The sequence below is a fragment of the Halotia branconii CENA392 genome, assembly GCF_029953635.1.
Taxonomy (GTDB): Bacteria; Cyanobacteriota; Cyanobacteriia; order Cyanobacteriales; family Nostocaceae; genus Halotia; species Halotia branconii.
The window spans coordinates 1,787,819-2,018,504 of the sequence record NZ_CP124543.1; the positions used below are offsets into that span (position 1 = coordinate 1,787,819).

The 230,686-nt window shown below is 40.2% G+C and carries 203 protein-coding genes, 1 tRNA gene, 6 pseudogenes and 1 CRISPR repeat array; of the genes and pseudogenes, 100 read left to right on the top strand and 110 right to left on the bottom strand.

Features of this window, described 5'->3' with window-relative positions; translation table 11 throughout:
• Nucleotides 1–538: 538 nt before the first annotated feature.
• The 4 genes from psbB to QI031_RS07930 all read left to right on the top strand — a co-directional run bounded on the left by psbB (nucleotide 539) and on the right by QI031_RS07930 (nucleotide 4,874).
• Nucleotides 539–2,065 (top strand): photosystem II chlorophyll-binding protein CP47, encoded by a 1,527-nt coding sequence (gene psbB, locus QI031_RS07915; RefSeq protein ID WP_281484641.1) that lies wholly within the window; start codon nucleotides 539–541, stop codon nucleotides 2,063–2,065.
• Between the two features lie 113 nt (nucleotides 2,066–2,178).
• Nucleotides 2,179–2,286: a photosystem II reaction center protein T gene (locus QI031_RS07920; protein ID WP_281484642.1), complete on the top strand. Its 108-nt coding sequence runs from the start codon at nucleotides 2,179–2,181 to the stop codon at nucleotides 2,284–2,286.
• Nucleotides 2,287–2,839: 553 nt separating this feature from the next.
• Nucleotides 2,840–4,000: a 30S ribosomal protein S1 gene (locus tag QI031_RS07925; protein ID WP_281484643.1), complete on the top strand. Its 1,161-nt coding sequence runs from the start codon at nucleotides 2,840–2,842 to the stop codon at nucleotides 3,998–4,000.
• A 139-nt stretch (nucleotides 4,001–4,139) separates the two neighbouring features.
• Complete coding sequence (locus QI031_RS07930; protein ID WP_281484644.1) at nucleotides 4,140–4,874, top strand: HAD family hydrolase; 735 nt, start codon at nucleotides 4,140–4,142, stop codon at nucleotides 4,872–4,874.
• Between the two features lie 84 nt (nucleotides 4,875–4,958).
• Here QI031_RS07930 and QI031_RS07935 read toward each other — a convergent pair whose 3' ends face one another.
• Nucleotides 4,959–6,602: an alpha-amylase family protein gene (locus tag QI031_RS07935; protein ID WP_281485958.1), complete on the bottom strand. Its 1,644-nt coding sequence runs from the start codon at nucleotides 6,600–6,602 to the stop codon at nucleotides 4,959–4,961.
• Between the two features lie 284 nt (nucleotides 6,603–6,886).
• Between QI031_RS07935 and QI031_RS07940 the strand changes: the two genes are divergently transcribed.
• Nucleotides 6,887–7,480, top strand: coding sequence for a PDDEXK family nuclease (locus QI031_RS07940; RefSeq protein WP_281484645.1), 594 nt, complete (start codon nucleotides 6,887–6,889; stop codon nucleotides 7,478–7,480).
• A gap of 19 nt (nucleotides 7,481–7,499) precedes the next feature.
• Here the strand turns inward: QI031_RS07940 and QI031_RS07945 are convergent, their stop codons facing one another.
• The 9 genes from QI031_RS07945 to QI031_RS07985 all read right to left on the bottom strand — a co-directional run bounded on the left by QI031_RS07945 (nucleotide 7,500) and on the right by QI031_RS07985 (nucleotide 15,994).
• On the bottom strand, nucleotides 7,500–8,489 hold the full coding sequence (locus QI031_RS07945) for a DNA-methyltransferase (protein ID WP_281484646.1): 990 nt from the start codon (nucleotides 8,487–8,489) through the stop codon (nucleotides 7,500–7,502).
• 55 nt (nucleotides 8,490–8,544) lie between these two features.
• Nucleotides 8,545–8,787: a helix-turn-helix domain-containing protein gene (locus QI031_RS07950; protein WP_281484647.1), complete on the bottom strand. Its 243-nt coding sequence runs from the start codon at nucleotides 8,785–8,787 to the stop codon at nucleotides 8,545–8,547.
• 93 nt (nucleotides 8,788–8,880) lie between these two features.
• A complete protein-coding gene (locus QI031_RS07955; protein WP_281484648.1) occupies nucleotides 8,881–9,843 on the bottom strand; it encodes a VOC family protein in 963 nt (320 codons plus the stop codon).
• 162 nt (nucleotides 9,844–10,005) lie between these two features.
• Complete coding sequence (locus QI031_RS07960) at nucleotides 10,006–11,373, bottom strand: NAD(P)/FAD-dependent oxidoreductase (RefSeq protein ID WP_281484649.1); 1,368 nt, start codon at nucleotides 11,371–11,373, stop codon at nucleotides 10,006–10,008.
• A gap of 25 nt (nucleotides 11,374–11,398) precedes the next feature.
• On the bottom strand, nucleotides 11,399–12,064 hold the full coding sequence (locus QI031_RS07965) for a cytochrome c oxidase subunit 3 (RefSeq protein WP_281484650.1): 666 nt from the start codon (nucleotides 12,062–12,064) through the stop codon (nucleotides 11,399–11,401).
• A gap of 205 nt (nucleotides 12,065–12,269) precedes the next feature.
• Nucleotides 12,270–13,937 (bottom strand): cytochrome c oxidase subunit I, encoded by a 1,668-nt coding sequence (locus QI031_RS07970; RefSeq protein WP_281484651.1) that lies wholly within the window; start codon nucleotides 13,935–13,937, stop codon nucleotides 12,270–12,272.
• The gene (locus tag QI031_RS07975) at nucleotides 13,927–14,844 is read right to left on the bottom strand and encodes a cytochrome c oxidase subunit II (protein WP_281484652.1); all 918 of its coding nucleotides are present in this window, start codon (nucleotides 14,842–14,844) and stop codon (nucleotides 13,927–13,929) included. Before QI031_RS07975 ends, QI031_RS07970 begins: the two co-directional genes overlap by 11 nt.
• A gap of 71 nt (nucleotides 14,845–14,915) precedes the next feature.
• Nucleotides 14,916–15,503, bottom strand: coding sequence for a DUF2231 domain-containing protein (locus QI031_RS07980; RefSeq protein ID WP_281484653.1), 588 nt, complete (start codon nucleotides 15,501–15,503; stop codon nucleotides 14,916–14,918).
• A gap of 2 nt (nucleotides 15,504–15,505) precedes the next feature.
• Nucleotides 15,506–15,994: a DUF2231 domain-containing protein gene (locus QI031_RS07985; protein WP_281484655.1), complete on the bottom strand. Its 489-nt coding sequence runs from the start codon at nucleotides 15,992–15,994 to the stop codon at nucleotides 15,506–15,508.
• Between the two features lie 769 nt (nucleotides 15,995–16,763).
• Here QI031_RS07985 and QI031_RS07990 point away from each other — a divergent pair.
• The 4 genes from QI031_RS07990 to QI031_RS08005 all read left to right on the top strand — a co-directional run bounded on the left by QI031_RS07990 (nucleotide 16,764) and on the right by QI031_RS08005 (nucleotide 23,405).
• Entirely contained in the window at nucleotides 16,764–17,576 is an 813-nt protein-coding gene (locus tag QI031_RS07990; protein ID WP_281484656.1) for an SDR family oxidoreductase, read from the top strand.
• Between the two features lie 68 nt (nucleotides 17,577–17,644).
• Nucleotides 17,645–19,765 carry an amylo-alpha-1,6-glucosidase gene (locus QI031_RS07995; RefSeq protein ID WP_281484657.1) on the top strand — a complete coding sequence of 707 codons (2,121 nt, stop codon included), beginning with the start codon at nucleotides 17,645–17,647 and terminating at the stop codon, nucleotides 19,763–19,765.
• 69 nt (nucleotides 19,766–19,834) lie between these two features.
• Nucleotides 19,835–20,770, top strand: a complete 936-nt coding sequence (locus QI031_RS08000; protein ID WP_281484658.1) for a cation diffusion facilitator family transporter — start codon at nucleotides 19,835–19,837, stop codon at nucleotides 20,768–20,770.
• A 235-nt stretch (nucleotides 20,771–21,005) separates the two neighbouring features.
• Nucleotides 21,006–23,405: a glycoside hydrolase family 15 protein gene (locus tag QI031_RS08005; RefSeq protein WP_281484659.1), complete on the top strand. Its 2,400-nt coding sequence runs from the start codon at nucleotides 21,006–21,008 to the stop codon at nucleotides 23,403–23,405.
• Nucleotides 23,406–23,470: 65 nt separating this feature from the next.
• Here the strand turns inward: QI031_RS08005 and QI031_RS08010 are convergent, their stop codons facing one another.
• Nucleotides 23,471–24,622, bottom strand: coding sequence for a cysteine desulfurase family protein (locus QI031_RS08010; protein ID WP_281484660.1), 1,152 nt, complete (start codon nucleotides 24,620–24,622; stop codon nucleotides 23,471–23,473).
• Nucleotides 24,623–24,792: 170 nt separating this feature from the next.
• Here QI031_RS08010 and QI031_RS08015 point away from each other — a divergent pair, with 170 nt between their 5' ends.
• From QI031_RS08015 to QI031_RS08040, 6 genes are all read left to right on the top strand, one after another.
• Nucleotides 24,793–26,415, top strand: a complete 1,623-nt coding sequence (locus QI031_RS08015) for a DUF655 domain-containing protein (protein ID WP_281484661.1) — start codon at nucleotides 24,793–24,795, stop codon at nucleotides 26,413–26,415.
• A gap of 324 nt (nucleotides 26,416–26,739) precedes the next feature.
• Complete coding sequence (locus QI031_RS08020; RefSeq protein ID WP_281484662.1) at nucleotides 26,740–27,999, top strand: alkaline phosphatase PhoX; 1,260 nt, start codon at nucleotides 26,740–26,742, stop codon at nucleotides 27,997–27,999.
• A 570-nt stretch (nucleotides 28,000–28,569) separates the two neighbouring features.
• A complete protein-coding gene (gene lpdA, locus QI031_RS08025; RefSeq protein ID WP_281485959.1) occupies nucleotides 28,570–29,997 on the top strand; it encodes a dihydrolipoyl dehydrogenase in 1,428 nt (475 codons plus the stop codon).
• Between the two features lie 238 nt (nucleotides 29,998–30,235).
• Entirely contained in the window at nucleotides 30,236–31,147 is a 912-nt protein-coding gene (gene trpC / locus QI031_RS08030; RefSeq protein ID WP_281484663.1) for an indole-3-glycerol phosphate synthase TrpC, read from the top strand.
• A 90-nt stretch (nucleotides 31,148–31,237) separates the two neighbouring features.
• Nucleotides 31,238–31,489 (top strand): DUF5340 domain-containing protein, encoded by a 252-nt coding sequence (locus tag QI031_RS08035; protein ID WP_281484664.1) that lies wholly within the window; start codon nucleotides 31,238–31,240, stop codon nucleotides 31,487–31,489.
• Nucleotides 31,490–32,213: 724 nt separating this feature from the next.
• Nucleotides 32,214–33,368: a pyridoxal-phosphate-dependent aminotransferase family protein gene (locus QI031_RS08040; protein WP_281484665.1), complete on the top strand. Its 1,155-nt coding sequence runs from the start codon at nucleotides 32,214–32,216 to the stop codon at nucleotides 33,366–33,368.
• A 178-nt stretch (nucleotides 33,369–33,546) separates the two neighbouring features.
• Here QI031_RS08040 and QI031_RS08045 read toward each other — a convergent pair whose 3' ends face one another.
• The 3 genes from QI031_RS08045 to nblR all read right to left on the bottom strand — a co-directional run bounded on the left by QI031_RS08045 (nucleotide 33,547) and on the right by nblR (nucleotide 35,763).
• Nucleotides 33,547–33,774 carry a DUF2949 domain-containing protein gene (locus tag QI031_RS08045; protein WP_281484666.1) on the bottom strand — a complete coding sequence of 76 codons (228 nt, stop codon included), beginning with the start codon at nucleotides 33,772–33,774 and terminating at the stop codon, nucleotides 33,547–33,549.
• Nucleotides 33,775–34,282: 508 nt separating this feature from the next.
• A complete protein-coding gene (locus QI031_RS08050; protein WP_281484667.1) occupies nucleotides 34,283–34,789 on the bottom strand; it encodes a DUF192 domain-containing protein in 507 nt (168 codons plus the stop codon).
• 287 nt (nucleotides 34,790–35,076) lie between these two features.
• A complete protein-coding gene (nblR, locus tag QI031_RS08055) occupies nucleotides 35,077–35,763 on the bottom strand; it encodes a response regulator transcription factor NblR (protein ID WP_281484668.1) in 687 nt (228 codons plus the stop codon).
• 359 nt (nucleotides 35,764–36,122) lie between these two features.
• Between nblR and QI031_RS08060 the strand changes: the two genes are divergently transcribed.
• From QI031_RS08060 to QI031_RS08070, 3 genes are read left to right on the top strand one after another with little or no spacing between them, the layout of a single operon-like run.
• Nucleotides 36,123–36,368: an AbrB/MazE/SpoVT family DNA-binding domain-containing protein gene (locus QI031_RS08060; protein WP_281484669.1), complete on the top strand. Its 246-nt coding sequence runs from the start codon at nucleotides 36,123–36,125 to the stop codon at nucleotides 36,366–36,368.
• Complete coding sequence (locus QI031_RS31555) at nucleotides 36,355–36,636, top strand: type II toxin-antitoxin system VapC family toxin (RefSeq protein WP_343217846.1); 282 nt, start codon at nucleotides 36,355–36,357, stop codon at nucleotides 36,634–36,636. The genes QI031_RS08060 and QI031_RS31555 overlap by 14 nt, the downstream gene beginning before the upstream one ends.
• Before the next feature lie 44 nt (nucleotides 36,637–36,680).
• A complete protein-coding gene (locus tag QI031_RS08070; protein ID WP_281484670.1) occupies nucleotides 36,681–36,872 on the top strand; it encodes a hypothetical protein in 192 nt (63 codons plus the stop codon).
• 190 nt (nucleotides 36,873–37,062) lie between these two features.
• Here QI031_RS08070 and QI031_RS08075 read toward each other — a convergent pair whose 3' ends face one another.
• From QI031_RS08075 to petM, 4 genes are all read right to left on the bottom strand, one after another.
• Nucleotides 37,063–37,698, bottom strand: a complete 636-nt coding sequence (locus QI031_RS08075) for a Uma2 family endonuclease (RefSeq protein WP_281484671.1) — start codon at nucleotides 37,696–37,698, stop codon at nucleotides 37,063–37,065.
• A gap of 91 nt (nucleotides 37,699–37,789) precedes the next feature.
• Nucleotides 37,790–38,707, bottom strand: a complete 918-nt coding sequence (locus QI031_RS08080) for an NAD(+) kinase (protein WP_281484672.1) — start codon at nucleotides 38,705–38,707, stop codon at nucleotides 37,790–37,792.
• A 115-nt stretch (nucleotides 38,708–38,822) separates the two neighbouring features.
• Nucleotides 38,823–39,821, bottom strand: a complete 999-nt coding sequence (locus tag QI031_RS08085; protein ID WP_281484673.1) for an SDR family oxidoreductase — start codon at nucleotides 39,819–39,821, stop codon at nucleotides 38,823–38,825.
• Nucleotides 39,822–40,020: 199 nt separating this feature from the next.
• Nucleotides 40,021–40,125, bottom strand: a complete 105-nt coding sequence (petM, locus tag QI031_RS08090; protein WP_006199111.1) for a cytochrome b6-f complex subunit PetM — start codon at nucleotides 40,123–40,125, stop codon at nucleotides 40,021–40,023.
• A gap of 413 nt (nucleotides 40,126–40,538) precedes the next feature.
• Here petM and pdxA point away from each other — a divergent pair, with 413 nt between their 5' ends.
• Both pdxA and QI031_RS08100 read left to right on the top strand, forming a co-directional pair.
• Nucleotides 40,539–41,615 (top strand): 4-hydroxythreonine-4-phosphate dehydrogenase PdxA, encoded by a 1,077-nt coding sequence (gene pdxA, locus QI031_RS08095; RefSeq protein WP_281484674.1) that lies wholly within the window; start codon nucleotides 40,539–40,541, stop codon nucleotides 41,613–41,615.
• Between the two features lie 51 nt (nucleotides 41,616–41,666).
• Nucleotides 41,667–42,299 carry a Uma2 family endonuclease gene (locus QI031_RS08100; RefSeq protein ID WP_281484675.1) on the top strand — a complete coding sequence of 211 codons (633 nt, stop codon included), beginning with the start codon at nucleotides 41,667–41,669 and terminating at the stop codon, nucleotides 42,297–42,299.
• Nucleotides 42,300–42,308: 9 nt separating this feature from the next.
• On the opposite strand, the pseudogene QI031_RS08105 reads toward QI031_RS08100, so the two are convergent.
• A pseudogene (locus QI031_RS08105) lies at nucleotides 42,309–42,770 on the bottom strand (protein rep).
• Nucleotides 42,771–42,854: 84 nt separating this feature from the next.
• Complete coding sequence (locus QI031_RS08110) at nucleotides 42,855–43,559, bottom strand: response regulator transcription factor (RefSeq protein WP_281484676.1); 705 nt, start codon at nucleotides 43,557–43,559, stop codon at nucleotides 42,855–42,857.
• Nucleotides 43,560–44,125: 566 nt separating this feature from the next.
• Here QI031_RS08110 and QI031_RS08115 point away from each other — a divergent pair.
• Together QI031_RS08115 and QI031_RS08120 are read left to right on the top strand one after the other, a co-directional pair.
• Nucleotides 44,126–46,558: an NACHT domain-containing protein gene (locus tag QI031_RS08115; protein WP_281484677.1), complete on the top strand. Its 2,433-nt coding sequence runs from the start codon at nucleotides 44,126–44,128 to the stop codon at nucleotides 46,556–46,558.
• A 206-nt stretch (nucleotides 46,559–46,764) separates the two neighbouring features.
• A pseudogene (locus QI031_RS08120) lies at nucleotides 46,765–47,217 on the top strand (rhodanese-like domain-containing protein); the annotation flags it as partial.
• A 177-nt stretch (nucleotides 47,218–47,394) separates the two neighbouring features.
• Here QI031_RS08120 and QI031_RS08125 read toward each other — a convergent pair.
• The 4 genes from QI031_RS08125 to QI031_RS08140 form a co-directional block, all read right to left on the bottom strand.
• Complete coding sequence (locus QI031_RS08125; RefSeq protein ID WP_281484678.1) at nucleotides 47,395–48,024, bottom strand: ribonuclease H-like domain-containing protein; 630 nt, start codon at nucleotides 48,022–48,024, stop codon at nucleotides 47,395–47,397.
• A 140-nt stretch (nucleotides 48,025–48,164) separates the two neighbouring features.
• On the bottom strand, nucleotides 48,165–48,728 hold the full coding sequence (locus QI031_RS08130; RefSeq protein WP_281484679.1) for a CAP domain-containing protein: 564 nt from the start codon (nucleotides 48,726–48,728) through the stop codon (nucleotides 48,165–48,167).
• A 542-nt stretch (nucleotides 48,729–49,270) separates the two neighbouring features.
• Nucleotides 49,271–51,796 carry an AAA-type ATPase lid domain-containing protein gene (locus QI031_RS08135; protein WP_281484680.1) on the bottom strand — a complete coding sequence of 842 codons (2,526 nt, stop codon included), beginning with the start codon at nucleotides 51,794–51,796 and terminating at the stop codon, nucleotides 49,271–49,273.
• Between the two features lie 293 nt (nucleotides 51,797–52,089).
• On the bottom strand, nucleotides 52,090–54,096 hold the full coding sequence (locus QI031_RS08140) for a glycosyl hydrolase family 28-related protein (protein ID WP_281484681.1): 2,007 nt from the start codon (nucleotides 54,094–54,096) through the stop codon (nucleotides 52,090–52,092).
• Between the two features lie 380 nt (nucleotides 54,097–54,476).
• Here QI031_RS08140 and dhaL point away from each other — a divergent pair, with 380 nt between their 5' ends.
• A complete protein-coding gene (gene dhaL, locus QI031_RS08145; protein WP_281485960.1) occupies nucleotides 54,477–55,115 on the top strand; it encodes a dihydroxyacetone kinase subunit DhaL in 639 nt (212 codons plus the stop codon).
• A 117-nt stretch (nucleotides 55,116–55,232) separates the two neighbouring features.
• On the opposite strand, the gene QI031_RS08150 is transcribed toward dhaL, so the two are convergent.
• On the bottom strand, nucleotides 55,233–56,048 hold the full coding sequence (locus tag QI031_RS08150; RefSeq protein ID WP_281484683.1) for a carbon-nitrogen hydrolase family protein: 816 nt from the start codon (nucleotides 56,046–56,048) through the stop codon (nucleotides 55,233–55,235).
• Between the two features lie 283 nt (nucleotides 56,049–56,331).
• Here QI031_RS08150 and QI031_RS08155 point away from each other — a divergent pair, with 283 nt between their 5' ends.
• Entirely contained in the window at nucleotides 56,332–57,090 is a 759-nt protein-coding gene (locus tag QI031_RS08155; protein ID WP_281484684.1) for a Nif3-like dinuclear metal center hexameric protein, read from the top strand.
• Between the two features lie 546 nt (nucleotides 57,091–57,636).
• Here QI031_RS08155 and QI031_RS08160 read toward each other — a convergent pair.
• The 9 genes from QI031_RS08160 to QI031_RS08200 form a co-directional block, all read right to left on the bottom strand.
• A complete protein-coding gene (locus tag QI031_RS08160) occupies nucleotides 57,637–58,209 on the bottom strand; it encodes a hypothetical protein (protein WP_281484685.1) in 573 nt (190 codons plus the stop codon).
• Between the two features lie 56 nt (nucleotides 58,210–58,265).
• Complete coding sequence (locus QI031_RS08165) at nucleotides 58,266–59,933, bottom strand: TrbI/VirB10 family protein (RefSeq protein ID WP_281484686.1); 1,668 nt, start codon at nucleotides 59,931–59,933, stop codon at nucleotides 58,266–58,268.
• A gap of 23 nt (nucleotides 59,934–59,956) precedes the next feature.
• On the bottom strand, nucleotides 59,957–60,640 hold the full coding sequence (locus QI031_RS08170) for a hypothetical protein (protein WP_281484687.1): 684 nt from the start codon (nucleotides 60,638–60,640) through the stop codon (nucleotides 59,957–59,959).
• A gap of 45 nt (nucleotides 60,641–60,685) precedes the next feature.
• Nucleotides 60,686–61,510, bottom strand: coding sequence for a hypothetical protein (locus QI031_RS08175; RefSeq protein ID WP_281484688.1), 825 nt, complete (start codon nucleotides 61,508–61,510; stop codon nucleotides 60,686–60,688).
• A 26-nt stretch (nucleotides 61,511–61,536) separates the two neighbouring features.
• Nucleotides 61,537–62,589 (bottom strand): hypothetical protein, encoded by a 1,053-nt coding sequence (locus tag QI031_RS08180; protein WP_281484689.1) that lies wholly within the window; start codon nucleotides 62,587–62,589, stop codon nucleotides 61,537–61,539.
• A 351-nt stretch (nucleotides 62,590–62,940) separates the two neighbouring features.
• Complete coding sequence (locus tag QI031_RS08185; RefSeq protein WP_281484690.1) at nucleotides 62,941–63,720, bottom strand: hypothetical protein; 780 nt, start codon at nucleotides 63,718–63,720, stop codon at nucleotides 62,941–62,943.
• A 200-nt stretch (nucleotides 63,721–63,920) separates the two neighbouring features.
• Entirely contained in the window at nucleotides 63,921–66,671 is a 2,751-nt protein-coding gene (locus tag QI031_RS08190; RefSeq protein WP_281484691.1) for a hypothetical protein, read from the bottom strand.
• On the bottom strand, nucleotides 66,601–66,996 hold the full coding sequence (locus tag QI031_RS08195) for a hypothetical protein (RefSeq protein ID WP_281484692.1): 396 nt from the start codon (nucleotides 66,994–66,996) through the stop codon (nucleotides 66,601–66,603). Before QI031_RS08195 ends, QI031_RS08190 begins: the two co-directional genes overlap by 71 nt.
• Nucleotides 66,997–67,017: 21 nt before the next feature.
• A complete protein-coding gene (locus tag QI031_RS08200) occupies nucleotides 67,018–67,635 on the bottom strand; it encodes a hypothetical protein (protein ID WP_281484693.1) in 618 nt (205 codons plus the stop codon).
• 1,161 nt (nucleotides 67,636–68,796) lie between these two features.
• Between QI031_RS08200 and QI031_RS08205 the strand changes: the two genes are divergently transcribed.
• Together QI031_RS08205 and QI031_RS08210 are read left to right on the top strand one after the other, a co-directional pair.
• On the top strand, nucleotides 68,797–69,252 hold the full coding sequence (locus tag QI031_RS08205; protein ID WP_281484694.1) for a response regulator: 456 nt from the start codon (nucleotides 68,797–68,799) through the stop codon (nucleotides 69,250–69,252).
• A 2-nt stretch (nucleotides 69,253–69,254) separates the two neighbouring features.
• Nucleotides 69,255–71,570 (top strand): PAS domain-containing protein, encoded by a 2,316-nt coding sequence (locus tag QI031_RS08210; protein WP_281484695.1) that lies wholly within the window; start codon nucleotides 69,255–69,257, stop codon nucleotides 71,568–71,570.
• Between the two features lie 259 nt (nucleotides 71,571–71,829).
• Here the strand turns inward: QI031_RS08210 and guaA are convergent, their stop codons facing one another.
• The 11 genes from guaA to QI031_RS08265 form a co-directional block, all read right to left on the bottom strand.
• Entirely contained in the window at nucleotides 71,830–73,452 is a 1,623-nt protein-coding gene (guaA, locus tag QI031_RS08215) for a glutamine-hydrolyzing GMP synthase (protein ID WP_281484696.1), read from the bottom strand.
• Between the two features lie 226 nt (nucleotides 73,453–73,678).
• Entirely contained in the window at nucleotides 73,679–74,821 is a 1,143-nt protein-coding gene (cbiD, locus tag QI031_RS08220; protein ID WP_281484697.1) for a cobalt-precorrin-5B (C(1))-methyltransferase CbiD, read from the bottom strand.
• A 165-nt stretch (nucleotides 74,822–74,986) separates the two neighbouring features.
• Entirely contained in the window at nucleotides 74,987–75,289 is a 303-nt protein-coding gene (locus tag QI031_RS08225) for a type II toxin-antitoxin system RelE/ParE family toxin (RefSeq protein ID WP_281484698.1), read from the bottom strand.
• Complete coding sequence (locus tag QI031_RS08230; protein WP_281484699.1) at nucleotides 75,279–75,506, bottom strand: addiction module protein; 228 nt, start codon at nucleotides 75,504–75,506, stop codon at nucleotides 75,279–75,281. Before QI031_RS08230 ends, QI031_RS08225 begins: the two co-directional genes overlap by 11 nt.
• Nucleotides 75,507–75,594: 88 nt before the next feature.
• Nucleotides 75,595–75,909, bottom strand: a complete 315-nt coding sequence (locus tag QI031_RS08235) for a hypothetical protein (RefSeq protein ID WP_281484700.1) — start codon at nucleotides 75,907–75,909, stop codon at nucleotides 75,595–75,597.
• A gap of 70 nt (nucleotides 75,910–75,979) precedes the next feature.
• Nucleotides 75,980–76,903 (bottom strand): hypothetical protein, encoded by a 924-nt coding sequence (locus QI031_RS08240; protein ID WP_281484701.1) that lies wholly within the window; start codon nucleotides 76,901–76,903, stop codon nucleotides 75,980–75,982.
• 140 nt (nucleotides 76,904–77,043) lie between these two features.
• Nucleotides 77,044–77,448 carry a type II toxin-antitoxin system VapC family toxin gene (locus QI031_RS08245; protein ID WP_281484702.1) on the bottom strand — a complete coding sequence of 135 codons (405 nt, stop codon included), beginning with the start codon at nucleotides 77,446–77,448 and terminating at the stop codon, nucleotides 77,044–77,046.
• Entirely contained in the window at nucleotides 77,426–77,701 is a 276-nt protein-coding gene (locus QI031_RS08250) for an antitoxin (RefSeq protein ID WP_281484703.1), read from the bottom strand. Before QI031_RS08250 ends, QI031_RS08245 begins: the two co-directional genes overlap by 23 nt.
• A gap of 202 nt (nucleotides 77,702–77,903) precedes the next feature.
• Nucleotides 77,904–78,203: a DUF7734 family protein gene (locus tag QI031_RS08255; RefSeq protein ID WP_281484704.1), complete on the bottom strand. Its 300-nt coding sequence runs from the start codon at nucleotides 78,201–78,203 to the stop codon at nucleotides 77,904–77,906.
• A gap of 18 nt (nucleotides 78,204–78,221) precedes the next feature.
• Entirely contained in the window at nucleotides 78,222–78,812 is a 591-nt protein-coding gene (locus QI031_RS08260; RefSeq protein ID WP_281484705.1) for a DUF3177 family protein, read from the bottom strand.
• Nucleotides 78,813–79,210: 398 nt separating this feature from the next.
• Nucleotides 79,211–79,432 carry a Calvin cycle protein CP12 gene (locus tag QI031_RS08265; RefSeq protein ID WP_281484706.1) on the bottom strand — a complete coding sequence of 74 codons (222 nt, stop codon included), beginning with the start codon at nucleotides 79,430–79,432 and terminating at the stop codon, nucleotides 79,211–79,213.
• A gap of 475 nt (nucleotides 79,433–79,907) precedes the next feature.
• Here QI031_RS08265 and QI031_RS08270 point away from each other — a divergent pair, with 475 nt between their 5' ends.
• Complete coding sequence (locus QI031_RS08270) at nucleotides 79,908–81,137, top strand: FIST signal transduction protein (RefSeq protein WP_281484707.1); 1,230 nt, start codon at nucleotides 79,908–79,910, stop codon at nucleotides 81,135–81,137.
• On the opposite strand, the gene QI031_RS08275 is transcribed toward QI031_RS08270, so the two are convergent.
• Nucleotides 81,134–82,243 (bottom strand): metallophosphoesterase family protein, encoded by a 1,110-nt coding sequence (locus QI031_RS08275; protein ID WP_281484708.1) that lies wholly within the window; start codon nucleotides 82,241–82,243, stop codon nucleotides 81,134–81,136. The two genes, QI031_RS08270 and QI031_RS08275, sit on opposite strands and share 4 nt — an antisense overlap.
• 161 nt (nucleotides 82,244–82,404) lie before the next feature.
• Between QI031_RS08275 and trmB the strand changes: the two genes are divergently transcribed.
• The gene (trmB, locus tag QI031_RS08280) at nucleotides 82,405–83,058 is read left to right on the top strand and encodes a tRNA (guanosine(46)-N7)-methyltransferase TrmB (RefSeq protein ID WP_281484709.1); all 654 of its coding nucleotides are present in this window, start codon (nucleotides 82,405–82,407) and stop codon (nucleotides 83,056–83,058) included.
• Nucleotides 83,059–83,437: 379 nt separating this feature from the next.
• On the opposite strand, the gene QI031_RS08285 is transcribed toward trmB, so the two are convergent.
• Nucleotides 83,438–85,897, bottom strand: a complete 2,460-nt coding sequence (locus QI031_RS08285) for a VIT domain-containing protein (RefSeq protein WP_281484710.1) — start codon at nucleotides 85,895–85,897, stop codon at nucleotides 83,438–83,440.
• A 304-nt stretch (nucleotides 85,898–86,201) separates the two neighbouring features.
• On the opposite strand from QI031_RS08285, the gene QI031_RS08290 reads away from it, so the two are divergent.
• Nucleotides 86,202–86,546 (top strand): hypothetical protein, encoded by a 345-nt coding sequence (locus QI031_RS08290; protein ID WP_281484711.1) that lies wholly within the window; start codon nucleotides 86,202–86,204, stop codon nucleotides 86,544–86,546.
• 378 nt (nucleotides 86,547–86,924) lie between these two features.
• On the opposite strand, the gene QI031_RS08295 is transcribed toward QI031_RS08290, so the two are convergent.
• On the bottom strand, nucleotides 86,925–87,368 hold the full coding sequence (locus QI031_RS08295; protein WP_281484712.1) for a hypothetical protein: 444 nt from the start codon (nucleotides 87,366–87,368) through the stop codon (nucleotides 86,925–86,927).
• Nucleotides 87,369–87,703: 335 nt separating this feature from the next.
• Between QI031_RS08295 and QI031_RS08300 the strand changes: the two genes are divergently transcribed.
• From QI031_RS08300 to QI031_RS08310, 3 genes are all read left to right on the top strand, one after another.
• Nucleotides 87,704–87,991 (top strand): DUF2934 domain-containing protein, encoded by a 288-nt coding sequence (locus tag QI031_RS08300; RefSeq protein WP_281484713.1) that lies wholly within the window; start codon nucleotides 87,704–87,706, stop codon nucleotides 87,989–87,991.
• A 1,185-nt stretch (nucleotides 87,992–89,176) separates the two neighbouring features.
• Nucleotides 89,177–93,412 (top strand): DUF4912 domain-containing protein, encoded by a 4,236-nt coding sequence (locus QI031_RS08305; RefSeq protein WP_281484714.1) that lies wholly within the window; start codon nucleotides 89,177–89,179, stop codon nucleotides 93,410–93,412.
• A gap of 238 nt (nucleotides 93,413–93,650) precedes the next feature.
• A complete protein-coding gene (locus tag QI031_RS08310) occupies nucleotides 93,651–94,172 on the top strand; it encodes an MAPEG family protein (protein ID WP_281484715.1) in 522 nt (173 codons plus the stop codon).
• Between the two features lie 58 nt (nucleotides 94,173–94,230).
• Here QI031_RS08310 and QI031_RS08315 read toward each other — a convergent pair whose 3' ends face one another.
• Nucleotides 94,231–94,623: a type II toxin-antitoxin system VapC family toxin gene (locus tag QI031_RS08315; RefSeq protein WP_281484716.1), complete on the bottom strand. Its 393-nt coding sequence runs from the start codon at nucleotides 94,621–94,623 to the stop codon at nucleotides 94,231–94,233.
• Nucleotides 94,620–94,850, bottom strand: a complete 231-nt coding sequence (locus tag QI031_RS08320) for a type II toxin-antitoxin system Phd/YefM family antitoxin (protein WP_281484717.1) — start codon at nucleotides 94,848–94,850, stop codon at nucleotides 94,620–94,622. The genes QI031_RS08315 and QI031_RS08320 overlap by 4 nt, the downstream gene beginning before the upstream one ends.
• Nucleotides 94,851–94,994: 144 nt before the next feature.
• Here QI031_RS08320 and QI031_RS08325 point away from each other — a divergent pair, with 144 nt between their 5' ends.
• The 4 genes from QI031_RS08325 (at nucleotide 94,995) to QI031_RS08340 (ending at nucleotide 97,016) form a co-directional block, all read left to right on the top strand.
• Nucleotides 94,995–95,345, top strand: a complete 351-nt coding sequence (locus tag QI031_RS08325) for a hypothetical protein (protein ID WP_281484718.1) — start codon at nucleotides 94,995–94,997, stop codon at nucleotides 95,343–95,345.
• Between the two features lie 67 nt (nucleotides 95,346–95,412).
• A complete protein-coding gene (locus QI031_RS08330) occupies nucleotides 95,413–95,745 on the top strand; it encodes a DUF433 domain-containing protein (protein WP_281484719.1) in 333 nt (110 codons plus the stop codon).
• Nucleotides 95,746–95,751: 6 nt separating this feature from the next.
• The gene (locus QI031_RS08335) at nucleotides 95,752–96,105 is read left to right on the top strand and encodes a DUF5615 family PIN-like protein (RefSeq protein ID WP_281484720.1); all 354 of its coding nucleotides are present in this window, start codon (nucleotides 95,752–95,754) and stop codon (nucleotides 96,103–96,105) included.
• A gap of 167 nt (nucleotides 96,106–96,272) precedes the next feature.
• Complete coding sequence (locus QI031_RS08340; protein ID WP_281484721.1) at nucleotides 96,273–97,016, top strand: ABC transporter ATP-binding protein; 744 nt, start codon at nucleotides 96,273–96,275, stop codon at nucleotides 97,014–97,016.
• A 317-nt stretch (nucleotides 97,017–97,333) separates the two neighbouring features.
• On the opposite strand, the gene QI031_RS08345 is transcribed toward QI031_RS08340, so the two are convergent.
• Entirely contained in the window at nucleotides 97,334–98,041 is a 708-nt protein-coding gene (locus QI031_RS08345; RefSeq protein ID WP_281484722.1) for a glutamine amidotransferase, read from the bottom strand.
• Nucleotides 98,042–98,624: 583 nt separating this feature from the next.
• On the opposite strand from QI031_RS08345, the gene QI031_RS08350 reads away from it, so the two are divergent.
• Nucleotides 98,625–100,826: an HAD-IIB family hydrolase gene (locus tag QI031_RS08350; RefSeq protein WP_281484723.1), complete on the top strand. Its 2,202-nt coding sequence runs from the start codon at nucleotides 98,625–98,627 to the stop codon at nucleotides 100,824–100,826.
• A gap of 508 nt (nucleotides 100,827–101,334) precedes the next feature.
• On the opposite strand, the gene QI031_RS08355 is transcribed toward QI031_RS08350, so the two are convergent.
• Nucleotides 101,335–107,034 (bottom strand): translocation/assembly module TamB domain-containing protein, encoded by a 5,700-nt coding sequence (locus QI031_RS08355; protein WP_281484724.1) that lies wholly within the window; start codon nucleotides 107,032–107,034, stop codon nucleotides 101,335–101,337.
• Nucleotides 107,035–107,485: 451 nt separating this feature from the next.
• On the opposite strand from QI031_RS08355, the gene QI031_RS08360 reads away from it, so the two are divergent.
• From QI031_RS08360 to QI031_RS08390, 7 genes are all read left to right on the top strand, one after another.
• Entirely contained in the window at nucleotides 107,486–107,911 is a 426-nt protein-coding gene (locus tag QI031_RS08360; RefSeq protein WP_281484725.1) for a DUF3110 domain-containing protein, read from the top strand.
• A gap of 391 nt (nucleotides 107,912–108,302) precedes the next feature.
• Nucleotides 108,303–109,229 (top strand): N-acetylmuramic acid 6-phosphate etherase, encoded by a 927-nt coding sequence (gene murQ, locus QI031_RS08365; RefSeq protein WP_281484726.1) that lies wholly within the window; start codon nucleotides 108,303–108,305, stop codon nucleotides 109,227–109,229.
• A 427-nt stretch (nucleotides 109,230–109,656) separates the two neighbouring features.
• Nucleotides 109,657–110,376 (top strand): Crp/Fnr family transcriptional regulator, encoded by a 720-nt coding sequence (locus QI031_RS08370; RefSeq protein WP_281484727.1) that lies wholly within the window; start codon nucleotides 109,657–109,659, stop codon nucleotides 110,374–110,376.
• 13 nt (nucleotides 110,377–110,389) lie between these two features.
• On the top strand, nucleotides 110,390–111,127 hold the full coding sequence (locus tag QI031_RS08375; protein WP_281484728.1) for a Crp/Fnr family transcriptional regulator: 738 nt from the start codon (nucleotides 110,390–110,392) through the stop codon (nucleotides 111,125–111,127).
• Between the two features lie 201 nt (nucleotides 111,128–111,328).
• On the top strand, nucleotides 111,329–111,787 hold the full coding sequence (locus tag QI031_RS08380) for a response regulator (RefSeq protein WP_281484729.1): 459 nt from the start codon (nucleotides 111,329–111,331) through the stop codon (nucleotides 111,785–111,787).
• Between the two features lie 58 nt (nucleotides 111,788–111,845).
• Nucleotides 111,846–113,339 (top strand): sensor histidine kinase, encoded by a 1,494-nt coding sequence (locus QI031_RS08385; protein WP_281484730.1) that lies wholly within the window; start codon nucleotides 111,846–111,848, stop codon nucleotides 113,337–113,339.
• Nucleotides 113,340–113,608: 269 nt separating this feature from the next.
• Nucleotides 113,609–115,585, top strand: coding sequence for an ATP-binding response regulator (locus QI031_RS08390; RefSeq protein WP_281484731.1), 1,977 nt, complete (start codon nucleotides 113,609–113,611; stop codon nucleotides 115,583–115,585).
• 152 nt (nucleotides 115,586–115,737) lie between these two features.
• Here QI031_RS08390 and QI031_RS08395 read toward each other — a convergent pair whose 3' ends face one another.
• Entirely contained in the window at nucleotides 115,738–117,669 is a 1,932-nt protein-coding gene (locus QI031_RS08395) for a protein kinase domain-containing protein (protein ID WP_281484732.1), read from the bottom strand.
• 164 nt (nucleotides 117,670–117,833) lie between these two features.
• On the opposite strand from QI031_RS08395, the gene QI031_RS08400 reads away from it, so the two are divergent.
• Nucleotides 117,834–118,319 (top strand): hypothetical protein, encoded by a 486-nt coding sequence (locus QI031_RS08400; protein ID WP_281484733.1) that lies wholly within the window; start codon nucleotides 117,834–117,836, stop codon nucleotides 118,317–118,319.
• Between the two features lie 93 nt (nucleotides 118,320–118,412).
• On the opposite strand, the gene QI031_RS08405 is transcribed toward QI031_RS08400, so the two are convergent.
• Together QI031_RS08405 and QI031_RS08410 are read right to left on the bottom strand one after the other, a co-directional pair.
• Nucleotides 118,413–118,616: a hypothetical protein gene (locus tag QI031_RS08405; RefSeq protein ID WP_281484734.1), complete on the bottom strand. Its 204-nt coding sequence runs from the start codon at nucleotides 118,614–118,616 to the stop codon at nucleotides 118,413–118,415.
• A gap of 118 nt (nucleotides 118,617–118,734) precedes the next feature.
• Nucleotides 118,735–120,870, bottom strand: coding sequence for a bluetail domain-containing putative surface protein (locus QI031_RS08410; RefSeq protein WP_281484735.1), 2,136 nt, complete (start codon nucleotides 120,868–120,870; stop codon nucleotides 118,735–118,737).
• Between the two features lie 623 nt (nucleotides 120,871–121,493).
• Here QI031_RS08410 and QI031_RS08415 point away from each other — a divergent pair.
• Both QI031_RS08415 and QI031_RS08420 read left to right on the top strand, forming a co-directional pair.
• Nucleotides 121,494–122,045, top strand: coding sequence for a GNAT family N-acetyltransferase (locus tag QI031_RS08415; RefSeq protein ID WP_281484736.1), 552 nt, complete (start codon nucleotides 121,494–121,496; stop codon nucleotides 122,043–122,045).
• A gap of 41 nt (nucleotides 122,046–122,086) precedes the next feature.
• The gene (locus tag QI031_RS08420; RefSeq protein ID WP_281484737.1) at nucleotides 122,087–123,094 is read left to right on the top strand and encodes a zinc-binding dehydrogenase; all 1,008 of its coding nucleotides are present in this window, start codon (nucleotides 122,087–122,089) and stop codon (nucleotides 123,092–123,094) included.
• A 224-nt stretch (nucleotides 123,095–123,318) separates the two neighbouring features.
• On the opposite strand, the gene QI031_RS08425 is transcribed toward QI031_RS08420, so the two are convergent.
• Nucleotides 123,319–123,726, bottom strand: a complete 408-nt coding sequence (locus tag QI031_RS08425; RefSeq protein WP_281484738.1) for a universal stress protein — start codon at nucleotides 123,724–123,726, stop codon at nucleotides 123,319–123,321.
• 90 nt (nucleotides 123,727–123,816) lie between these two features.
• On the opposite strand from QI031_RS08425, the gene QI031_RS08430 reads away from it, so the two are divergent.
• A complete protein-coding gene (locus QI031_RS08430) occupies nucleotides 123,817–125,019 on the top strand; it encodes a phosphoglycerate kinase (RefSeq protein WP_281484739.1) in 1,203 nt (400 codons plus the stop codon).
• Nucleotides 125,020–125,134: 115 nt separating this feature from the next.
• Here the strand turns inward: QI031_RS08430 and QI031_RS08435 are convergent, their stop codons facing one another.
• A complete protein-coding gene (locus tag QI031_RS08435) occupies nucleotides 125,135–125,989 on the bottom strand; it encodes a phosphate/phosphite/phosphonate ABC transporter substrate-binding protein (RefSeq protein WP_281484740.1) in 855 nt (284 codons plus the stop codon).
• A 188-nt stretch (nucleotides 125,990–126,177) separates the two neighbouring features.
• Between QI031_RS08435 and QI031_RS08440 the strand changes: the two genes are divergently transcribed.
• On the top strand, nucleotides 126,178–127,080 hold the full coding sequence (locus tag QI031_RS08440; RefSeq protein ID WP_281484741.1) for a Tll0287-like domain-containing protein: 903 nt from the start codon (nucleotides 126,178–126,180) through the stop codon (nucleotides 127,078–127,080).
• Between the two features lie 88 nt (nucleotides 127,081–127,168).
• Here the strand turns inward: QI031_RS08440 and QI031_RS08445 are convergent, their stop codons facing one another.
• Both QI031_RS08445 and QI031_RS08450 read right to left on the bottom strand, forming a co-directional pair.
• Nucleotides 127,169–128,515 carry a protein kinase domain-containing protein gene (locus QI031_RS08445; RefSeq protein ID WP_281484742.1) on the bottom strand — a complete coding sequence of 449 codons (1,347 nt, stop codon included), beginning with the start codon at nucleotides 128,513–128,515 and terminating at the stop codon, nucleotides 127,169–127,171.
• Between the two features lie 150 nt (nucleotides 128,516–128,665).
• Nucleotides 128,666–129,520 (bottom strand): helix-turn-helix domain-containing protein, encoded by an 855-nt coding sequence (locus QI031_RS08450; RefSeq protein WP_281484743.1) that lies wholly within the window; start codon nucleotides 129,518–129,520, stop codon nucleotides 128,666–128,668.
• Nucleotides 129,521–129,704: 184 nt separating this feature from the next.
• Here QI031_RS08450 and QI031_RS08455 point away from each other — a divergent pair, with 184 nt between their 5' ends.
• Complete coding sequence (locus QI031_RS08455) at nucleotides 129,705–130,598, top strand: alpha/beta hydrolase (RefSeq protein ID WP_281484744.1); 894 nt, start codon at nucleotides 129,705–129,707, stop codon at nucleotides 130,596–130,598.
• Nucleotides 130,599–131,106: 508 nt separating this feature from the next.
• Here QI031_RS08455 and QI031_RS08460 read toward each other — a convergent pair.
• The gene (locus QI031_RS08460) at nucleotides 131,107–133,476 is read right to left on the bottom strand and encodes a PhoX family protein (protein ID WP_281484745.1); all 2,370 of its coding nucleotides are present in this window, start codon (nucleotides 133,474–133,476) and stop codon (nucleotides 131,107–131,109) included.
• A gap of 628 nt (nucleotides 133,477–134,104) precedes the next feature.
• On the opposite strand from QI031_RS08460, the gene QI031_RS08465 reads away from it, so the two are divergent.
• From QI031_RS08465 to ald, 5 genes are all read left to right on the top strand, one after another.
• Nucleotides 134,105–134,437 carry a DUF6825 family protein gene (locus tag QI031_RS08465; RefSeq protein WP_281484746.1) on the top strand — a complete coding sequence of 111 codons (333 nt, stop codon included), beginning with the start codon at nucleotides 134,105–134,107 and terminating at the stop codon, nucleotides 134,435–134,437.
• Nucleotides 134,438–134,563: 126 nt separating this feature from the next.
• Nucleotides 134,564–136,249 carry an ABC1 kinase family protein gene (locus QI031_RS08470; protein ID WP_281485961.1) on the top strand — a complete coding sequence of 562 codons (1,686 nt, stop codon included), beginning with the start codon at nucleotides 134,564–134,566 and terminating at the stop codon, nucleotides 136,247–136,249.
• Nucleotides 136,250–136,267: 18 nt separating this feature from the next.
• Nucleotides 136,268–136,999: a Stp1/IreP family PP2C-type Ser/Thr phosphatase gene (locus QI031_RS08475; RefSeq protein ID WP_281484747.1), complete on the top strand. Its 732-nt coding sequence runs from the start codon at nucleotides 136,268–136,270 to the stop codon at nucleotides 136,997–136,999.
• A gap of 563 nt (nucleotides 137,000–137,562) precedes the next feature.
• Nucleotides 137,563–137,757, top strand: a complete 195-nt coding sequence (locus QI031_RS08480; protein ID WP_281484748.1) for an NblA/ycf18 family protein — start codon at nucleotides 137,563–137,565, stop codon at nucleotides 137,755–137,757.
• Between the two features lie 515 nt (nucleotides 137,758–138,272).
• Nucleotides 138,273–139,361: an alanine dehydrogenase gene (gene ald, locus QI031_RS08485; RefSeq protein ID WP_281484749.1), complete on the top strand. Its 1,089-nt coding sequence runs from the start codon at nucleotides 138,273–138,275 to the stop codon at nucleotides 139,359–139,361.
• 115 nt (nucleotides 139,362–139,476) lie between these two features.
• On the opposite strand, the gene QI031_RS08490 is transcribed toward ald, so the two are convergent.
• Complete coding sequence (locus tag QI031_RS08490; RefSeq protein ID WP_281484750.1) at nucleotides 139,477–141,417, bottom strand: FAD-dependent oxidoreductase; 1,941 nt, start codon at nucleotides 141,415–141,417, stop codon at nucleotides 139,477–139,479.
• A 361-nt stretch (nucleotides 141,418–141,778) separates the two neighbouring features.
• On the opposite strand from QI031_RS08490, the gene QI031_RS08495 reads away from it, so the two are divergent.
• The 5 genes from QI031_RS08495 (at nucleotide 141,779) to QI031_RS08515 (ending at nucleotide 145,415) form a co-directional block, all read left to right on the top strand.
• The gene (locus QI031_RS08495; protein WP_281484751.1) at nucleotides 141,779–142,552 is read left to right on the top strand and encodes an ABC transporter permease; all 774 of its coding nucleotides are present in this window, start codon (nucleotides 141,779–141,781) and stop codon (nucleotides 142,550–142,552) included.
• A 68-nt stretch (nucleotides 142,553–142,620) separates the two neighbouring features.
• Nucleotides 142,621–143,511 carry an ABC transporter ATP-binding protein gene (locus QI031_RS08500; RefSeq protein ID WP_281485962.1) on the top strand — a complete coding sequence of 297 codons (891 nt, stop codon included), beginning with the start codon at nucleotides 142,621–142,623 and terminating at the stop codon, nucleotides 143,509–143,511.
• Between the two features lie 90 nt (nucleotides 143,512–143,601).
• Nucleotides 143,602–144,615, top strand: a complete 1,014-nt coding sequence (locus tag QI031_RS08505; RefSeq protein WP_425526014.1) for a hypothetical protein — start codon at nucleotides 143,602–143,604, stop codon at nucleotides 144,613–144,615.
• Between the two features lie 57 nt (nucleotides 144,616–144,672).
• On the top strand, nucleotides 144,673–144,969 hold the full coding sequence (locus tag QI031_RS08510; RefSeq protein ID WP_281484753.1) for a ribbon-helix-helix domain-containing protein: 297 nt from the start codon (nucleotides 144,673–144,675) through the stop codon (nucleotides 144,967–144,969).
• Entirely contained in the window at nucleotides 144,969–145,415 is a 447-nt protein-coding gene (locus tag QI031_RS08515; RefSeq protein ID WP_281484754.1) for a type II toxin-antitoxin system VapC family toxin, read from the top strand. The genes QI031_RS08510 and QI031_RS08515 overlap by 1 nt, the downstream gene beginning before the upstream one ends.
• Before the next feature lie 36 nt (nucleotides 145,416–145,451).
• On the opposite strand, the gene QI031_RS08520 is transcribed toward QI031_RS08515, so the two are convergent.
• Nucleotides 145,452–146,279 carry a carbohydrate ABC transporter permease gene (locus QI031_RS08520; protein ID WP_281484755.1) on the bottom strand — a complete coding sequence of 276 codons (828 nt, stop codon included), beginning with the start codon at nucleotides 146,277–146,279 and terminating at the stop codon, nucleotides 145,452–145,454.
• A 178-nt stretch (nucleotides 146,280–146,457) separates the two neighbouring features.
• Between QI031_RS08520 and QI031_RS08525 the strand changes: the two genes are divergently transcribed.
• The 5 genes from QI031_RS08525 (at nucleotide 146,458) to folE (ending at nucleotide 151,452) form a co-directional block, all read left to right on the top strand.
• Complete coding sequence (locus QI031_RS08525; protein WP_281484756.1) at nucleotides 146,458–147,153, top strand: aldehyde oxygenase (deformylating); 696 nt, start codon at nucleotides 146,458–146,460, stop codon at nucleotides 147,151–147,153.
• A 179-nt stretch (nucleotides 147,154–147,332) separates the two neighbouring features.
• Nucleotides 147,333–148,352, top strand: a complete 1,020-nt coding sequence (locus tag QI031_RS08530) for a long-chain acyl-[acyl-carrier-protein] reductase (RefSeq protein WP_281484757.1) — start codon at nucleotides 147,333–147,335, stop codon at nucleotides 148,350–148,352.
• A 233-nt stretch (nucleotides 148,353–148,585) separates the two neighbouring features.
• The gene (locus QI031_RS08535; protein WP_281484758.1) at nucleotides 148,586–149,566 is read left to right on the top strand and encodes an acetyl-CoA carboxylase carboxyltransferase subunit alpha; all 981 of its coding nucleotides are present in this window, start codon (nucleotides 148,586–148,588) and stop codon (nucleotides 149,564–149,566) included.
• Between the two features lie 363 nt (nucleotides 149,567–149,929).
• Nucleotides 149,930–150,655 (top strand): SDR family oxidoreductase, encoded by a 726-nt coding sequence (locus QI031_RS08540; protein ID WP_281484759.1) that lies wholly within the window; start codon nucleotides 149,930–149,932, stop codon nucleotides 150,653–150,655.
• Nucleotides 150,656–150,744: 89 nt separating this feature from the next.
• Nucleotides 150,745–151,452: a GTP cyclohydrolase I FolE gene (gene folE / locus QI031_RS08545; RefSeq protein WP_281484760.1), complete on the top strand. Its 708-nt coding sequence runs from the start codon at nucleotides 150,745–150,747 to the stop codon at nucleotides 151,450–151,452.
• Between the two features lie 218 nt (nucleotides 151,453–151,670).
• On the opposite strand, the gene QI031_RS08550 is transcribed toward folE, so the two are convergent.
• Nucleotides 151,671–152,303, bottom strand: a complete 633-nt coding sequence (locus tag QI031_RS08550) for a phosphoribosylanthranilate isomerase (RefSeq protein ID WP_281484761.1) — start codon at nucleotides 152,301–152,303, stop codon at nucleotides 151,671–151,673.
• A gap of 124 nt (nucleotides 152,304–152,427) precedes the next feature.
• Between QI031_RS08550 and psaK the strand changes: the two genes are divergently transcribed.
• Nucleotides 152,428–152,682 (top strand): photosystem I reaction center subunit PsaK, encoded by a 255-nt coding sequence (psaK, locus tag QI031_RS08555; protein ID WP_281484762.1) that lies wholly within the window; start codon nucleotides 152,428–152,430, stop codon nucleotides 152,680–152,682.
• Between the two features lie 299 nt (nucleotides 152,683–152,981).
• On the opposite strand, the gene QI031_RS08560 is transcribed toward psaK, so the two are convergent.
• Entirely contained in the window at nucleotides 152,982–154,163 is a 1,182-nt protein-coding gene (locus QI031_RS08560; RefSeq protein ID WP_281484763.1) for a low temperature requirement protein A, read from the bottom strand.
• Between the two features lie 308 nt (nucleotides 154,164–154,471).
• On the opposite strand from QI031_RS08560, the gene QI031_RS08565 reads away from it, so the two are divergent.
• From QI031_RS08565 to QI031_RS08585, 5 genes are all read left to right on the top strand, one after another.
• A complete protein-coding gene (locus tag QI031_RS08565) occupies nucleotides 154,472–154,678 on the top strand; it encodes a hypothetical protein (RefSeq protein ID WP_281484764.1) in 207 nt (68 codons plus the stop codon).
• Nucleotides 154,679–155,295: 617 nt separating this feature from the next.
• Nucleotides 155,296–155,784, top strand: coding sequence for a hypothetical protein (locus tag QI031_RS08570; protein ID WP_281484765.1), 489 nt, complete (start codon nucleotides 155,296–155,298; stop codon nucleotides 155,782–155,784).
• A gap of 188 nt (nucleotides 155,785–155,972) precedes the next feature.
• Nucleotides 155,973–157,268 carry a DUF389 domain-containing protein gene (locus tag QI031_RS08575; RefSeq protein WP_281485963.1) on the top strand — a complete coding sequence of 432 codons (1,296 nt, stop codon included), beginning with the start codon at nucleotides 155,973–155,975 and terminating at the stop codon, nucleotides 157,266–157,268.
• Between the two features lie 303 nt (nucleotides 157,269–157,571).
• Complete coding sequence (locus QI031_RS08580) at nucleotides 157,572–159,236, top strand: sensor histidine kinase (protein WP_281484766.1); 1,665 nt, start codon at nucleotides 157,572–157,574, stop codon at nucleotides 159,234–159,236.
• Nucleotides 159,237–159,736: 500 nt separating this feature from the next.
• On the top strand, nucleotides 159,737–162,067 hold the full coding sequence (locus tag QI031_RS08585) for a cation:proton antiporter domain-containing protein (RefSeq protein ID WP_281484767.1): 2,331 nt from the start codon (nucleotides 159,737–159,739) through the stop codon (nucleotides 162,065–162,067).
• Here QI031_RS08585 and QI031_RS08590 read toward each other — a convergent pair.
• Entirely contained in the window at nucleotides 162,057–162,275 is a 219-nt protein-coding gene (locus QI031_RS08590; RefSeq protein WP_281484768.1) for an Hfq-related RNA-binding protein, read from the bottom strand. The genes QI031_RS08585 and QI031_RS08590 overlap by 11 nt on opposite strands.
• Nucleotides 162,276–162,406: 131 nt before the next feature.
• Between QI031_RS08590 and dapF the strand changes: the two genes are divergently transcribed.
• Nucleotides 162,407–163,255: a diaminopimelate epimerase gene (gene dapF / locus QI031_RS08595; protein ID WP_281484769.1), complete on the top strand. Its 849-nt coding sequence runs from the start codon at nucleotides 162,407–162,409 to the stop codon at nucleotides 163,253–163,255.
• 84 nt (nucleotides 163,256–163,339) lie between these two features.
• Here dapF and QI031_RS08600 read toward each other — a convergent pair whose 3' ends face one another.
• From QI031_RS08600 to QI031_RS08625, 6 genes are all read right to left on the bottom strand, one after another.
• Complete coding sequence (locus QI031_RS08600) at nucleotides 163,340–163,705, bottom strand: hypothetical protein (protein WP_281484770.1); 366 nt, start codon at nucleotides 163,703–163,705, stop codon at nucleotides 163,340–163,342.
• Nucleotides 163,705–163,911 (bottom strand): hypothetical protein, encoded by a 207-nt coding sequence (locus tag QI031_RS08605; protein ID WP_281484771.1) that lies wholly within the window; start codon nucleotides 163,909–163,911, stop codon nucleotides 163,705–163,707. The genes QI031_RS08600 and QI031_RS08605 overlap by 1 nt, the downstream gene beginning before the upstream one ends.
• A gap of 9 nt (nucleotides 163,912–163,920) precedes the next feature.
• Nucleotides 163,921–164,148: a hypothetical protein gene (locus QI031_RS08610; protein WP_281484772.1), complete on the bottom strand. Its 228-nt coding sequence runs from the start codon at nucleotides 164,146–164,148 to the stop codon at nucleotides 163,921–163,923.
• Nucleotides 164,138–164,455, bottom strand: coding sequence for a hypothetical protein (locus QI031_RS08615; protein WP_281484773.1), 318 nt, complete (start codon nucleotides 164,453–164,455; stop codon nucleotides 164,138–164,140). The genes QI031_RS08610 and QI031_RS08615 overlap by 11 nt, the downstream gene beginning before the upstream one ends.
• Nucleotides 164,456–164,526: 71 nt before the next feature.
• Nucleotides 164,527–166,038, bottom strand: coding sequence for a hydroxysqualene dehydroxylase (locus QI031_RS08620; protein WP_281485964.1), 1,512 nt, complete (start codon nucleotides 166,036–166,038; stop codon nucleotides 164,527–164,529).
• Between the two features lie 553 nt (nucleotides 166,039–166,591).
• Entirely contained in the window at nucleotides 166,592–167,122 is a 531-nt protein-coding gene (locus tag QI031_RS08625) for an orange carotenoid protein N-terminal domain-containing protein (protein WP_281484774.1), read from the bottom strand.
• A gap of 219 nt (nucleotides 167,123–167,341) precedes the next feature.
• On the opposite strand from QI031_RS08625, the gene QI031_RS08630 reads away from it, so the two are divergent.
• Complete coding sequence (locus tag QI031_RS08630) at nucleotides 167,342–167,725, top strand: hypothetical protein (protein ID WP_281484775.1); 384 nt, start codon at nucleotides 167,342–167,344, stop codon at nucleotides 167,723–167,725.
• Between the two features lie 48 nt (nucleotides 167,726–167,773).
• Here the strand turns inward: QI031_RS08630 and QI031_RS08635 are convergent, their stop codons facing one another.
• Both QI031_RS08635 and queG read right to left on the bottom strand, forming a co-directional pair.
• Nucleotides 167,774–168,409 carry an HAD-IA family hydrolase gene (locus tag QI031_RS08635; protein WP_281484776.1) on the bottom strand — a complete coding sequence of 212 codons (636 nt, stop codon included), beginning with the start codon at nucleotides 168,407–168,409 and terminating at the stop codon, nucleotides 167,774–167,776.
• The gene (gene queG, locus QI031_RS08640; RefSeq protein WP_281484777.1) at nucleotides 168,384–169,361 is read right to left on the bottom strand and encodes a tRNA epoxyqueuosine(34) reductase QueG; all 978 of its coding nucleotides are present in this window, start codon (nucleotides 169,359–169,361) and stop codon (nucleotides 168,384–168,386) included. Before queG ends, QI031_RS08635 begins: the two co-directional genes overlap by 26 nt.
• A 141-nt stretch (nucleotides 169,362–169,502) precedes the next feature.
• On the opposite strand from queG, the gene QI031_RS08645 reads away from it, so the two are divergent.
• A complete protein-coding gene (locus QI031_RS08645; protein WP_281484778.1) occupies nucleotides 169,503–169,952 on the top strand; it encodes a nuclear transport factor 2 family protein in 450 nt (149 codons plus the stop codon).
• A gap of 253 nt (nucleotides 169,953–170,205) precedes the next feature.
• Here QI031_RS08645 and QI031_RS08650 read toward each other — a convergent pair whose 3' ends face one another.
• From QI031_RS08650 to QI031_RS08660, 3 genes are all read right to left on the bottom strand, one after another.
• Nucleotides 170,206–170,640: an ATP-binding protein gene (locus QI031_RS08650; protein ID WP_281484779.1), complete on the bottom strand. Its 435-nt coding sequence runs from the start codon at nucleotides 170,638–170,640 to the stop codon at nucleotides 170,206–170,208.
• Nucleotides 170,641–170,643: 3 nt separating this feature from the next.
• Complete coding sequence (locus QI031_RS08655) at nucleotides 170,644–172,302, bottom strand: SpoIIE family protein phosphatase (protein WP_281484780.1); 1,659 nt, start codon at nucleotides 172,300–172,302, stop codon at nucleotides 170,644–170,646.
• 191 nt (nucleotides 172,303–172,493) lie between these two features.
• Entirely contained in the window at nucleotides 172,494–173,213 is a 720-nt protein-coding gene (locus QI031_RS08660) for a response regulator transcription factor (protein WP_281484781.1), read from the bottom strand.
• A 525-nt stretch (nucleotides 173,214–173,738) separates the two neighbouring features.
• Between QI031_RS08660 and QI031_RS08665 the strand changes: the two genes are divergently transcribed.
• Together QI031_RS08665 and blaOXA are read left to right on the top strand one after the other, a co-directional pair.
• Nucleotides 173,739–174,494 carry a WecB/TagA/CpsF family glycosyltransferase gene (locus QI031_RS08665; protein ID WP_281484782.1) on the top strand — a complete coding sequence of 252 codons (756 nt, stop codon included), beginning with the start codon at nucleotides 173,739–173,741 and terminating at the stop codon, nucleotides 174,492–174,494.
• Nucleotides 174,495–174,515: 21 nt separating this feature from the next.
• Entirely contained in the window at nucleotides 174,516–175,385 is an 870-nt protein-coding gene (gene blaOXA / locus QI031_RS08670) for a class D beta-lactamase (RefSeq protein WP_281484783.1), read from the top strand.
• Between the two features lie 34 nt (nucleotides 175,386–175,419).
• On the opposite strand, the gene QI031_RS08675 is transcribed toward blaOXA, so the two are convergent.
• From QI031_RS08675 to QI031_RS08685, 3 genes are all read right to left on the bottom strand, one after another.
• The gene (locus QI031_RS08675; RefSeq protein WP_281484784.1) at nucleotides 175,420–175,749 is read right to left on the bottom strand and encodes a type II toxin-antitoxin system HicB family antitoxin; all 330 of its coding nucleotides are present in this window, start codon (nucleotides 175,747–175,749) and stop codon (nucleotides 175,420–175,422) included.
• Nucleotides 175,736–175,996: a toxin HicA gene (locus QI031_RS08680; protein ID WP_281484785.1), complete on the bottom strand. Its 261-nt coding sequence runs from the start codon at nucleotides 175,994–175,996 to the stop codon at nucleotides 175,736–175,738. Before QI031_RS08680 ends, QI031_RS08675 begins: the two co-directional genes overlap by 14 nt.
• A 746-nt stretch (nucleotides 175,997–176,742) precedes the next feature.
• The gene (locus QI031_RS08685) at nucleotides 176,743–177,000 is read right to left on the bottom strand and encodes a hypothetical protein (protein ID WP_281484786.1); all 258 of its coding nucleotides are present in this window, start codon (nucleotides 176,998–177,000) and stop codon (nucleotides 176,743–176,745) included.
• 549 nt (nucleotides 177,001–177,549) lie between these two features.
• On the opposite strand from QI031_RS08685, the gene ftsE reads away from it, so the two are divergent.
• Nucleotides 177,550–178,299: a cell division ATP-binding protein FtsE gene (gene ftsE / locus QI031_RS08690; RefSeq protein WP_281484787.1), complete on the top strand. Its 750-nt coding sequence runs from the start codon at nucleotides 177,550–177,552 to the stop codon at nucleotides 178,297–178,299.
• On the opposite strand, the gene QI031_RS08695 is transcribed toward ftsE, so the two are convergent.
• A complete protein-coding gene (locus QI031_RS08695) occupies nucleotides 178,300–179,094 on the bottom strand; it encodes an armadillo-type fold-containing protein (RefSeq protein WP_281484788.1) in 795 nt (264 codons plus the stop codon). It lies immediately after the preceding gene.
• Nucleotides 179,095–179,188: 94 nt separating this feature from the next.
• A complete protein-coding gene (locus tag QI031_RS08700; protein WP_281484789.1) occupies nucleotides 179,189–179,779 on the bottom strand; it encodes a hypothetical protein in 591 nt (196 codons plus the stop codon).
• Nucleotides 179,780–180,160: 381 nt separating this feature from the next.
• Between QI031_RS08700 and QI031_RS08705 the strand changes: the two genes are divergently transcribed.
• Nucleotides 180,161–181,057, top strand: coding sequence for an alpha/beta fold hydrolase (locus QI031_RS08705; RefSeq protein ID WP_281484790.1), 897 nt, complete (start codon nucleotides 180,161–180,163; stop codon nucleotides 181,055–181,057).
• Nucleotides 181,058–181,361: 304 nt separating this feature from the next.
• Here QI031_RS08705 and sigC read toward each other — a convergent pair whose 3' ends face one another.
• The 3 genes from sigC to lipA form a co-directional block, all read right to left on the bottom strand.
• Entirely contained in the window at nucleotides 181,362–182,612 is a 1,251-nt protein-coding gene (gene sigC, locus QI031_RS08710; RefSeq protein ID WP_281484791.1) for an RNA polymerase sigma factor SigC, read from the bottom strand.
• A 515-nt stretch (nucleotides 182,613–183,127) separates the two neighbouring features.
• A complete protein-coding gene (locus tag QI031_RS08715) occupies nucleotides 183,128–184,057 on the bottom strand; it encodes an NAD(P)H-dependent glycerol-3-phosphate dehydrogenase (RefSeq protein ID WP_425526015.1) in 930 nt (309 codons plus the stop codon).
• 23 nt (nucleotides 184,058–184,080) lie between these two features.
• Complete coding sequence (gene lipA, locus QI031_RS08720) at nucleotides 184,081–184,956, bottom strand: lipoyl synthase (protein ID WP_281484792.1); 876 nt, start codon at nucleotides 184,954–184,956, stop codon at nucleotides 184,081–184,083.
• Nucleotides 184,957–185,153: 197 nt separating this feature from the next.
• On the opposite strand from lipA, the gene QI031_RS08725 reads away from it, so the two are divergent.
• A tRNA-Pro gene (locus QI031_RS08725) sits at nucleotides 185,154–185,227 on the top strand.
• Nucleotides 185,228–185,484: 257 nt separating this feature from the next.
• Nucleotides 185,485–185,957: direct repeats of the CRISPR family, unit length 37 nt; unit sequence CTTTCAACCCACCCCTAGCAGGAATGGTTGTTGAAAC.
• A 65-nt stretch (nucleotides 185,958–186,022) separates the two neighbouring features.
• Here QI031_RS08725 and cas12k read toward each other — a convergent pair.
• A pseudogene (cas12k, locus tag QI031_RS31705) lies at nucleotides 186,023–186,700 on the bottom strand (type V CRISPR-associated protein Cas12k); the annotation flags it as partial.
• A gap of 7 nt (nucleotides 186,701–186,707) precedes the next feature.
• Here cas12k and QI031_RS08730 point away from each other — a divergent pair.
• The 6 genes and pseudogenes from QI031_RS08730 (at nucleotide 186,708) to QI031_RS08755 (ending at nucleotide 188,870) form a co-directional block, all read left to right on the top strand.
• Nucleotides 186,708–186,857 carry a hypothetical protein gene (locus QI031_RS08730; RefSeq protein WP_281484793.1) on the top strand — a complete coding sequence of 50 codons (150 nt, stop codon included), beginning with the start codon at nucleotides 186,708–186,710 and terminating at the stop codon, nucleotides 186,855–186,857.
• Complete coding sequence (locus tag QI031_RS08735) at nucleotides 186,857–187,612, top strand: PDDEXK nuclease domain-containing protein (RefSeq protein WP_281484794.1); 756 nt, start codon at nucleotides 186,857–186,859, stop codon at nucleotides 187,610–187,612. The genes QI031_RS08730 and QI031_RS08735 overlap by 1 nt, the downstream gene beginning before the upstream one ends.
• Nucleotides 187,609–187,872, top strand: coding sequence for a BrnT family toxin (locus tag QI031_RS08740; protein ID WP_281484795.1), 264 nt, complete (start codon nucleotides 187,609–187,611; stop codon nucleotides 187,870–187,872). The genes QI031_RS08735 and QI031_RS08740 overlap by 4 nt, the downstream gene beginning before the upstream one ends.
• Entirely contained in the window at nucleotides 187,862–188,092 is a 231-nt protein-coding gene (brnA, locus tag QI031_RS08745; protein ID WP_281484796.1) for a type II toxin-antitoxin system BrnA family antitoxin, read from the top strand. The genes QI031_RS08740 and brnA overlap by 11 nt, the downstream gene beginning before the upstream one ends.
• Nucleotides 188,089–188,361: pseudogene (locus QI031_RS08750) on the top strand (type I restriction endonuclease subunit R); the annotation flags it as partial. The gene brnA and the pseudogene QI031_RS08750, both read left to right, overlap by 4 nt.
• A gap of 140 nt (nucleotides 188,362–188,501) precedes the next feature.
• Entirely contained in the window at nucleotides 188,502–188,870 is a 369-nt protein-coding gene (locus QI031_RS08755) for a hypothetical protein (protein ID WP_281484798.1), read from the top strand.
• Here QI031_RS08755 and QI031_RS08760 read toward each other — a convergent pair.
• Nucleotides 188,867–189,025, bottom strand: a complete 159-nt coding sequence (locus QI031_RS08760; protein ID WP_343217847.1) for a hypothetical protein — start codon at nucleotides 189,023–189,025, stop codon at nucleotides 188,867–188,869. The genes QI031_RS08755 and QI031_RS08760 overlap by 4 nt on opposite strands.
• A 120-nt stretch (nucleotides 189,026–189,145) precedes the next feature.
• Between QI031_RS08760 and QI031_RS08765 the strand changes: the two are divergent.
• Nucleotides 189,146–189,951, top strand: a pseudogene (locus tag QI031_RS08765) (IS5 family transposase).
• A 601-nt stretch (nucleotides 189,952–190,552) separates the two neighbouring features.
• Nucleotides 190,553–192,046, top strand: coding sequence for a VanZ family protein (locus tag QI031_RS08770; protein WP_281484799.1), 1,494 nt, complete (start codon nucleotides 190,553–190,555; stop codon nucleotides 192,044–192,046).
• A 101-nt stretch (nucleotides 192,047–192,147) separates the two neighbouring features.
• Here QI031_RS08770 and QI031_RS08775 read toward each other — a convergent pair whose 3' ends face one another.
• The 8 genes and pseudogenes from QI031_RS08775 to QI031_RS08810 form a co-directional block, all read right to left on the bottom strand.
• A complete protein-coding gene (locus tag QI031_RS08775) occupies nucleotides 192,148–192,903 on the bottom strand; it encodes a hypothetical protein (protein WP_281484800.1) in 756 nt (251 codons plus the stop codon).
• 175 nt (nucleotides 192,904–193,078) lie between these two features.
• Nucleotides 193,079–193,231, bottom strand: a pseudogene (locus tag QI031_RS08780) (IS630 family transposase); the annotation flags it as partial.
• A gap of 100 nt (nucleotides 193,232–193,331) precedes the next feature.
• Complete coding sequence (locus QI031_RS08785; protein ID WP_281484801.1) at nucleotides 193,332–193,907, bottom strand: HdeD family acid-resistance protein; 576 nt, start codon at nucleotides 193,905–193,907, stop codon at nucleotides 193,332–193,334.
• A gap of 373 nt (nucleotides 193,908–194,280) precedes the next feature.
• Entirely contained in the window at nucleotides 194,281–194,802 is a 522-nt protein-coding gene (locus QI031_RS08790) for a hypothetical protein (RefSeq protein WP_281484802.1), read from the bottom strand.
• Between the two features lie 57 nt (nucleotides 194,803–194,859).
• Nucleotides 194,860–195,303 (bottom strand): hypothetical protein, encoded by a 444-nt coding sequence (locus QI031_RS08795; protein WP_281484803.1) that lies wholly within the window; start codon nucleotides 195,301–195,303, stop codon nucleotides 194,860–194,862.
• A gap of 278 nt (nucleotides 195,304–195,581) precedes the next feature.
• Nucleotides 195,582–195,764 carry a CsbD family protein gene (locus QI031_RS08800; RefSeq protein WP_281484804.1) on the bottom strand — a complete coding sequence of 61 codons (183 nt, stop codon included), beginning with the start codon at nucleotides 195,762–195,764 and terminating at the stop codon, nucleotides 195,582–195,584.
• Nucleotides 195,765–196,068: 304 nt separating this feature from the next.
• Complete coding sequence (locus tag QI031_RS08805) at nucleotides 196,069–196,536, bottom strand: hypothetical protein (RefSeq protein ID WP_281484805.1); 468 nt, start codon at nucleotides 196,534–196,536, stop codon at nucleotides 196,069–196,071.
• Nucleotides 196,537–196,837: 301 nt separating this feature from the next.
• The gene (locus QI031_RS08810; protein ID WP_281484806.1) at nucleotides 196,838–197,686 is read right to left on the bottom strand and encodes a methyltransferase domain-containing protein; all 849 of its coding nucleotides are present in this window, start codon (nucleotides 197,684–197,686) and stop codon (nucleotides 196,838–196,840) included.
• A 150-nt stretch (nucleotides 197,687–197,836) separates the two neighbouring features.
• On the opposite strand from QI031_RS08810, the gene QI031_RS08815 reads away from it, so the two are divergent.
• The 3 genes from QI031_RS08815 (at nucleotide 197,837) to QI031_RS08825 (ending at nucleotide 200,380) form a co-directional block, all read left to right on the top strand.
• Entirely contained in the window at nucleotides 197,837–199,171 is a 1,335-nt protein-coding gene (locus QI031_RS08815; RefSeq protein WP_281484807.1) for a TrkH family potassium uptake protein, read from the top strand.
• Nucleotides 199,172–199,357: 186 nt separating this feature from the next.
• Nucleotides 199,358–200,053, top strand: coding sequence for a potassium channel family protein (locus QI031_RS08820; RefSeq protein WP_281484808.1), 696 nt, complete (start codon nucleotides 199,358–199,360; stop codon nucleotides 200,051–200,053).
• A gap of 96 nt (nucleotides 200,054–200,149) precedes the next feature.
• The gene (locus tag QI031_RS08825) at nucleotides 200,150–200,380 is read left to right on the top strand and encodes a DUF433 domain-containing protein (RefSeq protein ID WP_281485966.1); all 231 of its coding nucleotides are present in this window, start codon (nucleotides 200,150–200,152) and stop codon (nucleotides 200,378–200,380) included.
• A 149-nt stretch (nucleotides 200,381–200,529) separates the two neighbouring features.
• Here QI031_RS08825 and QI031_RS08830 read toward each other — a convergent pair whose 3' ends face one another.
• On the bottom strand, nucleotides 200,530–201,642 hold the full coding sequence (locus QI031_RS08830) for a tetratricopeptide repeat protein (protein WP_281484809.1): 1,113 nt from the start codon (nucleotides 201,640–201,642) through the stop codon (nucleotides 200,530–200,532).
• Nucleotides 201,643–201,721: 79 nt separating this feature from the next.
• On the bottom strand, nucleotides 201,722–202,903 hold the full coding sequence (queA, locus tag QI031_RS08835; protein WP_281484810.1) for a tRNA preQ1(34) S-adenosylmethionine ribosyltransferase-isomerase QueA: 1,182 nt from the start codon (nucleotides 202,901–202,903) through the stop codon (nucleotides 201,722–201,724).
• A 326-nt stretch (nucleotides 202,904–203,229) separates the two neighbouring features.
• Here queA and QI031_RS08840 point away from each other — a divergent pair, with 326 nt between their 5' ends.
• Nucleotides 203,230–203,619 (top strand): hypothetical protein, encoded by a 390-nt coding sequence (locus QI031_RS08840; protein ID WP_281484811.1) that lies wholly within the window; start codon nucleotides 203,230–203,232, stop codon nucleotides 203,617–203,619.
• 74 nt (nucleotides 203,620–203,693) lie between these two features.
• Here QI031_RS08840 and QI031_RS08845 read toward each other — a convergent pair whose 3' ends face one another.
• Nucleotides 203,694–204,203: a YraN family protein gene (locus QI031_RS08845; RefSeq protein WP_281484812.1), complete on the bottom strand. Its 510-nt coding sequence runs from the start codon at nucleotides 204,201–204,203 to the stop codon at nucleotides 203,694–203,696.
• 14 nt (nucleotides 204,204–204,217) lie between these two features.
• On the opposite strand from QI031_RS08845, the gene QI031_RS08850 reads away from it, so the two are divergent.
• Entirely contained in the window at nucleotides 204,218–204,727 is a 510-nt protein-coding gene (locus QI031_RS08850; RefSeq protein ID WP_281484813.1) for a pentapeptide repeat-containing protein, read from the top strand.
• 410 nt (nucleotides 204,728–205,137) lie between these two features.
• On the top strand, nucleotides 205,138–205,422 hold the full coding sequence (locus QI031_RS08855; protein ID WP_281484814.1) for a hypothetical protein: 285 nt from the start codon (nucleotides 205,138–205,140) through the stop codon (nucleotides 205,420–205,422).
• Between the two features lie 253 nt (nucleotides 205,423–205,675).
• Here QI031_RS08855 and QI031_RS08860 read toward each other — a convergent pair whose 3' ends face one another.
• A complete protein-coding gene (locus QI031_RS08860; protein ID WP_281484815.1) occupies nucleotides 205,676–207,844 on the bottom strand; it encodes a DEAD/DEAH box helicase in 2,169 nt (722 codons plus the stop codon).
• A 277-nt stretch (nucleotides 207,845–208,121) separates the two neighbouring features.
• Here QI031_RS08860 and QI031_RS08865 point away from each other — a divergent pair, with 277 nt between their 5' ends.
• Nucleotides 208,122–208,892, top strand: a complete 771-nt coding sequence (locus QI031_RS08865; protein ID WP_281484816.1) for a pentapeptide repeat-containing protein — start codon at nucleotides 208,122–208,124, stop codon at nucleotides 208,890–208,892.
• 25 nt (nucleotides 208,893–208,917) lie between these two features.
• Nucleotides 208,918–209,538, top strand: coding sequence for a TenA family protein (locus tag QI031_RS08870; protein WP_281484817.1), 621 nt, complete (start codon nucleotides 208,918–208,920; stop codon nucleotides 209,536–209,538).
• Between the two features lie 201 nt (nucleotides 209,539–209,739).
• On the opposite strand, the gene QI031_RS08875 is transcribed toward QI031_RS08870, so the two are convergent.
• The 3 genes from QI031_RS08875 to modA all read right to left on the bottom strand — a co-directional run bounded on the left by QI031_RS08875 (nucleotide 209,740) and on the right by modA (nucleotide 212,188).
• Complete coding sequence (locus QI031_RS08875; protein WP_281484818.1) at nucleotides 209,740–210,435, bottom strand: PEP-CTERM sorting domain-containing protein; 696 nt, start codon at nucleotides 210,433–210,435, stop codon at nucleotides 209,740–209,742.
• Between the two features lie 275 nt (nucleotides 210,436–210,710).
• Nucleotides 210,711–211,328, bottom strand: a complete 618-nt coding sequence (locus QI031_RS08880) for a hypothetical protein (RefSeq protein ID WP_281484819.1) — start codon at nucleotides 211,326–211,328, stop codon at nucleotides 210,711–210,713.
• A gap of 62 nt (nucleotides 211,329–211,390) precedes the next feature.
• Nucleotides 211,391–212,188 carry a molybdate ABC transporter substrate-binding protein gene (gene modA / locus QI031_RS08885; protein WP_281484820.1) on the bottom strand — a complete coding sequence of 266 codons (798 nt, stop codon included), beginning with the start codon at nucleotides 212,186–212,188 and terminating at the stop codon, nucleotides 211,391–211,393.
• 487 nt (nucleotides 212,189–212,675) lie between these two features.
• Between modA and ilvD the strand changes: the two genes are divergently transcribed.
• Nucleotides 212,676–214,367: a dihydroxy-acid dehydratase gene (gene ilvD, locus QI031_RS08890; RefSeq protein ID WP_281484821.1), complete on the top strand. Its 1,692-nt coding sequence runs from the start codon at nucleotides 212,676–212,678 to the stop codon at nucleotides 214,365–214,367.
• 498 nt (nucleotides 214,368–214,865) lie between these two features.
• Nucleotides 214,866–215,570 (top strand): hypothetical protein, encoded by a 705-nt coding sequence (locus QI031_RS08895; protein WP_281484822.1) that lies wholly within the window; start codon nucleotides 214,866–214,868, stop codon nucleotides 215,568–215,570.
• On the opposite strand, the gene urtE is transcribed toward QI031_RS08895, so the two are convergent.
• From urtE to QI031_RS08935, 8 genes are all read right to left on the bottom strand, one after another.
• Nucleotides 215,533–216,231 (bottom strand): urea ABC transporter ATP-binding subunit UrtE, encoded by a 699-nt coding sequence (gene urtE / locus QI031_RS08900; protein WP_281484823.1) that lies wholly within the window; start codon nucleotides 216,229–216,231, stop codon nucleotides 215,533–215,535. The two genes, QI031_RS08895 and urtE, sit on opposite strands and share 38 nt — an antisense overlap.
• 158 nt (nucleotides 216,232–216,389) lie before the next feature.
• On the bottom strand, nucleotides 216,390–217,502 hold the full coding sequence (locus tag QI031_RS08905) for a hypothetical protein (protein ID WP_281484824.1): 1,113 nt from the start codon (nucleotides 217,500–217,502) through the stop codon (nucleotides 216,390–216,392).
• Nucleotides 217,503–217,526: 24 nt separating this feature from the next.
• Nucleotides 217,527–218,984 (bottom strand): DNA methyltransferase, encoded by a 1,458-nt coding sequence (locus QI031_RS08910; protein ID WP_281484825.1) that lies wholly within the window; start codon nucleotides 218,982–218,984, stop codon nucleotides 217,527–217,529.
• A gap of 63 nt (nucleotides 218,985–219,047) precedes the next feature.
• On the bottom strand, nucleotides 219,048–219,794 hold the full coding sequence (gene urtD, locus QI031_RS08915) for an urea ABC transporter ATP-binding protein UrtD (RefSeq protein WP_281484826.1): 747 nt from the start codon (nucleotides 219,792–219,794) through the stop codon (nucleotides 219,048–219,050).
• Nucleotides 219,769–220,884: an urea ABC transporter permease subunit UrtC gene (gene urtC / locus QI031_RS08920; protein WP_281484827.1), complete on the bottom strand. Its 1,116-nt coding sequence runs from the start codon at nucleotides 220,882–220,884 to the stop codon at nucleotides 219,769–219,771. The genes urtD and urtC overlap by 26 nt, the downstream gene beginning before the upstream one ends.
• Before the next feature lie 30 nt (nucleotides 220,885–220,914).
• Complete coding sequence (locus QI031_RS08925) at nucleotides 220,915–222,075, bottom strand: ABC transporter permease subunit (protein WP_281484828.1); 1,161 nt, start codon at nucleotides 222,073–222,075, stop codon at nucleotides 220,915–220,917.
• Nucleotides 222,076–222,206: 131 nt separating this feature from the next.
• On the bottom strand, nucleotides 222,207–223,523 hold the full coding sequence (urtA, locus tag QI031_RS08930) for an urea ABC transporter substrate-binding protein (protein WP_281485967.1): 1,317 nt from the start codon (nucleotides 223,521–223,523) through the stop codon (nucleotides 222,207–222,209).
• Between the two features lie 178 nt (nucleotides 223,524–223,701).
• Nucleotides 223,702–224,853, bottom strand: a complete 1,152-nt coding sequence (locus QI031_RS08935; protein WP_281484829.1) for an NAD(P)/FAD-dependent oxidoreductase — start codon at nucleotides 224,851–224,853, stop codon at nucleotides 223,702–223,704.
• An 84-nt stretch (nucleotides 224,854–224,937) separates the two neighbouring features.
• Here QI031_RS08935 and QI031_RS08940 point away from each other — a divergent pair, with 84 nt between their 5' ends.
• The gene (locus QI031_RS08940; protein ID WP_281484830.1) at nucleotides 224,938–225,810 is read left to right on the top strand and encodes an S-methyl-5'-thioadenosine phosphorylase; all 873 of its coding nucleotides are present in this window, start codon (nucleotides 224,938–224,940) and stop codon (nucleotides 225,808–225,810) included.
• Between the two features lie 104 nt (nucleotides 225,811–225,914).
• Here the strand turns inward: QI031_RS08940 and QI031_RS08945 are convergent, their stop codons facing one another.
• Nucleotides 225,915–227,930 (bottom strand): BamA/TamA family outer membrane protein, encoded by a 2,016-nt coding sequence (locus QI031_RS08945; protein ID WP_281484831.1) that lies wholly within the window; start codon nucleotides 227,928–227,930, stop codon nucleotides 225,915–225,917.
• A gap of 262 nt (nucleotides 227,931–228,192) precedes the next feature.
• Between QI031_RS08945 and QI031_RS08950 the strand changes: the two genes are divergently transcribed.
• Together QI031_RS08950 and QI031_RS08955 are read left to right on the top strand one after the other, a co-directional pair.
• Nucleotides 228,193–229,308 (top strand): BUD32 family EKC/KEOPS complex subunit, encoded by a 1,116-nt coding sequence (locus QI031_RS08950; protein WP_281484832.1) that lies wholly within the window; start codon nucleotides 228,193–228,195, stop codon nucleotides 229,306–229,308.
• Nucleotides 229,309–229,313: 5 nt separating this feature from the next.
• Nucleotides 229,314–230,639 carry a lipid-A-disaccharide synthase-related protein gene (locus QI031_RS08955; RefSeq protein ID WP_281484833.1) on the top strand — a complete coding sequence of 442 codons (1,326 nt, stop codon included), beginning with the start codon at nucleotides 229,314–229,316 and terminating at the stop codon, nucleotides 230,637–230,639.
• Nucleotides 230,640–230,686: the final 47 nt, after the last annotated feature.

Consider the following 230,686-nt stretch of genomic DNA (forward strand, 5'->3'; position numbering starts at 1 on the left):
TGGGCAACTTTAAAAATTGAACACTACTTAATGTCCAATGATTCAAGCCAAATCATCCGCAAATGAGATTGTGACGACGATTTATGGCAAGATAACTAGGGCTGGCTACGCGATCGCATCTAAATTACACGCTTGCAAACAGTTCCATCAATAGTTACACTTTTTAAAACATTCTCATTTTTGTTTGGTAATTGCATGAACGCCTCAAAGGTTGTTTCCGTAAGAGTAGTGCCTCCTAACGTCTAAACGCCTAACTAGGTGTTTACCAGTTTCCTTAGGAAAAGGGAGGCGTTTTCCCCAAGAAAACCTCTCGGCAGTTATACGGGCGATCGCTACTCTATAAGGTAAAGCTACTAAAGCGTATCAGCATGGTCAAACTACCCACACTGTCTAACTTAATCAGACTTCGCTGTGGTAAAACTCAAGACCTTGGCAATAACAAAAACTCAGAGAACTTTTTGAGGGGCAAAAGCCACTCAGAAATCTCGGTAAGAAAATTGCTTTGTAAACATAACTCTATCAAGGAGGAGCGTAGTCGATGGGACTACCCTGGTACCGAGTACATACAGTCGTTCTGAACGATCCAGGGCGACTGATTTCTGTACACTTGATGCATACAGCCTTGGTGGCAGGCTGGGCTGGTTCAATGGCATTGTACGAACTAGCTATTTATGACCCCAGCGATCCGGTTCTTAACCCGATGTGGCGGCAGGGGATGTTCGTTCTACCCTTCATGTCACGTTTAGGCGTTACTCAATCTTGGGGTGGTTGGAGCGTAACTAGTGCAACTGCAACCGACCCTGGCTTCTGGTCATTTGAAGGTGTAGCCGCAGCTCACATTGTTCTTTCTGGTTTGTTGTTCCTAGCTGCCGTTTGGCACTGGGTTTATTGGGATTTGGAACTCTTTAGAGATCCTCGTAGTGGTGAACCTGCTTTAGACTTGCCAAAAATGTTTGGCATTCACCTGTTCTTATCTGGTCTACTTTGTTTTGGTTTTGGTGCTTTTCACCTCACTGGGCTATTTGGGCCAGGGATGTGGATTTCTGACCCCTACGGCATCACTGGCAGTGTCCAGGCAGTAGCACCAGAATGGGGGCCGGCCGGGTTTAACCCATATAACCCTGGTGGTGTTGCTGCTCACCACATTGCTGCCGGCGTTGTTGGCATTATTGCTGGTTTATTCCATCTCACAGTCCGACCACCCGAACGGCTTTACAAAGCCCTGCGGATGGGTAACATTGAAACCGTACTTTCTAGTAGTATTGCTGCGGTGTTCTTTGCTGCCTTCGTCGTCGCTGGTACGATGTGGTACGGTAGCGCAACAACACCAATTGAACTGTTTGGCCCTACCCGCTATCAATGGGATCAAAACTACTTTGCTCAAGAGATTAATCGCCGCGTGCAATCTAATGTTGCTAGTGGTGACAGCCTTTCTGAAGCTTGGTCAAAAATTCCTGAAAAACTCGCTTTTTATGATTATGTCGGCAATAGCCCCGCAAAAGGCGGTCTATTCCGTACAGGGCCAATGGTCAAAGGTGATGGCATTGCCCAATCTTGGCAAGGTCACGCTGTATTTACAGATGCTGAAGGACGGGAATTGACAGTACGTCGTCTCCCCAACTTCTTTGAAACCTTCCCAGTGCTTTTGACTGACGCTGATGGAGTTATCCGTGCTGATATTCCCTTCCGTCGCGCAGAATCTAAATACAGTTTTGAACAAACTGGTGTCACCGTCAGCTTCTATGGTGGCAACTTAGATGGCAAAACCATTACAAATCCAGCTGATGTGAAGAAATATGCCCGTAAAGCTCAAGGTGGTGAAATCTTTGAATTTGACCGAGAAACTTTGAACTCTGACGGTGTATTCCGCACCAGTCCCAGAGGTTGGTTTACCTTTGGACACGCTGTATTCGCTCTATTATTCTTCTTTGGTCATCTCTGGCATGGTTCTCGGACAATTTACCGAGATGTATTTGCTGGTGTTGATGCGGATCTAGAAGAGCAAGTTGAGTGGGGTCTGTTCCAGAAAGTGGGTGACAAGACAACCCGCCGTACCGAAGTTTAACCTTTAGGGATTGGGTACAATAAGGATTGGGAACTAAGAAAAAGTTTTACCCAATCCTTAATCCTCAATACCTAATATCTTAATTACTGGCTGGATAGGCAGGAGTTTTTAAAATGGAAAGCGTTGCGTACATCTTAATTTTGACATTGGCAGTAGGTGTTCTATTCTTTGCGATCGCATTCCGCGAACCCCCCCGCATAGAAAACAAAAAAGACGAATAGATTGCTATTACAAGGCTTGTAAGTGCATATAACTTTGTATCCGCTGCTACCGTTATTTGGTGACAGCGGATATTTTGGTTTTGGCAATTATTTTAAGTTGTCAGTTGTTAGTGGTCAATGGTCAGTTGTCAGCGATGCACTGAGTTTCGACACTTCGACAGGCTCAGTGCAGCGCTGCGCGGTAATCGAGTTTCGACTACGCTCAACTGCCGCGAAGTCGAGATTCAACTACCGCTTGTCGAAGTGTTGTTTTTGATTCGGTTTAATACTCCCAAAGCGTAGAGCGCAAGTGGATGGAGTTTTTCTATGCCTCATGCCTCATGCCCCATGCCCTATGCCCTATGCCCTATGCCCTATGCCCTATGCCCTATGCCCTATGCCCCAGATTATATGATATAATTTCCTATCTGGAAGTTGATATGTGTTAATACTAGCTTTTGTACGCTAGGATGAAAAAGATGTAATTGTAGAAAGCTGCCCAGCAACTCGCATTATGCATCAATCGCACTTATGGCATAAACTTTACGGAGACTAGAACCAGGAACAAATCAGCATGGTCAATCAGAACTTAACCGCTACAGAAATTGGATTTACTCACGAAGATTTCGCTGCTCTACTTGACAAGTACGATTATCACTTTAGCCCTGGCGATGTTGTACCAGGAACCGTCTTCAGTATAGAGCCGCGCGGCGCTCTGATTGACATAGGTGCTAAAACAGCAGCATATATACCTATACAAGAAATGTCTATTAACCGGGTAGATGCCCCGGAAGAAGTTTTACAATCAAACGAAACGCGAGAATTTTTCATTCTAACTGATGAAAACGAAGATGGTCAGTTAACACTTTCTATTCGTCGTATTGAATACATGCGGGCTTGGGAACGTGTACGTCAATTGCAAGCAGAAGATGCTACTGTTCGCTCTGGTGTGTTTGCTACTAATCGCGGGGGTGCATTGGTACGGATTGAAGGATTGCGGGGCTTTATTCCCGGTTCCCACATTAGTACCCGCAAACCTAAAGAAGAATTGGTAGGCGAAGAACTACCTTTGAAATTCTTAGAAGTAGACGAAGAACGCAATCGCTTAGTCCTATCTCATCGTCGGGCGCTGGTAGAACGCAAGATGAATCGCCTTGAAGTTGGCGAAGTAGTGATTGGTACAGTTCGCGGTATCAAGCCTTACGGTGCTTTCATCGATATCGGTGGAGTCAGCGGACTACTGCACATCTCGGAGATTTCCCACGAGCATATCGATACACCACATAGTGTGTTCAATGTCAATGATGAAGTCAAAGTTATGATCATTGACTTGGATGCAGAAAGGGGTCGAATTTCCTTATCTACCAAGCAGCTCGAACCAGAACCTGGTGACATGATTAAAAACCGGGATTTGGTTTACGATAAAGCAGAAGAAATGGCTGCTAAATATCGAGAACAGATGTTAGCGAAACAGCAAGGTCTAACTGCTACTCCTGCTTCTGAAGAAGGAGTTGAAGAAGAAATTCCTTCAGCTATGGAAACTGATGAGGAAACCGCAGCAGCAGTAACAGAGACTGGAGAGGAAACCTCAGCAACTGTAGAACAGAGTGAAGAAGAAACTTCAGTAACTGCGGTAAGTGAAGAAGAAACCTCAGCAGTAGCAGAAACTGAAGATGAAACCCCAGTAACAGTAGCAGAAACTGAAGAAGTTCCAGTAGCTATTGAAGAGTCATAAACTTTTAGTTTTGCTTATTTGTAATTAAGAGTATCAAAGCATCATAAAAAAAGAGGGAAATCCCTCTTTTTTTATGATTAAAAATAACTAATAGCTGAGAATAATTTGAGTTTTAAATTTATCAAGCGGGGTGAAATCTTTGGCAACTATTAAATGTAGAAACATGACATTTACTAATATCCAGGCAATTTTTTTTGACAAAAATGGTACTTTAGAAGACTCAAAAGTGTATTTGCGATCGCTAGGACAAAAAGCAGCGCGGTTGATAGACGCTCAAATTCCTGGCACTGGAGAACCTTTATTAATGGCGTTTGGTATTAATGGCGACACCCTAGACCCAGCAGGTATAATATCCGTAGCAAGTCGCCGTGAAACAGAAATTGCCGCCGCCGCCTATATTGCCGAAACTGGGAGAGGGTGGTTTGAGTCGCTTACAATTGCCCGTCAAGCTTTGGATGAAGCGGAAAAATATCTCGGTACAACTCCTGCACCAATGTTTGTAGGTAGTTTAGAAATATTGAAATCTTTGTCGTCAGCAAAATTAAAGCTTGGCATCCTCTCAGCAGCGACGACAAAAGAAGTTAATGCCTTTGTCACACAACATCAGTTAAGTGATTACATTCAGGTAGAAGTGGGAGTAGATGACAGCCCCAGTAAACCAGATCCAATATTATTTATACAAGCTTGCCAAACCTTAAAAGTTGAACCGAGCGCTACATTAATGGTAGGAGATGCTGTAGGTGATATGCAAATGGCGCGCAATGCCAACGCAGCAGGTTGTATTGGTATCACTTGGATAAATAAGCCAGATCACGTCCAAGGTGCAGATGTGGTAATTAACCAACTTGATGAAATTCAAGTTTTATCAGCTTAGGAATATAGCAGTAGCTAAAATTGTTAGGATCTTTATCTGTTCCCTGCGATGCACTGAGCGTAGCCGAAGTGTTCCCTTCTTCTGTCACAGGTGTTCCCTACCAACGCGCACCCAGCGATAACCGTAGCCTTCAAGCTGTATACCGCGTTCTGGATGTTCTATCGGCTCATAAGGCTGATCTCCCAGCAAATCAATCCAACGGGATTCGCGATCGCTACCCAAGTTTAGAGTTACAGTACAACTATCTTTGGCTAGATTATGAAGGACAACAACCGTTCCATCACGCCACTGATAGTGTATAGCCAACACTCCTGAGTTGTCTGTCTCAATCAATTCCCAACTTCCCCAACCAAACTCTGGACATTCCTTACGCATCCGTATTGCTCGTTCCATCCAATTTAAAAGTGAGTGGGGATCTCTGCGTTGAGCAATCACATTCAATTGTGGGTAGCCATATTCTCCCTCTTTAATTACGGGTCGAATCAGTTGATCCCTAGGAGCAGTCGAAAACCCTCCATTAGACTCTGCTGACCATTGTATTGGGGTGCGGCTAGCATCGCGTTGTTGTAACGATAAGTCGTCTCCCATACCAATTTCTTCACCCGCCTTCAGGACTGGTGTGCCTGGCATAGTAAACATGAGACTGTAAGCCAGACGAATACGACGCGCGTCGCCCTGCACTAAAGGAGGAAAACGACGACGAATACCGCGATCATAAATCCATACTTGCTGTTTATCTTGATGAAATTTGCTCAATATCTCTTCACGTTCCGACTCAGAAAGCTTATCTAGCGACAATTCATCGTGATTGCGGATAAAGTGCGCCCACTGACAAATATCGGGAATTTCTGGCGGTGCTTGCAATCCTTTTATTAAAGGAGCCACTGCTTCACGAGCCAAGGCAAGCATGAGATATTGATTGACAATGAAGCTAAACAGCATTTGCAATTTATCGCCATCATCAAAATATTTTGGTACATCCGCCATTGGCACATTCGCTTCTGCCAGAATGATCGCATCTCCTCGTCGCCAAGAAAGAAAGCTCCGCATCTGTTTGAGATAATGGTAGGGGTCTTTAATATCTGTCCGTTTTTCAATCCCCTTTAGCTCAATTAAGAACGGAGCCGCATCAACTCGAAAGCCAGAAATCCCCAGTTGTAGCCAAAAGCCCATAATTTTGTCGAACTCTTGCCGAACTTGAGGATTGCCAATATTCAAATCTGCCTGATGTTCAAAGAAGCGGTGAAAGTAATAAGCTCCAGCTTCCTCGTTATATGTCCAGGTACTTTGTTGATAGCCAGGAAAAATGATTCCTTCTTCTGCATCAGCAGGTTTTTCCTCTGACCAAACATAATAATCTCGGTATTTAGAATGCTTATCTTTACAAGCAGCTTTAAACCAATGATGGTCAATTGAGGTGTGATTAATTACTAAATCAACAATCACGCGCATCCCGCGATCATTTGCTTGACGGATAAATTCTACAAAATCTCCTAATGTTCCCAACCGCGGATCTACACTGTAGTAATCCGTTACGTCATAGCCGTTATCTCGGTTTGGGGTGGGATAAAACGGCATCAGCCAAATACAGTTAATCCCTAAACCTGCAATATAATCTAAGCGATCAATTAGTCCCTCAAAGTCTCCTGTGCCATCGCTATTACCATCCATAAAGGTTTCAACATCGATGCAATAGATAACAGCACTTTTATACCAGAGGTCTAACATAATAGTCACAGCGATCGCCTCAGCTATCGTAGCTTTGCTTGGTTTTTCTTGTGTATCTATCGATGGTGTTAAATTTACTTGTATGGTTTTACTACTAAATACGTATTACGTTGGCGATCGCTATTTTAGACTTTGATACTTAAATTGCTATATGCTTTGATTTTGGGCGATGAATTATTACTCATTCGAGGTGAGGAAAGTACTATTTTTGATTGCAACTTAGTATAAGCATACTTAACGGGTCTACTCTTAACTTGTCAAAGGTCAAGTAAGTAAGCAGATATATGAAGATTATTCAAGAAGTATCCTTGATAAGTGTTGGTAGCTTTGAAGAATCAAAGGATTGGTCTATCATTCGCTCCGAAGTCCGCAATGCTATCTCTCTAATCGTACATCCTTCTGGTACACTGAGCTTTACAATCAACCCAACAAGACATGGTAACGGTGTCAAGCCAATCAAAGAAGCTTGTATGATTGCGTTAAAAGATCGATTCGGTTGGAGGCTTGAAACCTCAATTAACTACGCAACTAAATCACCTGGAAAAGTAGATGCAACAAAAGTCATCGACAATTACTTTTTTGCTCTTGAGTGGGAAACTGGTAACATCTCTTCAAGCCATCGAGCAGTTAATAAATTAGTTTTAGGATTACTACGTGGTGTTTTTCTTGGTGCTGCTTTGGTACTTCCTAGCAGGAAGTTGTACCCTTACCTGACTGATCGAATCGGTAACTTTGAAGAATTAGAACCATACTTTGATGTTTGGCGAGCAATCAGGATTGAAGAAGGTTTTCTTGCAATCTTTGTAATTGAACACGATCAAGTTGACAGCAATGTTCCCACAATTATTAAAGGAACAGATGGTCGTGCGTTGATCTGAAATTTTTCTGTATGGATAACTACTGTGTCAAGTAGGGAAGCGAGAGTTGCGATCCAGTTTTTTTCTGTGGCTTCAATTTTTTGTTTCCTCTTGCTGATTCCCATTGCTCTGTAATTCCGTTAGCTAGCTGAGACAGCCGTTCCACTGCCGGATCTATATTCCCAATTTCTGAACCAATCCAGTAACGATGTAGTTTTTCAGCTGCATAGAATGTAGTACCAGCGCCTCCAAATGGATCAACTACAATTTGTCCTGGATTAGATGCCATTGCAATAATACGCTCTAGCATAATCGGAGCAAGTTCGTTGGGAACTCGTTTTTTGTGCTGACGATGCCGAACTGGTGGAATATCAGTCCACACTTCCTCTGTTAGTGTCCATAAGACTTCATTAATACTAGCCTCAGCAGCATCTTCCCAAACATCTTCTGGCTCATCCCACACATCCATTAAGTTAATACCTTTTTCGTTTAGTTTTTTCCGATGTCCACCATAATCACGAACTTCTCCGCCACAATGGCGACAAACTTGAATGGGTGTGTATACCTTGTTAAAAACTGCTGGTTCTCCTTTGGTGTAATAAAGTAGTCCGTAGTGAGCAGGAGACATCTTTTTTCCTCTAGGAAAAGCCTTTGGCATTCTGCAAGCTATCCAATGCCGAAACCACATCCCTTGCTTATTAAGATATGCACCATAGTCTATGCACCATTTAGGAAGATTGAATATAAATAAACTTCCGCCAGGTTTAAGTACTCGAATACTCTCACAAAGCCAAAGCTGCGACCAAGCTAAGTACTTGTCTATTTCCATGTGATCGCTTACACCTTCACCGTATTCTTTACCAAGATTGAAAGGTGGATCGGCAAAAACGATATCTACAGATTCATCGGGTAGTGCTGACAACAGTTTGAGACAGTCCCCTTGGTAAAGAATGCCATGCTCACTCATGTAAACCTGTCGCAGTCCTTGCTGAGTAGCAACTGATGTTGTAATCAGTTGGAAGGGTAGCATTTATGTAACCTTTATTACTTTATTTGATTATAGTTTAAGTTTATAAACTCTATTGTCAATTGTCAATAAAAGATGGCTGAGAAGTCGTACTACGTGGCTGATAGGGCTTGCCAGTAGGTTGATTCTTGTATCTTTCTATCTCAGCATTTTCTACATAGTAATAACGCCCTAGTTTGCAAGCTATAATTTGTTCATTCTTAATTAAGTCGTGAACTCGCTGACGAGTTACACCAAGTAGTTTGGCAGTTTGAGCCACAGAGAGTAATTGAAGACCGTCATTTGAAGAAGAGTGTGTCATAAGATAAGCTCAGCAAATGCCGTAGCCTCACAACTAAAAATATTCCCAAAATTGTATTCTCAAGCGTAACTCAAGTTTTACAAGCAAACGTCATTATGTAATCAGCAATAGTGTATGTTCGTCAGGGTCTTTAACTAAACAAGCATGTTTGTAAGGAAATGAGCGATCGCTAAACTGTACAATCCGCAATGACACAAACTGAACCCCATTTTGTCGCAGTATTTCTACCGCCTGTTCAATGTCATTGACAACAAGCTCAATTTGTACGTGTGCAATATCGCAACTTTTCCAGTCACTTGGCATAGGACGACCTTTTCCAGGTACAAGATAGTCCAGTAGTTCAATTCCTAAACCACCTTGGCTTGGTCGCAGTGGTGTAACTTGAACTTTGGCTTGTGGTAAACCATCAAGACGCGCTTGGGTTTCACCTTGATTGAGACTACCTCCTTCTATTTGCATTCCTAAAAGGTCGCGGTAAAAGTGTAGACTTTGTTCAGTGTTGGAAATAGCGATCGCACTATGATCGATTCCCAAAAATAAGCGATTCGTCTTTTGATGCCATTTATCTTGTCCTTTATCGAGCGGAAACCAAATTAACTCTAAATCATGACCATCAGGGTCTTTAAACTTAAAAGCACGGACACCGGCAGATGCTTTATTGCTATGTGGTATTGTCTGAGGTTCAACAGAAATGGGTTGAATGGGAAATGAACGCAAATGAGCATAAGCGCGATCCATGTCGCTTACTACAATCGCTAGATGTTGAAACCACAAGTCATTACTTTGGGAATCACTGGGAATAGGTTTTCCTTCAATATTGAGATACTCCATTAATTCGATGAGTTCGTCACCTAATTGCAAGGTGACAATGCGAATTTTTGCCCCAGGTACACCTTCGAGGTCACTGTAATCTTGCCCTTCAACAGTGATATCGCCAATGAGTTCAAAACCCAGCGCTTCTTGATAGAAATTTAAAGAGCGATCGCTGTTTGTTACTGTTAAGCCAATAGCGCTAATTTTTTGTACCTTTATATTGGTATCAGTAGGTGTATTCATTAATAAGACTCCTTTTAAGTAGGTCGATGTCAATAATTATCGTTGGGATAAAGCAGGGAGCAAGGGGAGAAAGAGTTTTAAGTACTCGTTCTTCCTTTTCTCTAGCCCCTAGAGACTGTTTTCAAACCCAACCTACATACAGTTCGAGTTTGAAAACACGCCCTAGTCCCTAGTTTCTTCATCTCCCAACATTTTCAATAATCTTCTTGCCACTAAAACGCCCACAACTCCAGCACTAACTACTTCTACTGCTTGTACTACTTTTTTCCCTACATCGTCAGGGTCAAGATGTTGATGAAAAATTTCTTCATCTACCCATTCAGTTGTGGCTTTAAAGTCGTGAATTGGACTTGGTAATAGCGTTAAATATGTGCCTTGACGGATTAAATGTCCGGGTTCACCTGCAACTTCAAAAATATTGAATAAGTTAGCAGCAGCATCATTGATTCCCAATTTCAAAAGGGTTCCTCGGATGTTAACTTTAGTAGGTTTGGGTTGTTCTCCTAAAGCTAATGCTTTTAAATTTTGGGCAATATTGGCTCCTTGTTGATAAGCCACTTGCGCTGTAGGTGGTAGTGAATTACCTTGAAGCGCTGCACAATCACCACCTGCAAAAACTTCTGGAAAATCGAGCAGTTGCATGGTGGAACTGACTAAGGGGCGACCGTGATGATCTCGATGTGCTTGAGGAATTGGCAAGTCTTTAATCAGTGGATGGGTAGAAGTGCCAGCTGCCCAAATTGTAGTATGTGTTGCTAATGTCTTGATTTGCTCATGGTGTTTATATTCAACTGAGTTGACACGAATTGCAGTAGCTTCGGCTTCTGTAATCATCTCTATTGGTACAGCGCGTTTCTGCAATTCGCGTTCAGCAATTTCACGTAATGGATCGTTAATATCACCACTGAGAATTTCTTGACCATGATTGAGCAATACTACGCGAATTTCACTGGAATTGCCTCCTAAAGCGCTATACCAATGTGGAATAAAATCAGCTATGGTGGCCGCCATTTCTACACCACTTGCACCACCGCCAACAATGACTACTGTTAATAGTTTTCGACGTTGTTCTGCATTTTCAGTTTGTACTGCTCGTTGTAAACAATCGCGTAAATGTCGGTCAAGAGCGATCGCATCTGCTTGTGTCCAAAAAGGAAAGGCGTGTTCTCTAGCACCTTCAACATGATGATAACCAGTAACACTACCCAAAGCTAATACTAAATTACTGTAGTTGTAAGTGTTACCTGAAGTTAATTTGACGGCTTTTTGCTGCAAGTCTATCGACTGCACTGTATCTTGAATAAAGATTACACCGCTACCTTTAAGCAATTGTGAAAAACGCGGGACTACTTGGAAAGTATCCATCTCGCCATCGAAATATTCATAGAGTAACGGCTTAAAGCAAAAGCGCTCGTCTTTATCAATTAAGATTACAGAGCGAGGATAATGTTCGTGAGCTAAATGCAAAGCTGTAAATAGTCCGGTAAAGCCACCGCCGACAATTACAGTTTGATAAACTGGGCTGTTCATAAAAACTCTCCAAATTGCTAAATTTTTATGCTTGCCAGAGGTAAAGAAGAGAGAATAAAAAGACCCACACTATATCAACAAAGTGCCAAAACAGAGTTGTTACACTCGCACCAAAATGACCTTTATTATAGTTACCTGGAATGAAGGATCGAACGAGCATGGTAACTTGTAAAATTACACCAGTCAAAACGTGTAAACCATGAAAGCCTGTTAATACATAAAATGTTGAACCAACTAGCCCTGTAGTTAGTCCAAAGTCAAGTTGACTCCATTCTATTCCTTGACCAACTAGAAAGTAAGTTCCCATTGCGATCGTTGTCAGCCATAAAAAACGAAATTTATTGAGTTGATTACGTCGCAGTGCATTTTCTGCGGGTTGAATAACAAAGCTGCTAGAAAGCAATATGACGGTGTTGATCATCACAAAGGTAGACAAATCCGGCCCCTTAACACCGGGTGGTAGCCAGTCAGTATGAGTTAACCGCAGAGCAACATAAGTCAAGATAAAACTCAAAAAAACTATGCTCTCCGACAACAGAAATACGACAAACCCAAATATTCCCTTACCATGATGATCCTCCGCATTTCCGCCGCCAGAAGGTAGAAATCTTTTTAGCCAATTTGGTAAATATTGCCGCCATTTTTCCAGACGGATAGGACTTTCATCTATGTGGATAGTTCGACGTTGCATAATTCAATTGGGCATGGGGTATGGGGCATTGGGCATGGGGCATGGGAAAGAGGCAGAGGGGCAAGGTGCGGGGTGCAAGGGGGAAGTTAAAAAAATGCCTTGAATTTTAAAGATGTGTACCTAATCTTTAATCTTTCTCCTTTTCTCCCTGCTCCCTGCTCCCCTGCCTCCCTCTGCCTCCTTACTAGCCCCTAGCCCCTAATTCCTAGTCCCTATTATTAGAGTTTTCCAAAACTGAGTATTTGGGATCGCCGTAGTCGTAAGGGGGTCTTTTGACAATGGGAATTTCTTCAAAGTTATCTCGCGGAGGTGGTGAGGAGGTTATCCACTCTAAACCAGTGGCGTGCCACGGATTGTTAACTGCTCTTGGCCCGTATAACCAAGAACCAACAATATTAGCAATAAAAGGCAGTGTGGATGCTCCTAGTAAAAATGCTCCTAAGCTGGCGATGATATTCCATCCTTGATACTGGGGATCATAAGAGGAAATTCGGCGTAACATTCCTTGCAAACCTAATGGGTGCATGGAAAAGAAGGTAATATTGGCAGGGATAAAAGTTAACCAAAAATGCAGCTTTCCCCAACCTTCGGAGTACATCCTACCGGTGATTTTGGGAAACCAAAAGTAAATTGCTGCAAAGATGGCCATCGTAATGGTGTTGAAAACGACGTAATGGAAATGACCCACAACGAAGTAAGTGTTGTTAACGTGAATATCAAATGGTGTAGCGGCAAGCATTACACCAGTAATCCCACCAAAAATAAACATGGTTGCACCACCCATTGCAAATAACATGGGTGTTTCTAGGTGCAACTTGCTTCTCCAGATGGTGGCTGTCCAAGCGAAAGCTTTCACACCAGTAGGAACAGCAACTAACATTGATGTCACCATGAAGGTCATCCGCATCCAGTTAGGAGTGGCGCTAGTGAACATGTGATGCACCCAAACAAAGATGCTGACTAAGGCAATACCCAATGTGGCTAGAGCGACTGAACGATAGCCAAACAAAGGATTACGGGCAAAGGCAGGCAAAACTTCCGCAAAAATCCCGAAGGCGGGTAGTGCCATGATATAAACTGCTGGGTGAGAGTAAAACCAAAATAAATGTTGATAAATAACGGGGTCGCCATTTTCTAAGGGTTTAAAAAATTGTGTACCCAAAGACAGGTCAAACAATAACAGTATCAATGCACCTGTCAGGGCAGGTAAATTAATTAGTTGTAATAACTGGGCGCTCATCACCGACCAAACAAATACAGGCATTCGGAAAAATGTCATTCCCGGTGCGCGCATCCAGAAGATGGTAGTCAAAAAATTGATAGCCCCCATAATTGAAGAGATGCCAATGAGAATAAGACTAACAATCCAAATAAATTCACCGTTAATGTAACCAGGGGGAACTTGTAGACTGATGGGAGGATAAGACCACCAACCACTTTGGGCAGTTCCGTTGGGCAGCAAAAAGCTAGATAGTAATAATAGACCAGCTGGGGGCAAAATCCAAAAAGCGATCGCATTCAGCAGAGGAAATGCCATGTCCCGCGCTCCAATCATTAACGGTACAAGGTAGTTGGCAAGTCCTGCATTAAACGGGATAATCCACAAAAAAATCATGATTGTCCCGTGCATGGTGAATAAGCCATTGTACAAGGGACGGTCAACCACATTCGCTTCTGGGGTCAGCAGTTCGGCACGAATAATCATCGCCAACAGCCCTCCAATTAAGAAGAACATGAAGGTCATCGCCATATACTGAACACCAATCACTTTATGATCAGTGCTGAAGCTAAAATAACGCCGCCAATTTTGCTCAGATTCGTTAGAGGAGTTGTTCAACTCTCCATCTGTGTTAATACTAGAGTCATGTGTCATTACTTACTTTCCTTTCCTTAGCAATGGCAGGTGAAGCAGGTATGAAAGTCTGCCAGCCACTATTAAAAAATGTCTTGTGTGCTTGGATACTTTCGGCAACTACCCAATCTTTAGTTTGAGTTGGTTCATTAGCGGTAGTTTGGGTAAGCCATTGATTATATGTATCTAGAGGTTCAACATATACATCTGCTTCCATTAAGGCAAAGTACGTACCACTGAATTGAGAATCTTTCAGTCGGTATTTGCCTGAGCGAATGGGTGTCAGCACAATATCAATGTTGCGATTGGGAATAATATCCTGCTTTAAGCGGAATGCTGATACATAAAAACCGTGGATTACATCTTGCGCGTGTAAATTTAAACGAGTGCTGCGATTAACGGGTAAATGTAATTCTTTGCTAGTCAGATTATTAGGATAGCGAAAAGACCATTCCCATTGCTTCACAAAAACATCAATAGTTTCAGTGGCTGGTTGGGGTTTATTGGCTACTGTGGCGTACGCAGGAGATTCTACAGGTGTATGCAAATGTACGATTTGCTGAAGACCTAGAATATTTAATTGTTGATAAATACTGAAACCTTTAAAAGCAATCCATAACACTAACAGAGTTGGTACAGCTGTCCAAAGCAACTCTATCCGCGCATCACCTCTGACGGAATGTCCTTCGCTGTAGTCTTTCTGGCGCGCTCGATGAAAAATAATCGCGTAGACTATAACGCCCACAAGTCCCAACAAAATGAAAGCGCCAATGGAAACTAAAAAGCTAAACAAATCATCTACACGTTGCGCTTCTGCTGTAGCTTGAACAGGCATCCAAGAAAAGGCTTGTTGCCCAATCCAACGACTGACAATCAGCAGCCCTGCTACATAAAAAGCTATTAATATATATTCCAAAAAAGTAAACATATAGCAGTTTTTACAGGTTTTTCTCGGTGTTCAGATCCCCGACTTCTTTGAGAAGTCGGGGATCTAATTAATTAATTTTTTCCTTCTTTAACTAACTCAGCAGCAGTTACATGAATCCCAAACTCGGATCCCAATTGCCCCCCTAGAGTACCGTGAACAAATAAAATACCAAACATGACAACACCCACTAGTAAGTAACTCCACTGCACTTGCCTAGAGGCATTCTTACGCCAGTAATAGCGTTGCAAACCTCTCCATACAGTCATGGCAACGATGATCCCCAACAAAAATACACCACCTAAACCATGTAGAAGCATTGTTAAACCAACACTCAAACCCCAAGCACTTTTTTGATTAGCTGGTGGGTTTGCTAGCAGTAACTCGAAAAAACCGGCAGCGACAGTGAAAAATGTAATGCAAGCTGCTCCGACTAAGTTGTACCAACCGACATCGAAAAAGCCCGAACGAATGGCAGTTAAATTTAAAAATTTAAAGATTGATCTTTCTAAAGGAAAAAGCGTTCCTGCTATATCAAACAAAATGGCAATAATAAACAGTCCCAGTGTCAAATGTACCAAACTGGGATGTATTGGTATTTCGTAAGGTAGTCCATTAGCACCTAGTCTTAATCCCAACTGATTAATGAGTTGTGAGTTCATTTCTAAACTCCCTGCTTCATCGCTTCAACCACTGGCTTTACATGAAACCCATATACCCAAAACAGCTTACTTCCCAAATAAAGTTGTAAGAACACAAGGCAAACTAAAAATGTGCTAACACCAAGGTAAGCAGGTGGAATTTTTAGAGGATTGCTATTGCGAATTACTAAACGCCAAGCTGTAATACCAACAACAAGCGCTGCTAATGACCAACCCAGAACAGTATGAAAATTTAGCGTAGACTGTGCGGCTTCGTAAATGTTCGCTAAACCCGCTTCAAACTGACCAAAAATCACTGCTAAGAAAATAGCTCCTGAAGCCACAAACATATTCCAGAAACTGACCTCAAACAAACGCACATTGCGAGTGAAATAGCCTACAACGTCGCAGAAAAAAGAAAAAAATACCATCGCAATGACAAAGTGAACGATGATTGGATGTATAGGGTCAGGGTATGGTAAATTTTGGTTATTCAAAGACAGAGTAGGCATTATTTTTTCCTTGATTGAGTCTAACTAAATATTTATCTTATATAGAATTTTTATCCGTTTAATGCATTCTTCCTTATTTTTTAAATGTACTGTTGTCTTAGGAGTCTATCAAGCAATTAAACTTAAGATCATTCAGATATTTTTTGAAATAAAAAGCTTTTTCCATATTTACATTTTTTAGTAACTATTTTTATTGTTTCGCAGAAGTTACTAAACTAAACATTATTGCAATTTACTATTAAACTCAACTTAAATTTACATTTCTGAAAAACAGAAAATGGTTGATTTTAATAATAGTTGGTTATTTAACCTGACTAAATGTTATCAGAAACTTTAAACGTGGCTAAAAAAATCTTAATGTCTTACATTATTCTCTTTTTTCTATCATTTTAGATTGATGAACTCAATATTTTATTTTAACTAATAACTCAACTGTTATGAATATACTATAAGTCTTAATTGAGATTGATATAAGTCTTTAAATTAAATTTTACAAATCTTAAAAACCAAGACATACTGTTGTCACACAAATGACAAATAATTGAAATATTGATTAGTCAAACAATATACTGTTTATCTTTCTCTGGATAGATTAGGTAAATACTGTGTATTTCCTAAAATAGTAAAAATTTTTGATTTATTAAGTCAAAAAATTACCATTTTGATCATCTAAAATTGTCAAGTTAATTTGACACCCAAAAAATCAGAATATTATGCAAGTCTTCAGCTACTCACAACGAATACAAGTTTTAAAAATATCGAAAGTATTATGAGCTATTCTCCTTACCTGCTCAAAGGTCAAAAAGCACTTGTAACGGGTGCTAGTTCTGGTATTGGTGAAGCGATCGCTCGCCATTTAGCTGCATCAGGTGCAGCAGTAGCTATTAACTATCATTCTGAAGCTGAAGAAGCTCAAAAAATTGTCGATGATATCAAAGTTGCCAATGGAGAAGCTATTTCCATCCAAGCCGATGTCAGCAAAGAAGACCAAGTAAAGGCAATGTTTAGCCAGACTCTTAAACAATTTGGCACTATTGACATTTTGGTGAACAATGCCGGTCTACAAAAAGATTCACCCTTTATAGAGATGAGCCTTGACCAATGGAATGCAGTTATTGGGGTGAACTTAACAGGACAATTTTTGTGTGCGCGAGAAGCTGCAAAGGAGTTCTTACGTCGAGGTGTAAAGCCTGATATTTCATGCGCGGCAGGTAAAATTATTTGTATCAGTTCCGTGCATGAAATCATTCCTTGGGCTGGTCATGTTAATTATGCTACTAGTAAGGGTGGCATAAATATGATGATGCGAAGTATTGCCCAAGAACTCGCCCCCCATAAAATTCGCGTCAATAGTATTGCCCCTGGGGCGATCAAAACCCCAATTAATAAATCAGCTTGGGAGACTCCAGAAGCTGAGGCGAAGTTATTAAAACTGATTCCAGCAAAACGGGTAGGAAATGTAGAAGATATCGCCAAAGCAGCAGTTTGGTTGGCTTCTGATGACTCTGATTATGTCAACGGTGAAACACTGTTTGTAGACGGTGGTATGACCTTATATCCAGGTTTTACACAAAATGGTTAATTTCGGTTACAAGATCCCCGACTTCTAACAGAAGTCGGGGATCTGAGTATGACAATATCCTGCCTCTTATGCCCACAAAAGTTACTGTTAATTCTAATCTGATCACAATTAACGATGGTTCTTCGTTTTTAGTCACAGCTAGCGATGGTTCCATTGACGATAATCAAGCTCAAGGCTTTTTTGTTTGTGATACACGCTTAATTTCTTACTACGAAATTTCTCTCAATCGTTATCCACTTGTATTGCTAGCTTCTAGTAACATCACCCATCATAGTGCGCTTTACCAATTCACTAACCCGCAACTTCCCACAGTTAACGGCACTTTACCTTCTGAGAGTTTGCTTATTACTATTCGGCGCGATATTGTCGGCGGGATGCATGAAGATATTGATATTACCAACCATCACTTAGAGGCGGTTGAGTTTCAACTGATGCTAGCGATACGTGCGGATTTTGCAGATATCTTTGAGGTGAAAGCAAAGAATATTTTGACAAGGGGAGAGACAGTCACAACCTGGAAAGATGGCATCCTCTCTACCGAGTACCGTAACGGTGATTTTTTACGAGGTATTATCACTGAGTCAGTTTGTGCAACTTCCACAGCAAGGTATGCTAACGGTCGTTTAATATTTGATGTAGCGATCGCTCCTGGTGAATCATGGCATACCTGTATTAACTTTACAGCCAAAGCCAACGGAGATGTTCTCAAACCTCAACAAACTTGTGCTGTGTCTCACAGTACCAAAGCTGGAAAAGTTAGGGATGAATTTCTCACTAATGCTACAAAGATGCGATCGTCGAATGCACAGATACAAGAATTTTATCAACAGGCGATCGTCGATATGGGAGCGCTGCGGATTGAAGTCAATGATAACGACCAGCAATTTTGGATGCCGGCTGCTGGTATACCTTGGTTTATGGCAGTCTTTGGACGTGACTCGATAATTACCAGCTTGCAAACAATGGCAATTTACCATGATTTTGCTCGTGGTACGCTTGTCAGGTTGGCTCAACTACAAGCAACCCAGTTAGATGACTGGCACGATGCCCAACCAGGAAAGATGCTGCATGAACTGCGTCATGATGAGTTAACTAACATCAAGCAACTTCCCTATAATCCTTACTACGGCACAGTAGATACCACCATTCTTTGGATTATCACTTTAGCCCAAACTTATTCTTGGAATGCCGACCTTGGTATGTTGGATGAGTGCCGAACGCCACTAGAAAAAGCATTAACCTGGATTGATCAATACGGTGACTTTGATGGCGATGGATTTGTTGAATATTTAACTCGTTCATCAAAAGGATTACGTAATCAAGGCTGGAAAGATTCTGGTGATGCAATAGTTTATCCGAATGGTCAGTTAGTTGAACCACCAATAGCTTTATGTGAATTACAAGGCTATATGTATGATGCGTGGCTAAAAGCAGCTTTCATTTATGATGTGTGGGGAGAAAAAGAGCAAGCAAAAAAATTACGCCAAAAAGCAGAAAAATTATATCAACGATTTAACGAACAATTTTGGATTGAATCAGAAAACTTTTACTGTCTTGGTTTAGATAATAACAAGCAGCAAATCCAATCAATTGCCTCTAATCCTGGACATCTTTTATGGTCTGGCATTGTACCTCCAGAACGAGCCAACAAAGTTGTTGAGCGACTGTTTCAACAAGATATGTGGTGCGGTTGGGGTGTGCGGACTCTTTCATCTCAAAATTCAGCTTACAACCCCATTAGTTATCAACGGGGTAGTGTTTGGCCGCACGATAACTCGATTATTGCCGCAGGATTAAAGCGATACGGCTACCACCAACAAGTAAACCAGATTGCTGAAGGGATTTTTGCTGCTGCTAGTTATTTTCAAGCTGGGCGAATGCCAGAATTGTTTGCAGGAATCGAACGCCAAAATAATAACTTTCCTGTACCTTATCCAGATGCTAATATACCCCAAGCTTGGGCTGCCGGCTCGATTCTTTTACTGATTAGTACTATTTTAGGACTCGCAGCCGATGCACCACAGAAAAAGTTAAAAGTAAAGCCTAGTTTACCAGATTGTTTGCCAGATTTAGAACTCACAAATCTTAGTGTAGGAGACGCTACAGTTGCATTACGATTTTGGCAAGCAGGCAAACAAACTCAATGGGAAGTTACTTCTTTAGCAGGTGAATTAAAAGTTATTGACTAAAATTCAACAATAGTAATTACGAACTTGTACTGAGCGAAGTCGAAGTATTACGAATTATAAACTAGGCTCATGGCAACAGATTCATCTAAAAAAACCATCTTTGCGGCGATGGGGGCTAACTTAGCGATCGCTATTACTAAATTTATCGCCGCTGCCATTACTGGCAGTTCCGCCATGATATCTGAAGGTATTCATTCAATTGTAGATACTGGCGACCAATTATTACTTTTGCTGGGAGTTAGCAGGAGTCAAAAGCCAGCAGATGAAAGCCATCCTTTTGGGTATGGTCAAGAACTTTATTTTTGGACTTTAATCGTTGCTATCCTCATCTTTTCTATTGGTGGGGGAATGTCAATTTACGAAGGAATCACTCATTTAATTAACCCCAGCCCTTTGGAAGATCCGATGTGGAATTATGTTGTACTAGGTGCAGCAATATTGTTTGAGGGCTTTTCTTGGACTGTAGCTTTAAAAGAGTTTTTGCCGACCAAGGGAAAACAAAATTTTTGGCAAGCAATTAAAAATAGTAAAGATCCAACAGTATTTACTGTATTATTTGAAGATTCTGCGGCAATTTTGGGCTTACTTGTTGCCCTGATCGGAATTTTTTTAGGACATCTATTCAATAACGTTTATTTTGATGGCATCGCCTCGATTATTATTGGTATTATTTTAGCTATAGTAGCAGTAGTACTAGCCAGAGAAAGTAAAGGCTTATTAGTTGGTGAAAGTGCCGATCCTCAAACCATAGCAAATATTCGCTCTTTATCAAAAACAGAACCAGGAGTACAAAATGTAGTGCGTGTACTCACAATGCAACTTGCTCCGCAGGAAGTATTACTCAACTTAGAAATCCAGTTTTCTCAAAATCTGACAGGTGAAGAGATCGCATCGACTGTAGATAGTTTAGAAGCAAAAATTCGCCAACAGCATCCTGAAATCAAACAAATCTTTATTGAAGCCAAATCTTTAACTACTACTCGTAAACTTTCTCAACCTTTTTAATAAAAACCTACTACAAAATTACAAATCCAAAGACTTCATGTTCTCTCTGCGCGGCAGTCACTCATGGGGGAAACCACGCCAGTTCCTTCAACGGGGGGAACCCCCGCAACGGACTGGCTCCCCAAGACCGTGCTGCCTGGCCTCTGCGTGATTTTTCTCAACAATTCTATTCATAAACTAATAACTGTTAACCACAAAAACCGAAAACAATCAAAAAGCTCACAAAGCTGAATATATGAACATTCTTAGTCAACAACAAGCTTTTGGCTCACCGGGCATTGATCCTAGATGGACTCACGCTAATAAAGATGCAATCGGGACAGCTTACTCTACTTCCAGCCACGTTTGGTTTACCATTTGGAACGGTGTAATTACCGAAGTTTACCATCCTACAGTAGACACACCCCAGATTCGAGATTTGCAGTATCTAATTTCCGACGGTAAAAGCTTTTTCCACGAAGAGAAACGCCATCTTGAATCAAAAGTAGAACATCTGTGGACTTATGGTTTAGGATACCGCGTTACTAATTCTGACCCAGAAGGACGTTATGCCATCATCAAAGAAGTAATCGCAGATCCACATTTATCGTGTATTTTACAACACACAAAAATCACAGGCGATCGCAATTTTATTTCCCAACTCCACATATATGCCTTGTGTGCGCCACATCTAGAAGTTGGTGGGAGAGGTAATAATGGCTACGCTATAGAAATTAGTGGGCATTATGTTCTCACGGCCGAGAAAGATGGAAGATGGTTAGCATTGGGTGCAACAGTTCCCTTTACCCGTCTTTCTTGTGGTTACGTTGGTCAAAGTGATGGCTGGACAGATTTAGCTAGCAATTTCCAAATGGATTGGGAGTTTGACAAAGCTTTAGATGGCAATATTGCTTTGACTGGAGAAATAAATCTAGATGGTAATAAAGAATTTACGTTAGGGCTAGCATTTGGGACAAATCTGCACAATGCAATTTCCACATTGTTTCAGTCGCTGAATATTCCTTTTGCACAACAGAAGCAGCAATACAACGAACAGTGGAAGCGATCGCGCAATGATATCAAACCATTAGAAAATATTTCCTATGATCAGGGAAAGTTATATCACAACAGCGTTAGTTTGTTATTGGCACATGAAGATAAAATTTATCCTGGTGCTTTAATAGCATCTTTGGCAATTCCTTGGGGCGAAGCCAAAGACGACCAAGATCAAGGAGGATATCACCTTGTCTGGACGCGAGATATGGTTAGTAGTGTAGCAGGTTTAGTGGCTGCTGGAAAAAATGAGACAGCAGTGCGATCGCTGATTTATCTGGCCACTAGCCAACAAGAAGACGGTGGTTTTGCTCAAAACTTCTGGGTTGATGGTAAACCCTACTGGACGGGTATTCAACTAGATGAAGTAGCGTTTCCCATTCTTTTAGCATCGCTATTGCATCAAGAAAAAGCTTGCTCAAACTTCGACGTTTATCCGATGGTTTTGAGGGCTGCGGGTTATTTAATTCGTCACGGCCCTGCTACCCAACAAGAACGCTGGGAAGAAAACAGCGGTTATTCACCCTCAACACTGGCATCTAATATTGCCGCCTTGATTTGTGCTGCTCAATTGGCTCGTGAACGTGAAGATAAAGTAACAGCAACGTTTATAGAAGAATACGCCGATTTTTTAGAATCTCATATTGAAGACTGGACAGTTACTACAGAAGGAACTCTGGTTCCTGGTATTAAACGGCACTATATTCGGATTACTCCTACAGATATTAATAATCCTCAACCCAACGAAAATCCCAATCAAGGAACTCTGTTCATTAGTAGTCAGCCGCCCGGTGAATCAGGAGAATTTCCGGCAAAAGAAATTGTCGATGGCGGGTTTTTACAATTGGTACGCTACGGCATTCGTCAAGCTAACGACCCAATTATTGTTGATTCTGTGAAAGTAATTGATGCAATCTTAAAAGTAGATACACCTTTTGGCTGTTGTTGGCATCGTTACAACCATGACGGCTACGGACAGCAAGAAGACGGCAGTCCTTACACAAGTTGGGGTAAAGGACGTGCTTGGCCTTTATTAACAGGAGAACGAGGACATTATGAATTAGCTGCTGGTGGCGATGTCAAAACATATATCAAAGCAATGGAAGGATTTGCTTGTGATACTTGTTTGCTACCCGAACAAGTTTGGGATCAAGCAGATAAACCAGATGTACACATGTACTTAGGAAGATCAACAGGTTCTGCCATGCCTTTAATGTGGGCGCACTCGGAGTATATCAAGCTGTTACGGTCAACTGATGATGGACAGGTGTTTGATTTTATTCCAGAGGTGGCAAACCGCTATTTAGGCAAAAGAACTCAATGTAAATTGCTAGAAGTCTGGAAATTTAACCGTCAAATAGACAAAGTTAAAAAAGGTTATACATTACGGATTCAGGCTTTAGCATCTTTTCAATTGCATTGGTCAGATAATAATTGGCATACAGTACAAGATACGCCTTCTACTGCTACAAAATTAGGTGTAAATTTTGTAGATATCCCGGTTTCGGCTCATCAGCAAAAACCAATCGATTTTACCTTTTTCTGGATTGAAAGTAACAAATGGGAGCAACACAATTATACGGTTGCAGTTCAGGATAAGTAATAAATTTTGGCTCTATCAATACCAATACTTTTTTGCTCTTGATCGCTTGACTTTTAAGACAGTCGCTACTGAGGTGTTAGCCTTTGTAGAACTTGCTTTAAAACCATCGCTGTCCAATCAATATCAGCTACAGTAATATCATGTCCCAATGTCATGCGAATCCCACCCAAGGCAGCTTTTTCAGAATAACCCATTGCTAAAAGTATAGGGCTGGGGTTAAGTTTACCACTGCGACAAGCAGCGCCAGCACTAATAGCAATACCAGCAAGGTTTAGTTGTCTTACCAAAGTTTTACCACTGAGTTTTTCCCCATCAGCGTGTTCTAGGCAAAAACTGACATGATGAGGTAAACGGTAATAGCGATCGCCTGTAGGTATTAAACCAGGAATATCAGCTAATTGAGCAAATAAGCGATCGCGTAACTGAATTAACCTGGATGTTTCCGTAGATAATTCTACTGCCGCTAGTGTAGCTGCTACACCAAACCCAGCAATCGCAGGCACTGCTTGAGTCCCAGAACGCAGTCCCATTTCTTGTCCACCACCACAAATCAAAGGTACTAACTCTACACCAGGGCGCACATATAGCGCTCCTGCACCTTGCGGCCCATATAATTTATGACTAGAAATACTCAGTAAATCAACTGGTAATTTTTCTACATTGATAGGCAAACGTCCCGCAACTTGCACTGCATCGGTGTGGAATAAAACCCCGTGGGATTTCGCAATATTTCCTAGTTCTTCAATTGGTTGTATAGTCCCGACTTCACTTTGACCGTAAATTACGGAAACTAAAGCAGTGTTATTTTGTAATGCAACTTCTAAATCTTGAGGGTTGACTCTACCTTTAGCATCTACCCCTAGACGTGTCACTTGCCAACCCCACATTTCTAGCAATCGTGCAGTTTCAGAAATTGCTGAATGTTCAACATCAGAAATAATAATATGTTGAGGTGCAGTGTATGACCGGGTAATGCCCATGATTGCTTGATTGTCTGCTTCAGTACCACCGGAAGTAAAGATTACAGATTCCGATTTAGTGGCATTAATTAATCCTGCAACTTGAACCCTTGCTTGTTCTACAACCGTTGCAGCCCGTTGTCCCCACTCATGTAGGCTAGAAGGATTTCCCCACTGTTGGGCGAAGACTGCTTGCATTGCGGCGATCGCCTCTGGACGAGTGGGAGTAGTGGCACTGTGATCTAGATATATTTGCATAAATGCTTCAGGGGCTAGGGGCTAGGGGCTAGAAGCTAGGGGCTAGAGAGTATAATTCCATCGATAAAAAACTGCTTTATTTGTTCTTACCTGTTCTCTGTTCCTGATGTTGGCATACTCTTTTTTGGGAATGATAAATGTGTTCACTGCCAATTTTTTAGTAAATTACTGTGCAACTTTTTTTTAAGCGAAGAGATATTCTAATCTGTTTTTTGGTACTTGCGATCGCGGCTTGTCAACGAGTGCAGTCTTACAATAAGCGTCTCGCACCACTACCGCAAGACTCATTTGTTAAAGTTTACTTTAATCATTCCCAGTCTTCAGAATACAAAGAATCTTACCGTCAGCAAACCCGTCTTGGGGATGACTTAGAAAAACAAATTGTTGATGCCATTTCTCAAGCTAAATCCACAGTTGATGTTGCAGTCCAAGAGTTACGTTTACCCAAAATTGCTCAAGCACTCGCAGACAGACAACAAGCAGGAATTAAAGTCAGAGTCATTTTGGAAAATACCTACAGCCGCCCTTGGAGTAGCTGGACACCTGAGGAAGTCAAAAAACTAGCACCAAGGGAACAAGAACGCTATCGTGAATTTCAGCAATTCGTAGACGTTAACAAAGATAATCAACTCAGCCCAGAAGAAATCAAAAATAGAGATGCACTGATTATTTTACAAAACGGCAAAATTCCTCAGATTGATGATCGAGCCGATGGTTCAGCAGGTAGTAGCTTGATGCATCACAAATTTGTGATTGTAGATAATCGCATTGTCATTATAACTTCAGCTAATTTTACGATGAGTGATGTTTTTGGAGATTTTACAAATTCTAGTAGTTTAGGAAATGCCAATAATTTATTGCAGATTGATAGCCCAGAATTGGCTTCCTTATTTACAGAAGAATTTAACATTATGTGGGGCGATGGGCCAGCAGGCAAATTAGATAGTAGATTTGGTGTTAAAAAACCACTGCGTTTACCAAAAACTATCACACTAAATCAAACCAAAATTACCGTACAGTTTTCACCTACTTCCCCGACTCAAACTTGGAGTAATAGCAGTAATGGTTTAATTGGCAAAACTTTAGATTCAGCTAACAAATCTATCGATATGGCATTGTTTGTTTTTTCTGAACAGCGCCTTGCCAATATCTTAGAAAAACGTCATCAACAAAGTGTATCAATTCGCGCTTTAATTGATCCACAGTTCGCCTATCGTCCTTATAGCGAAGCTTTAGATCTGATGGGGGTTGCTCTAAGTAATAAATGTAAATATGAAGTTGATAATCATCCTTGGAAAAAACCGATTACTACTGTAGGTGTGCCTACTTTAGCTAAAGGTGATTTATTACATCATAAGTTTGCTGTGATCGATAGCAAAAAAGTCATTACAGGCTCTCACAATTGGTCAGATGCTGCCAATAACGGTAACGATGAAACATTGATAATAGTGGAAAGTCCGACCGTTGCTGCTCATTATATACGTGAATTTGCCCGTCTCTATACAAAAGCTAAACCTGGCTTACCACTAGCAATACAACAGAAAATCAAAACTCAAGAAAAAGAGTGCGCCCAGATTCAAGTTCCTTCGTCAATTGAAAATTTTAAAAAAGTCAATATTAATATAGCAAACCGAGAAGAATTAGCAACTCTTCCTGGTGTAGGCAAAAAGTTAGCACAGCGAATAATTATTGCTCGTCAACAGCAAAAATTTTCATCTTTGCAAGACTTAAAAAGAGTGCCGGGAGTTAGTAACAAAATGTTGGAAAAATGGAATGACTTAGTGACTTGGTAACTATTAAACTCTGAAGATTGAATTTCAAACTTCACAACTTATTGACATGAAATTGACATTGTTGTGTGAGCTATTTTTAAAAAAGAGAATTTAAAAGTCAGAAATTAGATTTTTACTAATTTTCAACCTCTGAAAGTCCTAATTTTAGCCAATTAATTGATGTATTAAAACTATTAAAAGTTTAGATATTTTCTAGATTAACTTAATGCATTAAATAACCTTTTTTTAACCTCTTATTAATTTGAAAAAAGCTGTTTCTCCCAGATAATTGATGCTGGCAATTTGCAAGAAATTAAGCCTTAACCAAAATTTAGGGAGTATACATTGAATCTATCGAGACGTGAGTTTTTTACCCTGGCAGGGGCATCGGCTACAGGTGCTGTCTTTCTATCTCCCTTGCAAGCATTCTATGCTAAACCCGCGATCGCTGCCGGCCCCTACGGCAATTTAGTGACCGACCCCAACGGAGTATTAGATTTGCCAGCTGGATTCACCTACCGCAGACTGTCCGAAACAGGTCAAACAATGAGTGATGGTTACAAAGTACCCGGTGGTCATGATGGTATGGGTGCTTTTGCCGGATCTAATGGCAATACGATTCTAATTCGCAATCACGAACTTGCTCCTTCTGCTAGCAATGGTGTGGGCGCTCCCAGTAGCAACAAGTACAACACAAATGCGAGAGGCGGTTGTACTAAATTGGTTGTTAATTCTTCCCGCAACTTGGTAAGCCATAGAGGAGTCCTAGCAGGAACCATTCGCAATTGTGCTGGTGGCCCTACGCCTTCAGGATCATGGTTAACCTGCGAAGAAACCTTTGAAACCAATAACAACAAGAAGCACGGTTATGTGTTTGAGGTTCCCAGTAGCGCCAATACTTTCGTTACCCCCGTTCCACTAACCGCTATGGGGCGTTTTAATCACGAGGCGGCCGCTGTAGACCCTAACACAGGGTATATCTACATGACAGAAGACCGGAGTAATGGATTGTTCTACCGTTTCGTCCCTAACCAAAGCAACAACCTGAGTGCTGGCGGTTTGCTATACGCCTTAAAGATTACAGGTATGTCTGGAGTCAACACAGCTACAGGTTTCCCCAAAAATACGCCTAAGGCGGTGGAATGGGTACGGATTAACAATCCTGACCCCTCTTCTGATACCGTCAGAACAGAAGGTTATAACAAAGGGGCTGCTAGGTTTTCAGGTGGGGAAGGCATCTTTTATGGTAGTGGTTATGTCTACTTCACTTGCAAGAGTGGGAGTAGTTCTGGCAACGGGCAGATCTGGCGTTATTCGCCCACTAACAATACTGTTGAACTTTATATTGAACCTAACAATTCTGGCGTGCTAGACAATCCAGACAATCTTGTGGTTTTCCCCAACCGTGACATTTTCCTCTGTGAAGATGGGGATGGAACGGATTGCATTTTAGGTATCACTCCTAGTGGCAGTCTTTACAAATTTGCTAAGAATGCCCTCAATACATCAGAGTTCGCTGGGGTCTGCTTCTCCCCCGATGGTCAAACGATGTTTGTCAACATGCAGAGTCCAGGAATAACCTTTGCTATCTGGGGTCCCTGGTAAACATACATCCTGTTTCAACCCAGTCAGGGTACAGAGTGATTACCCTGGCTGAACTCCTACCGTAACTCCTTGATCCAATCTGCAAAGCGGGATCATGTTCCCCTTGGTAACAATACTTGAGCGTTGCATAAATGCGGGATGAATTGAGCTTGTTCACCAATAGTAAACCTAAATTTTTTGTACCTTTGCGCCTACCCTGCGGGTACTCCTGCGGAGAACTCGTAAGAATAGCCGCTACCACGTCTATGCGCGAAACTAAAGTTACTTGTGCATAAGTCCTGAGAACTTCAAAAAACCTCCGCGTACCTTTGCGTTAAATAAAGGTATAGTTTTGTGCAGCTTTACAAATAAATAGTATTAGGTAATTTTTACCTAACTCTTAAACAGTAATATTTTCGTGCAAAATCAAGTGAGTACAAACTTTTCACTATAATTAATCAATAAATCAATCTCTTCCCCTGCTAGCGTGAATCATAATTTGATTTAGCAACTCCCAAATTTTCCAAAGGGGTTGCGTTGATTGCTGGTCAAGTTGAGAATAAATTAGGCGAAGCACACGGGGAAACTAACGTGAGTCATGGATTTGATTACGATTTAGTGATTATAGGCGCTGGCGTAGGCGGACATGGCGCAGCCCTACACGCCGTCAGCTGCGGTCTGAAGACAGCGATTATCGAAGCAGCGGACATGGGAGGAACCTGTGTCAACCGAGGCTGCATTCCATCTAAGGCTTTACTAGCAGCATCTGGACGTGTGCGGGAATTGCGTAACGCCCACCACCTCAAGTCGCTGGGCATTCAAGTCAGCAATGTGGAGTTTGATCGCCAAGCGATCGCTGATCATGCGGGCAATCTAGTAGCGAAACTCCAAGGTGACTTAACCAATAGCCTCAAACGTCTGGGAGTCGATATTATCAGGGGTTGGGGAAAAGTTGCTGGGACGCAAAAAGTCACTGTAACCGGGGATGGGAGTGAAAAAACCATTACAGCCCAAGATATTATCCTAGCTCCTGGTTCTGTACCTTTTGTACCTCCAGGCATTGAAGTAGATGGAAAAACTGTCTTTACTAGCGACCAAGGCGTTAAATTAGCATCTCTCCCAGAATGGGTAGCGATTATTGGTAGTGGTTACATCGGCTTGGAATTTTCTGATGTTTACTCGGCTTTGGGCTGTGAAATCACGATGATTGAAGCCCTAGATCAGTTAATGCCAGGATTTGACCGTGATATTGCCAAACTTGCAGAACGGGTGTTGATTACTCCCCGCGATATTGAAACCAAAGTAGGGATTTACGCCAAAAAAGTCATCCCAGGTTCACCTGTGGTGATTGAATTGGCAGATTTCAAAACCAAGGAAGATGTTGATGTCATCGAAGTGGATGCTTGCTTAGTGGCTACAGGACGCATCCCCGCAACCAAAAATCTCGGTTTAGAATCTGTGGGTGTAGAACCAGACCGACGAAACTTTATCCCTGTTGACGATCGCATGGCAGTGTTGTCAGCAGGTGAAGTCGTACCTCATTTATGGGCAATTGGCGACGCAAACGGCAAAATGATGTTGGCTCATGCCGCTTCTGCTCAAGGCATTGTCGCCGTAGAAAATATCGTCGGGCGATCGCGTGTGGTAGACTATCGCAGCATTCCCGCCGCCGCATTTACCCACCCAGAAGTTAGCTATGTCGGGATGACGGAAACAGCCGCCAAGGAATTAGGACAAGCCGAGGGCTTTGAAGTGGCAGTTAGCAAAAGTTACTTCAAAGGTAATTCCAAAGCATTGGCAGAAAATGAATCCGATGGTATAGCCAAGGTTGTATATCGCAAAGACACTGGTGAAGTCTTGGGTGTGCATATTTTTGGAATGCACGCCGCCGATTTAATTCACGAAGCATCCGCAGCGATCGCCAACCGTCAATCTGTTAATAGCCTCGCTCATTTGGTTCACGCCCATCCCACCCTTTCGGAAGTGCTGGACGAAGCCTATAAGCGAGCGGTCGCCTAGAAGAAGCAGAGGGGCAGGGAGCAGGGGGAAAGAAGCAGGGGAGCAGGGAGCAGGGAGCAGGGGGAAAAAGAGAAAGAGGTAATTTTTTTCATACCCCGGTCGTTGATCTTGTCCTGAGTTTCGACTGCGCTCAACTACCGCGTAGTCCAAGGGCGTAGCCGAAGTGTACACCCCGCCCCAATGCCCCATGCCCCATGCCCAATGCCCCATTTTCCATGCCCCATTCTTAATTTTTAATATGCAAATCCGTCGCCGTTCACCAAATCCAGCGATTAATGTTTCTATTTTGTGTTATCAGACTGCTTTACCCAATGCAGCACCAAATAATATTTTAGAAGAGATAGTTTGGCACAAAGAAATAGAAGTTGACCAAATGCGGGAAAAGCGACCTTTGCGGGAATTGCAGAAACAAGCACTTACCGCACCGCCAACTCGTGATTTTATCGCCGCTTTACGGCAAGGCAAAACAAATCCAGCATTAATTGCAGAAGTAAAAAAAGCTTCTCCTAGTAAAGGAGTTTTACGAGCAGATTTTGACCCAGTAGCGATCGCTTTATCCTATCAACAAGGTGGTGCTAGTTGTCTTTCTGTGTTGACAGATGTCAAGTTTTTTCAAGGTGGATTTGATAATTTAGCAAAGGTTCGTGCCACCGTAGATTTACCCTTACTATGTAAGGATTTTATCATTTATCCTTATCAAATGTACTTGGCTCGGATTCAAGGTGCAGATGCCGTTTTATTGATTGCGGCTATTCTTAGCGATCAAGATCTGCAATACTTTATCAAAATTGCTAATGCCCTCAAGATGGCAGCTTTGATTGAAGTTCACGATTTAGTAGAACTTGACCGTGTACTAGCTTTAGATGGTGTATCTTTAGTAGGAATTAATAATCGCAATTTAGAAGATTTCTCTGTTGACTTGCAAGCTACTTGCCAGCTGTTAGCAGCCAGAAATACTCAACTACAGCAACGAAATATTTTAGTTGTGAGTGAATCGGGACTACATAGCCGAGATGATTTAAATGTAGTAGAAAAAGCAGGTGCATCCGCAGTTTTAATTGGAGAATCTTTAGTTAAACAACCAAATCCAGAGCTGGCGATCGCTAATCTCTTCTCTAAATCTTCATCTCCAACTACCTCAAGCCACTAACAAAATACGTATTGATTGTGTCACAATTTATTAGCAAGAGACAAATTTTTTCTAATACAAAATCCCACATTGAAATCTTAAGTTAACTACATGGAGCAAATCCCTTTACCTTCACCTGTCCACTACGAACTTATACTGCAACTTTTAGAAAGACAAACTATGTCCGCTGTCAATCAAAATCCTGATTTGCGACGACAAGTCAACCAGCTAATTATTACCCTCCGAAAAGCGGCAGTCCAACAAAAGCAACTAGAAGAAATTTGTCAATTTTCTTCTGTAATGGTAGACCATCGTTGGTCAATCAACCACCATAATGCTAATCAAGTTGCTACTCCTGATTGATTGGTTAAGTTAATTTTTAAAGCTATTTTGTGACACTCTTATTCGGTGCGTTTATTTCTTTAAGTATATAATTTTGTATATGTAGGAGTATTTATCTTTTAAAGTCGCGCAGGGGAAATTCCCTATGTCATATTGCAATAAGTCGGTGAGGAAACTTCCTCGCCGACTTTTGTCATGAAAGACAGGATTTACGCACAGGTAATACCGTTTCACTTTAAAGTTGATATATTTGGGCAAGCAGGGGAAGCAGGGGAAGCAGCACTTCGGCTGCGCGGAAATCGAGCGAAGTCGAGATTCAACTACCGCGTAGCTAAAGTGCTGCCCCCTGCGGTCTTAATGATAAGTCTTTACCCGAACACGATATCAGAGAGTTTTGGCGTAAGTCCTAAAATAAATAAAATTTGATAACTCATTGTATCTGTACCCCAATCTGTGAGATTCTAGATAATCGCTGCTACAAAACTTAAGACAACTAGACAAAAATCATAAATGTCTCTTATCTACGAACTGACAACAATTCGCTACTCTACTTAGATAGATACCCCGTAAGTATTTACGTGTCTGGAGCGATCGCCAAACCGAACAGTTGTAAATAAGTCGGAGTCTTAAAAAATTACTGAGTCCAGCTAACCGACAAAACGATATTACAAGATTAACTGTTATGCAGGTGAATATCTAATATTCATTATCTCCTTTAACTTTTATTTGACTTTAGGACATAAATATGGATAATAAGCTGATGCTGATGATTCCTGGCCCTACGCCAGTACCAGAAGCAGCCTTACTGGCTTTAGCCAAGCACCCGATTGGACACCGCACCAGTGAGTTTAGCAACATATTGGCGGAGGTTACAGAAAACCTCAAATGGCTGCACCAAACTCAAAGCGATGTACTGATGCTGAATGTCAGTGGTACAGGTGCGGCAGAAGCGGGAATAATTAATTTTCTCTCATCTGGCGATCGCATTTTAGTTGGCTCTAATGGTAAATTTGGCGAACGCTGGGTAGAAGTTGGTCAAGCATACGGTTTGAATGTAGAAGCAATTACAGCTGAATGGGGTAAGCCTTTAGATCCAGCGTTGTTTGCTGCCAAACTCCAAGCTGATACCGAAAAGCAAATCAAAGCTGTCATTATTACCCATAGTGAAACTTCAACAGGTGTGTTAAATGACTTAGAAACCATCAATCGTCATGTTAAAGAACATGGCGAAGCCTTGATTATTGTTGATGCTGTTACTAGCTTGGGTGCGTTTAATTTACCAGTAGATACTTGGGGTTTGGATATAGTCGCCTCTGGTTCTCAAAAAGGTTACATGATTCCTCCCGGCTTAGGATTTGTTAGTGTCAGTCCTAAAGCTTGGGAAGCCTACAAAACTGCGAAATTACCGAAATATTATTTAGATTTAGGTAAATATCGGAAATCTACAGCCAAAAACACTACTCCTTTCACACCTCCGGTAAATTTAATCATGGCGCTACATGCCACGTTACGGATGATGAGAGAGGAAGGCTTGGAGTCAATATTTGCTCGGCATGAACGGCTGAAGAATGCCACCCGTGCTGCTGTTAAAGGGTTAAATTTACCCTTGTTAGGAGCAGATAGTTGTGCCAGTCCAGCGATTACAGCTGTAGCACCACAAGGTGTTGAAGCGGATAAAATTCGGTCATTGATGAAGAAGCGCTTTGATATTGCCTTAGCAGGTGGTCAAGACCATCTGGCTAATAAAATTTTCCGTATTGGTCACTTGGGCTTTGTCAGCGATCGCGATATTCTCAGCTGCATAGCATCCCTAGAAGTTGCTTTATCTGAACTCGGTTACGAAAACTTCACTCCGGGAGCTGGTGTAGCGGCAGCAACTAGAGTGTTTAGCCAATCATGAATTTGAAATAGAAGTAATAATACCTAGTATTAAATTAAAAGAGCGAGTTAACAAATCGCTCTTTTTTTTATATTTAAAAGAGTCAAAACGGTAAAATTCTATTTTCCTACATATCGGTTTTGGTACAAAGCAGAGTGGATGTGACATACCTTAGTTTTCCTGTACAAGCTAATCATACCTAAGCTGTCTCTAGCCAATCGTAAATTTGTTCTAACTGCTCTAAAGTAATCAATCCATACTGCCAAAGAATCATTGGTAAAGGACCAGGATCTTGCTCGCGATGTCGCATTGCAACTGCAAGCGACGCAGCGGAAATTGATAAATCTTCCTGTAAAAAATGTATTAGTCGAGAATAAGTTGATGGTGACACGTTTAACTCACCTCCTTGCCTAGTGTGTACTGTCATATAACGATTTACCATTGTTCAGTAACCCGCAGCTAATATTTCATTTGTGACTATACGATTACCGGATAAATACTCGACAAATTGTTTGAATATTCCGGAAACAGAGCATTTTTATGGTGAAAACTTGGAAATATTACCTTTAACAACACTTGTCTGCCCAATTTTTAAGCTACTAGTTACCCAGGTCAAATTGGCTTCATCTTTTTTACCTTAGTGCTTAATTTAATTACAGCTGTGGTAACAAAGATTCCATAGCCTATACTCCCTTATGAGCGACTATTTACACCTACTGCCAAAGGAATATTTTTTGAGACTCAACCATTGAGATGTGATTCTACCTTGGAAATAGCAGTATTTCCTAGTTTTGACATGATATTAAATAGTAGCCTCACAATTCATCTTTTTACACATACTTGATGTATTTTTTACACAAACATTATGAAACAAATTTTATCGGTTCTTACAGGGGAAACTACCTAAATACTGGTCTTTGCAAAGCCACTGATATTTAAAATTCAATTTTGACGCGATCGCCTTGCTGCAAATTTAGTTCAGCGGCTCGTCCAGATCGCAGTTCAATGACCGTATCAACAGGTACATTAGGCCCATAAGTAGGACAAGGATCTCCAGTACAGGGAGGTGCAGAAGTTTCTACATACATTACCACTCCATTTTGTAAAAATACCATATCCAGAGGCACTGGCACATTTTTCATCCAAAATCTAACGGGTTGTGGAGAGGGAAACTTAAATAGCATCCCCCGATTATCTGGTAAAGCTGGCCGATACATTAATCCTTTTTCTTGCTGTTCTTGAGTCTTTGCCACTTCTAACTGAATTGTTGTGTTATTAGGAACAATGGCTTTGGCTGAAATTGGTAGTGTTTGTCCTGTGGGTGCTGCTGTTTGACTGGTAGGGCTTGGAGTTGGTGTCGGAGGTTTGGCTGTTGTCTGCATCGAACAGCCCATGAGCAAAATACCCAGCAATATTGGAATTAAGCTTAGCCAACGTATCATATAGTTTGGGGTTTTGTAATTTAGATTTCGATTTTACAGAATTTAAGCCAGAAAGCCTATGATTTTTAGTTGTTTTCTTGGTGAACTTGGCAAGTATGAGTGAGTAATTTTACTAGGAAAAGGGAATAGGGACTAGGGACTAGGGGCTAGTACCGCTGCGCGGAAGTCAAAGTTTAAAACTCAAAAGTTAAAAGACTTATAAAAAATAAAATTAAAACTCCCACCTTTTCAGTGGTGGGAGCCAGGAATTTTGTTGTGTAGCTTTTGCTGCTCCTGTCATGAGCTTGTTAAGATTCTCTTAAAACGTACCCTACACCTCGAACCGTTTGAATCAGACGCTTTTGTCCTTCTTCTTCGATTTTCAGACGTAAGTAGCGAATATACACTTCAATCACATTCGACTCACCCATAAAATCGTAACCCCAGACATTCTCTAAAATTTGTTCGCGGGTTAAGACTTCACGGGGATGTTCCATTAAAAACTTTAATAGTTCAAATTCTTTCATTGTTAAGTCAATCGGCCTACCGTTATGTATGGCGCGGCGAGTTGCTAGATCTAAAATTAGTTCTCCAAAACGTAACTGTTCGGTTGTCTCGATATCAGGTTTTAAATAAAGACGAATCAACTTTAAAAAGTCTTCGGGACGGTATGGCTTGAGGATGTAATCATCAGCCCCAGCTTCTAGACAAGCCACACGATCATCAATTGTATCTCTGGCCATTAAAATTAGCACAGGCGATCGCATACCAGTACTTCTGAGATTTTTGCACAATGAAAGTCCTGATTCACCTGCAAGCATTCGGTCTAAAACAATTAAAGCAGGTTGGCGATCGCGACAGTGTTGTAAACCGCTGGCTGCATCATGAGCCAAAATCGCATCATAACCAGCCTCTTGCAAATCAAAAGACAGCTGATTTGCCAAGCTATCATCGGTTTCAATCACTAAAACACAAGGACTGTGAGCAAGTGTCATAACAATTTGGGATATTGGATTTTGGACAGTGCAGATGTTTCAGATAATTCTGGACATCAGCTAGAAGTGTAATTACAAGTTTTTGTCGATGGATAAATCCTAAGTTAATATGCTGCCTCAAATTTCTTTTAGCAGGTTTAGGTATCAGCCATCAAATTTTTAGATGCAATTTTAATCACTAATTCCAAATTCCATTCCTGTACTAGTAATCTGGAAGGAATTTCCCAATTGGTAAGACAAAGCATTAGCTCACAATTGCTCCAATGCGAGTTATGGGTGCTACATAAGGCCAGGTTCGAGAAGTGCTGTGTTAGTTTGGTCAATATGGGCGTAAAGATTCACCTTTAGCTATTGTGCCTATGCCAGTTACAACAGTCACAAAGACCGGACAAATTACTCTACCTGAAGAAATTCGGCAGCATCTTAAGTTAGTGAGCGGTAGCCAAGTTGAGTTTGTGATTGACGAGGACGGTCAAGTCAAAATCTTCCCTCTCAACGTTGCCGTAGAAACCCTATCTGGTATTCTCCATCGACCAGGCATCCCACCAACCTCCTTTGAGGATATGGAAACAGCCATCTCTGAAGGTGCGAATGATTGGACTTGATACCAATGTCTTGGTTCGATACCTCACTAAAGATAATGAGCAGCAATGGCAACAAGCTGTTATGGTAATTCAAAAGAATCAGCCTTGCTTTATCACCAATATCGTTTTGTGTGAAATGGTTTGGGTGCTTAGAGGAGTAATACCATGTCCGGTTAAAGACTTCTCATTAAGACCGCAGGGGGCAGGGAGCAGGGAGCAGAGGGAGAAAGAGTTTTCAGGTTTTTGCACAGACGCGGGATTCATAACTAATAAGCCGGACATGATATAAACTATGGCTTTCTTAAAGACGAGATTATTAATGTGCTAGAGGCTATGTTGCATAGTGCAGCCTTTGAATTTGAAAATCGCTCGACAGTTGACCAAGCTCTACAGCGATATAAGCAGGGTAAAGCTGATTTTTCTGATTACCTGATTGGGGCAGTATCTCAACAGGCGGGTTGCACAGAAACCGTGAGCTTCGATGGCAAATTGAAGGGTGAACGAGGATTTCAGTGTCTGAAGTAGCGTTGCCAGCTAACACTGCGTGGCAGCGAACGGTCGAAAGCTACTAGTTCCAAGTTCGAGTTTGTTTGCTGCCGTTGCTCAGTGGAAACCACAATAATTCCACGCACAGATTACCTTACTCAATATCTTTGTAGGTTGCGATCGCCTCTGCTCGAAATATGCGATAATTTTTGATTCAGCCTTAATTGACTCAATGCGTAAGTTCCCCACGCAAAAATCTCCTTAACCACCTAATAGCCTCACTTGTTGTTTGCTCGTTGGCAATTTGGAGGCATTGCTGGACAATTTCTGAAACGTTAGGAAAATAGCTGCTTTCTGTAATTACGTAATTTTCACCCTGCAATCTATAAATTAATAGCTGCTTACTCTTTAACAGCCAAATCTCTGGCACTTTATAAGGTAGATAGTCATCAATACTAGTATAACTAGTAACATCTACTTCAATTACTAAATCGGGTGGAGGGTCATTGAGCCAGTCGATACGCTTCTTACCTACTGCGGATCTCCAATTTTGAATGTAAAAGCAATAGTCAGGCTCAATGCCGCTAACAAGAGGCAAACTCATCGTGATGGGTGTAAATGAGTCGTATGTGCGGTTTAAGTGATCGAGTAAAACTGTTACTATCAATCCCAGCAAGCTCGCATCTCTTCCATGCTCTGGTAAGGGTGACATTAGTAATATCTCTCCAGGTCGATATTTAATGCGAGGCGAGGCGCGATCGCCTAGTTGCTGAGTTAGTGCTTGATAGTCTTGCCAGTCTCCCAAAAGTTTTAACACCGCGCCTGGTGGCAGTTCGATTTTTTCAGGTGTAATTATAGTATGCATACTAGCCTGCCTCGAAAAACTCAGTCTACACAAAACGGTAGCTATTCTTAAATAACCTTCTGTTCAGCGAAAATGAGCGAACAACTACTAATTAAGGTAATTCTACCGAAGTTGGTTTAGCAATATGTGGCAGACCCCAGCCTAACTTCTCCCGCAAAATCCGGAAAAACTCTGTTGGTTGTAGACGAATGAACTTGACACTATATGGCGATCGCTCTAAATATACCCGATCCTCTGGGAAAATGTAGCATCCACCATTGCCATCTACCACCATCACTAACCGAGGGATATTAACTGGGTAAATATTGACAGGTTCTGTATCCGGAAATACTAATGCCCGCGAAGCCAAAGAATGGGGACAAATAGGTACTAGTTGTAACACGGGTACACCAGGGGTAACTACTGGACCACCAGCACTTAAAGAATAAGCGGTAGAACCAGTTGGCGTAGAAACAATCACACCATCGGCGGCAATATCTACTGGTGCATGATGCCCTACGGCAATTTCAAAATGGCACATAGAGGTCAATGGCTCTCGATGTAACACCATTTCATTTAAGCAAAGAGCCTCCCACAGTACCGAGTCTCCCCGCAGCACTTTGACTGTGAGCATGGCTCGTTCTTCAATTTCATACTTACCTGTCATCACCTGCTCTATTGCTTGGGGCAATTGATTTAGGTAAGCTTCCGTTAAAAAACCCATGTGACCAGTATTCACCGTTAGTAGGGGAATACCACAAGGGGCAACCTGACGCGATGCTGCCAAAACAGTGCCATCTCCCCCCAATACAACTGCAAATTCCATGTCTGAGTCAAAACCAGGGGGTGTCAAACCATCAATTGGGGTGTGACATACAGGACTCTCCGGATTAGAGTAGCCAAGTATGCCACCGATACTCGATGTAATACATACATTCCAACCGGCAGCGGTTAGCTTGTCTTTCAACTCGATAGCGACACGACCCGCTATCGGTTTTACGTCATTATAGATAATGCCTGCTTTCGGCACACTTAAATATCCAAGTTTTGGGCGATGCTCTGTCTTAGTAATCGTGACATATTTTGGACAACATAGTCATTAGTCTCAAGTTTAAAGTCCAAAAATTGGTGATGTTAACCACGGACTATTGACTATTAGCCTTTGATGACTGCTTAAATGCAGCCTTTTTCGATTTATCTTTTTTGGTTTTATTTTTCTCGTAGTCTAATTCCTTCAGCTTTTTCATAATTCGGCTAAAGTACTCTTGCAGGTAACTTTCTAGAGTAGTGGTTTGTTGGGGGTCTAATCCAAAGACTTTGTATGTCTCATCCATTGAGGCGTTTAAAGGTCTACCACTTGCCAAAACTTCTGTAAATTCTAGCCTATCTGCTACATTCCAACCCCACTGAAAAAACCGGATGACGCGGCGCACGGTACGCAGGAGGTTGATTGGCATCCGTGTAACTCTGGCTTCTTTGGCAGATAAACGCTCACACAGACTAATAATTTCCTCAGCACTCCAAGCACGAGTACCAACAACAGGGAAAGCTTGTTTTTCAGTTTCTGGCACACTCAAAGCTCGAATCGCAAATTTTGCAATGTCTTGAGTGTCCATATAGGCGATGGGTGAAGAGTTACCAGTTACCCAAACTGGTTGATTTTCTAAAATCGGTATGCCGTATTGACCGATTAACCCTTGCATAAACCCAGCTAATTTTATGATGGTGTAGTTTAATCCAGATTCAGCTAAAAAGAGTTCTGTACAACGTTTAATTTCCATCAGGGGTACTTCTGGGTACTTCTCGGCATCAAGAATAGAAAAGAAGATAAAACGTTCTACGTTTGCAGCTTTTGCTGCTTGAATCAATGCTACCTGACCTTCCCAATCTACCTGTTTTATGGTCAGTGAATCCGTAGCGCGAGAGGTTGCAGCGTCGATGACTGCGTTTACACCTTCTAATGCTTCTGGTAGGGTTTGAGGATCACACAAATCTCCCCGGACTAGTTCTGCACCCCATTCTTTTAGAAAAGCAGCTTTTTTGGTACTCCGGACAAGACAGCGTACCTTATACCCCTCATCGATAGCCCGACGAGCCACTTGTCTTCCTAAGGTGCCAGTAGCACCGACGATTAATAATGTCATGAAGGTCGTAATAAATTTTTAAGTTTTATGAGAAGAATCTTAACAGAATTATCTCTGTAAACAAAAGTTTACATTATTTTTAATCAACTTAATTGATACACAGAGACTGACGGAAAAAGCGTTGTCCGTTTTCCGGACACGCTATTTTCCCAACACAAGCAAGCCTTCCGTCTTTTGTAGTTAGTTGTGAGGTAGAGGATTATTCCTCTGCTCCCTGAATTTTTAACAATAAAGCACCCAAAGCCCAGCCCACGAAGATTAAACCAAAAGACAATAGAGCTGCATTTAAAATTTCGCCACCCATGAGCGTGATTCTCCTTTGCGAATAGATAATTTACGATAATTCTAAAGGTCGCCCTTTAGATTTCCTGTTTTTTGGGCTGTTTGACTAAACTTGATTGCTCAAGTCTAACCTTCACTAGTCCTACGAACCAGGATTTGACCAAGTACATTAGACAGACTTAGGTACACTTAAGGCTTACCTGAAGCTCTACAACAGCTAACTTTGGATTAAACCTGTGTAAACAATTCTAAACCAGTTTTACGGTCAATCCCTATTATCGGTAGATAAGAACAGTCTGAAAATACTAATATGCTGTAATTAAATGTACAGCCGAGTACAGTCGTACCTGTTGCAAAGAAGCAAGCTAAGCGTAACGTCTCCAAAAATTGGGTCAAGTCTGTTCCCTGTTCCCTATTTCCTGTTCCCTGCAATCTATGCATCAACTCAACCCAAATCAAATATTAAAGTCTCATCTCAAAAATCCTCTGCGTTTAGCATTAACGTTGGGAGACCCAGCCGGAATTGGCCCAGAAGTGATTTTGAAAGCTTTAGCAGACTTTGAAATTAGTCAAAAGTATGATGTAACAATTATCGGGAATAAAGATTTACTAATACAAACTTATAATCAGCTAAATTCAACAACTTTAGCAAATCCAGACCAGTTGCAGATTATTGATGTGCCATTAAATAAAGAGATTGCCGATCAAATTATGATTGGTACAGGTAATGCAGCCAGTGGTGCGGCTAGTTTTGCTTATATGGAATATGCGATCGCTCACACACTAGCTGGTAAATTTGATGGCATCGTTACAGCCCCCATCGCTAAATCTGCTTGGAAGGCCGCAGGCTATAATTATCCAGGACAAACAGAACTTTTAGCCCAAAAGTCTAGTGTTGATCGCTTCGGCATGTTATTTGTAGCGCGATCGCCTCATACTAACTGGACACTTCGGATTTTGCTTGTTACCACACATATTCCCTTATGTCAAGTAGCAGACACATTAACACCGCAGTTGCTCACTCAAAAATTAGATTTGCTGGTGGAGTGTTTAGAAACAGATTTTGGGATAATTAAAGGGAGAATTGCGATCGCAGGTTTAAATCCCCACAGTGGCGAACAGGGACAATTGGGAACAGAAGAACAAGATTGGTTAATTCCCTGGTTGGAACAAGAACGGCAAAACCGCCCCAATTTACAGCTAGATGGGCCAATACCACCAGATACAATGTGGGTGAAGCCGGGTCAAGCTTGGTATGGTAATTCTTCTGTGCAGAATCCAGCTGATGCTTATTTAGCACTTTACCATGACCAAGGCTTAATTCCTGTGAAGCTGATGGCATTTGATCGTGCAGTTAATACTTCTATTGGTCTACCTTTTGTGCGGACTTCCCCAGACCACGGAACCGCGTTTGATATTGCAGGTAAAGGAATTGCTGATGCTACAAGTATGAAAGCAGCGATAGAATTGGCCGCTGAATTGGTTAGTCAAAGAATAGCTGCAATAAATTAGAACTTTTTATTATTTCAAGCTCATTTCAATTTTGCTTTGAGGAATTAAACCGTGACTCAAGCCTTACCCAAAATATTTACATTTGAAGAATTTGCTGCTAAATATCCAGACAAATCAGGAAAGCATTATGAACTCCATGATGGAGAAGTAGTCGAAATGCCACAACCAACAGGCGACCATGAAGAGATTGTCACATTTTTAGCGACAAAAATCACTTTAGAATATAGTCGCCTCAGTCTGCCGTATGGCATACCCAAGACAGTATTAGTTAAACCACCTCAACGTGAATCTGCTTACTCGCCAGATGTGCTGTTGTTAAATCGCCCCAATTTAGTAAATGAACCTCTGTGGAAACAAAAATCAACTGTTATTCAAGCAGCATCTATTCCTTTAGTGGTTGAGGTGGTGAGTACTAATTGGCGGGATGATTATCATAAAAAATACGCTGACTATGAGGAAATGGGGATTCCTGAGTACTGGATTGTTGATTATGCTGCTTTAGGCGGTAGAGAGTTTATTGGTAAGCCCAAACAACCTACTATTTTGGTTTGCTGTTTAGACGAAGGCGAGTATCAAATTAATAAATTTCGAGGAGATGAGCGTATTCAGTCCTTAGTATTTCCAGATTTGAATTTAACGGCACAACAGATTTTTGAGGCTGGAGGGACAATAGTAAATTCATAGGAAAAATAATTATTCTTCTATTTTGAACTTGTGTAATTTGCGCTCCCATCTGGCAAATAAACTCCCCTCGTCAACCTCATCTGTCTGTTCACTTTCATTAATGAGGTCTTGGTTTTTCTCTTCTAATTCACGCATATACTGCCTGAGTATACCTCCAACTGCGATCGCTCTGATTTTATGCAGCTGACGGGTTAATTCTAAAAACCATTCTTTATCAGCTACCAAATCTGATTCTTTCACCTAATACTTGAGAATTTCTGGAATCAGCAGCGTCGGGTCATGGTGTTTTGCGATCGCGCTAATATGAGTAATGGGTTGGTAATCAATCCGTAAGCACTTTTGCCACAATGCGACCCATTTAGCATGAGAAAGGTAGCCATGACTGAAATAAGAAGGTTGCACCATTGCCAAAATATGCAAATGTGGGTGTGCTGATACTCTGTCTCTTTCTTTGGTAACTTCTACTTCCATTAAACCTTAACGCTTCTCTGTGTTAAAAAAGTAGTATTTTTAAACCCAGACAGACGCAGAGTTTTACTAAATTTAACCCGTGCTTTATTCCGGCAGTTCAAACTTGTAACCATAACCTCGAACGGTTTTAATAAACTCAGGTACACTAGTATCAACTTCCATCTTCTTGCGAAGTTGACCAATATGCACATCAACTACCCGGCCATCTCCCACATATTCGCAACCCCAGATTTTTTGAATTAGCTGTGGACGACTCCAAGCTTGTCCAGGATGACTTGCCAAAAAATGCAAGATATTAAACTCCAAAGCTGTTAAAGCTAAAGGCTTATTATTAAGTGTGACTTCCCGACCATCGGGATTAATTGCTAGCTGCTTAAAAACGAGGCGCTGTGTTGGAGAAGGGTTGATAGTGCGTATGCGTCTCAAGAGTGCTTGTATGCGGACTTCCACTTCTGCCAGACTAAAAGGCTTAGTCATAAAGTCATCAGCACCAGCAGCAAGAATTTTAATTTTATCAGCTTCGTCAGTCCGTCCAGTCAAAATCATCACTAAAACATTAGTCCGACTTTGCATTTCTTGGCAAAGGTGATAACCGTTTGTATCTGGCAAATTCCAATCTAAAATTACCAAAGCTGGATCGAAGTTATCAAACAATGAAAGAGCAGTTTTACCATCTGCGGCAGACTCTATTTGATATTTTCGACTTAAAAAGCGATATATAAGATTACGGACACTGAAATCGTCATCCACAACAAGAATTTTGGGATTTGTAGCAGAAAGCATAACCATAACGTTTTAGCCTATTGTTGATCTGGCGATTCGCTGTGGGTAGATATATTTATTGAGAAGCCACTCTTAGAACATCTTGTTGCACGCACTTTTTGGGAGATTTATTTACGCCTACCCTGGTTTATTACGTAGACGTAAAGCAGCTTGTCGCCAGACATTGTCACTGTATTACTTAGCCATATTTAATTTTCTATTAAATTTATGAAAACTTCAGCTATACTAATGCATACCAAATGTATGAGTTTTGTTTGAATTTGGTATGTCTTTGGTATTTAGTGGTATGATTTTAAGTCTTCTGGGTTAACAAAAACTTTATTTTGGGTATATTCTCTTATCTACAAATAAACTTTGCTGAGCTTTGCCCTTGAACCGTACCCCTAGAGAACGTTTCAGCGAACGGCTAAGCCTTTTTCCCTCTTGGTTATTATAACTTCTGTAATATATTTGACTCTCAAATTACTCAAAGGGAATACCTTCTATGTAAGACTATAAGGCATTTTTCCGGATTGCATCTACGTACATCCATAATATTGACTGTAAAAAAGCATAAGTATACTATTCGGAATATGACCAGCCAAGGACTAAGAGCATCACCAGAAGGCATCAGAACAGCAAAAATAGCTTTAACTGATAAAACCCTAAGTCAGCATAAATTAGCAGTATCTTTAGGTATTACACGTCAACCAGTGTCTAAGTTTTTTGCAGGTGAACCAGTTTCTCGTAATTGTTTTGTGCAAATTTGCCAACAACTAGGACTATCTTGGCAAAAAGTCGCTGGTTTACCTGAAAATATTGCATTTCAGGTGGGCGCTAAAGTACGTACTGATAGTATTGATACTGATAAATTAGTATATGAACTACGCCAAAAACGTCAAGATAAAATCCATGACCAATGCAGTACTCTACAAATGCTGGATATTGCTCAGCCAATTTTATTGAGTGACATTTACACTAACATAAATATCTTAGAAGAAATAACCAGCCAAAAATGGCTAGAGATTTCAGAACTATTAAAAGATTTTAACCCCGACTTAAACTTCAATCGACTCGGAGGAGATAAGCAGCCAAGAAGTTTACCAGGATTAGAAGCTGCATTGCGATACTCAAAGTTAATGATGCTAGGTAAGCCAGGTTCAGGCAAAACCACATTTTTACAGCATCTAGCAATTGAGTGTAATCAAGGTAAATTTCAACCGCATCTTATAGCAATATTTATCAGACTAAAAGAATTTGCTGAGGATGCTAAAAGTGAGAATGAATTCAATTTATTGAAATTTATCAGCCAGGAATTTCTCAGCTGTGGGATTGACGAAGAATCAACTACAACCATACTAGCTCAAGGTAAAGCGTTGGTTTTGCTAGATGGATTAGATGAAGTGCCATCTTCTCAGGCAGATAAAGTTACTAGAGAACTACGCAGATTTACACAATATTACTATAAAAATCAGTTTGTTATGAGCTGCCGAATTGCTGCTCAACAATACAAATTTCCAGGATTTACAGAAGTTGAGGTCGCAGATTTTAACTATGAACAAGTCGAAGTTTTTGTGAAAAACTGGTTTTTTGCTGTCGCGCACAAGTCAAGAGAAGACGGGGAAGCTACAGGAAATTTATTTATTCATCAATTGAACCTCTCAGAAAATCAGCAAATTCGAGAATTGGCTGTAACACCGCTATTTTTGCATTTAATTTGCTTGGTGTTTCAAGAGAAAGCTGGATTTCCATTTAATCAAACTAAGTTATATGAGCAGATATTAAATATCCTGCTAACTAGATGGGACGAAGTGAAAGGTATTAAACGAGTGCAGGCATACCATAATTTAACTATCGCAGCAAAGAAACAACTATTGTATCATATTGCTGCTATTACTTTTGAACAAGGTAATTTATTTTTTGAGCAAGAGAAAATTCAACATATAATTGCTGATTATTTAGGCAACTTTGGCAATAACAATACAGACTTAAGTGAAGTTTTGCTGAAAGAAATTGAAGTCCAGCATGGTTTTTTGGTAGAACGAGCAAGAGGAGTTTACTCTTTTTCTCACTTGACATTGCATGAGTATTTTACTGCTAAAAATATTGTTGAAAATCACCAATTAAACTTTGGGGAAAATCTCGTAAATCAAATAACTAAAAAACACTGGCATTATATATTGTTCTTAACCGTGAGCATGTTGCCTAAAACTGATGAAATCTTATGGTTAATGAAACACAAAATTGATTCGTTAGTATCTGCTGAAGTTAAAATACAAGACTTTCTCATTTGGCTGTATCAAAAATCAGGTTCAGTCTCTACTCACTACAAAGCAGTAGCTATTCGCGCTTTTTACTTGGTTTGCGTTGGAAGGACTCCGCAGGATAATTATTTGAGAGAACGCCTTGTACAGGCTTGTAGGCATAGCTTCGTTTATTCTGCTGGTGTTGTGACAAGAAAAGACAACCTTAGTTCTTGTTGTCAGCTTCGTTCTTTTATTCATACTCCTAACTATAGCTTGGAATGTGCCCTACTTGGCGATATAGCTTTTAACCCTGACCTTGCCCTTGATGAGTTTTTAACTAGTACTCTTACCTGTGTTAGTGAGCTGAATTTTGCTTTGAAGCATAGTCTCAAAAATGCTATTTTTATTGATCATGTCCATGCTCTAAGCATTGCTTTTAATGAAGCTCTGGAATTATTATCAGAATCTGAATTTAAGCAAGTTTTACACAATCTTAAAAAAGAACTACCTCAGACAGATCATAATTCCCATAATTTTAGAGAATGGTGGCAGACTAATGGTCAACTTTGGGGTCAAAAGCTCAGAAATGGAATCATTAAATATCGTAATATCGGTCATGATTGGCAGTTTAATCAACAGCAAATAGAACTGCTACATCAATATTACGACGCTAATAAGTTATTAGTGGATTGTCTAAATTGTGCAGTAAATATAACTCCATTAATACGCCAAGAAATTGAGGAAACGTTATTATTAGCCAATTGCCATATTAAACACTAATATTGTTATATTTAAGATATATTTTGCATATCAAATTTTTAAAGTTAAACATAAATTATTTTGACTGCTAATTAACTATTAAAAATTTCAGTATGATGCTTATCTACCATAAGAGATATTTTGAAATATTCATACCAGAGAAAGATAAATTGTATTTATATAATTCGTTAAGTTGCTACTAATGCAACAAGTTAGGTAAAGCTTAAATGAATAACAATGTGCTAAACAATATCATTCCCTCACAGCCACCAATTGAGGGTCAGTCTGATGCTTATGCACTTAAGTCTAGATTGGAATGGGGCGAACCGGCTTTTACAATATTGGATATACGCGATCGCATGACCTACAATGAAGGTCACATTATGGGTGCGATGCCCATGCCAATGGAAGATTTGGTAGATAGAGCTTCGTCATCTTTAGAAAAGAGCCGTGACATCTACATTTATGGTGCTAGCGATGAAGAAACAGCCCAAGGCGTACAAAGTTTGCGTGCTGCTGGGTTTAAACATGTATCTGAACTCAAAGGCGGTTTGGCAGCATGGAAGGCCATTGGAGGCCCAACAGAAGGTATAGTTGAAGCTATGACTCCCGCAGGTGCGGATGATTACAATGTTGTAGCTCGGATGCAAAATCACCAAGAAAATCAACAAAAGGCAGTGAGTACGCCGACACAAAGCACTACACAATCACCAACTCCCGCAACTACACAAGAACCCACAAACGAATCTAATGTGGGATTAAAAACAGAAAATCAGCCAGAAAATCAGCAGAAAGACGAATAATAGTCGAAATACAAAAAACAAACATTAAAGTTATTTGACTAACGATCATTGACTTCAGTGTTCAAATAAATCCTTAAATTGCAGTAAATCTAAGGAAACTATCGTTGGCAGAACTTGAAAGCATTCTTGAGCAAGTTCCCAACGATCTTCTCGTTGCAGCATTTCAATGAGCTTTTGCCGAACAGTAAGTAAGTAGCGGACATCATTGGCAGCATAACTAAGTTGAGCCTCAGATAAATTAGCAGCGTTACCCCAATCAGAACTTTGAGCGCTTTTATCTAATTCTACTTGTGTTAATTCTTGCACCACATCCTTGAGTCCGTGGCGATTAGTGTAAGTGCGGGCTAGCTTACTAGCAATTTTGGTACAAAAAATTGGCTGAACTTTGATAATTAGGTAATGGCGTAAAGTCGCAACGTCAAAACGAGCAAAGTGGAATACCTTCACCACATTTGCCGCTTCTAGGAGTTTTTTGAGATTGGGGGCATTCGTTTGACCTCTGGCTATACGAATCACCGTTACCTTACCTTCAAGGTTGCATAACTGGACAAGACACAAGCGATCGCGTTGGGGTAACAAACCCATAGTTTCGGTATCAACCGCGATCGCTTCGGATTCTAAATATTCGCTAAGGGCAGCATCACTAAGATCGCGATCGCTAACCTGAAAATCTTGTAATCTCATGAATCACTCAACAATAAATGCAGTGTCTTCCAGATAAATTTACCGTTAAACACTACATTATTATTGTGCAAAAAATCAGCAATTAAATTTATTTAATACAAATAGGCATAAAATCTACTCGTTTATTTTTTACTGTTTAGTTATTTCCGCCGCGCTGTACTAGTATGAACAAAAATTTGCGTGAGGTAAACTTCGCCTTGCTGATTGGCAGCAACGCCAATCCCAGTGAGGTTGTAATTCCCTCTCAGGTTCTTTAAATGTCCAGGACTTTCCAGCCAACCAATAACAGCTTGACTAGCGGGATTAGTGTACCCTTGATTAAAAGCGACATTTTCTGCTGCACTGTTGTAGTGCAGGGGAATAGCTTTGACCCTAAGTTCAAATCCCTGATGGCTAAATGGGACTTTACCTCTAGCCATATTTTGACTATGAATCCTTGCCTGTCGAGTAATATTTGCATTTAGTTTCAACTTTGGCAGTTTTTTAGAAGCCCGATATCGATTAATTTGGTCAAAAACTGATTTTTCTAAAGCAGTTGTTTGAAAAACAGTAGTCGATGCTGCAACCTGATTTGAAGGAATCGATAACGGTTGATCGTCAGTGGCTTGTTTGGTTGAACTGTGACTTGGTACAGGAGCATTCATTAATCCCGTGGCAAGGACAAGCGTACTTAAAGCGATGCCAAAAGCAGTTTGTCGGAACATGGAGACTTACGCAATATATACTTAGTTAGACCTATACTCTACCTTCTTGTTCCTAAAATATATACCAGGATACTTTTCAAAATTAATAAATTTAGGACAACTTGGCAGATTTTTTACAGAAAATACAAGTACTAGCCTCCGAATTTTAAATATTTAGATGGATCAGGCTTCTAAAGCCACAATTGTTGCTTGATACTAGGAGATAACATGATCAGTTCTTCAATGAATAGTGTATTTTCCACTAGATAAATGTTATGTCAACTACATTTTTTTAAAAAACTTAGTCTGAAATTTTATACTTAAGTACTTAGGGCTTGTTGAGAAAGTCCTTTGGTGAGGGTAGGCAATAGAGAACAGGGAACAGGGAACACTTCGGCTACGCGGTAGTTGAATCTCGACTTCGCTCGATTGCCGCGTAGTCGAAACTTAGTGCATTGCAGGGAACAATTTTATAGCCGTAGCCACATAGGTTAGGACATTTTAAAAGCATGAATGCTAGGAATGGCAATAGTTTTACCTCCTGCCCCCTGCCTTTTGGAAGCTTAAACCACAATTATCGCCCACATACTAGCTCCCAGAACGATAGCAGCTAGATATTGCCAGAACATTACTCTAAATGGTTGGCGGGCAATTTTTTGGGTTAATACTATCGTTAACAGCACAGAAAAAATCAGAGTAGCACCTTGCAAAAAGTCAATTACAGCGGGGTGAGCTACTAAGATTGGCAATTGTTCACCATTTAAACCAAAAGTAGCCAAACTTACAGGCAAAATCCGTCCACCTTCGCTCAACCCCAAACGTAGATAGTGAGCTAAGTTACCTCCTAATACTAAGGGGAGATAGCCATAGGCAAGTTCAACAAATGGTCGAAGCTGACGCTGAAAATTGAACAGATATATCAAACCATAAGCTACAAAGGTAACAAGAACTGGGATAGTTAAAGCCAGCAGCGAAAATCCTAAGTGTTGCCAAAACGAAGTTAAATTCAGTTGCAACCCCAACCAAGATTGCAACTCACTCAAGCGATGCAGATATACTCCACCCAAGAGCAAAAATAACAACGCCACTTCATAAGTGCGAGGAACATGAGTTGTCCACAGTTCGATGCCAGGGGGACGTAAATTGAACTCGACGGAACGATGAGGACAGGCTTTCAGACAAGTCATGCACAGTACACAGTCTCGGTTATCTTCTAATTGGGCAGGGTGAGAGTATAACGGACAACCGTTAGTTTCCATACCTTCACCTTTTTGAGGACCACCTTTATAACATTGATATGTAGTACAAGTTGCCGAACAAATGCCTTGCTGCGCCCTCAGTTCAGTCATTGAAAGTTTGGCAAATAAACCATTCATGCCGCCAATCGGACAGAGATAGCGACACCAAAACCGCCGTTCAAAGATGGCAGAAAAAATCATTGCCCCAGCGGTGATTAATAGCAGCAAACAAGCGCTCAGGTAGGCTGTATTTTCTAAATCCCAAAGTTCTTCCCACAGGAAAATTAGAGTAAACAAACCAAATAAAAACCATCCGCCCCATTTTTCAGCTTGTTCTCTTGGCCAACGCTTGAGTTGTCTGGGAAACAACCACAAGGAGAGTTTTTGCGTAATTTCACCGTAAATCATGAAGGGACAGACCGAACACCATACCCGACCTAAGAAAGGAAAAAGAAACAGGAAAAAAGGCCACCACCAAGCCCAAAATAAATTTAAAGCAAAATTGCGATCGCGTGTTTGAGGACCAATAAATAATACTCCTACTAAGATCGCAAAAGCCGCAACAGTAAAGCCATAATTAATGCGATCCGGCCACCAATCACTACGTAAAAATCGCCGTAAACGGGGATAAGTATTTAACAGATTTACCCGAAATCGCTTTTTCTTCGTTTCGGCTGGCCAGAAGATTTCTTCTGTGAGTACGCTGGTATCTTCCGCTTGGACAATCGCCCGTTCTACGAGATTTTTTAATTCCTTGAGATTACCAGGAAAATCATAAGACTGTAAGCGACGTACAGCTTCTGGGGCTATATGCGGTTTAGCGATCCCTTTAGCTCGAATATAAAGACTGATGTAATATTCTACTTGTGCTTGAATATCAGCTTTTCGTACTCGGATTGGTGGTACTTTAATCACACGACCGACAGAGCGTTCAATTATTGGCTGTGTCTGTTCCGAAACAATGAGAATACGGGCTTTGTTATGCTGAGGTTCAGCAGGTGGCTCTCCAGGACGAGAAACAGGATTGTATGTATTCGTTTGCAGTAACTGTGTGACAGCAGGTAATAACTCTGGGGGTAGTTCTTGGATATTGTTGAAAACAATAGTTCCTTCATCTAGCCATTGCAGTAGTCCTGGTTTACCCCCAGCGCGGCCAAATAAATCTGCACCACTAGTTTGGAGAATCCTACAATCAACTTTAATAATTGGTTCTCGTCGTTTAGCAGAACCAAAGTGAATTAAAGCAGCTATATTATCTTTTTCTAGTCCTGGTTCCCCAAAAATCTCCACAGATTGGCGCTCATTAGCTGCTTCTCTAATTTGCTCACGCAAACGCACAGCATAGCGACTCGTACCGACAATTCCCCGTTGAGCTTTGGGGACTAAATACGGTCGCAAAGCTACAGAACGCTCTTGTTCATAACCCAGAGCCGATGTCACCTGCGCCAATTCTTGCGCCAATTGCCGAGAAAAAGCTTGAGTAATTTCAGGATATTGGTTGACTAATGCCTTAAATTGTGAATTAGATACAACCCATAAATTACATTCTGTGACAGTAGTAATTGTGCAAGCAGCTAATTCATCCAGCAGTAATTCTTTGAGGTGAATTACTGCTCCAGGAAGAAACCCACAAGCTAAAGCCGGGTCGTTTTTATTGGTAGTATCGCTTTCGAGTTGACCTGCATGAAGAACATAAAGGGCTTCTGGGGAAGTACCTTCATCAACTAGAGTTTTATCAGCTGGTACAACTTGTTCTTCGATAACTTGAGCGATCGCATTTAAAACCTCAGGTGAGAGAATACCTAAAGCCGTGCGTTCTTGTAGCCATGTAACCATTTCTGGAGATGTCATCAACAGTTCTCCGTTACCGCTGCTGTATAAAAGAATTATCCCTGAAATGAATGTACAAAATATAGCGTTTCTCGATTGTATGCAATACACTCCAGTCAGGAAAAGGGGCTAGGAACTAGGGGCTAGGGGCTAGAGTGGTATATTTAAAAGAAAACCGCTATATCTAAATTTAGTTTTGATAAGAGGCAGGGCATGGGGCATAGACAATTATCAGTTACCAGTTATCAGTTTTCATTGTTAACTGTTCACTGTTCACTGCCCTTTGCTCCCCTGCTTTTTGACAATTTCGGGAGTTATTCAAACCCTTTATACAGTACTAAAGCTCGTCCGTTTGCAGCCGTCCTCGCAGGAATTTCATTGCGGTTGAGCTTTCGAGTAATACCTTGGCGTGTTTCTTCAACCCAAGTTTGAAAGCTAGCTCCATTAAAATGGGCTTCACCAACACCAGCAAAACTAGAAGCAGCATTAATAATGCGGAAAATTGGTTCCTGTTTTTTAATGCCATTAGAAAAAATTAATGCACCCAGAAGTTCTGTAAAACCACCATTACTAGTTTCAATTTTGGTTTTACCTTGTTCTGTCTTAAAACCGAGAATCCAAAGCTTAGCACCATTATTGACGACATTAGTTGTCGTTGATCCTTCAACATTTAGCTGTCGAGTCCAAATACTTTGATCTGAATTGAGGAATCTAACTTTATCCGTTGTCACATCATCGATGAAGAGATCACCAGATCCTGTACTTTCAAAATCGAAGTTTTCAATACTACGAAAGACAACAGTACGGTCAGCAACGCTCCTCCAATTAACTTGAGAGCCACGCCTGATGTAAAAATTCTCAATTATCAGAGTTGGTTGAGATCCTTTGTCTGCGACTATTTCTCCTTTACCCTCAATCCATCCCTGAGTTCCGATAAATCTTCGCAGGTTTTTTCTCAGTCGCAATGTTCCATTGATAGTAAAGTTCCCCCTTCTTGGTACGACTACGGTTGTAGCACCAGAATCAATTGCTGCTTGAAAAGCAGCAGTATCATCCTTTTTGTCATTTGGTTTGGCTCCAAACTTCTCAACACTAACCCATGCTTTGGGATCATCCCAAGGTAGTTGAGGAAATTGCCTAATCGGCAGTTGCAGAGACTCTTTCGATAACTCTTTTGATTTACTAGATGCAGGAAATTCGGCAATTATGGGGCGAGAAGTATATTCATTAATTGTAGTTCCTGAAATGTTACCAACTGCATTTCGTGCTTTACTTGAAAGCACATTTTTGTAACCTGCACCTGATATATTTCGAGCATAAATAAAGCCTGTAGAAGAAATTGCAGGTACTTTTTTAGCATTACCACTACCAACAAGACGAGCATTTAATAGTGTCAACATACCTCCAGTTTGATAACCTGAACTTTGATCGCTACCATTAATAATTGCTGGTACAGAATTAAGACTATAAAGATTTTCCAGACTCATTATTTGCCCACGATTGAAGATACCAGCCCTATTTTGATTGCGAACTGTGATGTTCTGCATCGTGATCCCAGCAATCACATTATTGGTACGTATTCCGTAATCGAATCCTACAACCTCAACATTCTCCACTAACAATGGGCCAACTTCACCATGTGTTAATGCCAGACCAGTTGTTCCTTGGCCGTCAGGAGAAATAATCTTGACGCTCCGCACAGATCCTAAATTATTGGCAATAAAATTGAGTCCTTCTGCTCCTGGATTTTTCTTTCCTATATTAATAGTCAGATTTCTGACTGAGTTAGCAAAACGTTGAGCTTTTTTACTCGCACTGAATGCTTTCGCATTTGGATTTAAGTCGGGATCAAACCCTGTAGATATTAATGGTCGAGGCTTTTTTGGATCTTGAAATTTGGCAGAAGAATCGTTTAATTGAATAGTTACGCCATCTTGGCTTTGTCCTTGCAGTATAGTCCGCTTGTAGTCACTGGCAGAAATTCTTCCAGGCGGCCAATGTAGAGAATCAGAAATGTTATATGTACCATTGGGCAAATAAATAATCCGCCCTCCACTGGGAAATTGACTCAGTGCCTTTTGAATCGCTTTTGTATCATCTTTGCCATCGTTGGGCTTAGCTCCATATTCTGATGCAGTCACATCAATCACTGCTGCACTTTTAGGAAATACAATATTTTCTTGTAAGTTTTGGTTTGTTTGTGCAAGTACAAGCTGGTTTTGACTATTGTTGTTGTTATAGTTAACGCAAGAAGTAGCTAAGGTAGCTACTATGAGTGTAGGAGTGAGTTGTTTTAAAATTGACTTTTGAGAAGGCAACACCAACTGAATCTTCTCTCGGCTAAATTGACTACTTAATTACTATATACTTCACCAAAGGTGGCGGGAAGCCCACTTCTTCAAGGAGTGTCCGTGATAGCACTTCGGCTCCTTTTAACTGCGCTATTTCGGCTACGCTCAGTACAAGTCAAGGCGAGACGCTCAGCGACCATCGCCCTGCCATTGTCCGGTGTCAGTAGTCAGTAGTCAATAGCAAATACAACTGGCTACTGACCACTGATCACTGACGCTAAATCCTACCTCTTCAAGGGGCGGGATGAACTTAATACTTCCAATTTATCAGAGAAAATGCGTATACTTTCTAATTTTTTATAAGCTGGCCATATCAGTAATCACATCAAAGCTAGCTGGAGGCAGACAAAATTGTGGATAAAGAGCAGATATTGCAATGGTTACAGGCATTTACAACTGAAATAGAAAAAAATAAGGAATACTTAACTGAATTAGACGCAGTCATTGGTGATGCTGATCATGGTATCAACATGGATCGTGGTTTTAAAAAAGCGATCGCCCAGTTACCGAATGTTACAGAGCAAGACATCGGTAACATTTTAAAAACGGTAAGTATGACTCTGATTTCTAGTATTGGTGGTGCAAGCGGCCCTCTATACGGTACATTTTTTCTTCGAGCCAGTACAGTAGTCGCTGGCAAGTCTGAATTAACTGCACAAGATTTACTAGAGATGCTTCAGGCTGGCTTAGACGGCGTACTGCAACGTGGTAAAGCGCAACTGGGAGATAAGACAATGGTGGATGTGTTATCTCCTGCTGTAGTGGCTTTTGGGCAAGCTGTAGGAACGAATAAGGTGATATTGCCAGCAATGCAACAAGCTATAGCAGCAGCCCAAGAAGGATTGCAAAACACCATACCAATGCTGGCTAAAAAAGGACGAGCTAGTTACTTAGGGGAACGCAGCATGGGACATCAAGATCCAGGAGCTACCTCGTCTTATTTGATGTTGAAAAGTTTATTGGAAACTTTAGAAAACAAGACACAGTGAAGGGAGCAGAAGAAGCAAGGGAGCAGGGAGCAGGGAGACAAGGAGAAAGAGGTAATTTTTCTTTATCCCCCTTGCGCCCTGCCCCCTGCCCCAATTCTTCTTCTTCTTGCCCCATGCTCAACTAAACACCCGATGTTGCAATGAAGGCATTTGACGGCGAACTTGCTCTAAACGCGAAGGATTAATTTCTGCGATCGCAATTCCCGGTTTTTCGCCAGCATCAGCTAAAATTACACCCCAAGGGTCAATAATCATTGCGTGTCCGTGGGTTTGGCGACGGTCATAATGAGTGCCTGTTTGGGCGGGAGCAATGATATAAGAGGTATTTTCAATGGCTCTTGCTTGGAGTAATACTTGCCAGTGGTCTTTGCCAGTGAAGGCAGTAAAGGCCGCAGGCACAAATATGATATCGGCTCCTTTATCTGATAGATGTCGGTATAATTCCGGAAAGCGGACATCGTAGCAAACAGAAAGACCTATACTACCTAGTTTTTCGGAGAAGTACACCGATGGTAGTTGCTTACCAGCCATCACAGTACTAGATTCTCGATAGGTGTTGCCGTCAGGGACGTTAACATCAAATAGATGTACTTTGTAGTAACGGGCGAGTTCTTCACCGCTAGGATCAACGAGTATGGTAGTGTTATAGACTTTGCCTGTATTATCTACTGGGACTGGAAAACTACCGCCCAAGATCGTAACCTGAAAGCGCTGAGCCATTTTTTTGAGAAATTGTTCACTTTCATTGGCAATAATTTCCCCTTGAGCAAGTTTGTCTTTTTCTTCTCCCATAAAAGAAAAGTTTTCTGGCAAACCTACCAATTCAGCACCTCGACGCACAGCAAGATCAATTAACTCTTCTGCCTGTGCCAAATTTCTATGTAGGTCAGGCACACTGGTCATTTGAATAGCGGCTGCTAAATAAGACTTCATAGATTCAACAAAAAACAGTGGATTTGTGCGGTTATAGATTCTCAAATATACCGTTACTTAAAGAACTGTGGGGCTGAATTAGACATAAGTAAGCTTTATTTTTCTTTAAGAATCGCCAATATTAGTGTTTCTGAGCAATCTTCCCAGAGTTATAGGAAAATGAGTCAGGTTAAGTGAGGTTTGTTATTAAACCTTAATAAATACTATCTGTTATGTTAGTAGATGCTTCCGTTTCAGTTCCACCTTTGATCAAGACGGCTGGCTAAAATATGGCAAATTATTGATGAACTATAAAACTAATTCCATTTTCATTGAAGAGATAGTAGAATTTCTTAATAGCTTCTTTGATGTGAAACGCTTTTCTGAAAGCGAAAGAGGGGGCATATATTTACCATCAAGACATCCTGTAAAACGTTTAGGACTAGCTCTCGAAGCAAACGCAAATTTACAGGAATGGATAATTTCCCAAAGTTTAGATGCACTGTTTATCCATCGTCCGTGGAAATTAGAAGTAGAATCTCTTCCGTCAGAATTGGGGATAATTTCTTATCATCTGCCATTTGATGAATGCTTAACAATGAGTTTTAATCCTCGATTGGCTCAAGTCTTAAGTATTTCTGATTTAGAAATGTTAGGAGAAAAAGAAAACAGAGTAATCGGGATGATTGGTAATATTCCAATCCAAAAGTTTGAGCATTTATGTAATTGTGTGACTCAAGTTTTTGGAGGACAAGAGCAAGTTTATCCAATAACTAATAATGATGTGAAACGCGTTGCTGTCGTTGGAGCGATGACAGATTTATTGATACGTGAAGCAGCAGACCGTGACGCTGATGTATACATAACAGGACAGTTTCGCAAACCAGCCACAGGAGCAATACAAGAGACTCAAATGGGAGTAATTGCTGTTGGGCATCATCGTAGTGAAGCGTGGGGTTTACGCGCACTCGCTGGAGTTTTACGAGAACGTTGGTTGAATTTGGATGTAGTTATTTCGCCTAACATTCTAGGTAAGCCCGACAGTTATAAAGTGGAAGGTTAATTCCTACTTCCATCACAAATTGGTGTGTCTTTAAAACAACAAGACGAAAATCCACCCGAATATATTGTAAGGCTGCGCCAGCTGAAAGCCCAAAGAGGGATTGCATGACAATTAAATACTTAATTGATGAAAACTTACCCCCTCTTTACCAACAGCTATAGGACTCCTATTTGATTTTTGAACACGATTCAGTACATATCTATCCCTTCTTAACTGTTCCCTGTTTCCTGTTTCCTGTTCCCTACCTACACAAATAAATTCACCGAATCAAACCGGATTACTATAACAGTGAATAGTTATTACAGCGTTTTTCAGATGAATAGACTACAGTGAGCAAATCAACCCCAAACATCGTCGGATGAGATTCAATACTTTTGGGTTAAGGATTATAGCGATACTCTAGCCCCTAGCCTCTAGTTCCTAGCCTTTTTTATTTCTGGAGTGTATTCCATGCAACCGAGAAGCGCTAAAAGTAGCTTTTGACTGATAGCTGATAACTGATAACTGTCTTTTGAGTAACTTGATTTCCTTGTTAAGAGTTCCCTTTCATTTAGCAGTTCTGACGCAAGGTGTAGGATTAGCAGAAGGCGGATCAGCATAAATTGCTAGAGTATGATAATCGGGGTTAGATTCTTCATACAAAATTCTAAATGTATAGAGTTTGGTTTTACCTTGCCCTTCAGTAATTACAGTTAAAAGCGTATTATCCATATCAGGCAATCCGGGGATATTTATTTTTTTTATTCGCCGGAGTTGAATTACATTTGCTGCTGAATTTTTACAATCTCCTGAGTTCATATTGCGGTCTTGACCGAACTGCATACACATTGGCCCATCAAAGTCCATAATTACTTGGGATGGGTCGTTTAACCAAACTTTTTTAATAGTTTCTCCAGAGGGCAGAAAACTTAAATTTGTACCTTGTTGATACCATACGTTAATAGTAGGTAATGCTCCTCCTAAACCCTGTGCTTGACAAGAAAACATAGAACGGAGAACAGCATTATTAGCGACAGCACGACCTGCCAAAAATAACATTGCACCAGAAAAAACTAGGGAAGTCAGAGTAAATAAATGAGAATAACCTAGATATTTTTTCGGTGAATTAATATGTTTCATGGCTGCAACCTGAGAAATAATTGAATAGGGAGCGATCGCACAAATTCGCCTAAATCTTAAAACTGCATTGTTTGATTAACATATATTTCCACATTTTTTCCAGCTGCGAGAAACCAAACATTGGTTTGTTGCGACATTTGAGCGATCGCTTGCTGATTACGTTGCGAAATTTGGGGAATTAAAGAGTTTAAACCACCTTCTAGAACTCCTGCCGGAATGTTGCGTCTATTATCAGTAACCTGGAAACAACTAGTGTAAATATTATTGTTATTGTTATTATTGTTATTATCAGTGTTATCGTTATAAACCCCATTCTGACCACACTCTACTCTGGTATCAGGACGATTAAACAACTCTGCGGCTTTACCAATACCTCCCAAAACAAATAATCCTGCATCCATACTTGCTATAGAGCCAGATGAATTAGGAAATTTATTTGCAACGAGAGGTTTGCCTTGAGTACCGCGAATAATAATTGCATTGGTTGGTAAACTTCTTTCTGTAAGATTACCTTTTTGGTCTTGCACAATAATTTTGACTACATTTAGCTGTAACAAACCTTGTTCAGAAATGGCATTAACTTGAGTTAGTAATTCTGTATTTGCAGGTAAAGCAACTTCACCATCCGCAGCTTTTAGTGGTTCTTTTAATTTCACAACAAAAACGTTTTTATTTTCGTCTTTATCGTTATTTCTTGATCTTGTAGTTTCCCCAAATATGGCTGTTGCTAACACAGCTTTAGCACTAGTTCCTACTTTTACTGATTTCGGATTCTGTGATTGATTTTGGCTAACTACAGAAGGTTGTTGTTGTTGTGGTGGTTGTGGTGTAGGATTCGTATTCTGGTTGATTGTCTGTGATGCCGCATTGTTATTCAGCTCAGGTGGAGAAGTAACGACATCATTATTTGATTGATTATTGGCAGCTACTTGAACTTGACCATAGCTACCTAATTTTGCTAGCCTTTTCCACTCATCAAGAGGGTCAGGTGGGGATGGTTGAGATGCTGGTTGAGGCGCTGGTGGTATGGGTGCTGGTGGTAAAGTAGCAAGAGTGTTTTCTGGACGGGATAGTTGAGGTGCGGGTCTTTGAACGACACGCTCAACTCTAACTATTCGAGGTACGTAAACTGTTCGCACAGCTGGGGGTGTTGTTGGCTGTATCACTCTTGGCCTCACTCTAGATTGTTGTGGAGTTTGTTGAACTTCTTCAACCTGAGAAACTGGTTTGGCGGCTCTGAGATTTTGCTGCGCGGCCGTTACTGCTTGTGCTTGTTCAGCTAGAGCTAACTTGGTTTTGAGAGTTTCTATTTCTTGCTCTAAAGTTTGCTGGCGAGATAAATTTGTTGGTTGTGATTGAGCTACCGGGGAAACTAAGTTTTTTGCTGGCTTTTGATTGCCGATATTCATCATCTGGGATAAAAACCCGCCAGCTAATAAAATTACAGCCAAGGTTGCGCTACCCACCAAGATTAATTTAGCGAAGGGGTTAGATGATAAGGGTTGCTTGGTTTGAACTGCTTCTGGTTCAGATAGTAGCGGTTCTAAGCTAGCCGAATCTTCTTCTATTGGTTCGACAACAGTTGGAGGCTCTTGTTCCAAGCCAACCAATCGTGCCATCTGTGATTCCCAATCGTTAGACTCTACTTCAAGCGAAGAATTATCGATACTGCGAGTCCGGAGATTTTTGGCAGAAGTTTCTGAAGGAATTGAATAAGAAGTCATGGTGTTTATGCTTGAATGTAATTTTAAGAGCAGTTTTTATCAGTTATTTCACATATATTGTAAATTTCTAGTTTAGCTTCGCCAAGGCGGTAAGCAGCTCGATGCCACGGCAAAGGAGCAGCATCTGGCAGTGAAGTTGCTTGCTGATCTATTGCTCTGACTAATATTTGTTTATTAAATGTAGTTGAAGTTCCGAGACTATTAGAACTACTAAAAGCTAAGTGATTAGCAAGCATTTCTACTTTCCATTTTCCTTGACCTATTGGGATTGGTTGTGAAATTTGTTGAATTACTAATACATACTCAGTGCCTCGATTAATATTTTCCAACTGTGTAGTTGCAGTTAAAGAGGTAATTTCTGATTTAAATTTCGGTTTTAAATCATTGCTTAATAATTGTGAACTAATCTCCCAAATTGTATTTGGTAGCTGTTGCTCAGACCAGTTAAGCATTAGGGTCATAGTTTCACCTACAAAGCGACGAATTGTCTCTGGATATCGCTCAAAACTTGGTTTGGCATCTGCGATTATGGCATTACCATCAACGAGTTGTACCAAACTTTGAGGTGTCATTTGCCGACTTAAGTCTTGTAACAATGCCCCGTGGAATATTAGTAATAATAAGGTAAATAAGTGTAAGCTAAATGTTCCTACAGCTAACAGTGGTAAGATACTACTTTTTTTATTTTCTGGTTTCAGTAATTGCATAAATATTTAAGTAGATACAATCGCAAAATTACCAAATCAAAAAACTTATTTGATAAACGGATCAGCTTTTTTACTGTTTTCACATTGCTTTAATTGAGTTTCATTCAGATTATTATATTCATCTATCAAACAAAGATTACGAATTTCATAAATTTCCAATCCCTCAGTACGGTTGCTATAAATGGCTTTTTGTAAATCGGTGCTATTTTCAGCTAGGGGATAAGGAAAATAATCTATAGCACGTACTAATAAATCTTTATTAAAAGTAGTTATTCTTCTTCTATCATCACCGCGTTTTTTCTGGATTAAGTCAGCTACCATGCCTACTCGCCATTTACCTGGGGCAATTTTTTTAGGTGGATAAACCCGCTTGATAACTAACTGTGCTGACATCCCTTGGTTAGGGTTGGTAGAAAAAACTTCTGGTGGTGTGATTTGAGCGATCGCACCTACAAAACCTTTGCGAAAGTCTTCTGAGAGGGCGAAGCTAGCCACCCAACTACTAGTAGTAACTTTTTGGCTACCACCTGATGGTGTTCGCACCAGTATGCCTAAATCTGGCTTAGGTTTAGTGGCTTCTTCAAAATTTGTCGGTGGGAGATTTCCAGACCAGTTAAACATGGCTGTCATGGTTTTACTGACGAATAGACGAATCGTTTCTGGTTCTCTGGCTAAATCATCAGCAGCAGCTATCGGTTTACCATCGATCATCTGCACAAAGTTAGGCGGTTTTCTCAAGCTGAGTTGACGAATTTCTAAGCCTTGGAAGATGAATAAAAGTAACACCAATATATGCAAACTGAATGTGGCGATCGCAAAGGTTGTGAGAATATTACCAGTTCGTTGTCTTTTCTTGAGTAAATTTACCATTGTCTCAATTAATTACGAATTATAAATTAATATATCCTCTCCCTCGCCAAAGAGGCTGTGTTACTAATAGCGTTGAAAACTGCAAACCCTCCAGCCGCAGCCACAAGCAAAGATAAAATTGGTGCTAAAACTCCCAGAAAAATTATAAACCACATTAAATCAGGATTAGCACTAGGATTCTCGGCTGGACCATTAACAATCACTGAGGCAGTTAATACAGCAATAATATTAAATGAAATCTTAGCAATTCCCACAGATAAAAACCCTGTCAGCCAAGCAAAAATCGGCTTACCAGCTACAGGAAGCAAAGAGCCACCTACAGCTATTGGTCCTAATGCTGCTATCAATAACATCGTCGCTTCTATCAAATTTTGAAAAGCATATTGTAAGGAAAATAAAAAACTTTTAATACTAGTTTGGACTGTATTACCTAACAAAGAATTAAATGCAATATCTGAGACAATCCCTGTACCAAATCTAATCTGATTAACTTGATTTTCTAATCTATTTATCCAAGTTCTATTTCCATATAAATCTCTATAGTCTCGCCAAAGGTCGTCAATTTTTTCGCTGGCTTTGGCAAAGCATTGAGTTTGTTGTTCACCAGTCAATGATTGACAAGGACGAAGTAAAGAACCAGCCACTTCTTCAGCAACACTCATATTTACTGCTTGCTGATAAGTTTGATTAGCATCGGCTGTAGTCACTATTTGCTGATTCGCGGTGTTAATAAAGTTTCTGACTCCCAGTGTTAGGTTAGAAAGTATACTGCCCGATCCCGAACTGCTTAATAATAAGACTACCACGAAAGGCCAAATTAAAGCCGATATAGAGCGAGAATATTCACTGTAGATTAAATCTTTTAGCCATTGCATCATAAAAAACAGTAGCGTTCCTACTGCGAAAAACACACCTAAATTTGTTAGCGATCCATATAAGTTATTGCTGGTATTATTTTGTAATAAATCTAGCCATTGATTATCCCAACCTTCGGCAATACTTCTGGCAGTTGCAGCACCATTTTCGAGAGTATCATTGATGCCAAGTTGAGCAAATAATCGCAAAATATGAATCTGCATTTTGAGTTATTAGGCTTTCTCTAATTAAGAAAGGTCAATGTAAAAACGGATAAATATAAAATAGGGCTTGAATCAAACCGCAGAGGCACAGAGAAGCCAGTGCGTTGGGGAGACAGCGCTGTGGGCGGCTTTGCCGACTTGAAGCGACTGTCGTCGGGTTCCCCGACTTGCAGCAACTGGCGCGACACAGAGGATAAGAGCTAGTTCGTGTAGGTTGGGTTAAGCACAGCGCAACCCAACATCGATAAAAGTGTTGGGTTTCTTTACATCAATCCAACCTATATTTTTTTGTATCATTTTAGTCGTGTTGGTTTGTATCTTTGCATAAAATATTGAATTTTGATCGCCAACTTAGTTTTCAGTTGCTCTGCCAAATAAATCCATTTGTGAAGTAGTGCGTAAAAGTCGTGCTGCTTCTGCTGAACCATCTACTCGACGAGCGCGATTTGACTGTTCCATTTGCTGAGAAATATTAGCTAAATTTAAGTTAGAGTATTGCAAAGACTGATTTGTTATTACCGTCTGAGCAAGTGTCTCGCTGATCATTTTTGATTGATCACGTTGAATTTTAATACCTTGCAACAGCAAATTTGTTTGAGTCGCATTTGCCTGTGCTATTACTTTGTCAGCTTCTTTAAGTATGGGGTTATTGATAATATCAAATATACTTTGATTAGCCTCTTCAGCTTCTTGAACAGAGTCATCAATATTTTTCACAATCCTTTCAGTATTTTCTAAATTATTTTTTAATCGTTTTTGTCCTTCTGTTCCTAGCACTCCTTCTATAGAACTACGGGTAAGAAAACGATTAATTTCATTACTAATTGATGCTGATCTTACTGCTGGATTATTCTCAAATTTATCTGATATGGAGTTGAGAATTAAGTCATTTTGAATTTGCTGCCCAGCCGTAATAGGATTAGGTATATTCAAATCTCCTGTAGCGCCAGTCAGAGAACTTTGAGTTCTAACTTCTAAAGGTTTTAAAGTTTCACTCAGATTATTTCTAATATAGTTTTGCAAATCTACAGAATATGATTGAAAATCAGTCCAAACATTGCCTAATTGCGCCATTGCTGGTAAGACTACTAAAAATGACAGACTAAATGTTAGAAGAATAGTTTTTCGCATAAATCTATAACCTGGATTTAGTTAATTAAAATCATGTATCACTTCTTAAATTACTTAGGACTTACGCAAAATATCTCTCTAACTCTTATTCCTCCGTGTCGCGCCAGTTGCTACAAGTCGGGGAACCCGCCCAACGCACTGGCTTCTCTGTGTCTCTGTGGTTCGATTCTTCCGTAACTAGTGCGTAAGTTCTATTACTATTAACCGCCTCTTAGGGAAGCTACTAACTGCCGTGCAAATACAGAAATCGCTTCGTATTTATTGCTGTATTCTCGCATTGTTTGTTTACGTGCAGATTGTTCATGAGGATTATTCGCCACTGCTGCCAATTGTTCGTAACCTGGATAATAGCGGCAGAAAGTATAAATGCCATTATCATCTAATAGCCATTGGCTATAAACGCCTTCTCTACGAGGAAAAAAGCTTTCTGTAGCATTGCGAGAAATAACTTCGCGGGGATATTTCAAAATATTGATAAAACTATCTACTGCGACTGGCTGGATGCGTCCTATTAATCGTGTTGTTAAGTTTTGTAAAATTTTCGATGCTGCTTTAGATTTAGCAATGGTATCAGGGTCTTGGGCTGATAAAATTACCCTAATTCCAGCTTTTGCACCGTTGGCACAAATTCTCCCTACTAAATCGGAGATTTGGTCAAATTCAAATAAAATTGGAGCTTCATCAATGAAGAATATAGAAGCGGGACTACTTAAAGCCCGTCGTAATGCTGCGGAATAAGCACTTAAGGATAAAACTGCTGCATCTTCGTTATCTGATAAGTTTCTTAAAGCAAAAACTAAAAGTTGAGCATCGGTAGGAAAGCTAGTTGGTGCAGAGATGGATTGTCCCACCCGACTAGAAAGCCAAAACCGCAGACGTAGTTGAATTTGACTCAAAGCGTCTTCAACTCTACCACTGAGAGAATCCAATACCAAATGTTCGGGTGAGCAAAAGTAGAGAAAATCTTTTAAAGTTGGGGTTTTTTGCCAAGCTTGAGAACCAAATCCCCCCGCCATTGCTTGACGATAGCGTTCTTTAATCCCTTCATCAGCAAAAAATGCTCCTAAAGCTAAGTTGAGTAGGGAACGTACAGTTTGCGCTAGTAGTTGGTTTTCAGTTGATGATCCTAAAACCATTGTCATTAAAGCTGATTCTAGGAAGGCAGTGTAATCTAGTATACGATCGCGCTGATCTTCAGAAGAAAGCGATCGCAAATCTGGCTGCTCAAACAAATTATTAGCTTGTTTGGAAATATCAAAATATGCCCCATTGCCCTCCATAAACTCTGTATAATCAGTAAATGTCGAGCTACCATCTGGTTTGGGGAAATCTAACGCCACTACAGGAATGCCATGAGCTAAAGCCTGAGTTAAAATTCCTGACACCAAAACCGATTTACCAGCACGAGTTGTCGCAAATAACGCTAAGTTTTTATGTTGGTTAAATAAATCTAGATGGACTGGTGTACCTCCTTCTTCGGCAATTAACTCGAAGCCTTTATTATCACCAGCTTTAGTCAGTACTAAAGGCATCAACCCCGGAACTTCACTTGTTAAATACAACTGACGGCGGTTAAAAGGCTTAACTAATAAACCCTCCCAAACTATTGGTAAAGATTGCAGCCAAATTTTCCAGGTATACTCTGTTTCCCTAACTACCTGGGCTGGACGTTGAAAACAATTTTCAATGTATCTGGTAGCTTCATCTAATTTTCCTGTACTAGAGCGATGAACAAAAATCGCTATACCTGTATAAATCGGTACTGCTCCTTCATATAACTGTTCTTGTGCTGCTACCGACTTCTTTAACTTTAATTGAGCGTTGACATCGATAGTTTTACTTTTATCCTGCGCCATCATCGCTGTCATATTTGACTGCTTTAGCACTCGTTGCAGGGTAGTTTTGACAAATGCAGGATTGGCAGCAGTTAACTGACAAAAAATTTCTGTATCGACTACTGTTTCTCTAGCCAGGAGTTCCCAAAAATATCGCAGTTGAGCAAATTTATTCGACCAACCACCGGGTTTTTCTAGAAAAGTTAGCGCCCCAATGTAACGATTTTTAACATTAATCCAACGGCGATCGGCACTAGGTACACTAGACTCCATCAGCAAAGTTGTACTGTGGATATTCTCTATTAGTAATTTACTACTATCTAAGTCGGAAGAAACTTGCTCGTGCAGTCCATTTTCATCTAAATGAATTAATTGGGGAATCTCTATCGGCTGTGTCTCATTGAATCGCCTCCAAATATGTTCCCACAAATCCTCAGCCGTCAGGGGCTTAATGTCCAATCCCATTTTGTTGGATAAAAGTTGCTCCCAGCGACAAAAACCTTGCTGGTAAGCATTTGTAATGATAGTTTCAATGCGTTGGTTTTCAATTTCTTCTAACTCACCTTTAAATTTTAACCACCATAATTCTGCTCTAGCTAAAAATTTCTCTATCCAATCATCTGCATGACCAGCATTTGGTTCAATAGTATAAGTAACGTAAATCCGCAAAAACTTAGGCTTACGAATCCCAGAACTAGTTAGCTCTTGCGCTCTGGCTCGTTCTGCCATTAATAAATATTTAATATCTCGTGATGGTGTGCGCTTAATTAAATCTGCTAATTCTTGTTGGCGTTGTTTATCTGAGCTAAAAGATCCCATGTGCAGTGTCATTTTCTCACCGTCAGGCATGTCTTTTAGACCCGATTCAATATTATTAAAAATTGTATCTATTTGTTCATCTCTTAAGGTAGTATGAATGCCTCGACATTCAAAACCAAAGACAAAGCAAAACCTATCTTGTTGGACTCCTTTGGTCAAAATATAAGCACCAATATCACGTCCATCAAGAGAGATGCGTAGCATTGTTGCTAAATGTAAAGCATCTTCAAATGGTGTTAATCTTGCTTCTTTTCCTGCGTTCCCGCCGATGCTTTTTTTTCCGATTTTTTGCTTCATGGTTAATTTCCAGTAAGCTTTGATAACGAGCAAAGCCTCTAGTCCAAGTGGGAACTCCAATAAATTTGCTTAAAAAACGCCAACTTCTACCACCAGTTAATATCCACCAAGTGGCTACTCCCCAACCAGCAATTAATACTGTCCATAATCCTCTTTGAAAATCATCTGAGAAAAGTCCACCAAATATACCATTGACGATAAAGTAGGAAGCTAAAGCAATAACTATCCAGGGAAAAATTTGATCAGCAGGAATTGGCCCTAATGATGGTTGTGATCCGAGAATTTGGTTGACTGGACGAAATTCTTGTTCTCGTTTTTCAGACATAACAAATTTCTTAATGATGAATTACTTACTGGTATCACCAATGACAAAACCTGTGAGAACATCAGCCACAGTAACAGCAATTACAACTAATAAAGGTACTCTAGCAATACTTTGCCAATCTTCATCTTTACGGACTGCATTAATTACACCAATCAGGGAAATTGCTATATACAATAAATAAATTCCTCGCAATACATTAAATATCAAACTGACTGCTGCTTGGCTGCCACTATTTTCTGTTGCACCTTGTGTTAGGTTATTCCTAAAAAAATCTTCAGCTCTTTTAAAAAATTGTGCTTGAGCTGGGGCTGCCAAATAGTCTAACCAAAATAAACTTAAAATTACAACTACTGCCAAGATTTGTAATGGTATCAGCCATTGTTTTGATAAATCTACCTGTTGCCCAATTTTATTAATAACTGTGGCGATTAAACTACCAAATAGTAAACAAAAAAGCAGAATAGGACTTTTGAGACTGATGACGCTGATCAAGACAGCACATGCAATTAAAAAAGGTATAGATTCTACTAAACGAAAACGCCAATAGTCTAGAATTTCTTTAAAATTATGAAATATTTTTGTTGAACTACTAGTTAAAACTTGACGAGACTTTCTTGCATTATAACTTTTTCTAGACATCTGCCAATTTCCTCTATTATTTATTACGAATAACTTTAGTTGTCATTATCTGCTAATTTTGCTATTTAATTCGAGTTAGTAACCATTTTTAAAATGTTAACGCTGTTAAAGTATAATATCTATAGTTATGGTTTACCTATTCTTAAGATTTCGTTAATCAATTTTTAACATTTAGTTAAATTAATCATATTTAGAAGTTATTTGTGGTTTAAAAAGTGATATTTTTTTCCCAGAGTTTAGTCATGCTGCCAAGCAATAACCGATAGCAATCAGCAAAAATATATCTTGCATATTAACTATGGACTTATGAAAATATTCGATAATTTTGCTAGACAATTATGAAATAAAATCTGATATTTTATGCCATTTTTTTTGATGTTTTGCCTAGCTGGACTATCTCTGAGTCACTTTTACCGTAGATCTACGAGTATTTGATGTTTTTTAATCTTTGTCCTCTAAAATACTGTCAGTACTAAAGGTTACAACGTTTTTGCTTCTCAAATCACATCTCCTTAACTGAAAATCCAGTTTTGATTCTAACGCCAAAATGGAAGTTGTCAAAAACAAAACTTGCAGCAATTGATTTACTGTTTTTATTTGAGGATAACTATCATACAAATAATCTACTTGTTGTGGATAGCCATCACATCGGTATATCCTTAGTTATACGCTTCACTGAAAGGTTATTGTCATTAGGCAAATGTTAGAGTTTTTTTACAGCAGCGATCGCTAATTTTATCCTATTTGCCACACAACCGCTGCATAGTTGGTGTCTACTCCTGCTTAAGTGCGAAAATTATGTCTAGGATTTTCTCTAATGTAAGCGATCGCCATTGATGATACTTGGGATAATGAATAAAGTCACTTAGCTCTACGTAATTAACCGCTACTTGCTTGATTTCTAGGTGGAGCGTTAGCACGTTGTGTTATGGAGCTTAAACTGTTAAGTAATTTTATCAAACGTAGCATAATTATATATGTTTTTTTTATACAAAAATAATAATCGTTCTGACTGCTATCGAGCTAAACTGCCACTTGTGTCTATCAGCTACATAAAAATACTCAGCCTTGCACTTATTGGTAGGATAGTTGCAGTGGTTAAGTTAAGGACATTTGTTTTCCTATGCCCCATGTTTATAAACGTAAGTATCTACTAAACCAATGATTGGTAATATCGCCCAAACTTTGCTAGTAATTGAAGACAGCGACGAAGATTTTGAAGCCTTATGTCGAGTCATGCAGCGACAAGAGGTTGTCAGTCATGTCTTTCGCTGCACTGATGGCGATGAAGCATTAGACTTTCTCTACCGTACTGGTTCTTATCAAAATCCTCAAACTGCTCCTCGTCCCTCAATTATTTTGCTCGACCTCAATTTACCAGGAACCGATGGACGAGAAGTTTTAGAGCAAATCAAGCAAGATAAAAACTTAAAAAGTATTCCCGTAGTTGTATTTACTACTTCTTCTAACCCCAAAGATATTGAAATATGTTATCGACACTGTGCTGTTAGTTATATCCTAAAACCAATCGACATTAATAGATTAGTAGAAACTATTCAAACTTTTATTACTTACTGGCTGGACATTGCGATTCTCCCTGATGCTATTAGCAAATAGTCATGGCACAACCGCTAAGCATTTTAATCATTGATGATTCTCCCGAAGACCGCGAGGTTTATCGTCGTTATCTGCTGCAAGACCAAGAATACACTTACACAATTCTCGAAGAAGAATCAGGAGAAGGAGCGTTGGCATTATGTCACCAGTTTCAGCCTGATGGCATTTTATTAGATTTTTTGCTGCCAGACATGGATGGGCTGGAATTTTTGGCAGACTTAAAACAGCAGTCTAAAGTAGCTATGCCAGCAGTAATCATGTTAACAGGGTATGGCAACGAAGCAGTAGCTGTCCAAGCAATGAAAATTGGTGTCCAAGATTATTTAGTTAAAGGACAGACAACAGCCGAACGTTTGCTTTCTACTATTCACTCAGCCATTAAAAATACTCAGCTACGTCAAGAACTGCAAAAAAGTGAAGAACGTTTCCGTACTTCGGTTGAGAATATGCTGGACTGCTTTGGCATTTACTCAGCCATGCGGAATCAAACGGGTGAAATAATAGACTTTCGCATTGATTATGTGAATGCTGCTGCTTGTGAATGTCATCAATTGACCAAAGAGAAACATTTGGGTCAAGGATTATGCCAAATTTTACCTGCTTATCAAGAGATTGGTTTGTTTGATGAGTATTGCCAAGTTGTAGAAACAGGTAAACCATTAGTTAAAGAATCCCTAATTTACACATGGATGTATGGCAAACAGCAGTTAAGTAGAGCTTTTGATATTCGTGTTACCAAAATGGGAGATGGTCTAGTCGCTTCCTGGCGCGATGTCACCGAAAAAAAGCAGGCCGAGGAGCAATTGCGGGAAAGTCAGCAATTTGTCGAACGCATAGCCGAAACAACTCCAGGGATTTTGTATGTTCACGACATTGTTAAACAGTGCAATGTTTATATTAATAGTCAAGTTGCTGAAATACTTGGCTACACTCCCCAACAAGTTCAGGAGATGGGAACAGAGTTACTGCTTAATTTAATGCATCCTGACGATTTAGCACAATTTTTGGGGATGTATGAACGATTGGGTGCATTTCGAGATGGAAATATTATCGAAAATGAGTATCGGATGCGACACGCTAATGGTGAATGGCGTTGGTTTTGTAGTCGAGATACTTTATTTACTAAGGATGCTGATGGTTCGCCACACCAGGTTGTCGGTACAGCCTTTGATATTACTGAACGTAAACAGATAGAGGAACAGCTGCGCTTAAGCAACGAGCGTTTCCGACTAGCAGCAGCGGCGGTTAATTGTCTAATATATGACTGGGATAAAAGTAAAAATACGGTTGACAGAACTGAAGGACTAACTAGAATCTTGGGCTACTCTCTCCAAGAGGCAGAAGCAAGCCATGAATGGTGGAAAGATTTGGTTCATCCTGATGATAGAGAGCGCTTAGGTAAGTATTTCGGTAATATTTCTGCTCATGAAAATCACTATGCTGCTGAGTATCGAGTGCGCCATAAAGATAACCATTATCTGTATGTGCTGGATCAAGGAGTGATGAAGCGTGATCTTAATGGGCAAGTGGTTAGGGTAGTTGGCAGTGCAACAGATATTAGCGATCGCAAGTATGCTGAAGTAGAACGAAATCAGCTTTTGCAACTAGAACAAGCCGCCCGCGCTGAGGCTGAAGCCGCTAACCAAACTAAAGATGAGTTTGTAGCTATGGTAGCCCACGATCTGCGATCGCCACTACATGCCATTCTTGGTTGGACGGAACTGTTGCAGACTCGGAAATTAGATGCAGTCACTATCGCCCGCGCTTTAGAAACTATTGAACGCAGTGCTAAATCTCAAGCAAAACTCCTCGAAGACTTGCTCAATATTTCCCGGATGCTGCGAGGAAAATTACAGCTAGAACTTAGCCAAGTTAATCTATTTAACATTGTGAGAATGGCAACAGAAACCGCTTATCCAGCTGCAAATGCCAAGAATATTTTTTTAGAATCCACCCTTGACGAGTCAATACCATCTATCACTGGCGATATTAATCGCCTGCTGCAAGTTTTGGGCAATTTACTCTCAAATGCTATTAAGTTTACCCCACCAGAAGGACGGGTAGAAGTCAAACTATTTCGCAGTGGTGCTGATGCTCAAATTACTGTGACTGATACAGGTATCGGCATCAAATCAGAATTTCTGCCCTACGTTTTTGAGCGCTATCGTCAGGGACATAGCACTTATAAACAAAGTGGTTTAGGATTAGGTTTAGCGATCGCTTATCATTTAATCGAATTACACGGTGGTACTATTCAAGCTACTAGCCCCGGTGAAGGACAAGGAGCTACTTTTACAATTAAATTGCCCTTGTCGTAATCTTAATCTCTTATACCATTTCACGAAATTATTGATACAAATTAGTTTTCTTACTCCCCCTGCCTCCGGTCACTGAGTTTCGACTGCGCGGTAGTTGAGCGTAGTCGAAACTCAACTACCGCGTAGCCGAAGTGCTGCTTCCCCTGCTTGCCCAAATGTATCAACTTTAAAGTGAAACGGTATTACCTCTGTGTCTCTGTGCCTCTGTGGTTAAATAAACCGCAGAGGCGCTGAGATCACTGAGAAAAAACAAAAGATTTCATTCCCACTCAATGGTTCCAGGCGGCTTAGAAGTGATGTCATAAACTACACGATTAACCCCTTTGACTTCATTAACAATTCGGGTAGAAATCGCTTCTAGGACATCATAAGGAACTCGCGCCCAATCAGCAGTCATCCCATCTTCGCTCTTGACAATTCGCAAGACAATGGGATAGGCATAGGTACGTTGATCACCCATAACACCGACACTGCGAATCGGTAATAAGACAGCAAATGCTTGCCAAAAATCGTGATACATTCCCCGCTGATTAATTTCTTGCCGTACAATCAAATCGGCATCACGTAAGATATTCAATCTTTCAGCTGTGACTTCGCCCAAAATGCGAATTGCCAAACCTGGACCAGGAAAAGGTTGCCGTTGCACGATTTCTTCTGGTAAACCAATTGAACGCCCAACTTTGCGGACTTCATCTTTAAAAAGTTTCCGCAGAGGTTCTACTAATTTAAAGCGTAGGTCTTTAGGTAATCCCCCGACATTGTGATGACTCTTGATTTTTACCGCTACCCGTTCCCCTGTTTGGGGATCAACGTTGGTGTCGGCAGATTCGATTACATCTGGATAAAGAGTACCTTGAGCTAGATAGTCAAAGTGACCGAGGCGTTTGGATGTTTCTTCAAATACGCGAATAAATTCGTGGCCAATGCGACGGCGTTTTTCTTCGGGATCTGTAACCCCAGCAACTTGAGCTAAAAAGCGATCGCGGGCATTGACATATTCTACTGGTATGTGAAACTGTTCTTGGAAAAGTTTTAATAACCGTTCTGGCTCTAATTTCCGCATAAAGCCTTGATCGATAAATACACAAGTCAACTGATCTCCGATCGCTTTATACAACAAAAAGGCCAAAGTAGAAGAATCCACTCCCCCAGATAGAGCCAAAAGCACCCGCTTTTCTCCTACTCTGGCGCGGATTTCTCGAATTGCTTCTTCGACAAAAGCCGCTGTTGTCCAAGTTGGTTCACAGTCGCAGATATGATAAACAAAGTTGCGAATTAAAGCTAAACCACCAATAGAATGCACTACTTCTGGATGAAACTGCACACCGTAAAGTTTCTTTTCGTGGTCTGCAATGGCAGCGCAAGGTGTATTCTCTGTATGAGCCAGCAATTCAAATCCTGGCGGCATTTTCATGACTGAGTCTCCATGACTCATCCACATGGTAGTGCCATCTTCAACATTAGTCAGCAAGTCTGTGGGGTCATCAATATACAATGATGCTTTGCCATATTCACCTCGGTCAGCTTTGGCTACTTCCCCGCCGAGTTGACTGACCATGAGTTGCATTCCGTAGCATACACCCAAAATGGGTATTCCCAAATTCCAAATTTCTGGGTCACAATGGGGAGCGTAATCACTATAAACTGAGTTAGGCCCACCAGAGAAGATGATACCCTTAGGATTTAATTGTCGTAATTGTTCAGATGTAGTGCGATAAGAAAGCACTTCAGAGTATACTTGAGTCTCGCGAATCCGACGGGCAATCAATTCAGAATACTGAGAGCCGAAGTCTAGAATCACAATCATTTGACGATCAAGCTGCCTCAAAGGTTCTAGTGTTTGAGGAGCTTGTTCGGTTAGTAGAGTCACCGCTGTATTCATGATTGGGGGAGTTTGGATGTAAGGTAGATATTTGCTTATGGTCTAAATAAACACCATTTAGCTGCTTGGTTGGGCTAGTAAATGGTAATGAAATCCCCTACAAACGCGGTATAGAGCGCGTTTGCTTCGCCTATTAATCTGGCATGGTATTAGAAAGAATAACTTAATATTAAAGCGACACTGAAAAAGATATGTATTGCGGTTGTTTATGATTATTCATAATAAGTTAACATAATTTTTCAATCAGGACGCAGCCAGTTTTGCTCTTCACGATAATTTTGCGATCGCGGTCAAAAAGAATAGAACCGCAGATTGTGGTTGCTGTGCCTCTAGTGCTATGGCTTTGGATGTATTCTTGAGAACGGGTATCGATGGCTTGAGCGATCGCGTTATAAACTTGATTTACCCAATTACTGCCAGTTTTTGCATCTAGCGATCGTAAGTATGTTAATGCAGTTTCCGCTGTCGGACTATGAAAAACGACTTGAATATCTGCTGAATTTAAATTAACTAAAGCACAATGTGCAGCCAGGATCTCGCGACGACCATCAGCCAAATGGTGATGAGTGTGAAAAATCCCTCCAGCTAATTTTAACAGTTTGCCATGATAGCCAAACAATAAGATTTCCTTAACACCAAGAGCATCAGCTTCTACTAACATTGGCCCTAGCCAGTTAGCAGTTTTAATCAATTGCTCAGCATTAATACCGAGTTTTCGGGCTAAATCTAAGCCATTTTCCCCGATACAAAAAACTAAACTTTCAAATTGGCTAGCTTTGTGTTGTAACTCGCTACGAAAAGCGTCTAATTGATCTGGTGTACTCAACGGTTGAGAAATACCCGTTGTCCCCAACAAAGAAAGTCCTTCCACAACGCCAAAGGCAGAATTAGAAGTGCGAACAGCAAGCGATCGCCCTTCTGGTAAAATAATCGTGACAGTGATTTTTTCTCCTGCTGCAAGCATCCGGCACAAGTTCTCTTTGAGCAGCCTTTGAGCATAACTATAAATCGCTGCTTTACCCTCAGCCTTTAACTGCTTGCCAATTCCTTCTCCACCTTGAATAATCACTGCCTCCCCTGCTCCCTCTGCTCCCCCTGCCTCCCCTGCTCTTCCTCTCCATTCCACCATTGCCCAAATTGGTGTATTTTTAGTCAGGTCTAGATTATCACCAGGGTCACTACGGGTAATTGCCAAAGCTGCATTTTCAGATAGTTCTGCTACCTGTTCGATTGGAATTTCTACTATTTGAGCTGGTTCAATTAAATCTACAGATACAACTTTTAGGGGCTGGCGATGACGTAACCAGTGTAATGCAGCAACAGCAGAAGCACAGGCAAAAACGGGGAGAGTATATCCAGAACGGGACATTTTATAAATTTAAAAATTAAAATAATTCTTGCACGACTTACGCAAAGATTACGATTTTACGTCATTACGAGCAAAGCGAAGTAATCGCAAAGGCTTAGTTTTCGTCACCAGTGCGTAAGTCCTATCTTGATTGAAAGCAGTTTCAGACGGCAATTGTAGCTTGCCTCAAGGTAGCCGAATACGCCATTTTTTTGGATTTTGAGAACAGTGTAAAACTGCGTAGACAATAATCGTAGTGTTTGAATGCTCATAGAAAACAACATAAGGGAAGCGCCTAACTACAGCCCTTCGATAGCTTTCGTGAACTACCTGATACATTTCTGGATTTCGCCGGATGAATTGAATACAAGCATCGACACAACGAAGAAACTCTTCACCTAAATTAAGTTCCTGTTCTTCATACCAGATATAAGCCTGAGCTACATCCTCTTCTGCTTTTGGCAGAATAATTAGATTTCTAAGCACCATGTTGACTGCTACGAATGCGCTCCTTAGCTGCTTCCCATGAACTACCTAAGTCAGGATTTTGTAAATAAGCGGCTTTTCTCTTAGCCAATTCTTCTTTTTGCCAATCAAGCACAGGAAGTTGTTCTGGAACTTGAGCAATACTGTCCCATAAGTCTTCAACAAGCTGCAATTTTTCCGAGAGGGTTAACTCAAAAATCTGAGTAAATTCTGTGTTCATAACAACCTCGCTCAGTAACTAGCCATTTTGTTCTAAGTCTATCACTGGCAATACTTTTGCCTTCAAAACGACGTTTTTAAGAAGCTATTCAACATGTAACTGCAACTTCTTCAACGGTTACTAACCTTGTCAAGATTCGCTTTCCATCTTCTGAGTTACGCTGGATGAAGCTATTTGGAATGCTAGCGACCTGCTCAGCGGACTTACGCCATTCTTGTCCAAGGCGAACCGCTTCATCAAAGGTAAGATCGTTTTCAAAGCTACCTGCAACTTTTAACCACCAAGGGTTTTGATTTTGGAGAAGTCCAGACAGCATTTGTTTCATTTGTATCAGTTCTGTCTCTAAAGTTGCGACTCGCGCTTCGAGTTGCTGAGATTGTTCTTCAAGCTGCTGGGAGGTCATAAGAATCTGCGGTAACTTAAAGTTTAAGAAGAATTATAGCGAGATATGTTTAGCTGCAAACTGTAGCAATTTATGTTCGACTTACACATCTTTCTGAAAGTTTTTTTATTTCCCCTAATAAATTATATCCAATTATCCTTGCTGTAATAGCACCATCAAGGTTGTCATAAAAGTACGAAGAATGAGCATCTTCGGCTGCAACAACCATTGCCAAATCTGATTGTCCAAAATTTCTTAATGTCTTCTCAGTTCCATTAGCATATTGCCAAACATATTGATCAAAAAACAGTAACTCAGGACTAATTTCATCTTCTATAGCAGATTTAAGAGGATAAGCGATCAAATCAGATGAATGAATCACATTTACCCACCTTAGTTTATATGATGTAACAGAATCTTTTCTATAGTTTTTCTCAAAGGTATGGTTTACTACAGAGAAGTCAATATCTAACATTTGCTTGAGAAATAATAAAGGAGAACCCAGAGTAGTAATGCTTTCTAGGTTTATATGATTTAGCCTTTCACGGAGAATCAAAGCTGGATCATTGTTGGGTAAAATATTTGAAAAAAGAAGATCCCAAAGGATCAAACTGCCTAGAGAGTGAGCAATAAAGTGAATCTGAGTTTGAGCAGGGTGATTTTCTAAAAATTGATTTAATTGTTCACAAATAACTTTACGAATTGCTTTGCCACGCTCAGGATTTTGATAAATTAAAAAATCACCTAAGAAATTATTTATTAACTCATTCCTGCGTTTTTTATATCTGTAAATATCATAGTGAGACTCTTTATATTCTTTATGCCTTCCACAAGCTCTTGAAAAATCTTTTTCAATGTATCCAATAACTTGGTGCTTTTTATCATTGAATAAATTTCCCCAAAAGCTTGAATAAAATTCTGCTGGTGTTCTGACATTTTTCTTAATATTTCTTATGAGAGCATGAGCATAACTGTAATTTTGTGTGTTGACCCCATGAATGAAAAAAACAAGCATCTTGAATCAATACCTTCGGATGGACTGTATATTGTATTGATCCAATACTTCCCTACTAACGGACTCAGATAACACCTCGTGGCATTAGAGTGTTCTCCAGTCGGTTTAATCAAAGACACCCTATCCTAATCCTGTACGCCTCAAAGCAACCAATTATCTAAACTTAAGGCAGGTACGCGCTCAAATTCACGGGTATTTGCTGTGACAAGAATCAAATCGAGAGCTAGGGTATGAGCTGCAATTATTAAATCGTTCGGGCCAATTGGGGTTCCTGCTTGCTCTAAGTGGGCGCGAATTGCGGCATAGTGCTGATCTACAGGTGACTCTAAGGGAAGAACTGGCAAGATAGCAAGTATGCGTTCTAGTTGATGAACCAGACGGGAAAAGCCGCTTTTAGCAGCTCCAAATTTTAGTTCACACGCCACGATAATGCTTGTACAAACGCTGTCTTCCCCGACAGTAGCGATACGCTGAAAAACAAGACCTTGAGGATGCCTGACCAAATTTGACAGAACATTGGTATCAAGCAGGTACTGATAGGTCATTTGATGGCACTAAAGTTATGATGTCATCCAGGGAGAGTAGTTTCTCATCTATGTCAGGAAAATTATCTGTAATGTCTTGCAACTTAGTCAGCAGGGAAAGCAAAGAACTGGGAGGAATTGGTTCAATAATTAAGCGATGACCTTCTTTGCGTAACAAAACCTCTGTATCCGATAAAGCAAATTCATGAGGAATGGTTAGGACTTGTTGATCTTGCCCATTTGTTAATAGAGAAACATGGCGTGAGTTTTGCATGACAGCGACCTTTTTGTTCTTGGAAGTCCGATAAAATCTGTGAAAATTTATTCCTGCATTAATATTCGTCAATTATATTTCTCTCTAGTTGATGCCAAATTGGGATAATCAATAATCTCAAAGTCAGCCTTTTCGCAAAATTACAAATTACGTTAGCGTAGCGTTAGCGAGTCTTCGAGCGTCATTACGAATTACGAATTAGTTAAACACCCACTTCTAACAACAAAGCTTGCATATCTTCCCAAGTGAGTCCTTTTTGGATGTAACGGGGTGCTTCAGGATTGTAAGGACTCGCTATGCGGTCAACACTGATAATTATCGCCTCGTCTGGTATGACTGGCACATCTGGATCAAATGCAGTTGGATACATCAAAGAACTAGAAAAGCCTTTGAAAATCACAACTTGGTCTTGCTCATCAGCAATTTCTACCGTTACAAGCAAAACTTCTTGTGGGCGTTTAGTGGTGTATTGTTCTAATCGCTTGCCAATGGAATTGTTCATTACGAAGAACTCTACCATCTACTGTTGTGTAGCTGAACGTCCCTGTTTGCCGAGTTTAATCAAGATAAAGTAACTTAAGTAAGCTACATAAACAATTAAACCAACTATGCCCAAAAAGCCCAGAAAAGCAGGTTTACTATTGTAATGGAAATACTCTTTAAAGAGTAAGGGAGCTTCAAACCAGACACGACAATAGGGGGTTTTAATAGCAGTTTCAGACAAGGCACAAACGACAAAAGGCACGAAGGCGATCGCTCCTAGAATACAATAAACTGTCATAGCCCAGCGCCAAGAAGTGAAAATCAGCTTCAAAAGTCCACTAGGCTGATAATCAATTTCATCGTTGAGATCTACCCAAAACCATAGTGAAATCGGAATCAGGATATTTGCCATTAACCCAGAGATAAAGCTAACTGGATACTGAGCAATCATCAAGTAAACCGTGATGGCTAGCAGACTAGACACTCGCCAATAAATAGTTAATAAGCGTTGTATGCCTTCTACTTTCTGCACAAACGCCCAAATCAAGAGAATTAGAGGAACAACCACCATAAATAATACCGCTAATCGGTAATCAATCCAGACATACGGGCGAAACCAAACTTCCATAACTTTTGTCAGAGAATGAATACAAAATTTACATTCAGAGAATTAAAAAAAAACAAGCAACTCACAGATCCTCAAGCTGAAAATCTTGCACAAACTTTATAGCTAAAATCTAGGAGAGTTAGGAAACTTACCCAGAGGCTACGAGTTAGCACGCTGAGACAAACCTCAACTTTTTAATGGTTAGGGGTTATTTCTGAGGAGAATAAATCCTCAAAAACTTCTTCCTAAACCCTACCCAGTCTATATTGGTCATCTTATTTTCGTCAGTCAGAACAAAGATGAGCAAGGAAGGGGCGGATTGAGATTTGCTACAAGAGTAGCGTGAAGGTACAAGATATCACTAATCAGATTCTGGTTGCTTGCGTGTCAGGCGAAAATAAAATTCACCAATTCAAATTCTAATCATCGTAAACCCGGCATTCAACGGCTTCCGGGTTCTCATCACAGTACTGTTCTAAAGAATTTTTAGGCTTGGTTTGACGCTTGTGGGAAGCTTCAGCTTGCATTTCTTCAACTGCATCCCAAGCCGCAGCACACTCAGGCGAGTTGCTACCTGAGGTATCACAAACAGTACGAGCTTGTTCGACTTCTTCTTGGATTTTTTCTTGGATATCGCTCATAGCTTAAATCTCGTTGTGTGGTGTTAATACCAGTATAGAAAAACTACAAAAATTGCTGTTTTTTGTGCGGTCATTCACCATTCTACTCAATTAGCTGATTCAATTAATTTTGTAGCCTGATGATTGAACACTGTTACAGCAACCTGCTGTATCTATACTGTAATTTTTGTTGATCTTTTAAGATTTTATAGAGTAAGTACTACGAAAGCGTAACTATACACTATATTTAGTGCATGTAGTAGGAAATCACAACCCTGTCTTCCTGAGATAGAGCAGTCAAAAGAGGCAGAGAGCTAGGGAAGAAGACTGAGACGGAGCTTGTACTCCCCCGCCCTCTGCTCCCTTCCCCTCTGCCTCTTCGGTGAATAAGGGAAGATACAATAAGGCTGGCACTAATCTATTGTGAGGATTTGACTCTTCTCCAGATCAAAAAATCAAAAACTATTAGCCAAAAATAGAAAAAAGCCCAAAACTCATGGCAGACCAAATGCAGTGGGCAAATGCCCTATCAACCCGTCCTTCTTTGGAAGCAGCAATAACAGATGTAGTCGAAAGAGCTGTTTCATCGTTAACAGCACCTGCGGATCTAGGGCTGCTGTTCATTTCGTCTGCTTTTGCCAGTGAGTATTCCCGGCTTTTACCCCTGCTGGCTGAACAGCTTTCAGTACCTGTAATTATTGGATGTAGTGGTGGTGGTGTAATTGGCACTACAGCTAAAGGGCAAACCCAAGAATTAGAAGCAGAAGCAGCCCTCAGCTTAACTTTAGCTCACCTGCCAGGGGTGAATGTGCAAGTTTTTCATGTTGTTGCCGAAGAATTACCTGATTTAGATAGTTCGCCAGATGCTTGGATTGATTTAATTGGTGTACCATCTTCACCAGTACCCCAGTTCATTTTGCTTTCTAGTGCCTTCTCTTCAGGAATCAATGAACTATTACAAGGATTAGATTTTGCTTATCCTGGCTCGGTGATTGTGGGGGGACAGGCTAGCGCTGGGGGTTTGGGTGGTCGGACTGCTTTATTTTGTAACGATCGCCTGTATCGTGAGGGAACAGTAGGCTTGGCTTTGACTGGCAATATTGTTTTAGAAACAATCGTAGCCCAAGGATGCCGACCAATCGGTCAACCGATGCAAATCACCAAAGCTGAACGCAATATCATCTTGGAATTAGATGAAAAAGTACCCCTAATGGTGCTACGAGATTTAATCTCTACCTTGAGTGAACAAGAACGAATGTTAGCACAGCATTCTCTGTTTGTGGGTGTGGCAATGGATGAGTTTAAACGTGCTTTGCAGCAGGGAGACTTTTTAATTCGTAGCATCCTAGGAGTAGATCCTACAGCAGGAGCGATCGCTATTGGTGATGTCGTTCGTCCCGGTCAACGTCTACAATTCCACTTGCGCGATGCTCAAGCCTCTGCTGAAGATTTGGAATTTCTTCTAGAACATTATCAAAATCAACAAGCTGCTGAACCCTCTGCTGTCGCTGCTTTAATGTTTTCCTGTGTAGGACGTGGCGAAGGACTGTACGGTAAACCCAATTTTGATTCTGAGCTATTTAGTCGCTATATCCAAGATATTCCCATTGGTGGTTTTTTCTGTGGTGGAGAAATCGGTCCTGTGGGTGGCAGTACATTTATACATGGTTACACTTCAGTATTTGGCATTTGTCGCCAAATTAGCGCTGAATTAGGGAACTCCTAAATCCTGTTTAACAGCAGAGTGCTATTGTTATCAATTAAAGTAGGTGTACCACTCTTAGCGATCGCACCATAAGTCTGAATATAGCGACGCACTTCTTGAGGAAAGTTGGGGTAGTCCATCAAAGCATCTCCATTAGCAATAGTTGACCAAAAGTCGCGCAAACTAGGAGCTAATTCTTTTGCCTGGGCTAATGGTAGATTTAAAGGATACTGAGTTAATAGCTTAACTAAAAAAGGAAAAGAGCGATCGCCCATCCATTGACGCGATAATTGTTGCAAGTCTGGAAAATCTGGTACTGATTCTACACGATGAGATAATATTTGTAACCATTCTCTACCGTGGTTATCCCGATGGAACTCTAAAATGCGGTAAGGATGGGGATAACTGACTAAAGAACCAGTAGTGATATCATATACATTTTCAAAACAAGCAACATCCTGAACATGCAAATGTCCTGTAAACACTAATTTGACTTGATAGCGCTGTAGGATTTGTAAAAGTTCAGATGCATTCTCCAACATATAGCGATTGCCTATGGGGTGGCGCGATTGCTGGGGTATATGCTCAACAACATTGTGATGTACCATTACTAATACTAATTCATCGGTAGCCGCTGCTAGTACCTCTTCTAACCAATTTAACTGTTTAGTGTCTAAGCGTCCTATTTGCTCGCCCTGCTGATTAAAAAAGTTAGAATTTAAACCAATTAGTCTAACTCCCGGCAATAATTGATGAGTATAGTAAATTTGCTGTGGATTTTCATAGCCAAACTGACTGTAATAATAGGGAAAATCTGCAAAAGCAATTGATTGTTGATTTGCCATTAAAACAGGAACATCATGATTTCCAGGAACAACATAAACTGGAAAAGGTAGCTGTGCTAATCGTTTTTGTAACCAAATGTGATTATCTGCTTCACCATGCTGAGTTAAATCTCCTGGAAGTAAGAGAAAATCTAAATCAAGTTGTGTTAAATGTTCTATTACACTTTCAAAAGCAGAAATACTAACTTCTACTAGATGAAAACGACTAGGATGATCCCAGATTGTGTGGGGAAGGGCAAGATGTAAGTCACTGACTATAGCAAAACGGAAATTTAATGACATTGATTTCAAGATAAATTGAAAAACAGGTTCTAAAAAAGCTCTTTTCCACAAAGTATAACCCTTACTTTGTCAAGCTGCCTCAAAATATTTATATAGCAATATTATTTGTAGGTTATTGAGAAATAATCATTAATTTTTGTCACTGATAAGGAGTATCAACTTTGGCCCCTGTGCGAGTTCGTCAACATGTTAATCCACTTGCCAAAAAGTATCAAACACCAGCGAGTCCTTTGGAGTGGGAAAAAATTTATGCCCAGCCAAACCAACCCCTACATCTAGATATTGGCTGCGCTAGAGGGCAGTTTTTATTGAATATGGCTACAATAGAACCCGACTGGAATTTTCTCGGTTTAGAAATTAGAGAATCACTGGTAATTGAAGCGAATAAGTTACGCTATGACTCTGGTTTGGCAAACCTGCAATATTTGTTTTGCAATGTCAATAATTCATTGCTATCACTTTTATCTTCACTACCTAGAGGAACTTTACAACGTGTTACTATTCAATTTCCCGATCCTTGGTTTAAAACCCGCCATGCTAAACGCCGTGTAGTGCAACCAGAATTAGTAGAAGAATTAGCTAATTATTTGACAGTTGGGGGGATTGTATTTTTGCAGTCAGATATAGAGTTTATCGCCGTAGAAATGCGCGATCGCTTTGCTGCTAACCCAGCTTTTCAAAGAGTTGGTACACAAGAATGGCTGGATGAAAATCCTTTACCAGTACCTACAGAACGAGAAATAACTACTCAAAAAAAAGGCGAACCTGTTTATCGTAATTTGTTTATAAAAGTGAACAATACCGATAAAAGATAATCGGCGTTGCTTAATTAGGATATGAAAATAAAAAATTAAGTATTCTCAACTCTTATTCTCTGCGACTCCCTTCGGGTTCACCAGTTGCCTGGGTCGGGCTAACCCTCCCGCAGTGAACCAGCGCTGCGGGAGGGTTAGCAAAGCGGGGCGTAGCCCGGCAAATTCATATTCTCAATCAGCAACGCCAGATAATCATTATTGTTTATTTATTAAGACTTACGTAATAACTCTCTGAAACTCCTATTTCTCTGTGTTCTCAGCGTCCTCTGCGGTTAGATTTTCCGTTACCTGTGCGTAAGTCCTGTTTATGAGTAAAGATTATTAACAGTTATCAGTGAACAGGAACTGATAACTGTTCATTGATTTAATTATCTGGCTATTATGATTGAATCTGAATTGTCAAGATAACTATACTGGTGAGCTTTTGCAGAGGTCGCCAAGTTAGAAGCGATCGCCTAATTATCTCAATTACCGTTTGTTCTTGACAAGTAGAAGCTTGTTCATCAAGTACTACTTGTTTTACTCGTCCTTTATTGACTTGAAATTCAAAGACCAAATTACCATTGAAACCTGTAGGTAGTTGAATAGATTGCAGATACTGAGTGAGTAGATAAATCAGCTGTTGATCTAACCCTGTCACACTCACAACTTGTAAACGCTGAACAGGAGACATTCGCGCCAACTCTGCATCTATTTCATCAGATTCAATCACTGAAGGTTTAAGCAATTCCAGATCATACTGATCAATCTCTGACAATCCGCTGCCTACATTCAAAGCTGGAGGATAAGCATCATCGATATAGAGAGATTGTCGCTGTATAATTAATGACTCTGTTTCTTTTGAAGGTGGCATTGCTTGAGCTGGAGATGGGGGAGACATCAAAGCTTGGGGAGGTTGGGCTAATCTCCTTTGGCGTACCCTTGCTCCCGCAGCAGGAGCAGCATAAACAGCGCCGCCGAAGATACCTTGATGGTTGATACCTTCTGGCATTTCTACAGGTACTTGCACAGAAACGGAACCTTGAGTTGAATCAACTCGAACATCATCACTGACGGCAACGAAGGCTGTATACTGCGATAAAAGTTGATAAGCGAGGGCTGTATTGGTTACTGCTTCGACACCTGACTTGGTTTCGCCACTCACCATCTGATTCATCAAATCTTTGATGCGGGAACGTCCCCACAGTTGGGCGATTGCTGGATTACCTGTGTTCTCAAAATTGAGGTCAAAAGTATGCTGATAACGTGTACCACCCGCAGCAATTCCTGTAATGTGCAGTTTACCATTGCGATCGCCTAGTTTGCGACCAAATAGCACTAACGGTTGTTCGGCAAATAAATCTGGTGGTGTGGAGGGATAGATGATTGGAGATTCGCCATCACCTTCCCATTGCAAGTTGATGTTTGCCAAAACAGGGTTATTAATTTGACGGAAGAATTTATCTACTACTTCATCGGTTGGTTCATCGTGGCGAATAATCCGCGCAATACCCCGCCCCAATTCAGCAATACGATTGAGTAAAAAACGATTCACCGAACTGCCTGCACCAAAGCTGTAGAGGCGGTTTCCAGCTTGGAGATGCTGTTTCACTTCTGAAAGAATTTGGTTTTCGTTGCCGATATAGCCATCGGTCAATAATACAATACTCCGCAAGCGTCCGGGGTCTGTGACTGGGAAATTTAAGACAGCGCGAATACCGCGTAACATTTCTGTACCACCGCTTGCATTTAATTTGTTGACGTAATTGATTGCTCGTGTACGATTTTGCGGTGTATTGGCAAGGGGAACAGGTGAGAGTTGCCTAGTTGTATTGGAGAAATCAATAATGCTGAAAGTATCATCAAGATTGAGTCCATTGATAAAGCGGCGCATCAATTCCTGACATTGCATCAGTGGCGCACCCATTTGAGAACCGGAGGTATCGATGAGAAATACCACATCTTTAGGAACAACTTGCTCTGGGCGATACTGGAGGGCAGGAATTAGATATAGTGCAAAATGTCCACCTCGTTCATCGGCTTGAGTGAGTACAGTTGCTTGGGTGGAATTATTTGCTACTTGATAGCGTAAAATCAAGTCTTTGTTGGGGATAGTATCTCCACCTCCCAATTTAACTAGCACTACCTGTCCTTTATATGTAATCTGGATTTGATGAGAAGGTGATTGTATATCCTGAATCTCTACTCCTGCGTCAATTTCTACCGTCACATTAATATCATGACGGGAGCGAGTACCCATTGGTAAGATAGGTGCATTCAACCGAGAAGCATCCGGTACTAAATCGGTATCTTGATTTTGCATCATGGGTGCATCAGCCGAGCCATAGCCTGTTGTATCTTCCTCAATGGTTGTCCCTGGAATGTAACGGGGGCCAACCACCATCGGAAAAACAAATTCGTAATTCCCGCCGTCAAATTTGAGGCTTTCGGTGTAGCGAATAATCACATCGATTTGCTCACCGGGTTTGATATTCGCCAGGGATTGGGTAAAAATGTTGTCCCGTTCTTGTTCTAGCAGTCCAGCGGTACGTCCTTGTTGCTTGGCTTGCTCGTATATTTGTTGAGCTTCCTGGCGTTTTTTGATACTGCCTTGAATAGTGCGATCGCCAATCCGAATCAGCATATCATCAACAGCCGCCTCATCTGGTAAGGGAAAAATATAGACGGCTTCTAAGGTTGTGGTAAATGGATTTTCAAAGCTTTGGGTAACTTCCACCCGCGAGATATTACCTGCTATTTTGGCTTGTACTTCGGTGTGTTTAAGAGGGAAAGCGATTTGTTCTTGGCTAGGAGTTTGAACATATAAGCCACCAGCTTGGCGTTCTAGAGTCTGAGTCATTTTAGTAACCTCACGCTGTTGTTTTATGTCTCTAGCGTAGGTTGGTTTATTTGGCAGATATGCTCAGTTTTGTGTTCAGTCAATGCTCAATGGTTGGTTCAATTATAAATTGAGTAGGACTTACGCACGTTTTACCAATTCTTGGCGTTCTTGGTGTCTTGGCGGTAGCCTCCGGCAAGCCGCTTTGCGTTTACAATAAATTGAGCTTTTTAGCCGTTTTTAAGTAAGTCCTGTCGAGAACAAACTATAATCTATACTACGTTTCATAAATTATTTTATTTAAAGGCAAAATTTGGAAAATAACATGATTTTAAAAGATATTAAAGAGAAATTATTTTCCGTCATTAAAGTAATATCCGTAGTGGTGATCACAAGTGCAATAGGCTTAGAAATATGGTATATACAAACATTAACAATTAACAATTATATACCTATTGCTTTAAATCCAGTTTTGATAATTGCTCATTTGGCATTGTCAGCTCATTTATTTGAAGGAATAATTGCAGCTTGTTTTGCACCTGCGAAAAATCATCAGCCAATCCAATATGGAATTTATACTTTTTTTGTAGGTACAATTGGTTTATTAGAATTATTTGAAAATCAGTTCCAAAACCCTAACTTATCTAATAAGTCGGAATCTAAACCATAGATTTTATTTTAAACTCGCCCAAAGCATCAACCGCAGGACTGCTATTTGTAGACAAACCCCTTCAATGTGTAGATTAGACAAAAACCAGCACGATGCTTTGTTGACAGATGCATATACATCTAGAGCTACTTTATAAAGATTTTGGTAGGACGATTCTCGTTCTGAGACACTTCGTTTTGCGATCGCATTGAGCATCAGAAACAGCAGCAAAACTACTAAACTGCTAGATAAAGGGATATTCTATTATTAAGAGTAGAGGCGAAGGCGATCGCAGATTATTTTAAAATGCTCTAGCTTGTCGCTTGCTAATTATCATCAATGAGTATCAGCTAACTGAATTTATTTACAAATAATACAAGAGTGCAGCTCAGGTAAACTTCAATCCATAATATTCGTTGGCATTTGCGAATCAACAGTGTTATCAGAAACTATGGGGCGGCTACCATCTATATTTAGATTATCTTTAACTTGAAAATTACTCTTAACGATTGGACGTTGACCGTCTATGTCAAGAACGTCTTCTACCTCTAGATCATTAGGATCGATTGGACGTTGACCGTCTACGGCTAACATCTCATGATCTTGAAAATCGCTCTCAGCAATCGGGCGTTGACCATCTATATCAATTGTTTGGTCACAATGATTTTCATCCTTCACAATTGGACGCTGACCATCTATATCCATTGTTTTCTTAATTTGAATGTTACTTGGATCAACTGGACGCTGACCATCTACATTAATTGTTTTAGTTGTTTGCATTAGTTCGTTAGAAGATGACTCAGAACCCATATCAGTTTCACTAACTCCTATATACTGACCCAAATTATTTGTAGTACAATCAAGTTTATTTGTGTTATCCATGTTTTGCATTATTATTCCAGGTAATTAAGATTGGGTAATATACGATTTTTTTAATAAATTCTTTGATTGTAGGATTTTTAATAAGTTTACTAAAGTAAAATCCAAAAATCTTCTACCACAGCACATAATATATATCTAACTTCAGAGCGATTGACAATCTCTCAATCAATACAACTCGATAACCTTTACTAAGTTATAATTTAAGATTTGTAATTTTATATTTATTTTTTTCACACTTTATCCCATCGACTTAGCCAAATACAAAGATTTTGCATTTATATCAGTAGTAAAAAGATATGCCTTATGACCTTATTTTATGTCCAGGGCAAAATTGCCCAATAAAACAAAATTGTTACCGTTTTACAGCCGAAATTCTGGGTCGTCAGGATTTTTTAGTAGAAGCCCCCTATAGTTTTATTACTAATTCTTGTGAACATTTTATTAGTAACCGTCCAGATGAAAATAAAATTCGTATAAAAGCTTATGAAATCTGGCAAAACATGGGTTATCCAAGTGGTAAGTCTGTAGAACATTGGCTTCAAGCTGAAAAGGAATTAGTAGAGTTAAAAACTCAACTTTATTAAATAATTTAATCTTCGGAATTTAATAGGACTTACGCAAGAACTCTCTGAAACTCTTATTTCTCTGTGTTCTCTGCGTCGCGCCAGTTGCTACCCTGCGGGAAGCCGCAGAAGCGTCTACAAGTCGGCAAAGCCGCCCGCAGCGCTGTCTCCCCAACGCACTGGCTTCTGTGCGGTTTAATTTTCCGTTACTGGTGCGTAAGTTCTGTTTAAGTAGAACGGCTGGAGAAAAACCAAACTATCTTAATAAGGTAAATTAGATTCAGTGCTATATTCCTTTAAAATGTTATAAAAATCGCATTTTTGTGTAAACTTTTTAACTCTCTTTTTCAGTATGATCTCACTTTCTCGCGTTGCTTTCGTAGAAACCCTCAATCATTTTAAGATATAAAAGTTACCCTGTACCTGGAATTAACGTGAGTTCGACGGCTCTAAAAGACCCCACTTCCATTTTTCTCCCCCACGGTAGGAGAGGCTTTAAAATCTTGATTTTTTCGTACAAAATTTGAAAAATTTCTGTCCCTCTCCGCGTCAAAGAGGCGTTGGTAAGAGGTTCATTGAACTCACGTTAAATTAATAAAAAATTATTATTCTTCTTAATTTTTAATTCAAAAAAGGTCATTGCTTCAATAAGTCAATGTCAATAATTATCATTGAGATAAAGCAGGGGGAAACACTTCGGCTTACTTCGACTATGGTTCCTAAGCGACTTGCCTTGAGTTTATCCTGAGCGTAGCCGAAGGGCGCAGTCGAAAGGAGTCGAAGGACGCTCAGTACAAGTCGCTCATTGACCAGGGGCAAAGGAAGAAAGAGTTTGAGCCTTATTTACTTTTATTTACATAGTTTGATTTTATTTCACCGACTTACTTAGTATGTCAGCGAAAATATAGCAGGTGGAACCTAATCAATTGTTTAGTTAGAGCTAGATTCCACAACAGCCGAAACCTGTGATTTTTGTAAACAGGATGAGAAGTCTGGTTTCTAATTTAATGTAATGCTACTATTACCAGACCTAGATTATAAAAACTCTTGGGAATATCTCGACGATTTGGGCTGAAGTTTTCCAATTCCCCCAACTCTGACTAGAGTAAAAGTTAACACCAGATGTATAATTAGCGCGTCTACTCCTTCATAAAAAAATCAAGTTTAGGGTTGGCCGGCTTTCTGTACCTGTAATAAGGAGCATGTGTGGCAACAAGAAAAAAAGAAAATGCAATAGTCAGTCTGGCATTATTGCTTGCCTTAGCTACTACCCCTATGGCAGCAAATCTCTTCGTGTCGGCACAAGTGCTGTCTCAATCTCCTACTGACACTCCCTCTTTTTCATTGCCAGAAACAGTGGAAAATGGAACTACGGTGCGGATTGACGGTTCAAATAGTTTGGCTGCAATCAACCAAAGCCTCAAACAAAGTTTTGAAAAACAGTTTTCTGGCACGAGGGTAGAAGTTGCGGCTAACGGTACTGATGCTGCACTCCAAGCTTTGCTAGATGGAAAAATTGATGTAGCAGCAATTGGTCGTGGTTTGACTCCAGAAGAAAAAGCACAAGGTTTAGAGCAAGTCCGTTTATACCGAGAAAAGATTGCAATTATCGTTGGTACAGAAAATCCTTTTAAAGGAAACTTGACCGATAGGCAATTTGCAAGGATTTTTCGAGGAAGAATTACAAATTGGTCACAATTAGGAGAATCTAACGGTAAAATTCGGTTAATTGATCGTCCAACCACAAGCGGTATCCGCGAAGCACTGAGTAACTATCCAGTTTTCCGAGCTGCTAAATTTGCTACAGGTTCGACTGCAACCCAATTAACAGAAGATAACACCGCAGAAATTGTCAAACAATTGGGCGATGATGGCATCAGCTATGCACTAGCTAATCAGGTGTCAAAACTGCCAGATGTGCGGGTGCTGCGGTTACATCAAACCTTGCCAGACAATCCTAAATATCCCTTTTCGCAGCCATTAGTTTATGTTTACAAGAAAGACCCTAGTCCAGCTATAGCTAGTTTTCTTGGATTTACACTGGCACAGCCAGGAAAACAGGCTATAGAAGAAGCTAGAGCCGCTGAAGCAAATGCGATCGCTACTGCTAATTCTGCCCCTATTGCAGAGGCTACGCCTACGGAGACTGCCACACCAAATGCTGAAGTTATCCCTACTGACCAGCAACCTGCTGTACCTCCTGCGGCAAATAATCCAATTGCCAAAGGACAAATACCAGTTTGGTGGTTGCTGTTACCTTTGGCTCTTATGGGTGGATTGCTAGCATGGTTACTTAGAAGTGGTTTATCTGGTGCTAGAGAAACAAACAACACCCTAGAATCAACTCCCAATACACCTACTGCTAACCCGGCGATCGCCGCAGAAATTCCCCCTAACTCGAACGTTGAAGATACAACCCCTAATGTATCCAACACATCAGAAAATGCTGTTTTAGCAGCAGCAACTGGAGCCGCTATTGGCTCTACAGTTGCTAACGAAAGCTTTGATCAAGGAACTAAAGAAACTGCTAATTTAAATAAATATGCGGGAATTACTCCTTATGAACTTGATGAATCCCCTTGGGATATAGAAGCACCAGCAGCGGTTGTAAATACTTCATATCCAACTATTGCAGATGTTTCCCCAGTTACACCGAATGTAGAGTTACCCACCACAGAAGTTACTGATGTTCCACCAGTAATATCTAATGAGGAAAATCCGGAAACTTCAACTCCTGAAGATTTGACAACAGAACAACCAGTAACAGGAACAGGAGCAAATGTCTGGTCTACCATCAAAGTAACTCCTGACACTCCAGAAGCCAACACTACTGCTGAACAAGATTTCAATGCATCTTACGAAGTAATATCCGACTTAGAATGGCCAACAGAGGTATTTTCCAATGTAACTTCTGATCAACCAGTAGTATCTGAAGAAATCAGTTCTACTGGGGAACAATCTTTAGATGAAACAAGCGAATTAATAGTAGATGAAGAATCGCCAGAGCAAGAAGTCACAACCTCACTTTTTGAATTACCAGACATTCCCGAAGAGACGCTGAACGTAGTCGCAGACGAAGCTGAACTTACCAACAATGAAACAATCTCTTATCTGCCAGAAGAGATAGAAGATCCTACCCAAAGCGGTCTAGCAGATTTTGTCAACGGTGCAGCTTTAACAGGAGTAGGAATTGGGGCATGGGCTAGTATTTATGGTATTCAGAACATCGCTGAATCTGATACACAAACTCATGCCAATGAAAATATACTTACAGGAAGCGATACAGCTTTTAATTTGCTGCACGCAGACACAGAAAGCAGTATTATCCTGACACCCCGGACTTTTGAGTGGGCTGATGCATCGTGGCGTGTTTCGGAAATTCATAAACAAGTGTTGCGGGATACTGGCTCAAAATTAGCACTGCGGTTATACGATGTGAGTGATATTGACTTGAGTTATCAAAGTCCCTCTCTAGTGCAGCAGTATGAATGCGAAGAATTTACAGATGGTCTGTCTGTACCGATTCCCATAAGCGATCGCAATTACATGGCTGAACTGGGTTATGTGGCTGATAACAATAACTGGGTAATATTAGCTACTTCAGAAATTGTGCGTGTTTTTAGTTTGCCCCATCCAGAGACCATTGTAGAAAATACTTTAGTAGGAAGTACAACAGCTGTTAACGGGCTGCACGCAGATACAGAAAGTAGGATCATGCTTACAGTTCATACTCCTGAACGGGCTGATATATCGTGGCAGATTTCGGAAACTCAAAAGCAAGTATTGCATGATGCTGGTTTGCAGTTAGCATTACGACTGTGTGATGTCACGGACATTGACTTAAGTTATCAAAGTCCCTCTTTAGTACAGCAGTATGAATGCGAAGAATTTACAGACAATTGCTCCGTGCCGATTCCTGCAAGCGATCGCAATTATATGGCTGAACTGGGTTATGTCACTGATGGTCATAACTGGTTAACACTGGCAACTTCCGAGATTGTACGTGTCTTTGATTTGCCTCATTCAGAGACTACGGTAGAAAATACTTTTGTAGGAAGTACAACAACTGTTAACGGGCTGCACGCAGATACAGAAAGTAGTATCATGCTTACAGTTCATACTCCTGAGTGGGCTGATGTATCGTGGCGGATTTCAAAAGCTCACAAGCAAGCACTACAAGATGCTGGTTTGCAGTTAGCACTGCGGTTGTGTGATGTCACGGACATTGATTTGAGTTATCAAAGTCCTTCTCTAGTACAGCAGTATGAATGCGAGGAACCTACAGACGGTCTCTCTGTGCCGATTTTGACAAGCGATCGCAATTACATGGCTGAACTGGGTTATGTCACTGATGGTCATAACTGGTTAACACTGGCAACTTCCGAGATTGTACGTGTCTTTGGTTTGCCTCATCCAGAGACTACGGGAGAAAATGGTTTATTAGGAAATATAGCAGCTGTTAATGGGTTGCAAGCAGATACAAAAAGTAGTGTTATTCTTACACCTCAAACTTTTGAGTGGGCTGGTGTGTCGTGGCGCGTTTCAAAAGCTCATGAACAAGCGCTGCACAATGCTGGTGTACAATTAGCTCTGCGGCTGTATGATGTCAGTGAAATTGACTTGAGTTATCAAAGTCCCATCTTAGTACAGCAGTACGAATGTGAAGCATTCACAGATGACCGCTACGTAGCAATTCCGACAAGCGATCGCAATTACATGACTGAATTAGGTTATGTGAATGTTAGCAATGATTGGGTAAAAATAGCAACTTCAGAAATTGTGCGTATCTTCAGTGTGCCTGATGAAAATACTCAAGATACTACAACAGAGAATACTGTAACAGGAGACATAACAGCTTCTAACTCCATCAATGCAGATGAGCAAAGCAGTATTGTCCTCACACCTCGCACTCCTAAATGGGCTTATGTTTGTTGGCAAATGTCTGAAACTCATAAACAAGCGCTGCACAATGCTAGCATCTCACAATTAGCCCTGCGGCTGTATGACGTAACTGACATTGACTTGAGTTATCAAAGTCCTATTTTAGTGCAGCAGTATGAATGTGAAGAAGCAACACATGATCGCTACGTGGCTATTCCCATCAGCGATCATGACTATATCACTGAACTAGGCTATATCACCGAAGGCGATCGTTGGGTAATGATCGCTCGTTCAACTACCGTTCGTGTCTTCAATCGTCCTTATGGAGATTTCTGGTTTGTGGCGGATGCTGAGTTGATTATTCACGGTGCAACAAAGCCAGGAGCAACTGTGACTGTTGCGGGTAATCCTCTCACACTAAAATCCGATGGTACTTTCCACTTACGTATTCCTTTTTCGGATAACTTAATTGAGTATCTGATTACAGCAGCAGATGCTAATGGCGCTCAAACGAAAACCATTCATAAGAAGTTCTTCCAGGAAACTCCAGAGGATGAGTGATTAGTTTTAAGTTACAAAAATTAGGAGCCAGTTTTGATGCGGGGCTATCTTGCAAAGCCCCGCAAGCTGGAAGTCTAAACAACAGTCATTACAAAAGAATTAATAATAGGACTTACGCACCTATTATGACTTTACGCCATTACGAGCAAAGCTAAGTAATCATAAAGGCTTAGTTTTCGTCACGAGTGCGTAAGTCCTAAACTTTAATCAGTATTGTGAGTTTTGGTAAAAAGTCAAAATGATTGAAAATAGTGTTCCCATTTCAACTATTTTTATTGGAGTTAATGGTCTGATCGCTTTTTCTCTTTCATACATTGCAGCATTTGAAAGAATAAAAACAAGAGTTTGGCATGGTGAATCTAAGCAAGATGTAGCAGCACAACCTGATCCATTAGCAAATCCTAGCCCTTGGGCATCTATGGTTGAGCAATCAACTCAGAAATTTGTAAAAGTGCAAGCTAATGATAATGGACTACTACAAAGAAAGATTCGCGCTCATGGTAATTTTGCTGAATATGTACCTCATGCGTTATTGCTTGTACTGGCGCTAGAGTTAATGCAAGCACAAACATGGCTATTATGGCTTTTGGGAAGTAGTCTGACTGTAGCTAGAATTGCTCATGCATGGGGTTTAATAAAAACCTATGGGCCTTCTCCAGGAAGAGCATTCGGTTTTTTCCTCACGTGGTTTGTATACATCTTTGGTAGCGTAGCTTGTATTTATTATGGAGTCGTTAATTTGATAGCAAATTCAAATTAAATAGTGTATGGCTGCAAAACCGTAGTTTTTTGTAAAAGGAGAATTTTAGTGCTTTAATCTACCAAATTACATCTGAGTAAAAATCTCTTATTTCTTGATCTGCTGTGATAATTGAAGCTTGATTACTGCTGGCTAATGCTACAACAACTCGATCGGCTAGATCTCGATGACTCCATTCTAATTTAACGCTTTCTAACCACACATCTTCATTAATGGGAACAATACGGATAACACTGGATTTTTTCAAAGAGGCGACATATTCGTGAAGATCGACTCCTAAATTTAGTTTTCTATTTTTGATTTTAATAGCAATTTCCCACACAACGATAGATGGAACAAGACCGTTTTTTAAAATTTCCATCTCGTTGCAGGCCTGTGTTGCAGCTTGAGAAAGTTGATCTGGATCTAAGCTCCACCAAATCAAGGCACAAGTGTCGAGGACAATCCTCACAGTTCACTCCATTCCTCTATTGTGGGAGCCGTTAAATCCTCAAAATACTTTACCTTACCGCGCATTTGCCCAAATAACTCTTTTGTTGGCGGGGAATCACCGTATTTAGAAATTTTCACCACTGGTTTACCTCGGTCGGTTACTACAATTTCTTCCCCTTCCGACTCTACTAACCGCAAGAACTCCAGCAGTTTACTTTTAAGTTTACTTTTGGAAATGGTTTTCATAATGCCCATAGTCATGACCGGGGTCATAAAAAGAGGATATCATACTTTACCCAGAATGGAGCATAGGTTATTTGTGATGTGGTGAAAGTTATCTTTGTTTGCTTACATTAGTCTTTATGTAGCACTATAAAGCTAAGAGTGAGTATGGAAGACTACAAAACGCCACATGGAAAAGTCGCTTTAGAATTTGCGACTGCGCTGGCAAATGGAAAATTTGAAGATGCTTATCAACTTCTCTCTTCTTCAATATGTGGAAATTGGTCACCATCAGTACTACAAGACACTTATGAAGAAATGATTGAATATTCTAGTACGCCGACTAACTATATTCAGGTCGAAGCAGTCATGACTGATTGGCCAGGCAAACAACCTCAAGATATTGGTTGGGCGTATACCTTGATTGCCTGTGATGGAGAGACTGAGGCAGTTACTGTTATTGTTTGCACAGAAAATGAAAAGCACCTGATCCGAGATATTGAGTGGGGACGACCATAACCATTTCTACCCATCAAGCAATTAGGTGTTTGCTACTATTGAATGAATTAGAAATCTAATAAAGTCTATGTCTTTAGCAATTGCTCTTGAATCCGTACCGCTAGAAATTGATGCTCACGGCACTGTAAGAGTTGCTAAAACTCGCGTCACGCTAGATACCGTTGTGACTGCTTTTCTTGAGGGATGCACGCCAGAAGAAATAGGGGAGCAGTATCCATCACTACAGCTATCAGATATCTACTTGGTTATCGGTTATTACCTTAGACACCGGGCTGAAATTCATACCTATCTAGCAGAACGTCAACGTCAATCAGTCATAATTCGGCAAGAGGCTGAGCAACGTTTTGACCCGCTTGGAATACGCGATCGCCTACTTGCCAGACGAAATCAATCTAGGTAATCCCAAATGGTTCGGTTCCTAGCTGATGAAAATTTTAACAACCAAATTGTGCGAGGCGTTCTTCGTCAAAGTCCAGATATTGATATTGTGCGTGTTCAAGATGTAGGCTTGTCGGGAGCAGATGACCCAACCGTTTTAGCATGGGCAGCACAGGAAGAAAGAATTGTTCTGCCTCACGATGTTACCACGATGATAACCTTTGCATACGAACGCATCCAAGCAGAATTATCTATGCCTGGATTGTTTGAAGTAAGTCGTAGTGTCACCGTAGGGTTAACAATAGAAGAAGTTATCTTGATTGCTAAGTGCAGTCTTGACAAGGAGTGGGAAGGACAAGTAAGGTTTCTCCCACTACAATAAGTGACTGGACTGTAGTCTAAAGTCCAGTCGTTTAGGACATAAAACCCAGGCAACAAAAGACTTTCAACGCTGAGTGTAGCCGTACCTTTAGGGGGAAGCAAGCAACGCCTAGCGTCTAGTAAAGAAGAGTTAAGCCTGTTCCCTGTTCACTGCCATCCAAGAATATTATGTCTGCTTCAGTAAATAATTCTGCTCCACTGTTAGAAGTTCAAAACGTTCGCGCCGGATACATTAAAGACCTAGATATTCTGCAAGGAGTAAATTTTCGGGTTGAACTAGGAGAAATGGTGGCAGTAATTGGCCCCAACGGTGCTGGGAAATCCACTTTGGCAAAAACCATTTTTGGACTTTTGACTCCCCATACAGGCACAATTACTTTTAAAGGCGAAAACATTGCTGGACTAAGATCAAACCAAATTGTGCGGCGGGGAATGTGTTATGTCCCGCAAATTTCTAATGTCTTTCCTTCTTTAAGTGTAGAAGAAAACTTAGAAATGGGGGCTTTTGTGCGTAACGTTCCCCTCAAACCCCTTAAAGAGCAAATATTTACCATGTTTCCGAGATTGAGCGATCGCCGTCGTCAACGTGCTGGTACTCTATCAGGAGGTGAACGTCAGATGTTAGCGATGGGTAAAGCTTTGATGTTAGAACCAAATTTGTTGTTATTGGATGAACCTTCTGCGGCTTTATCCCCCATTCTAGTAACGCAAGTATTCGAGCAAATTCAACAAATTAACCAAGGTGGGACGGCAATTGTCTTGGTAGAACAAAATGCCCGTAAAGCTTTGGAAATGTCTGATCGCGGTTATGTGCTAGAGTCAGGACGTGATGCGATCGCAGGGCTTGGCCAAGAATTATTGAATGATCCCAAAGTAGCCGAACTGTATTTAGGGGCAGGTAAAACACATTAAAGAGTAAGGAAGAAGGAAGAAGGTTTTAGAGACTGTTTTCAAACCCAAAATAGAACTTATAGTAAGTTGAGTTAAGCATAGCGCAACCCAACATTTATGTTGCTTTGTTGGGTTTCCTTACGTCAACCCAACCTACTGGTCTATCGCATTAATTTTGAGTGGTAAAATAACGAACCGCCAAGGACGCAAAGTACACAAAGGAAGAGAGAAACAAGAGAAATTGAAAAGTTGATTAACCTATCAAAACTTTTGCAATAGACTACTACAGTTCGAGTTTGAAAACACGCCCTAGTCTCATTCATAAGGACTTTTAGTGGTTAAACGAGCGTTTTTAACCAAGCATTCCACAATTTCCCAGCTTGAATTTCAAGTTTAGAGGCATAACGTTTTGTATCTAATCTCAGTTGATTGACACTTACATCAGGTGTAAAACCAATTTCACAAGCATGACCAATAAACCAACGTTCCAAACCACGAGCAGTTACTTCTGGATGAAACTGTAATGCTAGGCAGTGTTTACCCCATGAAAATGCTTGATTTGGGTATTTTGAGGTAGAAGCTAAAAGAGTGGAACCATCTGGCAAGTCGAAAGTGTCGCCATGCCAATGCAATACAAATGTTTCCTCAGGTGCTAAATAAGCTATAGGACTATATTTACCTGCTTCACTTAAATCTATGGATGCCCAACCAATTTCTTTCCCCTTATTACCTTGGTAAACTTTTGCACCTAGCGCCCTCGCTATCAGTTGACCGCCTAAGCAAAGTCCTAGAGTTGGCAAATCTAGCTTTAGTCGTGACTCTAAAAAATTGAGTTCGTCTAATAAGAAGGGATAGTCAGATTCATCATAGACACCGATTGGCCCTCCTAAGACAATAACAAGATCAGAAGCCACAGAATCAATCTGTGTGATATTGTCGTAACCCGCTTCAATATAAGTCACAGCATAGTCATGTTGCATTAGAAGAGGTGCGAGATTTCCTAAATCCTCAAAGGCAATGTGTCGAATGATAGTTGCTGTTTTCATACATAAATTCTATTGCTTCAACAGTTATCAGTCAAAAGCGACGTTCACTGATTTAATCGGGGTAAAACTGTGATAACTATTCACTATTCACTGATTTAAGCCGTAGCTTGAACAAAATAGTGTTTTCTGTGTTTAATGGATAACTAGAAAAAGTCTTCATACTCAAAAAAAACAGCTTATAGGTGTCATAAATTACTAACTGTAGATATCACTCTAAGCGTTTTATATCTGTAAAATTAAATACAAAAGATTGAATATTATGCATTAACAATAAACATCAAAATCAAGCTAAAGTTTCATATCTGCATTTTCCAAAACTGTTGTTCTTAGTCCAAAAATAAATTAAGAGACATACCCTCAATGGTATGAGGATAGAGGTTTATGTCTGTATTGTCATTAATTATTGATATTTAAATTTTAACGTGCGATCGCTCTGCTTCCCTTTACTATTAGTTGGAGGGACAATCTGTTTTATAATCTGTAAATGCCCGCATATTTATTTTTACTAATTTGTAGCGGTCAACAGCCATGTGTATGAGAAGCTATGCATAGCCTGTAATACACTACCGTTGAGGGATGCACAATGTCAAATAGCTCAGGGTTGTATATTCTACTAGTCAGTGTTCACGGCTTAATTAGAGGTAAAAATTTAGAATTAGGACGAGATGCTGACACAGGCGGACAAATAAAATATGTGTTAGAACTCGCTGAAGCTTTAGCTGCTAACCCACAAGTAGAACGTGTAGATTTGGTAACTCGTTTAGTCAACGATCCCAAAGTTAGCTCTGACTACGCTCAACCTGTAGAAGTTCTTTGTGACAAAGCGCAAATTATTCGCCTGAATTGTGGACCTCGCCGTTATCTCCGCAAAGAAGTTCTCTGGCCACATTTAGATAATTTTGCAGATGAATTACTTAAACACCTACGCCAAGTAGGAAAATTACCCCATATCATTCACAGCCATTATGCCGATGCTGGATATGTGGGTTGTCGGGTTGCTGGTTGGTTGGGTGTACCACTCGTACACACTGGTCATTCTTTAGGAAGAGTGAAACATCAACGGTTATTAGAACAGGGAACTAAACCAGAAACTATTGAAAATAATTTTCATATTAGCACACGAGTAGAAGCTGAAGAAACCACTCTTGCTAGTGCAGCATTAGTCATTGCCAGTACTCATCAAGAAGTAACGCAACAGTACGGCATTTACGACCACTATCAACCGCAACGAATGGTTGTAATTCCTCCTGGAGTTGCACTTGAGCGCTTTTATCCAATTCCTGAAAATTGGCAAGAACCACCAATTTATGACGAATTAAAACGATTTCTTACAGATCCTCAAAAGCCAATTGTCATGGCTTTATCTCGTCCAGAAATGCGTAAAAATGTCAATACACTTGTCAAAGCATACGGACAAGATTCCCAGTTGCGGCATTTGGCAAATTTAGTACTTGTGCTAGGAAACCGAGATGACATCACGACGATGGAATCAGGACCACGTCAAGTACTAACAGAAATCTTTCAGTTAATAGACCGCTACGACCTTTACGGGTGTGTTGCCTATCCCAAACATCACAAGGCGGACGATGTTCCTGAACTATATCGATTGCTAGTAAAAACACAGGGAGTCTTTATTAATCCGGCATTAACTGAGCCGTTTGGTCTGACCTTAATAGAAGCTACGGCTTGCGGCGCGCCAATTATTGCTACATCTGATGGTGGTCCGCGAGATATTCTGGCGGCTTGCAATAATGGGATGCTAATTGACCCTCTCAATATTCAACAAATCCAGGATGCTCTGCGAACGGCGCTCACCGATAGCGAAAAATGGCAACATTGGTCTACCAATGGCTTAAATAGTGTCCGAAAAAATTTTTCGTGGGATAGTCACGTAAAACACTATCTCGAACAAGTGCAGCAATTGCCACAACGACGAGTTCAATCACTGCTGAGTCCCTTACCTCAAGCACCAGCTAGCCGTCTGCCTGATTGGAATGTACCCGAACAAAACCGCTTACTGACCGCAGATCGTTTTCTTGTTTGCGAAATAGACAACACTTTATTAGGCGACCAAGAAGCCTTGCAGAGACTAATTGAACGACTACGTACTGAAGGCGATACAATTGGGGTAGGAATTGCTACTGGACGAAACTTAGACAGTTCGCTACAGATGCTAGAAGAGTGGCGATTTCCAATGCCAGACTTGCTAATTGTATCAGCAGGTAGCGAAATTTATTATGGGCCTCAAGTAGTTACAGATACGAACTGGCAAAGACACATTGGCTATCGTTGGCAAGTTGACGAGGTTCGTCAAGCTATGCAAGAACTGCCAGGAGTAATGCTGCAACCTCCAGAAGTTCAAAGTAAGTTCAAAGTCAGCTACTTTATCGATGAAGAGAAATCTATGAGTTTCAAGGAGATTATGCGTCATCTGCGACGGCGACGGCTCCATGTCAAAGGAATTTATAGCCATAATATGTATCTTGACTTATTACCAATTCGGGCTTCTAAAGGTGATGCCATTCGTTATTGTGCCTTGAAGTGGGGACTACCAATCAAAAGATTTTTAGTGGCAGGTGCATCAGGTAATGATGAATCAATGTTAGCTGGAAATACGCTAGCTGTGGTTGTGGGCAATTACAGTAAAGAAATTGAAAAGTTGCGTAGCTATCCACAAGTTTACTTTTCCCAAGGGCAGTATGCTTGGGGAATTTTGGAAGCACTTGATCGCTATGACTTTTTTGGTAATTTATATGCGACAGAACCAGAAATGATCGCAGTGTAAACTCACGTTAAATATTGATATCATATTCCAGCGATCGCCTTTTTTCCTTTAAGAATTGGATCAGGCGATCGTTCAATCGATAATATTTGCACATGAACTTACGCTTTGACAATATGACTGTAAAAATCCCAACAGAAACAGATAAATTACATTCAAACAATAATATAAATATCCATCAAGAAACTGAAACCGAAACCGAAAAAATTCTATGTTCTCATTGTCAGCGCACAGCTACGAACGGTATCAAATGTAAAGGCATTTGTGTAGCTGACAATGACTATTAATCTTTTTGTGGTCAGTTGTCAGTTGTCAGTTGTCAGTGGTGTTTTTTGTGTTTGTCACTCTGCTCCCCTGCTCCTTGATCACTGAGCGACTTGTACTGAGTTTAGCCTGAGCGTTGATTGCTGAGTTTCGACTTCGCTCAACTGCCGCGCAGTCGAAGCAAGCCGTTGGCGCAGCCTCTCGTAGAGAAGGGCGTAGTCGAAGTAAGTCGAAGTGCTGCCCTTTTTCAAAAGCGTGTTTGATACTCTACTACTGCACGACTATCGTCTTCTAAATTTGTAGAAGCACGCACCCGAACTTGATTATTAATGCGGTAATTAATCCCCCATTGAAAGGGATCATCTGCTGTTAAAATTTTGATGCTAGAAACAGAAACTTTAGGAGACAGATCAACTCCTGCTTCTGCTGCCAATTCTAAAGTTGAATTATTTCTACCTGCTTCGGGATTATCAGAAATGACAGTAGGAAATATCCGAAATTCACTTAAACCGAAAGCACTACCAATTTGGTTAAAAGCCGATTGAAAGTTATTAAATACAGCTGAACCTGCGATATTAATTAAACCTAAAGTGCTATCACCACGTCCTTCTGTATCGACAAAACCACCACCTAATAAAGCAACAATTTCCGTTTGACTGCGTGAAGGACTGCTTGTAAGTTCTAGATTTTCGTTTAATTTACTAGCAGGCCCTTTTACAGTGGCTTCAACTCGGACGCTTTCTAAGGCTCCTAAACCAGTAGTAGTTGACCTGTTAATATCAGTATTTTGAACTACATCCACAACTTTAGCAAACAGTTCAACATCTAAAATGGGGTCGCGGGGTTGATTAGATCTAAAAGTTGCCGTGTTTTTGTTATTGGCGAGTTTAAATTGGGTAGTAAATAAATTCACTCCACCTTGTTTAAGTCGGATAGTACCATCTGGTATGGGATCAGCAAAAGAACCATTGACTGTAAGGTTGCCAGTTGCTTGGAAACTCAGAATCGGTGGACGAGTGACTTCGACATTTTTACCCAACTCTATTTCTAAATCATTAAATCTAGCGATCGCATTGTTGTTTTCAGTTTTATCTTGTTTATTGGCCTTTGTGGGTGCTACGTTGAGATTGCGATCGCTAGTTGTGGAAGAATTGGTAGATTCTGCTAACAATACCTGACCGTTAAATAAATTTACCTTACCGCCAACTAAAGGGTTGAGAGCAGAACCAGTAATCTGCAAATTACCACTAGCGCCTCCTTGGTAAAGTCCCTTCAGATTCAAGGCTAACTGTTCGGCGTTTACAGTCAAAGGATTTTCGATATTTATTTGCCCATTGTTAAATATGGGAATTGCTCCAGCAGCTTCTACCTTACCTTGACTAAATTTACCCTGGAGACTTTCTACAAATATGCGGTCAAAATTAAAATTAACTTGACCTGTGACATCTGTCAGCTTTCCTGGCAGAGCTTGAGCTGAAAAAGTGGCATTATTAATAGTTGCAATTCCAATTACCTCTGGCTGTTGTCTTGTCCCACGCACCTTGAGATCTACTGCTCCTTCACCATTTTCAAATGCCACTTGATTAGTAAACAAATTTAACAGTGCTAATCCTTCATCTTTAACGTTGACATCCAAATTGATTTGATTACTTTGGGGCGCTACCGCCGCAAAGGGCAATTGGTAAGGTATACTGCCTGTAATATTTACAGGTTCCGGCCCAGCAACTGAGACGTTACTGCCAAAGTTCAAGCGTCCATCGGTATAACTAAAACTGGCGGTAGCTGACTCTATCGGCTTTTGGTTGAGTGTTCCTTCTCTAATTTGCAGTTCTCCTTTAGCTTGGGGATTAGCAATACTACCTGCTAAAGCTGCTGTAGCGTTGAGATTACCCGTTATTCCCACTGGTAGTTTGACAAAATTATTCAATATCTCGATGGGGAAATTTCTCACCCGCAACTGACCAGATTGCTCATCACCGCCAATATTACCTGCAAAAGCCAAGATGCCATCTTCAGACACCACCCGCAAAGGTCGTAACTGCAAAACGCCCTTTTCAAAACTACCTTCAGCAATAATTTTTTTGGCAGTATAAAAACGACTGGGTTCATCTTCTCTACCCCAGACAAAGTTTTGACCTTTCAAATCAAATTGCACTGATAAACCGTTAGCTGTAGCTGTATTTACAGCTACTTCTCCGTTAAAAGTGCCTTGTAAGTCTGCTAAATTTGGTATGGGATTGGCATCAATTTGTTGTTGTTCTTGTTGGGCTACTAAAGCTTCAACTTCATAAAAGCGCTGGAGTTGAGTTAATAATGGCTGATTTGGTAAACCTCGGTCATCGGTGGTGAGGTCTGCTGCTGTGCCATAAGTAGGCTCGGCTGCACCGCGTTGGAAATCTTGTAATTCAAATATCTGTGCAACCGTTAAAACATCTTGGATATTACCTTGGGTGACGTTCAACTTACCTTGTAACTCTGGCCTTTGGGGAGTTTGACTAAAATTGCCAGCAAAGGCATAGATACTGTTACCTTTGACGAATTGACTACTAGAGAGTATGGCTTTACCATTTTCATAACGAAACTGAGCCGCTAAACGATCGCCTCGAATACGACCAAATCTCGGATCAGCGATCGCTACATTTCCACTAGCTGCCAATGTCTGCTGATTAATCTGCAAATTTCCAGTTAATAAGCCAGCTATCTTACCACCACCCAAACGCAGATTTGGCGGTGGAGTCAAATTCAAGACTTGCAAAGGCAAGTTTTCTAGTTGCAGTGCTAATTCATTGCCTTGGACTTTACCTGTGGCTGAGGCTTGTTGCCAACGCACTAAAAAAGATTCAGGACGATTATTAGCATCTAAACTTAGAGCAATGCGATCTCTATTACCTGTCAAGTTCAAATTTAAACCTTGTCCCGACGTTGATTGAACATTTCCAGTTAATAAAGATTCAAAAGCCAAACCTTGTACTACCAAATCTTGTAACTTAACTTGTCCGTTGACATTCGGTAAAGGTAACTTACCAGTCACTTGACCATCAAAATCAACTTTTCCTGCCAAAGCTACCTGATTAGGAAGATTGATTGGTAGCTGTTTGAGGTCGTAATTTTGAGCTTGGACGTTGAGATTTAATTGAGTAATCTCTGGTAAACCCGCTTGCTTGGCATTGGCTAATATTTCCCCACTAACACTTAAACCAGGAGCATTAGCTTGATTAATAGTTAGTTTCTCACCATTCCAGGCGATCGCCGCGCTTAAAGGTCGCTCAATCCCCGCCAAACCTTGAGATAACTGTACCTGACCCGCAGCCCGCACATCAGCTAATTGGGCAGATCCTAAAGTGCCAGTCACTTGCAACTGGCCACCCAATTCACCCCGCAACTGCTGATTAAATTGATTTAATCCCACACCACTAGCAGCAACTATAGCCTGATAGCGACCATTAGCTAATTGAATATTAGATGCTGCGATCGTCCCTCCGGCAACATTTACCCGTGCTTGACCATCAGCTTGGATCGCTTGCGGTTGAAAAGATTCAACTGACCCAGTGACATTAAACTGACCATTTAACCTGCCCTGAAACTGTGGTGGTACAGTTGCCAACTGCTGCAAACGTACATTATTCGCTTGGACTTGTGCTTGATAGCGACCATTGGCTAATTGGATATTTTTAGCTGTAATGTTACCACCTGCAACATTCACCCGTGCTTGACCATCAACTTGAATCGCTTGCGGTTGAAAAGATTCAACTGACCCAGTGACATTAAACTGACCATTTAACCTGCCCTGAAACTGTGGTGGTACAGTTGCCAACTGCTGTACAGCAACATTATTGGCTTGGAGTTTTGCTTGATATGCACCATTAGCTAATTGAATATTTTTAGCTGTGACTGTGCCGTCTGCAACCTCAAGTTGTGCTTGACCAGTACCGCGTAGAGTTTTTAAACTAAAATTCTCTCTGTTGCCTGCTATTTGAAACGTACCCGCCAATGGGTTGTTTAAAGCTGGGGAAGCATTTTTCAATATGCGTCCCAAGCGTACACCATTAGCTTTTAATTGGGCGGAAAAACCTTCATCTTGTAGTTGCACTTGAGAAATGGCAATTCTTCCACCAGCAATTTGCACACCTGCCCCATCACTGCGGATAGTAGCAATTTGAAATGGTGCGGTTGTACCTGAAAGAAGCAGGCGACCATCAAATTCTGCCCCCGCTAAAGAGAGATTTTGTAGTTGGTTTTGATCTACAAAACGCTGCAATTGAATATTAGAAGTATTGGCGACAGCTTGCCAACGCTCATTAGCATAACTACCATAAGCCCGCACCACCCCACCACCGACATTAAGAGCCACATTGCGAAAAGAGACAGTGCGATCTGAATTAACCACAACTTCACCAGTACCGGGATAGGTAGCTGCTGGGGCTTGCCATTTGACTGTAGTTTTAACGTCGGCGGGAGCGCCAGTTACTTGGGCTGTAGCAGAAAGAGTACCGATTTGAAAGTCAGGCTTAATATCATATACTTGAGCGATCGCTTCACCAGGAACATTCTTTGCGGCAAAATTTAAGTTAATTTCAGGGTTATCCCCCACTTCAATTGTTCCAGTCCCGGTAATATCTCCACCAATTGCGGCTTGACCTTGAATATTTCTCAAGGTGATTAAAGAATCACTGGTAACAAATTTAAATTGACTACTAATACTTTTAAAATTAACTTTGTCTATTTGGGCAGATTTGATCGTGGCAACTGTGCCTGAGAGAATAGGCTTAGTAGTTGGGCCAATTAGCTGTAAATCAGCTGTTAATTGCCCAGAGACAGGCACAGGTAGTTTCAATTTTAAAGTTTCTTGAGCATTTGCCACACTCATCTCATTGACACGCCCTGCCAATTTAAAACCTGCTTGAGTGTCGATGATTCCCGTAGCCACTAAGGGAATTTTGCCATAACTAGTAGTGGCCTTATCTAGCTGGATTTCCGTTCCTTGGAAGCGGAGATTGCCTTGGCTATTAAGGAATGGTTGTGGTAAACGGGGAACTTGAATTGTTACCCCTTTGAGGTCAGCGTTACCGAACAATAAAGGTGGCTGCTCTTGTGTCAATTTAATTCGCAAGTCACCATCAACTCGACCCGTTTGCAAATTTAGAGGCAACTTGACAAGGCGAGTAACATTACTAGCTAAAAAGTTTTGTGCTTTTAAATGCAAGTTACCTACCAGTGCCTTAGAAAGTGTCTCTCCCTGAATTGCAACATTACCACCATCATCTGCTTGACCTACCGCTTCAAAATTAATCAACTGATTGTTTTTCAGCAATTGAGCAGTACCACCAAGTTGCGAAAATCCCACAGGAGGTAAGGAAGATTTTACTTCCCCTGCTCCTGTGCTTTGGTTGTTGAGCGTAGTCGAAACACTGCTCCCTGCCCTCTTTTGGGGTAATAATGCCAGCTTGCCATTACGGAAGTGTATTTTGTCTAACTCAGTTTTAATCACCCCGCCTTTACCTGACGGCGTTATGCTAATAGTGATCCAGCGCCCTTGCTCATCCTGCTCAATATAAATGTCTGGGTTAACTAAAGTTACATCTAGCTTTAACTCACGATTAAAAATTAACTGCAATGGGTCAAAAACTACTTCTACAGCATCGACCACAGCTCTATCTGGGTCTGTGGATGTTGCGGGAATGCTGGAAGCGCCAAAGCGCACTCCTGTTAGAGAAAAATTTGTAACTTTTCCTAGGTTTACCGGACGGTTGAGTGTAGTTGTCAAACTTTGTTGCGCCAATGGCGTTAAATCTTTTTGTACAAAAGTCCACAGTCGCCAAACACCACCAACAATTCCAACTAGTAAAAATCCGCCCAAGGCAATACCACCACGACTCAACACCAGTAACCGCAGACGCTTACAGACGGGAGATTTAGAATGAGGCTCTAGATTAGAAGAGTTAGTCATAGGGAGGGTTCACTTTTACTTGCTGGATGTAGCTGGCACACTACTGGCACTAATTAGCACATGTATTCATAATGTTAATTCCAGCATACAAACCAATTTAAGATTTTGGATGAATTAGGTGTCTGTTGAAATAGTGTCCCTGTGTGTGATTTCTCACCTCCCAGTCTAAAAAAGCAATATAAAAGCCTAAAATCCATATAAAACCTCAAATCCGGTTATTAAATTTGATCAAAAGTTAGGAAACAAAAGCCACAGAAAACTTCTCCTCTCCCAGCCCCTGGTCACTGAGCGACTTGTACTGAGCGTAGTCGAAGTAAGCCGAAGTGCTGCCCCTCTGCCTTTTCCCTGGCGCAGTTAGAAAAATTTGAATAAAGTGAGAATTGTTGCTATGACTTTCCTTGGTGCATAACCTAGAACTTTAATATGAATAGACCTCAGAACATAAGGACAGATGATTACACCAATGCGGGTTTTTGTACTGATTTTTAATGCCAATACCGAAAATGAGGGGATTCATACTATTCGGGTAGGCGATCGCAATAAAATTCTGATGTTTGAATCAGAAGACGATGCTCTGCGCTTTGCTCTTTTGCTAGAAGCTCAAGATTTCCCCGTACCTACAGTAGACGCACTTGATGCAGAAGAAATCAAGGAGTTTTGTGAAAGTGCGGGGTACGAGTGGGAGATAATTCCAGAAAATAGCGATTTAATTATTCCCCCAGAAATTAACTTGGAAGAAACCGACTGGCAAGCTGATGACCAAAAAGAGGATATTGATGACTCTTTTCGTTTTAACCAAGTACCACCAGCTGAAGAGCCAGAATTATCCGATTCTGAACTCGATAAAATTCGTCGCCAATTAGAAGGATTATTGTAATTAGTCAGTGGTCAGTAGTCAGTGGTTGTTGGTTATGAAAACTGAACAAATGACCAGGGCTTCGCCCTTAAGGAAGAGGTTCGAGGGAAGTATTTCGGCTGCGCGGCAATTGAGTTTCGACTACGCTCAACTGCCGCGTAGTCGAAACTCAACAACCGGGAGGCAGCGCGGTCTTGGCTTATAGCCTACCGCAGGATGGGCGTAGCGCTGTAGATAAGCGACTGTCGTGGAAGAAGTGATGATTTTTTCTTCTTTCTTCTTTGGTCATGATACAAGCCCTGTCGTCAAAGGCGATTCCAAGCTTCTTTCAAACTAGAAAACTTCTTGCTTCTTCCTTCGTTTCTGACAACTGACAACTGACAACTAACAACTGACACAGGACAAATGACTTATGACAAATTGGCAAGAACGCGGACATCTTTTGACCGAGCAAGTAAATCCAAATAGTCTTAATTTAGACCAACTGAGTTCTCTAGAATTAGTAGAATTATTTAATAGCGAGGATCAAAAGGCAGTTGAGGCGGTGGCTGCGGCTAAAGTTGAGTTAGCCCAAGCAATTGAACGTACTGCGGAGCGTTTGCACCAAGGAGGGCGCTTGTTTTATGTTGGTGCGGGAACAAGTGGCAGGTTAGGGGTGTTAGATGCCGCTGAGTGTCCACCTACTTTTTGTACACCTCCAGAATTAGTACAGGGGATAATAGCAGGTGGAGCTGGCGCATTGGTACGTAGTTCAGAAGATTTAGAAGATCGTGCTGAAGATGGAGAAGCGGCGATCGCTCAAAGACACATCACTCAACTAGATGTAGTAGTCGGTATTACTGCTGGTGGAACTACACCTTTTGTTCACGGTGCGCTTAATGCTGCTCGACAACGGGGAGCAGTTACCATTTTTATTGCTTGTGTTCCAGCAACACAAGTCAGCTTTGATGCCGATATTGACATTCGTTTGTTAACAGGGCCAGAAATTCTCGCAGGTTCTACTCGCTTGAAAGCTGGTACAGTCACAAAGTTAGCTTTAAATATCCTGTCTACAGGAGTGATGGTAAAACTGGGCAAAGTTTATGGCAATCGCATGGTAGATGTTGCAGTCACAAATCAAAAGTTACGCGATCGCGCTTTGCGAATTTTGCAAGATCTTACTGGTTTAAGTCGTGAAACTGCTGGTTTTTTATTAGAAAATAGTGGTAAGTGGGTCAAATTGGCACTATTAATGCACTGGACTGGTTTAGCAAAAGACGAGGGCGATCGCTTGTTATCAGAACACAAAGGTAATCTGCGAACCGCGGTTGAAAACTACAAAAACAACAAGCAAATCTAAGAGGTCAAGTCGCTTTACTCTAATTAAAAATTAAAAATTATTAATTAAAAATTGCAAGACACTTCAGTTAGTTATTAGTTATCAATTATCAGTTTTCACTGTTAACTGGTTTCCAGGCGCAGAACTTTTCAAGATGTTTTTCTTGTTAATTTTTAATTGTATATTTTTAATTCAAAAAAGTCATTCCCATGTTTTAAACGTAGGTTTCCTCCTGACTTGTCAAAGGAAACCAGCCAAAACTTCATCGTCATATTCAAAGCGTTTTTGCTATAGTTTTGTACGCTATCGTACCAATCTATCTTGAGCCAGATCCCAACTTTAAGCATAATATTTTACTTTTATTTGTGTAATAACTCTGCCACAAAGCAGTAACTCTGGGTTTTCTATTCTTTTATAGAAACCTTTTGCTTTCCTCATGGTGTTATCCATGTCCAACTTTGATCTTGCCTTGCACAATCGGTTACTAGCCTCCTTACCTACAGCAGAATATCAGCGTCTGCGTCCTCATCTAGAGCCAGTATCTCTACTTTTAGGACAAGAGCTTTATCAAATGGGAGAACCAATTACTCATGTGTACTTTCCGCTGAAGGCGCTCGTTTCGCTAATCAGTTCAGTTGATGGTTCTGCAACCGAGTTTGGGTTAATTGGTAATGAAGGTATGGTTGGAATTTCGGCGCTTTTAGGAGGCGACTTTACAATCAGTCGAGCAATTGTGCAAGTCGCGGATGGAGCGATTAGAATCAATGCCCAGGTTTTGAAGACAGAATTTGATCGTGGCGGAGTTCTACAAAAGCAGCTATTTCTCTATCTCCAGTTATTTTTAACTCAAACTGTTCAAAATGCTGCTTGCCAAGCACACCATCGCATTGAGCAACGTTTAGCTCGTTGGTTGCTATCTATTCAAGATCAATTACAACAAAATAATTTGTTCCTCACACAGAAGTATATTGCTGAATTATTGGGAACCCGTCGTGCCACAATTACAGAAGCCGCAGGACATCTCCAACAAGCAGGAATGATCCACTACAAGCGCGGTGAAATTACCATTCTGGATCGTCCTGCTTTGGAGCAAACTGCTTGCAGTTGTTATGCGCTACTACGCCGTGAGCAAGAACGCCTGCACTGTATTAGCGAAAAAATTCGTTAAACTCCATCGATCAATGGATAAATCCCAAAACGAAAGTGACTTAAACACCTCGCAATCACTCAACCATTTACTAGCTACTTTACCAAAAGCCGACTATCTTCGCTTAGCCCCCTATCTGCGGCAGGTCAAGTTGAGCTTGGGGTGCATCCTGTACGAACCAGGTGAACTAATTACAACTGTTTACTTTCCCAACCAATCGATGATTTCGCTGGTGCAAATCATGGAAGATGGTTCAACCATCGAAGCGGGGATCGTCGGTAATGATGGTATAGTCGGTTATTCAGTGTATTTAGGTGGCGAATACACGATGAGTCGTGCCATTGTCCAAATTCCTGGCAGCGCGATCGCTTTAGATGCCGCTATCCTAAAAGCAGAATTTGAGCGTAGCAGTGGGCTGCAAAAGTTATTGCTGCGTTACACTCAGGCATTGCTCGCGCAAATTAGCCAAACCGCCGCCTGTAATCGATTTCATCCAACCGAAGAAAGGTTGGCTCGCTGGTTATTACAATCACAGGACTTTGCTCGGTCGGCAACATTGCAGTTGACTCAAGACTTTCTTTCGAGCATGTTAGGCACTCGGCGTGCTAGCATCACGGTCGCTGCCAGAACGCTGCAACAGGCAGGACTAATTAACTACAACCGGGGACATATCCAAATATTGAACCGTGAAGCACTCGAATCGGCTGCCTGCGAGTGTTACAGTATTGTTCGCTCTGAGTATGATCGCTTGCTTGATATTCAAACCAACTAACCACAAAGTTGAGAATGTTGGTTCTATGTACGCTAGCGTACCCATAAGTATTCACAGTTATGACATAGTAAATAAGTCCACTCACGATCGCTGAGAATATCCTCTGTGCATTAAGCAGATCGATATTCATGTTGATTGAGTAACACAATCAGTGGTTGGTGTTTGATTGAATAATTTTGATGCTAAAGGGCGTTTGGGCGAATGATGGACATCAATGAATACAGCATTTTACTCATTGAAGATGACTCAAACGACATTTTGTTTGTGCAACGAGCTTTTCGCCAAGTGAATGCAACCAACCCAATTCGGATTGTCAAAGACGGTGATGCTGCAATTGACTATCTAGCTGGAGAAGGAAAATATGCTGATCGCGATCGCTATCCTTTGCCTGCTTTGATTTTGCTAGATTTAAAGTTACCTCGTCGCTCTGGGATCGAAATTTTGGAATGGATGAGACAGCAACCTGGCATTAAGCGCATTCCAGTAGTTATATTAACTTCCTCCAGAGAGAGTTTAGATATTGATCTGTCTTACGACCTAGGGGTGAATTCTTATTTAGTGAAACCTGTTAGATTTGATGCGCTGGCGAAAATGATTGCAGCTTTGGATAGCTATTGGTTACAGATAAACGAATATCCCTCAGTTTTACCAGCAGGTTAGATGAGGGTTATAAATTTAATTTGATTGGCAATTATTGAGTAAATTTTAGTGCAGTTTCATGGAGTTAGAGCGATCGCTACAACGGATTTTGTTGATTGAAGACAATCCCAATGATCGATTATTGATCGCTCGTGAACTGAGGCGAGAGTTTCCCGATATTCAAATTCAAAAGGCTTTAGATTGGACTGAAATCAATCAAGCATTTGCTGATGATACATTCGATTTTGTCATAACTGATTATGAATTAAATTGGACGACTGGTTTAGACGTGCTACGTGCAGTCAAAGATCATGACTCTAATCGCCCTATAATTATGTTTACCAACTCTGGCACGCAGGAAATAGCAGTAGAAGCTATGAAAGCGGGCTTAGATGATTATGTAATCAAATCGCCAAAACATTTTGTCCGCTTGCCTCAAGCTGTACGAACGGTATGGGGAAATTCCCAAATTCGCCGCAAAGCATCAAAATTAGAATTTCGGTTACAATTTTTGCTCAACGAACTAAAGGTAGGTGTATTTCGCACTACACTCGACGGACAACTCCTAGAAGCCAGCGAGGGATTGCTGCGATTATTAAACCTGCACTCCTTATCTGAAGCCCAAACGTTTTTCCAAGAAAATTTGATGTTGAATGCTATTGAGCGCACAAGACAGACGCAATGGCAACGAGAAGTCAGCTTAGATGATTCTGGGAAATTATTGTGGTTACAGATCAGTGAAACACTCGTGCAACTAAATGGCAAAACAGTCATTGATGGCTTAGTAAGTAACATTACCGAACAGAAACAGACGGCTGCGGCTGTGCGATCGCTCAACCAAACTCTAGAACAGCGAGTAAAAGAACGAACTATCCGCTTAGAGATGCTAAATCGAGAACTGGAAATATTTGCCTTTTCGGTGTCCCACGACTTGCGAACGCCAATTCGTCAGATCGATGGGTTTGCCACCCTCCTAAAGCAGCAACTACAATCAATTACAGTTGATGAAACCGTTGTACACTATCTCCAGCAAATAAACGAACTGACTGCTCGCTCCGGTAAAATGATTGATGACTTGCTACAATTTTCCCGGACTGGGCGAGTAGAAATGCAGTATACCACCGTAAATATGGAGCGACTGGTGCAAGAAGCAAAACGGCAAGTGGAAACTCAATTAGCAGGACGTAATATTCGGTGGCAAATTGCATCGCTACCTACGGTAAGAGGCGATCGCAACTTGTTACGCCAAGTCTGGCAAAACTTGATTGAAAACGCTGTTAAATACACTCGCTTCCGTGAACAAGCAGAGATTGCGATCGGCAGTGGTGTGAATGAAGGCGAAACAATTTTTTTTGTACGCGATAATGGTATTGGTTTTGACAAAGATGAGGCACAGCGTCTGTTTGGCGTATTTCAGCGTCTTGCTAATGCTCAAGTCTTTGAGGGAACAGGCATTGGATTAGCCAATGTACAGAGAGTAATTTACCGTCATGGAGGTCGTCTCTGGGCAGAAGGAAAACTGAATGTAGGCGCAACTTTTTACTTTTCTTTACCCTCTATTTCTAACTTTTGATTCTTACTCAATAAAATTGGATAAACAGTCCACTGCTTTGCAAAAGTCAAATCTGCCTTGATTATCAGTAAATAATCGGAAATAAAGCCTAAAAATCTCGATATATCTTCCTCTCGGTAGTTACGGTAATAAATAGAGCATCTTATATTGACTTTTATACTGACAAATCAAAATAAAAAATCATAGCTCTGCTATTCATAGTTGTTGAGCTAACCCAAATTAAGTATTGATTTGGTGTCAACTGTATACAATTCTTCGTCAATGTCCCAATGCAAGTTCATTTGCCCACCTCTATGCTGCAAATCCTTTTACTAGAAGATGACCCAGTAGATCATGAACTAATTGAGGCGACATTAAAGAATAATGGAATTGAAAGTAATTTAATTCGCGTTGCCTATCGTCAAGACTTTCTAAAATGCTTAAATACGAGGCTTCCTGATCTCATTTTGGCAGATTATATTTTGCCTGAATTTGACGGTATAGCAGCACTAGAGTTGGCAAAAGCAATCTGCCCTGAAGTCCCTTTTATTCTTGTCTCTGGAGTCTTGGGTGAAGAGCAGGCAATTGACGCTTTAAAGCGAGGAGCAACAGATTATGTCTTGAAGCAACGTTTAGAACGGCTGATTCCGGCTATTCAAAGAACATGGCGGGAAAGTCAGGAACGTCAAGAACGACAGAAGGTTACGAAGGCGCTGAAACAAACAGATGATTTATTACGTGCAATTGTTGATGCATCCCCTGTAAGTATTATTACGCTGAATCGCCAGCAGCGAGTCATGACCTGGAATACAACCGCCGAAGAACTTTACGGTTGGCAGGCAAAAGCAGTGATTGATCATACCTTACCACTCATTCCCAAAGCACAGCAGGAGTACTTTGATTGCTGCTTCAGTCGTACTCTAGAAAATAATCGGGTTTCTAATCAAGATTTTCAACATCAAAAGCGAGATGGCAGTCTTATTGATGTGAGTTTATCGCTGGCTCCGTTGCACGACGCGGATGATAATATCTATGGGGTTGTGATGACAACGGTTGATAATACTATCCGTAAGCAGGTTGAAGCGCAGCGACTCGCCTTACTAGCACAAGAAAGAGCAGCTCGTACCGTTGCAGAAACAGCTAATCGAGTTAAAGATGAGTTTTTAGCAGTTCTTTCTCATGAGTTGCGTACACCTTTAAATGCCATTGTAGGCTGGATTAAACTAATCCAAAAGGGAAACCTCAGTCCAACAATTCTGCAACGAGCATTAGATACCATTGAGCGCAACGCTGCTGCCCAAACTCAGCTAATCGAAGACTTGCTTGATATTTCCCGTATTATTCGAGGACAAGTTAGTCTCAATATTCAGCCTGTTGATGTTATTGCATTAATCCAGACTACAAACGATACTCTGCGTCCGGCAGCAGAAGCAAAATCAATTCAAATTAAACTTGATTTGGTTACACCGCTTGATCGTATTTTGGCCGACCCCAACCGACTGCAACAAGTTTTTTGGAATTTACTATCGAATGCCATCAAGTTTACCCCCCCTTCAGGTAAAGTAACGGTTCAGATCAATTTGATTGATTCCCTTTTGCAAATTCAAGTAGTTGATTCTGGTATCGGTATTGCACCTGATTTTTTGCCTTATGTATTTGAGTATTTCCGGCAAGCAGATGGTTCAACTACGCGATCGCAGGGTGGTTTAGGTCTGGGACTCGCAATTACTCGTCATCTGGTTGAATTGCATGGGGGAACAATTCATGTTAGTAGTTCAGGATTAGGACAGGGTTCTACTTTTACTATCATCCTGCCAATGCGCGTCGCTCAAGCAAATAATGAGTTTAGCCAGAAACAGGTGGAGAGTGATTTAAGTTTGCAAGGAGTCAAAGCAATCGTCGTAGACGATGACATTGATGCACGAGAATTGATGACATTTGTTTTAGAACAACAAGGGGCAAAGGTCAAGAGTGCAGGAAATGTCCAAGAAGCATTAAGCCTTCTAAATCAGTTTCAACCCGATGTGCTGATCAGCGACATCGGGATGCCTGATGAAGACGGTTATACTTTCTTACAAACAATACGCTCTCTGCCTAATTACCAACTTTGTAACATTCCGGCTGTTGCACTTACAGCTTATGCTAGAGAGGAAGATCGTCAACGCGCTTTAGAGGTTGGGTATCAAACCCATCTAGTCAAGCCGTTCGATCCATCAGAAGTTATCACTATCATCCATCAATTGGCTCAACACAAACTAAAAAGCTAGTACCGCAAGGCGAAATTAAAAATTAAAAATGAACACAGCATAAGCTTTTCATTGATTTGGAATGGATGGTTTATTTTTGTCGAACTGTATTAGTATACGCAGTTGTATCTTTAAATTTGAAATACTACATGATACTAAGTGGTAAGTAAAAATTAAAAACCGCTTTGAGAAGATTCTGTGGAATTAGGATTATCTTTATCGTCTGGTTGGTTATTATTGATAAATTCTTGTTGGGAATTATTTTGATTTTCTGGCTGATCACTCTTTGAAAATGCTTTTTTTCCCACATTTTCAGCGGCTTGTTTAAATAATGGTTCTATTTTATTTCGCCAGTACTTAGTATCAGGTAACTTTTCGGGGTGATTTTTATAATCTAAAACTTTGTCCCATTTACCATCGTCTATTGCTTGATTTATATCATTAAATAGAGCATCTGCTTTCGACCATTCTTGTTGCCATTCGGCAATCATTTTACGTGTTTCTTTAATTTCAGAAGAAGCACTTGCCGGAACTGATCTTAGTAGAGCGATCGCTCCGATTAAATCTCCTGAATTATACTTTTGTCTGGCTTTTTCTACAATCTTGACACTACTTTCATTAGGCTGCGATTCTTCTGGTGTTTCAGCATTGGGCGTTGGTGTCTCTAATGGTTCCGGCGCTGGAGTTACTATATTTTTAGACTTTGGTTTAGGCTGGGGAATTGGTCGAGCCGCAATCAAAGTATTATCATCTATTATCTTTGTTGCAATCCCTTGATCGCGTAAGCAAGACATCCATTGTTCGTTATTATTAATTACTCCTTTGTGCGCCCAAGCCAAACGACCAGAATTAAGTTTAATTTCTATCCATCCCAATTCTGTTTGCTGACCAGTCACTTCAAATTTGGTGTTATCACCAACAGTTTTAACTATGTTGTCAGAATTAATCGCACTAGGTTCAGAACGGATATTGGAATTGCCTTCAACAATAGCCAAACACTTATTTGCTGAGGCGTTATCATTGCCTGTAAAACTAGTAGCAAGATTTTTGATATTTGGAAACACATTTGCTGCCAAAGTAGCCGCACCGCCCGCTAATAATATCCCTATCAACAACGGCCACGGATCGGGTCTAGTAGAGTTTTGACGAGTAGGTTTGATACTTCCACGATTGGCTGGCGCAACTGCAACAGTTTGTTGTCGAGACGTTTGGGATAAAGATGTATTTGGTCTGTAACTATGATTGTGAGGAGATTCTTGAGGTGTAGAAGCACTTACCACCGGATTAGTCGCGTTGATACATGCTTGCAATGCTTCAGTTGCATTTTGGTAGCGGTCTTTGAAGTGATAACGCACCATCTTAGTCAACACTGCTGCCAATCGATAGTTCACATGTGTCAAATGCTGCCAGAGAATCTCGCCTGTTTCAGGATTTTCTTGCAATTGAGCTGCCGATACTCCTGTAAGTGCTTGAATAGCAATGATGCCAAGGGAATAAATATCACTGTTAGGACGGGGTTTACCTTGCCCTTGTTCTGTAGGCATATAGCCAGGAGTACCAATGGCTACTGTGGCAGTTGGTTGTCCGCCAACTGTAACTAGCGGCGAACGTAATTGTTTAACTGCTCCAAAATCTACTAAAACTAATTTATTGTCAGAGGCGCGACGAATAATATTATCTGGCTTGATGTCACGATGAATTACACCTTGACGATGAACAAATTCTAAAATACTCAAAACTTCTTGCAACAATTGCATGACTTGGCTTTCATTCCACTGCTGACCAAGTGTGAGTTCTTCAGTTAAAGTATGTCCTTCAATATATTCTTGAACTAAATAAAATTCTTGATTTTCGTCAAAATAAGCCAGCAATCGGGGAATCTGGTCATGGTTGCCTAGTTGTTCTAGGGTTTCAGCTTCGCTGTTAAATAGGCGCTTGGCAGTTTCAAACACTCTAGGGTCAGAACTTGTAGGCTTGAGGTGCTTGACCACACACATCGGATTACCTGGTCGCCTAGTATCTTGGGCGATGTAAGTTTGACCAAATCCTCCCGTAGCAAGGACTCTGATTACTTGGTAACGATGGTCTAATAGCTTGCCGATCATATTCCCTCCCCATAGTTATTACCTAATTCGTGAGCTGGTAATAAATATCTCCAAATTTTTTTCAATGAAATCCGTTATCTTGAGAAAAGATTTAGATTAAAAACACAGCTTTTTAATAAACATAGACTGTTAATTTTGCTTTTTAGTGCCTTTTTTTAGTACCAATGCCACCTAGAATAACAAATCAAGTTGCATGGCAGCAGGCCGAACTACTCATGCAACCTGCTTTCATTCGCGTAATCGATAATCTCCGCAAGCATGTTGATACATCTGCTTGGAAAGGAACTTACCAAGACGTAATGATTTGGCCAGCTAACACCACTGATGAAATCAAAGCGTTGGTAACTCAACTGTTGCAAGAAATAGAAACTGCAACATTAGAACAGGCAGATGCCATCAGAGAAACTCTTGCTGGCCTACCTATGCCCCATCCAGGATATCATCTGGTTTTGCAACGTCAAGGGCAACACGTAAGTATCGATTTGTGGGAACTTTGTTACCAAGTGTGTTTTATTAATTACAGTCCAGAAAATGAGGTAGTTAATATTGATACTAGTTTATTTAATGAACTAGGTGAGGTAGATTGGCAACGTTTGGAAGATAAAACTAAGGAGTTAGTTGAGCAGGTGTTTGTAAATTTACCAGAATGAAAATAATCTTAGAATTTCATCTGAGGCTATACCTGCATGAGCTAATTAAGATAAGGTCATTTTTTAGCCTGTCTTAGCCGCCTACTTTATAAGTTACATTGGCTTCCAAGTATCCAAGGATGCTTGAATAAGAGCTAATTGGCTCAAATATTCATTAAGTTTTGTTTTCTGGGCTTCAAGAGTTGCAAGAATTTGTTGCTTTTCTATATCTTTAGTTTCCCTTAGATTATCTTTTTGGTATTGCGTCGGCATTAACTCTTTGAGATTACATACTAGCTCTTGGGCGTAGGCAAGCATTTACCGTTGTTCACCAGCGAACATTACCTGGAGAAAGAATCTCGATTTCTTCTAACTGCAATAAGCAAATCGTTTTAATTCTTGGGCATTATTTCTTGAGGCAAGTAGCAGCGTGAAGTTAAGCGATCGCTAATTTATCCAAGCTGCCTTTATAGCCACTAATCTCAATCACGGCATCCGTAAGGGCAGAGAATCCATTAGTGTTATCGTTGAGTGCCAGAAAAGTCTGTTGCTCCTTGCCTGTACCAAGGGTAAAAGTTGCCGCACCTTTAGCCACAAAAGCAGTTGGAGTCAATATATGTTGTATGTCTGAAAGATTTAAACTCGCAACAGTACCAAGTTGAACTAAATTAGCCACGTTAACTGCATACAGCCCATCAATTTTATCTCGACAAATGTTCAAGTCAGTAATTTTATCATAACTAGAAAGCAGGGAATCACTCAGACTACTGAATACAAATTTGTCAGTACCACAGCCGCCTGTCAAGGTATCACGTCCACTGCCACCGTGTAGAGTATCATTACCTTTGCCACCAATTAATTTGTCATTGCCGGCTAACCCAAAGAGTTCATCGTTGCCATTTTTGCCAGAAATTTTATCGTTACCAGCTCTACCAGTGAGTTTATCTGCACCTTTACCACCATTTAAGGTAATGTTTGGCACATTTCCCTCTGTTGTGGTCTTGCTGATTAGTTGACCATTGGTATCATACAAATAACTGGCAACTGTATCAATAATACCATCACTGTTGTTGTCGATATCTGCGGAAGTTAGTTTGCCCTTAGCGTCGTAGTTATAAGTGGTAATCTCGTCACCGATGCCATCATTATTTTTGTCAACTACCTGTGCAATCAGTTTGCCCTTAGCATCGTAACTGTAAGCGCTGACTTCATCAAAGATTCCATCATTATTTTTGTCAATTTTCTGTGATGTCAGCTTACCCTTCAAATCGTAGCTGTAAACGCCAAATGCATCAATTACCCCATCATTATTGAAGTCATAGCTGGCGGATGCACGTCCATAAGTATAGGTTTGGACATAATTTACGCCGCCGCCGTTGTCGTTACGATTGTAACGATTATTGAATGTTACGTTGCCGTTGGCATCATAAATAGAGGTTTCGACAAATTCAACTATACCGTCGCCATTATCGTCACTAGTGTAGGATGTCTGGTTGCCGTTGGCATCATAAGTATAGGTTTCGACATAATCAGGTATGCCATCGTTCTTATTGTCATAAATATAGGATGTCCGGTTGCCGTTAGTGTCATAAGTATAGGTAGATACAGAATCAACTGTGCCGTCGTTTTTGTTGTCAACATCTACGGATGTTAGCTTGCCGTTGGCATCATAAATATAGGTAGATACATCAACTATGCCGTCGGCGTTGCTGTCAGTAGTATAGGATGTCCGGTTGTTGTCGGCATCATAAGTAAAGGTTTCGACATAATCAATTATACCGTCGCCATTATAGTCACTAGTGTAGGATGTTAGGTTGCTATTAGCATCATAAGTAGAGGTTTCGACATAATCAGGTATGCCGTCGGCGTTGCTGTCATTAATGTAGGATGTCTGGTTGCTGTTGGCATCATAAGTATAGGTTGCGACATAATCAATTATGCCGTCGCCGTTGGTGTCACGGGTAATGGATGTCTGGTTGCCGTTGACATCATAAGTATAGGTTGCGACATAATCAATTATGCCGTCGCCGTTGGTGTCACGGGTAATGGATGTCTGGTTGCCGTTGACATCATAAGTATAGGTTTCGACATAATCAATTATGCCGTCGACATTGTAGTCAGAGGTAACAGATATTAACTCTCCGTTGGCATTATAAGTAGAGGTTTGGACAGAATCAGGTTTACCATCGCCGTTGTCGTCACGACTATAGGATATCTGGTTGCCGTTCGCATCATAAGTATAGGTTTCGACTAAATCAATTATGCCGTCGCCATTGTAATCAGAGGTAACAGATATTAACTTTCCGTTGGCATCGTAAGTAGAGGTTTGGTCAGAATCAGGTTTACCATCGCCGTTGTCGTCACGGGTAATGGAGGTCTGTTTGCCGTTAGCATCATAAGTATAGGTTCGGACAGAATCAACTTTACCATCGCCGTTGTAGTCAGAGGTATAGAATGTCAGGTCATAGGAGTAGGTAATAACTGAATCTATTATCCCATCACTGTTGTTGTCTATCTTTTCAGATATCACGTTGCCATTGGTATCGTAAGTATAAGTTGTGGTTGAGGTCATAAATTAATGTTCCTTATTGGGATAGCTGGGGGTTCTGTAAAGACTTTGACGTGAATTTTACCGCGAAAAGCTGCTGACAACTTCGCTACTGTTGTAGCTACACAAAACTGAAACGACACATTATTATTGTCTAGAATACCTCCAATGTTTATGGATTAAAGATTTTTATAGCCGAGTGAAACCTTACCCCTTAATGACCTAATCTCGGCATGAATTATGTAAGCAATTGCAAACTGCTTAAACCGCAAGTCTTTCGGTGGAAAAGTTTCTATATATTCAGTAGCTGAAAGCTTTGATATGTCTAAATCAAAAAAAGTTATACGAACAAGCTTGATGAAGAACTCTAACTACACTTAAAACCTCGTGCCACAGAAACAGTATCAATAAAGATACCAGACATATTAAAATCACTCAAAAAAGTTGCAGCTAATCGAGATATGTCACTTGAAGCATTACTTAAGTTTTACATTGGATAGAGTTTGCGGCAAGATTTAATTAATATTTAGTCTCAATTCCATTACTGCGATCGCTTTACTCTTTTTACCTCTAATCTCTAAAAAAAATAGAGCGATCGCATTTATATTACAATAAGCAAAACTCAGAAATTTTTGTTGATATTGCTTATGAGTCAGCAAACTTATCTAAAAGTACCCTTTGTTTGGGAAGAACCTAAACCGTTGACTGAAGTTCCACGGCGTTTGAGTTTTGAGCCAGTGAACGCAATGCTCGACAATTCATTAATTTCAGTCGTTGCACGTGTGATGGCTTCATCAAGAGATGCAAGTCATCAGAAACAAGTTTCAGAACATGAGCCTCACAAGGCGGCTGAGAAATTTTTAAACTCGGCAAGCGATGGCTTCTCGTATCAACATGACTGGTGGCAGTTTGGAATCAATAAAAATGGGGACATTGTAGGGTTTGTGCTTCCGGTTATCTTTGAAAAATGCGCCAAAGAGGGCAAAGAAGAAGCAACAATCTACGACATCGGAGTTTTACCAGAGTATCGAGGGCTTGGTTTTGCAAACGATCTTTTATCACAAGGAACACGTATATTACAAAACGTAGGAGTTTGGCGAATATTTTGTGATACAGATGTGAATAACGTGCGGATGATTTCTGCGTTCAAACGAGTTGGGTATCGACAATACAGCGAACCTTATAAGCGTCCTATTTGATGATTATGTTAGGACGTTAGAGGTAAATCTAGGATTAGTAAATGAGTGCAAAAACCTATAGAAAATTAATTGCAAAACAACTTAGCCAAGATTTTAAATCTGCCGTCGAGATTGTCGAAATTCCTATTCCCCAACTTGCTGCTAACCAACTTTTAATTCAAAACAAATTTGCTGGGATTAACGGTGGCTTCGATACTTTACTTTGTCGGGGTGAGGTTCCATATATTAACTTAATTCCTCCCTTTGATTTGGGCGTGGAAGCAGTAGGAAAAGTTGTTGCTGTGGGTGACAATATTCAAGATTTTCAAATTGGTGATGCTGTTATAACTACAGTGCGTGGCGGTGGTTATCGAGAATATCAAGTTATTGATGCCAACTTAGCACTAAAAGTGCCGGAAGCTACACCAGAGTTGCTTACACTGATGCCTACAGGCGTATCAGCTCTAGTGGCACTTGAACAAGTCGGGGAAATGAAAAGTAATGAAGTAGTTTTAGTTACAGCCGCCGCCGGAGGAACTGGTCATATTGCGGTGCAGTTGGCAAAATTATCTGGGAATCATGTGATTGGGACTTGTAGCACCACAGCCAAGATGCAATTATTAGAAGAATTAGGGTGCGATCGCATCATCAACTATCGCATAGAAAGCATCCAGGAAGTCTTACAGCAAGAGTATCCCCAGGGAATTAACTTAATTTTTGAGTGTGTAGGTAAACAAGTATTTGACACCTGCCTAGATAATTTAGCAATTCGCGGACGTTTAATAACTATTGGTCACATTGCTGAATACGCCAAAAAGCTAGAACAAGTAACGCAACCTCGAATTTATCATCAACTAATGTGGAAAGCTGCATCAGTGCGAGGTTTTTTGATGCCCCACTATCAAGAATATATGACAGAGGCACGCGATCGCCTATTAAATTTGTTCTACACCGACAAACTCAAAGTTGCCGTTGATCAAACTTCCTTCCACGGATTAGAATCTATTCCTACTGCTGTCGAATACCTCCTAACTGGTCAAAATTGCGGCAAAGTTGTCGTGAAGTTTTAAAAAATTCATTCAGGAGGTAATTAAGTAGCCATTATTGAAAATGGGCATGGGGCAATTTAAGAGGAATTGGGGCAGGGTGCGGGGTGCAAGGGGGATGAAAAGGAATTATTTCTTTCCCCCTGCTCCCTGCTCCCCTTCGGGTTCGCCAGTCCCTCTTTGTTGGAACAACAAGACCGGGCTGGCTCACCTGCTCCCTGCTCCCCTGCTCCCCTGCCTCTTGCCTCTCACGGCACAATTAATACTGGACAAGGGGAAAGGTTAATCACGCGAGTCGTAACGCTATCGGTAGCGCCTTCTTCAGTCAAACCTAATCCCCGACAACCCATAATGATTAAATCTGCCCCAATTTCGTCGGCAACATCACAGATAGTAAAGGCTGGTTTACCTTGCTTTTCTAAAATCTCAGCTGGAATATCTTGCTGAGAAAATAAAGTTTGGGCATTTTCCAGCAATTTGGCAACTACCTCTGGTGAGACCATCGAACCTGTACTAAGTTCCTCTGGAGAAGGTTCTTCTACTACAGATAGCAGTACTAAGCGGCTGTTGTACTTCTGCACGATATTGGCAACTACCTCAGCAGCTTCCCGCGCTTCTCGGCTTTGATCAATTGGAAATAAGACTGTTTTGAACATCTCTCTCACCTGGACACCCCTGACTCCGGTAAAATCTTGATGGTTATACTTTCAAAACAATAACAAAAAGGCAATCAGGAGGGTCTATCTGTGTCCAAAAAAACTTTAGCAAATTTATCTGCAAGTGATGTCTCTGGTAAACGCGCCTTAGTCCGGGTTGACTTTAATGTGCCTTTGGATGACCAAGGCAAGATCACAGACGATACTCGGATTCGCGCTGCTTTGCCAACTATCCAAGATTTAACGCAGAAGGGAGCTAAGGTCATTTTAGCCAGCCATTTTGGTCGTCCCAAGGGTGTGGATGATAAATTACGCCTGACCCCGGTTGCTAAGCGTCTTTCTGAGTTGTTAGGGCAAGAAGTCATTAAAACTGATGACTGTATTGGCGATGAGACTGCTGCTAAAGTAGGGGCGTTGCAAAATGGCCAAGTGCTGTTATTAGAAAATGTTCGTTTTTACAAAGAAGAAGAGAAAAACGACCCAGAATTTGCTAAAAAATTGGCAGCAAATGCTGATTTTTATGTAAATGACGCTTTTGGTACTGCACACCGCGCCCATGCTTCTACTGAAGGTGTAACTCACAACCTGAGTCCCTCTGTTGGTGGATATTTGATTGAAAAAGAATTGCAGTATTTGCAAAATGCGATCGAAAATCCCCAACGTCCTTTGGCAGCAATTATCGGCGGTTCCAAAGTTTCCAGTAAGATTGGCGTGATTGAAACGTTGCTGGAGAAATGCGACAAACTCATCATCGGTGGCGGGATGATTTTCACATTTTATAAAGCCCGTGGCTTGAATGTTGGTAAGTCTTTGGTAGAAGAAGACAAACTAGAACTAGCTAAGTCTTTGGAAGCCAAGGCTAAAGAACGTGGTGTTGCTTTATTGCTGCCTACAGATGTAGTAGTAGCAGATAACTTTGCCCCCGATGCTAACTCTCAAACCGTTAGCATTGAAAGCATTCCTGATGGTTGGATGGGTTTAGATATTGGCCCTGATTCTGTAAAAGTTTTTCAAGAAGCCTTGGCTGATTGCAAAACAGTAATTTGGAACGGGCCAATGGGTGTGTTTGAGTTTGATAAATTTGCAGTAGGTACTGAAGCGATCGCTCATACTTTAGCTGAAATTAGTAAAACTGGCACAACCACGATCATCGGTGGTGGTGACTCAGTGGCGGCTGTAGAAAAGGTCGGTTTAGCCGATCAAATGAGCCACATCTCTACCGGCGGCGGCGCTAGCTTGGAGTTACTAGAAGGTAAAGTACTGCCTGGAATTGCAGCGCTAGATGAAGCGTAGGAGCTAGGAGAAGCAGGGGAGCAGGGAGCAGGGAGCAGGGGGAAAGAAATAATTCCTCTCCATCCCCCTTGCACCCCGCACCCTGCCCCTCTGCCTCTTGTTCCCCATGCCCACTTCAAAATAAGCGAACCGGCTTATTTTCCAATTGGGGGGTAATTAATTTTACTCGTTCCACTACATCGATCATGTATTTATAATCAGGTACTTGCCCATTGGGTACGTACCCTACTTCTTGAGCCAAAACCGCAGGAAATTCACTCATGACTTGGCGGATATGTTTTTGACGGTTGGGTTTAATAGTCGATCGAATCAAAACTACACCGGGTGGAACGTAGTGAGGATCTGTATAGAGTATGCGAAACTGAGCCTGTTGCAACTGTGGACTGTAGAAATTCAATTCTGCTACTGAAACAGCGCCAGCCGCAGCTTTTCCCTCAGCTACCCATTCCAAAACGGTTTTAGGTGTAGGTGCAGACAATATATCAGCTAGTGTTAACCCATAAAGGTTGTAAAGAGGTAAATAATATCCTGTGACTGAACCTCGTTGACCTAAAGCAATGGTTTTACCTTGTAGCTGTTTTAATTCCTGAATCGGACTATCTTTGCGAACGACTAATACTGAACGCAAATTATTGACACCTTCTAATGGAAACACAGGTTTATATTCGTAACGAGCGATCGCTACAGCCGCTAACCCTGGCGGTGCAAATACTAATGACCAAGCTTGAGATTCTAAGCGCTCAATTGCTTTATTCTCATTAAAAGTAGGCTCTAGCCGAACGCGTGCTTTTGTCTTTTCAGCTAAGTAATTATTAAATTTAGCATATCGATTAATTATCTGTTCATCCCCATCATAATTGAGGACACCAATAGTTAACACACCTTCAGATTTTGGTGTTGATTGGCAGCCAGCAACGAGCCAACATAGCAACTGTAAAATAAACAAACGACGTGGAAATTTCCCAGACATCACTAAAATTTTGGTTAAATAAATAATCCTGTAATCAGAGGTAATCTAGATAGGCTAAACTGAATTTAAGTCTAGTTCTTTTACCTCCAAAAAATTAATATTTATTAATTTTTTAACAGTATCTATCAACAATATTAAACTAAGTATAGATACTAATTTACTATGTAAACTTTTATTATCATACAAACATGTTAAATAAATTAAAAATAGGTACTAAATTTAACTTAATTTTGATGCTAGTTTTTTTAGTTAGCATCTTTGTAAGCGGTGCTGTCTTATCTAGAGTGCTTGAGCAAAAAGCGCAAAATGAAGTAACTTCTCAAGCACAGATTCTGATTAAAACGATGAACTCAGTCAGAAATTATACACAAAATCATGTAAATCCCTTACTAGCATCCAGGTTAGAAACCGAACCAGTGTTCATTCCAGAGACAGTACCAGCATTTTCAGCGACAGAAGTATTTGAAACTTTACGTAGGAACGAAGAATATCAAAACTTTCTTTATAAAGAAGCAACTCTTAATCCCACTAATTTGCGGGATAAAGCTGACAGTTTTGAAACTCAACTTGTACAACGCTTTCGTAACGAACCTAGGACTAAAGAACTTTCTGGCTTTCGCACATTACCTGAAGGCCAAGTGTTTTATATTGCGCGTCCACTGGCCATTACAGAACAGAAATGTTTGCGATGCCATTCTACACCAGATCAAGCTCCTAAGAGTCAGCTAACAACTTATGGTACAAAAAATGGTTTTGGTTGGCGACTTAATGAAATTATTGCTGCTCAAATTATTTCTGTCCCTTCCGAAGATGTTTTTGAGAATGCCCATCAAAGTTGGTTGTTAATTATGGGACTCTTAATTACTATCTTTGCTGTCGTGATTCTTTTAATTAATTTTTTAATCAAAAAAACTGTGATTCAAAGAATTAGAAAAATAGAAAAGATAGCTCAAAAAGTTAGTACTGGTGATATGAGTGCTGATTTTGAAGAAAAATCTCGTGATGAAATAGGTGGGTTAGCAGCAGCCTTTAATCGGATGAAATCTAGTTTAAAAATAGCTATGGATATGCTTAATCAGCAAAGTAATTAATTGAATATAGCGCTTCTTGTTTTAGTAAGGTATGTCTCATTGAGACCAGGGACTAGAGGCTAGGAATTATGTAACTCATGTTGAGATTTTAACCAAGTAAACGCTGCTGAAATTGTTCAATTTTTTGAGGATTATTAATATGGCTAGCCAAAGTTCTTACAAGCTCGGTACGAGAAATATTTGGAGAAGTTTTTATAGCTTTTTGAACAATAAAAGTAGCTATAGGGCCAATAAAATTAGCTAATTCTTGCTCACATTGATGTACAAAAGCATCATTAATTATTGTCATTTCTGTTATCGGTAAATTACTTGTATTTCCCGACTGCTTTATAGGTTCTTCAAATAATAAAGTTGCCTGTTGCTTAAACTTAGTTTGTTGATGTTCTCTCAGGTGAAAAGCCAAATTATTAATTAGTTCTTGGTAATTAGGTGCTGATGCTTTAACTTGCCGTAATAATGTAGGGGCTACAGGCCCAACAAATTCTAAAAGAATTTCTTCGAGACGTTTGTGTTGTGTTGGCGATAGATTACAAGCAGGCGAGTATACAGTTGCATTTTGTGGGGAAAACTGTGTTACAGGTAATTGTAATTGAGTCAATGTCTTGTTATTAACAGTATTGATTTGCCCAAGTTCCTCTAGAACCTCTGTTGCAGACTGATAGCGTTCTCTAAAGTGGTGTAACACCATTTTAGATAATATAGATGCTAATTTAGGACTGACGTTAGCAAAATGCTGCCAGACAATCTCTCCTGTATCCTGGTCTTCCTCAAGCTGCCTGGGATGTAACCCTGTTATTGCTTGGATACTGATAACACCTAAAGAATAAATATCACTATTAGGACGGGGTTTGCCTCGTCCTTGTTCTGTGGACATATATCCTGGTGTACCAATTGCAATGGTAGTTTCTATGTGTCCTGGGGCTGAAAGCAGTTGAGTTTGAACTTGCTTAACTGCACCAAAGTCAATTAGCACTAATTTGCTATCTTTTTGCCGTCTAATAATATTTTCTGGTTTAATATCTCGATGGATAACTTTATGGCTGTGAATAAACTCCAAGATTCCCAAAATTTGTTGCAGAAGTTGAATAACTTGGTCTTCTGCCCAGGGTTGATTTGGTAATAGTTCTGCTGTCAGAGAATGCCCTTCAATAAACTCTTGTACTAAAAAAAACTCTTTGTTGTCCTCGAAGTAGGCTAAAAGCCGAGGAATTTGGTCATGATGCCCCAGTTCTTCTAGAGTTTCTGCTTCACTGGTGAATAGTCGTCTAGAAGTTTGCAGAAATTCCGGGTTATGAGTGACAGGCTTAAGGTGCTTGACAACACACTTAGGGAAACCAGGTCGGTGGGTGTCTTGAGCAATATATGTTTGACCGAATCCTCCTCCACCTAAAACTTGAAGGACTCGGTAGCGTCCGTCTAGTAACTTTCCTAACATTGTATTACTTCCTAAGTCCTCACCTTAATCTTGACATAACCACCAGTGTTGGTAGTACCAATCTAAGAGGAAAATAGGATACACCACTTTATATCCTGGCTTGTGTGATTTAAGTCCTCTGGCTATTTACTATTAACAGTTGATTTTTGCTTAATTATTCACTTTTGGAGTAAATGTAACTTCTTTAATAGCACCAGTATCCCCGAAAGGCTTGGCTGGTTGATTATTAACAGAAATTAATACAGCACCCGCATTACCTGAGCGTACTATTAACTTTTCTTTTGCCGTCCAAGTTCTGCGTTCTCCCTTTGTTAATTCGCCGACAAATTCAGTCTTGCCATCTGCTTGCACTTTTAACCATGATTTACCTTGAAGTTCTAAAGTGACTGCGACATTCTGATTTGTTGTGCTTGCAGAAGGCGCTACAGCCAATGAAGATTCAGGTGATGGCGCTGTTGTTTGTTCAGTAGTGGGTATTGAATTTTGTTGCTGAGACTGGGATTCCAGGGCGGGTAACGAAGATTCAGATGATGGTGTTGTTTTTTGTGTAGAATTAGCTATTAAATTTTGTTGCTTGGTTACAAAATCGACTATAAGTCTAGGATTGAGTATATAGACAAGTCCAATGGCGGCAGTTATGAGTAATAAAGCGTAAGGTATAAAAAGCGGTATACGTATCTTTGATCTTTTGTCTAAATTTTGACTATTATTAGGATTGGTTTTGGTATCGGTATATGTAGGTGAAACATTAATTGTAAAACTGTTTGCTAAAGCAGTACCATCCAGTCCTAAAGCGTCTGCATAACGACGAATAAATCCTTGGACATAGATAGGTTCAGGTAATTCTTCAAAGTGACCTGTTTCTAAGGCTTGCAAGCAATTTTTTTGAATATGGGTTTTTGCTGCTACTTCTTCTATACGGATAGATTTTTCTTGTCTAACTTGTACTAAATATTGACTTATTTCCTTCAATTGCTCGGTTTGAGCCTCATTTAAGAGATTCACGGTCTTCTCCCGGTAGTTTGTATTTTTACTATGTAGCAGTGAAATTGTTTAAGTAAAGTAGATATTTTTACTATTAGGCTAAATTGTTTGAATAGTCTAATTTTAATTTGAAAACAGCACCCTTGCTTGGCTAATTAACAATTACTGTCCTTAACAATACTTATAAGAGTATAAAATTTTGTGCATGATTATCAACAAACTGCAATCTGTAATACAATCGTGGTTTCACTTACTACTCTTGATCAGTATAGTTGCAGCGATCGCTTATTTAGTCATTTGTCTATTTCTTTGGGTACAGCAACCGAGATTTATCTTTTTTCCCTCTAGTGTGATTGAAAAAACACCAGAGTTTTTCCATATCTCCTATGAGGAAGTTTGGTTGCCTGTATCAACGCATTTCGGTAAGGTGGAGCGTATGCACGGTTGGTGGCTTAAGTCCAACCAACCCGATGCTAAGGTATTGTTATATCTGCACGGTAACGGAATTAATATTGGCGCTAACTTAGCTCATGCCAATCGGTTTTATCAATTAGGATTTTCGGTTTTGCTGTTTGATTACCGGGGATACGGACGCAGTGAAAGTGCTTTTCCTAACGAAATGCGCGTTTATCAGGATGCAGTTACAGCTTGGAACTATCTAGTACAACAGCAGCAGATTCCACCAAGCCAAATCGTAATTTATGGACATTCTCTAGGAGGTGCAATAGGCATTGACTTGGCACTCAAACACCCAGAAGCAGCCGGATTGATTGTGGAAAGTTCTTTTACTTCTATCCGTGATTTAATCTCTTATCGGAATTTATTTCAGATATTCCCCGTTGATTTAATTTTAAACCAGCGGTTTGAGTCAATTAAAAAAGCACCACAATTGAAAATACCAGTTTTATTTATTCACGGTACTGTCGATTCTACTGTCCCATCTTTCATGAGCCAAAAACTATATGCCGTTACTCCCGAACCAAAGACATTGATTTTAGTTTCTGGTGCAGAACATAACAATACAGCTGTAGTTGCTGAGATGGAATATCTGCAATGGATTGAGTCTTTTGTCAGGCAAATATATGATTGTGTGCAATAAAATACCACACAATGAGTTGATTTTTGACTCTATAACTTTCTTTTGTCACTCTAGGCAGAGGAAAAAGAGAAAAAGTCTGATCAAAGGAATAAAAATAGAGTCTGTAGTATGACCTTGTTTCAGATCTCCAGTCTCATCAATTATTAGAATTAGCGTTCCCTGAAAGGGTTGCCGCAGGCATCGCTCATTTAATACTCTTAGTATTAGTTCTAATCTTCGCTTTTTTGATGCAGATAAGTCAACCTCTACTTGGTGGGGAAGCTTCAAGCAAGTTGTTCAAACGAAGCATTAAAAACGCGCATCTTATACCATTTCACGAAATTATTGATACAAATTACTTTTCTTACTCCCCCTGCCTCCCCTGCTTCCCCAAATGTATCAACTTTAAAGTAAAACGGTATTAGCCGTAGGCGAATGCGCGTAGTTCATTACAAAATACCCTAGAATTTTGGTTCAGACAAAATTCTAGGGTATTCCACTTTGGATATTGTTAGAGATATAAACGGTACTAAATGAAACTACCAGTCGAGTTTTTAGGACTAACGGCAATTACAGATGGACGGGGAACTCCTTGGGATTGATTTTTACCACCATCTTGAGTTGAAATGTTGCTTGGCCAACTACTACCACGAGGTACGGTACGAGTCTGCTCAAATAGTGTGCCATTTAAATTTAGCATTTCAATTTTGCGACTCAGTATTGTGCCATCGTTAATAGGACAATCTTCACCGGGATGCTGTACTGAAAGAATCAATGTATCTCCGATAAAAGTTGGGCCTGTCATCTCGCAACGTACTGGGCCTTGGGCAAAAGGTACTACTTTTCCAGCATGAGCGCCACTAGTAGGAATATAAAACAGCCAGTTATTACCAAAAACCCCTGTGAGATTGGAAACATTACCAACAGCTGAGTGATCTATGGTATTTGGCGTAGCGGCTGCACCAGTGCTAAAACCGTTGTGGGTGTCGGTGGACATATCTGTCACACCCCAGACATTTCCTTTATTGTCAAATACCAAGTTATCTACATTGGCGAAACCATCACCATCAATAGATCCTTTTTCTCCACCTTGGGCAAATCTTTCCCAATGGAAGGTCAGACCTGTGCCATCAGTACTATCTTCAATTATTTTGTAAAGTCCTCCTGATTGCTGTGTAGCATTGACATCAGTATTCAATTTAGCGACTTGAAAAATGCGTGAATCTGGATACCCGTCGCTTCCTGGCGCACCATCAGTATAAGAAATGAAGACTTCTTTGGTGGTTGGATGCACTTCTAAATCTTCTGGGCGGGCTGTGGGAGTTCCCCCAATCAAATTGGCTGCTAAGAAAGCATCAGCAAGTACAGCGCCTTGGGAAGAGTAAAAATCGGATAGCTTTTTATTTTGATAATCAGGTAGTGCTGTTATTTCATTGGTGCGATCGCATTTAAATATACCACCATCTTCAGTTTGTTCGGCAATACCGTTACGCTTTGGCAAGGGTAAAAGACCATCTCCTTGTGCTTCCCCCAAAGCCGCAAATTCTACTGAAGAAATCACCGAAGGCGGAATTGGGTTAGTGGGAGTAACTAAAAGTAACGGTATCCATTCACCTGTTCCCTGCTTCACACCTGCCTGATTATTTGGTGGATTATAACGGGCAACATATAAAGTACCATTTTCCCATAAATTGCTGTTACTTTTACTGGTTGGCTGGAAAACAACACCAGAACTAACAAATTTCCAAGTGTGACCGCCGCGTTTGTCATCACCCATGTAAGCAATTAATGGTTTCCCTGCTGCAACACGCAAAGCGACATTTTCGTGGCGGAAGCGACCCAAGCAAGTATGTTTGCGCGGGCGGAAATTCGGATTTGCGAGGTCAACTTCTACAATCCAGCCGTATTTTTCTCCGACTAAACCGAAGGTTTTGCCCGCACTGTCTTCTATATAATCTATCTGAGTACCATTAGGCTTGACCGCTTCTTGAACACTACCTTGGTAATTTTCTTCAGCAGATAAGATAGTTCCCCAAGGAGTTGTACCGCCAGAACAGTTATAAGCAGTACCAATAATTTTGTTACCCAGTCCATCAGCACTGAGGTTAAATACTTGAGTAGCAGCCGGACCAGTACCAATTAAATAATTTTGGTCGCCTTTTTGGTGACTGCGATCGCCCCAAGAGGTAACATTTTTGTATTCATCATTGCGTTGGCTATTAATTGCTAAACCAGAAAGTCCATGAAGACGGCGATTTTTCGCATCACCGCTAACCACCATAAAACGTTTTTTGGGGTTACGGCGAGAGACGCGGACAATTGACCCACCTTGGTTGTATAAAAATTCTCCTTCCGCTTCTATATTTCTAGTTGAGGGTAAAGCCCAGCCAATTACCGATGCAAAAGTAGTAGGAAATCCTTGTAAATCAGAGTCATCGCTGATTAATAAATCAGAAAAAGGATAACTAACATATTCATGATTCACCCACAAATAGCCGATATCGTCGGTTCTACCAAGGGGAACAAAACCAGTGTAATCGCAGTTGTAACCAAAATAGTCATCTTTATTGGGAAACACGCGATCGCCCCAACTAATAATGACATAACGTTCGTATTCTGGTGGTACTACAACATCATCAATAACGTTGTAACTACTTAATTTTGCATCTGTAGATGCTTTCAGGATTTTTCCTTGTCCAATTCCTGTGGGTAAAAAGCTTTTTTGCTGTTGATAAGTTGATAAAGGATGAGGTAGACGGACTGGGCTAAAGCTTAATTTTTGCGTAGTTTGGGCATCAGCAATACTAGTAGTATTATTGAAAATTTTGTCTCCCAATACAGCAGCACCAGCGCTACCAGCAAAAAATATTAAAACTTGTCTGCGACTCAAATTAGACATCAAGTTTCCTCTATATTTCACAGAAATAATTTAGTAGAGCTAAACTCTACATTTCTAGCAAAAAGACTCAGTTTTATGGGAAGTTTCCGGCATTTTAAATTGTAGATAACCTTTTAATTACTACAGATTTAAGTGGATTTACATTGCTGCTATTTACGAATATGAAGACCTAATTACTAAATCTAGATAACAAAAATTAAAATTAGGTTATATATTGATTAACTGAAAATTATTAACATCTAAATCTATAACAATATTTGTTTGCTAGAGTTATGGATTTTCTTCTCGATGTCTGTTGCTGTACTCAGGTGCAAATATTTGGTTATTAGAATGCTATTAATGCCAAATATTTGGTTCTTCAGTTATCTGCTTTTGCGCCAACAACTAGAACAGCTTGACTATTTAAAGGCAATGATATTCATCTAAGCGCGTCATTGTTAAGTCGAAGCGAAAATAGTGAGACAGGCGATCGCATTGATGTTGCTGATTCTCAATGAATCAACCAACAACTTGAGATATTAAAACCGTTGAGTAAATCTTATCCAGCTGAATATCTAGCTTTGCAGTAGAAGCCGTAAAGCATACAGGCAAGTTATAATTCTCTTGCGGACGAGCGTAACAAAAATTTATGAGTAACCCCCTTTTACAAGCCTTTTTTGTAGGCAGAGCAGCAGCAGAAGTAATAAATGAGCGTTTAGAGGTCGCATTGACCGACGCTTTAAGTGAGTTGGGCAAATTTGATGCAGAAGCTAGAGAACAACTGCGCCAATTTACAGAAGAAGTCACAGAGCGAGCAAATCGCGCAGCAGAAGCTACTAATACCCGTACTGGTCAAACTGCTTCAGGTGTTGGACAACCTAGTTCTGAACCAGTTGATTTACAAGCAACAATTGATGAACTGAGAGCAGAAATTGCCCTATTACGAAACGAATTGCAACGTTATCGCAGTAGTTCTGTATAAATTTCGTTATTAGTCAGTAGTCAGTAGCAACTAACAACTGACAACTGACATCTTAAAAACAGTTTAGGAATTGAAGTGTCTTTTCTTCCAAATGATTCGGTGACAAATCAACGGTACGCAAAGGATATGGAAACAGGTTATTCAGACAAGGCCTACCGTTGGAATCGTGAAAACTACTCTAGCAGACGGCGCTTTGTGGACATTTGGTCTTTTGTTTTGACCTTAATGTTCAAAATCTGGCGCTACAATAAATCGTGGAGTTATCCTGGTGGTGTCACTGAAGTAAAGCAAGCTGCAAGACGTAAAGCTCAAGCGGTGTGGATTCGTACTACCCTGCTGGACTTAGGGCCGACTTTTATTAAAGTTGGGCAGTTGTTTTCTACTCGTGCTGATATATTCCCCAGTGAGTATGTCGAGGAGTTGGCAAAGCTACAAGATAAAGTGCCTGCATTTAGCTATGAGCAAGTAGAGGCCAGTATTGAGCAAGAACTAAGCAAGACAATTCCCCAATTGTTCCAAAATTTTGAACCGATTCCTTTGGCTGCTGCTAGTTTGGGACAAGTCCATAAAGCTGTGCTGCATACTGGAGAAGCAGTTGTAGTCAAAGTCCAACGTCCTGGACTTAAGAAGTTATTTGAAATAGATTTACAAATTCTTAAAGGAATTACTCGCTATTTTCAAAACCATCCTAAATGGGGTCGAGGCAGAGATTGGATAGGTATTTACGAAGAGTGTTGTCGCATTCTTTGGGAAGAAATTGATTATCTCAATGAAGGTCGTAATGCTGATACTTTTCGGCGGAACTTTCGCGGTTACGAGTGGGTAAAAGTCCCTAGAATTTACTGGCGTTACACCTCTCCTAAAGTTTTAACTTTGGAATATCTTCCTGGAATTAAAATTAGCCAATACGAAGCTTTAGAAGCAGCAGGTATAGATCGTAAGGTGATTGCCCGTCAAGGCGCTCAAGCTTATTTACTTCAGTTACTCAATAATGGCTTTTTCCATGCTGATCCTCATCCAGGCAATATTGCTGTCAATCCTGATGGTGCTTTAATTTTCTACGATTTCGGGATGATGGGACAAATTAAGTCCAACATTCGTGAAGGATTAATGGAAACACTATTTGGCATTGCTCAAAAAGATGGCGATCGCGTTGTTCAATCTTTGATCAATTTAGGAGCGATCGCACCTACAGATGATATGGGACCAGTGCGACGTTCTGTCCAGTATATGCTGGATCATTTTATGGATAAGCCTTTTGAAAATCAATCAGTGGCAGCCATCAGTGACGACCTTTATGAAATAGCTTATAATCAACCGTTTAGATTTCCTGCAACCTTCACTTTTGTAATGCGAGCCTTTTCTACTTTAGAAGGGGTAGGCAAAGGTTTAGATCCAGAATTTAACTTTATGGAAGTTGCCCAACCTTATGCAATGCAACTTATGACTAATATGAATGGTTCTGAGAGTAATAGTTTCCTGAATGAATTAAGTCGTCAAGCAGTTCAGGTTAGTACAACTGCCTTGGGACTGCCACGTAGATTAGAGGATACACTAGAGAAATTAGAACGCGGAGATATGCGTGTTCGTGTCCGTTCTATAGAAACAGAGCGCTTGCTGCGACGACAAAGTAGTATCCAGTTAGGAATGAGTTACGCTGTGATCATCAGTGGATTCACTCTTTCTGCGACAATTTTATTAGTTAATCATTATGTATGGTTGGCGTGGTTAGCTGGTTTAATTGCAGTAGCCGTCTCGGTGATACTGATCCGATTGCTCCTACGCCTTGACCGTTATGACCGTATGTATTAATTGTTGCAGTAAAAATTTATGAAATTTATTTTCACGGGTTTCAGCGATCCCGGACTTATTCGTTCTAGTAACCAGGATTCTTACTATATCGACCCTAAGGGGCGATTTTTCGTTGTTGCTGATGGCATGGGTGGTCATGCGGGAGGTGAGGAAGCAAGTCGCATTGCTGTTCACGAAATTCAAGTGTATTTGGGAGAAAATTGGGATTCTTCTGAGTCTACAGAAAAATTGCTAGAAAATGCTTTGTGGCGAGCAAATGAAGGTATTTTGCAAGATCAGCAAAATCATCCGGAACGTGCTGACATGGGTACTACAGTTGTAGCGGTAATTTTTCGCTCACCTGATTCGCCTTGGTGCGCTCATGTTGGTGATTCTAGACTCTACCGCCTGAGAGAAGCACAACTAGAGCAGGTAACAGAAGATCATACTTGGGTAGCTAGAGCGATTAAAGTTGGTGATGTTACCCCGGATGAAGCACGAAATCATCCCTTCCGTCATGTGTTGTCCCGTTGTTTAGGACGTGAAGATTTACATCAAGTTGATGTGCAGCAATTAGATGTACAGGTAGGCGATCGCCTGTTATTATGCAGTGATGGTTTGACTGAAGAACTTGTAGATCAAAAGATTTCTGATTACCTGCATAATAATCAATTATTAGATAAAGCCGCCCTCTCTTTAATTGAGGCTGCCAAAGAACAAGGTGGACACGATAATATTACAGTCGTGATCGTCGCAGTCGAAAATAGTTAATAAGCAACAGTCAATAGTTATTACTTTTGACTATTGACTTGAGATTTTTGATTTTTATAGTAAATATACTCACTAATTTGTTCAGAGTGAGCATTTTTCCCCTTCACAACTTGATACAAATACTTTTAGCCCACAAATTTAACTGTTAGCGGCTGTGTTGACATAATTTAGTGAATTGACATCTTGCACCTAATGATATATAGCGAATATAATTCACGCTTAATACCTTCAATTTCCCCACTCTTCATATAAGCCTCTCCTTTTTAGAGAAGTTTAAACGAGGAAGGGGCAAATCAGGGTATTTCAACCTATCCGGATATATCTTACAAATAGTAATTTTTTCCGGAACTTGCTTTAGCAGACTTGGGTTGTATATCAGTAGGTTTAGGTGCAAGCTATCAAAGGCAGAAAATTTATCCTTAAGGGTGTGGGCAATTTGTCACACAATTGTTATCTTTCTTAATACAGAGGTATGTCCATAGGACAAATCCCAGTCCAAACATTATCCCATTGGACTTCTGTAACCAACATCAACTTTACGCGTTGTTTTTTTCGGAGTTATTATGAACCAATCAAAATTGTCTTTGGAACAACAATTCAGCATTCACTCATTTGCCACTCAAGTACAGCACATGAGCCACGAACAAGCTCAAGATTTCTTAGTCAAACTCTATGAGCAAATGGTTGTACGCGAGGCAACCTATCAAGAACTACTCAAGCATCAGTGGGGCATAGATTCAGGTTCCGCTATGGCATAGAGTGTTTTGTGTCGCAGTGGGCGACCTCCTTCTCTTGCTCGGTTCCAGGGAGGAAAGGGGCTGGGGATGCTGGGGCGTCAACTTGAAATCAGCAAACAAGCAGTCATGATACTGGCTAAATCCACAATTAAAATGCTTTTTGGTTACATCTAACCTTGGCAATTTTTTATAAGCTTGTAGCTTTGGGGTTGAAATTAGCAATCAGTATTTAGTCAAACTTTACTTGAGGCAAATGGTTGAATATCGCCAGCAGTACGTTTATGACACAGGCGCTTATCTGCTGTAAGACTTACAGAGTGAGCTATGCGTAAATTCAAGTAAATTTATCTAGCACTGTTGCCAATTATATTTTTTATAAATCAAGCTTACAACTAGATATATATTTATCGTTATAAAAGTTTACATAACTCCAATATACCTATTTAACTCCTGGATATTTTTTTTAGCCAGAATACGCAAGTGTCAGTCTGATACTGGCAAGTTAAAGTTGAACAAAAAATCATCAGAGGCAGTACATGGAAATCGGCGTTCCTAAGGAGACTAAAGATCAAGAATTTCGGGTGGGGTTGAGTCCTTCTAGTGTGCGGGTACTACGGGAAAATGGTCATAGTATTTTTGTCGAGACACAAGCAGGTAGTGGTGCTGGATTTACAGATGATGACTATAAAGTAGCTGGGGCGGAGATTGTCCCTACACCAGAAGCAGCTTGGAATCAAAAGTTAATTGTCAAAGTTAAAGAACCCCTAAAAACAGAGTACAATTTTTTACAAAAAGAGCAGGTATTATTTACTTATTTACATTTAGCAGCCGATCGCAAATTAACCGAACATTTAATTGATTCTGGCATTTGTGCGATCGCTTACGAAACTGTAGAACAATCTGGTGCTAATAAACTACCCTTGCTTACCCCAATGAGCGTTATTGCTGGCCGGTTAGCAGTACAATTTGGGGCTAGATTCTTAGAACGCCAACAAGGTGGCAGAGGTGTACTTTTGGGCGGTGTTCCTGGAGTCAAAGCAGGTAAAGTAGTAATTTTAGGTGGCGGTGTTGTTGGCACAGAAGCAGCCAAAATCGCTGTAGGCATGGGCGCTACCGTACAAATTTTAGATGTAAATGTTGATCGCTTATCTTATCTAGAAACTTTATTTGGTTCTAGAGTTGAATTACTTTACAGTAACTCTGCCTATATAGAAGCCGCTGTCAAAGAAGCAGACCTACTCATTGGTGCAGTTTTAGTCCTAGGACGTAGAGCGCCAATCCTAGTATCCCGCGAATTGGTCAAACTTATGCATCCCGGTTCTGTAATTGTTGATGTTGCGGTTGATCAAGGCGGTTGTGTAGAAACTTTACATGCTACATCCCACACTAACCCAGTATATGTTGAAGAAGGTGTGGTGCATTATGGCGTTCCTAATATGCCAGGGGCAGTACCTTGGACATCAACTCAAGCACTTAACAACAGCACATTACCTTACGTTGTACAGTTGGCGAATTTGGGCATTAAGGCATTGGAAGTTAACCCAGCATTAGCCAAAGGTGTGAATGTACAAAATCATCGCTTAGTACATCCTGCTGTCAAAGAAGTGTTCCCTGATTTAGTTTGAACTTATTTACTGGCAATTCAGATTACCTCTGTGTTCTCTGCGCCTCTGTGGTTAAATTAATTTAAAACCGAGAGAGAAAAAAGAGATTTTATCAATCACCTTGAAAGGGCTAATTCTAAATTTGTAATAATCCCTCTGGATTTACCGATAAAAGCGATCGCCTCTGCAAACCCTCTCGGTGTAAAATTTCGTTGGCTGCTAGTAAACCACTACTAACAGCCCGTTCCATTAATCCACAAGGAAAAGGCATTTTTACCCAATCTCCGGCAAACATTAAATTAGAAATGCAGGTACTAGTTTCTGGACGTTCTGCATAACTATTTGGTGGATATCCTGAAAAGTTCTTTTGATTGACTAATTCTCGGTGCAGTAAATTTGCTTGCTTTAATTCAGGCACAATTTCATATAGTTCATTAGCAAAAGTTGTGAGTAAAGCTTCTTGATGAGGAAATTCTTTTTCTTTATAGCAATAGGCATGTAACTCAACAACACTACCGCCAGTGCGTTGCGCCCAATCAACGAATTGTGATTGAATGCGGTGATAAAGGGTGATGCTATCAGTTAACTGGTAGCCTGACAAAGAAGTAAAGTTGCTTTGTTCCCAGACAAAATCGCGATCAAACCAAAAACGACACACAGCAAAAGGATCGGCAATACTCAAATCTTCTACCTGCGATCGCACTTTTTGATCAATATCACCATTAACTCGGTTAAATAGCTGTTGTACTCCCGGTACATCGGTAGCAAAGACATAATAATCTGCTTGAATTGTCTCTAGTAAGGTTGATTCTTGATTCGCTGCTACCAGTTGCACCTGATCATCTTGCTTTTGTGATACTTGATATTGAGGTAAATTTCTTTGAGCCGGCCCTTTTAACACTTTACCATCAGCAGCAAAAACTGCTCCATGACAAGGGCAATGGAACTTACCATCTGCTGCCATCTTCACGGTACAACCTTGATGAGTGCAAGTTAGAGAAATCGCTTCTTTACTACCAGATGCGATCGCAAACATCTCATCAGCCGCACCGAAATAGTTAATTTTTTCGCTATCAATAATCGAGTTCTGCTTTACCCAAAAGGGAACATGATTTTTATTACTGCCAATATAATATTTCAGTCTATCAATCTTACCTTCTACAGCAGATATTTCACTGACATTTGCACCCGTGATAATTTTGCCGCCATTATTTTGAATAGCTTTAACCATAGGTTGCACTAAACTTGTTCCCATATCGTCTTTAGTGCCATTAAAAGCTAGTCCTTCGGGGTTGCCAAAAAAATAAAAGTGAAAGAACTGCATCAGTTCTCCTACACTCATGGCATCTGGTGCATTCAAGCTTGATTTAGCAAAAGGAAGAAAATATAAATCATATAATCCTTGGGGAAATTCCGTTTCTACCCAATCAGCAACCGATATCTGATCAAACCGCCGAAAATTTTTTTCTCTTTGAAAACCAGTAATTGCTTGGAAGACTTGTAAATGTTTTAATTTAGTCAGATTAATTCCCCATTTGAAGCGGTTGGGAGAAGCGATCGCCAAATCAATAATATTCCAAGGAAATGCCGAACTACTAGGATAAAATATCTCTGGTTGATATTGAGAATTACGATAAACAACAGAATAAAAATTTAAGGATTTAAAGTTATTATTAATTCCTAATTCTGTAACTATACTTTTCAAGTTATAATACTGGGGAAAAAATCCATGAAAACCATGTTCCATCATGAATGTTTCACCAGCCGCTTCTATTTGCCAACTGGCAATTTTGCCACCTAGTTGCGGAGACTTTTCTAAAAGTGTGACTGCAAACCCCCGCTGACTCAATTCATAAGCACAAGCTAAACCAGCTAAACCTCCCCCAACGACCACAACAGTTTTTTCTTGATTCAGTAGATGTGGTAAATTAAGAGTATCTTTTTGGAAGATTGTAGGTTTTGGCTTACTAAACCGAGAATATCCTGTAACTCCAGCGATCGCACCAATACCAAACACTTTCAGCAGTGTACGACGGGAAATAGTGGATAATTCCGGCAAGTTAAATAGTTTGCTCATGGTTAAAAAAATTACTGTTCACTATCAAGAACTAGCCTGAAAATATTCCTGTCAGCTAGTAGGTTTTTTGGAGTATTTTCCCGTATTTATCTACATCTGCAACGGATTTATTACAGATTTTGGATAATTTGTCAATGGTTAACTATAGCTTTTGAAAATACAATACTATCAACTTGTATAATAAACATTTTGATCTAAGCCCAATGTTAATCAGGAAAATTTGAATTAATAGATTAGCAGATTAATTGATAGTTTAATATATTATTTAATAATTGACTACTGAACATTCGGTAAATTTAGGGATGTTAGGCGATCGCAACTCTCAATCAAAATGTTATTGTTATTTGATTAATTACTCAAGATGAAATATTGGCGTGAAACTATAGCTGTAACTCAGCGGATACTAATTGAACTGTTGCGCCGCAGACGCAGCTTAATTTTTTGGAGTATTTTCCCCATATCAATATTAATCCTTAGTGGATTTATTTTGGCAGAAAGAGCAAAACTATCAACAGCTGTGGCTTTTGAATATGCTGCACCCTCAAGTTTAGTAGGCGCGGCATTGTTTTTTAGCTGTTTAGGCGGTAGTGTAGCAACTGTAGTTGCAGAAAGAGAACAACAAACTCTAAAACGTCTTTTTGTCTCTCCTTTGAGTGGTATATCTTATTTTTTAGGAATTTTTATGGCTCATAGTTGCATTGGTATTGGTCAGACAATCTTGATTTATACTGTTGCTGCTTTTTGGGGTGCTACATTCCAGGGTTCTATTTTATTAGGAGTTACAATTATCTTAACAAGTATTGTGGCTTACGTTGGTTTGGGTTTTATTTTAGGTACACAATTGGCTCGCCGCATCGAAGATGTTAATGCGCTGATAGCCGCTTTTGGAGTTCCTTTACTAATTCTCGGTGGAGCATTTTTACCAAGTTCTTTGTTTCCACAAACATTAATTAATATTGCCCGATATAATCCGATTTATCACATGAATGAAGCTCTAGTTGGAGTTTCAGCCAAGGGAGATAAAATTAATGATATCACATTTCATTTTTGGTTTTTATTAATATTTGCTTTAGCAATGGTGATCTGTGGCTGGTTATCTTATCAGCGAATGTTGATAATTGAAAGGAGATTATAGCAAGTTAGATCCCCGAATAAAAGAAGTCGGGAATCTAAACACCGAATAATAATACTAAATTGGGAATGATGCTAAAAATTAATAAGTTAAATAAATCTTACAAAAATAGAAAAGTTTTACAAGATTTGACTTTACACATTGATTCAGGAGAAATATATGGTTTATTAGGAGCAAATGGAGCCGGAAAGACGACAACAATTAACATTATTTGCAATTTACTTCAGGCTGATAGTGGTGATGTTAAGATCAACAATCAACCAGCTTCCGCAGCTACCAAAAAACTAATTGGCATTGCACCTCAAGAGAATTTGCTTTATAAAACACTATCTTGTGAGGAAAATCTCAAATTTTTTGCTGATATTTATGGTTTAGATCGAGAAACACGCCAAAAACAAGTACAAAAAACTCTAGCGGCTGTTAACTTGTTAGAAAGAGCAAAAAGCACAGTAGAAACCCTCAGTGGAGGAATGCGGCGGCGGTTAAATATTGCAGTGGCTTTAGTACATCAGCCAAAATTAGTAATTTTAGATGAACCAACTACAGGATTAGATATTGAAGCGCGATACGAAATTTGGGAGTTAATTCGGCAACTTAAAAATCAAGGAATAACAATTTTACTGACAACTCACTTATTAGATGAGGCAGAGCGTTTATGTCAAAGAATTGGCATCCTTAAAAATGGGCAAATTTTGGCTGAGGGTAGTTTAGCAGAGTTACGCAATTTAATTCCAGCCCAAGAAATTGTAGTAGTACAAACTATACAAGAACAACAAGCGATCGCCAAAGCTAAAGAACATGGTTTCACACATAGATATTATGGTAACGATCTCGCTTTTTGGCTGCCAGAGCCTCTGGAATTAAAAGAAATTATTTCGCGGTTTGAAGGCATCGCAATTGATTCTATTGCTCGTCAACCTGTACGGTTAGAGCATATTTACATGGAAGTAACAAAAAATTGAGTCCTTCCCTCCACTGAAACATCCAGATTGTGGCATAATAAGCCGATCGCAAACTCTAGTCAGCTATCCATCGTGCAAGATACCGACTCTATGAACGACATTGCTGCTGCTTTACAACAGCCAGCAGACCTTTCCTTTGAACTGCCCGATCCAGAAGATGAACAGATTCTGGAGTCAGATTTTCAACAACAGTTAGATGTAGCTTGGCAAGTATGCGATCGCTTTGATCTGCAAACCGAAATTTGGCGGGGGCGTATTTTGCGGGCAATCCGCGACAGAGAAAAAATGGGTGGTGATGGCAGAGGTACAGGCTTTCTCAAATGGCTCAAAGAACGAGAAATTAGCAAAAGTCAAGCTTATGCCTGGATTCAACTAGCGAATAGTGCTGATACCCTCCTAGAAGAAGGCAAACTTGACCCCAGTGCAGTCAATAACTTTAGCAAACGGGCATTTATCGAAACTTCTAAAGCAGTCCCAGAAGTACAACAAATGGTGAGTGAATCAGCCCAAAAAGGCGATCGCATTACTAGACGCGAAGTGCGTCAACTCACCGATGAATGGACTGCTATGTCCTCAGATTTGCTACCTGAACCAATTAAAATTAAAGCCGCCGATAACACTCTCCCCCCGCGCTACATTGCCCCTTTAGTCAAGGAAATGGAGAAACTGCCAGAATCACATCAAAAATTTATTCAACAAGAAATTTCAGCTAACCCGGATGTTGATACCCTCAAACAAGTAACCACAGAAGCGCGTCAACTCGCAAAATATCTCAAATCTGCGGCTCAAGTTCAAGCCTTAACTCAAGAAAATGTAGATATTGAAACAGCTTTAGAAGAAGCGCAAAGAATCGGCTGTTTGAGTATAGCCGCTGATTTAGTCAATCAAGCATCGCAAATCGAACAAACGATCGCCAAACTATACATGACTTGGAAACGCATCAGCAATTTAGCAGATCGATTATATGTCGATACTGGTGCAAGTACACCCAATTTGCGATCGCTCCTCACTTGCATCGAACCCTTGGGAGGTGAAGTTATGGAAATGCAACTAAGTGGCGCGACTGAACATACCGTCCGCTTGCAAATTCAAGAAAGCAATTAAACCAGTGAACAGTAATTGATAACTGTTTATAGTTGAAGTATGAATGTGAAAAACAACATGAACAATCACAAAATTGAGCTTACAGGAATCCCCGAACCTTTGCTAAAGCTGATTGATGAACGAGTTCGCCAGAAAGGAGGCGACAGAGCCGCCTATATCCGTGATTTGATTGAAAGAGATATCGCCCTAGAGAAACAAAAACAGCCAAAAGCTTCAATGTCAAAAGTAAAACTTCCTTTTGATCTTGAAGTTTGGGAAGCCGATATGAAAGCACTTGCTGAACGAGCGAAAGAAATACCTATTTTACCGCCAGAAGCTTTTACTCGAAAAAGCATTTATGGAAATCATAACTAATGCCTTACATGGCAGATACAAATATTCTGTTACGGTTTATTTCTCCTTCTGATCCGAATCATATTTTCGTTCGTGATGCTATTTACTCTTTACTGCTAAAGGGAGAGGAGGTTTGTTACACATCACAAAACCTAGGAGAATTTTGGAATGTATGCACCCGCCCCATAACAGCACGCAGTGGCTTTGGTTTATCAATTGAGGAGACAAACCGAAGGGCGCAAGTAATAGAGCGTTACTTCACTTTCTTGCCTGATAGCGAAGCAATTCATCTTGAATGGCGGCGTTTAGTCGTGGACTATAGGGTATCTGGAGTTAAAGTACATGACACACGTATTGTAGCTTCCATGTATGTTCATGGTGTTACTCACATTCTTACATTTAATACTGATGACTTTACCCGTTATTCCGAAATTACCGCTATTCACCTTACAGTGATAAACCCGTGAGTTTTTCTCTATTTCGCTCTTCGCTTACTTTCTGTGCTAATTCTTAATTCCACTCGCAGCAATACCTTGAATAAACTGACGCTGACCAATCAGAAATAGCACCATTACTGGCACAGTTGCAATTGTCACTGCTGCCATCATCAAAGGCCAATTATTGGTAAATTGCTCCTGAAACTCAGCCAAAGCCAATTGCACTGTTCTTAATTCTGGACGTGTTGTAAACACTAAAGGCTTAAATAAATCATTCCATTCCGCGATGAAGGTGAACAAAAACAGTGTTACTAAAGCTGGACGCGCTAAAGGTAACATCACCCGCCATAAAATTTGCAGTCGATTTGCCCCATCTATGGTTGCAGCTTCTTCCAACTCTACAGGAATTGTCTGGAAATATTGACGTAATAAGAAAATACCAAAGCCATTCACAGCAGTTGGTAAAATTAGCGCCCAGTAAGTATTGATCAAGTGTCCCCACTTCAAAACCAGAAAAGTAGGTATTACCAATAATTGAAAGGGAATCACTAAAGTTGCTAATACAATTAGTAGCAGTGCTTGTCTACCGCGAAACTTCAGTCTTGCAAGAGCATAACCTGCCAATGCCGAAGTGACCATTTGAAAAGCCGTCACCGCGATCGCGACTAAGGTAGAATTAGCAAACGCCAGCAGAAATTTACCTCGATGCCAAGCATCGCGATAATTAGCTAAAGACCAATTATTTTTGGGCAAAAGTTCTATATTGGCTCCTGGAGGGGCAAAAGAGGTAAGAAAGACCACCAAAAGCGGTAATAAAACAATCAATGCCCCCAGTAGTAGTATTATTAAACTCAAAAAATTGGCTGATTTGAGATTCCAGTTTAATTTGGACATGAGTTGATTTTTAACGCATTTGTTCTTTTGGTACTAGAGCATCGCCCCCAGCAACAGCTAATCTATAACATAGGAACTTGTTAAGTTAAATTAAATCACAGTAATTGTTACCCTAAATTCATAAGGGTAAATAAAGTTCTGGTATCAAATGACTCAGCTTTACAGGAGTAAAGATTCTATGCAGCAACTTGCAGCCGAATTTGAAATTGATTTTAACAGTGAAACATACAAAGATGCTTACAGCCGGATCAATGCGATCGTTATTGAAGGGGAACAAGAAGCCCATGAGAATTACATCAAACTAGCCCAACTGCTGCCCGAAAGTCAAGATGAGTTGATTCGCTTATCCAAAATGGAAAGTCGTCACAAGAAAGGATTTGAAGCTTGTGGACGCAATCTCCAAGTAACACCAGATCTGCAATTTGCCAAGAAATTTTTCTTGGGACTGCATGAAAACTTCCAAACAGCGGCAGCAGCAGGTAAAGTTGTCACTTGTTTACTCATTCAATCTTTGATTATTGAATGTTTCGCGATCGCAGCATACAACATCTATATCCCCGTTGCCGATGACTTCGCTCGTAAAATTACGGAGGGAGTTGTCAAAGATGAATATAGTCACCTAAATTTTGGAGAAGTTTGGTTAAAAGAGAATTTTACCGAAGCTAAAGCAGAACTAGAAGAGGCAAATCGCCAAAACCTACCCATTGTCTGGAAAATGCTCAACGAAGTAGCAGACGATGCCCAAGTCTTGGCAATGGAAAAAGAAGCTTTGGTAGAAGACTTCATGATTCAATACGGTGAAGCTTTAAGTAATATTGGCTTCACTACTAGAGACATCATGCGCTTGTCAGCCTACGGACTCACAGGTGCGTAGAAAAGTATAAACGGTATTGAAGGATGAAGGATGAAAAATTTCATACTTCACCCTTTGTACTTGAGACTTCATCTTTCAGATAAATCTGACACTTTGTGTAGTATTTTTAAGAGTTAAGTATTATCTCTTACCCACTTATCCCACGCTTTTAACAAAGCACACGCCTAATATATCACTACATGTTTGGTCTAATTGGACATCTGACTAGTTTAGAACACGCTCAATCAGTAGCTCAAGAATTGGGATACCCAGAATATGCCGATCAAGGGCTAGATTTTTGGTGCAGCGCCCCGCCGCAAATTGTTGATAATATCACTGTCACTAGTGTTACCGGCCAGACAATAGAAGGACGGTATGTAGAATCTTGCTTTTTACCTGAAATGCTGGCCAATCGCCGCATCAAGGCAGCAACCCGCAAAATTCTCAATGCGATGGCTCATGCTCAAAAGCATGGCATTAATATCACTGCTCTAGGTGGATTTTCCTCAATCATTTTTGAAAATTTTAAATTAGAGCAGTTTAACCAAGTTCGCAACATCAAACTAGAGTTTGAACGCTTCACCACGGGTAACACCCATACTGCCTACATTATTTGTCGACAGGTAGAACAAGCATCAAAACAAATAGGAATTGATTTAAAGAGTGCGACAGTGGCTGTGTGTGGAGCAACTGGGGATATTGGTAGCGCAGTCACACGTTGGCTGGATGCCAAAACAGATGTCAAAGAACTCCTGCTGATAGCCCGTAACCATGAACGTCTTAGCGAGTTACAAGCGGAACTAGGGCGGGGTAAAATCATGGCTTTGGATGAAGCTTTACCCCAAGCTGATATTGTTGTGTGGGTTGCCAGTATGCCCAAAGGTATGGAAATCGACCCCCATGTCTTGCAAAAACCTTGTCTGCTAATTGATGGCGGCTATCCTAAAAATTTAGCTACAAAAATTCAGCATCCCGGCGTATATGTGCTAAATGGTGGAATTGTCGAACATTCTTTAGATATTGACTGGAAAATTATGAAAATAGTCAATATGGACGTGCCAGCGCGCCAGTTGTTTGCTTGTTTTGCCGAATCAATGCTGCTGGAATTTGAGAAGTTATATACGAACTTTTCTTGGGGGCGCAATCAGATTACCGTAGACAAAATGGAGCAAATTGGTCAAGCATCAGTCAAGCACGGATTTAGACCATTGCTGGTTTAGTAACTGGGGATTGGGTGAGCAGAGGCAGGGGAGCAGGGGAAGACAAGAGGAAAAGGAGCAGGGAGCAGGGAGCAAGAAAGAAGGATTATGGTACAAATTCAAGGTATTCTCTTTAATCTCCTGTGCACCCCGCACCCTGCCCCTCTGCCTCTTTCCCATGCCCAATGCCCCATGCCCACCAGTCCTCAATATTTAATATCCTATTCCCAGTACCTAATCCCCAAACCCTAACTATGGCAACTACCGAGCGCAAACCGCTACTGTTGGATTTTGAAAAACCGCTAGCAGAACTCGCAACCCGGATCGATCAAATTCGGCAACTTGCAGAAGAAAATGGTGTTGATGTCTCTGGTCAAATTCGGCAACTAGAAGCACGCGCCATGCAACTGCGTGAGGAAATTTTTAGTAGTTTATCGCCATTTCAGCGATTGCAAGTGGCTCGTCATCCTCGCCGCCCTAGTACTCTCGATTACATTCAGGCAATTAGTGATGAATGGATGGAGTTACATGGCGATCGCAATGGTTCTGATGATCCGGCTTTAGTTGGTGGTGTAGGTCGCGTAGGCGGTCAACCAGTAGTCATGTTAGGCCAACAAAAAGGCCGCGACACCAAAGATAATATTGCCCGTAACTTCGGCATGGCTGCCCCAGGAGGTTATCGAAAAGCCCTGCGGTTGATGGAACACGCCAACAAGTTTGGCATGCCGATTTTAACTTTTATTGATACTCCCGGTGCTTTGCCGACGGTGACAGCAGAGCATCAAGGTCAAGGAGAAGCGATCGCCTATAATTTACGCGAAATGTTTTGCCTAGATGTACCCATCATCTGCACAGTTATTGGTGAAGCTAGTTCTGGCGGAGCGCTGGGTATTGGTATCGGCGATCGCCTGTTAATGTTTGAACACGCCGTTTATACCGTTATTAGCCCTGAAGGCTGTGCTGCTATCTTGTGGAAAGATGCTGCAAAAGCTCCCCAAGCAGCAGTAGCCCTAAAAATTATTTCCGCCGATCTCAAAAACCTAGGCATCATTGACCAAATATTGCCTGAACCCATTGGTGGGGCTCACTCTGATCCACTGAAAGCCGCGACAATTCTCAAGCAAGCCCTGTTAGATAATTTAGATGAACTTAACCGATTTACATCTCAAGAACGCCGTCAACTACGCTATGATAAATTCCGCAAAATAGGCGTTTTTACAGAAGTTGCTCACTAACAGCGATAGAAGATAATTGATTAGCTCAACAGCAGTGCTATAATTGCCTATGTGCTTAAAGATTGTTAACAATCTTCTCAGCCATAGGCATTTGCATTGAGAAGAGTCAGCTCAACTTGATGAGTTGTCTATGTAGTATTTTAGTAATTAACTTTGAGTAAATGAATTAAGCTACCAGGTGACATACGTCGTGTTCATCGGTAAAACTTTTGACGGGAAAAACACCTAATTTGACGACGAATTATAACAATCATCAACAAACAATTATCGGAATTTAAGGTTAGTTTAATCTATCCTATCCGAAGGATGTTGATAATTGGCTTGCAATGAGCTTTCAAAACAGCCAAAAAATTGGGAGAGAGCATGAGTGTTGATCGCAAACGACGCGCCCTGATTACCGGGGCTAGTAGTGGAATTGGAAAAGCAACGGCTTTGGCATTTGCTAAAGCCGGAATTGATGTCGCTTTAGTTAGTCGGTCTTTAGATAAGTTGGAGGCAGTGGCAGAAGCTGCAAGGCACGCTGGGGCAGAAGCAAAAGCCTACGCTGTAGATTTAGCTAATGTATCTCAAGTAGAAAAAAAGATACAGGCGATCGCTCTGGATTTTGGTGACATAGACATTTTGGTAAATAGTGCTGGCATTGCATATACAGGCGCTTTAAGCGAAACTTCTCTAGAAGATTGGCAGCAAGTAATTAACTTAAATCTTACCAGTATATTTCAGTGCATTATGGGTATTCTGCCCATTATGCGCGATCACGGCACAGGCACAATTATTAACATTGCCTCCATTGCTGCCAAACAACCTTTTCCCGGTTGGGGAGCATACAGCGTTAGTAAAGCTGGTTTAATAGCTTTATCTCAAACCTTGGCACAAGAAGAACGCACCCACGGCATTCGCGTCACGGCTATTAGTCCGGGTGCTGTAAATACCGAACTTTGGGATACAGAAACGGTTAATGTTAATCTCGACCGTTCTAAAATGTTAACTCCAGAAATTGTTGCGGAATCAATTCTCCATACTGCCCTATTACCACCACAGGCAGTAATCGATGAATTGACTTTAATGCCCAGTGCTGGCGCTCTTTAAATTAGTTTTTTGTCAGTTTTCAGTTGCTAGCTGTTTATCTGTTTGACTGACCACTGACTATTGACCAAACCTTAACCAAAACTTACATCATGACTATTGCTAGTTCCAACGGTTCCAATCGCTTTCAATCTCCTCTGATTTCCGACTTAGCAGAAGCCATCAACTCTAGACCAGACCGTAATACACATGATGGACGGGAGCCAGATTTGCAAACACCTTCCCAAGAGCAGATGGAGGAAATGATGGCAGCCGTCAGGACATTACTAGTAGGCGTTGGAGAAGACCCCGAACGTGAAGGACTACTGAAAACACCAAAGCGTGTAGCAGAAGCAATGCAGTTTCTTACCAGTGGCTACAACCAATCTTTAGATGAACTAGTAAATGGTGCCATCTTTGATGAAGGACATAACGAGATGGTATTAGTTCGGGATATTAACTTCTTTAGTCTCTGCGAACACCACATGCTACCTTTCATGGGTAGAGCGCACGTAGCCTACATCCCTAACCAGAAAGTTGTGGGACTGAGTAAACTGGCGCGGATTGTCGAGATGTATTCTCGCCGCTTGCAAGTCCAGGAAAGGCTAACCCGCCAAATAGCCGAAGCAATCCAAACCATTTTAGAACCGCAGGGTGTCGCCGTTGTCATGGAAGCTTCCCATATGTGCATGGTAATGCGGGGTGTTCAGAAACCCGGTTCTTGGACAGTTACCAGTGCAATGGTTGGTGTATTCCAAGAGGAACACAAAACCCGTGAAGAGTTTTTTAACTTGATTCGTCACCAGCCAGCGCTATTTTAGGGAATAGGGCATTGGGCACGGGGCATAGGGCATGGTGTGGGAGGTGTGGGAGGATGGGGAAGAAATCTTTCCCCCCTCTCTTCCCACACTCCCTGCTCCCCCTGCCTCCTCTGCTTCCCCTGCTTCCCCTGCTTCTCCTGCTTCCCCTGCTTCTCCTGCTTCCCCTGCTCCCCTGCTCCCTGCCTCCCCTGCTCCCTGTGCTCCCTGCTCCCTGCTCCCTACTCTCTGCTTGCCAATTTCTGAAACAGTAATGTCACTTTATCTAAATCCTTGTCTCCGGGTTTAAGTTCTACGCCACTCGATAAATCTATGCCGTTGGGGTTGACTTGACTTAAGGCTGTCAAAATATTATCTGGCGTTAATCCCCCAGCTAAAAACCAAGGGCAACTAGGGCGAAATTCTTGTAACATTTGCCAATCTAAAGTTTGACCAGTACCGCCCAACTGTTGGGGATGATAAGTATCCAGTAATAAAGTATCTACGCAATTAGTATAATTATTTGCTTGTTCTAGAGCTTCAAGATTGCCAATTCGCAAAGCTTTGAGGATTTCTACTTGGGGTAGAGATTGGCGCAGTTGGTAGCAAAATTCTGGAGATTCGTCTCCGTGTAACTGGACACCAGTTAAACCAGAATCAATGACTATTTGACTGACTTCAGAAATGCCACTATTGGCAAATACACCGATTTTGTCAATATTTTCTGGTAATTGTGCCACTGCTGCCTGAATTTGCAACGTAGTAACATATCGAGGCGAAGTAGGCACACAAATAAATCCTAATGCCGTTGCGCCAAGAGTTGCGATCGCAATAGACTGTTGTGGTTGAGTAATTCCGCAAATTTTTACCCGCATAGAAATTCAATATATGAAGAACTGAAAAAAAGGTCGAATTTTGACTAATAATTTTCGGTTGTTTCCTGAGTGACTTTATAATTTTGAAGGTTTACATTAATTTTGCCATTAAGGAGATACAACTTTGATTTCATCAACCTTACTAGCAGTCCAATCTACTGTTCCCCCCACTCCCTCATGGAGTCCCACAGTAGCGATCATTATTAGCCTTAGTTCCTTAGTAATGGTTTTACTTTCTACCAGAATTGAGCGCCCCCTAGTTGGGCCAAAATTCCCTGTCCTACCAATTAGTGTTCCTACATTCGTTGCTGCAATGGCTTTTGGTCACATTGTCGGCGTTGGTATCGTTTTGGGACTGACTAATATTGGTCGTCTGTAGATTTGAGATGCCAAAGACGTTAAACTTAGCGTCTCTATAAATCTCAAGCTCTAACAACCAATTTGGATTCTTTCTCCAGCAATAGGACTCTCAGAATTAGTGCAGTTAGCTTTCGTGTAATTGCTTTAACCGAACACAGAGGTATTACTTTCCCTTGAAAGGAGGATTCCATGAGTTCATCAGCAAAGTATTTACATAGTTGATAACTGATAGCTAAATCAGTTTGTTCATGCAGGAGAAAGAACCATAATCTCATTGTGCCAACAAAAGACTTTCAAGCTGTTCCCTGGTACATATTGCTAGATTTCTGGATCTACTAAGCGGGTGGTAGGACGGCTTTGATACAAATCTTGAATGACTTGCACAGCAGAAACTACAGCTACAACCATGATGACTGTAACAGGTAATAATCCTTTGCCAAAGATGGCGATCGCTATTAGCACAACCGCACCTACCAGTCGGTATTGAGAACGAATTTTGCAATAGCGGATCACTCCAGTCCGGTGAAGAACACTTATAGCCAGTAAGCATAAGCCGAGAGAACCGCAGAGCAACCATCGTTGGGAATCGGGTAGTGCGAGTTCTGATTGGCTCAACAACACTTGTTCTACACCAATCCCAGTAGCAGCAATTCCAATCACTAGCGGTAGATGAGTGTAAAGCCATAGATTGGCAATAGTTAATTTTCCTTCTTGTCGTGCTGTCTGAATCGGCGTGCCACCTAAATTATCAAAATATACCCACCAAAGGCTAAAAGCTATAACTAAACCAAATACGGCAGAAATCACTGTTGAGATATCCCATTTCTGCTCAGAGACACCATTCACCACCGCAATAATTGCTTCACCCAAAACAATGATAGTAAATAACCCGAAACGTTCTGGTAAATGGGAAGCATGAGGAAGTAGCTTGATTTGCAACTTATATGCTGTTAGAGGTGTGGCAAAGTCTATGATAATTCCCAATGTCCAGAGTGCAAATCGCCAAGGAATAGGTACAAAAGCCGATATCAGCCAGAAAAATGCTGCGATCGCAAAACCGATAGCATAGTGAGTAGTCAAAAGTCGCGCTGAGGGAATGTGTATTCCTGCACGTATATATTCAATTATAAGTACTACACGACCGAAAGTATAAGCAAGGGCAAAACCTGCGGAACTTTCACCTAGACCGTGATGGATATTAATAGCCATTGCTGCCGCTGTCAGCATTTGCAGACTAACAAGTAGCCTACGTCCTACGTCATCACTATCAAAGCGGTTAGCGTAGAATGTAGTACCAATCCATGACCACCAAACTGGTATAAAAAGAAATACAAAACCCAAAAATCCTGAAAACGAAATATCTCCTTTAAGATTATGGGCTAACTGAGAGATTGCAACCACAAACACCAAATCATAAAAAAGTTCTAGCCAAGTGGCGCGTCGTTCTTCTTCGCTATCTTCACCAATACGCAATCTTGGGGGTTGGAGAAAATTGGTCATACTCGTATTTATTGCTGTAGTAATTCGGTTTTATTTACACTATGCGGATCAGTTGTCAATAGTCAGTTGTTTTTGATCTCTTTACCGCTAACCACTAACCACTGACAAAACTCTATCCCACAAGTGGCATGAAGTTTTTTATTTTCAATAAACAGTGGATTACCTTTTTAGATCTGCCCAAAAGATAATCTGCCGAACTCAAAAAATTTGCATAATTGCAGGTTGAGTTAAAACATGAATATTGTGAACAGACTGATTGTGGTATAGCAGTTATCCTCGTAGCATTGTTACCCATTCTTTAGAAACCCATGACACCTCAAGAATTTTTAGAAAATTTGGCAACAGCCCAAACAGACCCCGAAAAATTAGTGGTTTTTGCGCGATATTTAGATACGACAGCAATGGACAATGCAACATCCCCAAAATGGAGAAGCATTTCTTATAGTTCAGAAATTCAGCTAGCGCTCAATAATGTTGCCTTTCATTTAGAGGCACTTGCCGAGACAGAAAATTAATTAAGCAAAATTTGTGCCAGTAATGCCAATACGGTTCGGACAAGCAGGGGAGGCAGGGGATGCAGGGAATGCAGGGGAGGAAAAAGGGTTATTTTGAGTAACCTGAGTTGGGAATAAGCTGAAACGTCGATTCTGTCGTTAGTCTTAAAAGCGTTAAATCCTTATTCTCTCATCCAAGTAATCAAAATTGAGTCCTTAACCCGAACTGACATTGAGTAATTCCTCTTCCCCTGCCTATTTTGTCTTCTCCTGCTCAAGAACAGCTTGCCTCAACAAAGAAATTCCTTAACCGAACGGTATTGTCAGTAATACCGAATAGATGACTTTGTGAAGCTAGTTTTAAGGGTTTGTAATGCTTTTTTGTCACTTTCGTTAACTAAAAATCGCAGCGAAATTCTAACACCTGATCATCACAAGCAAATTTAAACCCTTATTTTCTTAAACAATTGCTACTAATAATTATTGTTGATCTATAGCCTACTGCTTTGACAGTATCTATGGCTATTTTTTTGGCATACCTATAACTAAAAACACAATAGTTTACAAATAATATGGCACTTTCACAAAATTATAACAGTCAACTTTCTTGAAATATTTGAAATTTTACAAACTTCATTATGAAAAATTTGGCACGAATCATCACCTTTTGGGGAATTGTATGCCCTCTATTTGTTACAGCACCTATAATTGCATTTGCTGAAATCCAAAAGCCAAAGCTGCCAACGACTCCACCAAATACTTTGCTTAGTGTAGAAATTCAAAAAGGTAATTGTCCCAAAACAATAGGTGTTTGGACAGATTTTCGTTACTACGAAGGTGGTGGAGAACATACTGTAATTGCCAATACTTACCCAATTGCAGGTACTGCCAAGTTAAAATCCACTGGCAACAAGTTTGTAGAATACACAGCACCCTTAAAGCAAGCTTATACTTCCTGCGTTGGTCGAGCTATTCACAAAGAATTGCCATATCGTCTGCGGTTCCAAAATGGTCAAGTTTTGTTCCGGGTAGATTTACCAAAGGATACTCCTAGTAACCCTTCAGAATTTAGCACTCGCGCCATCTTAGGTTCTCGTCCTTATGTGAAGTGGGCGATCGCAGATTAATAAACTGTTAAGCATTTAATTTGCACATTGAGGCCGCAGGGTTTCAGGGGAGAGGGTTTGCAGCTTTTATTACCATGAACATAGTACAATTTAAATGATGATTAGCTTAACCTGCAACTATCCAAAATATTTCCCTAGTTAGAGAACCTAGTCTTGGCAACATGAGATGGTTAGCTGAAGGAGGAAATATGCGTCAGCTAATTATTCAGGTGTCTAGAGGACACGGACAAGCAGTTCTCGACCTTGCTAAATCTCATGGTGGACAGAACTTATCACAAATTGCAGCTCAGGACTGCGATGAATTAATTGATGTGGTCATGGTTCATGTTTCTAATCGTCAGGTTGAGAAACTCTTAGCCGAGTTAGAAGAACTGCCTAAAGTACACATCACGCTTCTTCCTAGCGGAGTTATACCTCTGCAACCACCTGTATCTGAAGCACCAGAACAAGTTAAGGATGTAGAGGCGCGTAGTCCGATTGAAGTTTTTCTCTCTGGTCTACAAAGTGTTGGCTCTTGGCGAGGTTTTCTTGGTTACGCCGCAGTAGCAGGAGTAGTAGTCTGGATTGGCTTGTATACGAATACATCTTATCTACTGGTAGCGGCAATGCTAATTGCACCTTTTGCTGGGCCGGCAATGAATACAGCAATTGCTACTGCACGAGGCGATCGCCAATTACTCTGGCGTAGTCTTTTGCGTTATTTTGCAGCATTATCAGTTACAATTTTGACTACATATTTACTGAGTTTGGTTTTGCAACAGGAAATTGCCACTAGCTTGATGATTGAACGTAGCCAGATCTCAGCCGTAGCAGTATTATTACCACTAGCAGCCGGAGCGGCAGGAGCGCTTAACTTAGTGCAATCTGAACGCAATAGTTTAGTATCTGGAGCCGCAACAGGAATGTTAGTTGCTGCTTCTCTAGCTCCTCCATCAGGAATTGTAGGTATGGCAAGTGCAATTGGTCGCTGGGATATGGTGATTAGTGGATTATTTCTGCTGTTACTGCAACTATGTGGCATCAATTTATCAGCTGCTTTCTTGTTCCGAATATATGGATTGTCTACTCAAGGAACCCGCTATCAGCGTGGGAAAAAATGGGTATTTTTCTCTGCTGTTACTATTACTATCATTACCCTGGCTAGTCTTTTAACATGGCAATTTTTTAATTCTCCTAACTTAGAACGTTCTACCATTACTCAACGTGCCAATTCTGAAGTTCAAAAAGTTGTTAAGCAAGAGAATTTAGCACAATTAGTTGAGTCAAATGTCCGCTTCACGCGTTCTAATATTAAAGGACAAAACACTTTATTGTGTGTTATTTATGTGCAGCGCAGCCAGGGAGTTACTGAATCAACTCAAGAAATTCGCTCTCGTCTGACAAAGGCAATTCAAAATCGATTAATTGAGCAAGGCTTTAACCTCACACCTTTAGTAGATATTAATGTTTTGGAAATTCCTGTCCAAAATCAAAGCAGTTCGTAACGGCATTGCTCAATCCAAGTAGAGACGCTTAAAACGGGGTGCATCCCAGTTTTTATTTGACAACAATAGAATAAGTGTCATTGCGAGGAGGAACGACGAAGCAATCGCATTGACTTGTTTGTAGTCAGAGATTTTGCGATTGCTTCACTCCACTTCGTTACGTTCGCAATGACGTTCAAAAAAGTGGGATGCTCCCCTTAAAACGTAAAGATTTAAGATTTTTAATATATAGCAAATCTAGTTTTTTGCACTCATTTGGGAACACTAACTTCATGTTGATGTGGTTATGGCTGATCTATAGCTATGAAAATTTCTCACAAACTGATTGGGAGCTTTGTTGGTGTTTCCTTATTAACGAATATTGTTGGTGCAGTTGCGATCGCCCAAAGTCAGAAAATCGCTGAAACTTTGGCAATATCAGAAGCTGAAGATGTTGCTCAAGTGCTGGCCACTTCAATCGCTCACGATGCTTATTACGATAACAAATCTATTTCTAGTGAACGCTCAGACGAATTGCAGCACTACATTAAGTTACTGCATGATCTGCAAAAACGTGACCTTGTACTGGTAAATCGGCAGAAGCTAATTTTAGCAGATGCCGTTCCGGAAAATATTGGTACTATTTTTGAGCATGACCAAGGCAACGAAATCCAGCAAACGATAAAGGATGGCAAGACCAGAACTTTTTTGGAAAAGAGTGACGATTATCCCCAAGGAATTAAATTAATTGTTGTTCCCTTGAAAAGCAATCAAAATCAGGTAGATGGTGCAGTCATTCTAGAGTGGTCATCGCTTTATGATAAAGCGATCGCCCAAGCTAGACCCACAATAATTGTGATCGGTTTTACCAGTTTAGGTTGTGTAATATTGGCATTAATTCTGGGGTTACAAATTTCCAGTAGCATTGCCAAACCACTCCAATCCGTTACAGAGATAGCACAGCAAGCCACTCAAGAGTCTAACTTTGATCTGCAAGCCTCCGTCACTACTAAGGACGAAACAGGCATCTTAGCTATTGCATTCAACGATTTAATTGAACGGGTAAAAATCCTCCTAACCGAAAAAGAGCAACAAACAGCAGAACTTCAGCAAGCTTTCATTCAACTTCACAACACTCAACTGCAATTAGTGCAAACTGAAAAAATGTCTAGCTTGGGGCAATTAGTCGCTGGAGTTGCCCACGAAATCAACAACCCTGTCAATTTTATTCATGGCAATATAACCCATATTGATAGCTACACTCAAGATTTACTGCAATTGGTTCAGGCGTATCAGACGCATTACCCCAATCCACCCCAAACACTTCAGTCAACTTTGGATGATGTGGAACTCGAATTTCTGAGTGAAGACTTGCTCAAACTACTGCAATCAATGAAAGTCGGCACTGAAAGGATTCGGCAAATTGTTTTATCTCTTCGTAACTTCTCTCGTTTGGATGAATCCGACTTCAAAGCTGTTGATATTCATGAGGGCATTGACAATACGCTGCTGATTTTGCAACATCGTCTCAAGGCAAGACCAGAGATTGCGGCAATTGAAGTAGTTAAAGACTATAGTCAATTGCCTTTGGTTGAGTGTTATCCCGGACAACTCAATCAGGTATTCATGAACTTACTCACAAATGCGATCGATGCCCTAGAGGAATCTGCTAGCCAACAAACAAAAGCCGAGCAACCAACCCAGATTGGGAAAATTTGGATTTCAACTCAAGTGACGGCTAATAATCAAGTGCAGATTGCGATCGCAGACAATGGTTTAGGAATTTCGCAAACAGTGCGTGAGCGTGTTTTTGATCCTTTTTTCACTACCAAACCCATCGGCAAAGGTACAGGTTTAGGTTTATCCATCAGCTATAAAATAGTCACAGAAAAACATCATGGCAAGATATGGTGTGATTCCACACTCAAAGAAGGCACTAAATTTTTGATTGAAATACCAGTTCATCAACCTAAACCAATGCATGGTTGATACCGTTTCACTTTAAAGTTGATACATTTGGGGAAGCACAGGAAGCAGCACTTCGGCTACGCGGTAGTTGAATCTCGACTTAGCGGCAGTTGAGCGTAGTCGAAACTCGATTGCCGCGCAGCGCTGCACTGACTTGTACTGAGCGTAGTCGAAGTAGCCTGTCGAAGTGTCGAAACTCAGTGACCAAAGGCAGGGGGAGTAAGAAAAGTAATTTGTATCAATAATTTCGTGAAATGGTATGAGATGTTTATAGCAGTTTTCTTTTGTATGAGGAAATTACTCGCTTGATTTGTGAATAGAACTTCAAGTTAGATACTTTTGGGATTTTTTCATAAAAATGACTCAGTGATTGAGTCATTTTTTTGCATTAGGATTTGAAAACAGCTATTTACTAAGGACTACATAAAAATTTTGCAGCCTCTTAACCAACAACCCACCCCTAGATAGATAAAACTTTGTATCCTAAGTTTATGAGGTCTTGATAGTTATTTAAAAAGCTTGTGCAAGAAGATTTTAGACTAATCGTTGATTTAGTTGCAGTTCTCGCCGTCGCCGCCTGTGGTGGACTGTTGGCATCGCTGTTGCGACAACCCGTGCTACTGGGATATCTCATTGGTGGGATGATTGTCGGCCCAGCGGGACTGGGGCTGATTAAAGAAGTTATTCAAGTAGAAACTCTGGCTCAATTTGGAGTCGCCTTTTTATTGTTTGCTTTGGGAGTGGAATTTTCCTTTGCAGAACTGAAAAAAGTCAAAGCGATCGCATTGGGAGGGGGTGGGCTACAAATTGCCTTGACGATTTCGGTCACGGTTTTAGTATGTGGGGTAACGGGAGCCTGGGGAGCCTTACCAGCAAAGGGTGTATTTCTGGGGTCAATTTTGTCCTTGTCTTCTACAGCAGTTGTTCTGAAATGCTTGATAGAACGCAATGAAACTGAAACCCCTCATGGACAAGTGATGTTGGGTATTTTAGTAGTGCAGGACTTGGCTTTGGGACTGATGATCGCAGTATTGCCAGCCCTCAACCAACCAGCCGAAACTATTGGTATAGCAGTATTAACAGCACTACTGCGAATTGGTTTATTTGCCGCCGGTGCAGTAGCCACCGGAATTTGGCTAATACCCCCTTTATTACGATTGTTAGCCCGCACCGAAAGCCGAGAACTATTTTTACTCGGTGTAGTCACGTTGTGTTTAGGTATTGCTCTTTTGACTGAGAGTTTGGGCTTATCTATTGAAATGGGGGCATTTGTTGCCGGTTTGATGATTTCGGAAGTAGAGTATGCCGACCAAACCTTAACTTATGTAGAGCCACTACGAGATATTTTTGCTAGTTTATTTTTTGCTGCTATTGGCATGTTAATTGATCCAGGATTTTTGTGGAACAACCTGGAATTGATTTTAGGATTAGTGGCAATAGTTTTTGTAGGAAAATTTTTGATTATCACGCCCTTGGTGATGCTGTTTCGCTATCCTTTAAAAACAGCCTTAATCGCTGGGTTAGGACTGGCTCAAATTGGGGAATTTTCCTTTGTTCTTGCCAGTGAAGGGCAAGTTCTAGGGTTAGTGTCCCGCAGAATATATTTATTAATTTTGGGAACCACAGCAGTCACACTCATAATTACCCCCTTTGTGCTGCGGTTAGTCCCATTTTTATTTAACTTAGCTGAATCAATGCCTTGGCTAAAACCTTATTTAGCAGGGGAAGGTCAAGCACGGGATGTATCGGAAGATTTACCATCGAAAGATCATGTCGTAGTCTGCGGTTATGGGCGAGTAGGCAGAAATTTGGTGCGGTTGTTGCACCAACATGACTTACCTGTAGTAGTTATCGACCAATCAGAACGAAGAATACAGCAGTTGCGTGAGGCTGGCGTACCTTATGTTTATGGCAACGGTGTCAGTTTCCACGTTCTTGAAACCGCTGGAGTCAATTATGCCAAAGGCATGGCCATTACTCTTCCTGACCCCATGAGCATTCGTCTTTGCTTGAAACGGGCTTTGGAATTGCACCCAGAATTAGATTTGGTTGTCCGTGCAACTCAAGATAAAAATATTGAAGTGCTTTACCAATTGGGAGCTAGGGAAGTTGTACAACCAGAATTTGAAGCCAGTATAGAAATGGCAACTTATCTCTTAACTGGCTTAGGCTTGTCGCCAGCAGTAGTGCAACAAGAAATGCAGCAAATCCGCAATGATCATTATTTAGATTTGCGCCCTGAGCGTTCTGCGTCAGAGGTTTCCCGTGATTTACGCCAAGCAACCCGCGATCTTAATCGTCGTTGGTATTCTTTGCCATCAGCTTCACCTTTGATTGGCATGAGCTTAGAAGAAGCGGATATCCGCTACTTGACAGGGGTGAGTTTGATGGCGATTCGTCGTTCTAGCGGCGAGGAAATAGATTATCCGAACGCTCAAACTCGATTAGAAGATGGCGATCGCTTGCTGGTAGTAGGAGCAACCGAGGAAATAGCTGCTTTAGAAGTATTCACAAAAGGACAGGTGGCTGTTCCTGGAGAAAATAGCGCTTGTCAGTGGATTACAGTCAATTCTGATTCTCCAATTCTTGGTCAAACCCTTGCAGCTTTAAATACCCATGAGGAATCTGAGGTAAAGGTACAGGCGATGCGACGAGATGGTAAGTTTATCCGCTTTCCTGATCGCAAAATGGACATACGAACTTATGATCAATTGCTGTTATGCGGTAACTTGCCAAGTTTAAATCAATTACAACCATTGTTTGCTGCCAGCAGCAAAGTGCCTCTATCAATGCCAAAATTGAAAACTGGTGAGCCACAATCCCTCAAGGAGAATTTAAGAACTAACTCTTAGGCTGGAAGTAGGCGATCGCTTGTTTACAAATTGTGGATTGCTGATTATTTTCATCGACAATACATACGCAATTTGGATCTTGCCATGCAACCTTACCTGTTAGCAGATCGCCTGTTACCAGTTTGAACTCTATCACTGCTGCTTGTTTAATCAGGTTTTGCAATTGCCGGATGCTAGGTAGCGTCGTATCAAATTCAGTTGTGTGCATTTTTGGTAATGATATATGTATAAATTAGGGGCTAGGAACTAGGGACTAGGGGCTAGGGGAGCAGGGGAAAATAACAATGTCTGCCTATTTATGCCCAATGCCCTAATCATTGATAATTCATCATAGAGAAAATGGCAATTGAATTTACTAAGTATCACGGTTTAGGAAACGACTTCATTTTAATTGACAATCGCTTGTCATCCCTTCCAGTACTGACTCCAGAGCAAGCAATTAAGTTGTGCGATCGCCACTTTGGTATCGGTGCTGATGGTGTAATTTTTGCTTTACCAGGAGAAAACGGCACTGACTACACCATGCGAATTTTTAACTCCGATGGCTCAGAACCGGAAATGTGTGGTAATGGGATTCGCTGTTTAGCGGGATTTTTGGCAGACTTAGAGGGTGAATCCCGAAATAAAGATTTATACCGTATTCATACCCTAGCTGGTACGATTACGCCCCAGTTGATGCCTGATAATCAAGTAAAGGTAGATATGGGTTTACCCAGGCTGCTAGCTAAAGAAATTCCCACTACCATTACATCTGCTGAAGAAAAAGTAATTAATCAGCCGCTAGAAGTTGCAGGACAAACTTGGGAAGTTACCTGTGTCAGTATGGGCAATCCTCACTGTATTACCTTTGTGGCAGATGTGGCTGCAATTCCTTTGGAAAGTATAGGCCCTCAGTTTGAACATCACCCAGCTTTTCCTCAACGCACAAACACTGAATTTATTCAAGTAGTACGTCAAGATTACCTAAAAATGCGGGTATGGGAGCGAGGCGCTGGCATTACACTAGCTTGTGGAACTGGTGCTTGTGCTTCTTTAGTAGCTGGTGTGTTGACTGGAAAATGCGATCGCACAGCAACTATAGAATTACCGGGTGGCCTCTTAAAAATTGAATGGTCAGAAGTAGACCAAAGAATTTACATGACTGGCCCAGCCGAGCGAGTATTCACTGGTCATATCATGTTTAATTGAAGACTTAATAACTAATCTGCGATCGCATTTGTCAAAATTTCAATTTCTAAGTAAAGCAAGTTTTTTGTCAGGGCGATCGTAGTTCTACTTCCACTCCAAATATTTGCATTTTTCATCCTCTATAACCTTACGCAAACTTTGCAACATTTTGAGTCTATACGTAATGTGTGTGTATTCTTCTTTAGAAGGCGAACTACCTAACTTTTTTAGCACATCATCACATTCTTGAACAATTGCGTCTCGAAAGAAATCACTAAATTTCCGGCGATTTTCACCCTCAAGAATAATTACAGTACTTTTTACAGCTTCTCCATCAGGTTTCATCTCCATTTCTTGAGATTTTGCAATTTTGGAAAAATCTGATTGTGTCAGCCACTTGTAAAAGTCTTGTGAAACGTCAACTGAATCAACTGTCTCTTTGGCTTGTGAGTAAAATACGATATCTAACATTAGCCTTCCTCCTGAGCTTCAGATTCCATAAACATTTTCTCAGGGACATTTTCTGCATATGCTACATCATGCTCTTTAAAGAGCTTCTTTGCTGGCTTTGTAATTATCCCTGTGGTCAAGACAGCAGATACACATCCCTTGTTAATAATCTTTTGTGCTAAAGTTGAATCGATTTGTTTACGGACTTTAATTTCAATATATGGCATCTAGATGTCCTAAGATTTATTGTACTCAGAGTTAATTTTGCGAACAATTTCCTTCACTCTTGGTTCATCCTCAGAGTTGTAGTAAAGAATATCACCTCTAGAATCATCACCTACTGTTCTCTTACAGGGAATGCCCTCTGCTTTCAACCGATTGACAACCCAGGTGATGAAGTCTCTGTGTGCTTCTAAGCGGTTAATTTTCTTATCTTCATCTGTTTGCCATTCTCTATCTGACATTTGCAAATTCTCCGTAAGTTTTAGTTAAATGTTCATTAGTAGAGAAACCTTCTTCAAAAAGCTTGAATAATTTATCTCGGATCGAAGTTTCTTTATTTTCACAAATGACATCAATAAACAAGGTTTTATAAAGAGCTTTGATATCACCTGATTTGAAAGCTCGACGCTGATAAACATCATATAACTGCTTCAATTCTTGCTCTTGAAGAGTGTAGTTAAATGGCTGATTCAAATATTCAATATAGACACGAAAGTTATTCAAGTTAAGTTGAGCATCAACATAATGCTTCAGAGAAAACCTACGCACTACTGCTGTATAAATTAAATTGTCTACTTAATTACTAGAAAAGAAATTACCAATCCTTTCATTAACAAACTTTAAGGCAGCCAAAAATCAGGCAAAACAGATTTACCCAAGTCACGTACAGTTTGGTTGAGCGATCGCGCTACTTTTATATGTGCTTCATCTCCTTCTGTAGGTAAAATCTCAGCAGGCTGACCTTTTCCTAAATGAGACACCACCAAATTTGCCGCTTCTAAACCAGTAACATAAGCCTTTTCTTGTGACCAAGAACCGTGACGGTTAATAATCCAATCGCCACTCATAAACACATTTGCCAAACTGGTTTTAGATGGCAGCATATAGCGATAGCTACCAGGTGCAAAGTGAGTTACGGCATTTGGTAGTCTAATCACGCTACTATCAATTACTTTGGCTTCTCTAAATCCTGGCACACAAGTTGCCAAATAGTGCTGAACTATCGGCACTATTTCTAAATCACTCAAATTAAGAAACTGATTAGCATGATAAAAATCAGCTTCAATTACTGTTCCTGGTTCATTTTTATATTCATCATGTAGTGCATTTAAAGCAAAAAACGTCCATCCTGTAGTTACATCAAACCCAAAACACGCATTAGAAGGACGAGGAATATTGATTTTACGGTCAAACCACAGCCGAGTTGCTAAAACATCAATTGCCCCTAAATTGCCCAAATTACGAAATTCTTCTCGACTTTGTAAGCTAGCACTGGTGGAAACAATTTTCTTCATCCCAGTGATACCTACAGCAAAAATAACAGCATCGGCATCAAATACTTCATCACCGCAAACTACACCTTTTGCTTGATTATTATTATCAATAATTAAGTCAGTAACTCGGCGTTGAGGCAACACTTTAGCACCAGCTTTTTCTATTTGTTCTACCCAAGGACGAAATATTTTCTCTCCTACAGTTCCCCGACACCAAACTACATCGAAATCAGGTTGATGAGCCAAAATAAAAAAGTAAAGCATCCCTAAAGTTGCAGCAGCTGAACATTGTTCACCTGGAGCAAACAAGCCTACCAACAACATAGGTTCAAATGCTTCTCGATAAAGTCGAGCAGAAACGCCAAAATCTTTAAATAATTCACGGGCGGTGACAAAATCATAACGCCGCCAAGCTGCATCAGAATTATCAAAATCTACAACAGCGTAAAGTAAAGGCAAAGCGCTGAGGCGATCAATAAGTGGTAAACGTTGAAAATGAGTATATAAAAAAGTGCCTAGAGGTGAAGGAAGTCTTGGTAAATCTTGAAAAATTGGTGATTCAACTTCTAATCCCGCAGGGGAATACTGTGCAGAACGAGTCCAAGTAGTAAAAGGATTAATTTCTAATTCATTAATTAGAGCAAAAATATTTCTGTAAGGATACCAAAAGCCATGAATACCAGCTTCTACAGATTTTCCCCCTGCGGTTTTCCAACCTGCGACAAGTCCACCGGGATAAGCACCTGCTTCGAGAAGTGTCACATCATACCCTTGCTTTGCCAAATGGTAGGTTGCGCCTAAACCAGCCCAGCCTGCACCAACAACTACCACTTGTTTTTGTTGCAACCCTTTTGACATCTTATCCTCCGCCTGTTGCAGTCCATCAACTAATGTATACGAACTTGTATTCATAGGACTTACGCAAGAACTCTCTGAAACTCTTATTTCTCCGTTTTCTCTGCGTCCTCTGCGGTTTAATTTTCCGTTACTGGTGCGTAAGTCCTGTTCAGTCGGAGATATAAATTAGAAAAGGGTTTATCAAGCAATAATTATAACTATAATATTTTTATTGTTGTGATGATAATTTACAAACGCGACCTCAAAAATGTTGACTGGGAAGAAATGAAAGCTACACTCAGTCAAGATAAATTCGATAATGCCAGAACTTCCGAACAAAGGTTTGTAGTGAGGACTTTAGTCCTCAAAAAAGGGCTAAAGCCCTTACTACGAGATTATTTCACTTTTATTTATATTGCTTAATGTAATTTGATTTATTCCCACCAGTTTACTTAGCTTTTTTGGAGATAGTTTCAGCGTCCCAAGTTTTTTAGTATACAGAAAAAAAGAGTAAGCGGTGAGTTCGCTTACTTAATCTGTCAATATTCCCTTTTTAATTTAGAGCTTTTACAGATTAAAGACTTGGGGTTTTGCCAGTTTGTGCTTGCGTTTCAATTGGCTTGACATCACTATAACCCATTTCACCAGCGATCGCCCGCAACACTGAAATTTGCCCTTCAAAATCTAATCCTTCTACTTGGGAAAGTAGCTCATTACTTGCACCAGTAGAGTTGTAATTGCTTGGCATATCAACTACTGTATCTCCCATAGCTACTGCCCAGGCATACCAAACTAACAGTTGATTGTTTTCTTTTAAAGCCCCATAGGCACGAGAATATTCTGTGTCTTTGCAGTTAACTATGTCGCGCATAATCTCTAGTTGTTGATCATCGGACAATTGTAAATAATCTCCTAACAGCAGCGGTGCTAATTCGGGATCAGCAGCAGTAGGGGCTGCTGGAGTGATCGAATCACCCATTTTTTCATAAACAAAGTATAGCCAAGCTAGTTTAGCATCGGTATCTAAAGCATTAAATGCTTGTACCGCCTTTTGAGTTTCGTTACTTTGGGCTTGAGAAACTGTTTTTTTAGAACTGGCAGTCATAATTTATTTCTACAGCAATTTTATAGTACAGATTAACAGGTAACAAAATTTCATAATTAGGATCTACTTCCAAGGGAAGGAGTTTTATTAATTAAGTATTTATACTTTTATCTATCTTTTAGGAGAGGACAATATCTTTCTTTGGATACCAAGGTCTTAGTATAAAACTTGTTAGAATCATCGCGGCATCTGAAAAAATTACTCAAGGTATTTTAAGCTATGGCTGATAAAAAAGATGAAATAAAACCTAATGTCAATGAAGCTCCTACCCAAGATGCACAGTTAGCAGCTGAAAATATGGCTAGTGGTAAAGAGCAAACACCAAACGTTAATTTGGATGCTGATTATGCAGCAGCACAAAAGTTTAGTGTCAGCGAAATTGATCAAACAGGCGAAGGTGCAGCAGCAGCTAAAGCAGCAACAGCACCTAAACGTGAAGTTTCTCCATCAAAAGAAACCACTACTGAAGCCAAGGCTACTGGTAATCCCAAAGATTATGCAGAAATGGCAAATGAAGTCGGTAATTTAAATGCAGAAAGTGCAACTGATGTCAATGATGACTTAGTGAAAAAAGCTTTAGAAAAAGGTGAAAGAAAAAAGTAACTTTGAAAAAAAATCAATAGCCAAAACCCTATTTTGACTATTGATTCGTCAAGTACTTTTAATAACTTCTAGTAACTCATTTGGTTGATGAATTAAAAAGTCTGGATTTTGCTGAGCTAGGACTTTGTGAGAATTGAATCCCCAAGTTACAGCAATAACCTTAACATTAGCTTTTCTAGATGCTTCTATATCTCTAGTTTCATCTCCTACATAAATGACTGCTTGAGGTTTGAGTTGCTTTTGCCTTAACACATTATTAATAATTGTTGTTTTGCCAAAAATTGTGACTCCTGAGTAAATAAAATCAAAGAGATTTTCCAATTCATTGTTTTTGAGAAAAGCTGTAACGTTTTCTTTAGAATTAGAGGTAATAATACCTAGTTTATAACCATGATTTTGGAGATCAATTAAGGCTTCTTGGATTCCAGGAATAGGTTTAAATTCCTGGATTTTGTTTTTTAATTCTCCTTTAACTTTTTTCAGCAGAAAAGGTATCTTAAATAGAGAAATACCCGAATATTTAATAATCTCTCTAGAAGTTAAATTTCTGAGAAGAGCTAGTTCCTGTGGGGTAATTTGTACATAACCAAACTCTATTGCTAATCGATTGGCAATACTTACGAGAGCATCTACTGTATCTGCAATCGTGCCATCAAAATCAAAAATAATTACTTTCTGGGTCATTCTCTCGCCTGGATGCATCAAGACTAGCACGGGCATTTCTTCGTAACATTTCTGGCTTAATTCGCCGCAACGCTGATGCCGGAAATCGTTTATTCCACTCCTTATGTGAGATTTGGGCTAATTCTATCAGTTCAGGCGCAAGATTCCCAGGATAAGGTTGAAAATCTTCCACATCAGTTGTGTTAGCAAAGCGCTGATTCCAAGGACAAACATCTTGGCAAATATCGCAACCAGCAACCCAGCCTTGCAAATGAGATGTAATGTTTTTTGGCAAATTTTCTGCTCGGTTTTCAATTGTATGATAGGCGATGCAGCGATTAGCGTCTACTACAAACGGCTGGGTAATCGCATTTGTAGGACAAGCTTCCAGACAACGAGTACAGCTACCGCAGTGTTGTGTATGTGGGCGATCGCTCTCTAATTCTAGATTTGTCAATACCTCTCCCAAAAATACCCAAGAGCCGTACTCGCGTGTAATTATATTACCATTTTTAGCAATCCAACCAATGCCAGCTCGTTGTGCCCAGACTTTATCTTGGACTGGGCCTGTGTCTGCATAAAATCTAGCTTGGATACCTGCATCTAATGATTCTAGCCAAGTACTCAACGCCTTGAGTTTTTTGTGCATTACTTTGTGATAATCTCTACCCCAAGCATAACGAGAGATTTTGGCATATTCTTCGCCTTCAGGACGTTGATGTGGTGTGTAGTAATTCAGGGCAACACACACTAGCGATCGCGCCTCTGGCATAATTAAGCTTATATCTTGACGCTTGGGATTATTCATCCATTCCATATCAGCGTTATAACCCAGCTTTATCCATGCTTGCAACCTTTGTGTGTCTGTATTGATGTTTTGTACGGAAGTAATTCCTACTTTGTGGAATCCCAACTCTTGGGCTTTTTTTTTAACTACACTGCTATTTGTTATGGAACATTGAGATTTGCTCATGAATTAATCAAATATCATACTTATTGCATCTTTGGATCGGCAGATTTTTGACCATCATGACAATCTACCCCACTAGCAGCTTACTTTATATCTATTTTTGTATTCAAATTGATATTTAGCTAGCTTAATCCAGGTAATTTTATGAATACTGCTGAATCTTTGTCTACAAGTGACAAAAGTGTTGCGAATACAGCAAAAACAGAAATTCAAATTGAAGGAATTACAGAAGCCAGCATTTTGAGGTATTTTGAAACTTTGAATGCAGGAGAATTTGAAGAAACTGCTGCTCTATTTGCTGATGATGGAGTAATGCATCCGCCTTTTGAATCTGATATTGTAGGGTCAGATGCGATCGCTACTTATTTACATAAGGAAGCCCAAAATATTCAAGTTCATCCCCGCGAGGGAATAATCGAGAACTTAGAAAATGACCAAATAAAAATTCAGGTTACAGGTAAAGCTCAAACTTCTTGGTGTGGTGTCAACGTTTCGTGGTTATTTATCCTTAATCAACAAAGACAAATTATCTACACTCAAGTCAAACTCTTAGCTTCTCCCCAAGAGTTACTTTCCTTGCGTCCAGAAAATTAACAAATTCGTAGTCAGGACTTTAGTGCTGAGCAAATAAAAACTAAAGTTCTTACCCTACGGGTGACGCTCCTAACGTCGCTACCGCTGCGAAGATCGTTAGTCGCTCATGGGGAGCCACTGCGTTGCGGGGGTTCCCCCCGTTGAAGCAAGTGGCGTGGAAACCCCCAAGACCCTACGGGTTCAGCAGTTGCTTCAAGTCGGGAAACCCGCCCAACGCACTGCTTCACCGCGCTAACTCACTACAAACCTTCTCCTACAACCCAGCCTGCTGGAGTTCTGGTAAAGTGGCTTCTAACTTCAAACAGTTAGCTCCGTTAACTTGCAACTGATATTCTACTTTATCCATCAAACGATTCATAATCAGCCATCCATAACCGCCTTCTTGTTTATCTACAGGGTTTGGCGCAAAGTAAGTGGACATATCAAAGCCTTCGCCGTAGTCCCAAATCTCTAAAGCAATATCTCTATCTTTCAGTTCCAAACGCAGTAAAACTGGTAAGTTTGGCTGTTCTTTGTGGGCATGACGTACTACATTAGAGTATGCTTCCACCAAAGCTAGTCGCAAACGACTTGATTGCCGTGACCAATCGACTGATTCTCCTAGCTGGATTTTTAAACATCCCAACAACCAGTGTTCGACGATATTTAAATAACTCAAATCACTTGGTACATTTAGCTCACTTTTCATTATTTATAAAACCTCTAGTGAAAGTATAGTTTGGTCGTCTTCTTGAATATGGTTATCTTCTTGGATGCGAGCTAGTAAATTATTAAGGGAAAGGGGTTTTAGCTCCTCTTGTAAAAGTTGCCAAAGACCCTCTTGGTTCAGCATAGAACGACTACCCTCGGCCTTTTCAGCTTTAAATAATTTATTTGATACTGTTGCTTCTGTAATCCCATCACTAGCTAGTAATAAAGTGTCTCCAGAAGCCAGAACTAACTTACCCGATTGTGCTTGCCATTGAGGTAAAATACCTAAGGGGATACCACGTACTTTGAGATAATTTGGTTTTTCTACTACAGTGCTTTGATGTGACCAAAGCATAGGATAAATATGGCCGGCATTAGCGTAGACTAGCTCTTTACTAGTAGGGGTATAACAAGCTAAAACTACGGTAATGAAGCAATTATTGCCAATTAAGTCGTTGCACAGAGCGTTGTTGAGGTTATGCATAACCACATTCGGCTCGGCTGGTGTTTCTTGAGATAATTCCCGGCGTAACACTGAAATCGCACTAGCCATAAATAAAGCAGCGGGAACACCTTTACCAGAAACATCACCTACTGCTAACCACAAGTCGCCTTTAGGATGGACAAATACTTCAAAAAAGTCACCGCCGACTTCACGAGCTGGGTAGCAACAAGCTTGTAACTTTGCACCTTTGATCTCAGGTAAGGTTTGGCGTAATAGATTATTTTGAATTTGGCGAGCAACTTCTAATTCTGCTCTAATTTGTTCTTGTTTCTCCTGGAGGCTTTGATAGAGTTTGACTTGAGAAAGAGCTAAAGCTGCTTGTTCAGCAACACCTGTAATCAATTGGATATCTTCATTTTGCCAAGAAGCATTACGTCCCCACTGGTAAATGGCAAGCACAGCTAACAAATGTTGCTGATAAGAAATGGGTACAATCAGTTGACTACATGGCTGATTATTGTATGTATTTTCAATCAGCTGATAATGGCGGGTTTCCAGAACTTTTTCAATTAAAAAACTAGGATCGAAGTCAATACAAGCTAAACTAGATTTAGGGTCTTGATAAGAAAATCGATCTCCTGTGAGGCGATCGCCCTCTATTGGTCTAAGTAAACAACAAGTAGCCTCAAATGCTTGTCCCACTGTGACGGCAATCTTTTGTAGCATACTATTGTAATCTACAGACTCCCGAATTGCTGTGGTTACAGCATTAAATAAAGATTCTCGCCGCAAAGACCGACGCAGTTCTTGAGTACGTTTTTTGACGAGGCGATATGTATCAGTGGCTTGGTCGACTATTACCTTTAGTCGTTCGGGATTCCAAGGTTTGGTGATGTACTTAAAGACTTGACCAGAGTTAATTGCATCTACCAAATCTTCAACATCAGTAAAACCTGTAAGTAAAATCCGAATTGTATCGGGAAAGCGTTCTACTGTGTGACTGAGAAATTCTGTGCCATTCATTTCTGGCATTCTTTGGTCGGAGATAATCACAGCCATCTCGCCTTCTTTGTCTAAGATTTCTAGCGCACTCAGAGCATGGTTGGCTTTATAGACTTGAAAGTCTCGTCTAAAAGTGCGATAGAGTAAATCTAAATTGTCTGGCTCATCATCTATTACCATGAGCTTAAGTTTTTCTACCTGTGTCTCAGTCATATTTGACTTTAAATTTTTACATACTGGAAATTATGAGATGAGATCTTGCAATCTGATCCCACTCTTTAATCAAGGAATAATCAAAAAGTAAAAGTAATCTTTAAAAAAAAGTTACCCAATTTAAAGGTATAACTTTACTCTTAATTTTTAACTTTACTTTACTTAAGACTTACTAAACCCCGAAATTCGCTTTATCCCACCAATCCAGAACGCAAAGCGCGGACTGCTGCTTGGGTACGATCATCAGCGCATAACTTATTTAAAATATTGCGGACGTGAGTTTTTACAGTTCCGACTGTAATGTAAAGGCGTTCTGCAATAACTGCATTACTACAACCTTCGACAATCAACTGTAACACTTCCAATTCTCTTTCTGTCAGGGTATAAGAGTCAATAAACTCCTGATTTTCCCCAAAATCTGGGTTTTGAGTCTGATTTGTCTGATCTGCAAGTACTCCTTCTGCTGATCGGGGATTTTGTTGAGCTTGTTGTAGTACAATGCGGGCGATCGCTGGATCAATCCAAGCGTTGCCATTGTAAGTTACTCGCACTGCTTCCAGCAAATTATCAAACTTAATATCTTTCATACAGTAAGAGTCTGCACCAGCCGCAAAAGCTGCTAACACTGCTTCTTTGTGATCTCGCAGTGTTAAAATCAACACTTTTGTTGGCGAATCTTCTCCATCAGAAGTAGATTTTAATTCTTTCGTCAGTTCTATGCCATCTTTATCTGGTAAACCAATATCAATGATTGCAATATCAGGTTGTACCTTTTTTAACATTCTCAGACCTTCGGTCGCATTTGCAGCTTCTCCTACAACTTCAATTTCTTCCCTTTGTAGTAGTGCTGTCCGAATACCCACACGGGTCAGGTCATGATCTTCAATCAGAGCAATGCGAATTTTACTCATAGCCTACTTCCGCCCTTTACACTACATTAACCGTAAAGTTGAGTTTACTCAAAAGTCTGATGTCGATGTACTTTAAAGACATGTGTATAAAAATAAATGTCAGAATGTTGTTTATTCGTGAGAGATTTCTTCTTGGTAGATGACTGTAGACCAGTACTGGTAGAAAGGAACAACGAATAATAAACAAGTGAAGTAGAGGTGTACGGACTTTTTTCAAAAATAAAATATGAGTCCAATGTGCCAGGAGACACTTAAGCATTGAGAAAAATTGGATTTATATTCCAGAGATTTGTCTAAAATCGACGATTAAGAACTATTTGCATAGTATAAGATATTTTTATTGCTTAAAATACTCAGTATACTGTTTTAATTTAGCACCTTCGCTGACTTCAGAAAGATAAATTGCTGAGTTTTTACCTGCTAACAAGTTAATAATTTATTGCTAAAATTTCCACAGACACCTATTAAAAAATTTGATAAACTATCGTTCGAGATTATCTGGTGTGAGAATAACTAAAATAGGCTATGTCTAAACCGCTGAACGCTTTTTCGGTACTGGGAATACCAGTTCATGTCATGAGTAACTATCCAGGCTGGTTGCTAGAATGCCTGCAACACAGCACGGGCGCTCATGTAGTAACACTCAATGCAGAAATGACGATGCAAGCAGAACGAAATACTTGCCTAGCTCAAGCAATTCAAGATGCTGAGTTAGTGATTCCAGATGGCGCAGGAGTAGTTCTGTATTTGCGGTGGCTTTTCTGGCAAAAAGTTCAACGTTGTCCGGGAATTGAATTAGCAGAAACACTGTTGCAAGAAATTGGTCAACAGCAGCCAGATACCAAGGTATTTTTTTATGGCGGAGCGCCTGGAGTAGCTGCAAAGGCCGCAGAATTTTGGCAACAGCACATTCCTACTTTGAGTATGGCAGGTACTCACTCCGGTTATCATTCCCCAGAAGAAGAAGAGCAATTAAAACAAATTCTCGCTCAATTGCAGCCGCAAGTAATTTTTGTCGGTTTGGGAGTGCCACGTCAAGAATTATGGATTGCCCAAAACCGTCATTTATGTCCTCAAGCAATTTGGATTGGTGTTGGTGGTAGTTTTGATATTTGGTCAGGGACAAAAAATCGCGCTCCCGCTTGGTTAGGAAAAAATAATTTGGAATGGTTGTATCGGCTTTATCAAGAACCTTGGCGTTGGCGACGGATGTTAGCTTTACCGGAGTTTGCTTGGAAAGCTTTTGTTTATCGTTTGACTGTCAGGAGTGCAATTGGCTAGCAATTGGGATGAAGGAAGCTCATGACCCGAATAGTTCGCTTGGCAATTATTGTTCTGGTTGTATTGAGTTGCACCGTTTTGATTTTATTTGAGACGATACAATCAGCATCAACTCAATCAAAGTCAGCAATTGAGCTTCCAGTGAGTACAGATATTGCTGAAAACATAGATTTTGGACGGCACTTTCGAGAACTAGGAGTTGAAGGTGCGATTTTGATTGATGACTTGAACCGCGATCGCATTGTGCAGTACAATCCACAACGGAACGCCACAGCTTTCTTACCTGCATCGACATTTAAAATTTTCAATTCCCTAATTGCATTAGAAACTAGGGTAATTTCAGATGAAATAGCGGTTTTAACGTGGGATGGCATTCCCAGAAAGATTCCTGAATGGAATCGAGATTTGAATATGAGACAGGCATTCAAGCTTTCTGCCTTTTGGTTTTACCAAGTTCTAGCTCGTCGAGTGGGACATGAGCAGATGCAAAAATGGGTGACTCAAGCCAAATACGGCAACCAAAAAATTGGCAGTAAAGATGATATTGATAAATTTTGGTTAGAGGGAGAACTGCGAATTACACCTCAAGAGCAAATTCAATTTTTGCGTCGTCTCTACAATAATGACTTACCTTTCTCTAAGCGATCGCTCTCTATTGTCAAAGATATTATGGTAATGGAGCAGACACCAGATTACACAATTAGAGGTAAAACAGGCTGGGTTGGATTTGCGGACAATGTAACACCGAAAATTGGATGGTATGTTGGTTATTTAGAGAAGGGCAAGAATGTTTACTTTTTTGCGACTAACATCGACATTCATAATCAAAAAGATCCATCTGCGCGAATGGAGTTAACACGTCGTTGTTTCAAAGATCTGGCGGTGTTGTAACATTGGCTGTCTATTTAAACATTTTAGGCAGTGTTTAGTGACAAGCAAGCTTTAGACTTACATAGCGATTTAAGCTCACATTCTCCTCTGCTGCTTCTATAGCTAGCCTACGGTGAAGTTCTGGAGGAATGCGAACTTGAAATTTACCGCTATAGTTTTTTTCTGCAATAGGTTCTGGAATCCTTTCACCATTAGCTTCCATGTCTGTCACAACATCCTTGATTAGGTTTTCAATACCCTCAAGTGCAGCAACACGATTCTCATGGAGATAAGATAAGCTAGGAAATTCAGCACATAAACCTACGTATTCTTGGTCTTCGCTTGACCAAGTGATTTTATATGTGTAGTGGTCATAGTTTTTCATTTTCTATTTCCTCAATTTTATTGATTGCCTCCAAAACCTGCTTGACTTGATAAACCTTGGCTTTTCCATTCTTTTGTTGAATATTGACGCGTGGATCTCCAGCCCAAGGCGTTTTGTAAACACAATGGCTTGTTCCTTCTTGCCTGGGTTCCCCAAAGTAGTGATTACAAATCTTTACCAAATCGGTAAAATTTACATCCTTGGGATTGTTTTTAATTTGAACAAGAAGTTTTTCTATTTTTGCCATAAGTTATACCAAGCTGCTGTCAAATAAGTAGAAAGTTTCTACAAAAATGACATATTAAAAGCAACTTGGTATTGCTTTATGTTAATAATAGTATCAATAGTGGTACTATGTCAAGTTCATGATTTGTGTCAGTAGGGGGCAATTCGCACTTTCGCCAACATAAAAAAAAGATTCACTGAAATCATCCAGCGAGAAAACTGCTTGGACATAGAGTCAAAGCGATCGCATTAATGCAGGTTAAGTTGTAAAAGCAACGAACGATTTTAAATTACGAAGATCAAATGAAGTTGTATTTGCAGTACGCAGAAGAATTGTCGGGGCAATGGAAAAGCCTCTGTGAAATTGAACTGAAGCCTCTACTGAACGTAAATCCACGCCCTCTTGCAGAATATCAAAATATCCTTGGTATTCATCTTGCGCCAGTGAGGATGCCAAATGGTGAAGTTCTCAACGTTGATATCACATACTCGACAAAGAACCGAGGAATTAGTATTAGATTTTTGAGCAAAGACACCACCCTAATACAGGTTGGAGGCTTTAAGAGACAAGAAACATCTTATGATCCAAATGTAATATTTATAACACCAAACGGTATTCATGTCTCCGCTATGGTTGGCACTTAATAAGACTTTAGGGAAGTAAAATAGGGTTAATCCTTTCTTTAGTTATTGATGATGGATGGAATTACTGTAGAGCGACAAAAGCTATAAGATACCGAATACAGGCATTAGTATCTAACAAATAACTCATAATAATGGCTCTCGTTCCTGTGCTTCTGGCTGAGGTTCTCTAACTAACAATTCTCCCTGCCAACTGCCACAAGTCTGCTCAAAGAAACCAGGCGACCAGTTCCTATTTTTAGATATAACTATAGGCGTATTTTCTGTTACATCCTCAAGGATAGATGTGATTTCTTCTTCTAAAGTCCGTTGATGACTCTGAGCAAGATGTTTGAGTTTTTCTATAACAATGGGATTGAGCCTTTTTAAGATAACTTGAGTCATATTAATCTCCTGAAAAATCAACCAACTAGTCACTAACGATAAATCCAACCTTTAACAATTGCTTTTTTCGGCGGAAAATGAGGATTTGGTACGAATACATGAAATTTTGGAAAAATATGCAGATAGCCAACTTGATTTTACAGATGCGGCAATTGTTACTATAGCTGAGAGACGTGTTATTACTCGCATTTATACGCTTGATCGTAGAGATTTTTCGATCATTCGCCCAAATCATTGTGATTACTTTAAGCTACTACCCTGACCTAACAACAAATCTATTAGGGTGCTGGAAGACTTGGAGATGTCTTTACTCGAAGAAGATATCATCAACAAAAATACAATTTTTATTACGTAAAAATACGTAAGTTTAAAAAATTTTTATTTTTAGTTTATCTATTTGATATTCCCAGGTTGCGCCTGGGAATCCTTGTTTTAAGGTGAATCTTAAATAGAGAACTTTAGGTTATCTGGTTACAGTCTATTTCACTTTCTAATAGGTATTTATCTCACAGATGAGCATGTCATAACCCCGTTTATACCTTAATTCTAATGACAACAGCTATTAAAACTCCAACCAAGACTGATAAATTTATTCATCCAGAAGACAGTAAAAACCAACAGCCCAGTAGTAATATATCTGCAATAGTGCAACTGCGCTCTGTGACAAAAACTTATACCAATGGTTATGACGCTCTGTTAGATGTGAACTTAGAGGTTAAACAGAAAGAATTTTTGTTTATCACTGGGCCTAGTGGTTCTGGGAAATCCACACTTTTAAAACTTTTGTATGGTCAGGAGTTACCAACACAAGGAGAGGTGATTGTTGATGATTATAATGTAGCGGCTTTGCGGGGCGATCGCTTGTCATTATTACGGCGACGTATCGGCATTGTCTTTCAAGACTACAAACTAATTCCCCAGCGGACTGTGGCGGAAAATGTGATGTTTGTACTGCAAGCTCAAGGCTATACTCGCAAAGAAATTCATAGGCGCTTAGAACCAACTTTAAAACTAGTGGGTTTGCTTTCTAAAGCCGATTGTTTTCCCGATCAGCTTTCTGGAGGAGAACAGCAGCGGGTAAGTATTGCACGGGCGATTGTCGGAACACCACCGCTACTATTGGCAGATGAACCAACAGGAAACCTTGATCCCGATAATTCCTGGCAAGTGATGCAGATCCTCCAAAAATTAAATGCCTTTGGCGCAACAGTGATTGTTACCACCCATGATGAACAACTGGTACGTCGGTGTAATCATCCAGTAGTGCAAGTTCGTGATGGACAACTGTATAGAAAATAATCAATGGTGAGACTTGGGAATATTGACTTGAAACTCTTGAGGCTTAATTTTTAACTTAGTGTAGCAAAGTGGACTAGCAGCACTAGACGTTAACATCTGTGAGCTATCCAAAGTTTGTAAACTCTTAAAAGCTGCCTCTCTAATGATTGGCTCTTTTTCTTGGGTAAGTAAAAGTTGTAAGCATTGGATAACGTCTTGCTGTACCGCAATGTCAGTTTTTCTATGGGTGATTAGTTTAGTTAGTTGACGAATGGCAATCAAACGCTTTAAAGAATCTTGTACTGTTAAATTCAGTAATAAACGCTCAAAATTGTCTTCCTCTCGATTTCCATAAAAGTTGATGATTTGCCACACCAACAAAATTAAAGTTAACAGCGTTCCTAAACCTTGCACAATTGCACCAGCAGCAATCCAAGGGCTGTTGGAGTCAACCCAGATGGCAGCTGCCATATAAGTGCTGATGGTGGCAATACCCCCACTACCAACAGCTAAAGCTAACCGACGATTTGGACTAGTTAAAAACCTCTGCATCTCTGACCAGCGCAGCTGCCAATCCCATTTTTGCATTGAGTAAACTAGTAACATTACCCCAACGCCTACCACAAGTGCTAATAAGAGTTTCCAGTTCCACAACAACATTGCAACAACAATCGTCAAAAAGCCAAGAATGCCTCTTGATCCAGAGAAAGGCTTGAAGACTCGTTGTTTTGGACTTCCTCCTGTTTTAAAGCCTAAAAGCAGCCAGTTGGGGTACTGGTTAATTAATTGCTGCCAAAAAGCCGAAGCCTTTACCACAGTGTTGACCTACTTGATTACAAAATTGTCTAATGTAGTAAGAATACCTGGGCTAGGTCAAGTTAGAGTAATTTTGTTACTGATTTTTAGAGTTTTAAACACAAAAACGAAAATTATCAAGAGTGAATTGACCATCAAAAGCACAAAAGCTCACAGAATAGATTTCATGCGCTTTAATGGATAATAAGGTGTTGGGGGGTAAAGTCGAGTCAGAATTGGCGAGATTGGCTCCTGGGAGTATTGTTTGAGCCAACAGTTGGCGATCGCGATCGTAGGCAGACAACACTAACCGCTGTGAACTGGTGACGAAGGCGCTAACACAGTTAACAGGTTGTAAAAAATGAGCTTCTAAAAATCCGCCCTTAGATGAACTCATCAATACTGTTAGCCCCGAAATTGCTGGAAATGCTGGATTTGATGGTTGTATTGCTAGGGTGTTGTTAAAGATTACGCCCCAGTGTTCGTACTGGCGTTCTACAGATTCAAAACACTTCAATTCTTCCAAATTCAAACAAATACACTCAGGTACAACAAATTCAACGTTGTTAATTCCTTCATCAAGCTGAACTCGTGAAATTGAAGCCTTAACTAGGTTGTGATTCTGTACGTCACAGTTTTCAAGCTCAAATTTAGCATCTTCAAACGCAGGTACTTGATTCGATTGAAGAGTAGCTTGTTTCACCATGACATCCCGCCCTAGAATTATTAAATAATTAGATAAAAAACTATTGTTTCTAAATTTAAAACTAAAATTAGTAGATTTTTTTGATCAGCGTTTTGATTGTTCTATACGCTCAAAATTATCCGTAAGTTTTCTGATAGAATACCATAAAAAAATCGCATTGTAATTACCAACTAAGTGATACTCTCTATCAAGCAAAATCATTGACAGTTAGTAATTTCAGCAATTGCATCGTTGAAAAAACTGAAAAAAAATCACCAAATCTTTACAAGTAATCTAGTGATTTTACATATACTTAATCTGACGAAGGTGAGAGGTGTAGAAGTAATTGATGCGTTGATAATAGCAATCAAGAGTACAAATTAAATATATATCAGCTTACCTATGTTTCAGCCACAGGGATTTGAGCAAAAATCTATCATTACCTCACTAGGTAAAATGACTTACTATACTGCCACTAGTTCACCTTGGCAGGACAATGCGATCGCCGAATCCGATCGGGAGACTTTAGTCTTTCTGCATGGCTTTGGGGGCGGATCTTCTGCTTATGAATGGTCAAAAGTTTATCCTGCTTTTGCTACTGAGTACCGTATTTTAGCTCCAGATTTAATCGGTTGGGGTAGATCAGAGCATCCAGCTCGCAATTACAAGCTAGAAGATTATTTAACAACGATTCGGGAATTTTTTGAGCAGACCTGTACAAGCCCAGTCACAACGATCGCTTCTTCTTTAACTGCGGCGTTGACAATTCGAGTGGCGATCGCTCATCCCGATCTATTTAAGTCTTTAATCTTGACTACACCTGCGGGACTTTCTGACTTTGGTGAAGACTACTCCCGCAGCTTTTTTGCTCAGTTAGTTAATCTTCCGATTATTGATCGCTTGTTGTACAGTGCCGGAATTGCCACCAGTAACGGCATTCGCAGCTTCTTAGAGCAACGGCAATTTGCCCAGCCTAATCGAATCTACGAAGAAATTGTCGAAGCTTATCTCCAATCTGCTCAACAACCTAATGCCGAGTATGCAGCGATATCTTTTGTACGAGGTGACTTGTGTTTTGATTTGTCTCTTTACATTCAACAGTTGACAACTCCCACAGCCATTATTTGGGGACAGAAGTCACAATTTACTAGCCCAGAAATTGGTCGTCGCCTCGCCGACAAGAATCCCCAAGCAGTCCGGGTGTTTCAACAACTCGAAGATGTCGGCTTAACACCACAATTGGAACTACCAGCAGTGACAATTGGATTAATTCGGCAGTTTTTGCCTTTGCTGGATTAATTAACACTGGCTACTAACAGATATTGGCGATCGCAATTCACTAGCTAAATTGTTTGTGTGACTTGGCGATCGCTGTTAAATGAGATGAAACTTAATTAAATCAGTAAAAGGAGACAGTTCAGTGGACGGGTTTCTCGGCATAAAGCAACTGTCGTTCCCTTGCGTCGTTTTTCGTTCCTCCCCTACTTCCTTAAAGAACGTAGTACCCTGAAAATCAAAAAATTTTCAGGGTACTACTGGAGGGCTTTCAAACTTGCCAACATTCTTTGTAAAGGCGGGACAATGAACGTCGTCCCGCCAGAAACTAGCTAAGGGATTCCAAATAGTCACGGATGAGGTTGCGTCGTTTAGGTTGACGCAATTTTTGCAGAGCTTTTGATTCAATTTGACGTACCCGTTCCCGCGATAAGTCAAGAGCGCGGCCAATTTCTGCTAACGAGTAGGGATGACCATCTGCTAAACCAAACCGCATGAGAATAACATCACGTTCGCGGCTAGTTAAATCAGCCAACAAATTATGCAAGTCTTTTTGTAAAGATTCTCGCATGAGCATTTCTTCAGGAGTCACACTGTCGGTTTCAAGTAATTCACCCAACTCAGTGTCTTTATCTTTACCTACTTTAGTCTCTAGCGAAACAGAACGAGGCACTCTTAACAAAACTTCCCGGACTTGGGTAGGAGTCATGTCTAACTCAATAGCCAGGTCTTCTAGGGTAGGAGTACGACCTTTTTCTTGAGCAATTTTACGTTGAGCTTTTTTAATTTTGTTAAGCTTTTCTGTAATATGTACAGGTAGGCGGATTGTGCGACTAGAAGTAGCGATCGCTCTAGTAATTCCTTGACGAATCCACCAGTAAGCGTAGGTGCTAAAGCGATATCCTTTGGTGGGATCAAATTTTTCTACTGCACGCTCTAAACCAAGTGTACCTTCTTGAACTAAATCCAATAATTCCAAACCACGATTTTGATACTTTTTGGCAACAGACACCACTAGGCGAAGATTAGCCTTGATCATGTGTTCTTTTGCCTGGAGTCCTTGAGTCTGGACTTTCTCCAATTCTTCGACTGTCAACTTGGCAATTTCTGCCCAGCGACGCTTCCCATTTGCCAAAATCGGTTTGAGATCCGATAAATTTACACCAGCAGTGTTAGCCCATCTTTCTAAAGAGGGGCGGTGTCCCAATTCAGATGCTAAACGCTCCTGAACTTCAATTAACCTCAAATAAGGCGAAACTACTTCATCCCCTTGCTTGGCAGCATTGGCAAGTACTACACGCATCCGCAAGTAGCGCTGGACTTTTTGGGCTTCTGAAACTTCTTCATCACGCCCTAATAACCTAACTCTACCAATCTCCTGAAGATATAAACGTACTAAATCTGTACTGCGACGGTTAGTGTTAGCACCAAAGTTAGCAGGGTCAGCAGCAGCTGTTTCTAGCTCTTGTAGATCGTCTGCCGACAACTCACTGTCATCAACCGTGAGATCTGAGTCCAAAACTTGGCGAGATTTTGGGGTATTGTAGGCGGCATCTGCGTAAAAAGATGTTGCTGGCATAAAATCGTCTCAATGGCTCCAGGTAACAATAGATTACGGTGAGTCAGTGCTGCGGGAAGGTTTCCATCCGTAGGCGACTGCGAATCCGAAGGGTCAGCTATTCAACTGTTGCTATTGTTCCCGTGATTCAAGATGAACTAACAAACACGGTTAAGAATTTCAGTACAATTTTTTTCACAAAACTGCACTGGTTATTTTTCAGATATCTGAGTGTTTGATTGAACCAATAGCTATTCAAATCAAGGCTAGGCTAATAATTCCAAACTACCTAGTCAGCATTTCAACTTTGATATATATATAGACTGTTACTCTTGTAACGGGTATAAACATCTTTCAGTAAAAATTATGTTTATCATTGGCATAGTTATATCTACACGACTAGGAAAGTAATATCCTGACGATTTACTAATTTTTCTCTAAGGATTATTTGGGAATAACTAGATGTGATGAATAAGTTAGTAGTTACGTAAAACAACGTTACTAACAACTCATAACTAATCAACTTTTGTAACTGGTTAATAGTCGTATTCTGGCTTGATGTCTCGCAGCATTAATTCCTCAAGGGCTTGTCGGGGGGTGACTTCACCTTTAAGTAATCGATAAACTTCCTCGGTAATTGGGATATTAATCTTTTGCTGTTTAGCTACTTGTATCAAAACCTCACAAGTGTTAACTCCCTCAGCAGTTCCTGGCAAATTTGCCAAAGTTTCTGTAAGTGTCTGACCCTGGGCCATTTGGTAGCCAACTTGATAGTTGCGACTGAGAGGACTATTACAAGTGGCTAACAAATCTCCTAGACCCGATAAACCGTAAAATGTTTCCGTCTTCGCTCCCCAAAAGTTGCCAATCCTAACCATTTCTGTAAGTCCACGGGTGACTAAAGCAGCTTTGGCGTTAGTTCCTAGGTGTAAGCCATCGCACACACCAGCTGCGATCGCAATTATGTTTTTCAATGTTCCTCCCAACTCCACGCCTACGGGATCGGAATTGGTATATACACGGAAACGAGGGGAAGAAAATACCAACTGTACTGATTCAGATGCAGTAGCTACACTGCTAGCAACTACCGTAGCAGCTGGTAATGATTGTTGAATTTCTTTAGATAAATTGGGACCTGATAAAACAACGACTGCATGATTGGGGAATGCTGTTTGCCAAATTTGCGAAGGTGTGCAGGTAGTTTGAGGATCTAAGCCTTTGGTTGCAGTGACAAAAATTGTTGTTGGAGATGCCTGAAGAGACTGTACTTGAGAAGCAACATCCCTAACACCTTTCATCGATATAGCAGACAGAACTATTTGTGCATTTGTTAGTACTGCTTCTAAAGTTTCTGAACCCCGACGTGACCACAAACGCACATGATGACCATTTGCTGCTGCTAGATTTGCTAAAGATGCACCCCAAGCACCTGCACCCAAAATTGCAACCGATTGTGGATTAATCATTAATCAATTTCCTTGTCTTTTTTCTATCCTCGACTGCGGGGATAGCGTTTCATTAATTCTCTGACTTGTTCAGCATGGTACGAGCTTCTAGTCAAGGGCGAAGAAACAACTTGTAAAAATCCTACTTCTTCACCGAATGCCTTCCAAGCAGCAAATTTTTCTGGGTGGACAAATTCATTTACTTGCAAATGTTTTGGGCTGGGTTGGAGATATTGCCCAATTGTCAAGATATCGCAATCTACTGTTCGCAAGTCTTGCATCACCTGACGAATTTCTGCATCAGTTTCGCCAAGTCCCACCATGATACCGGATTTAGTGTATGTTCCTGGAGCAATTTGGCGTGTTTGCTGCAATAATTCTAATGTGCGATCATAGTTACCTTGAGGACGCACCCGCCGATACAAGCGGGGAATAGTCTCTGTGTTGTGATTGAGAACTTCTGGTGCAGCTTGCAAAATCAGTTCTAAAGCCTTCCAATTACCGCACAAATCAGGAATTAGTACCTCAATTGTCGTTTGGGGTGAAATTGCACGCACCGCTGCAATACACTTTATAAACTGGGATGCACCACCATCAGGCAAGTCATCTCGGTTGACAGAGGTGATTACTACATGATGAAGTCTCATGCGATGAACGGCTTGGGCTAGTCGTTCTGGTTCTGTCGGGTCTAAAGCTTGAGGTTTTTTCTCAAAGTCAATATCACAATAGGGACAGGCGCGGGTACAAGCCGGTCCCATAATCAAAAATGTAGCAGTACCAGCTTTGAAGCACTCACCAATATTTGGACATGATGCTTCTTCACAAACTGTATTGAGCGCTAAATCTCGCAGAACTTCTTTAACGTTTCCAACGCGCTCCCACTGAGGCGCTTTTACCCGCAACCAGTCTGGTTTTTTCATAAATACTTAATAGCAATACTTTCAGCCATCTATACTTTAGTAAATGCTCAATCAATGCTCAAATTACCGCTGAACTTATACAGATCTAATCGTAGCAAGCAAAGCCTTGATTGAGTTTATATACAGATAAGGATTAGCTTAGTTGTTTCACTGAACATCATTTATGATATCTTGATAAGATAGTGCCATTTTTGTGGCGGGATGTAGCGCAGCTTGGTAGCGCACTTCGTTCGGGACGAAGGGGCCGCTGGTTCGAATCCAGTCATCCCGATTGTACTTTCGCAAATTATATGTCGCTATTCGCAAATTAATGTCGTTTTTTGCACATTAGTGTCACTTTGGCTGTTTTTTAAAGTCAATTTAATTATACTGAGTTCTCGCAAATTAATGTCGCGACTTTTATGTGGTGGAGTTGATTCTACTACACTTGTAGAATATGCTAAAAAGTTCAGAATATTCCCGAACGAAGTGCGCCTTTCAACCCTCCTAATTCAAACAAATATTTCACCTAGCAACAACAAAAATTTGCTTTCAACCCACCCCTAGCCGGAATGGTTGTTGAAACCTGTATGGTTGGCACAAGAGCGTGTAGGTAACGAATCCTACCTTTCAACCCACCCCTAGCAGGAATGGTTGTTGAAACTTTTTGTATCAACCCAGCCAACCTTCTCTGTCTTCTTTCAACCCACCCCTAGCAGGAATGGTTGTTGAAACGACTATGGAAGAGATTGTACTTTTATAAACGCCACTTTCAACCCACCCCTAGCAGGAATGGTTGTTGAAACCTATATATGGAGGTATAAATTTAGACGCAAATCATCTTTCAACCCACCCCTAGCAGGAATGGTTGTTGAAACCTTTTTGAGAGCGACTATTATTTTTAGTTATTTTCTTCTTTCAACCCACCCCTAGCAGGAATGGTTGTTGAAACTCCTTCTTCAAGGTTCCAGTATGAATGTTATCCCTTTCAACCCACCCCTAGCAGGAATGGTTGTTGAAACTGAGTGATAGTGCTAATTGGGAGCAATTTTATTCTTTCAACCCACCTGTACATTCGCTTCAACCCATTAAACTTAACGAAAATACGACCTGGTTTGTTTTTCAGATTCAACCAATTCACATCTCTTCTAGGTAACCATACCCTTTGGAAATAAAGATACTTAATGAAACTGTATAAACCAGATTTTATTAACTGATTGAAAAAATATATCTGCCAAACTAAGATTATTCTTCTCTTCATTTCATCATCAGCAGAATGTATCAACCAATCTAAGTCTGTATTGGTTTCATAATCAACAGGATACGGTATATTGCTAGTTGCTTTTAACAGACTGGCTTGCCAAGACTTTGGCTCAAATTCATCCAAGGGTACTTGATTAGTTGCCTCTTCTAAAGTTGTTAACCATTTTTCTCTTGTTAAGTCTCTCCCTTTCGGTTTTCGACTTTTGAGTTGCTCCCTTAATCGTTCAATTTCTATTTCTTTTCGCCGACGGCGTTGAGCATATTCAACCTGTTCTTCATCAATTTCGCTAACCTGACAGTCATTTTTGAGCAAATAAGCAATAGCGCATTTAGATACACAGTCTTCTATTTTATCGTAAAGGTCAAATAATGTATTAAATAGTGTCGAATCTTCAGCTTTTTCTTTCTTTTTGCGTTTTTTTCTTTTTGATGCCTGTTTTATTGGCTGAGTTAATTTTGTAACAACCTTTGTAGAGTCTGAAAAGTCTTGGCTGGTAGATATTGCTGATGTGGATCAGGTGACGTTAGATTTATCGGTGAAGAATCCAAATAAAGCCGAGGAATCGACGTTACGAGAACCGCAGGAAATTTTGGATGAAATTGCGGCGTTGGATGCAGAGAGTGCGGAGATTCTGGCTGGGATTGGGGGGATGCTGTGATGAAAGGATGGATAAATGCAAAACTTGAGGATCTGTGCATTGTTGGGGATGGAAATCACTCATCAAAATATCCGAAGCAATCTGAAATGGTTGCTTATGGAGTTCCTTTCATACGAGGTACAAACCTTGTAGATGGACATATATTAGGGGATGATATTCTTTACATTTCTGAAGAAAAGCATCAGGAATTAAAGAAAGGGCATTTGAAAACAGGTGATGTTTTGTTCACAAATCGCGGCGAAATTGGCAAGGTTGTAATCGTAGATGAGGCATTTAATGGTGCGAATCTGAACTCACAGATAGCATGGCTTCGTTGTCAGAAGGAATTACTTCCAAAGTATCTATTTTTCTTTTTACAGTCGGCTCAAATGCGAAGACATTTTTCGCAGGAAAAGTCTGGTGCTGCTCTACAACAGTTTACGATCAGAATGATTAGAGCGGTTGTCGTTTCATATCCGCCAATTCCTGAACAAAAGCGGATTGTGGCGATTTTGGATGAGGCGTTTGAGGGAATTGATAGAGCGATCGCCAACACCGAAAAAGACCTTGAAGATGCAATCCTGAGAGAAATTGAGCAATTTTTACTAGAACTCGGTGCAAACTTTACGTTCATTGCCCGTCAAAAACGCCTGCAAATCGACAACGATGATTTTTATATTGACCTGTTATTTTATAATCGCAAACTTAAACGCCTTGTAGCTTCTGTACTAGTTGATAATTTGTACTTCAGCCAATCTACCCTGCTGAGACTATGACTGTTTTTGAATATGACGAAAACAAAAGCCAATCTAATTTTGTTAAACATGGGATTGACTTTATTGAAGCTCAAAAATTATGGAACGATCCCAACCTGCTAGAAATTCCGGCCAGAACCCAAGATGAGCTAAGGTTTTTAGTTATTGCTAAGATAGATAACAAACATTGGTCAAGAGTTATCACCTACCGCGATCAAAATATTCGGATCATATCCGTCCACCGATCACGCACAGAAGAGATTGCCTTATATGACAGCTAAGGAATTTGACCAAAAGTTTGACGATGGTGAAGACATAACCGAAATGCTTGACCTATCTAAAGCCAAGCGTCCCCTGTCTGCTCAAAAAAAAGTCAGCATAGAGCTGCCCATCTGGATGATTGAATTAATTGATCAAGAAGCAAACCGTTTAGGAGTAACGCCCCAGACAATTATCCAAACCTTTTTAGCTGAACATTTAGCCGTCAACAACCCCTCGTGAACGAAGCCGAAACCCGCGCCGAATTAATTGACCCCGCACTCAAAGCCGCAGGCTGGGGAGTTATCGAAGGTAGTCGCATCCGCCGCGAAGTTATTGCCCCTGGTCGATTAATTGGCAATGGTAAACGCGCTCAATCAGACATAGCCGATTATGTCCTGGTATATCGTGGTGAAAAACTCGCCGTCATCGAAGCGAAAAAACGCGACTTACCAGATACCGAAGGTTTAGGACAAGCCAAAAAATACGCCGAAAAGTTGCAGACTCGATACCATAGCTAAAAATGGCGATCCTCTCCCATCTCTTTGCTGTGGGAGGATGAATGCTGTGAATGCGATCGCTATATTTCTAGATTAGGCATTAAATGGCTAATTATTTAGCCCTTCGTATATTTACTGGTTAAAACTATTAAATGATTACCGTTACACCAGAGGAAATTAGCCAGTTTCACAGCCAGTTGACGGATAGCCCAGAGGCTCTAGTAGCTTTAGATACCATAGAAGAGTGTGGAGGCTATTTAGATGATGCCGTTCAACTCCTAGTGATCCGGGAAACTGCACAAGAAGCAGATAGAGGATTAAATAATTGGTTGGAAAAAATCCGTCAATTCATCTGTCAAGAGGAAGTTCGAGAAGCTTTAGAATCGGGATTCCTTGCTCCAGCTATAGAAGCGATCGCCATAGGTGCTGGCATTCCTCCTGGCATAGCAACTGCACTTAGTATAAGCGTTCTTAAACTGGGTGCAAAAAAGTTTTGTAAAGTATCTGAATCTGGTGGTTAACGTCCCGAAGCTATAAATCCTGCCCAGTAATAGGGATTGGAAAAAGGTAGGGGTTGACGTTGCTTGACTAATTGCAAAGATTCTTGAAATATGAGCCGTTGTCCTTTTCTAAATTGAGCAAAGACTTTTTCAATATCAGAATATTGTTCCTTCAAAAAGTAGTCTAATTCCTCAATAGTCAGATTTCGTAGCCATGTTTGAGCTTGTTTAAGGGCTAGGGCGTGTTTTCAAACTCGTTATATCCTAGAAAAAAGGCGATCGCTATTATAGTCATGATCAACCGAGGAGACTTAAGTAACGAGCAGTGGGAGAGGTTAAAATCGTTACTACTATTAGAAAAACCGCGAACAGGCAAACCGAATCATGACCACCGTAGGGTTGTGAATGGCATCCTTTGGATACTGAGAACAGGGGCACCGTGGCGAGATCTCCCAGAACGTTATGGAAAGTGGCAGAGTGTGGCCACAAGGTTTTATCGCTGGCAAAAAGGCGGAATTTGGAGCCAAATCTTAGCAAAGCTACAAGCGAACGCTGATGAACAAGGAAAGCTCGACTGGGAAGTTCATTACTTTGATGGAACAGTGATCCGCGCCCACCAACACGCATCTGGTGGAAAAAAAGGGGCACAGAAGACGAGAAACTAGGTCGTTCTCGCGGTGGTTTTAGTACGAAAATACACATACGTTGTGAGGGTAAAGGTAAACCGATAACTTTTCTTCTCAGTCCAGGTCAACGCAACGAGTCAATTTTTCTTGAACAATTAATCGAACAAGGTGCTGTTAAGCGTTCTGGTCGAGGTCGTCCACGTTTACACCCTTTGAGATTGGTTGGAGACAAAGGCTATACAGGTCGTCGAATACGTAATTACTTACGCCGTCGTGGTATTCGTCTTACTATTCCACGACTCTCAAATGAACCACGCCGAGGTTCTTTTAGCCGTGAAATCTACCGTCAACGCAATATTGTTGAACGCGCTATCAACCGACTCAAGCAGTTTCGCCCCATTGCTACCCGATATGAGAAACTTGCTGCAAATTATACAGCTATGATTATGATCGCCTCCATTCTCTTATGGTTATAGTTTGAAAACACGCCCTAGTAGTCTGGCAACTCAAAAATGCACTTGTGATACTGTTTCACTTTAAAGTTGATACATTTGGGCAAGCAGGGGAAGCAGCACTTCGGCTACTTCGGCTACGCTCAGGCTAAACTCAGCACAAGTTCGCTCAGTGACCAAGAGCAGGGCGAGAAAGAGTTTGAGTTTTATTTACTTTTATTCACATAGTTTAATTTTATTTCTTCGCAACTCTTCAGATGTACGGAGTTTTTTTCAAAAATAAAATAGGAGTATTATATAAGTATAAAATATTTACTTTACGATAAATTTATAAAATTTTAATTAATTATTTATTTCAAAAATATCCGAATAAATAATATAGAAATAGCGTTGATATTGCTTGTACTTAAACAGTTGAAATCAATGTTTATTTTTGTTATTTAAACGACAAAACACTAACTAATACCAATTCAAATAATTTTTGCAACACATGTAGGTTGAGAAATGAAAGCCAACGCCAAAAACCTCAATGTTTGTTGGGTTTCACTGCGTACCCTACGGGAAGCAAACTACACATCTTATAAATTAATTTTGCTCATAGTTATATTAATCACCAGATAAATTCATGAATCGACACCAGCATGGTTCCCAAACATCCACAGATAGAAAATTAACTCCAATTACTTTGTTAATGATATTAACCAGCATTTTATTAATATTATTAGCTACACTGTATCCTTTGAATTTTTCATTTCCAGATAGTTTTACCTTCTCTGACATTTTCATCAATTTCAACAATGTTAGTAATTTTGAAGATCAAGTAAATAACGTTTTGTTATTTATGCCTTTAGGTTTCTGCTTTAGTAGTTATTTGCAGAGCCAAAAAATAAAAATTACCTTGCAAATTTTGATAATTATACTCACCAGTGCTGGTTTATCATTTATAGTTGAACTTTTGCAAATATTTTTACCTTCAAGAGTGCCTACTCCATCTGATGTAATAAATAATAGCTTGGGTGGTTTTTTTGGGTGGTTATGCTTTTATATATGGAATTATCAAAGTTTTACTCATACAAATATAACAAGAGTATATGGGAGACATTCTCGAAAACAAATAATAGCATTCTCTTTAGGATATATATTTCTTACATTTTTAATTGCATTTTTTTGGCAGAATACAACTAATTTAAGTAATTGGAATTTTAATTATCCACTAATTATTGGTAACGAATATACAGGAGATAGACCTTGGCAAGGTTATGTATCTAAAATTTATATTGCTGATAAAGCTATATCACCAAATGAGGTTATCCAAGGATTTATTAATTCAGATTCTTTTAATAATCTTGGTGATTCTTTGCTAGCTAATTATCAATTACAGGGTAAATGTTGCTATCAAGAAAATTTTAGTAAAACACCAAAGTTAATGTGGCAAGGTCAACCTTCAAATAGACAATATGATCGAGGTGTTTTTGTAGATTCTAGCCAATGGTTACAAACAGTTAATCCTGTAACATATCTTAGCAAAAGCATCAGTAAAAAATCTGAATTTATGCTGAGTACTACTGTTGCTACTGCTAAAACAGAACAAATTGGTCCAGCCCGTATTATCTCAATTTCTGGTAGTTCTTTACGTCGTAATCTGACACTATCACAGCAGGGAAATGCTCTAGATTTTCGATTAAGAACACCACTGACTGGAGAAAATGGTTCAGATTTGAAATTGCTGATTCCGAATATTTTTATAGATACTAAACCTCATCAAATTATTATTACCTACTCCAGAGCTACTATCCAAGTTTATGTCGACAAATTACAGAACTATTATTCTTTTAATCTCCTAGATTTAATTCCCAAACATCAAAAACTTGTTTATTACTCCCTCACTTTTATCCCTTTTGGATTAAGCTTAGCCATACTTACTCTAGCTAGTAGAAGTTTGATAAGTTCTAGGTTATTGGTTGCTACTGGAATATTATTACCGTCTTTGATACTTGAATTTATTTTAGTTAGTGACAGTGGTAAAAGTCTGAGTGTGAAAAATCTCTTGCTAGGAATATTGTTGACAGCAGGTACAATGCTAATTTTGAAAGTACGAGCGAAGCTATTATATTCTTAAAAGTAAAAGGGTCTAAAAACTAGGGTTTAAGGACTAGAGTAGTGTATTTAATTCAAAAAAATGCTATTTTAATAATTAAAGTATTATAGCTTTTTGCTTGATCAAGATAAATTTCTATTTTTAATTTGTTTAGAAGTTGCTTCCATAAAACTGACAAAAACCTGTATTAATTTATGAATACCCTCACTACCTCCAGCAATTAAACCTCCTGTTAAGAATGTATCCGAAAAACGTAAAACAATAATTTGTGTTGGATTGTTGGTATCAACAATAATAAGTGGTTCGATTGAACGAATACCTATTGTACTTATTAAGATACCACACAAAAGAGATGTCCATAAAGCAATTATTCGTGTATCAGATTTATATGCTATTCTTTCAGCTTCTTTTTTGTTTAGTTCATGTATTTTCATATTTAAATCATCGAGATACGGCTGCATTGTATTAAGTAATTTTTCTTGACTTTGTGTAAAATTTTGAATAATTTGCTGTTCTAAACTCATTCCTTCAGGTGGCAAACCACTAACTTGATTAAGTTCTAAAGCAGCTGTTCGTCTTTGTTCCTGTTGTTTTTCTATAAATCTCCTTTTCTCAGAAATGAGAATGTTTTGTTGCTGGACTGCAATATCTAATTTTTCTGCCTTTGTCCCTCGCCAAGTAGTGATAAAGACTTCTAAAGAACGTTCCAGCAACAGAGAAATAAAAAGTGGTAATGTAAGTAACTGTACAATATCATCCAGTCCAAAAGTTTTGACAATAAATGGTTGAGGTGATAGCCACGCTAACAAAGTTACTACAAAGAAACTGATGAAAATCCAAAAAATAAATAGAGGAGATGTGGGAGAAGGCTTTCGCAATGTGTTTATACTCCTGTTCAGTCACAACATCTAATACAGCATTCATGTGTAAACTACACTTGCTGAGTAACTTAACAGGATTAATTTGATAGAACAGCAAAAATTAAGTTGTTTGCTGTTACTAATTAATAAGTAAAAAAATCAGATGCTCCCTACTGTAAGTCATCTCTGTTTACTTTGTTAAAAATGTAGCTAATCTCTCTGCTGTTAATTGATCAAATTTATAACCAAAATTTAATGGCTTTTGCTCAGCTTTTTTCAATAACAATTCAATATACTCAAAAGTGGCTTTTTGGTAGTGTTTGTACTCTGGCTTATGGTGTAGACTTGGCTGAGCGATCGCCAAAACCCTACAAGCTAGAATAATGTTGGACTGATATGAGGCTGCTTAGTCTGTGGTAAAAAATCCCAGAAAGTAGGCATGATACTTAAAGTCTGCGTTCAGTGTCCCAATTGCGAAGTCGTAAAGCAAGAATCAAAAGAAGGATACCGAAAATTATGGTGTAAGTAGCAATAATCCACAGAATTGCTAATGCCCCAGCTACAGGCCAGATAATCAGTAGTACACCAAAAAGTAATGAAGTAATACCAGCTAATACTAATAGCCACTCATTCTCAATTTCTTTTCGCACTTGCACGGCTATAATAATCTCAAAGATGCCAGTGGCGATCGCCCAAGCTGCAATTAGATACAATAACACCAAAGTAGCGATACCTGGCCAAATAAAAGTTAAAACTCCCACTCCAATACCGATTGCTCCTTCGAGCAACATTAACCATCCGTGGGTATTAGTCAGACGATCTCTAAATGCTGCGATCGCTAATAATATACCACTCACCAATACAAAACTAGCAAAGATAAATACCAATGCTGTCAGAGTAATCTTTGGCCATAACAAAGCAACTAAACCAAAGATAATGGCCAACGCTCCTCGCAATGCCACTGTCCACCAGTTCCGAGCTAGGCGAGTTCCCATTCTCATGGGGTCAAAGTTTTGTCTCATAGTGTGAGTACATGACTGGATGATTTTCAGTTCTCAGTCAGCAAAAGTATTAAACGAGTTTGAAATTAATTAAATAACGCTCATTGGCGTAGCTGACTCTAGGGAAGACTCGTCAACACAATCGCCTAAATCAGTCAACTTTTTCAGGCTGCAAACCAAAGTTAATCAGGTTTTGCAGCGGTTTGATAAATTTGTTATTTACTAAACTTCAGCTTAAAAAGTTAACACGTCTCTTCCATCTAGCTAATGGCGCAGGTGCTAAACATTTCTATATCTCTATGGAAGTAGTACCATCAGGCAATAATAAACAAAGGAGGTAAGCAATGCCTACCTCCTTTATTTTTGTCAAAATTCAGGACTTAAAACTAAAAACTTACTTGCGACTGCCTAACCACTTAGCTGCTGCAACACCGATAATTCCAGCTACAACAGGATTACTGAGGAATTTAATAATCCCTGGTTGCTCTGCTAGCACTTCGCGGAAAATATCGGGATGGTTGTGATAGGCAAAAGATGCAAGTTTGCTGACATCATCAGCATTCATACGACTGGCATGGTGGGTAGAAAGACCCAGCTGTTCCTCTAGATGACGATCATCCAAACCTCTAGATTTTAAGTGTTTGAAAAAGGAGCGTGCTACGTCATCTCTTTCATTGGGTTTAATTTGAGCGATCGCTTTTTGTAACTCCGGCTCCATTTGACTAGTAGGAATCCTGTCTGGATGTACAGAGCGACCAAATAGCTGACGACGCTGATCAGTCGTTGTCCGCTGAGCAAAGTCATCAAAATTTTCATACTCAGTACTGGAATCGAACGTCCCATCGTCTAGGGATTCGACATTTCCTCCAGCCAAATCTTTCATGATTTGACGTTTGTACTCTTCGCTGCTTGTCACTTTACTTATCTCCTTACTCACGGCTGACTATGAGCAAACTTCCAACAAATTCAGGAATTAGGTGTACTGAACTTGATTAGTCTGCACGTCATACTTGGTAGTCAGAATCAATTTTTTGTCAGGGCTGTAAATCAAAACAGTTAAATTTTGATTAGGAAAGTTTTTCTTAAAACCCTGTACTAAAGATTTTGCTAAAGGTCGTACTTCATTAGGGCGAACTTGGGGTGAAATAACAACGCCCAGCTTGTTATTATCACGTACATAAGCATCCTTAACTAATCCTTTAGACGTTTGCACAACCCAATTGCCGAAACTTTGACCTGTCGAGGTATTGCCTCGCTGTAATTCCGAATAAGTTACGTCTCGGCCAATTACAGGCGGCGTAGTTGTGCGGTCAGCTTGTGTTAAGGTGTTGCCACCGCCGCAAGCAGTAGTTATCATTAGCACTAAAATCAAGACAAAAGTTGTCAAGATTTTGCGACTCTGCTGAAGCAGAATCATTGTCTTACCTCCCCATTTAGATATTATTAGAACTAGACAAGTTGATTTGTCTGGTCTAATTAATTTGATTTATATTTGCGTTTCTAGAGACATAGAGACATGATTAATCATGTCTCTATACTAACCTTAGTAATAAAGTTTTCATTGCTCTCTTTTTGCTTTATCGCTAAGGAGACTATGGAAAGAGTGTAATCTCATTCCCTAATTACCTGTTATTTTGACAAAAGGGGGTATTACTCACTTATATCCCCGCATTTTTGCTAAACAGATAAATATTGCTAGTCAAGCTTTTTCTTCACGTTATCTTTTACGTCTTCCATTCCATGACGCACTTCACTTTCAGCTTGTTTTGCTTTACCTTCAGCTTTATCTTCTGGATCTCCAGTTACATTTCCTAATGCTTCTTGAGCCTTACCTTCAACGTTTTTAGCAGTGGCTTTTGCTCTATCTTCTATACTCATATTACGCTCCTAAATTTTATCTAAAACTAATTTCAAAGGTGTAATTAACCTTGAAATCCTGTGTTGTTACTTCTATAAGGTAGCTTAAAGTTTTTCTCAAAGTCTTCCGTCACAGGATATATTAATGGTCTATATACAAGGAGAGAGAATATAAGCGAGTTCCATAATTACCTAAACAAAATTAATTACAGGTTATTTATTTTGATAAAAGACAATATTTTAAATTAAAGCTTTTTTATTATTGAACTAAAAAACCCAGTTTCAAGAAACTGGGTTGGTATATTTATGGTAATTAATTTGTATTCTAATCTAGAAAACCCATGAGACTTTGAGAATCATCAATAATATTTGATGCCATTGGACGGTTCCCAAACACTGAGTAGCTTTCAGAAATTACTAGTGAACTAGAAGCAATTGGACGAATCCCAGAAACGTTCATTTCTTCAACGACTTGAATGGTGTTAGCGCCGATTGGACGGATTCCCATAGCGTTATACGTTTCTACTACTTCCAGACTACTGGTACTAATAGGACGAACTCCAGCAATTGAGACTGTCTCAGCAACTTGTAAGTCACTGCTAGCAATTGGACGAACTCCAGCAATGGCAAGCGTCCCACTATTTTCATGCGTTGGTAAATCAGTACCTGGCTCTTTTTGATCTTGATTCAAGTTATCACCTTGGTTTTTTTCAACTTCCACTTTTGTTTCTCCTTTGAGCTTGGCACGTCTCTGGCGAGGACTAACTGCTTGGCCATTGCTGCTAACGCTCATAATTAAACACCTCTGGTTTATTAATTGAATTTTACAATAATTAAGAAAAAATAAAATTTTTTCCTATATTATGTAAAGTTTAACCTTAAAAGGATGCTTTAAAAGTATTGAGCGAATTATACCAACTCTCAAAAATCCAGCAACAGATTCAAAGTGTGGAAAACTAGATTCAATCCGGCCTTCTTAATTCCGAATTACGTAGCTTGCTTCTCGCCTTTGGCGAGTACTACGAATTATGATTTGGCATTAGATTAAGACGCTGCCAAAAAAGTGAGGGGTCTTACCCCTCTAGAATAAGGCATTAAGTTGACTTTTTACCGCATAGCAACCCAAATCGAACTAACCCACGCTCATAACCACGGCGCATCAATCCGAGTGATAATGCCCCTTGAATAGTAGTCCAACCTGCATTCAGTAAGCCCCAAAGTGCTTGGGGAGTGAACGCCGAATCAATTACTACATTCCAAAATGGGGCAACAGCGGTTGACCAATCAGCAGTGCGGAGATTATTTAATGGTAGTTGACGAGCGATCGCTTCATAAGCTGGCAACGAAATTACATAAGGCAAACAATACACCCGATAAATATCTTCTAAGTGTTTTTGTTCATCTGCCGTTAATGGTGAATTATCAGTAGGTCGATGACACCAAGTCACCATAATTAAAGTTCCACTAGGTTTTAGCACCCGATAGCATTCTTGTAAAAACTTGGTTTTGTCTGGCATGTGTTCGCCACTTTCTAAAGACCAAACTAAGTCAAAAGAATTATCCGCAAAGGGCATTGCTTGAGCGTCCGCGACTTGAAACTCACTTCTAGCACTTAAACCAGCTTCTTGGGCACGTTGTGTAGCTCTAGCGGCTTGCACTGGACTTAAAGTAATTCCCGTAGCTTTAGCATTAAATTTATTGGCTAGGTACAGAGAACTCCCCCCAATGCCACAACCGACATCTAAAATGTTGTCTGCTGTTTGCACTCCTGCCCAATCGAGCAATTCTTCGATTAAATCAATTTGAGCCTGACGGCGGTCTTTTTTTTGGCTACCATCTACCCCGTAGTAGCCATGATGCATGTGTTCGCCCCAAACTTGCTCCCATAGCCCAGAGGAAGCATCGTAAAATTGCTGTATTTGCTGGTAAAGTGTTGCACTCATGAATCAAGCAGTGTTAAGACAAAGCAGAATTTAAATAAACATACTCGTAGGCTACCATGTGTGTTTTTAATTAAATAAGGATGTTTTTATTTCCAGAAGGATCAATGGGGTTGTTCCTCGCTGGAAAATTGATCAAAATTATCTGAATTTATGACTGTCTCTCGCACAATTTGTCTGGGATTTCTGACTGTCATCGCTGTAGGAACCATTCTACTGATGATGCCTTTTTCGACTAGTAATGGGACTTGGAACGACCCAATTGTAGCGCTATTCACTTCAACTTCCGCAGTTTGCGTCACAGGTTTGGCTGTAGTTGATACTGGTACGGATTTTTCTTTTTGGGGTCAGTTATTTATTTTGCTACTAGCTCAAATTGGTGGCTTGGGCTATATGACAACTACCACCTTTCTAATTACCCTTGTCGGGCGTAAGTTTAACCTGCGACAAAAAATAGCGATTCAACAAGCTTTAGACCGACCGGGAATGAGTAACAGCACCCAAGTTATTCGTTCAATTATTGCCACAACTCTAATTTTTGAAATTACAGGCACATTTTTACTTTTACCTGCATTTGTTCCCGATCATGGATGGAATCAAGGTTTATGGTTAGCGATTTTTCATAGTGTTTCTGCTTGGAATAATGCTGGTTTTAGTTTATTTAAAGATAGTCTAGTCGGTTATCAAACATCTACTTTAGTGGTTTTAACTATTACTTTTTTAATAATTTTTGGAGGAATTGGTTATCAAGTAATTTTAGAAACATATCTTTGGGTACGCGATCGCTTGCTTAAAAGAAGCACAAATTTGATATTTTCCTTAGACTTTAAAGTTGCTACTAGCACAACTTTAATACTTTTATTATTAGGAACAATTGCATTTTTCTTTATAGAGACAAGAAATAATGAAACATTTGGCTTACTCAATTTTCGAGGACAGATGTTGTTAGCTTGGTTCCAATCAGTAACTCCTAGAACTGCTGGTTTTAACACTATTGATATTGGCAGAATGACTACTGCTGGTCTATTTATTACAATTGCCATGATGTTTATTGGTGCCAGCCCTGGCGGGACTGGAGGAGGAATGAAAACTACAACACTGAGAGTTCTTACTAGTTGCACAAAAACAATCCTCCAAGGAAAAGAAGAAGTTTTGTTATATGAACGAAAAGTAGCAGTATCTTTAATTTTAAAAGCTGTTGGTGTTGTCGTAGGTTCTGTAGCTTTGGTAATTTTTTCGACAATTTTAATTGCTCTGACAGATCCCACATTAGATTTTATTCAAATTTTGTTTGAAGTAGTATCAGCCTTCGCCACGGTAGGTCTTTCTACAGGCATTACAGGAAGCGTTTCCATCGCAGCAAAACTGATTTTAATTGTCACAATGTATGTAGGACGTGTAGGAGTTTTACTATTGATGGCTGCTGTATTGGGAGATCCTCGCCCCACTAGAATCCACTATCCTGAAGAAAATCTACTTGTGGGCTAGGCAATAGGGAATAGGCAATTAGATAATAAAGAGAATAACTGATGATTAATACCCAAGGAGCAATTATTAGTGACTATTACCTAAACTGATAAAATATAAATCAGTAGGCAAAAAATAAAGTTTTTAATAATCCGGTCTAATTGTTTTTTGCCCTAAACACAGGGAGTAATAATAAGGATAATAACTGTGAACCTGTCATCATTAGGTTTTTTTCGCAGTTTGCGTAGAGATAACCACCAATTTGCTGTAATTGGGTTAGGGCGTTTCGGGAGATCCGTATGTTCAACACTGCACCAATTGGGTTATCAAGTTCTAGCAACAGATATTGAGGAAAAACGCGTATCTGAAGCTTTGAATGATGAGATAGTTGGTCATGCTTTACAACTAGACTCAACCGAATCAGGTGCGCTCAAAGAAGCTGGAATTTTTGAATTTGATACGGTAATCATCGCGATTGGCAACTATATTCAAGAAAGTATTATCACTACCTTGAATGTTAAAGAAGGTGGTGTACCTCATGTAGTTGCTAAAGCTTCTAGCGAAGTTCACCGAAAGTTATTAAAACGAGTAGGAGCAGACCATGTGGTTTTCCCTGAATATGAGGCAGGTTGTGCTTTAGCGCGAACACTCACCAAACCATCTATTTTAGACCGATTTGACCTCGACCCAGATCACAGTATTGTGGAGTTAATTGTACCGGATGAATTTCATGGCAAAACGGTTGCTGAACTGCAAATTCGTAATCGTTATGGTTTGAATTTGCTAGCTGTAAGTCAAGATGGCAAATTTAAGATTAATCCTGAAGCAACCAAGCGGCTAGAACGTGGTTCGGCAATGGTAGTGATTGGCTGCAACAAAGATATTAATCGTTTGCCGATTTAAAATAAAAGAGTTGAGAGTTATCAGTTATTACTATTTAAGTACTAACAGTTTACTCTTAACTCTAAAACAACGGATTTAATGACAATAATTTTAACTATGAACTACCGAAATTTGATCACAATTGAACCCAACAAACGTGGTGGAAAACCTTGTGTACGTAGTTTAAGAATTACGGTTGACGAAGTGCTTGAGTACCTAGCTTCCGATATGAGCGAAGCGGAAATTCTCGACGATTTCCCTGATCTGACGCGAGAAGATTTAAAAGCTTGCATTGCTTATGCTGCCGACCGTGAGCTTCGAGTTATGATCGCTCCATTGTCCGCATGAAATTACTTTTTAATGAAAACTTATGGTCATCTCAGCATCTCGAAGGGAACGGGTTGATTTCGCAACTGATTGTTCCATGCTGAAGCCTGATCAGCAAATGAAAGTATGGATAAGAACAAAATACCCACACTCTAACATCTATACCTTTTTTATTGACCTGGACTCATGGAAGTAGGCTGTGGTTCACTAGAAATTGGTACAATGCTAGGTTTAACAGGTATTTCTGGTTGATTTGGCATTTGTTGCTCAGGTGTCATTACATTATCTGTAGGATTTACAGTCTGGGCTTGGGGTTGCTGCTGTTGTGTTTTTTGGACAATTTGCTGCATTAATTGCTCAATTTTCTCAGCTTGCTCGGTGTTACCTTGCTCACGATACTCGTTGCGGGCGCGTTTTAATACACCATTGGCTTTCTTGAAATCGCCTTGATTATATAAAGTTACTCCTAAGTTATAGTAAGCTGAGGCATTCTTAGGATTTTGGCGAATGGCTTGCTGATAAGCAGAAATAGCCCCAGCTGCTTGACCTTGAATTGCCATTAAACTTGCCATATTGTTATAGGCTATGGCATTTTTAGGATCTAATTGTAAGGTTTGCCGATAAGCAGCGATCGCAGGTTCTAGTTGACCTTGTTCTTGGAGGGCGATCGCTAAGTTAAAATAAGCGTTGCTATTGCTGCTATCTAAATTAATTGCTTGCTCGTATGCAGCGATCGCCTCTTGTGGTTGTGCTACTTCATACAAAGCTAGCCCCAAATTATACTGGGCTGCGGCTCTCATCGGATCTATGACTAAAGCTTGGCGATAAGCAGTAATTGCGGCTTCTTTTTGTCCTTGTTGGTGCAATACTAACCCCAAATTATAATAAGCTTCACCGAGATTAGGATTAATTCTAATTGCCTCTCCATATTCTTGCATCGCTACATCCAGACGATTTTGCATCAGCATAATATTACCCAAGTAATTCCGTGCCATTGCTAGGGTAGAGTCTTGCTGCAATGCTTGCCGAAAAGCATGTTCTGCACCTTGTAAATCGTTGCGGTTATAACGGGTAACTCCTTGTTGATAAAGGCTGGCTGCTGCTAAATTCTGCGAGATGGGAGTTTGTGCCAGTAGTTTGCTTCCTGGTAAACTTGTGAATGTTGGTGCAGCCAACACCAAAAATGCAGAAGTTGCACAGAGAAATCCCAGATGCGGCTTCTGCCCATTTGCCAATGTAGGAAAGCAGCGAAACCACTGACAAAATTGATGCTGTTTATACATAAATGGTAACTCTGTACTTATTGTTAGATCCTTATAAGTCAGAGTACCCACAACAAAATTAAAAGTTAAAAATTAAAAATTAAAAATTCTTAACTTTTACATCTGACGGCAAAATTAGCATGGCATCACCGAAAGAATAAAAACGATATCCTGAGGCGATCGCTGCTTGGTATATATTTAACAAGCGTTGTCTGCCAATCAAGGCGCTCACCAGCATTAGTAAACTAGAACGTGGCAGGTGAAAATTAGTAATTAAACCATCTACTACCCGCCATTGATAGCCGGGGTAAATAAACAAATCTGTCTTACCACAAAATGCTTGTAAATTTCCTGATTTAGCCGCCCCTTCCAATGCCCTGACTGCTGTTGTCCCTACAGCGATAATTCGACCACCAGCTGCTTTGGTAGCGCGGATTTGTTCTACCGTTGCGGCGGGAACTTCAATTGATTCTTCATGCATCTGATGGCTAGTTACATCTTCTGCTTCCACAGGACGAAATGTGCCTACACCAACATGTAACGTAATATAAACTTGGTTAATGTTGCGATCGCGCAATTTTTGCAACAACTCTGGTGTAAAATGCAACCCTGCTGTCGGCGCTGCGATCGCTCCTGGTTGTTGGGCATAAACTGTTTGATATTGTTCATCAGCCGCGACTGAGGTGGTGATATAAGGTGGTAAAGGTATCTCGCCAAATACATCTAAAACCTGTACCAAAGACTTTCCTTCAGGCACATCAAATTGCAACAAACGCCCACTAGTCGCCGCGTCTGTTTCTAAAACTGTAGCCGTTAGTTGGGGAATTGAAGACTGGGCAAGAATCTTTTCTTTTCCTAATCCTCGTGGTTCAAAAATAATTTTCGCTCCTGGTTTGAAACGTTTTCCTGGCTTGACTAAGGCTAACCAGCAGTTATACCGCCTTTCTTCCAACAGCAACACTTCTATTTCTGCACCAGTTGATTTATGTCCATACAGTCGGGCTGGAATAACTTTTGTATCATTCATGATCAGCAAATCACCAGGACGCAGTAGTGTTGGTAAGTCACGAAAAATGTGATTTTGAGATGCTGTTTCGTTACCTGTAGTGAGAGAATTTACCACTAATAACCGCGAACTATCTCTAGGAAATGCGGGATTTTGGGCAATAAGTGCGGTTGGTAGTTCATAGTCATACCCAGCTAATGACCTATCTAAATTTAGATCTTGTGCCTCTGAGAGAGAGGACTGATGTAAATCAACGTGTGATATTTGTGGCTCCATTTAAATTCATACTGACTTCAATAATTTAATTCAATTTCATAGAAAGCGGCGAGAAATTCCCGCAGCGCTGCCGACGCTCGTCGCTCACGCTACGCTAACACCATGCCCTGTTCCCCATGCTCAAAAACTCCATACCCTTTTGAATAGAGTTTTTATTTAATTTCATCTTGAGACTATAAGATTGATACTATTAGGTAACACTGAAATATCAAGATAAAAATTGGGTAAACCTCCCTATACAAAAACGGGGGCATTTACCCTACCGGGAACAGCGATCTATTGACGAATATAGAGATGTAGGATTGGTTTTGATCCCAAACACCAACATGGAATACTTGTATTATCTGGCAAATGCCAGTCTAACTCTGAGAATCGTTCAGCATTTACATACCAGACCTCAAACACCTGTTTCGTTCGTCACCGTGATTCATCAGATTGATGGTTGGGTGGTTAGGATCAAACTCAAAGGTCAAGTCTCGCCCCAAGAGGATGGCGATTTTCGGGCTTTTCTAAATGAATTAGGAATTAGCTATGAGCCGCCAATGCGCGTGCAAATGGCACTTTGGAGTTTGGAAGCGGGACAATGCCCTGTAGACGTGATGCGCCGCTACCAAGTAGCAATAGTTTCCCACGGTAACCCAGAGAGAGAAGAAATTGAAGCTTTCCGGCAACAGTTTGTCAGAGGACTGGGTTATTGTCCAGAAACATTAGCGTGATCACTTTTGGTTTGAACATTGCTGGTAATTGGTAATAGGGATATTGCTCCATTACCAATTACCAATAACTATTATCAGCTATCAATTGCAGAGTCGAAAGCTGCGGGAATATATTCTTGAAGATAAAATTGATATCCTGCGACTGATGCGCTAATAAGGGCTTGGCGAGAAGCTGTAAGCTGCGATCGCTGTTTTAATATTCGCTGACAATATACAATAGCAACATCAAAGCGACAGGCATAATTTGCCATCTGAGGATATTGAGCTAAAAATATTCCAGCCGTGCGCGAAAGTTTGGCTTGTTTTTGCAGAGTAATTGCACTTCTACCCCCTGCGTCCCAATTGCTGGAACTACGGGTTTTAACTTCGACAAACGCTAAGGTTGAATATTGAGTAGAGATAGGATTAATTGTATCTTTAACAGACTTGCAGTCATGATGTTGAGCAATAATATCAATTTCTCCCCATCGGCAACTAAAGCGACGGTGTAAAATCACCCAATCTGTAGATTCTAACCATTGTGCAACTAGGTCTTCTCCTAATTGACCAATATCGTCATAATGAGATGGAGGAAGATTCGCCATTGGCTAAAAGTAGCATGAATTTTAGATTAAGCAATCGGATATGGGCAAGCTTACTCAGTTTATTGCTTTGGGGAGTATTTGGCATCACAGCAACTTTCGGTTGTGTTCCCACAGCTTTTGCCCTGGAATATAACAAAGAAATTTTGGTACAGGCTGATTTTTCAGGACGTGATTTAACAGATTCTAGTTTTACTAAAGCTAATCTCCGTCAGAGTAACTTCAGTCATGCCAACTTGAGTGGTGTAAGCTTTTTTGCAGCAAACTTAGAGTCGGCAAATTTAGAGGAAGTAAATCTCACATACGCTACTTTAGACTCAGCCCGTCTCATTAAAGCAAATTTAACAAATGCTGTTTTGGAAGGTGCGTTTGCGGCTAATGCTAAATTTGATGGTGCAATTATTGATGGAGCAGATTTTACTGATGTGCTGCTGCGTCAAGATGAGCAAAAAAAATTGTGCCAAGTCGCCAAAGGTACTAATCCAACTACAGGAAGAGACACGCGAGATACTTTGTTTTGTCGGTAGTCCGCAATTGGGCTAGCAGAGGGGAAAGATTCTCTCCCTTGCGCCCTGTCCCCTGCACCCCTACTAAGTCTACACAGCAATATTAAGTTGGTGAACTACTAGTTGTTGGTGGTTCGCCAAATCTCCTGGCTTTACCACCAGTCCACAATGAAAAAAAATCAATCCCTAACATCTAACCTTTAGAGGATGAACAATAAGTTAGTAAATCTTAAGCTAAATTGTCGTTAACAAATTACGGGAAACATTTACTAGATTGGCTAAAGTTTGTCAGACTGCGATCGCTATGTTAATATCAAGTCTATATTAGGCATTTGTCTATTTAATTAGATAGAAAAGCTAAACAAGCCAAATCAAGCACTACAGCAGTTAGTAGCCACAAAGTTTAAGTTTGCTGAAGAATCACGAAAAATATGCCTGATTATAAGCCTGGTAAAGTAGTGGTATTGTTTGGTAATTTTCCCCTTAGTATTCGTGTGCCTGCTGCCCCACGAGATGAGCAATTGACTTTCTTGCGCGATCGCATTATCTTTCATGCTAATAATCTTCTTGAATACGGATTATGGGATGAACCCCTGACTGATATGGAACTTGATCAAATTATGTCAGATGTAGAAATCAAATCGGCGTTTATGCCAGATTTTTGTAGTGTATTGTCTTGGTTAGGAGATCCATTACGGATATTTAACAAAAATTAGTTAAAATTTTATTTACTAAAAGATATCTGCAATTAAGGTGATGATGTTGTTGATTTCATAGCCTTGCTTATGACTTACGCGCAGACTACGGTTTTACGTCATCACGTTCGCTTTTAGCGTTCCCGCAGGGTGCAAAGCGTAAAGCCTACGGCATAGCTACGCTCAGCATGAAGTGTCTTTGCAGGGTAGTAATCACAAAAACCTAGTTTTTCGTTATGAGTGCGTAAGTCTTATGTTTTGAAATCACCAGCATTTACCATAATGCTACTTGTTGCTTAACTTCTACAAGATCTAAATAGTCTCTAGCAAAAGCTTTTCGCAGAAGTGGATGAGGAATAAACTGATCATACTTTTGAATTTCTGGTGCTTCTGAGGAACTTACCAAATCTTCAGGCGCGATTCTTTGTTCACATAGTGAAACTATTTCTTGCTGAAAATATGGAAATTTATCTTTACTTAGTTTGACTATTAAATAATAGGGATTTGTCCCACCAATACTATTAATTTCTAAAGATTCACGACAAAAAGAATTGAGTAATCTTTCTAATGTTCGGTAAGCAACCGTACCCATCCAAGGAAAAATGCAGCATTTACCTTTTTCTAACTGCATGATATTTTTTTTATATAATTCAGCAGATTTTGCTAATTGACGAGCTATTTGTAACCGTTGTTGAGCATTATCTTGTAAATAGCTATATTCTACATTTTCTAATAAAATCTGTCGCATTTTTTGCAAAACTTTTGTATGGATAGTACCACTGCCACCACGCCAATAAATAGTAGATTTACCTTCTACCTGCTTTACAGAAACTACTTTTTTTCTAAAATCAACTTCTAAGACTTCCCAGGTTCTTCCTGCCAAGGCAAATTGATTGCCAACAGGAGGCGGCATGGCAATACTACCAATTGCTGTGGTTGCTTGTTTCACTACATATTCTTGGCTGTCTGGGAAAACAGCATAAAATTGAAATTTACCTACAACTTTTTCCCCAGTTAAACCAATCATTAGTTTGCCTTGTTCTGTTTTTTGAAGGTGATCAATATCAATTAAATAGCGTAATAATAACTTAAAATCTTCTGAAGAGATAGCTGCAAATGGTGGCAAATTTAAAACCTGTTTAGCCAAAACCGCAGGTGAAAGTTTTCCTGTTGCTGCTAAAATACTCATTGTTTGATGATAAAGCAAACTAAAGGGATATTTAATTGGATTTATTGGCTCAATCCAACGTTCTTCTAAATAAAGTTGGATAATGGCGATACATTGTAGAAGTTGCCAAGGAATTTGTTCTGGAAAAGGTGCTTCGGATAATGGTTGACTTTCAGCACAGACAAAGCGCATATCAGCAGATTCGCCTCTTCTCCCACTCCGGCCTAACCTTTGTAAAAAACTAGCTACAGAAAGAGGAGATTCTAACTGAATGACTCGCTCTAAATGACCAATATCTATACCTAACTCTAAAGTTAAAGTAGCGGCAGTAACAGCTGGATGATTGGGTTCGCGCATAGCATTTTCAGCAGCTTGTCGCAGACTAGCAGAGATACTGCCATGATGTACATGATAGATATCTGGTAGTGCTTGTTTTGTAGCTGTTTGTCGCAAAGACGCGATGATAGATTCGGTTTGAGTGCGGTTGTTAGCAAAGATTAGACATTTACGATGTTTACTCAGGTTGAAAACATATTGTTCGTATGCTGTTGTCTCAGAATCATCGACTTCATTTGTCAGATAAAAGTGTTCTACAGCCAACTTTATTTGACGTTTTCCTGCTGCAATTGTGGGAGTAGTTACTGGGTTTTCGGTTCCAGAACGCAACCATGCTTCAGCCATTGCATAGTCGCCAAGAGTTGCTGACAAACCAATACGCCGGGGTTGTGTAGATGTCACTTTTGCTAAACGCTGTAATTGACAGATAATTTGACAACCGCGTTCAGAACCCATGAAAGCATGAATTTCATCGATAATTACAAAGCGCAAATCACCAAATAAGCGTATTAGTTCACTATGTTTATTAATTAATAAGCTTTCTAATGATTCTGGTGTGATTTGCAAAATACCTTGGGGATTTTTTAAAAGCTTGCTTTTGCGACTTTGAGCAACATCACCATGCCAATGCCAAACAGGAATATCTGCCGATTTTAGTAAACCGTTGAGGCGTTCAAATTGATCGTTAATTAAAGCTTTAATCGGGCCAATATATAATACACCTATCGTACTGGCGGGTTTTTCATATAATTGGGTAATCACTGGTAAAAAAGCTGCTTCTGTTTTTCCCGCAGCGGTAGCAGCAGCAACTAACAAGTGAGTGTCAGTATCAAATATAACTTGACACGCAGCAAGTTGAGCTGGTCTTAATTCAGTCCAGTTGTGATGATATATATATTCTTGAATGAAGGGTGCAAGTCTGCTGAAAGCATCTCTCATTAATATCGCCGCTTAGTAGAAATGTTATTTTGTCGTCCAGGATAATGGAAAAGCCAGAATACCACAGGAAAATTGAGTTCGCTGTGGTGATTGTTAAACATCTTACTGAAACCGCACCTATTGTTTGATAAAAAAGTGGGTATCAGAGCGATCGCAATCTCTCAAGTTTAAAGGTAACTACAGAGGGCAAATTACTTAGGTTACTCATATTATAGGCTGAAGTATAAATCTGTTAGTCCAGTTTGAGTATTGAGTCAGAAATATTGCGACAGCAACTATGAAAAGGCAAATTTTAGCAATAGCTACATTTTTAACTACAATCAGCGTTACAACCTCCGTCCAAGCAGCAAATTCTGAACAACTGAGACAATTATTAGCAACCAAAGAATGTCAAAACTGTGACTTGAGTGGTGCAGGTTTAGTCATGGCTGATTTATCTGGAGCTAATTTAAGTGGTGCTAATCTTACAGGTGCTAACCTCAGTCGTGCTAATTTAAGCGGCGCTGATTTGCGGGGTGCAAATTTGAGTGGCGCTGGTTTATTTGGCGTTAACCTCAGCGAAGCTAAGTTAAGCGGGGCAAATCTAGCGGGTGCTGATTTAAGAAATACTTATCTCACAAATGCAGAATTTAACAGTGCTTATCTCAGTGGTGCTAACTTTCAAGGTGCAGTAGGTATACCATTGCAAATTGCTACACCAGATGAATTTTATGCCTGGGGCGTAGCAGAGGCACAAAAAGGCAACCAACAACAGGCGATTAATTACTTTAATCAAGCGATCGCAGCTAAACCAGAGTATGCTGGTGCTTATTTAGCCCGCGGTGTAGCTCGTTATCAGATATTTGATCGCCAAGGTGCGTTTCAAGATGCCCAAATTGCTGAAAAACTGTTCACATCCCAAAGCAATGATCCTGGGATTCAAACAGCACAGGCTTTTATGAAAGAATTGCAAACACCCTATAGTGATAAAGTCAGTACTGGTAAACCTAGTTTCTTCGACTTTGTAGGTAGTCTTGGCTCAGTACTGCTGCAATTTCTTCCTTTTTAAATAATGACAACTGACAACTAATTTAATGACTTTATCCAACGAATTGTGGGCAGCAAATCAAGATTTAGCCCAAGCTTGTCTAGAACATCCTTTTGTTCAAGGCATTGCTGACGGTACGCTTGAGCAAACGAAGTTCGCTTACTACGTCGGGCAAGATGCCTTTTTCTTAGAAGCTTTTGCCCGTGCGTATAGCATCGCCGCAGCTAAAGCACCAGACTGGGTAGGTTTCACCACATTTCATCACTTAGCTGCTGGAGTTTTAGAAGAACTGCGGTTGCATGAAAGTTATGCTTTACGATGGGGAGTTAATTTGCAATCTGTAGAACCTGGAACTGCTACCCGTCGCTATACTGATTTTTTGTTAGCTACTGCTTGGGGTGGGGATGTAGGTGTAACAGCTGCGGCAATGTCTCCTTGTATGAGTCTTTATGCTTTTTTAGGAGAACAATTGGCTAGTAATGGCATTCCTAATCATCAGTATGCCGACTGGATTAGTACTTACAGCAGTCAAGATTTTCAGCCGTTGTCACAGCAATTAGCAAGTTTGGTTGATAACTATGCTACAGCTAATACCTTAGTTTGCTCAACATACCGTTATGCTATGTTCTGCGAACGTGACTTTTTCCAAGCTGCATGGTTGTTGTAGGAATCTGTTTGAAATTGAATTTTTGGCGTTGCATAATTGCAGGACGATTTACCGGGCTACGCCTCGCTTCTCTACGAGACGTATGTAGCGACTGTCTTCAAAGTCGCTACACAGATTCTTTTTCAAGTGTTGTGATTCGTGCAGCGTCGCCCGATAAAGGTTTGGGTAACACTTGTGAGAAATACGGATGAAATTGTTGTCTTATTTACTTGACTTAATATTAATAGCCAACCGCTTTTTCTTTAGCCAAATCCCTAATAAAATTGCAACTGCTATTCCTCCAATATCTGATGGTTCTGGTACAGGCTTAACACTTACAGTATCCAAGTATAAAAATGTGCGTCTATCTATAGATCCAAACTTTAACTCTGTGGATGATGTGTCTGCTGTGAAATTGAACTTATATGGTGTATACGGTTGAAAATTAATATTCTTTTGATCGAAAATCTTATTTCCACCTACAAATGTTTGGAACTGATTATCAAGAAGGTCAGGTTCCTCAGCTGTAGATGCTAAAAAGTAACTCAGTTCGTATTCTTGACCAGCTTTTGTAGAAAGCGTCTGTGATATGAAGCTGAGGTCTTTAAATCCACTAAGTACTAAGCCTTGATTATTACTTTGAGGAAAATTGCTAATTCTAGTCCCTGATGTATCTATCGGATCGCCAGACTTAGTCCATCCTGTAATATTAGGATTTGGAGCGGTGGTATCGTTAGGATCTACGAGGGGGTCAAGTTCAAATCCTCCATTAAAAACAATGTCACTAGGATCTACAACCCAGTCATGATCGTAATTTGCTTGCGCTACTGGAATATAAGTACCAGTAATCACAACAGTACTAGTAATGGTAGTAATAAAACCAAAAGCAATTATTGAAAGTTTTTTAGTTAACTTCATGAAACTTGACTCCAAAATAATTCCAATTTACAGCAATCAAAACAAGTTGATAGTTACATCTATGCTGGCTCTAAGTAATGTCAATAAAGCTGAAATTTGACTCTGGTTTATAAGAGTTTGCTATTGATATAAATAATGATTCATATACTCAAGACAATCTCTCTATGAACTCATAATGGAGTTTTTTTAGTTAGATGAATTTCAGTGGCATTCTCGACACTATAGAGCCAGACAAGAGAAATCTATGGTTTAGTCATCCTGCGATAGTTTTATCCTTAAGGTTCAGGTACAGATTTGACACTCACATCATCCAAGTATAAAAACGCATACTTGACTTTCCAACCAAACTTTATCTCTGTAGATTCTCCTTTCGCTTTGAAAGATATGGTTGTTAGCGTGTATGGTTGAAAAGCAGTATTTTTATCACTACCAAACTTCTTCCCACCAATAAAAATCTGAAATTTATTTTTCACATCAGGTGCTTCTTCTGTGGATGCGAAATAGTAAGTAAGTTTGTAGTTTTGATCCTTAACTGTAGGGATAGTCTGTGATATGTAGCTAGTCTCAGAAGATCCAATTATTGAACTCAGCGATAACCCTTGATTACCAGTGTTAGGAAAGTTACTGATTCTAATACCCGATATATTAACACCAGGTGTGTCCGCCGGATTGAAAGGCTCAGACTTATTCCATCCCATAACATTAGGATTTGGAGCAGTGGGATCATTAGGATCTACAAGAGGGTCGATTTCAAAGCTTCCGTTCGTAATCAGTTCTGGCCCTTCTGGTTCTGTTTGTGCTACTGATTTATAAGCATTGGTAATCACAGCAGTACTAACTAAGGCAGTGGTCAAACTACAAACAGTAATTGAGAGTTTTTTAGTGAGCTTCACAAGACATGACTCCAAATAGTTTAAAATTCACGACAACGACTACTTGATTTGCTTTGTAGTGATTAAGTAGGCGGAAGAAATCCATAGGTGCCTCTGAAGATATTCTGGGCAGTACTACCACTTAAGTAAGTAGAAAAAGTCTGTGCTGCTGTGCGATTTGTACCTGTACTTCTGGTGAGTATACCCAGTGGATAGACAATAGTCTCGCTGTCTGAGGTAAGGGCAGTTTCTACAACTCTTACCTTATTGGAAATAAGAGCATCAGTGGTATAAACAAAACCTGCGTCAATATTATTAACACCGTTGAGAGTTTTGTTTTCAACACCAGTTAAAACGGCACGTACATTGCTTCCGAGAACCAATTTGGACTGGACAGTATTGAAAATACCCCGTTTAGTGAGAACTTGTTTGGCATAATCCCCTGCTGGTACAACTGGCGGAGTACCTGTATAGTCACCTATGGCAACTTTCCTAATATTGGTGTTGGTCAAACCACTGATGTTCTTGAGAGCAGCACTACCAGGACTAGGAGATGTCGTGGGAGCAATCAAAACAAGACGATTTCTGACAACATTCTTACGGCTACCTGAAACCAATTTACCCTGACTCTGCAAAGCATCTATTTGGTCGTTGGCAGCAGAAATGAAAATATCTGCTGTACCTCCGCTTTGTATTTGCTGATACAAAGTACCAGAAGCACCGAATGTATAAGTAATGGTAATACCTGGATTAGCATTTTGAAACTGAGTTTTAATGCTGTTTAGCGCATTTGTTAAGCTGACAGCCGCATATACGTTAACGTTGGTTGCAGATGTGGCTGGTGATAAATTGACAAACTGCAAACCTATTACCAGCATCATGCTGGTAACTGCCGTCGTAACCCAAGCAATAAGTCTTCTTCTGTTCATAAGTTTGAGAAAAATGTTACCTGCGATCTCATCATTCGCATAATCAATCCTGGAAACAAATAACCATCAGAATTTGTTATTTTCCAGTAGGATTACGTAAAAAGAGGGTAAAACGAATAGAATGATGAAAGTTTACCAGTAATATTGGTAATTTTCAACTATTTTGGTAATAAAAGCCTGACAAATTGGAAGACTGGGTAGTCTCTTGACATGGCGATCGCTCTGATTTAAACGTACACATTAGACTTGGAAGCGTTGCAGATAAAGCTTTATGACAATAGTTTTGATAAAAACTACTTGTTGACATCTCTGGTGTAATGTAAGTCAACTATTACCAATTAATTACCAACTAAGGCGAAAGTTCTACTGTGCTGCATAGGCATGAGAAAATCAGGTAATACAATCGCAACAGTTGCGATGATGGCAGGGAAAGAAAAACATGTCAGACAATTTGAGAAGCCAAGTTGTAACACAAGGAGTGCAGCGATCGCCGAATCGAGCTATGCTGCGTGCAGTTGGTTTTAAAGATCAAGATTTCAACAAAGCCATTGTGGGCATTGCCAATGGTTACAGCACGATTACCCCGTGCAATATGGGAATTAATCAACTGGCACAAAGGGCAGAAATTGGCATTAGAAATGCTGGGGCGATGCCGCAAATATTCGGCACAATTACGATTAGTGATGGCATTTCGATGGGTACTGAAGGGATGAAATATTCCCTAGTATCAAGGGAAGTGATTGCTGACTCCATAGAAACTGCCTGTACTGGACAAAGCATGGATGGTGTGCTGGCTATTGGTGGTTGCGATAAGAATATGCCAGGGGCAATGATTGCGATCGCTCGGATGAATATTCCGGCTATCTTTGTTTACGGTGGCACAATTAAACCCGGACAATACAACGGACGAGATTTAACTGTCGTTAGTGCTTTTGAAGCAGTCGGTCAACACAGCGCTGGTAAAATTGACGACGATGAACTTTTAGAAGTTGAACGTCGGGCTTGTCCTGGTGCTGGTTCTTGTGGTGGTATGTTTACAGCTAACACCATGTCTTCGGCTTTTGAGGCGTTGGGGATGAGTTTACCTTATTCTTCCACAATGGCAGCGGAAGATGCAGAAAAAGCTGATAGTACCGAAAAATCAGCATTTGTCTTAGTCGAAGCCATCAAGAAGCAAATTTTACCTCGCCAAATTATTACGCGTAAATCTATAGAAAATGCCATTTCTGTAATTATGGCTGTGGGTGGTTCTACAAATGCAGTATTGCATTTTTTGGCGATCGCTCGCGCAGTTGGTGTAAAACTAACTTTAGACGACTTTGAAACTATCCGCGCTCGTGTTCCTGTTTTGGGCGATTTAAAACCTAGTGGACGGTATGTAGCGACTGATTTACACAAAGCTGGTGGTATTCCCCAAGTAATGAAAATGCTACTTGTGCATGATTTATTACATGCAGATGCCTTAACTATTAGTGGTCAAACAATTGCCGAAGTTTTAGCAGACATCCCAGCAGAACCACCTTCTAATCAAGATGTAATTCGTACTTGGCATAACCCAATGTATGCTCAAGGACACCTAGCCATTCTCAAGGGTAATTTAGCAACAGAAGGTGCTGTCGCCAAAATTACCGGAGTCAAAAAGCCAGTAATTACCGGCCCTGCACGAGTGTTTGAATCGGAAGAAGCCTGTTTAGAGGCAATTTTGGCAGGTAAAATCCAAGCTGGTGATATTTTGGTCATCCGTTATGAAGGGCCAAAAGGTGGGCCAGGGATGCGAGAAATGTTGGCTCCCACCTCAGCAATTATCGGTGCGGGTTTAGGCGATTCTGTAGGATTAATTACAGACGGGAGATTTTCTGGTGGTACTTACGGTATGGTAGTGGGTCACGTTGCCCCAGAAGCAGCTGTTGGCGGTGCGATCGCTTTGGTAGAAGAAGGCGATAGTATTACCATTGATGCACCAGCTCGTAAATTACAGTTAGATATATCTGACGCAGAATTAGCCCGCCGCCGCGCCAATTGGCAACCACCCGCACCGCGTTACACTAAAGGCGTACTGGCAAAATATGCCAAGTTAGTATCATCTAGTAGTCTTGGCGCTGTCACAGATTTGGATTTGTTTAACGATTAGTTATGAGCTAAAAATTTTTGATAAATTGTTCTGAGAATATAAATAACTGGCTCTATAAATAGAGCCAGCTTTTCTTAAAAATTTTAAATTGATGTAGTTGTCAATCATTACCAAAATTACTACTTACAATCCTCGCAATTCCACTCAAATTTTAAACTCTAACAAATGGACTATTTACCATTAATCTCTTGCCTTTACTATTGACTATATTTGGTAAAGCCGTAGCAGCTCACAATCAAATTTTAGAGCATTTAACTTCAGAGAACGTCAGCAAGATCCTACAAAAGATATTCTCAGTTTTCTAAGTCGGTGAAATAAAATCGAACTATGTAAATAAAAGTAAATAAGGCTCAAACTCTTTTTCCCCCTGCTCTTGGTCACTGAGCGACTTGTACTGAGCGTCCTTCGACTTCGCTCAGGAACCATAGTCGAAGTGAGCCGAAGTGCTGCCCCCTGCTTTATTCCAACGATAATTATTGACATCAACCTACTTAATCTATGACACCTCAAGTAGACATACATTTGCCTGATGAAGTGTTACAACGCTGGCAAAATATCAAAGATTTTGTCGGCGAAAATGTGGATTCTTTAACAAACTCAGCACAACAAGTTAGAGAGTCTTTGAGGGAAACAACAACTACAACCCTTGAGCAAAGTTGGCAAACAGCTGAGCAAGTTAAGAATACAACATCAGGAGTAGTTCAAAGTGCAATCGTTGCTTCTTTTGATGATTGGTTGATACAACATCCTGCATTTTTGCAGTTATTACAAATATTAGGTTGGGCTGCTAATCATCCAATTATCAGTTTAGTAATTTTGCTTTTTGGGATTGCTTTAGTTTGGAGCATTATTAAAGCAATTATGCGCTTGATTGAGCAAGCTAGTTGGTCAATACTACAAGTACCTTTGAGATTAATTCAGGTTTTGATTAAAGCGATTGTTTTATCCTTGCTTAAAATTAGTAGTTTTACTATTCAAAAGATTAAAGGTACTCAAACAACTGATAATTTATCTACTAATTCTTTAACAATTTATCAATCTAAGCAGCAAAGATTGGCAGAAATATCTAGCCGTTTAGAAGTAATTAAACAAGAACAAAATGAACTTTTGCAAGAAGCCGCAGACTTGATTAGTTCAGACTCAAACGAGATTAAAATACCAACAATTAAACAGCTAAAAACTGTTGAATCACATCTTGACTAAGTTCGCTAGTAGAACCGGAGGAGACAATACCGCCTTTTTGCATGGCGTAATAGTAATCAGCCTGACGGACAAAGTGTAAGTGTTGTTCTACTAATAAAACAGAAATGCCTGTAGTGGCTACGATGCGACGGACTGCGGCTTCAATTTCTAGGATAATAGACGGTTGAATACCTTCGGTAGGTTCATCTAATACGAGTAATTGAGGTTGTCCCATTAAAGCACGAGCGATCGCTAATTGTTGCTGCTGTCCACCACTCAAATCACCACCCATCCGCGCCAGCATGGTTTTTAACACAGGAAATAAATTAAAAATTTCTTCAGGAATTTCTGCTTTTTTGACTGGTTTACGTCTAGCTTCCAACCCCAGCAGCAAATTTTCTTTGACTGTCAAACGGGGGATAATTTCTCGTCCTTGGGGAACATAACCAATTCCCAACTTTGCTCTTTGGTCTGGAGATTTGGAGTTAATTAATTCTCCAGCAAACTTAATTGTACCGCTGCGGGGTTTAAGTAATCCCATAATGGTTTTAAGTAGGGTTGTTTTACCTACGCCATTACGTCCAATGAGGCAAACCATTTGCCCAGATGGTACGCTTAAATCGACATTGCGAAGAATATGACTTTCACCGTAGTAAACGTTGATGTTAGAGATTTTTAGCATTATAAATTATGTAGATATTAAACTTTAATGCAAAGTCATAAAGAGCAAGATACAGTTTTCATACTTTTGTATAAGATAGGAAAATTCAGAGCTGTTATTGTTATTTATTCATGCTCATTTAACTGTGTAATAATCAGTAGAATTTTGATGAAAATATTTTACTTTACAACGAAAATAACGTCTGTTAATGCACTAAAAGTTTGTGGTTTCCCAGGATAATTAAAATTCATCTTTAAATCTGAAATTTGCTTTGAGCTAAAAGCATCAAGAAAAGTATTTATAGTAGGTGTTAAAAGGTCTAAGTTTCTTTTAAGTTTCCACGAGCTTGAAAAATCATTCGTATCAATTAGTATAAGAAACAAGCGATTTTCTGATCCAAAGCGCATTTCTCCCTGATTCTCATACAACCATTTTGCTAGATTTTTAGGATTTTGTTGAGCTTCATTAACAATTGCCATGTTTTCAGATTTCAACTTATTAAGAACAGATTCAGATGCATTGTCATTTCGATCTCTTAACTTTTCAGTTATTTCATAATATATATTGGGAGCTTTGGCTGTTTTATCAAAGTTAATTGAAAGCTCTTTTGCTTTTTTCTTTAAAAAAGTGAGTTCAACAGGAAGATTCTTTTGCTTCCTTTTTAATTTTAAATATTCTGACGGAAAATAAGTAACCTTTAAATCAAAAGGTATATTTTTGATGAAAAAATCAACACTCTTAATTTGTCCAACAGTAGCTAAAATAGATGGATGCGATTTAAATATATGCTCAATTAAAATACTAGACCAATGGTTATACCAACTATTCAGTACATATCCTTGAACAACTCGATTTATCTCCGTTTCAAACTTAGACATTAATATTTCATAGGATATGATATCTTTCGTTTTCACATAATGACTTACCAAGTATTTATCCAATGAATTTTGATAATCACCTCCCCATTCAAATATTTTCAACTTATATAATTCAGAAACGAGACTTTCCTTATTTAAAGCTCCCAATATTTGTACATTTTTTTCCTTAATATATAAATCTAATTGCTGATGAGACTGAGATAGGTTAGATTGCAAAAGTAGAAATAACTCCTCAAATTGTCCATTTAAACTGCTAGTCTTTAAGACTAATGAATATTTTTTGATAAATTCTGAAACTAATTCTTTTCTTATGATTGATTTAGTTTTTAACCACAATTGACCTGCATAATCCGTATTAAATTCTGTTAAATGTTCGCTGTCATATAATTCTTTCCAGTAAGAAAAATCTTTCATGTCAAATCTTGAAATATCTTCGTCTTATGTTGCCGTTGCTATTTGGGGTACTAAAGTTGACCAGCCTGGTATCTTATCAAGAAGTTCCCGCTTATAGCTAATACTACACCCTTTTCTTTTGAGAACAAGAACATAATCTGTTTTCATTCCACCTTTTCTATTGTCTTGCACTACTGAGTTTGCAGAATATTCCATAGGAAAAGCCCCAATAAATTGCAAATCAGAATTATTTTCAAGTATTTCTAAGAATTTCCAACTTTCTTGATCGCGGGCATTGAAGTATATTAAAAACGTTCCATCGTCAGTAAGAATACGACTAGATTCCCCTATAAAGGATTTCATCTTTTCTATATACTTGCTCTTCTTTTTATTTCTCTCTTTGGCGTTAGAAATAATTATTTCTTTTTCAAAATTAACATCTTTATTTAAAATAGAATTCCATATTTCACTTAATTCAAGGTATGGAATTCGATCACTATGTGGTGGGTCAGTGCAAATCATTTTTATAGATTTTTCTGGTATTTTTTGCATTACATCTATACAATCATCATTAATAATTAATGCTCCTTGTCTACTTTTTAATAGCGCACTTATTGATTCATGTCTAAGATATTTATGTTCACTAATATCAACTAATGCTTTATAGAGTTTTTTAGCTCTACTCTCAAAACAGTTCCAAACATTAATCTCAAAGTGTAATTCTGGTCTCCAGTAGCCGATTACCCAACTGCCGACCTCTATTTTGTTAGAAATTTGATTCTTTGTTTTTCCTCGATTGGTGATTGCAAATACCATAGATGACATTTGCCCTGATGAAGAAGTAAGAGTTAATAATAAAGCTTTTTGAATTGTATCTGGAAATAATTTAATTTCATCCAGTATTAAATCAATATTATGCAAAGCTCTACGAGTAAACAAATCGTAGATAGACATTTGATTACTTGAGTTAATTCTTGAATTTGTAAAAAAAGTTAGTTTTCTAATGTTACGTGTTGAATATTGAGAAAAGGACTCAATTTTTTCTAAATCGAAGCTTGTTGTTTCCATCTCAATCCTACTTCTACCTACCTTTGGCTTCATCCATACTTTCAAAAGTTCACCACTACTCCATAAATAATGTGATGCTATTTCCCCATTATTAGTCAAATATGTCTTATTTATTTTATATTTAATTTTTGTTTCAATCTCTTGTAGGGCTGATTGAAATACCGAAGCTTTCGGAAGTTCTAACAAGAAGTTGCTATGTTCAATTGCAAAAGGATTAATATCAATTCCAATAAATCTCCTTCTTCGGTATAAACATTCTCTACTGATAAAGCCTGATCCTAAAAATGGATCAAGAACTATATCTGACTCATTTGTATAGTTTTGGATAAAAAAAGTAATACTTTCAGTTGGCTTTTTACCCCAGTATTTATGAAAAGAATACATACCTTTATAGGTATCAGGATTGCTAATATTTTTTATGGTTTTTGCGGTCATATCAAACTCTATATATAAGAACCCTAAATATAGAGTACCATGTCGAGCTTTTGAGATAAAAATTTAGTCTTCTTGTTTTCCTAAATAAACCTCAACCACACGAGAGTCATTTTGAACTTCTTCAAAATCACCTTCACATAGTACCGAACCTTCATGTAGTACCGTGACTTTCCGGGCAATTTGACGTACAAATTCCATATCGTGTTCAATTACTAATATTGAATGACTCTGAGCTAATGTTAAAAGCAATTCGCCAATATTATAGGTTTCTTCATCTGTTAAACCCGCTACCGGTTCATCAACAAGTAATAAATCAGGTGATTGTGCTACTAACATGCCAATTTCTAAACGTTGTTTTTCTCCGTGGGAAAGTAAGCCGGCTGTGATGTCTGCTTTAGGGGTTAAACCAATGGTTTCCAACAAACCTTTAATATTATTCTTTTCAAGATTAGTAGAACTTTTAAACAAGGTAGAAAAAACATTTTTATTTTGGTTACTGGTAATTTCTAGATTTTCGCGTGGCGTTAAATTTAAATAAATGCGGGGTGTTTGAAACTTGCGTCCAATTCCCAACCGTGCGATTTTATATTCAGGTAAAGAACGCAAGTTTTTACCTTTAAATAAAACTCGTCCTACGGTTGGTTGAACTTTCCCGGTAATCACATCTAGAAATGTTGTCTTTCCCGCACCATTCGGTCCGATTACTACCCGCAATTCACCCGCATCCATACTAAAATTTAGCTGGTTTAAAGCTTTAAATCCGTCAAAACTAACAGTTACGTTTTCAGTTTCCAATATTTTGGCGTTCATGTTGCACTTCTGGGTCTTCTTCCAAGGTGGGATATGTAGCAATTTGTTGACGGCGTTGGAAAATAGAAATATTTTGATTACGTAACCATCCTATTAACCCGTCAGGAAGCACTGTTACAACTATTAAAAATAATGCGCCTTGGAAAAATAACCAAATTTCGGCAAATTGTTCACTTAAAAAAGTACGAGCATAATTAACTAACAAAGTTCCTACAATCGCCCCAATTAAAGTAGCACGTCCTCCTACCGCTACCCAAATTACCATTTCAATCGAAAAAGCAATATCCATCGCTCTAGGTGATACAGAACCACTTTGAATAGTATAAAATGCTCCTGCTATGCCAGCGATCGCACCCGAAACTGCAAACACCAACACTTTAAAATCTGTAGGGTCATAGCCAGAAAATCTTACCCGACTTTCATCATCCCGAATCGCTATTAACAATTTCCCAAAGCGCCCACTTGTCAACCAGCGGCAAATTCCGTAAGTAACTGCGAGAAACACCACCGTCAGCGTGTAGAAAATAAACTGTGTTTTGGCATCGCTGACCGTTGCCCCAAACAAAGTTGTAAAATCTATCAGTCCGTTTGTGCCATTAAATAATTTTTGTTGACCATTAAAGAAGTTGAAAAATACAATAGTTCCGGCTTGAGTCAAGATAGAAAAATAAACTCCTTTGATGCGATTGCGGAAAACTAAATATCCCAATAATCCCGCTAATAACCCCGGAATTAGTACCACAGCAACTACAGATATGGGAAACGAATAAAAAGGCTGCCAAAACCAAGGAAGTTCCGTAACCCCATAAAGTCCCATAAAATCAGGTAATTCTCCTTTGGGAACTTGCAACTTCAGGTACATTGCGATCGCATATCCACCCAAACCGAAGAAAATGCCATGTCCCAAACTTAATAAACCAGTATAACCCCAAATCAAATCAATACCCAAAGCCACAATTGCCAAACAGAGAAATCGTCCCAACAAATTCAGACGAAACTCCGACAGTACCAGTGGCATAATGATGATGAGGAAAAGTGCGATCGCAATCACCACCCCCACCTCAATTAACCTTCCTCCCTTCTTCTTCATCTCTGCGTCCTTGGCTTCTTGGCGGTTCGTTCAAACATCAACAGTACGCCCCTTCTGCGGAAAAATCCCCCCAGGCTTCCACTGTAAAAACACAATAATCAACGCAAATACCATCACCTTCGCCATACTCGTCGTCGCAAAAAAAGTAAACAAATCAGCCAACGGCTTCACAGGAGTTAAAAGAAAAGCCAAAGTACCAGAACCAATTAAAAAATTAGCCGTACCAATACCCAACGCAGCTACAATCGTCCCGGCTAAATTGCCCACACCTCCGACGACAACCACCATAAACGTATCAATAATATAATTTTGCCCCGTATTTGGCCCTACAGAACCGAGCAAACTAATCGCACATCCAGCCACACCAGCCAAACCCGAACCCAGCGCAAAAGTAATCGCATCCACTTTTTGAGTTGGGATACCCAAACAAGCACTCATATTGCGGTTTTGGGTGACAGCCCTAATTCTTAATCCCCAACGAGAACGTTGTAAAAATAAATAAATTACCGCCACACAAATAATTGTTAAAGCAATAATAAATAACCTCGCAAAAGGCAATTGCACACCACCCAAAGACATCCCAGATTGTAACCATGTTGGCGCTGTGACATCCACATTTTGAGCGCCAAACCAAGGTTGAGTCACTGCTTGCTGATAAGTTTGGCTCAATAAATTGCCCGTTGTGATTGTTATCCCCAACGATAAAAATAATATTACCGCTACAATTGGGTTACGAACTCTACCCAAATTCGTGCGAGAATTTAAAATCCATAAACCTCCAAAAAAGAATAGAGAAAACAAAACTAAGCAAATCACTAATACCCAATTTACACTGCGGACAAACTGCTGAAAAATCAAACTTACTCCCCAAGTTGCTAATAAAGTTTCTAAAGGTCGTCCATAAAGATAACGAATCACACCTTTTTCTAAAACTAGTCCTACAGTAGCCGTGAACATAAAAGCGATTATTAAAGCCAAAAATATATAAAATTCAAACCACACTCCGCCCAATTGTTTACAGCCATTTTGCACAACAAATGTGGTATAAGCGCCAAACATCATCAATTCGCCATGCGCCATATTGATGACACCCATCAAGCCAAAAATAATAGCTAGTCCCAACGCAGCTATTAATAATACAGCACCAATACTAACACCATTAAATACAGCTTCTAAGAAACCTGTTAACACTTTTTTCGCCAATAGTAATAGTTGTCAGTTGTCAGTTGTCAGTTGTAGGTTGGGTTAAGCACAGCGCAACCCAACATCGATAAAAGTGTTGGGTTTCCTTACGTCAAACCAACCTACGTCTGATTAATGATTTAAACTTTTTTGTACTTACCACCTTTAGCGGGGTCAGTCCAATCACAAGCATATCCCTTAGTTTCTTTCACAAATTGATTCCAAGGAACTGGGTCAACTACTGACGGAGTAGCATAGACAATATCAAATAAACCATCATCCCTGACTTGACCAATTCGCACAATTTTGGATAAGTGATGATTGGCGTTCATTGTCACTTTACCTTCTGGTGCATCTAAAGTTTGACCGGGTGCTGCTGCACGTACTTTCGCTATATCTGTAGTACCAGCTTTTTCTACTGCTTGCTTCCACAAATAAACTGCAATATATGCTGCTTCCATTGGGTCATTTGTAACTCTGTTTTCGCCGTACTCTTTCTTAAAAGCTGCGACAAACTTCTTGTTAGCAGGTGTGTCTACTGTTTGAAAATAATTCCAAGCAGCATAATGATCTTTAAGATACTCTACACCAATTGCTTTAACTTCTTCTTCAGCGATACTTACAGACATAGAAGGATATTTGTCTGGTGTTAATCCAGCCCCTTTCAATTGTTTGAAGAAGGCAACATTACTATCTCCATTTAAAGTGTTGTAAATTACTCCACCGTTAGGCAAAGCTTGCTTTATTTTAGTAATGATTGCTGTAACTTCTGTGTTACCTAGTGGTAAGTAATCCTCTCCGACTGTTTTACCGCCTAATGCTGCTAATTGAGCTTTAATAATTGTGTTAGCAGTCCGAGGAAAAACATAATCAGAGCCAACTAAGAAAAATTCTTTGCCTTTATTTTTTAACAACCAATCAACAGAAGGTTCAATTTGTTGATTTGGTGCAGCGCCAGTATAAAAAATGTTTTTAGAACATTCTTGACCTTCATATTGCACTGGATACCAAAGCATTTGGTCTTTACTTTCAAATACTGGCTTGACGTTCTTACGACTAGCAGAAGTCCAACAACCAAAAACTACAGGAACTTTATCTTGATCAATTAATTTGGTGGCTTTTTCCCTAAAAGTATCCCAGTTAGAAGCACCATCTTCGGTAATTGTTACAATTTGTTTACCTAAAACACCACCATTAGCATTAATTTCTTTGATAGCTAATTTTTCGGCATCAACAACGCTTTTTTCACTAATAGCCATTGTGCCACTGAGAGAGTGCAAAATACCTACCTTGATGGTATTACCACTTGCAGCAGCTACAGGAGAAGCACTAGGAGAGTCTGCTGGTGTGCTAGTAGCCGTTGGAGAGTTATTCACGCAAGCTTTAAGAAAAATAGTGCTACCAAGACTTACAGAACCAGCAATCAAAAACTTCCGGCGGTTAAATCGTCTACCCATAATCTTTTTAAATTTTCCTCTTAAAAATTCATCAGCTAGTTCATAGGATGCTGACAATCTCAACCTTTAGAGTGTGATATTAGTGCGATAATTGACCAACAAAAAGTTATTTTAGATACATTTTGAGGAGTTTAATTAACCAAAGATTAACCAAAGCAATAAAAATTAATATACTAAGTTATTCCCAGTTGTTATTAGATAGCTGAATTATAATTTCATCTGACTTGCCAGTTGCAAAATTAGCAAAGCGTTCTGCTAAGGCTGGTGTAAACACTAAAGGGTTACTAAATCCAGAAAAAATATGAATGCTTTCAAATCCTGGAATAGCACCAATTAAGGGAAGACTATTGTTACTAAATGCCACTAAGCAATGATGCCAAGTTCCTGGTAAATTTTGCAACGTTGGTAAAACTTGTCCAACACTTTTTTGTAACCACTTTTCACTTTCTTGGGAGTCTATCTCGGCGTAAGGATTTGTAAGAACGCGGCTAATTTGTCCTAAGCGCAAGCTACCATCTAAAAACTGAACTGCACCTGCATCTAAAATTGGCGGTACTAATTCATTCCCTGGTTCATTCCACAATTCATCAATTTGAGTAGATTCAGCTTCTAATTGAAACCGCTGCAAATTAGCCGGCATAACTAAGGTACTTAACTGCAAATCAACAGATGGAGTTTCGATGATTTCTGCGTGGGTGAAATACAGTTTGATAAGAATACCAACTGATTTTAGTAGGGCGCGGCTGAGTCCACCCGCGCAAATCACAACATTAGCGCTGTAGTAATTTGCAATGGTTGTTTTAACGCCGTGTGGTAATAGTTGCAGTACTTGAGTAATCTGCATTTCGCCCCCTATGCGCGTAAAAGCTTGAATGTAGGCTTGGGCTGTTTTTTCTGGGTGAATATGACCATGTTTGACAGTTAAAGCCCCAGATATTGCTTGCGGATTTAGCAGTGGTTCCAACTCACAAGCTGTTTGAACATCGAGTAAACGTGGTGGTGTGGCAAAACGATTATATGAGATGGCAGTTGCTTGGGGGTCAATATCGGCTGCAATGGTGAGTAATAAATCTAATTCTCGAAATTGAATATCAGCGTCTAATTCTTGGGATAAAATGTGGTAGCGATCGCGCGCTTGCTGGCATAATTGGCGAGTCAGTGGTGTAGTTCCAGACCAATAAGCAAGTCCACCATAGCTAAAGCGAGTTGCATTTTGTGGTATTTGATTTTGTTCTAACAACAGTACAGCAAAATCTTTTTTCGCTAGTTCGTAAGCAAGTGCAGCACCTGTAATTCCAGCACCAACAACAATCCAGTCGTAGGTTTTCATACTTTATAATTCAGACTTTCTACTTCATTTAACCCCTTTTCGGTAAAATGACTTGGCAACTCAGCAAAAAACAGCTTAATAATCATGGCTCAAGCTAGTATTGGGATTATTGGTGGTAGCGGTCTATACAAAATGGATGCCCTCAAAGATGTGGAAGAAGTGCAAGTACAAACACCTTTTGGTTCGCCTTCTGATGCTCTGATTTTGGGAACCTTGGATGAAACACGAGTAGCTTTTTTAGCGCGTCATGGTCGCAATCATACTCTGTTACCTTCTGAGTTACCGTTTCGTGCCAATATTCATGCTATGAAGCAAATAGGTGTGGAGTATTTAATCTCAGCTAGTGCCGTAGGTTCTTTAAAGGAAGAAGCTAAACCATTAGATATGGTAGTACCTCATCAGTTTATTGACAGGACGAAAAATCGAATTTCGACATTTTTTGGTGAAGGAATTGTTGCTCACATTGCTTTTGGCGATCCGATTTGTCAAAATTTAGCTAGAGTACTAGCCGATGCGATCGCTTCTCTCAATTTACCAAAAGTGACTCTACATCGTGGTGGTACTTATGTATGCATGGAAGGCCCAGCATTTTCAACCAAAGCAGAATCAAATCTCTATCGCAGTTGGGGTGCAACAGTGATTGGCATGACAAATCTACCAGAGGCGAAGTTAGCCAGAGAAGCAGAAATTGCTTATGCAACTTTAGCGCTAGTGACAGATTATGATTGTTGGCATCCAGATCACGATAGCGTGACAGTGGACATGATAATTGATAATTTACAGCGCAATGCCGTCAATGCTCAAAAGGTAATTCAAGAAACTGTCAAGCGCTTAAGTAAAAATCCCCCGTTTAGCAATGCACATTCCGCTTTGCAACATGCAATTTTGACTCAATTAGACAAAGCACCCAAAGCAAAAAAGGAAAAGTTAGAGTTGTTGTTGCGAAAGTATTTGTAGTGTTGGGCATGGGGCATGGGGCATTGGGCGTTGAGATATACCAGGAAGCAAAAACGTTATTATTCTTGACATCAATGCTCTCAAAAGTTTTTGCTATAACTTACTTAAAATCGCTGCCCTATACCTAAATGCACTCTGCTTTCTCCTTGGTCATTAATACCATAATCAGCCCTAATTAAACCCAAAGGTGAGTCTAAACGTACCCCAGCCCCATAACCAAAACCAGAACCAGATTTACCGCGCACGCCTGCGGGATCTCCCAATACGGTATTGCCAGAGCCTAAATCGGAAGCAAAGTCAGCAAATAATACACCTCCGACTATTGGTATAATGGGGAAGCGGTATTCTGCGGAAGCTAAGACATAACTGCGACCATTGCCTACATCACCAGAGTCGTAACCGCGTACTGAATTGGAACCACCCAAGTTAAAACTTTCATAAGGTGGCAAATCACCAATCACAGTCCCTGCTTGGAGATTCAAGGCAAATACTTGTGGCTGTTGGCTATTAAATAGTTTTACTGGTGTATATTGACTATAATTTGCCTGGAGGCGATTGAGAGAAATATTACCTTGACCAATGGGTACAGATTGTTCTGTACTCAAACTAAGTAATGAACCTTGAGTGGGATTGTTGGGGTTATCTCTTTGGTCTTTGGTGGCGGTGAAAGATACAGTAGTCAAATCATCAATGCCAGTGCCACTTGCAGATAAAGGATTACCTTGGACATCAGTAGGTGTAACATTACCATCGCGATCGCGAATACTGGTGCGAGTATAATTAAATCCTAAAGAAGTATCCCAATTATCAATGGGTCGTTGCAGGCTGATACTTCCGCCAATTTGACCTTCGCGGACTTTATCGCCGTTAGCTAGTTTGATGCTGTCATCAAAAGTTTCTGAGATTTCCCGATGACGAAAGGCATTTACACTATACCCCAAGCGATCGGGATCAGTTGAGCGATAAGGACTAGTAAATCTGGTATCAAATTGAAAATCACGGGTACTCAAACCCAGATTTGCAGACAAAGTATCGTTAGCACCATTAATATTTTGATCTTGATAATTTAAAGTACCTATTAGCCCTTGGTCGGCATTGTAACTACCACCTACGTTAATCGCCCTGGCTCCATATTCTTTGAGTTCATATATCAAATCAACTTTATTGGCATCTCCTTCTAAAGCCACGTTCACAGTTTCAAATAAGCCAGTACTATATAATTTTTGTACGTCTTGCCTAACAGTATCTTCTTGGAAGACTTGACCTGATTTCAGCTGGAGTTGCTGTTGTAAAAAGTCGGTTTTGGTGCGTCCCATTACTGGTTCGCCTTTGCTATCAACGGTTTTACCTTCATCGCTGACAAAGCGGAATTTGACATTACTCACCAAACCTTCAGCTACATTAACGGTGAGGATTCCCTGACGGTTGGGTTTAATAGATAGCACTTTTGCCAGTTTATAACCATTGTCGGTGTACCACTGATTTACTTGTTGTACTGCTTGTTGGAGTCCTGCGGGACTAATGGGTTTACCGACTTGAGATTGAAAAGGTGCTTGAATTACTTGATAGGTAAGTGCTTTAGCCCCAGAAAGTTCTAGCGATCGCACTAGTATTGGTTGTACCTGATACACTACATTTAATCCCGCTGGGGTGCTGCGACTGTTAACGTTAGCACTGGCAAATAAATCAGTTTCTAAAATTGCCGCGACATCTTTTTGCAGCTGGTTTTGACTGGTTTCTCCACCTACTTGGGTTTTAATAATTTTGCGGATAATCTGCTGTAATTCTTCAGTTGCTCCTACTATCTGCACATCAACTGCTGTAACTACTAAGTCGTTTTCAATTACCGGGTTTTTAGGTGAAGATGGGGTAACGGGCGAATTGACTGGAATCTTGGGAGTTAGTTCCAAAGGAGTAGGGGAAAATTGTTGAGCAACTACAATTTCTGGGGATGAGATAGTCTTGACTTGTGTAGGGATTTCTGCGATCGCTGGAACTATGAAGTTTTCAGTTTGTTCATTCTCAGATGTAGTTGTGGCAGTTGCAGCCGTAACTTTTTGAGTGATATTACTAGCTGCTAAAGTAGCTAAAGTAAGAAGTGTAGCAGAAGAAACTCGCATAATATTTAATTCAATAACAAAGAGTTATTCATAGCAAGGTTGACTAACAGAGATAATACTAACTTCCAGCTGCTTTGCCGATTGCTATCCCTATTTATACCTTTTGTTCAAACAGACAATTAATTTCAATGTTTTGTTTCCAGGGCTTACGCACAGACTACGATATTCTCTCTGCGCCTCTGCGCGACGGACACTTTGCTCAAGTCGGCAGAGCCGCCCACGCAAGTGTCCTCCTCTGCGTGATAAAAATCATTCCTCATTTATGCAACCCCGAAAAAAGAAATACTTCCAACTCAGTTCACAAATCGCTCAGTTGGATAATGTACAATTGCGTTCTTTACTTGAAGGTAGTCAGTCGAGTGAATCAAGCACAGGTTGGGGGATGAATCACACCATCCTCCTTGGAGAATCTAAGGTTTTTGTGAAACGTGTTCCGGTGACAAACATCGAATTTGATAACCCTTTTTCTACCAGAAACCTCTATAACCTACCAACTTACTGTAATTACGGCTTCGGTTCTACTGGTTTTGGGGTTTTCCGTGAACTTGTTACCCATATCAAGACAACTAACTGGGTATTGGAGGGGGCGATCGCTAACTTCCCACTGATGTATCATTATCGGATTATGCCGTTTTTTGGACGGCGTGCGGATGTGGATGAGTCACGTCTAAAAGCTTATGTGGAATACTGGGGCAATAGTGAGAACGCCGGGAATTATTTTTTAGATAGAGGAAAGGCTAACTATGAGTTGGTTCTATTTCTAGAGTATATACCGTATGTTCTGGAAACATGGTTGCAGGAAAACCCTAACAAACTTCAGCAACCTCTAAATGACTTACGCACGACGATTGACTTTTTCAGGATGAAGGGAATTATCCACTTCGATGCACATTTTCGCAACGTTCTCACTGATGGTAAGCGGACATATTTGACCGATTTTGGTTTAGTGCTTGATAAGAGTTTTACATTGACTAAAGACGAAAAATCTTTCTTTAAGCAGAACATATTTTATGACTATGGAGAAATCCTGCGAAATCTTAGTCATCTTATTCAACCATCCTATGATTCATGTTTGGAAAACGATAAACGCCAGATTATAGAAACATTTAAGATAAAAGAAGGCTTAAAACCTTATGAACTGCGCTCTATATTACTCGACAACATCGAACAAATACATGCTGATGAAATTATGAAGTTAGATGAGTTCTATGTTGCTAGCATCATTAAATACCGCAGGATCATTACACTGATGCAAAACTTCTTTGCTGATATGTGGGAAAATAATCAAAAGGACACGAAACTTTGTCACGCAGAACTACGACTGTTGCTCAAAGAGACCGGGTTTGTTCCTGGTAATAAAACCTACGGCAGACATTAGTCAAAATGAGCAATGTATCTCGCATATCCCTAGAGCCAAATTGGCAATTACTGGTGTTAAGTAATGGTCATGGTGAAGACATGATTGCTGTGCGGATTTTGGCAGAACTCCAACAACAATCAAATCCACCAGATATCTTTGCTTTACCTTTAGTAGGTGAAGGACGCGCTTACCAAAAGTTGGGTATTCCGTGTATTGGTTCAGTACGCACTATGCCGTCTGGTGGCTTTGTTTATATGGATGGCCGTCAGTTGATGCGAGATGTTCAAGGCGGTTTAGTGCAACTTACCTTGAGTCAAATTCAAGCTGTCCGTCGGTGGGTAAGTTCTCAAAAGCGTTTAGGCAACAAGACGGGTATTTTAGCTGTAGGAGATATTGTACCGCTGTTGTTTGCTACTTTCAGCGGTGCTAACTATGCTTTTGTCGGCACAGCAAAATCAGAATATTATGTGCGGAATGAAGCGGGGCTTTTAGCCAGAAAATCAAAAGCTGCTGATTGGGAAAACTTTTCTGGTTCTATTTACCATCCTTGGGAACGTTGGCTGATGAGTCGTCGCTGTTGTCGGGCAGTGTTCCCTAGAGATTCACTAACTACGGAAATTTTAAAACAGTGGCCTATCCCAGCTTTTGATTTGGGGAATCCGATGATGGACGGTTTGGAAATTACGTCTTCATCTCCAAGATTTTATCGTGCTGATGTCGAGCAGCATGAATTAGCTCGACCCCTAACTTTAACTTTGCTTCCAGGTTCTCGTCCACCAGAAGCATATAAAAATTGGGAAATTATAATTATTGCTGTGTCTGCGTTGATCAATAGTTTACAGGAGAAGGTAGTATTTTTAGCAGCGATCGCTCCTGGTTTAAATTCTAAAATCCTATGCCAAACTCTTCAATCTCAAGACTGGCAATTACATTCAGAATCTCCAGTACCACTTTCTGATCCTAATGCTTTAATTTTTAAACAAAAAGATGCATATTTGTTGTTGACACAACAAGCTTATAACGAATGTTTGCATTGGGGAGATGTAGCGATCGCAATGGCAGGTACAGCTACAGAACAGTTTATCGGTTTAGGTAAACCTGCGATCGCTATTCCTGGTGGTGGTCCCCAATATAACTCTGCCTTTGCAGAAGCTCAAAGTCGTCTTTTAGGCGCTTCTCTAATTTTAATCGAGCAACCAGAACAAATTACGAACGTGCTGCGATCGCTACTCAAAAATCCCGATAATTTGCAAATAATTGCCGAAAACGGTGTACGACGCATGGGTAAACCGGGGGCAGCACGACGCATCGCTGAGTGTCTACAAGAAAGATTGGGCAAGTGGGCATAGGGCATTGGGTATTATTTATCTCCCCCTGCTCCCTGCTCCCTGCTCCC

Excerpts from the sequence above, each read along its gene's own strand:
- QI031_RS08490 (WP_281484750.1), bottom strand. The coding sequence starts at position 141,417 with ATGAGCAAACTATTTAACTTGCCGGAATTATCCACTATTTCCCGTCGT.
- QI031_RS08200 (WP_281484693.1), bottom strand. The coding sequence starts at position 67,635 with ATGTCTAGAAAAAGTTATAATGCAAGAAAGTCTCGTCAAGTTTTAACT.
- blaOXA (WP_281484783.1), top strand. The coding sequence starts at position 174,516 with ATGACCCGAATAGTTCGCTTGGCAATTATTGTTCTGGTTGTATTGAGT.
- QI031_RS08935 (WP_281484829.1), bottom strand. The coding sequence starts at position 224,853 with ATGAAAACCTACGACTGGATTGTTGTTGGTGCTGGAATTACAGGTGCT.
- QI031_RS08815 (WP_281484807.1), top strand. The coding sequence starts at position 197,837 with ATGACTGTCTCTCGCACAATTTGTCTGGGATTTCTGACTGTCATCGCT.
- QI031_RS08810 (WP_281484806.1), bottom strand. The coding sequence starts at position 197,686 with ATGAGTGCAACACTTTACCAGCAAATACAGCAATTTTACGATGCTTCC.
- urtA (WP_281485967.1), bottom strand. The coding sequence starts at position 223,523 with ATGGGTAGACGATTTAACCGCCGGAAGTTTTTGATTGCTGGTTCTGTA.
- QI031_RS08255 (WP_281484704.1), bottom strand. The coding sequence starts at position 78,203 with ATGAACAATTCCATTGGCAAGCGATTAGAACAATACACCACTAAACGC.
- psbB (WP_281484641.1), top strand. The coding sequence starts at position 539 with ATGGGACTACCCTGGTACCGAGTACATACAGTCGTTCTGAACGATCCA.
- QI031_RS08115 (WP_281484677.1), top strand. The coding sequence starts at position 44,126 with ATGACCAGCCAAGGACTAAGAGCATCACCAGAAGGCATCAGAACAGCA.
- modA (WP_281484820.1), bottom strand. The coding sequence starts at position 212,188 with ATGATGCTGGTAATAGGTTTGCAGTTTGTCAATTTATCACCAGCCACA.
- dapF (WP_281484769.1), top strand. The coding sequence starts at position 162,407 with ATGGCAATTGAATTTACTAAGTATCACGGTTTAGGAAACGACTTCATT.
- QI031_RS31555 (WP_343217846.1), top strand. The coding sequence starts at position 36,355 with ATGATTGGACTTGATACCAATGTCTTGGTTCGATACCTCACTAAAGAT.
- QI031_RS08825 (WP_281485966.1), top strand. The coding sequence starts at position 200,150 with ATGAACTACCGAAATTTGATCACAATTGAACCCAACAAACGTGGTGGA.
- QI031_RS08410 (WP_281484735.1), bottom strand. The coding sequence starts at position 120,870 with ATGACCTCAACCACAACTTATACTTACGATACCAATGGCAACGTGATA.
- QI031_RS08230 (WP_281484699.1), bottom strand. The coding sequence starts at position 75,506 with ATGAACACAGAATTTACTCAGATTTTTGAGTTAACCCTCTCGGAAAAA.
- QI031_RS08415 (WP_281484736.1), top strand. The coding sequence starts at position 121,494 with ATGAGTCAGCAAACTTATCTAAAAGTACCCTTTGTTTGGGAAGAACCT.
- QI031_RS08950 (WP_281484832.1), top strand. The coding sequence starts at position 228,193 with ATGCAACCCCGAAAAAAGAAATACTTCCAACTCAGTTCACAAATCGCT.
- nblR (WP_281484668.1), bottom strand. The coding sequence starts at position 35,763 with ATGACACTTGCTCACAGTCCTTGTGTTTTAGTGATTGAAACCGATGAT.
- QI031_RS08660 (WP_281484781.1), bottom strand. The coding sequence starts at position 173,213 with ATGAGTAAAATTCGCATTGCTCTGATTGAAGATCATGACCTGACCCGT.
- QI031_RS08565 (WP_281484764.1), top strand. The coding sequence starts at position 154,472 with ATGACACCTCAAGAATTTTTAGAAAATTTGGCAACAGCCCAAACAGAC.
- QI031_RS08435 (WP_281484740.1), bottom strand. The coding sequence starts at position 125,989 with ATGTCTGGGAAATTTCCACGTCGTTTGTTTATTTTACAGTTGCTATGT.
- QI031_RS08650 (WP_281484779.1), bottom strand. The coding sequence starts at position 170,640 with ATGAAAAGTGAGCTAAATGTACCAAGTGATTTGAGTTATTTAAATATC.
- lipA (WP_281484792.1), bottom strand. The coding sequence starts at position 184,956 with ATGAAAAAACCAGACTGGTTGCGGGTAAAAGCGCCTCAGTGGGAGCGC.
- QI031_RS08675 (WP_281484784.1), bottom strand. The coding sequence starts at position 175,749 with ATGAAAAACTATGACCACTACACATATAAAATCACTTGGTCAAGCGAA.
- QI031_RS08940 (WP_281484830.1), top strand. The coding sequence starts at position 224,938 with ATGGCTCAAGCTAGTATTGGGATTATTGGTGGTAGCGGTCTATACAAA.
- QI031_RS08180 (WP_281484689.1), bottom strand. The coding sequence starts at position 62,589 with ATGCAGATTCATATTTTGCGATTATTTGCTCAACTTGGCATCAATGAT.
- QI031_RS08245 (WP_281484702.1), bottom strand. The coding sequence starts at position 77,448 with ATGACCTATCAGTACCTGCTTGATACCAATGTTCTGTCAAATTTGGTC.
- QI031_RS08705 (WP_281484790.1), top strand. The coding sequence starts at position 180,161 with ATGTTTCAGCCACAGGGATTTGAGCAAAAATCTATCATTACCTCACTA.
- QI031_RS08795 (WP_281484803.1), bottom strand. The coding sequence starts at position 195,303 with ATGATTCTGCTTCAGCAGAGTCGCAAAATCTTGACAACTTTTGTCTTG.
- QI031_RS07970 (WP_281484651.1), bottom strand. The coding sequence starts at position 13,937 with ATGACACATGACTCTAGTATTAACACAGATGGAGAGTTGAACAACTCC.
- QI031_RS07920 (WP_281484642.1), top strand. The coding sequence starts at position 2,179 with ATGGAAAGCGTTGCGTACATCTTAATTTTGACATTGGCAGTAGGTGTT.
- QI031_RS08910 (WP_281484825.1), bottom strand. The coding sequence starts at position 218,984 with ATGACCGCAAAAACCATAAAAAATATTAGCAATCCTGATACCTATAAA.
- QI031_RS07965 (WP_281484650.1), bottom strand. The coding sequence starts at position 12,064 with ATGCAACGTCGAACTATCCACATAGATGAAAGTCCTATCCGTCTGGAA.
- QI031_RS07995 (WP_281484657.1), top strand. The coding sequence starts at position 17,645 with ATGCCCACAAAAGTTACTGTTAATTCTAATCTGATCACAATTAACGAT.
- sigC (WP_281484791.1), bottom strand. The coding sequence starts at position 182,612 with ATGCCAGCAACATCTTTTTACGCAGATGCCGCCTACAATACCCCAAAA.
- QI031_RS08155 (WP_281484684.1), top strand. The coding sequence starts at position 56,332 with ATGAACTATAAAACTAATTCCATTTTCATTGAAGAGATAGTAGAATTT.
- QI031_RS07985 (WP_281484655.1), bottom strand. The coding sequence starts at position 15,994 with ATGCCTACTCTGTCTTTGAATAACCAAAATTTACCATACCCTGACCCT.
- urtE (WP_281484823.1), bottom strand. The coding sequence starts at position 216,231 with ATGCTAAAAATCTCTAACATCAACGTTTACTACGGTGAAAGTCATATT.
- QI031_RS08075 (WP_281484671.1), bottom strand. The coding sequence starts at position 37,698 with ATGCATACTATAATTACACCTGAAAAAATCGAACTGCCACCAGGCGCG.
- QI031_RS08205 (WP_281484694.1), top strand. The coding sequence starts at position 68,797 with ATGATTGGTAATATCGCCCAAACTTTGCTAGTAATTGAAGACAGCGAC.
- QI031_RS08240 (WP_281484701.1), bottom strand. The coding sequence starts at position 76,903 with ATGCTTGTTTTTTTCATTCATGGGGTCAACACACAAAATTACAGTTAT.
- QI031_RS07960 (WP_281484649.1), bottom strand. The coding sequence starts at position 11,373 with ATGAACAGCCCAGTTTATCAAACTGTAATTGTCGGCGGTGGCTTTACC.
- QI031_RS07975 (WP_281484652.1), bottom strand. The coding sequence starts at position 14,844 with ATGTTTACTTTTTTGGAATATATATTAATAGCTTTTTATGTAGCAGGG.
- QI031_RS08390 (WP_281484731.1), top strand. The coding sequence starts at position 113,609 with ATGCAAGTTCATTTGCCCACCTCTATGCTGCAAATCCTTTTACTAGAA.
- QI031_RS08525 (WP_281484756.1), top strand. The coding sequence starts at position 146,458 with ATGCAGCAACTTGCAGCCGAATTTGAAATTGATTTTAACAGTGAAACA.
- QI031_RS08070 (WP_281484670.1), top strand. The coding sequence starts at position 36,681 with ATGTTGCATAGTGCAGCCTTTGAATTTGAAAATCGCTCGACAGTTGAC.
- QI031_RS08865 (WP_281484816.1), top strand. The coding sequence starts at position 208,122 with ATGAAAAGGCAAATTTTAGCAATAGCTACATTTTTAACTACAATCAGC.
- QI031_RS08320 (WP_281484717.1), bottom strand. The coding sequence starts at position 94,850 with ATGAAAACCATTTCCAAAAGTAAACTTAAAAGTAAACTGCTGGAGTTC.
- QI031_RS08580 (WP_281484766.1), top strand. The coding sequence starts at position 157,572 with ATGAAAATTTCTCACAAACTGATTGGGAGCTTTGTTGGTGTTTCCTTA.
- QI031_RS08340 (WP_281484721.1), top strand. The coding sequence starts at position 96,273 with ATGTCTGCTTCAGTAAATAATTCTGCTCCACTGTTAGAAGTTCAAAAC.
- QI031_RS08645 (WP_281484778.1), top strand. The coding sequence starts at position 169,503 with ATGAATACTGCTGAATCTTTGTCTACAAGTGACAAAAGTGTTGCGAAT.
- QI031_RS08510 (WP_281484753.1), top strand. The coding sequence starts at position 144,673 with ATGAACAATCACAAAATTGAGCTTACAGGAATCCCCGAACCTTTGCTA.
- QI031_RS08420 (WP_281484737.1), top strand. The coding sequence starts at position 122,087 with ATGAGTGCAAAAACCTATAGAAAATTAATTGCAAAACAACTTAGCCAA.
- QI031_RS08260 (WP_281484705.1), bottom strand. The coding sequence starts at position 78,812 with ATGGAAGTTTGGTTTCGCCCGTATGTCTGGATTGATTACCGATTAGCG.
- QI031_RS08355 (WP_281484724.1), bottom strand. The coding sequence starts at position 107,034 with ATGACTAACTCTTCTAATCTAGAGCCTCATTCTAAATCTCCCGTCTGT.
- QI031_RS08290 (WP_281484711.1), top strand. The coding sequence starts at position 86,202 with ATGATTTTAAAAGATATTAAAGAGAAATTATTTTCCGTCATTAAAGTA.
- ald (WP_281484749.1), top strand. The coding sequence starts at position 138,273 with ATGGAAATCGGCGTTCCTAAGGAGACTAAAGATCAAGAATTTCGGGTG.
- brnA (WP_281484796.1), top strand. The coding sequence starts at position 187,862 with ATGACAGCTAAGGAATTTGACCAAAAGTTTGACGATGGTGAAGACATA.
- QI031_RS08655 (WP_281484780.1), bottom strand. The coding sequence starts at position 172,302 with ATGACTGAGACACAGGTAGAAAAACTTAAGCTCATGGTAATAGATGAT.
- QI031_RS08005 (WP_281484659.1), top strand. The coding sequence starts at position 21,006 with ATGAACATTCTTAGTCAACAACAAGCTTTTGGCTCACCGGGCATTGAT.
- QI031_RS08855 (WP_281484814.1), top strand. The coding sequence starts at position 205,138 with ATGCCTGATTATAAGCCTGGTAAAGTAGTGGTATTGTTTGGTAATTTT.
- QI031_RS08085 (WP_281484673.1), bottom strand. The coding sequence starts at position 39,821 with ATGACATTATTAATCGTCGGTGCTACTGGCACCTTAGGAAGACAAGTG.
- QI031_RS07935 (WP_281485958.1), bottom strand. The coding sequence starts at position 6,602 with ATGTTAGACCTCTGGTATAAAAGTGCTGTTATCTATTGCATCGATGTT.
- QI031_RS08520 (WP_281484755.1), bottom strand. The coding sequence starts at position 146,279 with ATGTCCAAATTAAACTGGAATCTCAAATCAGCCAATTTTTTGAGTTTA.
- folE (WP_281484760.1), top strand. The coding sequence starts at position 150,745 with ATGACTATTGCTAGTTCCAACGGTTCCAATCGCTTTCAATCTCCTCTG.
- QI031_RS08535 (WP_281484758.1), top strand. The coding sequence starts at position 148,586 with ATGGCAACTACCGAGCGCAAACCGCTACTGTTGGATTTTGAAAAACCG.
- QI031_RS08570 (WP_281484765.1), top strand. The coding sequence starts at position 155,296 with ATGAAAAATTTGGCACGAATCATCACCTTTTGGGGAATTGTATGCCCT.
- QI031_RS08905 (WP_281484824.1), bottom strand. The coding sequence starts at position 217,502 with ATGAAAGATTTTTCTTACTGGAAAGAATTATATGACAGCGAACATTTA.
- QI031_RS08160 (WP_281484685.1), bottom strand. The coding sequence starts at position 58,209 with ATGAAACATATTAATTCACCGAAAAAATATCTAGGTTATTCTCATTTA.
- QI031_RS08110 (WP_281484676.1), bottom strand. The coding sequence starts at position 43,559 with ATGGTTATGCTTTCTGCTACAAATCCCAAAATTCTTGTTGTGGATGAC.
- urtC (WP_281484827.1), bottom strand. The coding sequence starts at position 220,884 with ATGAAGAAGAAGGGAGGAAGGTTAATTGAGGTGGGGGTGGTGATTGCG.
- QI031_RS08165 (WP_281484686.1), bottom strand. The coding sequence starts at position 59,933 with ATGACTTCTTATTCAATTCCTTCAGAAACTTCTGCCAAAAATCTCCGG.
- QI031_RS08550 (WP_281484761.1), bottom strand. The coding sequence starts at position 152,303 with ATGCGGGTAAAAATTTGCGGAATTACTCAACCACAACAGTCTATTGCG.
- QI031_RS08125 (WP_281484678.1), bottom strand. The coding sequence starts at position 48,024 with ATGAGATTACAAGATTTTCAGGTTAGCGATCGCGATCTTAGTGATGCT.
- QI031_RS08630 (WP_281484775.1), top strand. The coding sequence starts at position 167,342 with ATGGCTGATAAAAAAGATGAAATAAAACCTAATGTCAATGAAGCTCCT.
- QI031_RS08445 (WP_281484742.1), bottom strand. The coding sequence starts at position 128,515 with ATGTTAGGAAAGTTACTAGACGGACGCTACCGAGTCCTTCAAGTTTTA.
- QI031_RS08275 (WP_281484708.1), bottom strand. The coding sequence starts at position 82,243 with ATGTCATTAAATTTCCGTTTTGCTATAGTCAGTGACTTACATCTTGCC.
- ftsE (WP_281484787.1), top strand. The coding sequence starts at position 177,550 with ATGACAACAGCTATTAAAACTCCAACCAAGACTGATAAATTTATTCAT.
- QI031_RS08530 (WP_281484757.1), top strand. The coding sequence starts at position 147,333 with ATGTTTGGTCTAATTGGACATCTGACTAGTTTAGAACACGCTCAATCA.
- QI031_RS08755 (WP_281484798.1), top strand. The coding sequence starts at position 188,502 with ATGATTACCGTTACACCAGAGGAAATTAGCCAGTTTCACAGCCAGTTG.
- QI031_RS08740 (WP_281484795.1), top strand. The coding sequence starts at position 187,609 with ATGACTGTTTTTGAATATGACGAAAACAAAAGCCAATCTAATTTTGTT.
- QI031_RS08460 (WP_281484745.1), bottom strand. The coding sequence starts at position 133,476 with ATGTCTAATTTGAGTCGCAGACAAGTTTTAATATTTTTTGCTGGTAGC.
- QI031_RS08600 (WP_281484770.1), bottom strand. The coding sequence starts at position 163,705 with ATGTTAGATATCGTATTTTACTCACAAGCCAAAGAGACAGTTGATTCA.
- QI031_RS08265 (WP_281484706.1), bottom strand. The coding sequence starts at position 79,432 with ATGAGCGATATCCAAGAAAAAATCCAAGAAGAAGTCGAACAAGCTCGT.
- QI031_RS08150 (WP_281484683.1), bottom strand. The coding sequence starts at position 56,048 with ATGAAGTCTTATTTAGCAGCCGCTATTCAAATGACCAGTGTGCCTGAC.
- petM (WP_006199111.1), bottom strand. The coding sequence starts at position 40,125 with ATGGGTGGCGAAATTTTAAATGCAGCTCTATTGTCTTTTGGTTTAATC.
- QI031_RS08130 (WP_281484679.1), bottom strand. The coding sequence starts at position 48,728 with ATGTTCCGACAAACTGCTTTTGGCATCGCTTTAAGTACGCTTGTCCTT.
- ilvD (WP_281484821.1), top strand. The coding sequence starts at position 212,676 with ATGTCAGACAATTTGAGAAGCCAAGTTGTAACACAAGGAGTGCAGCGA.
- QI031_RS08190 (WP_281484691.1), bottom strand. The coding sequence starts at position 66,671 with ATGAAGCAAAAAATCGGAAAAAAAAGCATCGGCGGGAACGCAGGAAAA.
- QI031_RS08475 (WP_281484747.1), top strand. The coding sequence starts at position 136,268 with ATGAAATTTATTTTCACGGGTTTCAGCGATCCCGGACTTATTCGTTCT.
- QI031_RS08060 (WP_281484669.1), top strand. The coding sequence starts at position 36,123 with ATGCCAGTTACAACAGTCACAAAGACCGGACAAATTACTCTACCTGAA.
- QI031_RS08715 (WP_425526015.1), bottom strand. The coding sequence starts at position 184,057 with ATGATTAATCCACAATCGGTTGCAATTTTGGGTGCAGGTGCTTGGGGT.
- QI031_RS08850 (WP_281484813.1), top strand. The coding sequence starts at position 204,218 with ATGAATTTTAGATTAAGCAATCGGATATGGGCAAGCTTACTCAGTTTA.
- QI031_RS08665 (WP_281484782.1), top strand. The coding sequence starts at position 173,739 with ATGTCTAAACCGCTGAACGCTTTTTCGGTACTGGGAATACCAGTTCAT.
- QI031_RS08735 (WP_281484794.1), top strand. The coding sequence starts at position 186,857 with ATGAAAGGATGGATAAATGCAAAACTTGAGGATCTGTGCATTGTTGGG.
- QI031_RS08195 (WP_281484692.1), bottom strand. The coding sequence starts at position 66,996 with ATGTCTGAAAAACGAGAACAAGAATTTCGTCCAGTCAACCAAATTCTC.
- QI031_RS08785 (WP_281484801.1), bottom strand. The coding sequence starts at position 193,907 with ATGAGACAAAACTTTGACCCCATGAGAATGGGAACTCGCCTAGCTCGG.
- QI031_RS08350 (WP_281484723.1), top strand. The coding sequence starts at position 98,625 with ATGTCAAATAGCTCAGGGTTGTATATTCTACTAGTCAGTGTTCACGGC.
- QI031_RS08680 (WP_281484785.1), bottom strand. The coding sequence starts at position 175,996 with ATGGCAAAAATAGAAAAACTTCTTGTTCAAATTAAAAACAATCCCAAG.
- QI031_RS08425 (WP_281484738.1), bottom strand. The coding sequence starts at position 123,726 with ATGTTCAAAACAGTCTTATTTCCAATTGATCAAAGCCGAGAAGCGCGG.
- QI031_RS08700 (WP_281484789.1), bottom strand. The coding sequence starts at position 179,779 with ATGGTGAAACAAGCTACTCTTCAATCGAATCAAGTACCTGCGTTTGAA.
- murQ (WP_281484726.1), top strand. The coding sequence starts at position 108,303 with ATGACAAATTGGCAAGAACGCGGACATCTTTTGACCGAGCAAGTAAAT.
- QI031_RS08840 (WP_281484811.1), top strand. The coding sequence starts at position 203,230 with ATGGAATACTTGTATTATCTGGCAAATGCCAGTCTAACTCTGAGAATC.
- QI031_RS08455 (WP_281484744.1), top strand. The coding sequence starts at position 129,705 with ATGATTATCAACAAACTGCAATCTGTAATACAATCGTGGTTTCACTTA.
- QI031_RS08300 (WP_281484713.1), top strand. The coding sequence starts at position 87,704 with ATGCCTTATGACCTTATTTTATGTCCAGGGCAAAATTGCCCAATAAAA.
- QI031_RS08955 (WP_281484833.1), top strand. The coding sequence starts at position 229,314 with ATGAGCAATGTATCTCGCATATCCCTAGAGCCAAATTGGCAATTACTG.
- QI031_RS08770 (WP_281484799.1), top strand. The coding sequence starts at position 190,553 with ATGAATCGACACCAGCATGGTTCCCAAACATCCACAGATAGAAAATTA.
- QI031_RS08345 (WP_281484722.1), bottom strand. The coding sequence starts at position 98,041 with ATGAAAACAGCAACTATCATTCGACACATTGCCTTTGAGGATTTAGGA.
- QI031_RS08470 (WP_281485961.1), top strand. The coding sequence starts at position 134,564 with ATGGAAACAGGTTATTCAGACAAGGCCTACCGTTGGAATCGTGAAAAC.
- QI031_RS08185 (WP_281484690.1), bottom strand. The coding sequence starts at position 63,720 with ATGCGAAAAACTATTCTTCTAACATTTAGTCTGTCATTTTTAGTAGTC.
- QI031_RS08540 (WP_281484759.1), top strand. The coding sequence starts at position 149,930 with ATGAGTGTTGATCGCAAACGACGCGCCCTGATTACCGGGGCTAGTAGT.
- QI031_RS08895 (WP_281484822.1), top strand. The coding sequence starts at position 214,866 with ATGACACCTCAAGTAGACATACATTTGCCTGATGAAGTGTTACAACGC.
- QI031_RS08805 (WP_281484805.1), bottom strand. The coding sequence starts at position 196,536 with ATGAGCGTTAGCAGCAATGGCCAAGCAGTTAGTCCTCGCCAGAGACGT.
- QI031_RS08860 (WP_281484815.1), bottom strand. The coding sequence starts at position 207,844 with ATGAGAGATGCTTTCAGCAGACTTGCACCCTTCATTCAAGAATATATA.
- QI031_RS07990 (WP_281484656.1), top strand. The coding sequence starts at position 16,764 with ATGAGCTATTCTCCTTACCTGCTCAAAGGTCAAAAAGCACTTGTAACG.
- QI031_RS08380 (WP_281484729.1), top strand. The coding sequence starts at position 111,329 with ATGATGGACATCAATGAATACAGCATTTTACTCATTGAAGATGACTCA.
- guaA (WP_281484696.1), bottom strand. The coding sequence starts at position 73,452 with ATGAATACAGCGGTGACTCTACTAACCGAACAAGCTCCTCAAACACTA.
- QI031_RS08170 (WP_281484687.1), bottom strand. The coding sequence starts at position 60,640 with ATGCAATTACTGAAACCAGAAAATAAAAAAAGTAGTATCTTACCACTG.
- QI031_RS08325 (WP_281484718.1), top strand. The coding sequence starts at position 94,995 with ATGGAAGACTACAAAACGCCACATGGAAAAGTCGCTTTAGAATTTGCG.
- QI031_RS08610 (WP_281484772.1), bottom strand. The coding sequence starts at position 164,148 with ATGTCAGATAGAGAATGGCAAACAGATGAAGATAAGAAAATTAACCGC.
- QI031_RS08000 (WP_281484658.1), top strand. The coding sequence starts at position 19,835 with ATGGCAACAGATTCATCTAAAAAAACCATCTTTGCGGCGATGGGGGCT.
- QI031_RS08045 (WP_281484666.1), bottom strand. The coding sequence starts at position 33,774 with ATGACAGTACACACTAGGCAAGGAGGTGAGTTAAACGTGTCACCATCA.
- QI031_RS08480 (WP_281484748.1), top strand. The coding sequence starts at position 137,563 with ATGAACCAATCAAAATTGTCTTTGGAACAACAATTCAGCATTCACTCA.
- QI031_RS08800 (WP_281484804.1), bottom strand. The coding sequence starts at position 195,764 with ATGAGTATAGAAGATAGAGCAAAAGCCACTGCTAAAAACGTTGAAGGT.
- pdxA (WP_281484674.1), top strand. The coding sequence starts at position 40,539 with ATGCATCAACTCAACCCAAATCAAATATTAAAGTCTCATCTCAAAAAT.
- QI031_RS08310 (WP_281484715.1), top strand. The coding sequence starts at position 93,651 with ATGATTGAAAATAGTGTTCCCATTTCAACTATTTTTATTGGAGTTAAT.
- QI031_RS08875 (WP_281484818.1), bottom strand. The coding sequence starts at position 210,435 with ATGAAGTTAACTAAAAAACTTTCAATAATTGCTTTTGGTTTTATTACT.
- QI031_RS08500 (WP_281485962.1), top strand. The coding sequence starts at position 142,621 with ATGCTAAAAATTAATAAGTTAAATAAATCTTACAAAAATAGAAAAGTT.
- QI031_RS08575 (WP_281485963.1), top strand. The coding sequence starts at position 155,973 with ATGCGTCAGCTAATTATTCAGGTGTCTAGAGGACACGGACAAGCAGTT.
- QI031_RS08395 (WP_281484732.1), bottom strand. The coding sequence starts at position 117,669 with ATGATCGGCAAGCTATTAGACCATCGTTACCAAGTAATCAGAGTCCTT.
- QI031_RS08620 (WP_281485964.1), bottom strand. The coding sequence starts at position 166,038 with ATGTCAAAAGGGTTGCAACAAAAACAAGTGGTAGTTGTTGGTGCAGGC.
- QI031_RS08685 (WP_281484786.1), bottom strand. The coding sequence starts at position 177,000 with ATGACTCAAGTTATCTTAAAAAGGCTCAATCCCATTGTTATAGAAAAA.
- QI031_RS08625 (WP_281484774.1), bottom strand. The coding sequence starts at position 167,122 with ATGACTGCCAGTTCTAAAAAAACAGTTTCTCAAGCCCAAAGTAACGAA.
- QI031_RS07925 (WP_281484643.1), top strand. The coding sequence starts at position 2,840 with ATGGTCAATCAGAACTTAACCGCTACAGAAATTGGATTTACTCACGAA.
- QI031_RS08035 (WP_281484664.1), top strand. The coding sequence starts at position 31,238 with ATGGAGCAAATCCCTTTACCTTCACCTGTCCACTACGAACTTATACTG.
- QI031_RS08270 (WP_281484707.1), top strand. The coding sequence starts at position 79,908 with ATGGCAGACCAAATGCAGTGGGCAAATGCCCTATCAACCCGTCCTTCT.
- urtD (WP_281484826.1), bottom strand. The coding sequence starts at position 219,794 with ATGAACGCCAAAATATTGGAAACTGAAAACGTAACTGTTAGTTTTGAC.
- QI031_RS08590 (WP_281484768.1), bottom strand. The coding sequence starts at position 162,275 with ATGCACACAACTGAATTTGATACGACGCTACCTAGCATCCGGCAATTG.
- QI031_RS08285 (WP_281484710.1), bottom strand. The coding sequence starts at position 85,897 with ATGACTCAGACTCTAGAACGCCAAGCTGGTGGCTTATATGTTCAAACT.
- queG (WP_281484777.1), bottom strand. The coding sequence starts at position 169,361 with ATGAGCAAATCTCAATGTTCCATAACAAATAGCAGTGTAGTTAAAAAA.
- QI031_RS08040 (WP_281484665.1), top strand. The coding sequence starts at position 32,214 with ATGGATAATAAGCTGATGCTGATGATTCCTGGCCCTACGCCAGTACCA.
- QI031_RS08335 (WP_281484720.1), top strand. The coding sequence starts at position 95,752 with ATGGTTCGGTTCCTAGCTGATGAAAATTTTAACAACCAAATTGTGCGA.
- QI031_RS08225 (WP_281484698.1), bottom strand. The coding sequence starts at position 75,289 with ATGGTGCTTAGAAATCTAATTATTCTGCCAAAAGCAGAAGAGGATGTA.
- cbiD (WP_281484697.1), bottom strand. The coding sequence starts at position 74,821 with ATGTCCCGTTCTGGATATACTCTCCCCGTTTTTGCCTGTGCTTCTGCT.
- QI031_RS08375 (WP_281484728.1), top strand. The coding sequence starts at position 110,390 with ATGGATAAATCCCAAAACGAAAGTGACTTAAACACCTCGCAATCACTC.
- QI031_RS08360 (WP_281484725.1), top strand. The coding sequence starts at position 107,486 with ATGATTACACCAATGCGGGTTTTTGTACTGATTTTTAATGCCAATACC.
- QI031_RS08515 (WP_281484754.1), top strand. The coding sequence starts at position 144,969 with ATGCCTTACATGGCAGATACAAATATTCTGTTACGGTTTATTTCTCCT.
- QI031_RS08495 (WP_281484751.1), top strand. The coding sequence starts at position 141,779 with ATGAAATATTGGCGTGAAACTATAGCTGTAACTCAGCGGATACTAATT.
- QI031_RS08605 (WP_281484771.1), bottom strand. The coding sequence starts at position 163,911 with ATGCCATATATTGAAATTAAAGTCCGTAAACAAATCGATTCAACTTTA.
- QI031_RS08050 (WP_281484667.1), bottom strand. The coding sequence starts at position 34,789 with ATGATACGTTGGCTAAGCTTAATTCCAATATTGCTGGGTATTTTGCTC.
- QI031_RS08405 (WP_281484734.1), bottom strand. The coding sequence starts at position 118,616 with ATGCTTGCCTACGCCCAAGAGCTAGTATGTAATCTCAAAGAGTTAATG.
- QI031_RS08235 (WP_281484700.1), bottom strand. The coding sequence starts at position 75,909 with ATGACCTCCCAGCAGCTTGAAGAACAATCTCAGCAACTCGAAGCGCGA.
- QI031_RS07980 (WP_281484653.1), bottom strand. The coding sequence starts at position 15,503 with ATGAACTCACAACTCATTAATCAGTTGGGATTAAGACTAGGTGCTAAT.
- QI031_RS08945 (WP_281484831.1), bottom strand. The coding sequence starts at position 227,930 with ATGCGAGTTTCTTCTGCTACACTTCTTACTTTAGCTACTTTAGCAGCT.
- QI031_RS08400 (WP_281484733.1), top strand. The coding sequence starts at position 117,834 with ATGCCACCTAGAATAACAAATCAAGTTGCATGGCAGCAGGCCGAACTA.
- QI031_RS07940 (WP_281484645.1), top strand. The coding sequence starts at position 6,887 with ATGAAGATTATTCAAGAAGTATCCTTGATAAGTGTTGGTAGCTTTGAA.
- QI031_RS08560 (WP_281484763.1), bottom strand. The coding sequence starts at position 154,163 with ATGACCAATTTTCTCCAACCCCCAAGATTGCGTATTGGTGAAGATAGC.
- QI031_RS08010 (WP_281484660.1), bottom strand. The coding sequence starts at position 24,622 with ATGCAAATATATCTAGATCACAGTGCCACTACTCCCACTCGTCCAGAG.
- QI031_RS08210 (WP_281484695.1), top strand. The coding sequence starts at position 69,255 with ATGGCACAACCGCTAAGCATTTTAATCATTGATGATTCTCCCGAAGAC.
- QI031_RS08845 (WP_281484812.1), bottom strand. The coding sequence starts at position 204,203 with ATGGCGAATCTTCCTCCATCTCATTATGACGATATTGGTCAATTAGGA.
- trpC (WP_281484663.1), top strand. The coding sequence starts at position 30,236 with ATGCAAATCCGTCGCCGTTCACCAAATCCAGCGATTAATGTTTCTATT.
- QI031_RS08870 (WP_281484817.1), top strand. The coding sequence starts at position 208,918 with ATGACTTTATCCAACGAATTGTGGGCAGCAAATCAAGATTTAGCCCAA.
- queA (WP_281484810.1), bottom strand. The coding sequence starts at position 202,903 with ATGGAGCCACAAATATCACACGTTGATTTACATCAGTCCTCTCTCTCA.
- QI031_RS08830 (WP_281484809.1), bottom strand. The coding sequence starts at position 201,642 with ATGTATAAACAGCATCAATTTTGTCAGTGGTTTCGCTGCTTTCCTACA.
- QI031_RS08250 (WP_281484703.1), bottom strand. The coding sequence starts at position 77,701 with ATGCAAAACTCACGCCATGTTTCTCTATTAACAAATGGGCAAGATCAA.
- QI031_RS08440 (WP_281484741.1), top strand. The coding sequence starts at position 126,178 with ATGTTAAATAAATTAAAAATAGGTACTAAATTTAACTTAATTTTGATG.
- QI031_RS07945 (WP_281484646.1), bottom strand. The coding sequence starts at position 8,489 with ATGCTACCCTTCCAACTGATTACAACATCAGTTGCTACTCAGCAAGGA.
- QI031_RS08330 (WP_281484719.1), top strand. The coding sequence starts at position 95,413 with ATGTCTTTAGCAATTGCTCTTGAATCCGTACCGCTAGAAATTGATGCT.
- QI031_RS08465 (WP_281484746.1), top strand. The coding sequence starts at position 134,105 with ATGAGTAACCCCCTTTTACAAGCCTTTTTTGTAGGCAGAGCAGCAGCA.
- QI031_RS08135 (WP_281484680.1), bottom strand. The coding sequence starts at position 51,796 with ATGACATCTCCAGAAATGGTTACATGGCTACAAGAACGCACGGCTTTA.
- QI031_RS08505 (WP_425526014.1), top strand. The coding sequence starts at position 143,602 with ATGAACGACATTGCTGCTGCTTTACAACAGCCAGCAGACCTTTCCTTT.
- QI031_RS07955 (WP_281484648.1), bottom strand. The coding sequence starts at position 9,843 with ATGAATACACCTACTGATACCAATATAAAGGTACAAAAAATTAGCGCT.
- QI031_RS08385 (WP_281484730.1), top strand. The coding sequence starts at position 111,846 with ATGGAGTTAGAGCGATCGCTACAACGGATTTTGTTGATTGAAGACAAT.
- QI031_RS08635 (WP_281484776.1), bottom strand. The coding sequence starts at position 168,409 with ATGACCCAGAAAGTAATTATTTTTGATTTTGATGGCACGATTGCAGAT.
- QI031_RS07950 (WP_281484647.1), bottom strand. The coding sequence starts at position 8,787 with ATGACACACTCTTCTTCAAATGACGGTCTTCAATTACTCTCTGTGGCT.
- QI031_RS08370 (WP_281484727.1), top strand. The coding sequence starts at position 109,657 with ATGTCCAACTTTGATCTTGCCTTGCACAATCGGTTACTAGCCTCCTTA.
- QI031_RS08175 (WP_281484688.1), bottom strand. The coding sequence starts at position 61,510 with ATGGTAAATTTACTCAAGAAAAGACAACGAACTGGTAATATTCTCACA.